Source organism: Sandaracinaceae bacterium (assembly GCA_020633055.1).
Taxonomy (GTDB): domain Bacteria; phylum Myxococcota_A; class Polyangia; order Polyangiales; family Houyiibacteriaceae; genus JADJJE01.
Genome location: JACKEJ010000015.1, coordinates 1 through 195,535, shown reverse-complemented (window position 1 = coordinate 195,535; position 195,535 = coordinate 1). Strand labels below are relative to the sequence as shown.

The window sequence follows — 195,535 nt, the reverse complement described above, 5'->3', positions numbered from 1 at the left end:
CGCGCGAGAGAGTCGGCCGCCGCTCGGAGGCGCACTTCGCTGCGCAGCAACCCAGTGGTTGGCGGGACCGCCCCAGCTTGGTGGTCATAGCGGTGCGCGAGTCAGTCCACGCTCCGGCGGAGTGGCGCATCGCTGACGGAAGCCCAGCGCTCGGCGGGGTGGGAAGCGTCGTGGTGTTCGCGTTGACGCTGAACGTAGGCAACGACGGGCCCGAGGTCGGCGGGACCGAGGGACTCGGCCCAGTAGCCGTCTTGCCAAGCAAAGGGCTGCTTGCGGGAACCGTCGCCGTTGAGCTCGTAGGTGGACGCGCCCTTGAGCCTTTGCACGAGGTCGCCCAGTGCGACGTGGGTGGCGAGCCGAACGACGACATGGACGTGGTCCGGTCCGCATCCAACGGCGAGCATCGGACACCGAACCTCGTGTGCCTTGCGACCCAAGATGGTGAAGAGGCGCTCGTCGATGGACGGCGGCAGCAACGGGCGACGTCGCGAGGTAGCCCAAACAACGTGGACGAGAACCAGGGCGGGTGAGCGTCGCGGCATCCCCGTTGTTCGGCCGACACCCTGAGAGTTTGCGTTCCACTGATGCTCGCCGTGAGTCGAACGTGAGCGCATGCCACGGCAAGAAGTCCGGCGCAGCGTCCCTCCGAGGACTTGGCTTGGCCGGGTACTTTCGTCCGCTCCCTTGAGGAGGCGGACTGTCTTGCTAGCAGACACCGAGACGGGTCCGTCCTGCCAATCACCCGCCAGCAGTTGCTGAGGCGCAGTCCGCCTCCGCAGGGGGCGGACTTGGAGCGGGCGATCACGATGATCGCTGCCCCGGACTTCAGTCCGGGGTGCCCCCAATTTGAGACAAGCATCGCCCTCAGTCAGGGACAGCCCGCCCGTTTCGAGACAGGCCTTCTTACTCCCGGCGCTCTGTCCACACACGCGCAACGGCGTCAGAGAAGGCCCGACCTCAGGCGCGCTGGGACGACGCCGAGATGACCTCACCCGTGAGGTACGTGGCGTAGTCGCTGGCCAGGAAGATCATGATGTTGGCCATCTCCCACGGCTCGGCGCCGCGGCCGTAGGCCTCCTTGGACTCCAGCTCGTCGAGCAGCTCCTTGGTGGTGACCTTCACCAGGAAGGGGTGCTTGGCCAGGCTGGGCGCGATGGCGTTGATGCGCACGTTGTGGTCCGCCGCCTCGACGGCCGAGCAGCGCGTGAAGGCCATCACGCCCGCCTTGGCCGCGGCGTAGTGCGCCTGCCCCTTCTGCGCGCGCCAGCCCAGCACGGAGGCGTTGTTCACGATGCTGCCGCTCTTGCGCGCGTACATGTGCTTCAGCGCGGCGCGCGTGCAGCGGAACGTGCCCGTGAGCGTGACGTCCAGCACGATGTTCCACTCGTCGTCGGTCATGTCCACCACGTCCTTGGTGCCACCCAAGCCCGCGTTGTTCATGAGCACGTCGATGTGGCCCATCTGCTCGATGGCCTGCGCGAAGAGGTTCTGCACGTCCTCTTCCTTGGTGACGTTGCACAGCACCTGCCCGGGCTTGACGCCCGTGGCCGCCTCGATGCGCTCGGCCGCCTCGTTCAAGCGGCGCTCGTGGATGTCGCTGATCACCAGCTTGGCGCAGCCTTCTTCCGCGCAGCGCTGCGCGGTCGCATAGCCAATGCCCGTGCCCGCCGCGGCGGTGACGAGCACGGTCTTGCCGGCCAGGAGGTTCTTGCCAACGGGGTAGTCTGGAACGGTCTTCATCGGGGCTCCCGAGGCAAGCCGAGGGCGCGCTCGCCAATGATGTTGCGCTGGATCTGGTTGGTGCCCGCGTAGATGGTGTCGGAGCGGGCGAAGAGGAAGGACTTCTGCAGGGTGGTCAGCTCGTAGGGGCCGTGCTCGGCCGGCGGCAGGGCCAGCTCGCTGTCGGCGCCCAGCACCTCCATGGCCAGCTCGCCGAAGTCGCGGTGCCAGTTGGACCAGTAGAGCTTGCCGAACGAGGCCTCGCGGCCGAGCTCGGTGCTGTCCACCGAGAGCGTGCGCAGCGCGTTCAGGCGCATGATCTTGAGCCCGATCCACGCGCTCGCGATGCGCTGCCGCATGACCGGGTCCTCGGCCGCGCCGTTGCGCTGCGCCGCGGCCAGCACCATGTCGAACTCCTTCTGGAACTGCTGCTGCTGCGCCAGCGTGGACGCGCCGCGCTCGAAGGCCAGCGTGCCCATGGCCACGCGCCAGCCGTCGTTCACCGCGCCCACCACGTTCTCCTCGGCCGTCTTGGCGCCGTCGAAGAACACCTCCGCGAACTCGCTGCCGCCCGTGATCTGCTCGATGGGCACTATCGTCACGCCGGGCTGCTTCATGGGCACCAGCAGGTAGCTGATGCCCTTGTGCTTGGGCGCGTTCTTGTCCGTGCGGCACAGCACGAAGCAGTAGTCCGCCCAGGGCGCGAGGCTGGTCCAGATCTTCTGGCCGTGGATGACCCACTGCCCGTCCACCAGCTCCGCCGTGGTCTGCAGGTTGGCGAGGTCGCTGCCCGCGTTGGGCTCGCTGTAGCCCTGACACCAGATCTCGGTGCCGTTCACGATGCCCGGCAGGTACTTCTGCTGCTGCGCCGCGCTGCCGAAGTGGATCAGCGTGGGCCCCAGCAGGGTCTCGCCCACGTGGCCGATGCGCCCCGGGCCGCCCGCGCGCACGTACTCCTCGTTGAAGATGACCTCCTCCATCAAGGTAGCCGCGCGCCCGCCGTGCTCCTTGGGGTAGCCGATGCAGTTCCAGCCGGCCGCGCCCATCACGCGGTTCCAGTCCATGCGCAGGTCCACCGCGTAGTGCTCGTCCCCCGGGCCGCCGCGCCCCTTGAGCGACTCGAAGCGCCCCGTGAGGTTCTCGGCCAGCCAGGCGCGCACGCGCTCGCGGTAGGCCTGCTGGTCCGCCGTGAGCTCGAGGTCCATGGCCCCGCCCGCGCCCAGCATGGAGGCCACGCGCTCGCGGTGGTGCTGCGCGCTGCCCAGCAAGGTGCGGCTGCTCTGCGCGCGCTTGAAATACAGGTGCGCCGCGTGCTCCCACGTGAAGCCGATGCCGCCGTGCACCTGGATGCTCTGCCCCGCGCAGTGGAAGAACGCGTCCGAGCAGTAGGCCTTCGCGCTGCTGGCGGCCTCGGCCAGCTCGCGCGCCTTGGCCTCGCTGATGGGGCCCTGCTCCGCCTCGGCCATCACCTGCGCCGCGATGGCGCTGGCGTAGAACGCGGCCGAGCGCGCGCACTCCACCTTGAGCAGCATGTCGGCGCAGATGTGCTTGATGCTCTGGAACGACCCGATGGGCCGCCCGAACTGCTGCCGCACCTTCGCGTACTCCACCGCCATGTCCAAGCACGCCTCGGCCCCGCCCACCTGCTCGGCGGCAAGGCCCACGGCGGCCAGGTCCAGGATGAGCCCCAGCGCGAAGCGCCCGTCGAGCGCGCTCAGCCGTGCATCTGCACCCAGCTGCACGCCCTCGAAGCGCAGCGTGGCCAGGCGCCGCGTCTGGTCCATGGTGGGCTCGCAGGTGCGGGTGAGCCCGGCCGTGTCACCCGGCAGCACGAACAGCCCCAACTCGCCGCCGCGGGCGTCGCCCACCCACGCGGCCACCACCACCAGCCCCGCGCTCGCGCCGTCCACCACGAAGCCCACCTCGCCGTTCAGCGTGTAGCCGTCGCCATCGCGCGTGGCCACCAGCGTCACCGCGTCCGCGCCCTCGGCCAGCGCCTTGGCCCCTGGCCCGCGGTAGCCCAGCGTGGCCGTCAGCTCGCCCGTGGCGATGCCCGGCAGGTGCGCCTGCTTCTGCGCCTCGCTGCCGGCCACCAAGAGCGCGTTGGCGCCCAGGCACACCGTGCTGAAGAAGGGCCCGCAGAACACGTGGCGGCCCATCTCTTCCAGCAGCGGGTGCAGGTCCACCTGCCCCAGGCCAATGCCCTCGTAGGCCTCGGGGATTGCCAGCGCGGGCCAGCCCAGCTCGCCGGCCAGGCGCGCCCACACGTCCGGGTCGTAGCCCAGGTCGGTCTTCATGGCCTTGTCGACGTGGGCCGCGGTGGACTCGGCGGCGAGGAAGCGGCGCGCCTGCGTGCGCAGCTCGTTCTGGTCTTCGGTGAAGCGGAATTCCATGACTCTCGGGGCCTTACTTGGCGGGCTTGTCAGCAGCTTGGTTCGTGGTGGCGGCGTCCAGGAAGGCCGGGCGCTCACCGCCGCCGTGGATCAAGAGGTCCGCGCCGCTCACGTACGACGCCAGCGGCGACGCCAGGAACAAGCACGCATTGGCGATGTCCACGGGCAGCGCCAGGCGCCCGAGCGGCACCGTGGCCGAGACGCGCGCGATGCCCTCTTCGTCGCCGTAGTGCAGGTGCGCCTGCTCGGTGCGGATCATGCCCGCCGTGATGGCGTTCACGCGCACGCGCGGCGCCCACTCCACGGCCAGCGAGCGCGTGAGGTTCAGCAGGCCCGCCTTGGCCGCGCCGTAGGCCGCGGTGCCCGGCGAGGGGCGCGCGCCGCTCACGCTCGCGATGTTCACGATGTTGCCGCCGCCCTCTTGCGCCTGCATCACGCGGTTGGCCGCCACGCTGCAGTGCAGCGCGCTGGTCAGGTTGAGCGCGATGATCTTCTCGCTGAAGCGCGGCGAGGCCGTGGCCGCGTCCGTGAAGGGCGCGCCGCCGGCGTTGTTCACCAGCACGTCGAGGCGCCCGTGCTGCGCCACCACCTCGGCCACCAGCTTGTCGACGCTCTCCGGGTCGCGCACGTCGCAGGCCACGAAGCTGGCCGTGCGTCCACCGGCGCTCGGCAGCGTCTCGGGCGTCTTGCGCCCGCACACCACCACCTCGGCGCCGGCCGCCAAGAACGTCTCCGCGATGCCGCGCCCGAGCCCAGCCGTGCCGCCCGTGACCAGCGCGACCTGCCCGCTGTAGTCCATGCCGATCACGTGCCGTAGACCTTCACCAGCGGCTTCGAGTCGGCCAGCACCTGCTTCACGGCCGCGCCGATCTCGCTCGGCTCCCAGCGCTTGCCCGCGTCCACCGTGCCCTCGCGGCGGTAGCCGTCGAACGCGGTGATCTGCCCGCCGACCACCTCCCACACGCGCCCGCTCACCTCGCGGCTCTCGCTGCTGGCCAGCCACGCCACGAAGGGCGACACGTTCGCCGGGTCGTTCACGTCGAAGCCCTCCTCGGGGGCCTTCATGGCGTCGCCGAAAGCGCCCTCGGTCATGCGCGTGCGCGCGATGGGGCAGATGGCGTTGGCGGTGATGCCGTAGCGGCCCAGCTCCGCGCCCTGCACCAGCGTGAGCGTGGCGATGCCCGCCTTGGCCGCGCTGTAGGCGCACTGCCCCACGCTGCCCAGCACACCCGCGCCCGAGCTGGTGTTGATGATGCGCGCATCCACCGCGTTGCCGGCCTTCACCTGGTCGCGCCAGTAGCCCGCCGCGTGGCGCGACAGGCAGAAGTGCCCCTTCAGGTGCACGTTCACCACCGCGTCCCACTCCTCTTCGCTGCAGCTCACGAACATGCGGTCGCGCACGAAGCCGGCGTTGTTCACCACCACGTCCAGCCGCCCGAAGGTGGCCACGGTCTCCTCCACCAGCGCCTTGGTCTGCTCCCAGTTGGCCACGTCCGCGCCGTTGGCGAAGGCCTCGCCGCCCATGGCCTTGATGGTGCTCACCACCTCGGCCGCCGGGCCCTCGTCCTTGCCCTCGCCGTGGTTGGTGGCGCCCAGGTCGTTCACCACCACCTTGGCGCCCTGCCGCGCGAGCTCCAGCGCGTGCTCACGACCAATGCCGCGCCCCGCGCCCGTGACGATGACAACCCGACCTTCGCAGATTCCGCTCATGTGCTTGCTCTCTTCTTGTTCTCAGTCGAACTCAGTCGACGGTGTCCAAACCAAAACGTGGGGAGGGAGGCGCCGGCGCAGGGCCGGGCGCGGGAAACGGGGGCGGACAGGTTACGAAGGGTCCGCGACCTTGACCATCAGCTTGCCGCGGTGGTCACCCGAGAAGAGGCGCAGGAGGTGCGCCGGAGCGTGCTCGAGCCCGTCCACCACCTCGTCGCGCGTCTTCAGCGCGCCCTCGCGCACGTAGCCGGCCAGCTCGTCACGGGCCGCGGCGTAGCGGTCCGCGTAGTCCAGCGTGACGAAGCCCTCCATGCGCGCGCGCTTGGCCATGAGCTGCATGACGTTGCGCAGCCCGGGCCCGGCCTCCGTGCGGTTGATCTCGCTGATGGCGCCGCACACCACCACGCGCCCGCGCATGGCCAGGCGCGCCAGCACCAGGTCCAGCAGCTCGCCGCCCACGCCGTCGAAGAACACGTCCACGCCCTTGGGGCACACGTCCTTCAGCTGCTGGTTCAGGTTGGCGGACTTGTAGTTCAGCGCCGCGTCGAAGCCCAGCTCGCTGCACAGCCACTCGCACTTCTCGTCGCTGCCCGTGAGCCCCACCACACGGCAGCCGCGCAGCTTGGCCAGCTGCCCCACGATGCTGCCCACGCCGCCCGCGGCCGCGCTCACCAGCACCGTCTCGCCCGCCTTGGGCTTCCCCACCTCGTACAGCCCGAAGTAGGCCGTGAGCCCGTTGCCGCCCAGCACGTTCAGCATCCCGCTCAACGGGATGCCGGGCACGGGCGTGATCTTGCCCATCAGCTGCTGCGCCGGCACCAGCGAGTACTCCTCCCACGCGGCCAGCGCCTGACACAGGTCGCCCGGCTGCCACTCGGGCACGCTGCTGTGCACCACCTGCGAGAGCGTCCCGCTGCGCACGGGCGCGCCAATGGCGATGGGCGGCAGGTACGAGCGGCTGTCGTTCATCCAGCCGCGGATGGCGGGGTCCAGCGAGAGGTAGATCTGGCGCAGCAGCACCTGCCCGGGCCCCACGTCGCTCGGCTGCGGCACCGGCCCCCGAGACAGCGCAAAGTCCTCCGCCACGGGCACCCCATGGGGGCGCCGCGCGAGGAGGATCTGCGCTTGGGTCTCGGGCAGCGAGGTCATGCGAGGGGCTCCGGTGCTCCGCGCCTCAGCCCAGGCGCTCGACGATCATGGCCATGCCCTGGCCGCCGCCCACGCACATGGTCTCGAGGCCGTAGCGCCCGCCGCGCACCTCGAGGCCGTGCAGCAGCGTGGTCATGATGCGCGCGCCGGTCATGCCGAAGGGGTGGCCCAGCGCGATGGCGCCGCCGTGCACGTTGAGCTTCTCGTACGAGATGCCCAGCTGCTTGGCCGAGGGCACCACCTGCGCGGCGAAGGCTTCGTTGATCTCCACCAGGTCGATGTCCTTGATGCTGAGCCCGGCGCGCGCGAGCGCCTGCTGGCTGGCTCCGACGGGGCCCAGGCCCATGATCTCGGGGTTGAGGCCCGTCACGCCGCTCGACACGATGCGCGCCAGCGGCTTGATGCCCAGCGCCTTGGCCTTGGTGTCGCTCATGACGATGACCGCCGCGGCGCCGTCGTTCAGCGGGCAGGCGTTGCCGGCCGTGACCGTCGCGCTGGCGCCCATCCACTTGGCCAGGATGGGGTCGAGGCCGGAGAGGGCCTCGAGCGTGGTGCCGTGGCGCGGGCAGTCGTCGGTGTCCACCACGGTGCCGTCGGCCAGCGTCACGGGCGTGATCTCGTCGCGGAAGAAGCCGCTCTTCTGCGCGGCCTCGGCGCGGTTCTGCGAGAGCAGCGCGAACTCGTCCTGCTCGGCGCGGCTCACGCCCACGCTGCCGGCCACGTTCTCGGCCGTCTGCAGCATGTTCGTGTAGACGTCGGGCAGGCCGTCCACCGCGGCCCAGGGCGTGCCCGTGGCGAAGGTCTTGGTGCGCGCCATGGCCTCGTTGAACAGCGGGTTGAGCGTGCCCTCCATGCCGTCGGACTTGCCCTTGTCGAAGCGGCTCACGCACTCCACGCCGCCAGCCACGAACACGTCGCCCTCGCCCGCCTTGATGGCGTGCGCCGCCATGCGGATGGTCTGCAGCGACGAGCTGCAGTAGCGGTTGACGGTGGCGCCGGGCGCGTCGCGCAGGCCGGCCAAGAGCGCGATGACGCGGCCCAGGTTGTAGCCCTGCTCACCCGCGGGCTGCGCGCAGCCGAAGAGCACGTCCTCCACCAGCGTGGGGTCCAGGTTGGGCACCTTGCTGAGCGCGGCCTTGACGACGAGCGCGCCCAGGTCGTCGGGGCGCTCGTTGATGAGCGAGCCCTTCTTGGCGCGGCCGATGGGGGTGCGGGCGGTGGCAACGATGACGGCTTCGGGCATGGTCAGTCTCTCATTCTTCGATGAAGGCGCTGGGCTCGCCCAACAGGACGTGCTTGAGCACCTTACCAGTGGCGTTCCGCGGGAGGGGCTCGCGCACGAACCGGAGCTCCGCGGGGACTTTGAAGTAGGCGAGGGCCTCGCCCACGAAGGCGCGCAACTCCTCGGCCAGCGCGGCCTCTTCGGCTTGCGTGAGGGCGCCGGGCTCGGCCTCGGGCTCGCCTGCGCGCGGGGGCAGCACGGCGGCCAGGCCCTGTGCGGGGGTGACGCGCACGAAGGCGCACACCGTCTGGCCCAGCTCGTCGTCCGGCAGGCCCACCACGGCGGCCTCGGCCACGCGCGGGTGTGCCTCCAGGCGCTGCTCGATCTCGAGCGGGTACACGTTCTCGCCGCCGCGCAGGATGAGGTCGCGCTTGCGGCTGGCCAGGTACAGCCGCCCGTCCACCAGGTGCCCCACGTCCCCCGTGCGCAGCCAGCGCCCCGGGCCAATGACCGCGGCCGTGGCCTCGGGGTTGCGGAAGTACTCCAGCATCACCAGCGGGCCGCGCACGTGGATGTCGCCGTCTTGCCCCTCGGGCAGCGGCTGCCCCGCGGCGTCGCGAATCTGCAGCTCCACCGTGGGCACCGGGCGCCCCGCCGACGTGGGGTGCTCGCGCAGCTCCGGCCCCGGGTTGAGCGTGCTGAACGCGCAGCCCTCGGTCAGCCCATAGCCCACGCCCATGGTGCTCTTCACGTGCGGCACCAGGCGCAGCGCCTTGTCCTGCAGCGCCTCGGGGATGGGCGAGCCCCCCCCGCCCATCATGCGCAGGCTGCGGAAGTGCTCGGGGGTGGCCAGGGGGTGGTTCACGACACGGTGCAACATAGTCGCCGTGTACCCCCAGCCCGTAACACGCTCGTCTTTCAGCAGGCGCAGCACCGTCTCCGGGTTGAAGCGCCCCATGGTCCACACCGTCTTGGCCCCGCCCCCCAGGGCCGTGACCGCCGCGCAGTGCAGCCCCGACACGTGGAACAGCGGGCTGGTCACCAGAATGCAGCTCTGCGTGGGAGGCCCCGCGATGCTGGGCGGCGGCGCGATGGCCATCAGCCGCGCCCCGTGAAAGAAGCTCACCATCAGCAGCGAGCCCATGTTCCCGTGCGTGTGCACCGCCGCCTTGGGCCGCCCCGTGGTCCCGCTGGTGTAGAGCATCACCGCGGGCATGTCCTCGGTGATGGGCGCGGTGGGCAGCGTGGGGCCGCTTTCGTTCGCGGCTTGGCCCGCCGTTTGGTCCGTGGGCCGCAGGGCCGCCTCGAACGCGGGGTCGATGCGCAGCACGGGGCAGGGCAGGGCGCTCAGCTGCTCGGGGGTGAGCCGGGCCAGGCGCTTCTCGTCCGCGATGAGCAGGCTGGGCGCGCAGTCTTCTGCGCCGTACAGGATCTCGTCCGCCGTCCACCACGCGTTCAGGCCGACCGCGACAGCGCCCAGGCTGGTGACGGCCCAGAAGCTCAGCACCCACTCGGGGCAGTTGGCCGCCAGGATGGCCACCCGGTCTCCGGGGGCGATGCGGAACTCGGTCTGTAGGCGGGCGGCCAGCGCGGCGACGAGCGTGAGGTGCTCGGCGTACGTGTACCGGCGCCCGTCCTCCCAGACCATGTAGTCCGCGGCGCCAAACGCGCGGGAGCGCTCCAGGACATCACGCAGGGAGCGCGGCCGGTTCTTGAAGACCGTGACGTCCTCCCCGTGGACGGTGGCCCGCTCCAGCTCGAAGGGCTGCCTCGGCCCCGTCAGGTGGGCCTCGATCTCCTGCAGAACAGGCATATGCGGTGGGGCGACGGGCATGGCGGGGGCAGGCCGACGGGCCGGACGTGTAGAGTAGAACGTGTTTCAGTTTGTGCAAGGTGGGGAGCCCCTCAGCGACGCATCGAGGCTCCCACACGGTGCATGCTGGCACCGCGATCCAAGGCGTGCCTGGAGTGCATCGGGCGTGACGCAGCGAGCGCGCGTGGGCGCCGCCGTAGTATCCTCCCTTCGTGCCCGAGCTGCCCGACCTTCACGACGGCTTGTACGACCAGCTGGTCACCTTCGCTCTGGACGCGGCTCTTCGGGACCCGCGACTCACCAGTGAGAGGGTCGCGCTGAACCCCGGCACCGCTCCCGAAGAGCTCGCGCGGCACGTGGCGCACTTCGCAGCGGCTAGACTGTCGTCCCTCAAAGGCAAGGACGACCACGATCGCACTGCAAAGCAGATCGAGCTCACCAACCAACTGCTGGCGTTGGTGGCTGGCCTGGGCGGCGACGTCGACACGAACGACCACGTCTTGGCAGAGCGGTTGCTACAGGTGCGGCACAAGGAACAGCTTCGTCTCGGCGCGGCCAAACTGATGCGACCGACCATACCCTTGCGGTACAGCGACCTGATCGTCAATGGCCCGAAGGACCTGCGCGTAGGCCACGAGATCGAGCGCGAGTTGGCGTCGGCCGACCGCGTGGACGTACTGGTGTCGTTCGTGAAGTGGAGTGGCTTCGTCGAACTGCGTGATGCGCTGCGGGCGTTCTGCGACCGACATCGCCTCCACAGTGAGCGTGGTCCGGCCCCGCGGCTGCGCGTTCTGACCACCACGTACATGGGGGCGACTGAGCCCGAGGCGCTCGATGCGCTGAAGGACATGGGCGCCGAGGTACGCGTCAGCTACGACACGCGGCGCACGCGCCTCCATGCCAAGGCGTGGCTCTTTCATCGGGTCACGGGCTTCTCCACGGGCATCGTTGGCTCATCCAACCTGTCTCACGCGGCGCTGCGCGATGGCTGCGAGTGGAATGTGCGCCTGTCGAACGTGGACAACGCAGGCATCTTGCGTAAGTTCGAGGCCACGTTCGCGCAGTACTGGAACGAGGAGGCCTTCGAGCCATATGAGCGCGAGCGATTTGCCAGAGTGGTCGAAGCCCGCCGCAGCCCCGAGCGCGACGCGCTGGCGGAGGCCATTCGGCTGCACCCGTATCCGCACCAGACGGCCGTGCTCGACGCCCTCTCGGCGGAGCGCAGTGCAGGACATTCGCGCAACTTGGTCGTGGCGGCCACGGGCACCGGGAAGACGGTCATCGCCGCGCTCGACTACAAGCGGCTCCCCGGCCGCCCCAGCCTGCTCTTCGTTGCGCACCGTCGTGAGATCTTGGAAAAGAGCCGCGCTCGTTACCGCGCGGCGCTGGGTGACGGAAGCTTCGGCGAGCTGCACACGGGCGGCGACAAGCCCCTTACAGGCAAGCACGTGTTCGCCAGCATCCAGTCGCTCCACGCGCGCCGCCTGAAGGACCTTGCGCCGGATGCTTACGACGTACTGGTGGTGGATGAGTTCCACCATGCCGAAGCTGAGTCCTACACTGCCCTGCTGAATCACCTACGGCCGCGCGTGTTGCTGGGCATGACCGCCACGCCCGAGCGCGCCGATGGACGCTCCATCCTGCACTGGTTCGACGGGCGAGTTGCCGCCGAGTCACGCTTGTGGGACGCGCTCGATCAAGGGCTACTGGTCCCGTTTCAGTACTTCGGCGTCGACGACCCGACCGACCTCTCGCAGATCGACTTCACCAAGGGGCGTTACAGCGTGTCAGCGCTGGAGCGCGTCTACACCGCCGACGAGCACCGCGCTAAGCAGGTGTTGCGGGCGCTACATGACCGCGTGCGCGACCCCCGGCGGATGCGCGCGCTCGGGTTCTGCGTATCGGTCAAACACGCCGAATTCATGGCGGCGTACTTCCGTCGCTCGGGCCTTCCGGCCGAAAGCGTGACCGGCGACACCGCCGAGCAGCTGCGCAGCGCCGCAATCAGCCGCCTTATTGCTGGCGAACTCTGCACCTTGTTCACCGTGGACCTCTTCAACGAGGGCGTCGACATACCCGCCGTGGATACTGTGCTGTTCCTCCGCCCCACCGAGAGCCCTACTCTGTACTTGCAACAGCTCGGGCGTGGCCTGCGCCTCGATGACAGCAAGAGCTGCCTCACCGTGCTGGACTTCATCGGGCACGCAAACCGGCAGTTCCGCTTTGATCTTCGCTACCGCGCGCTGCTCGGCGGGGGCACGCGCGCCGACGTAAAGGCTGCCGTCGAGCAGGGCTTCCCGCGGCTGCCCCCAGGCTGCTCCATTCAGCTTGAAGAGCTGGCGCAGCGTGCGGTCCTCGACAACATGAAGCGCGTGCTCTCGAGCTGGGCGGCGCTCGGCGAGGACCTTCAGCCCGACGACACACTCGCGTCTTTCTTGGACCGTGCAGACGTTGCGCTGAGCGACCTCTACCTAAGTGGTAGGTCCTTTTCGCGCTTGCGTGAGCAGCGCGGCTTTGCTCCCGCGGTGCCTGACGGCCCCATGATCCGTGCACTGCCGCGCCTGCTGCACGTCGACGACACGGAGCGCCTAAGCCGTTGGCGGAGCTGGCTCGCGCAAGAGCGCCCGCCCAAGCCCGATCCGCGTGACCCCTACCAGCTCATGTTCTTCTCGGTTCTCGGTCAGGCCGTGCGGCCCGTCGGTGAGCTCGGGTCGTTCTTCACCGAGCTGTGGTCCAGTCCCACGCTCCTAGGTGAAGTGAGTCAGCTGCTAGGCGTGCTGGACGACCAGCGCCGCAAACCCACATACACCCTCACGGGGTTGCCGTTTGAGGTGCACGCCACCTACAGCCGCGACGAGATCAGCGCCGGGCTTGGCGAGCAGCGTTCGGGCAAGCTGCTGCGCACGCAAGGTGGGGTACTCAAGTGCGAGGCGCAGAAGTGCGACGTGCTGTATGTGACTCTCGACAAGGATCCGAAGGACTTCACCCCAACGACCCTCTACAACGACTACGCCCTCTCGCAGCGCGAGTTTCACTGGGAGAGCCAGAGTGGGACGCGCTTCGATTCCGCCACCGGCAAGCGCTACCGGCACCCCCCACACGGCTGGCGCGTGCTGCTCTTTGTCCGACAAGCCAAGCAAGACGAACGCGGCGTGACCATGCCGTACCTTTTCCTCGGCCCCGTGCGCTGCGCGTCCGCCACCGGTGATCGCCCTATGCAGATTGTGTGGGCGCTCGACCGCGAAATGCCCGCAACCTGGTTCAACAGCGTGAAGATCGCGGCCGCGTAGCGCGCGGCCACACCCTCCGAGAGCGTCAGTCATGCTCACTACGTTGGCGAACGGATGAGAACTCGGCGATGAGCGGCGCCGACGGACGCTCGGCGATGGCGATCGACGCGCTCTGCGGCGCGACGGCCTTGGCCTTTTCCGCGCCCAGCGCGACTAGTCCACGCCCCGCGGTGAGTGGCCGGCCCGACGGCATCCCACAATCTCCCGAGTGGTCGCCGAGCGTGCGACCCTGCGCGTCGATGAACTCAGGCGGACGGGCCATCGCTCTCCTTGCAGCCCAGGACTCTAGCGAGGTGGTGCTCGTCGCGCTCGGTCGGCACCGCGGCCTCGTTGCACACCGCATCGCCCGTGTGGGCGTGGGGGCGCGCTGGCGCGAGCTCGGCGTGCGCGGCGACCAGGTGGAGCACCACGAGCGCGCGTACCTGCTGGCGACGCTACGCGGCGACGCCTGCATTCGACTCGAGTGGGGCGCGCGCGAGCGCACGGTGCATCTCCTGCAACCCGGCGGTCCGCCAGCGCCCGGCTACCGCCGCGAAGCGATCAGTGAGCTGGACGCCGCCGCCAGCATTGGCGCCGCTCCGGGCGTGTTCTTGATCCCACAGACCGAGGGGGCCGGGTGGGTGACTTGCCCGGCGGGGTATCGCTGACACCCAGCTCTCGGACGGTAGGTCTCTACGCTTGTCGTCGAACGCGCGTGCGTCGATGTCACGGCAGGGGCCCCACCGAGACGTCGCTGGCGTCCACCACCCCGGTGAGCAGCACGCCCCGTCCTCGCCGCAGTTCGATGGTGACGCGACCGTTTGGCTGCCGAGCACCCGGCTGAACTTCCCCCCGTCGAGCGGACAGGTTGACTATGCCGCCATCGCGGCGAGTTGGCACTTGAGTTCGAACTGGATGGGGCACTCGTAGTCGATGAACGAGTGCCTCCGCTTGGGGTTGTAGTAGCCGTCGATGTAGTCGCGGACGATGGCGATGGCGGCGTCGTGGTCTCGGGGCACGTGGTCGCCCAAGGCCTCCACCTTGAACGTCGCGAAGAAGCTCTCGGCGACCGCGTTGTCCCAGCAGTCGCCCTTCCGGCTCATGCTGGCGATGATGCCCGCCCGTTCAAGTTCACGGCGGTAGTCGCCGCTGGCGTAGGGACTGCCACGGTCGGAGTGATGCAGCAGCCCGGCAGGAGGGCGGCGCGCGACGAGGGCGGCTCGCAGGGCGTCGATGGCGAGGAAGCGGTCGTTGCTCGCGCTCGTCGCCCACCCCACGACGCGCCGCGAGAACAGATCGAGGATGGCCGCCAGGAAGATCCAACCGGCGTGGGTCCACACGGCCGTCACGTCGGTCACCCAAGCCTCGTTGGGGCCGGTCGCCGTGAAATCGCGCTCGAGGAGATTCGGCGCGATGGGGTCGTCGTGCTTCGAGTCGGTCGTGGCTCGGAACCTTCGCTTTCGCCGCGCCACGAGGCCGTGGTCGCGCATGACCTGGGCGACCTTCTTCTCACTCACGATGTCGCCGCGCTCACGGAGCTCACGGTGAACACGAGGGCTGCCGTATCGACCCTTGTGCTCGTCGAACACGGCACGCGTCTTCGCCACGAGCACGGCGTCGCGCTGCTCTCGTTCGGTCTCGGGCTCGGCCAGGTAGCCGTAGAAGCCACTGCGCGAGACTCCCAGTACGCGACACAGCGCGGCGGTGGGGAAGGCCACCTTCTTCTCGGCGATGAACGCATACCTCACGCGCTCTCCTTGGCGAAGAAGGTGGCCGCCGCTTTTAGGATTTCGCGTTCCTGGCGCAGCTGACGGTTCTCACGGCGGAGGCGGGCCAGCTCCTGCCGCTCGTCCGTGGTCAGCACGTCTTGACGAGCCCCGGCGTCCGCATCGCTACGTCGCACCCACTCACGGAGCGCCGTCTCGGTGAGCTCGAGCTCCCGCGCGACCGTCGGGATGGACTTCCCGCTCTTCACCAGCCGCACCGCATCGGACTTGAATTCAGGCGTGAACGAACGACGAGCACGCCGCGCCAGGGAGGGTTGTTTCTTCTGCTTCATCGGACACTCCTGCGCATTCTCGCGCTATCTCAGGTGTCCGCCAGGTGGGGGGAGGTTCACGTTTCCGGATCTCGCGCCAACACCGCCTCCGTCCACCCGTAGACGTACGGGCCGTCTCCGACGCGGACGGCGGTGTGCTTGCCTTCGCGGCGGACCACTGCAAGCGGCGTCCCATCCATCAGGTTGAACGTCTGGAACGGGACCCCGCCTGGTTCTGCGCTCAGTGAGAGTTGGCCGGTGACGATGGCTCGGCTCAACCTCGGGAGGCGGTCCCGCACAGCTGACCACTCTGCGCCCAGCTGTGCGGTCGGGATGTCGCCTTCGTACACCCCCAGCTCCTGGAGACGATCGGACATCCCCCTCAGCTCCATGATCTTCACCCGCGCGCGCACGCGTGTCGTTCCCTCGGTCGCGCCAGGCCCTGCGACGATGAACGAGTCCCCGGCATCGAAGGAAATTGGAACGCCTACGAGCGAGCCGCGCGCCAGCGCGACGACGTGGCAATCGGTCTCGTCCATGTAGAGCGTGCCGCTGCGAATTGGACTGACCATGCGCACGGGGACGCGCCCGCGTGCGACAGGACCGACGATGGCGTACTGCGCAGACGCATTGATGGTGAAGATGGGGTCGACCCCAGTCGGCGACGCAAAGACGTTCCCGCGTTCAAGCGGCATGGCCCAACACGCGGGAGGCATCCACGGCGGCATCGCGCTCGCGACAGGGGCGGGGCGGCTCGCCTGCCCGTGTGATACCCACGGGACGAGCAGCGCAATACACATGACGAACGCCGAGAACCTGAGCCGCATGAACGCTCCCATCGATTCGCTTCTAGCATGACCCCCGACGGGCGCTCCAACCCAGCCTTTGCGCTAGTGGGAGGGCGCGCCCGCAGCATTCTCCTGGAGCCACGAGAGCACATGAGCCACGAGCTCGTCGATGGGCTCCAGGGTGTCCACGCGGAGGTGGGGCTCGACCCAGGTCGTGTACGTGCGTCGTCGGCGCTGGACGTCGTCCCATGTGGGCTCTCGGAGCACCGAAGCGACCGCGCGCTGTCGCGACTCGAGCCGTGCGCGGTGAATGCGGTCGTCGGGACACACGCACTCGACGACGCACAGGGGCGTTGCGTGGTGTCGCGCGACGTGACGCCATGTGTCCTTGCCCGCCTCCTCGGCGTTCACGGCGTCCACGATCGCTCCCTGCCCGAGAGACAGCTGAGAGTCGACCAGGGCTTGCGCCACCAGGTACGCCGCGAGGCCCGTCTCGAAGCCCTGGGAGAGCCCGGCGCGAAGCATCCCAGCTTCGATGGGATCGACCGAGAACAGCGGGAGCGAGAGTCGCCGCGCGAGCGCAGCCCCGAGCGTGCTCTTCCCCGTCGCGGGGAGGCCGGAGAGGACGATGAGCATGCGATGCAGCGTGCCATGGATCCGCTGATCGCGGCCTCTGCCCAGACCGGCATGGTGCCTGCTCGTGACACCCGGGTCGTCGCCACAGCGGATGGCTCTTCGTGCACCTGCCGTCCACGCGGGAATGCTGCTCGAGCGACGCTCGTTCGGCTCGGCGCTGCCGCCAGCAGCACGGAGAGGAGCCGCCACGATGCACGAGGAACATCAACCGCTCGCCCAAACCGTCCCAGATCTCCTGGGTCGCGGCACCCAACGTCCGCGATGGACATGGGGCACGCGACGGAGCGCGGCTCTGCGGGTGATCGCCGTCATGCTCCTGGCGTCTGGTTTGGTGCCTGGGAACAGCGCCGCGAGGCGCCCGCCGCGGCTGCCCGATGGCATCCCGCCGCTTGCGCGGCTGGTGCGCGCCACCTCGTCGGCGGCACCGGAGCTCGCCGAGCAGCTCGGGCGGGTCGACATCAGCTTGCCTCCTGGTGCGTCACCCGACGTGCGCGGCTTCGGGTACGGGTTTGGCGCGCTGCATCCCACCACGGGCCGGCCCGTGTGCGACCCCGAGACAACGGGCGTGGTCGCCGCGGGTCTGGCGGTGCATCGTCTGACGCCTCTGATCTTGGAGCGCATTGGCGAGCACGAGGCGGCAGCACAGGCACGGGCGCTCCCACCGTTCGAACACGGGTCCAGGGCGCCCGCGAGTGCACAGCTGTTCATGACGCTCGCGCGGCGCGTGACGCCGGGGACCACCTCTGTCTCGCGCCACCAACTCCGGGCCACGCTGCGGGACTTGGGTTGGTCGCTGCGCAACTTGGGCCGCGCTCGTTCGGCGCCCGAGTCGCGGGTGCTCGAGAACGTTGCCGCGACGGCGGGCCTTGCCGTGCGCACTGACCCCGAGCGCGCCCCTGACGCCGTGATCGCACTCGTGGCCGACGTTTCGGCCGCGGTCCGCGCCGCCGCCGCGGACGGGCGCGTCGCTGTTCAGCGCTGCCTGGGGGTGCGAGAGCGTGGCAACCCCATCGTGGAGCCGGACTCTTGACGCAACCCTGGTCGAGCGGTGCTGATGCTCATGGTCACGGTCCTGGGCTCGCCCGGCGTCCGACGTGGTGTACTGGGCGGGGGTCAGGGGACGCGGAGCCGCATGACGAATGCGTCCCATCCGCCGGACGACTGCTGCCCCGGCAGCGTGAGTTGCACGCCCCCCGCGACAATGACGCGTCCGTCGGTGCCAACGCGAGTGACCGGAAGGTCGTTCCACGCCGTGCCGAACTGCTGGTTCCACAAGGCGGCTCCATCCGAATCGAAGGCACTGACGAACGCGTCACCCGACCCAATGGGCGTCTGTCCCGGTAGAGCACCCGTAGTATTGCCGGCAACGACGATCCGCCCCGTCTGCAAGTCGACGTCGACCGACGTGTTCGTCTCCCCACCGGATGTCCCAAACTGACGGTTCCAGAGCAGCGTCCCATCCGGGTCGTACTTCAACAGAGCGGCGTCCCGGGATCCCAATGAAGTCTCTCCGGGTAGAGCGCCGCCCGTCTCGGCGCAGACGATGACGTTGTCGTTTGCGTCCACCGCGACGCCAGTTCCGTTGTCGACGCCCGTGGTTCCAAGCTGTCGCGTCCAGGCTTCGGCGCCATCCGCATCGTACCTGCGGAGGAAGAGGTCGCTGGCGCCGGCGAACGACTGCCCAGGAAGTGTCCCGGCGACGAAGCCAGTCACCAGGATCCCCCCGTTGGCGCTCACAGCGACCTCTGTCGCGATGTCGCGGCCGTCCGAGCCGAACTGCCTTGTCCAGAGCAAGGCACCGGTGGAGTCGTACTTTCGAACGAAGGCGTCCGTATTCCCCAGGTGGGTCTGACCCGACAGGGCGCCCGACACACCGCCTACGACGATCACGTTGCCGTCGGCATCGAACCGCACACCGACGGCTTGGTCGCTCCCGTTGGATCCGAACTGGCGCATCCACGATGTGTCGCCATTCGAGTCGAAGAGCATGAGGAAAGCATCGTCGCCACCAGCAGCGGTCTGCCCGGGAAGCGCCACGGTCGTGTAGCCCGCGACGATGACACGACCGTCGCTGCTCACATCGATGGCGTACCCAAAGTCTTGACCGAAGCTTGCCAGCTGTCGGGTCCATAGTACCGAACCGTCGGGGTCGCGCTTCTGAACGAACAGGTCGAAGGTCCTCGTGTAGACCTGAAAGGGAAACGCTCCGGTGGTTTCGCCAGCGAGGGCCACGCTGCCGTCTGACCCCAATGCGAGCGCGCGGACGATCTCGTCCCGCACGGTCCCGAACTGATACACCCACTCAGGACCATGCCCACAGACGCGGTCGCTCGTCGTGGTGCCCGGAGTGACCTCGACGAACCCCACGAGGCACGGCGTCCACGGCACACATTGCTCGACGTTCTGCGAGACGCTGAAGCCGTCCACACATTCCCCGCAAGTCCGGTTCGTGACCGCGTTGCCATGGTCCAACACACTCGTCCCGGGGTCGCAGTCGCTGCGTTCGACGCACGGTGTCGCGGGATCCATGTCGTGATCCCACGTCGCATCGCCACCTCCACACGCCACCGCAGGATCGTGGTCACCAGCACAGTACTGGCCTGGCTGACAGTCGACGCACGTGGGGCCGGACTCCGCCGACGCTGGCTCGGTCTCGATGGTGCCTGCTGGGCAGGCGTCAGCATCGAGGCACTCCGCTCGATTCGGGCCGCTCGTGTAGGGTATCCCCTCCGTCAGCGACGTCCGAATGGGGCGCCCGCTCGGTTGACAGGGCGCTGATGTCGTGACCGGGCGCAGTCGCCCGGCGCTACGCGGCGAGATCTTCGGGGACGTCCTGCTTGGCAGCACGCAACCGCTGCGCGAAGGCGTCGGGCATCATGGCGTCGAGATCTTTGTCGCCGCGGAGGAGGCGCGTGAGCGCGTCTCGGAGATAGGCGCGGGGCGAGATGCCGAGCTTGCGGCAAGTGATGATCAGGGTCAGCGCGTTGGCCATGCGGCGCGCGCTCTCGTCGTCGCCGCAGAAGTACCAGGTCTTGCGGTTGAGCACGTGGGTTCTGAGGTCGCGCTCGACCTCGTTGTTGGTCAGCTCGAGGAGGGGGTCGTCGAGGAAGCGCATGAGGCGGTCCCACTGCCGATGGAGATAGCCGAGCGCCTTGCCGAGTTCGGAGCGAGGCTCGACGAGGGGTCGTTGTCGGTCGACCCATGCTCTGAGTTCGAGCGAAGCCGGTCGACTCTCGGCTTGTCGTCGCTCGTGGCGTTTGGCGAAGGACTCGCCCGCGCGTTTGGACTCGGCGTCGATGTGGAAGAGCGTGCCGTAGAGGGCGATGCCTTCGGCCGCGCGGAGGTCCCCGCCCCGCAGCGCGGCGACGAGGCCGCGGCGGCCATGAGCGTTGCAGCCCGCGCGTATGGCGCCCTCACGCTCGAGGCAGTTCATGGTGGGGGAGGCGTCGCAGGTCAGGCGCACGTTCGCGAAGACCACGTCCTTGAACGCGTTCATCAACGCCTCCGCGTCGGCCTTCGGCGCATAGCGAAAGAGCGCGTACTCATGGTCGCCCGTGAGCAACCAGAGGGATGCGTGGCGGATGCCGAGCGGGTGTGCGGGGTCGAGCACCCGCGTACTGGTCGCGTCGAGCGCGAGGTCGGTGGAGCGGCCTACACGCCGTGCGATCTCGTCGACGATGGGGTCGAGGAGGTCCACCAGCCGGCTGACGTTTCGCGCGAGCGTGTTCGCACGCAGCGGCACCCCCTGCTCGTCGGCTCGCCGCTCCATCCGCTCGTACGACACCGCCTCGCCGTAGTGCTCGACCATGGCCTGCACGACGAGGTCGGGCCCGAGCAGGCCGCGCGGGACGATCATGTCCGGGCGCTCCGCGCTCACGATGTACTCCCGACACCCGGGGCACGAGACGGTCTCGATCAGGTCGCGTCGCACGATGAACCGCGCGGGCGAGAGCTCCAGCACCTCGCTCGCGCGAAACGCCACGCGCTCGGCCTCCACGTGGCAGTGCGGGCAGGTGCGCTCGGCGCCCGAGACCAGACACTCGTTCGGCACACGCTCGAGGTGCGCGGGCAGCTCACCGCGGCCGTGCTCGTCGCGCTTCTTGGGCCCGCGCTTCTTGGGCCTCAGCAGCTCGGCAGCCTTGGCTGCTGCGCTGTTCGGCGCGGCCGAGTTCTCGGCGCCGTCTGGCGCCCCGTCGCTCGCCCCCGCTTTGCTCGCCTCGTCGGCTTCGGCGGTGCCGTTCTCGTTCGCCGGCGCCATGGAGAAGAGCAGCTCCTGCTGCAGCCTCCGCGACGTCTCGGATGGTGGCTTCGCGCGTCGCCGCGCCATGTCGCGGCGGACGAGCTCGTGGTTGACGTCGCGCATGCGGGCGAGGAGGTGGATCACGGCGTCCACCATCGGCTCTACCGTGCCCGCCGCCACGGCCTCCACCATGAACTCTCGGACCTTCACGAGGTCCGGCGAGAGGGCGCTGGCGACGGGCGGCACTGTCGTCATCGAGCTTTAGAAACAAGGCTCGTCTGACAAAATTCCCGGCGCCGAGAATCCTCTGCGCTTTTTCAGCCACCAGCCGGCGTCGGCGACCAACGACGTCGCCGCGGCGCCGTCGACACGTCGATGCCCTCCAGCAGCAGGAGCAGCTCCGCGGCCTCCACCTCGACCGGGGCGTGGGGATCCTCCGCATAGCTCAGGCGGTACCGCCCCACCTCCAGACGCTTCGTCACCAGCACGTACCCGTCGCGGTCCCAATACAGCACCCGCACCCGGTCACGCCTCTTCGAGAAGAACACGAACATCGAGCCCGACAACGGGTCCGCACCGAACGCGTGCCGCACCACGTTCGAGAGCCCGTCGATACCCTTGCGCCCGTCCACAGGCACCGTCGCCAGGTAGAGCCGCACCCCCGGTGGCAGCGTCAGCAACGTGACGCCCCGGCGCGCAGGGCGTGCACCACGTCCGCCAGCCGCGCCACCGGGAGATCCTCCCGCACCACCACCGACACCCCAAGGTGCTCCACCCGCAGGGTGCCGATGCTCGTCGCCGACGCCGCCGGCGTCGCGACCCGCACGAACGGCACCGCCGTGCCCCGCGCCTGCGGCGGCTTCGGGGACGGTGTCGACAATGGCGGCGAGCTCGTGTCGACCTGCTGCTTCGACCACCGATGGAGCCGCTGCGCAGACACCCCCTCCTGCGCCGCGAACTCCTTCGCCGTCAGCCCAGACGCGCGCCACCGAGCGACCGCGTCCGCCCCATCCTCCGGCGTCCAACGCCGCCAGCCACCTCGCCCTGAACTACCTCGACCCTGCGAACCTGCTTGCTTTGACATCCGCTGAGGTCAGCCCACCCACAGCCCATCGTCCAGGTCCTTTCAGACGTCGATCACGGAGGGGATACCGTGTAGGTGCCGGGTGCGCATGTCGCGCAGACGCGGTCCGCGCTTCGGCTGCCGGGTACCGCGACGTACTCGCCGGCGACGCAATCCGTCCATTGGGCACAGGCCGCGGCGTTCGACGTGGAGGTGAAGGATCCCGACGCGCAACTTCCACACTCGCGGTCGTGGTCGACATCTCCCACGTTGGCTTCGAAGGACCCAGGGCCGCACGTTCTCCAAGGAGCGCACGCCGCTGCGTTGATGGAGTCGCTGAAGGTGCCGACCCCGCACGTTGCGCACGAACGATCCGTCACGTCGCTGCCGTCGTCGAGGACCGCAGTGCCGACAGGACAAGGGGACCAGGGGATGCACACAGTCGTAGAGTCCGAGTCGTGGTCCCACACGAAATCTTCTTCGCACGCATAGGGTTCGGGGCCCAGGTCGATAGGGCGCGGGTCGTCGGGGCCTAGGTCGTAGACGCCGATATCCCCGGGTCCAGGATCGCTGCCGCCTCCGCATCCGATCGCCAGCCAGACCATTGCCAGGGCAAGCTCCCGTCTCCCCAATGCATCGCGCCTCATGGTCGCGAGGTTAGCGAAGCGTCGTTCGAGTGTCGAGCCGGGTCGGGCGTTCGAGAGCATGGTCCCGCGGTCCTCGGAGGCAACCCGGAGTCTCATTGCCTTCGAAGGTCTCGCCTCAGCAGCAGGCCCATCCGAACGCCAGCTGGTCGCGGTGCTCCTCGCACACGCTCAGCTGGGCGCAGCCCGCGTCGCCCCACATCCATGCGAGGTTGTGCTCGCTGTCCACCTGGAACAGCACACGCATCGCCGCTCCGCAGAGCTTGCACTGCGGGTACTCCGGCCCTTGCACCCAGTAGGGCCAGCCGGCCAGCTTGTCGCCAGCGAGCGGGCGCTCGGCCAGCTCACAGGCGGTCTCCAGCTCGTCGACCATGGCCGTGGGCCACTCCTCCTGGTGGGGCAGGTCGTCCAGCTCGCGCCACGCGACGATGGCCTTCGCGGGGACGCTCGGTCCCGTGGTGGTCAGCTGTCCGGGGGCGTCCAGGTCCACGCGCCGGGCGCAATGCACGCGCGAGTAGGGGGCCCACCCGTCGGCCTCGAGCTCGCACTCGGAGAGGCAGTAGAACATCTGGAAGATGCCGGGCCCCGTCCAGGCAGACACCGCCGTGGGCAGCTCGGCCGAGTTGAGCTGAACCACCAGGTGCAGTGGCTGGCCACAGACACCGCAGGCGGGGTGGTCTTCGCCAGCGGGGATGAACGCGTGCCCACCGATGCGGCTCCCTCGCGGTTCGCCGGCACCGTCGATGGTCTCTGGCAACCACGCGGGCCTGCGTGGGAGGTGCTGGAGCTCGGCGGGCAGATCCTCCACCTCGGCGCGTTCGTTTGCGCGGGCCGTGGGAGTTGACGCCGGCGTGGGTGGGGTGTCCTTGCGCTTCCACCAGTCGAAGAGGCCCATGGCGAGCGTTCTACCACCGCGGAGCTGTACACCGGCAGTCCGTGCGAAGAACGTTGAGGGCTGAACCCCGTCGGGCGGGACGATGCCCGGCTAGCGCGACGATATCGAGTTCGCCACCCAGAGCCCGTCGACCAGGAGATAAATGGCGCGCTGGCCGCATCCCACAACCCCGATCTGCCTGTGGGCCACGGTGGTCACCGCCAGTGCGCTGGCGTCACACTCCATCTCAATGGCTGCGCGGCCTCGCACGTCCGAGGCGAGCACCCAATCGATCGGAATCGAGGGGTCGAGCTCGAGGTGCCAGTCTTCCACCTCACCACAGCCTTCGACGCGCGTCACATGCTCGAACGGCGTGGACCGCGTCGTCCGTTCGACCGGGCAGGTGGGGTGCATGTCGACGAAGGTATGCTGAATCCCAGAGTAGGGGCCGCACCCGGCGACCAAACCACAAGCCGCCCACACCAGCACGATTACCCTCTTCACGAGTCCTTGCATGGATCGAGGGCCTATCACACAGGCCAACCCGTCGTCCAGCGTGCACGCGTCGCGCCAGGGTAGGATCGAGGCATGTTCTCGCGCTCACCCGAGGTGCAAGCCGACGGACCGTTGGTGACGACCTATCGGGGACGGGTGCTCTTCTTCGGGGGTTCGTTCAGCAGCCTGCACGACGACATCGACGAGTGGCTGGCGAAGTTCGAGGCACTCCTGCGCCAACTCTCCTGGGAGCATGCAAGCGTCCAGGTCATCACGGAGTGGGTTGGTCACTATCACTACCACTGGGAACCCCGCGCCGGCGCGGACGTAGCGAGCGAATGCGTCCAGGTGTGGGACCGGCGCGACGTGCGCCTGCACGCGCTCGACCCCGCGGCGCCCACGTGATGCCGCGGAGCTGAACTCAATCAAGCTGTCCCTCCCGAGAACTCGGAGGGCTGAACCCGGTCGGGCGGACGATGCCCGCGCGCGTGGTAGAAGGAGCTTCGCGCAGAGCACCGTAGCTTGGCCACCGACCGACCCCACCCACAACCCGCCCGTGAGATCGCTCCGGGTAGTCGTGCCGGCGCCCTGACCGTGGTCGTCGCCTCGGTGATAGGCTGGGCGGATGGTCAACGTCGTCGGGAGGGTCGTGGACGCGCTCTTGGTTCTGGCGTGGGTGGGTAGCGGCGTCGCGGTGTGGCGGCTCGCGTTCGCGAAGGTGGGACATCGAACTCCCCCCCAAGCGGCGTTCGGGTGGTGGATGTACCTGGTGGCGGCGTCCGGCGTGCACGGCGCGCTCTGGGTCGCCCTGGGTCTGCGCACGGGGTGGTGGCCGGTGACCGCCATCGGGGGCGCCGTCGGCGTCGTGGTCGTCTCTCAGGCGGTGTGGATTGCCTACCTCTTGTTGGCGCACCGCTTGCGTCCCTTCGCGGAACGCGCACGGAACGAGCGAGCCAGCGCCAAGGCGCGGCGGGACCGTCAGGCGAAGCTCTGCCTGTCGCACGCCAGTGAGCACTACATGGTGCCCATCCGCCAAGGTCGCAGGGGCGTCGACGCCGATGCAGGCACCGCCGACGCGCCGCTGGCGTTGGCCATCGCCGCCGGGGACGTCCAGAGCCTGGCGGAGCTCCTCGACCTCGGCGCCGCCACGGAGCCCCCAGAGGGGGGGCTCCACCCCCTAGCGTGTATCAACACCAGGGTCGACGTGGCGCTCATCGAGCGATGGAGGGCGTCCGGAGGGTCCGTGCCATCGACGGCGCTCGAGGCCTATCTGCGCATCCGAGGGTCGCGGCCCGCCGTCGTGGCCGCCCTCCTCGACGCCAACGACCGCGTCACCGACGACGCGCTCTTGTATGCCGTGCGGTATGACGAGCCGTGGTGCGTCCGCGCGGTGCTCGGAGGGGCCGTCGAGACGCCGCTCGCGGACTGGGACGGCCGCTTGCTCGAGTCCGCCGCTGCCCACTGGGCGTACCCTCTGGAGAAGGTCACGATGCTCGTTCGAGCCGGTGCCCGACGGGGAATGCCCGAGGCGCTCATCGCTCTCCTCCGCAGCGACCGGCCCGAGGCGTCTGACGGCGTGAGGTTCCTCTTGGACCAGGGCTGCCGCTTGACCGAGGAGCAACTCGCGACCGTCGGCTCTCAGCTCCATGGCGACCAGGCGACCCCGGCGCTGATCTCTGTCATCGAGACGGCGCACGCGGTCCCGGACTCGCTGCTGGGTCACTACGTCATGAGGGCCGATGCCGGGTCCCCGGGTGTCGTCGCGGCGATCCTCGCTCGAAACGCGCGGGTCACCAACGACGCGCTGCAGAGGGCGATGAGGCGCTCGTCCGTCGAGGTCGTCGAGCTGCTCCTGACGGGGGACCTCGACACCGACCTCGCGGAGTGCGGTGGCGAGCTGCTGATGACCGCGCGGGACGGCGCTCGCGCCGACGAGCTCGTCGCGCTTCTGGTGGCGCGAGGCGTCGACGACGCACCTGGTTGACGGAGGCGGGTGGATGGACGACCGGGGTCTTGAGACCAAGACCGGAACGCGCCATCCTCACCCCCGCATGGTCACGCCCATCGTCCGTAGGTTCGTTTACCGCGAGGGCGGCACGGAGGACGCCATCGAGGTCGTCGGTCCCCACCTACGAACCCTCCGTAGCGGCGCCAAGTCCGTGTGGGACGACCACGCGATGGCCATCAAGGAGGCGGAGAAGCGCGCCCGAAAGCTGAAGAAAACGGGCTGGGTCGAGATCGAAGGCGGCACGCCCTGGCGGGTCTGGGACCCCTCCGCGAACGTGCTCGCGGTCCTCGCGGCCAACCAGGGCAAGGCCTCGACGTACGAGTTCTCCGTCGGCGTCGCGCCCTGTCACCGTTGGACCGAGCTTGTCAACGTGATGGAGTGGCACCTCGTCTGTTCCGACGCGGGGACACGGGCCGTCGAGCTGCGCATCAAGGTCCCCAACGGCTGGTCCCACGACGGCTCGGCCATCAAGCCCATCGACCCAGGGGTACGCGCGCAGGTGCTCGGCGCGCTGATCGAGGCCCGCGACGAGGTGCTCGCCGTCGAGGGCGTGCGCGGGTTCCCGATCGAGCCCATCCCGCGAGGTGACGGACAGCTGGGCTTCGACACCGTGTGGGTGCTCGGGCCGCTCCACAACCTGCAGGTTCAGCCCAGCATCGAGCGCAGCGTCAGCCTCGCGTTCCCGGGTTGGAGCTGCGAGTTCGGCGACCAAGACGGCGTAGCGGTCGCCATGGCCCGGTGTGACGGTCTGCGCTTCACGCGCTGGGACCGTGTCCCTTTTCCAGCCTACCGTGCGCGCTTCGATTGTCGCCCAGGGGCCAAGAGCGACAAGAGGTTGCTCGTGTACAACCACAGCCCGCTCAACCTGCTCGCGGCGCTGGCCAAGGCCAACCCCGGCGGCTTCGTCGAGATCGAGAACTGCCAGGGCGAGACCGCGCGGTTCGAGGTCGCTGGTGGCTCGCTGACGGGCTTCGCCACCGGCTCCCCCGGTGACGTTGCCGAGGCAGTCGACCGCTTCTTGCGGCAGGGCTGACAGCGGGGGCTCCGGCCTCGACACGCGTGCGCCGTGCATACGCGGGCCGCCCCCGCGTGTCGCCTCGTTGGTCCACAGGGCGAGAGCGTCGCCATACCCGACGCGGTGTTCCATGTGCCCACGCGCGTGGTCGAGGTGCTCGCGCGTGGCGACTCGGTGGCCGTGGTGCCCATGGGTCGCGAGCTGACCACCCAGCAGGCGGCGGACCTGCTCAACGTGTCCCGTCAGTACTTGGTGCGCCTGCTCGACGAGGGTCGCATCGCCTGCCGCAAGACGGGGAAGCATCGGCGGTTGCGGGTGGAGGACGTGCTGGCGTTTAAGACGCAGCGCGACAAGAACCGCCGCGCTGGCCTCCGCGAGCTGTCGCAGCTGACGCAGGACTTCGGGGGGTACGACGCCGAGGGAACGTAGCCGCAGGCGGTCTCTAGCCTCATGGCATCCGCTCCCATCGTGGTGGTCCACGCCAACGTGCTGTTTCCCCTCACGCTCCGCGACACCATCCTCCCGCATGAGCCGTCGCCGCTGGAATAGTCCTGCGCGCACTGGAGTACGCTCCTTCCTCGCTCGTCAACCCGCTCCCATGCACTGGCCTCGTCACCTCTGGCGCCTACCGGTCTACCCGCTCCTCGCGCTCACCGTCGCGTGCGGGTCCAGCGCGCCTGTCGTCCAACCTTCCGTGCCGCTCGCGGCGACTCCCGAGCCCCTCGCGTCGCCAGAGCCAACGGAGCCACTAGCGAGCCCTCGCGGGCTCCGGGCTGGCCAGCGGGTGGGCTGCTTTGTGATCGCGCCCGAGTTCCGCCTTGTGGGTGAGCTCCCGGCTGAGCCGGGGGATGCGCTCGACGACGTGTGGGAGCGCACGCGTGAAGCCCTCACGGCGACGGCGCAGCTGCTGTGTGCGCCCGAGCCCGGGGTCACCTGCGACGATGCCACGCCCGCCGCGGGGTGTGTGCCTGCGTGGGCTGTGCCCGAGAGCGTGCTCTCCGTGACGTGGACCGGGCCGAGCGCGGAGCTGGTGTTCCAGGTGGCGACGCCGGGAGGGCCCGTGACCGCCGAGCTGTCCGTCGACGCGGAGGGACCCGTGCTGGGCTGGGACGTGCGCAACTACATCGGCGAGGTGGCCGTCACGCGCATCGCGAGGTGGCTCGAGCACGCCGGTGGCGACGTCACCGGGCTGGTGCATCCCCCCGGCTCGGCGGACATTCACGTGAGGGGCGTCGAGCCCCCTCGGAGTGCCCCTGTCGCGCCGGACCCGGCGCTCGCGTGGGATGCGCTGATGGTGACCACGGTGGACGCCGCCGACGGGACCAGCTTGGTGTCCGTGCTTGCCAGCGACTGGCAGGACGACAGCGCCGGAGCCGCGAGCGCGTGCCTCCGTGAAGCCGGCACCTGGACGTGCACACCACGTCGCGCCCTCAGGGGCGCTGGGCTGGGCATGGCCGTGCCCATGCGCTTGCTCGGGCAGAACGACTTCGGCGCTTGGATCACCGAGTGGCGCTGGGACGAACGTGGCACATACGCGGACGTGGTCTACGCGAGCGAGGTGGTGCTCGTCGCCCTCGGTCGGCACCGCGGCCTCGTCGCACACCGCATCGCCCGTGTGGGCGTGGGAGCGCGCTGGCGCGAGCTCGGCGTGCGCGGCGACCAAGTGGAGCACCACGAGCGCGCGCACCTGATGGCGACGCTACGCGGCGACGCCTGCATTCGACTCGAGTGGGGGGTGCGCGAGCGCACCGTGCATCTCCTGCAACCCGGTGGGCCGCCAGCGCCCGGCTACCGCCGCGAAGCGATCCGCGAGCTGGACGCCGCCGCCAGCATTGGCGCTGCTCCGGGCGTGTTCTTGATCCCGCAGACCGAGGGGGCCGGGTGGGTGACTTGCCCGGCGGGGTATCGCTGACACCCAGCTCTCGGACGGTAGGTCTCTACGCTTGTCGTCGAACGCGCGTGCGTCGATGTCACGGCAGGGGCCCCACCGAGACGTCGCTGGCGTCCACCACCCCGGTGAGCAGCACGCCCCGTCCTCGCCGCAGTTCGATGGTGACGCGACCGTTTGGCTGCCGAGCACCCGGCAGAACGGGTAGGGCCCTAGTCGTGACGACCGCGACGCCAGGCCGTAGCTGGATTTCGGTGCCTTCACGGATGTGCGGCACGACCGGCGGTGGCCCGCTCGTGTGGGGGCCGAGGGCACCGATGGCCCACGTTTCCGGATCTCGCGCCAACACCGCCTCCGTCCACCCGTAGACGTACGGGCCGTCTCCGACGCGGACGGCGGTGTGCTTGCCTTCGCGGCGGACCACTGCAAGCGGCGTCCCATCCATCAGGTTGAACGTCTGGAACGGAACGCCGCCCGGTTCAGCGCTCAGTGAGAGTTGGCCGGTGACGATGGCTCGGCTCAGCCTCGGGAGGCGGTCCGGCACAGCTGGCCACTCTGCGCCCAGCTGCGCGGTCGGGATGTCGCCTTCGTACACCCCCAGCTCCTGGAGACGATCGGACATCCCCCTCAGCTCCATGATCTTCACCCGCGCGCGCACGCGTGTCGTTCCCTCGGTCGCGCCAGGCCCTGCGACGATGAACGAGTCCCCCGCATCGAAGGAAATTGGAACGCCTACGAGCGAGCCGCGCGCCAGCGCGACGACGTGGCAATCGGTCTCGTCCATGTAGAGCGTGCCGCTGCGAATTGGACTGACCATGCGCACGGGGACGCGCCCGCGTGCGACAGGACCGACGATGGCGTACTGCGCAGACGCATTGATGGTGAAGATGGGGTCGACCCCAGTCGGCGACGCAAAGACGTTCCCGCGTTCAAGCGGCATGGCCCAACACGCGGGAGGCATCCACGGCGGCATCGCGCTCGCGACAGGGGCGGGGCGGCTCGCCTGCCCGTGTGATACCCACGGGACGAGCAGCGCAATACACATGACGAACGCCGAGAACCTGAGCCGCATGAACGCTCCCATCGATTCGCTTCTAGCATGACCCCCGACGGGCGCTCCAACCCAGCCTTTGCGCTAGTGGGAGGGCGCGCCCGCAGCATTCTCCTGGAGCCACGAGAGCACATGAGCCACGAGCTCGTCGATGGGCTCCAGGGTGTCCACGCGGAGGTGGGGCTCGACCCAGGTCGTGTACGTGCGTCGTCGGCGCTGGACGTCGTCCCATGTGGGCTCTCGGAGCACCGAAGCGACCGCGCGCTGTCGCGACTCGAGCCGTGCGCGGTGAATGCGGTCGTCGGGACACACGCACTCGACGACGCACAGGGGCGTTGCGTGGTGTCGCGCGACGTGACGCCATGTGTCCTTGCCCGCCTCCTCGGCGTTCACGGCGTCCACGATCGCTCCCTGCCCGAGAGACAGCTGAGAGTCGACCAGGGCTTGCGCCACCAGGTACGCCGCGAGGCCCGTCTCGAAGCCCTGGGAGAGCCCGGCGCGAAGCATCCCAGCTTCGATGGGATCGACCGAGAACAGCGGGAGCGAGAGTCGCCGCGCGAGCGCAGCCCCGAGCGTGCTCTTCCCCGTCGCGGGGAGGCCGGAGAGGACGATGAGCATGCGATGCAGCGTGCCATGGATCCGCTGATCGCGGCCTCTGCCCAGACCGGCATGGTGCCTGCTCGTGACACCCGGGTCGTCGCCACAGCGGATGGCTTTTCGTGCACCTGCCGTCCACGCGGGAATGCTGCTCGAGCGACGCTCGTTCGGCTCCGGCGCTGCCGCCAGCAGCACGGAGAGGAGCCGCCACGATGCACGAGGAACATCAACCGCTCGCCCAAACCGTCCCAGATCTCCTGGGTCGCGGCACCCAACGTCCGCGATGGACATGGGGCAGGCGACGGAGCGCGGCTCTGCGGGTGATCGCCGTCATGCTCCTGGCGTGTGGCTTAGTGCCTGGGAACAGCGCCGCGCGGCGCCCGCCGCGGCTGCCCGATGGCATCCCGACGCTTGCGCGGCTGGTGCGCGCCACATCGTCGGCGGCACCGGAGCTCGCCGAGCGGCTCGGGCGGGTGGACATCAGCTTGCCTCCTGGCGCGTCACCCGACGTGCGCGCCTTCGGGTACGGGTTTGGTGCGCTCCATCCCACCACGGGCCGGCCGGTGTGCGACCCCGAGACGACGGGCGTGGTCGCCGCGGGTCTGGCGGTGCATCGTCTGACGCCTCTGATCTTGGAGCGCATTGGCGAGCACGAGGCGGCAGCACAGGCACGGGCGCTCCCACCGTTCGAACACGGGTCCAGGGCGCCCGCGAGTGCACAGCTGTTCATGGCGCTCGCGCGGCGCGTGACGCCAGGGACCACGTCTGTCTCGCGCAACCAACTCCGGGCCACGCTGCGGGACTTGGGTTGGTCGCTGCGCAACTTGGGCCGCGCTCGTTCGGCGCCCGAGTCGCGCGTGCTCGAGAACGTGGCCGCGACGGCGGGCCTTGCCGTGCGCACTGACCCCGAGCGCGCCCCTGACGCCGTGATCGCGCTCGTGGCCGACGTTTCGGCCGCGGTCCGCGCCGCCGCCGCGGACGGGCGCGTCGCTGTTCAGCGCTGCGTGGGGGTGCGAGAGCGTGGCAACCCCATCGTGGAGCCGGACTCTTGACGTAATCCCGAGCGGGTGCTGATGGACAACGACACGGCTAGGGCGGCTCCGCTTCGCCCCACACCAGGCGCCCTTCGACACGCGACCAGGGAACGGTGCCGATGCTCGGATTGCGGCTGTCGTTCGACTGCGTGCGCATGTCTCCGACGACGTAGTAGGCCCCCGGAGGAACCACGACGGGACCAACGTTCGACAGGTCGGCGGCCGGGCCGTCGGTGCCGCGAGCCGCGAGCCAGCGATGGTCTCCGGCGGATTCGACCCAGCAGACCAACTCGGGTCCGAGCCACTCGGGCCCAGCAGGGCACGCAACGTCGCGTTCTGCGCCCAACGCACGCCCGTCGATGAAGACGCGGCCGTCACGCACTTCGACCGTATCACCCGGCAAGCCGACCACACGCTTGACCGCCGTGACGTCTTCGTGGGGGAGACGAAAGACCACGATGTCCCCGCGGCGCAGCGACGTGAACGGAGTGAGCGTAGTGAGGAAGCGCTGTTCGTACAGCGCGGGCCACATACTTGGCCCACTCGAGGTCCAGCTCTCGAGGAAGGCTGAGCAGCCCATGAACGCCGCCGCGACCGTGACGAGCAGGACCTGCGCAGCGCGCTTCTTCAGGATTCGTCGCGGCATGTCGCCTCGTCGGTGTCGCTCTCCACGCGGTTCATCGCCAGCTCGCGGCGGAGCGCGGTCAACTCGCGCCGCTGGTCGGCTGCCTGCTGAACGCTCCACCACTTGCCCAAGCCCATGAGCACTACCAGCACGACGACCAAGTAGATCACGGCGTGCACGGTAGTCCGAGCCGCCGCGCCGGACAATGCCGCGCGCGGACCACCCGCAGCGCTGCCGCTCGCGCCCGGATGCGGGCCATGATGGAGCTGCCCTTCACGACGAGCCGCTCACTCGCTGTCTCAACGCGGAGTCGTCAGAGCAAGTAGCCCAGGCGCAGGCTGGACACGAGCACGAAGCCGGACTGGTTCAGGAGCCGCCCGAGACCAACGGACGGCGACACCCACCAGCGCCCGTCCGCGCTGAGCAGGATCTCGGGCCCGATGCGCGCCAGCAGGGCAGGGAGCAAGCGCTCGCTGACGCTGTAGCGGTTGCCGTGCTGCACCCGCTCCGTGAAGGGCAAGCGTGTCACCCGAAACTCGGCCCCGAACCCAAGCACCACGATGGACCCCACCCACACGCGCAGCCCCACATCCAGGGCCCCGGTGAAGGCGCGCCCTGCCTCCGGGCGGCCATAGCATCCGAGCGAGTCCATGGTGACGCACGCTCGAAAGCGACCCTGTCCCACGGCGAAGGTCCCGTTGATCTGCACGCCCAGGCGCTGCGTGTAGAAGCGCTCCCAACCCACCTGCAGCGACGCGCCCGGCGTGCGGTACCAGACGCGGGAGTAGTCATCATCCCAATAGTCGCCATCGTCGGGTTCGTAGTCCTGGTTGGGCATGGACCAGAGCGCACCGTCCAGCGCCAGCGACAGACGCAAGTGATGCACGGCCCTCGGCAGGTAGCGCCGAATGCGACGCAGCTCGCCGTAGCACCGCTGCCACGCGCGATAGAGCTCGTCTTCCGCACGCAGCCACCCCTCTGTGCGTGCCTGCTGGGCCTCTAGCGCTTGGCCTTGCTCCATCGTGACCTGCACCTCGCCACGCCTCGCGGCAAGGAGCGCGATCCGGGCGTCACGATACGCGGCGCGCGCAACGCGCACGCGCTCATACACGGGAAGGCGCTGGGCCACGTGCCGCTCCAGCACCGCCTCCACGTTCGAGGCGTCGGCGCTGCACTCGAACGGGCCGTAGTCCTGCGCGTGGCCCGTGGCGGGAAACGCGAAGGCGACCGCGACGAGCGCGCCCTGGAGCGCCCACCATGCGGCGCGCGTGGAGACAGAGGGTTCGGCGCCAACTGTCCGTGACGTGTGTCCTTGCATGACCCCCTTCTGGCACGCGGAGTCCGGCGGAGCCACCTCCCCGTCGCCCTACGCGCGGAGGGAGAGCTGCGCCTTCACCAGCTCGCTAGCTTGGAGATGTCCCAGGTCCAGCTAGGCCTTCCGGTGGGCGTGCTGATGCCGTGCGGACGCGGCCAGACCTACCAATATGCGAGGGCGCATGGCGATGCGTCAGCCCGTGACGACTGTGGTCTTCGAGTCCGGGCGCATGTCGCGCGGCAGCTCCTCTACCAGCACCTTTCCGCGTTCGTCGATGATGCCCATCGTCGTCAGTCGCTCCACGGCCGCGCGCACTCGGCCTCCGGCACCGGAGAGCACGTGTGCGAGCAGCTCCTCCTCGGACAACGCATCCGTAGGGGAAGCCGCATCGCTCGAGGCCTGTGCTGCAGGCGCAGCTTGGATGCTTGATGGGGTGCTGGACATAGATGGAGCCTATGCGGCGCCGCGCGACGCGTCGAGACCACGCATTGCACGCGGCGGACGACGAGCTAAAGCCGCACGACATGACGAGCTATCCAGACGACGATGACGGTGCGGTGTTGGCTGCCCTTGCTGCGGACGGCGTCGACATGTCCCAGCCGCTAGTCATCGACTTCCCCGTTGCGGTGCCCGACCGATCGTCGGCCGAGGCTGTCAGTCAGGCGTTGGCGCGGGCCGGCTACGACTGCGAGATCGTCTTCGACGAGGGCGAGCCGGACGAGAGCGGCGAGGTCGACCCAGACGACGAAGAGTTTGGTCCGTCATGGGCCGTGTACGCGCGCGTGGAGATGGTGCCGGCGTACGACGAGATCATGCGCATCCAAGCTGATCTGGACCGCCTCGCGGGTCCGTTGGGTGGCAACTCGGATGGCTGGGGCGTGATGCTCGACTGACCGTTCCGGTCCTTGCTGGGAGCACGGGTGTCGAGGACGGGGGCGGTCATCGACTCGAGGTGCCTCTCTGTGAGCACTGCCGCGATCCCAATGGTACGCTCCGCGAACTGCATGCCTGGCCGAGGTACGATGGGACTGGTGGCGCTTGCGATGCTCGCGACTGCCTGTGGTCCGCCCCCTGCGATGCAACACACCGGAGCGCACCCCGGGGCCGTTCCAGCACCAGCGGCTCCTCCGCGCGGTGACAGTGACGTCCGCTGGCAGCGCGTTGTGGCCGCAGCGGTCGAGCTCCAGCGCTCGCTCGGGATGCCGCTGCGGGAGGTGGCCGCGTGTGCTCGCGCCGTTGATGAGCTCACGACTCACGGGCCGTGTGCGTCATCGACGGGGGACGCCCTCTCCCCGAGCTTCGAAGACGTGAGCAGGCTGGCGCGTTGGGCCTGGGAGAGCGAGACGGCTGGGCGGTCGCTGCCGTCGCCGCCTGGTCTTCCTGCCGCACCGGCCGGCACTCTGGCGCTGGAGGTCGACCGCGCGCGCGAGCTGGTCGCAAGGCTGGAGTGGCTTTGCCCGCCACAGGAGCACGGCGACGTGTGTGTTGGCGCGTCGGTCTCAGCCAGCCGCTTCCAGCTTGTGGCCGCGCTGCTGGCTGAGACCGCTTCCATTGCGGACCTCGTGAAGGAACCCGGTCACGGTTGGGCCGCCGACGAAGTCTTCGTCCGAAGCCATCACATCGTGACACCGCCTGGCTTCGACCTGCTCGACGTGGACCCACGCCGGGATGGGTTCGAGGCCCGTCGGTTTCGCGGACAACTCGGAGGGGCGGCGGCAGGAGCGGAGTTGATCGTTCGAGCACCCGATGACTTCCTCACGGAAGACATGAGCGGATGTCGCGTCTTGGACCGGCTGGCTGGAGAGCTACCCGGCGCACCGCCGTCGCTTCGGACGGTGAGCCCCATGGGCGGGCGTGCCGTTCCATCCTGTGAGCGACATGGTGAGTGGCAGGGACACACAACCTCGGTGTGGGTAGAGGCGAAAGAGCAGCCGTTGCTCTTTGTGCTGGCCGCCCCATCCGCCAACTTCAGGACCGCACGACGCGCAGCGGGAGTCGGGTCGCTGTCGGCGTGGGTGGCCGTTGGCGACGCAGCCTCCCGGCCGGCATCCCTGCAGCTACTACTGGAGCGCAATCGGAGCGCGGCGGCTGGTGGGCTGCCGCGCGCGGCGCTCGACGGAGTTGCCGCGCTCGAGCCGATGCCGTTGCCGGGGAATCCGCACGCCTACGTGCAGAGGACGTGGCAACCCTCAGGGCGTGCGGGGTGGGACGTCGCCGTCAACACCATGGTTCGACTCGACGACCACGGGAGCTACGTCATGCCTCTCGATGCGCCTTGGGTGAGATCCAGCCAAGCGGAGGGTACCGAGCCGTGGAGCTACACCGTCCCGTCGTTCGTATTCGACCGGGTACTCGCCGGAGGTGACGCGACGCTCGTCGAGGAGCTGGCCGCGGCCTGTCCCACGCTCGTGCCGCTGCTGAGTGGGTCCCGGGCCCCCCTCGCCCTCGTCGGCGACTGTGCCCGCCCGGAGGCCCGCTGCGAGTCTGCGGCGCGCGGCTCCCTACGCATGGTCGCGGACTATTCGTCGACAGGAGAGGCGTCGAGGACGTCGACGCACCGCTCGGTGTACGTCGACCTCGAACGCTGTTTGTTTCGTGGGTGGTCGCAGGAGGCGACGTCCACGGAGCGGTTCAAGACCGTGACCTACTGGTCCAATTCGACTGAAGCGGTGAGCGAATCCGACGAGACCTTCGAAGGCATTGCGTGGCGCCCGAGCCCCACGGCACCGCCGTATCCAGGCGGGCCGACACATCGAGGACCCGCGTTGGCTGTGCCCGTCGCCGAGCCCGCCAACTGCGAACCGACCATCCCGCTTGGCGCTGCCCGAGTCGTCGCCGGAGCATGGCAAGCGGGCTGGCCGGCACCCATTCCGGCGCGACGTGTTGCGCTGCGTCGTCGACCGCCTACGCCTCCGGGCTGCCTGGCGCCGGCTTCGGGGCAGATTGCCTTCGACGCTGCCCAGACGTTCGTGCCTTGGGTTCGGAGTGGACGCTACACCTTCATGTTGGCATCCGCTCACCAACCATGGGGCGGCGCCACCCTCGCCGTTCATGACGCCGAGTCCGACCGCAGCCGGATCCTGCTGGACGCCACCACCGATCCCCTGCTGGGTACTGTCACCATTCACGACGTGCAGGAGTCTGCGGTGTTGCTGTCGGTCACGATGGGGTCGCCGTTCGACAGGCATCCACGTCGGGTGGTCTTCTTCGTGTTCGACGTGCAGCGTGGACTCGGCGGCCCGCTGCTCGTCCACACGGAGATCGCGCCCGGTAGACCCGTGGCGCCCAGCCGAGACGGCGACCGGTTTCTTGGGGCATCGCGTACCAATCAAGGGGTCGTGGAGCTCAGTGAGACCGCGGGTGGCCGCGCGTGCGTGCGGCGTGCGCCCCTCTTCGCGCTTCAGCAAGCGCTGTAGCCGCGTTTGGGGGAGCGACTGACGGTTTTCGCCGAACCGAAGCGAACGCCGTTCCCGACGGTGGCCTGCTCCCACTTCGGATTGATGCGCACGCAGAGCATCGTACGCGTTCAGGCGCGCATCGCCGTCTGCAACCTATCCGCCAGCTCTTCCATCCCGTCCTCGCGGACCACGGTCGCGAGCTGATGCCGTTCGACCTTGTCACGCAGAATGGCAAGCGCGTCCTGCTTCGCTGCCGCAGCCTCGTCCTGTGTTTCGTCCCCACCCGTCGCGCCCACCAGCAGGTACACCTTCGTGCCTTCGAGCGCAGGCTCCACCATCTGGAGCCGCCCAGCCCATTCGATGGCTTTGAGACGGATGCGGTGGCTGTCGGTCAGGTCGAGGGACACCGGCTGCGCGACGTGCCAGACGCCGTTCTTCCACGCGTGCGCGAAACGCTCGGTGTAGTTCGGGCCCTGCACCTCGTGGGTCGTCTCCTGTGCAAGCAGCCCGCGCGACTCGAGCAGCGTCGAGAAGCGTCGCCACAGGTCGTCGTCCGATTGCGTGCGGCGGGCCGGGGGGCCCTCGCAGGACACGTGGCGCTCGAAGGTCTCACGGAGCGTTTGGGCGGGGTCCGAGGTGACGCCCGCGACGGTGCGGGTGATGCGGATGGCACCCGCCGTGTCGGGGACGAAGCGTCGGAAGAACGACTCGGCGCTGGTGGGGAACAGGCTGCCCGTGTCCTGGGCCTCGTGCTCGCAGCCCGTCTCGATGGCCTTCGCGATGCCGCGCAGCAGTGCCTTGTCTGCGGCTGGGAACGCGGCGGTGATGCGCCGGAACGACGGAAGGAACATGGCGCCCAGGAAGTTGCGCTCCGGGCAGGCGACGAGGACCCCAATGTTGAGGGACTCGGCGGCCACGAGGTCGGGCCGGTAGCCAATCACCAATGCTTCGCAGGGGCTCTTCATGACTTCACCGCTTGTAGCACTCGAGGCAGCCAGATGGGCACCTGCGGGGATGGTCTTGATGAGCTTCGAGGCTTGCGCGAGCGCACGGCCCCATGGATGCGCTGTGTCGCTGTTGTCGGCGGCTCTCGGCGCCGTACGAAATGTCGTCGCCGGTCGGCGCCCCTCGAGTACTGTCCCTCCGAGGAGCGACCGTGTCCGTCTTCCGCCGCAAGCCGACGTTGAGTCCGGGGATCTACGAGGAGATCGTCACGGACTCGCTCGAGCAGCGCCTGAGCGCGCTGTCGGCCTCGCACGCCGTCGTTCGACGAGACCTGAAGTCCACGGCGGGGGTCGACGAGCTGCTGGTGTCGCTGATTCGCGATGCGGCCCAGGTGGCGATTGGCGCCAGCGCGGCGCCCGCGGACAAGCTCGCGACCGCCCAACGCATCCTGGCCTCGCTGTCCGACCACGCGTCCTTCCGTCAGGGAGAGGTGGCGCTGCAGCCTCAGGTGCTGCGCGCGATCGAGCGCTCGGCGGCGCTGGGCAAGGTGCCCGTCGCGCGTCCCAGGGCTTCGCTGCTGGGGTCGCGCCTGATCACCAACGCGCCCGACGAGAGCATCGTCGACCACCTGCGCAGCGAGTTCGAGTCCGCGGACCGCATCGACCTGCTCTGCGCGTTCGTGAAGCTCAGCGGGCTCGAGAAGTTTCGTTCGCACATCGAGCGGCACCTCGACCAAGGGCGCCCGCTCCGCGTGCTCACCACGACGTACATGCGCGCGTCCGAGGCCAAGGCTATCGAGTTGCTTCAGCGGCTCGGGGCCGACGTGCGCGTGTCGTACGACGACACCTCGACGCGGCTGCACGCGAAGGCGTGGATCTTCCACCGCGACAGCGAGTACGGCACCGCCTACGTGGGCTCGTCGAACCTCTCGCACGCGGCGCAGACCGACGGGCTCGAGTGGAACGTGCGCATCGCTCAGGCCGAGCAGCCGCAGCTGCACGCCAGCATGGTGGAGGTGTTCGAGAGCTACTTCCGCAACCACGACGGCTTCGAAGCGTTCGACGGGTCCGAGCTCGCGCGCAGGCGGCTCGCGAGAGCGCTCGTGGAGCGTCCCCGGACCGGAGCCTCCGTTCGCTATGAGCTCGAGCCGCGCAGCTGGCAGCGGCCCATCCTGCGCGAGCTGGTCGAGGCCCGCTCGGCGGGGCAGCACAAGAACCTCGTGGTGGCGGCGACGGGCACGGGCAAGACCCTTATCAGCGCGTTCGACTACCGCGACGCCTGCGCGGGTGGGGCGCCTCCGTCGCTGCTCTTCGTCGCGCACCGGCGTGAGATCCTCGACCAAGCGCGCAGGGTGTTCGGAGACGTGCTCGGTCGGGAGACGTTCGGCGAGCTGTGGGTGGACGGCCAACCACGGCTGGGTGGGAAGCACGTGTTCGCCTCGATCCAGACGCTGACCAACGCGACGGACCTCGCCGCCGACGCGTTCGAGTGGGTGGTCGTGGACGAGGTGCACCACGCTGCGGCGCGCACGTACGACGCGCTGCTCACCCACCTCCGGCCCCGCGAGCTGGTCGGCCTGACGGCCACGCCAGAGCGCGCGGACGGTCGGCTCTACGATGCGCACTTCCCGCGGCCCTACATCGGCAACCTGCGGGTGTGGGACGCCATCGCGCAGCAAGTGCTGGTGCCCTTCCGCTACTTTGTGCTGGACGTGGATGGCCTCGACCTGCGGGACGCGGCCTGGAGAGGCGGCTATGTCGACGCCGATCTGTCTACCCGCTTGGTCACCGCAGCGGACTGCTGGGTGCGCGCCACCGTCAAGGCGTTGGGTGAGCGCATCGCCCGGCCCGAGACGGTGCGGGCGCTCGCGTTCTGCGTGGACAAGGCGCACGCACGCGTCGTCGCGGAACGTTTGACGCGCGACGCTGGTCTCCAAGCGCGCGCGCTGACCGACGAGACGCCGCGCGAGGAACGACTGCGCGCCAAGGACGACCTCCGCGAGGGGGCCGTGCAGGTGCTGTGCGTCGTCGACCTCTTCAACGAGGGCGTCGACATCCCCGACGTCAACACGCTCTTTCTCTACCGACCCACGGAGAGCAGCACCGTCTTCTTGCAGCAGCTGGGGCGCGGCCTTCGACGGCACCCGACCAAGGACATGCTCACGGTGTTCGACCTCACGGGTCGTCAGCACCCCAGCTTCCGGGCCGACCGAAACCTGCGCGCCCTGCTCGGTCACACACAGCGCGAGCTACGCGACTTCGTCGACAGCGGGTTCGGTCGCTTGCCGTCGGGCTGCACCATCCAGTTCGAAGAGCGGGCGCAGCGGGAGATCCTGGAGCGCATCGCGGCCTCTGTGCCAACGGACGTCAAGGACCTGCGCCGCGCGCTGCGGGACCACGCGGACGAGAACTGGGACCTCGCCACGTTCCTCCACGAGACCGAAGCGGACGTCTACGACCTCTACCGAGCGAAGCGCTCTTGGACCTCGCTGCGCGCGGATGTGGGGCTCGTGGCGGAGCCCGTGGCGGCCTACGACAAGGTGGGCCTGCCGCTGACCGGACGCCTGCTGCACGTCCGAGACGCGCTGCGGCTGGGCCAGCTCGAGCGCCTGCTGCGCGGCGAGCGCCCCACCACGGTGCTCGAGCGTCGCCTCGCGTCCATGCTGCTGGTGGTCCTGTTCGAGAACTTCGAGGCGCGCGAGCTGTCCACGATGCTCGACCACTTCGACCAAAGCCCAGCGCTCCGAGACGAGCTCTCGCAGTTGCTGCCCGTGCTGCGGGCCATGGTGGACCGGCTGCCACGCAACGAGCCGCTGCGAACCGACGTGCCGCTGGTGCTCCACGCCGAGTACTACGACATCGAGTTGAGCGCCGCGTTCAACGCCATCTCGAAAGAGAAGCGGACATTTCGGCACTTCTACACGGGCGTGGAGAAGGTCGACGACGGCCGCCACGACCTCTTGCTCGTCACGCTGGACAAGGGCGACCAGGAGCACGAGCACCTGCGCTACCACGACCTTCCGCTCTCCCCCACCGTCTTTCAGTGGCAGTCGCAGGCCGCGACGCGCCTCGACGACGAGAAGGGCCGCCGACACACCACACCGCACACCGAGGGGGTGGTGCCGTTGCTGTTCGTTCGTGAGCGCGCCAAGGACCAACGCGGAATGACCGTGCCCTTTCGCTACCTCGGTCCCGTCACCCCCGCTTCGCACCGAGGCGAGCGCCCGATCACGGTCGAGTGGGAGCTCTCCGCGGAGATCCCTCCCGAGCTGTTTCGTCACTGGACGCGCTGAGCCACGGCGTCACGTTCTCCTCTGGGCATGCGCCGCGGTCCTTCTGCGCTGACGCTCACGGTCAGCGTGGCGCGACCCTCCTGCTGCGACCTACGTCCGTCGGCACGGCGTCGGGCAGCGTGTTGGGAAGCATCCCGATGCTGACGCCACGTAGTTCAACGCTCACGGGTGCGTTGGCGCATCCACCACCACAGCTGCAGGCGCTCGTACCACGACAGCTTTGGCCAGAGGTAGAGGGCGCGTATGTTGACGCGCGGCTTTCCTTCGCTCGGGGCGCCACTTGCGTAGGCAGACGTCACGCGGTCGCCGGTTACCCGGTTTCGGAAGGTGAGCCAGTGCTCCCGCCAGGTCGAGGGGTCGTAGACGACTCTCCGCTGCTCCTCGGTGTCTCCCAGGGGCTCGACGGCGTAGCTGGTCCAGAACATGTCTTCGAAGCGCGAGTCGGTGAGCTGGCCGATGACCATGCCGTCCCGCTCGACGAACCACCCGAAGTCCCTGCCGTAGTTTGCCTTGGCGATATCCAACGCGGACATGCGGGTGGGGGAGTGCGGTGCGGTGGGAAGGTTGGGCTTCATGGGCGTCTTGTTCCAAGGATGCCGCACCTCGACGTCTGCGGCTCCTCCGTGTGCGCGAGTCCGGCTAGGCTCGCGGTCAAGGAGAGCGTCCATGAGCCGCCGTCACACCGCCTTGGTCGCCGTCTTCTTGCTCGTCCTCGTGGTGGGCTGTGGGAGAACCGCGTGCGAGCGGCGGTCTCGTTCACTGCACCATCGTCGAACCGACCACTTGGGCAGAGGCCGGGATCGACCGCCCCGAGCGCACCCGGCTACCGACGGGTCAGGGGCGCCTTTCAGGGATGTAGACCTTGGTCACAGGCAGCGGCTCTCGGTCCCACAAGTCTTCGACCTCGCACGCGGCGCACTCCGGGCTGCCCGCGACGGTGTTGAGACGCGCTTCGAGTTCATCGAATGGTTGCTCACCGTCGTGGCTGCCAACCTGTGCGGCGCAACCCGGACACACCGCGTATTCCACCAGGAGCTCGTCATTGCCGCCCGACCCTCGCACCAGGAGCTGCACGCGGGCCCCGCCCACAGTCAGAGGGCAACGCACGACTCGCAGATGGGCGCACGCAAAGGCCAGCTTCGACCTGCCGTGTCGTGGGCACTTCGTGTTCCCCACGCTTTGTTCTCCTTCTGGTCGAGTGTGGTGCGACCCAGTTCGTGTTCAAGTCCATGCTCGCAGCGCCATCATATTCTCATGCGGCGTCGCGCCGAGCCCATGCCTGTAAGGAGAGGGTATGGCTACCATGCGTTCATGACCACTCCCCTTCAGGCAGCCCGGGAACGTGTGATCGCGATTCGTGCCCGGCATCTCGGCGCACGTAGCGTGGCTGCGTGGCGGTCTTCCGAACCGGCCGACCGCAAGTGCGTCATCGCGGACATCGAGTCGGCCTCGTACGACGTCGAGGGCAAGCGGCGAGACCGCTACTTGGCTGCGGCAGACGTGCTCGAGTCGGCCGGAACCTCCGATGGTCTGGGCCTTCCAGACGCGTTGCTGGGCGACCTCGAGTGGCTCCTCACCGAGCTGGACGAGCGCCTCGCGCGGGAGCGATGACGAACCCGGCACGAGACCTCGCGTGCACCCAGCGGCTTTCGCGCGGACTCAGGTGAGTTCCACGCTGCGCCCGTCTGGGTCCACCACCACCGCGCGCCGCCCCCAGGGTGAGTCCTTCGGCGCCACGCGAACCAGCGCACCGAGCGCCTGCAGGGCGGACACGGTCGCGTCCACGTCGGAGACCGCGAACCCCACGCGGGTCGCGGCGTCGGCCTCGCCCGGGTAGAGCTCGAGCGTCATGCCGCCCAGGGTGGCCGCGTAGTGACGTGGGCCTTCGCCGTGCTTCTCCTCGACGAAGTGCGCGCCGAGGGCTGCGTAGAAGGAACGCGCAGCGTCCAGGTCGGCGCACCGGAGGACCAGCAGGGTGCAGCGGAGCGCAGGGGCGTCGCGGGGCTCGGTCATGGCGGGCAAGCGTACGCCAGAGGCCAGACCTACGACGAGGCGAGCAGCGTGCTCGCGCAGTTCGAGGCCCTCACGCACAAGCAGACGTACTGGATCTCCGTCGCGGTGCCGACGGATCGAACGAGCTGACGGCGTCAGGCGCGGCCTTAGCTGTGCCCTTACGGGAGGTCCAGGGCGGCGACCCACTCCGGAGTGGCGGTATCGAGGACCGTGAGCACGCCGTTTCGTGCCACCGCGGCTTGAACCGGCGGCTCCTTGTGTCGGCTGGTGTCGAAGCAGCGGACCACGTCGAACGCCTCGATGGCGTGTCGCAGGTTCGCCAGGCTGGCGACGTACGTCGTTCGCACGATCTCTTCACGGGCTCCGTGACCACCGCCGAGCGACCGGGCGCGCACGCGTTCGAACGCGATGTCCGGCGAACTTGTACAGAGGAAGTACATGATGGTCTCGAACCCGGCTCGGCGGGCTTCGCGAGCTTGTTCGACGGCGCGGAGGGTCCGAAGCGTGGTCTCCACGGCGATGAACGACTCGCTGCGATGTGAGCGGCGATGAACGCCTCGCACTCGCGTCCAACGCGTTCCCGCAGAGCCGGGGTGATTCCGACGTAGGAACCCGTCAGCGCCGCACAACGATCGTCGATGTTGAAAGCGTCGACGCGGAAAGCGTGTCCGGGGAGAGCAGTGGTCTTTCCACTGCCCGGCGGACCGGCGACCACCGACATGCGAGGTAGCACTTCGATGACTCAGCCCGTGACGACGGTGGTCTGCGAGTCGGGCCGCATGTCGCGCGGCAACTCCTGCGTGAGGACCTTCCCGTCTTCGTCGATGATTCCCATGTCCGTGAGGCGCTCTACGGCAGCCCGCACGCGCTCCTCCGCACCAGCGAGCACCTGTGCCAGTTGCTCCTCCTCGGACAGCTCATCGCCGGAAGCACTGGCGTCGCTCGAAGGCTGCGACGCAACGGCACCTCGGATGCTCGACGGGGCGACGGTCATGGCTCCAGCCTATCCGGTGGAGCGGCGTGCGTCGAGTCGTGCGCCCCAGCAGGCGCGCGCTGCTCGTCCTCACCCCCGCGTGTGCGCGTTGAGTGCGCGGACTATCCGATACAGGGTCTCGTCCGGGTAGGGAATCACGGCGACCCCCGCGGCGACTCGCGGGAGCTCAACCTCCTCGCCGTCCCGCGACGCGCGCCCAGTCGCGATGCTGATGGAGAGGTCCCCGCAGCGCACGTGGTGACCATCGACGAACGGTCGCTCGGACCCGGCCTCGGCCCCGAGCATGCGCGTCAGGACGGCTCGCCTCTCCCGGGCGCTCGTGGTCTCCACCGACTGCGCCGGGTCCAGCGCGAAGGATGAGACACCCACCAGCAGGTCGACGGTGCGCAGGCACTCGGACACCACTTGCGGATCCTCGGTGGAGAGGTCGAGGCTCTGTCTCTCGACCCCGTGGAAGAGCTGTAGCGAGAAACAGCGGGTGGTCCCTTGGGCTCCCGGGAAGACGCGGCCCACCTCCAGCTCGACGCGGCACGGGCCCATCCTTCGGACCAGCCGCTCGTCGCGCAGGACCCAGCCCTGCGAGCGAGCGAGGCCGAGCAGTGTCTTCACGTCCAGCTCGGGCACCAAGAGGCTGGCCACGCTGTTGGGCGAGTATGTCTCGCGGAACAGCTGGTTGAACGGCTGCTGAACCTGCTGCTCCAGCACCCACGCTCGCCACGCGCTCGCGTCGGCGTCGGGCTGCAGCGGATGCCAGAGCGCCACCGTGCCGTGTGATGGCGTCCGTGGCGACCCGTCGCTGCCCACGAACACCCAGCGGGCTCCCTTGCGCACGGGGACGAACGCGGTCCCACTGTCAGAGCGCCACACCAGGCAGGCGGCGCGCTTCGCAGCGGTCTTGTTGCCGAGGATGCGGTCCTTCCATGCGTCGAACGGAAGCGGCGCTGGGCGCAGGAACAGTGCCTCGATCGCGCGGGTCACCGTGCCAGCGAGCGCCTTGGGGATGGTGGCCCCAGGGTCGAGCTCCAGCAGGAAGTCGTCGTGCTCGAACAGGCGGCGCTCGGCGACTGCGAGGAAGCGGGCGAGCTTCTTCTTCAGGCCGGCGTGACGGACCTTGGCGACGGTGGCCTTCATCTCGGCCACGAGCGGGGCCGACGGACGCTCGGCGATGGCCTTGGCGACGGCGATGGACGCGCTCTGCGAGGGGACGGTCTTGGCCCTGTCGAGTGGGGCCACGCTGAGCCCGGCCAGCAACGGGATCGCAGCCTCTCTGGCCCACGGCTTTCCTTGGTCGAGGCCTGCCCGCAGGGCGGCGTGCACCGCGTGGGGTTCGTCGTGCGCGAACGCCTTGTCGGCCGCGTAGGGGACCGCGCCCGACTGGATGGCGCGCGCGTGTTCGAGCGCCATGGTGGTGAGCCGCTCGGCGAAGGCGAGGTACCCCGGGAGGAGCGCGAGCGGGTCCGCGCCGCGCGGGGTCAGCTCGTCGTCGTCCACCGCGAAGTTCCACGCGCTTCGGACCCGACCCATCTGGATGCGGTCGCGCGGTGACACGAGGCTAGTGAGAAACCGTCGCTCCTTGCGGCCCAGCTCGCCCGGGTGCGCTGGCGCGTCGTGTCCAGCGCAGGTGAGCAGCGCCACGTCGAGGAGGTCGAGCACCGGCCCCAGCCCCAGCACGACCAGGGTGCTGAGCGCGCCGTGCACCGGGGGCTCGCTCACCTCCGCGCAGCCACACACCACCTGCGCGGCGGCCTCGATCACCCACTGAAGCAGCGCGGGCTGGTCGGCGGCCACGCGCCGTTGGGCGCCCTCAGTCAGCGCGTGGAGCGCAGCCACTGCTGCGTGCTCCGTGAAGACAGGCGCCCGGCCACGGAGTACGGCGCTGAGCTGACTGGCGTGGACCCCATGCGCGTCTGGCGCCCAGGCCAAACACGCCAGCGCCCCCAGCTCGGCGTCGGTGAGCGCGCTCATGTCCGGCTCGGCCCCGATGACGGGGACGCCGGTGAGCAGGCAGCGAACCAGCTCGGCGTTGGGGGACAACTGGGTCATCGCGCGGCGACACTCACGCGAGGAGTACGATGAGACCGCATTCTCGGTCCGACGCGTCTTTGAGCAACTCGCGGAGCTCCTCGACAATCTCCACGACGTACCCTTCGTCATCGGCTCTGGGAGGGTGTGATCCATGGCCCGGTCAGGCAGCCAGTTGAAGGGGCTGCGCGCTGGGGTCGGATTCGGATGGCGCTGGCGCTGGCTTGAGTGTGCGCGTCGCGAAGGCGCCGACGAGTAGCGAGGAGATGTCGTCGTGTCGCCAGAACTCATCCCAGCGACCGCAGAGGCGGAGCATGCGCAGGTTGAAGACGGCCTGGGAGGTCTCTGGCAGGCAGCGGATGCCCGCCACCTTGAGGCGCGTCTGGCTGCCGGTGCGGTGCAAGGACTCCATGGCGCCGGAGCCGATTTGGTAGCCGCGCGGGCGCCACTGCTCGTAGTCGATGCGGTCAGCGTTGTGTTCGATCGCGTTGACCAGCCTGTCGTGTTCCTCCTTGGCGCGCTCCGGAACGACGCCTTCGGCAATGAGCTTCAGGAGTCGGTCGGCTGCGGGAGCGCGCCTACGTCGACGAGCATGAGGCGCATCGTCGGGAGGCATCGTCGGGTCGTCGATGGGCGCGGACGGGCGCTTGCGGTGGCCTCGGCGGGGCTTGGGCGTCCTCGGCTTCTTGCCGCGGCTCTTGCCGAAGAGGGCATCCAGCGCGCGTTGATAGAAGCGCTTGTTGGAAGCCGTGCCCGCCAGGAAGCGCGCGGTGGCGTACTTCGCGAGTGCCTCGAGCAGATGGTAGGCGTCGAGCATCACGACGGCCTTGGGGAAGAGGGGGACGATGCGCTCCTTGATCCACGGCGCACCGTCCGTCACCAGCACCACCTGCACGTTCAGCCCGTTCGCCATGCGGCCATCCGCTGGCACTCGGCCTGTGTCGCGGAGCCACTCGAAGGTCTCCTGGACCTTCTCGCAGTCGCCCCACGTGTACTCGCCTCCGAGGTGAACCGTCGCGCCGTTGTGCCGGTCGATGCACCACACGCGAACGCCGTTGGCCATCTTCCACTGCGCGTCCCAGGTGTCGTCCACGTAGCTGCGCAGCGCGTGCGCGTCGGTCGACGCGTACAGCAGTGGCCGGCCCGTCTTCGGGTCGCGCGTCGCACGGGTCAGCAGCAGCTCCTCGATGTCCTCCGCCGTTCGGTACGTCCACTCTCGGCTCACCAGGGCGCCCACCGTCACCATGTGGCGCGCGATGGTCGTGTCCTCGCGACACGCCGCGCCGTGCGTGAAGAACGACAGCGCCTCCTGCGCGTAGCGGAAGGGGTGATCGCTTCCGAGTCGGCTCTCCCACTCCAGCAGCAGCTCCGACGAGCGACAGTGCTTGAACAAGGGCAGCACTACCGCCTTGGCGGGTGTGTGGGTCACCGTCGCCGCCGCGCTTCGGTCTCGGTACGCGAACCACGGGAACGTTACTGGACCCAGCGTCGTGCTCAACGTGCCGTGGTAGTCGCGGTCGAGCCGCAACGTGACCTGCTTCGCGTCGAGACCGCGCTCCTCGACGTCTCGCTCCGTCGCGCGAGCACACATGCGGCTCAGCCCCGCAGACATCAGCGAGCGTCCGAACTCGACAGAGGTCTTCCACACGTGCTCTTCGAGCGCGCGGGCCGTAGCGCCGTCGTCCACCGCGCGGAGCATCGTCACAAGAGCTTGCTGGACAGCGGCGGTGGCCTCCTCCTTGACCGCCTGATCTTCCGGAGCGTACAACATCGGCTGGTGGCGCCTTCTGAGGCGTGGTGCCTCGGTGGGGTTACGAACGCCACCTCCTACCAACTCCCCCCGGCCACGTCGATCCCCTCAGACGGCCTCCGTGACCGGGTCATGAATCACGCCCCTCTGGGACGACGGAAGAGAACACGCTCGAAGGCATGTACATCAGACATCCGGCGGTCTATGTCGCTCCGGCTCACTGCGTCGAGTTCCCGCGTGAACGCGAGGACGCGTTCGCGCGAGTGGAACCGCACGGGCCCCAAGCCCACGCATTCTTCACCTTCCCGTCCACCCCAAAACATCTCCCAAAGCGCATGGCCACTGCCGCGATCGTGCTCTTCGACGAGAGCGTACAAGACGTCGTCGTACAACTTGTCGAACCTGACAATTCCACGCTTTCCGAATACGGAGTGGCGCGATACGTCTTCCGGAAGCAGCGCGTCGACGTCTGGCCCATGCCTGGGTTCTTTGTCGTAACTCACCGACCACATGTACATTCGTGTGCCCATCTAAGCGCCCCTCGGAGTTCGCGTGAAGAGTTCGTGGCCGCGTCCGGTACCGCAGCCGAAGGTTGCTCATGGTATCGCGTGTGCCGCGAGCACCACCACGATCGCGCAGCGGAACTGGTGCGGACTAACCAAACCGGAGAATCGCGTTGCGTGCGACCGCCTCCCGCGCCAGCCAGCGCAGTACGGCCCATGGCCAAACCACGTGCGCGAACGGCTCGTGCGCGAGTGCGTTTCGCACGGTGTCTTCACGGACGAGCGCGAGGTCGGGTGCGTGAGAGAGGTGCGGCTCGAGGCGGTCCAGCTCCGCCAGCAGTCGCACGCAGGACCCGACGTGCCACGTGCCGTCCTCGAGCACCACTGTGACCGGGCGTTCGAAGTCGAGCGGAACGTACCAGCCCTCGCTGTCGCTGAACTCGATGAGGTGCGGGAATGACGTCGTAGCACTGCCTTCGTACACGCGCGCCAAGTCGTCCGGACGAGACCCGTACTCGGGCGGCTGCTGCGGGGGCGCGCCGTACAGCTCGACGTGCCTCGCGAACGCGCGCAGGACGTGCAGTGTGCTGTATCCACCCATCGTTGCTCCCAACGAGTGGGCGTCCTCGCCGAGTGGTCCAGGCATCCACTGCGCCGCGCAGGGTACGGCGCGCTTCACGCCCAGGAGGCACTCTTCGTAGAAGCGCTGGATCTCGTCGAGCTCGTCGTCCTCGAGGTCGTCCTCGTCGAGCTCCCGCTCTCGCCAGTCAGATCCGAACAGCTCAACTTCAAGTCCCAAGGGCCACCTCCCGTTGCGAAAGCCCGACGCGACGCCCGTCTGTATCCACCGGCGAGGCTAGCAGGAATCCTCCCCGCGGCCGCCTCGCGATGACCACGGGGAGATCCCCGGGCGTTGGAGCGGTTTGCGTCGAGCACGAGGCGGGTACTGCGTTCCCGGAATACCCCTGCAGGTCTCGTGCGTTCTGCGCCCCAACCATGGCCATCGCCGCCGTCACGATGTACGCGCGACGCCACGTCTCGTGGTGCGCGGTGGGCTGCGCTCTATTCGTCGGGGCCGGCTGCGCCACGCCTTCGACGGCGTCCAGCGGCACGACGTCACCTGAACCGCCACGTGCCCCAACACCACTCGAGGAACCCACCGAAGCGCCTGTCGCCAACGCACCACCCCCTGCGGACTCCACGACCGACGCGCCCGACGACGCGTGGCTCGACGACCTGCGCGCCTGGTTGGTGCAGCATCCGTCGCTGCGGTGGGTATCGCGCACGTCGCTGGGCGAAGGGTACAGTCGCACGCGGTATCGCTTCGACGACCACTCGTTGGTGTGCGTGGCGCGGTTCGAGGCGGACGGGGACGACGACGCGTTCGACGAGCCGACACCGCGTGAGGAGGTGCCCCCGCGCGTGTGTTGGCGTGTCGAGGGCGACGTCGAGCACATGTGGAGCCGCTTCGTCGAGCCGCGCCCCGGTGCCACGGACGTGGACCAGGCGAACGGTGTCGGTCAGGTGGAGATCAGCTTCGGGCCCATTCGTGGACGTGTGGAGCGCTGGCTGCTGCGCGTCCCGGAGTACACGCTGGGGGCGCTCCCTTCGCGCCCCTATCGCGAGGAGCCGGGGCCCAACGCGGGCCGTCCCACTTGGTTTCCAGTCGGGCAACCTCCGCCGCATGCAGAGGCGGTACCAGAACAGGCCACGCGGGCGCGCCGGTGGCGCCCGGTGGAGCGCGTCGTGCTGGAGACGGACCCGTTCGAGACGCTCGACGTCTGGGTGCCGCCCGAGGTGCCCGAGGGCCTGTCCGTCATCAGCGTGGCCCGGGGCGAACGCAGCAGCGTCTGCGCGCGTGTGGAAGGCGCATGGCGCTGCGGCGAGGCGATGCACCGCGGCCTCTATCCGGACGTCACGCTCACCTGGGACGACCCACGTCAGGTGCGCGCTTGGCCGAGCACCGGGAGGCCCCGCTTCCTCGTGATGGAGCGCGAGTTCTTCCTGTGGGACGGGAGCGGCTCCGGCTCGGGTGGCATGGGCGACTCCCAGCTCGAGGTGTACGCCGTGGAGCCTGAGCGCCTGCGGCTGCACGCGACCATCCACACGGGTGCGTTGCGCTTCGTGAACGACTTCATCGGCGAGAGCTACACACACGCTCTCTACACGCTGCGCTACTGGCACGCCTCCGAACTCGTGGGCGCGCGGTGCATCCGCATGGGGCCGCTGGTGCGCGAGCAGGTGGCGCTCGACTTCACCTTCTTCCCGCTAGCCGAGCAGCCCGCGCCCGTGAGGTCGCTGGAGCGCGCCCTGCCCATCGTGGCGAGCTCCGACGGGTCCATCGAGGCCGACCGCACGAGCATCGACGACGTCGACATCGTGAACGGCGCGCGCCTGCCCGTGTTGCGTACGACCGGGGTGTACGTGCTCACGGCAGAGGGCGTGGAGCTCATGGCGAGAGACGTCGTGGACGTGGACGCGGCCTGCGCCAGCGCACCGTGAAGAATCTCGAGAGATCACCCCGGACGTTCGGGGTGTCTCCTGCGGGCTGAGTGTGCGCGGGTCACTCGGCGTGGTCGCAACGGAGGTCGCCACGGCGGTGGCCGCGACGGTCTCGGCGGCCACCACTGAGCAACGGTGGTCCTCGCGCCGACGTCCGGAGCTTGCTGCTGCGCGGCGTGCTACTCGACCAGGCATGACTTGCTTTCTCGAGGTTCGTGCGGGCCACAGGCTGGCCCTGCCCGCCACAGCGCTCACGATGGTGACGCTGCTCGGCTGTGCCGATGCCCACGTCGTCCCGCTCGGCGAGTTCGAAGCGCCGACCTGTCAGGATGGTCGCTGGGACGTCGCCGCGGCCCTCGCGCCCGGGCTCGGAGCCGACTTCGTCGCCGTGCACGCGGTGATCTACGACTCGGGCGACGGGGTGTTGAGCCAGCACGGCACGCGCTGTCTCGGTGTCGCCGATGCGGTTGCGTGCGAGCAGGCCATCGACGATGCGCTGGCGGGAGATGGTCCGCTGCTGCTGCTCCGGCGGGGCACGGTGGTCACCGTCCACTACGAAGAGTCGCTCGTCGACGAGCTCGGGCCGATCGACAGCGTGGACGAGGCGCTCCTCGCCGCGGTGGTGCGAGGCTACCTCCCGCCGCGCTGCGACGAGTCCGGAGACGGAGGCGTCCTGGTGGAAGGTGGGTACCAGGTCGTCGTGACGGGGGACATCGCGTGCCGCCCGTCTGGCCCAGGGAGTCAGCAGCGCGAGACCCTGTACCGGCACCGCGTGGACGTGCGCGCGACCGGCGAGGTCACCGAGCTGTCGCGCGAGCGGGACTCGACCAGCTACTGCGAGGACTCCTGCTCGTGCCGCGAGGTCGGCGGGTAGTGGAGCTGCCTGGCGCAGGGGCCCTGGCCGCCAGTGCCGCCATCGGCGCGATGGTCCACCCCGCGTTCTGATACGCTGGCCCGATGCGATGGGAGATCGGTCAGCGATGCGTCCCAGGGTGCCGCCGAGTGGCGCCCAGTGTGCTCGCGCTCTTCGTCGTCATCCCCGTCGTCGCCCTGGCCCAGGTGGCGCAGGTGCCCGCGGGGAACCTCCCGCCGGTAGCGCTCGAGCCTGCGCAAGTGGGTGGGCTGGCCTTCGTCGCGCGCAACGCACTCGTGCGCGCAGAGCCCAACGGTCCGGCGAGCACGCTGTTCGACCTCCACACCGAGATCCCCGTCGTCGTGCGCCGCGTCGAGGGCGACTGGGTCACGGTCAACCCCGTCCACATCGACGCGGAGGACCGCTGCTTTCAGAGTCGCGCGCCATGGGACGGGTTCGATCTGAACGTCGTCGTGGCGCAGGCCGGCCTCGTGCCCGTGCTCGCGCAGCCCATGACGCTGCGCAGCGCGGATAGTGCCGTGACGTTTCATGCGGGGGCGCGGGTGGATGTGGAGCAGCGGCTCGTGGACGTGCCTGACGCGAGCGGGCCGCTAGCCTCCGACGCTCATGCGGGGCGCAGCTACCCTGCTCCTCGTTTGGAGTCTGTGGGCCGCGGGACGGCGCCCATGCCGTCGGAGGAGCTCGCTGGTGCGCTGCCGGCGGGCGTCGTGATCCGCACGTGGTCATGGCTGGTGCCGGGGGTGCGCACGCGTCCTCGCCGCGCGCGCTTCAAGACCCGGTGTCTCACCATCGAAGGGGCTTCTCGCGCTTGGCGGGGGCCCGGGCGGCTCGGCGACCGACGCGCGCCGCGACGACCTCTCTTGCGTCCGCGTGGCCTCTACATCGTCGAGGGGTCGCCCCTGACGTGGCCCAGCGGGGCACCTGCTGGTCGCACGACCCGCTGGGCGATGGTGATAGGTGCGGTCGGCTCGCTGAAGGTGGCGCCCAATGGAAACTACTGCGGGGGGCTGCGCTACACCGACACACCGCTCATGGTGTGCGCGGAGCCGAGCGCCTGGCGCGGCTTCGAGTCGGGGTCGGTGCTCCACTCGGAGCCCGCCAGCCTCGAGCCGCGCGCCCCAGCGACACCCACCGTGGCACGCCCTCGGCCTACACCTGCGGTGCACTGAGGCATGGCGCCACATGCGCGCTCACTCCCCACGCGGCGTCCACAGCAGCTCCGACGCGGCCAGCGCGGCAGGCGTCACCACGCGCTCGTTCGGTCGAGGCAGGCGCCCGAGCCTGCGCTGGGCGAGGCGGCGTGCGGCCGGCGTCAGCGTGAGCTCACCGAAGCGCTGCGGCACCACCAGCTGGACGTCGAGCGCGCGCTCCACCACCAAGAACACCAGCTCCGAGCAATAGATCCTGCGCGGGCCCCACTCGAAGCGCGCGTCGTACGGTGTGCCCAGCAGCCGCTCTCCTTCGCGCACCAGCGCAGCAACATCCTCCACGGAGAGCGTGTCCGCGAAGCGCCGCACCTCGACCTGGCCCCCTTCGCCTCGGTCGACGAATTCGTCGAGCGGGGTCCAGGACACGGGGCCCGACGCCTCGAGCACGGCCAGCTCCCCACCGTGCGGCAGCACCACCCCCACGTGCGTGAGTGGCGAGCCCGTGACCTCGGCGATGACCCGGCTCTGCCGCGAGTGGGAGCGGTGGAAGACGAGGTCGCCGGCCTGCACCGCGGGCGGCTGGGAACGACCGAGCGCGACGAAGGTCATGCCGCCGAGGACGAGCAGCAGGGCTACGGGGACGACGAAGCGAGCGTGCACGCAAGCATGGTCGCGGCTCGATGTGGCGAAAATGTGGCGCTGCGGCGGGCTGCTACTCGGGCCAAGCGGTCAGGACGCAACGAAGCGAGCGGAATCGAGCTCACGAAAATCGCGCTCGGTGAACGTCTCGCGGATCCGCGTGACGTAGGTGTCTACGCGGCGAAGACGCTGCTCACGCGTTTCCTCCGCGAACGGCGAAATGATGAGGCCGCCGCGCGCAAGGGCCTGCCGAAACTCGTCCAGCTCGAGGAACGCGATGTCAATGAGTGTCACCGCATCCTCCACGGCGCCACCACGGCGGGACACTTCGGACGCCACCATGAGCGCGAACATGCCGCGCCGGAACGCAGCTGCGGCTGGAGTCTCCTCGACTTCACCGGACGCTGCGTCTCGAAGTGCAGCTTGCCAATTCGCTCCGGCGAGGTGTGACCAGACTTCGCGATACACGCCCTTGATGAAGCTCAGACACCAGTCGAGCGTATCGACGACACCCGGGTCTCCAACGAACGTCGAGAGGTCGCGTTGGTCGGCCTCCAGGTTGGACATGAGCGAGGCCCGTTGAACGGCGAACTCCGGCGACGCCAGCAACTCTGCCACCACCTCCATGATGGCCGTGATGGGCTTTGTGGCGTGGCGCGACGCCGAGTCCAGCAGGTCCACATCGCCAGGTGACTGGAGCGCGGTTTCGACGGCGTCCATGAACGGCTTGCGCGTCCACTTGACCTGCGCACGCCGATCCGCAGGCAGGTGCGCCAGCAGCCGGTCGATATCGAGCGCAGGCGCGCCGATGGTGGATGGGGAAGCGGAAATCGTGGGCATGTGCTCCGCGTGACAGCGTATCACGGCGCCCCGGCAACGCCGACTGCGGTGCGGAGATTCCACGAGCAATGACGCACACGGGTAGCTCTACCTGACGATGCGCCACATCATCCAGTTGCGCTCTCCTCCGACGTTTACGACCGACACGAAGCGGCCCGCATCGAACCGGGTGTCTCCATCGAGGTCGTGCCCAAGCGTGATGGAACCGGCAGGTTCGAGGGTCTCCCGGTCGAACACGTCCAGCCGAGGCTTGGGGTGCGCGACCACGATGTGCTCGCCCGTGTCGAACGCGCTCATCACGTATCCGCGTGGGTATGGCAGGCGGACCGACCGGAGGATGGATCCGTCCCCCGGGCGGCCAGTCACCAGGGTGGGCTTCGACCAGTCCACCGCCGCCGTGAACTGTGATCCATCTGCTGCGAACGACGCCGGAGTAGTCTCGTCACCCGAGCCGAGCTGTCGCCACACGAGCGCACCGGCTCGGCGCGAGACCAGATACTGCCACTGGCCGTGTTGGCCGGCGCCGAGGTAGAGCAAGACGGATTCCGCAGAGTCGCCGCGATGCAGCCACACCTGACCCGGGTAGGGGTCGGGGAGCGTGGTGCTCGTCACCAGCTTGCCCTTCGCCAAGTCGACCAGCCCGAGCCAGATGCCCTCCTCCTTGCGGATGTCGCACCCGCTCAACCATGCCGTCCCCGCTGGACCGAACGCCACCGCACCACCAAACTCGCTGTCGAAGCGCAGCGAGCGAATGGCGTGCGCAGACACGGTCGATGCCGACCCCGACCGCGGCACCAGCCGAATCCGCGTGGGCGGGCCGTCCGTTCTCACCGGGCCCCTGGGGTGTGGTTCGAGCAGGAGCACATCGCCGTTCGCCGAGACGTCGAGGGCCATGAGGCCGGACGTCGGTAGGTCGCGAGGCCTGCCGTCGAGGCCCGTGACCTGCACCTGGTCCTTGTTCCACGAGGCCGTCACGACCCAGCCTGCGCCGTGAAAGGCGCGGACCAAGTGCCTCGGTGGCACCGCCTCGATACGGTCGACTTCGATGCGGACGCTCACGGTTCCTCCTTGTGGTGGTGCGCCACGGGACGCTGGGGTCCTGCAACCCTCACCGCTACCACGGACCGAGGGGCGTTGTCCCGACGCTCAACTTCGTCTGTCGCTACACTCCGCGCGGCATGAGTGACCCACTGGACATCATCGTGGCGTTCGTGGAGGGGCGCATGACCCCTGCGGACTTCCACAAGCGGCTCTACACCGACGGCGGGCTCGAGGCGTTCCTGATGGCCCCTGGGGTGCATCCGCCCGAGTACGTGGGGGCGGGCACGTTCTTCCACTTCCTGCTCGAATGCGACGTGGAAGACCCTGGTGGTGTGCTGAACGCCGAGGGGCTGTGCCGCTTCTTGCTCGACGCGCGCGGCGTGTCGTACGTCCCGTCTCATGCGGCGTACGAACTCTTCGATGCGCTCCTGCGTGCGCAGCCCAAGTGGCTCGACGTGCGGACGGCGTGGCTCGCGGCAGAGCTCCTCCCGCACGCGGAGGGGCGCAGCGGGAAGGCTCTGGTCACGTGGCTGCGCGAACAGCTGCTCCAGCGCTTCCGGTACCTGAAGCGGCCGCCCAGGTGGATCCAAGCGGCGAAGTGGCCCATCGGCCCGAACGGTCCGTTGGTGTTCTTGGGCGAAGTGCCGGTGCGCGACTACTTCCACGACGACGGCGCCGTGTTCGTGTTCCACGACCCGAGCACGGGTCGCATAGAGACCGTCACGCAGGTGATGTAGGTCCCCGGCCATGCAGCCAAGTAGACAGACCCGGTCGTCCCTTCAATGCAGCTGGCTCGGCCCTTCCTGACCCCACACGGCGTGCTCCACCAGCGGTGGGCCGCTCTCTTCGACGACCGTTCCCTCGGGCGCGCCCAGCTCGCGCATCACGCGGAGCACGCACGCGAGGCCGCGGTTGCGGTCGGTCACGGCGACGTCGATGCCGCAGTACGTGATCGATCCATCGGCCCCCAGCTGTGTACCCCCGCCAGTCACGCTCCCGAGCCCCTCGGCCAGGAGCGCCTCGTCGAGCGGGTCCTCGTACAGGCGACCACGGTCGATCGGTCCGATGTCGCCGGGGATTCGCACGTAGAGAAACACCCCGCCCCCTGCGCCGGCGTACGGGCCCATGGCCAAGAGCATGTGCCGCACGTCGATGGGCGCGCTCAGCGGGAGCCGGTCGTCGGCGCTCCATAGTGATTCGGCCCAGTCCCCTGCGGTGAGACGCTCGAACTCGGCGGGCGTCAGCAGCGTCCCACCGAGGTCGTTCCAGCCGTCCGTGAAGTAGAAGCGCTGGGGGGACCCGGCTGCTTCGAGGCGCCGGTTCACGGCGCGGGCCAGCCACACCAGGCCCGACGTGGCGGTCTCCTCGGACACCTCTTCGGCGGTGACGCGCCACAGCAGCTCGCCGTCGAGGTGCACCTCACGCACGTCGTCTCCGTTGGACACCACGGCGTCGAACGCCACGTTCTCGGCGCGCAGCAGGCGCTGAAGCGTGGGCAGGAAGAACTCCCAGCTGCCCTCGATGAGCTCCTCGTGGTCGATGTGCACGAAGCGGCGCTCGTCCGTGGGGTCCAGCTCGTCTCCGGTGCCCCTCTCGGGCTCGTCGTCAGGCGCGGCCTCACGACGCTTGTGCAGATACAGGTAGACGAGCAGAGCCACACCCAACACGAGCAACACCAGCCGAACCGTCATTCCCATCATCGCTCCCATCGACGAGGAGACCGCCCCCGTGCGCCGGGCGAGCATACATGGCCGCGCGAGCGCCCACACGCGTCTCGTCCTGCTGTTAGAATCGCCCCGCATGCCCGCGGCGCTGCCCGAGCCCATCCCGGTCCCTTGGACCATGAAGCCCCTCGCGTCTGCCGAGACGACGCTGGACTTCGACGAGCGCGGCCGGATGCGCGCGTCCATCGTGCACGACGTGCTGTACGGGGTGACGCCCGAGATGCTGGTCTGGTGGTTCCGCAACATGCGCGGCACGGTCGACATCGAAGGGCGCGCCTATCCGCGCTACCGGGTGTGGCACCCGCGCGACCACGTGGAGCACCGCTACGAGAAGACGCCGCCGGGGGCTGACGGCGTGGGGTCGGTGTTCTTGATCCACGAGGTGCTCGGCCGAGACCCGAGGTACCGCGTGAACGTGCTGACGGACGTGGTGCGCTTGGACGAAGGGGGCTTTGCGCATCGGCCGCGCTTCCACGGCGTGTCGGGCATGGCGGCCATGGACTACACGTGGCGACGTGTGCCGGGGGGAACGCGCTACGAGAACTCCATCACCATCGGGCCGAACCTCCCGCGCGGCCTGGCGTTCGTGCAGCGTGCGCTCCGCCGCGTCGCGTTCGACGAGGCGCATGCGCGTGCTTGGCTGCTGCACAACGTGGAAGAGGTGGGCAACCTCGAGCACTTCTTGCCCGGGCTGTTCGCGGCCGAGCGCTGACCCAGGGCGAGGTCGGAACGTGCTTGGTTCTCGGGTGCGTTTGTCCCATGATAGGGACCGTGGTTCGCACCTCTCATCCCGGCCTCATTCAGGCGAGTGACGGCAACCTCCACGTGCTGCTCTGGACCGACACCATCACGGTCGAGAACCTCGACCGCTCGCTCACGTACGCGCTCTCCCTCTCGGCCCAGCACCGCGAGGGGATCATCGCGCTCAACGTGGTGGCGCACGGGCTCTCCCTGCCGGACACCGTCGCGCAGCGCCGGGCCAACGAGGTCTCACGCTCTCTCGACAGCGCGGTCACGGCGACCATCGTCGTGCTCCCCGGCGAGGGCTTCTGGGTGAGCGCCGCGCGCGGCTTCCTCACCGGGCTCAACCTGGTCTCGCCGCTGCGGGGCAAGCGCACCATCGCCCGCAACGTCGAGGAGGGCGTGCGCACGGCCGCGTCACTCTCGGGCCGCACGCCCCAGTGGGCCCGCCACGTCGCGGGCACGCTCGAGGGCTGGATCGAAGAAGCGCACCAGGCCCCGGGCCCGTAGGCGTTGCGTCACGGACCGCGCCGTAGCGGAGCGACCGTGCTCACGGTTCGCGGTCGTGTGCCATGGACTCGTCTGCGTCGTCGCGCGTCACGGGCCGCGTGTGTTCGGCCACGGTGGTCCAGAGCCAAACGAACACTAGGATCAGCGTCACGATGGCGACGACGACCTTCAATACGGACGTGGGCCGGTCGATGCGGCTCTCGACCGCTTGCCGCAGCGTGCGCGCCGATTCTTCGTCCAGACCCCGGGTCAGCACCACCGACACACCGCCGCTCGCCAGGACCAACAGCACCACGTGCTCCGTCCAGCGGACGCGCACAATGTCGCCAAACCCGACGTCGCTCGACGACGCTCCAGAGCGCACATGCACGCCCGTGCTGTCCACGCGCGTCTGGACGCGTCGGTGCGTCGCGTCCAGACGCGAATAGGCCTGATACGTCACGAGCAGCAGGAAGAAGGGAATCGACGTGAACAACGTGCCCAAGACCACGTTCTCGCCTAGTACGAGATGTCCGACGCCGGAACACGTGAACACGGTCAGCAACCAGGCCGCCTTCCCCAAACGGACCCAAGTAGCGCGCACCATGTCCGCGAACGTGATTTCGATCTCCATGCGCGGCCGACGCTAGCAGACCGCGACTCCCGTGGCACGTGTCGCCTGGACGGGCAGCCCACGAACCGTGACGACCTCGGGGTCCACCGCCGCAGCGAGGAGGTCCACAGGCCCCGTCGTGAGCGCGGCTTGGGTCACGTCGGTGTCCGCGCAAAGGATGTCCTGCGCGACCAAGCACATGGTCGGCCGGCCCGCGTGCTACACCCACGGACCGTGAGCATCTTCGACCGGTTCCGCTCGCTGCTTCGTGGATCGCAGACGCCCGCCGCCGTACCGCCGTTGGAAGGGCTGTCGTGGACCGATGAGACGTTGGCTCTGCGGAAGCGGCTCGAGGCCGCGTTCCCGGAGTTAGCCCCGTTCCCGTTTCTCTACGCCGTCGAGAACGACGACTTCGCCGTGCACCTGCGCTGGGACCACGCGCAACGCTTTCCAGAGCGCCCAGAATCGGGCAGGCGGACGTCGATGGCCTACACGACCGTGTTTCGTCGAGACGGGGCCCGCTACTGGCCCGTGGAGCACGCGGGCGGGGTAGGGACGAAGTGGGCGGCGCTCGGTGATGGGCTCATGGGCTGGCTGCACGACGCGGCGCTGCAGCGCCTGCCTGCGCCGTTGACGCACGCGGCCGACTATTTGCCCGTGGCCGTTCGTCCGGCAGGGCGTCCGGCCACCGCGCTGCCGGACGCCCTCTACGAAGCGGCTCCCATGGTGGGCCTCGACGTGGGGCCGTTGCGTGAACGCATCGGGGGTCTACCGAACGACTACGTGAGCTTCGCCCGTCGGTGGGGCGCGGCGACGGTGAACGGCTTCGTTCGTGTCCATGCGCCGCGCGAAGTCCTGGACCAACTCGACGCCGAGCGGCTGCAGCGCGAACTCTACTTCTTCTGGGATCGCTCTGCGGATGTGCTCGACAAGCGGGACAGCGTGGGCGCCGTGCAGCTCGCCGACACGCTGGACGGGGACATCTTCGTCGCGGTGCCCGCGAACCCGGAGTGGACGTTCTTCCTCCCGCGCAACGACGACCGCGTCGAGGTCCACGAGGGCTTCTGGACGGCCGTGGGCTCGGTCGTGCGACGACGCGCGACTGGCGTCGAGGGGCTCCTGTACGTGGAACCGACCAGCGGCGCGCGCCATGGTCGCGCGGTCCCCATCCGCGAGGACGCGAGCGACGGCGAGGAGCTGCTCTGCGCGCTCAACGGTCTGGGAGTCCACGACGCCCGGTCGACAATGAACGACTTGGACAGCCGCACCACCACGCTGTTCGTACCAGCGCTCGCCGGGCGGGTCGCAGTGTCTTGGCTCGTCGACGACAACGCTGGCCCGTTGGTCGACCAGGCGGTGGGGTTCCTGGTCTACGCGCCCACCCATCATGACTCCGCCGTCCTGTCCGAGCTGGAGGACGTGTTTCGCGCACAAGGCTACCTGGTCGAGTGGTCGGACCCCGAGCGCGCGTGACTGCGGGTGAGCGTCCCTCCGGGAGGCTCCGCCAGCGACCGGCCCAGAACGCTTGACAAGCACCGCCCCGTTCAACAGAAGCTGCGCCGATGGACTCTGCAAGCTTGGAGGCACTGCAACACGCCCTCGCGGCGACCCCCGAAAATGGCGCGCTCCGGGCGGTCGTGGTGCGGGCGCTGCGCGAAGGTGGAGACGACGCGCGCGCCGCGGCCCTCGCGAGAGACTCGGACCCCACGCACTTCTCGCGTGCTGAAGACGCCGTGGAGATGTGTCGCGCCCTCTTGGCTGTCGGGGACGCGAAGGCCGCGCTGCACGCGGCGCCGACCGAGGGGGCCTTGGGACTTCTGTTCCGCGCCCGCGCGCTGGCGGCCCTGGGGCGCAACGAGGAGGGGCAGGCGGCCTACCGGGCAGCCGTGCGGGAGAACGCCACGCTCGAGGACCCGGGGCTGGCGGCGCTCTTGGGCGCGCGTGTGGTGCCTGCCACCCAGGCGGCCGACGGACGACCGGGGCGCCCCGCCCTGCGCGTCATCCACAACGACGACGCGGACGTGCTCGAGCTGGACCGCGCGCTCGCGCCCCCCGAGGAGCCCATCACGTTCGCGGACGTGGGTGGCCTCGAAGACCTCAAGCAGCAGATCCGCCGGCGCATCATCCTTCCGTTTCAGAAGCCCTCGCTCTTCGAGCGCTTCAAGCGCCGCGCCGGCGGGGGCATCCTGCTCTACGGCCCGCCGGGCTGCGGCAAGACGCTGATCGCGCGCGCCACGGCTGGCGAGTGTGACGCCACGTGTCTGAGCGTCTCCATCTCGGACGTGCTCGACATGTACATCGGCGAGTCCGAGCGGAAGCTCTCTGCGCTGTTCGAGAAGGCCCGCTCCAAGACGCCGTCCATCTTGTTCTTCGACGAGCTGGAGGCGCTCGCCGGGAGCCGACGCTTCTCGCGCAACAACGAGTCGGCCAAGCTGGTCAGCGCGTTCTTGTCGGAGATGGATGGCTTCGCGCGCAACAACTCCGGCGTGCTGGTGCTCGGCGCCACCAACACCCCGTGGGCCGTGGACAGCGCGTTCCGTCGGCCCGGGCGCTTCGACCGCGTGCTGTTCGTGCCGCCCCCCGACCGCGAGGCGCGCGCCTCCATCCTGTCACTGCACTTTTGCGAACGCCCCCTCACGGACGACGTGGACGTGCAGCTCCTCGCCAAGCAGACCCAGGGCTACAGCGGCGCGGACCTCGAGGCCGTGGTGGACACGGCCGCCGACATCGCCATCGAGCTCTCGCTGGATCGCGCCGACGAGGTGCGCATCTCGCAGCAGATGCTGCTGGACGCGGTGAAGGACGTAAAGAGCACCACGGCCGAGTGGCTCTCGACGGCGCGCAATCACGCGCGCTACGCGGACGCGGGCGGGCAGTACGAAGAGGTGCTGCGCTTCTTGGACAAGCACGGCAAGAAGGGGCGTGGATGAGGCAGGCGACGTACCACATCGTCGACGAGCCGACGCGCGGCCCTCTCGAGAGGGTCGTCGTGAACCCCCTCTGGCCCTTCCTGGCCCTCATGGTGGCCGGGTCGCTCGTGGGGGGCACGTGGCTCGCGCTCAACGCGTTCGCGATGGGGAGCGCCACCCGCCGTCGCGAGGTCGCCGCGCTGGTGGCCATCCTGGTGGGCATGCTTGTCCTCATCGTCGGCATCTCCGTGCTGCATCGGGCCGAGGTGTTCCCCACGTGGACGCTGCCCTACGTGCGCATCGGAGTCCGCGTCGCGCGCATGCTCCCTGCCTACTTCGTCTTCACGTGGCAGAGCCGCAGTTTCGCGCTGTTCACGTACGTCGGCGGCGAGGTGCGCAACGGTCTCTGGTTCCTGTTGGCCATCTTCTTCCTCTCGACGTCGGCCCTCGTCGAATCGGGCCCGATCGCCCGCTTCCTGTTCGCTCTCTGATGAACCCGCACTTCGCCAACATGAAGACGCAGCAGGCCGTCCGCTACCTCGAGATGGGTCGCGTGGACGCCGCCATCCACGCGCTGCGTGATGCGCTCCTGCACTTCCCCGAAGTGCCCGCCGGTCACGCTCTCCTCGCGTCGGCGTTGCTGCGGAAGAAGCGCCTCGCGGCGGCGCGCTACGAGGCGGAGCTGGCCATCGGCCTCGACCCCGAGTACGCGAACGCTTACGAGGTGCTGGGTAGCGTCTGCATCTTGGAGCGGCGCTTCAAGGACGCCCGGACACACTTCGAGCATGCGCTCGCCCTCTCGCCGGAGAGCGTCCACGCGCGCACTGGGTTGGCGGCCCTCATGCTGGCGCAGGGCAAGCGCGACGAGGCGCGCAGCTACCTCGAGCAGGCGCGAGCGTTCAGCCCCGAAGACCCCAACGTCCTGACCCTGCTGGGGGAGGTGGCGCTCGAGCGCGGGGATGTCGCACAAGCGGAAGAACTGGCGCGTGAAGCGCTGTCGTTCCAGCCCGAGTATCACGACGCGCTGGTGTTGGTGGGAGACATCCTCCTGCGCCGTGGCGACATCGAAGGCGCCCGCGACCACGCCGTGTGGGTGCTGGAGGTCGCGCCTCACGATGAAGGTGCGCTTCGCCTGTTGGGCGACATCAAGGCGCGCGAGAGCTGGCTGCTCGGCACGTGGTTTCGGGTCAACACCTACCTGCTGGCGCTCGAGAGCCACCGCTCCATCATCTTGCTAGTCGGGGCCTACGCGCTCTTCCAGGCGGGCGCACAAGCGGCGCTCGACCTCGAGGCGCCTGGCCTGAGCGGCTTCGTGCACCTCGTATGGTTGGGCGTGTGTCTCTACAGCTACGTCGGCCCCGCCATGTACCGTCGCATGCTCGACAAGGAGCTGGGTCGCGTCGAGTTCAACGAGGACTTCTGAGGCGCGCCCGCGTTGCACGCACGCGTTTGTCTCACTCGCCGTCGGTACGTGTGACCGGTGACACCATGAGGCCCGGCAGCGTCGGGTCCGCCATCGGGGCAGCCGGCCCCACCTGGAACGACCCGAGTGCCTCGAGCGTCATCTGCCCTTCACGGAGGCGATACGTGAAGTCCACTCCCATCTGCTGCGAGTGGAACGCGAGGATCGGCGGGGACCCGGCAAGGCGCGGCTCGTCATAGCCCGTCGGGTTGTAGGTACCCGGAAGTCGTGTGTACGTGTCGCCGTCTTCTACGTAGTAGACGATGGTGTACCAGCCAGGCCTCACCACAAACACGAGGGCACGTACGGCAGCGTCCCCATCGATGTACCCGTACCCTGCGCGGGCGCCCAGGGACCGTGCCACATCCATGATGTCGCCGCTTGGGAGTTGGATGGGGAGCGCATCGCCAGCGCTAGCGACACGTTCTGTGTCTTCGCGAGGAGCGTCGCGGGGCGCCCATGGCCGGGCGACGAGGAGCCACACACCAACTCCGGCGGCGAAGGTGACCAGAAGGGCTCGTGGATTCCACTCCATGGGTGGACCCTACCCGACCACCACCATGAGCGCACCTCGATGTGGGTGCGGGCGCTGAGCGCCATCCCGCCTGTGCTGCGCGACGCCAGCAGCGTTGGTGAACTTCGCCAGGCACGGGTACCCTGTGCCGATGGGGCGCCGCTTCGTTCCAAGGTCGTCGGTGTGGAAATTGGTCTCCACCCTCTTGCTGGTGACGCTCCCGCTGCGCTTCGTGTGCGACATGCTCCACAACTGCATGGGCGGCCACCTGGCACACGACCCTGTGTGGCCGGGCTACGCGTTCGACTCCCTCTGGCTATGCATGACGCTCTTTGCCGCGCGGCGCGCGTACGCTGCGCGCATGCCGCTGCGGGGATGGGTGGTGGGCATCCTCGTCCTCGACCTCCTGACCCTGGCCACGGATGTTCGCTTGCCGCTCGTCACGCTCCTGCCGACAGCGTGGGTGGCCATGTCGGTACGTCGAGAGCTGAGCGTGAGCGACCGGCCTACCTCGTTCTGATGGAGCTTGCCCAGCGGCGCACATGGTTCGACACCATGGCTCGTCGAGCTCGAGAGCAGCCCGGCGGCATCGTCTGCCTCGTGCGACGGCGCAGGGTCGCGCGTGGGGACTGGTGTCCCTTGGCTGCCCGATTCCTCGTGGACTATCGTAATGGAGCCATGCAGCGAGCCAGGATTGTGCGAGGGCGTCTTGTCGGACCACGCCGAATCGAGCTCGACGAGGCCTTGGACGACGTTTCGGGGGACGTTGAGGTTGTCGTGCGGCGCCTCGAAGCCACGCCTATTCCGCGCCGGCGCCTCCTCGAGGTGATACGGGCACTCCCTGAGGGTGACCCTAGCAAGGAGGACATCGACGACCAGATCGCGGCGGAGCGCGCCTGTTGGGGAGGTGCATGACGTGCTTGGCTTTGGACACATCGGCGGTCGCACCCTGAGGTTCGACGAACTCGTTGGGTCCGCTTGAACGTCACGTGGAGCACCCGCGCCTCGTCACGAGTCCCGCCTGATCGCATCTGCGCGTGCCTCCTGGCTGGGGCCGTGGGAGACGCGTTCGCCAGTGCCTCGGAGGGGACTTCGCCAGCGACTCGTGCGCGCCCCCCCACGTGGTCCGTCACGGACGACACCATGCTCACGCTCGCCACCTGCCGCGCCGTGCGTGCGTGGTCCAGGCGGACCTCCGACCCCCTGGCCGCGCATGTCGCGCGCGAGCTGCTCTCCGACTATCGCGCGGGCGGCCTCGTCGGACTCGGGTCGAGCACGTTCGGCGCACTCCGTAGTCTCGACATGGGGGCGCACTGGGCGCTGTCCGGGCTCGACGGCGAATACGCCGCCGGCAACGGAGCGGCCATGCGGATGGCGCCCCTCGCGTTCGTGGTCGATGCGAGTGATCCCCTCGACCGCGTGACCATCCGCGACGTCGTTCGCATCACACACCGCCATCAGGAGGCGCTCGCGGGTGCGCTGGCGATGCTCACTGCCCTGCAGATAGTGGCGCGAGAGCCCGTGCTTCCGCGCGGGGACCTCCTGCAGCGCGTGGCGGACGTCCTGTTCGACTCCAATGTCCGCGACAACATCCGCGCGCTCTTGGACCGGGATGCCCTCGACTACGCGGAGGCGCTGTCGCTCCTCGAACCGACCGGCTACGTGGCGCACAGCGTCCCGCTAGCCCTCGTCGCGGCTCGACACCACGCGCATGTCGCGCTCGAGCAATGTTTGGATGACGTCGTCGAAGGGGGTGGCGACACCGACACGATCGCGTCCATGGCCGGCCAGCTGATCGGCCTCGCGCGCGGACCGAACGCAGAGCTCGAACGGCTGTTCGAGCAGGTGCGGGACCGAGAGCGCATCGTGTGCGAGGTCGACGCGTTCTGCGCACACGTCACCGCGTGGACCGCGACGGCGGAACCCGCGCCTTCTCGCCGCCGGTCGAGCTTGCTCCACCGACTTCGTACGTGGTGGCGGGTCTAGCGAGGCGATGGTTCCGGACGTCGACCCCAGGATGCTCAGTGCAGAGTCGACGGCGTCGGTGGCCATGTTGGTACGCCGAGAGCTGAGCGTGCGCGACCAGCCTGCCTCGTTCTGACTCCCAGGCTATGCTGCCACTCGCCATGGACAACGCAGTTGGGCGACAGCACGCGGTGCTCCGGAAGTTCGATACAGCGATGGCTTTGGTCCTCGCGGCCGCGCATGTGTTGGTGGGGTGTGCTTCGTCCCCAGTTGCCGCGCAGGTGGACGTGGGCCACGTGCAGCTCGCACTCACCGAGCCGGAGTTCATTGCACGCGACGCCGAGCTTCAGGACCGGCGGCGCGTGTATGGCTTGGTGGGCGCGACCGCGGTCGGTTTGTCTGCGTTGTCGCTGGGCATTGCGCTCCTGGTCGCGTCGCGCTCGGAGACTCCACACGTGCCGGGCCTCGAAGGCCCGCTCATGATGATGCTCGGCTCCGGTCTGGTGGCGCTCGTCGCATTCATCGGTGTGGGCGTCGTCGGTGGTCGACGGCGCCACCTACAGGGTGTGAGTGTCGAGGAGTCGCTCACCGTGTCCTCGGCATCACCGGTTGGCTGGGCGGTCTCTTTCTAGTTCTGGAGTCGCATCCGCGTGAGACCCAGCGCGCCGAGAGCCGCGCGTAGCTCCTCGTTCATGAGCCCGCTGTGACCACAGCGGCGGACGCGGAGGCCATCGCGGCCCGGGCTCAGCATCACCAGATAGACCTGGCCTTCGGTCCCGGCGCGGGGCCAGGGCGTGAGTGGCCCGCCGTAGCTGGCGTGGAGCGTGAACGTTCCGGGGGCCGTGTCCGAGCCCTTCCACACCGCGACCGTGCGGAACTCCGCGGGGTCGCCGCCCCGCACTACGCTGGCTTCGACGACGAACGCGCTGCGCCGAACGTCAGCGCTCAGTCCGATGGCGCCGCAGCGAGCATGCGCGGTCGCGCTTGGTGCGAGCGTGCTCACGATGGACGCAAGGCATAGGACGCCGACCACGAATTGGAATGGGGAGGAGAGTGCACAGGCCCACATCAGCAGCAGTCTCGTGGCGCGTGGGCGGTGATGCAACGGCATGCGCCCTGCGGCTCAACCCCACGCATCTGCCCCGCGCCCGCTCCTTGCTCCTCACGGGGAGAACCCGCGCCACTGCCACTCGACCAACACGCGGCCGGCGAAGCGCTCGGCAGCCACACCGACGGGCAGCTCTCGCAGGCTCAACCGCTGAAGGGTCGCGGACGCCAGCCCGCCGGTGCCGGCGAGGGCGACGGCGTCGAGGCTGCGGGCGCCCGGGCGGCAGTCGATGACGACGAGGGCGTCGAGGGTCCCGTTCGAGCCAGGGGCGATGGTGGCCAGGCGCTCGCGGGGCCAGTCGATGAAGCCGTCGAGCGGGGCTCCGGCGCGTCTCTCCGCGACCTCGCGCGACAGGTTCTGGAGGTGGACGTCCGGTGTGCGACGCAGTCCCCTGCGAACCCCCGCGAAGCACGCCTCGGACTGTGGGTCGGTGCCGTCGTCTGCGCGCACCGTCAACACTTCCAGGTCACGCGCGCCGGCCCGGGCGCGCATTGGAGTGACGGAGGCGACCAAGCACGCTGCCGCTGTGATGAGCAGGCTCGGGCCGAGCCACCACGGGATGGAAGGCCGACCAGTCACGGCGCCTCCGTCAGGAGCGTGACCAGCGCGGCCGCCGCCTCGGCGAAGAGCGGACCGTCGCCGAAGACCACTTCGCGCAGCGGAGCGCCTGCCAGCACGGCGAAGGCCCCCACGCCCTGCGAGCGGCGCCCGTCCGGCGGGAGCACGCGCAGCAACACGACGGCGTCGGCGTCGGCGTGGAGCGCGTGCCCTTCCGGGAGCGCGGTCCCGAGCGCGGACTGCCTGTCCGTCCGCGTCGCGGTGGTCAACCAGGTCGTCAACGGCGCCGCTCGTTCGGCTGCGTCCACCCGCTCGACGCGGACGTCACCCAGGTGCAGCGCGCGGACGATGCCGTCCACGGTGCGCTCCTCCGAACGCAGGAGCGTGTGCTCCGCGATGACGACGACGCGCACTAGTCCCGTGGGCGGGACCGCTGGGGGAGCCAGCGCCGCACCAACCGTGGGCGCCACCGTGGGTCGCTCGCCAGCTGGGTCGGCGCCCTCGTCGGGGTCGTCCGGCACGTCAGGCGCGGTCGCGCTCGGCGCCGTTGCGCTCGGCCCCCCCGCGGAAGCTCCCTGGGGTGCGGACGCCTCCGTGGCGATCGCGGCGTGCGGGTCCACGGACACCGTCGCGGGTGGCTCGCTGTCGCCGCAGCCCGCGGCGACCAGCACGAGGAGCGCGGTTGGAGGTACCAGGGAAAGGGATGAGCTCATCGTGCGCATGATACGCGCGGGCGACGGGGTTTCGTCCCGGTGGCTCGACGCGAGGAACGTGCCTCCGATGTGGACACATTGCGCGCCGCTTGCCAGGATGTAGGGGCTGGCGGGGAGCGTCACGCGTTCACTCCGCCCGCGGTCTTGATCACGTAAGGGGATCCAACTTTCATGCTTTGCCCATCCGTTCGTCCCGAGCCCAGTCGGTTGCCGCGCGCTCGTCGCGCCGCCGCTGCCACCCCCACTTGGCCGCTCCGCACCATCACCCTGCTCGCGCTCGTAACGGCCATGCTCGCCGGCTGTGGCGGCGAGTGCCGCGGCTCCGTCGGCCTCAACGCCTCGCGCTGCGGCGGTGTGGTGCGCGCGCGCTATCGGCTGACCACGCTGCACATCCCCACGCAGGCGCAGGCGGAGGCGGGCGAGCTCGCGGGCGTGGACTTGGACGGCGTCGACACCGTGTGCGGCGTCCCTGACTATCCGGGCTCGGTCGACAACACCTTGGTCGACATGGTCGCGGCCCTCTACGTGCTCACGCCCAACGACCCGCTGGATGTGCAGGCGCAGCTGGACGAGGGCCTCTTCTGCACCAACACCGAGCCAGACTGCGCGGGGGTGGTGCTGGACGTGCGCGTGACCCCGCTGACTGGGCGCAGCGCCCGCGTGGAGCTGATCGTCACCGAGGGCGGGGTGGAACGCGTCCTCGGGTCCGACGAAGACGTGAGCGGCGATCGTGACGGGCGGTTCACCGCGCACTTCGACGCCGTCGCGCTCGAGCTGCCCATGGTCGACGGTGAGGACCAGCGCGTGTTCAGCCTGCCGCTGACGGGGGTGGTGCTCACGGGCACCCTCGAGCTCGAGGGTATCCGCGACCTCGTCCTGGCAGGCGTCGTCCATCGCGACGCGCTCGTGTCCGAGTTCATCCTCCCGCTCATCACGCCCCTCGACCCATCTGCACTCTTCGACGACTTGGACGGCCTCTTCGACGTCATGACCAACCCCGAGTCGGCGACCTGTGACGGCTTCTCCGTTGGGCTCACCGCGACTGCGACGGCGCTCCCCGCGCACCTGTTCTAGGCCGCAACCGTGTGCGCGAGCGCACCTCGCCGACGTCCAGCGCGACGCACCCGCTTCCGCTCGGCTCTTGAGCGCATTGCGCTGCGATGTTAGCCAGTCTCATGCGTGCGTTCCCCCCATGCCGTCGCGCTCCTCTCGTCGCCGCCGCGCCTCTGGCTCGGACACGTCGCGCGTCACGCTGGTTTCTGTCTGGCGTCATCCTCGCGCTCGTGACGCTGCTCGCGTCCTGCGACGGCGGCCATCCACCCTGGGTGAGCACCTGGACCAGCAGCATGATGCAGGCGCGGCGCGTCTTCGCGGACGAGACCGTGAGGCAGGTCGCGCGCGTGAGCGTCGGGGGCGACCTGGTACGCGTGCGCCTCTCGAACGCCATGGGCACGCGCCCCGCGCACATCGGCGCGGCTACGGTGGGCCTCTCGATGGGTGGGGCGGCCGTGCAGCCCGGCTCGTTGCGCGAGCTGACCTTCGAGGGCGAGCGCTCCGTGACGCTCACGCCCGGCGAAGAGCTGCGCAGCGACCCCGTGGCCCTCGGCGTTCCGGACGGAGGCACGCTCGTCATCAGCCTGTACATCGAGGCCGGCAGTGGCGAAGCGGCGCAGCACCTCAGCGCGAACCAGACGACGTACGTGGTGTCCGGCGACCAGGTGAACGCCCTCGACTTCGACGCGCCCACGACGGACACATCCGTCTACTGGCTGTCCGGCGTCGAGGTGCAGCGCCAGGTGGCGCTCGCCATCGTCGCGTTCGGAGACTCCATCACCGAAGGGGCCGGCTCCACCACGGATGGGCACGACCGCTACCCAGATGCGCTGGCCGACGAGCTCGCCGCGCGCGGGATCGCGGCGGCCGTGGTGAACGCGGGCATCGGCGGCAACCGCATCCTCAACGACGCCCCTCGCGTGTTCCCTGGCGGACCCAGCGGACTCAGCCGCTTCGAACGCGACGCGCTCTCGCAGACCGGTGCGACCCACGTGTTGCTGCTCGAAGGCGTGAACGACCTCGGCATCGGCACGCTGTTCGGCCCCGTGGTCAGCGCTGAGGACATCATCGGCGCGTATCGCCAGGTCATCGCGCAGGCCCACGCGCGTGGCCTCGACGTGCTGGTGGGCACCCTCCTGCCGTTCCGTGGCGCGACCATCCCCGAGTACTGGTCCGCCGAGAACGAGGCCAAGCGCCAGGCCGTCAACGCGTGGATCCGCACCACCGACGAGCACGATGGGTTCGTCGACTTCGACGCGGTCATGCGCGACCCGGCCGACCCTGAACAGATGCCCGCGGCGCTGCACAGCGGGGACTTCCTGCACCCCAGCAGCGCGGGCTACCAGCGGATGGCCGAGGCCGCCGCGGACGTGTTCGAGGGCTTGCTGTAAGGACCATTCCATGACAGCCGCCAGCTCCGCGCCTCGCCGAACACGACCGGCGAGCGCGTTGTGAGCGTCTCTCACGCGGATCTCACAGCCCCCTGTTCCACCCTCCCCGGGTACGCACCCAGCGCCTAGGGTGCGGGCATGTCTTGGCAACCGCCCACCCTCTGGTCCCGTCTCCTCTCGTTGCTCGCCAGCCTCACCTTCGGGTGCGGCTCGGGGGGTGACGCTCCCCCCGACATGGGTGTGTTCGACGCGACGGTCGACGTGGGCCCGAGCGACACCACACCGCCCACCGGGGAGATCACCTTTCCCATGTTGGATGCGTTCACCGAGGCCGCGCAGGCGCACGTGCGCGGCACCGCCAGCGACGACGTGGGCGTGGTGTCCGTCACGGTCAACGGGGTCGACGCCGACAGCGACGACGACTTCGCCACCTGGTCGGCGGACATCCCCCTGAGCGAGAGCGAGACGGAGGTGCGCGTCGTCATCCGAGACGCGGCCGGAGGGAGCACCACGCTCGCTCGGAGCATCTCGCGCTTCTATCCGTTTCGAGCGCCCTATGGCGCGCACCTCGACACCGTGAACGACCGCTTCACCTACCTGTCCGACGACCTCGTCGTGGGGACGCGGCTGATGGTGGCCGACATCGCCGCGCAAGACGTGCGCGTGCTTGCCTCGCTCGCCGCCTTCGGGGAAGGCGCGGACCGACCCGTGGCGCTGGCCTTCGACAGCGCGCGCAGCCGCTGGGTCTTCGGGGCGCGCGTGGCCAGTGCGATGGGCTCGCGCGGGCTCTACACGTTCAGCGAGAGCGCGGGGTTCGCACCCCTCTCCAACACCACCACGCACCCGGCGGCGGCGGTCATCGAGAACGCGGTCTACGTGGAGTACGACCCCACGCGCGACGTGCTCTACGTCATCGACGGAGCCAACGCGAGCATCGTCGCGGTGGACGGGACGAGCGGTGACCGCGAGGTGCTCTCGTCGCCCACCGTGCCCAACGCCAACGCGCCGCTCCTGGATGTGCCCACCGCCGCGCGCGTCAGCGCGGACGGCAACACGCTCTACGTCGTGGACCGCACCGGCGGGCTGATGGCCATCGACACGACCAGCGGCGTGCGGACGCCCATCTCCAACGGCACGTTGGGCAGCGGTCCTGCGCTGACCACGACGATGGGGCTCGCCCTAGACGAGGCGAACGGCCGCGCCTTCGTGTACGACGCCGGGCTCAACCGGGCACTCGTCGAGGTGGACCTGGCCTCGGGGGACCGTACCGTGCTGGCCGACAACATGGGGGGGGAACCCTCCCTGCGCGACGCGCGCGCGCTGTTCTACGACCCGTTCCGTGAGGCGGTGGTCCTCGGCGCGGACGTGAGCCACGCGTTGCTCGCCGTCTCGACCGTGGACGGCGAGCGCACCTCGCTGCTGCGGGACGGCTTCCCTCGCACCTTCGAAGCCACGCAGCCCCGCGACGCCGCGGTTCTGGGCGACGCGCTGTACGTCGCCGTGGCCAACGCGGACTTCACCGGCTTGCTGCGCATCGGCGCCGATGGCGCGCGCACCGAGCACATCGACTTCGGCGGCGCGTTCGTCACGCTGCTCGAGCCCGTTCCGGGGGAGCGCACCTTCTTCGGACTGAACCAGAACACCAACGGGGCCATCTATCGTCTCGACCTCGACACCCGCACGGTGACGGTGGTTCGCGACGGAACCTCGCCGGGCATCGCGACGCCGGGCTACGCCGGGCTCGCCCCCTTGTCTGCCGACGAGGTGCTCGTGCTCTCCGACGACACGGCGACCGTGGGGCGACCCGTCACCGTCGCCCGCGTGGACGTCAGCAGCGGGCGCGCCACCTTACTGTCGGACCCGACCACGCCGGACACCACCCTCCCGCTGATGTCCGTCTACACCCTCGCCGTGGACGCCGCGCGCAATCGTGCGCTGGTCGGCGCGTTCGGCCCGTCAGCGCTGTACGCGGTCGACCTCACCAGCGGCGCGCGCTCCCTGTTCGCGGAGGCGCCGGCCACGGGTCCGCTGGTCGGGCAGCTCTCTGGTCCCGTGCTGCTGGACGGGCGCATCTACGCGCTGCTCGACAGCCGTGACGTGGTCTCGCTGGACCCGACCACGGGGGCGCGCACGATGGTCGCCGCTGGCGTCTCGCCCCGACGCTGGCTCAACACGCTGCACGTCGACGGGGGCCGCCTGATCGCGGTCGAAGGCGGCGGCAACGTGCTGCAGGTGGACCCCGAGAGCGGTGCTGTCTTGGCGCTGCACCGCTGAGCTCGCGCGCTACGGAGCTTCGTACTTGGAGGCCAGGGCGTACTTGGCCTCGAGGCCGATCAGCTCGCCGAACTCGTCGAAGCTCACCATGCGCTCAGCCTCTGCCGTGGTGATGCCGTCGCGCCGCAGCGCCCCGTACACCTGGCTGAGCGCGTGGGCCGCCGCGTACAGCCCGCTCACGGGATAGAGCAGCACCTGGAAGCCCTGCGCGCGCAGCTGGTCCACCGAGCGCAGCGGGGTCTTGCCGCCCTCGACCATGTTCGCGACCAACGGCCCGGGGAGCTCCGCGACCACGCGCTGCATGTCCGCCTCGTCCCGTGGCGCCTCCACGAAGAGCAGGTCCACGCCCACGTCACGCGCGGCGTGCATGCGTGCCAGCGCCTCGTCCAAACCCACTGCGGCGATGGCGTCCGTGCGAGCGCAGACGGCGAAGTCTCGCGTGCCACGCGCGTCCACGGCCGCGCGCAGCTTCTCGATGAACTCGGCGCGCGGCACCACCTTCTTGCCCTGCATGTGCCCGCAGCGCTTGGGCCACACCTGGTCCTCGAGGAAGCAGCCGGCGGCCCCGGCGTCGATCAGCTCGTTCACGGTCCGGATGACGTTCAGCGCGTTGCCGTAGCCGGTGTCCGCGTCCGCAATGACGGGGACGCTCACGCTGCGGCAGATGGTCCGCAAGCGCGCCAGCATCTCGGTCTGGGTCAGCAGGCCCACGTCCGGCTCTCCCAGGTACGTGGCGGACACCGCATAGCCGCTCACGAACAACGCGCGGAACCCGGCGCGCTCGGCCAGCTTGGCGGATAGGGCGTCGTACACGCCCGGCAGGACGACGTGGCCGTCGTCGTTCAGGATCGACTGGATGCGGTTCATCGGAGGCTCGGGGGGCGTTGGGGGTGCAGTCCGCAGGGCACGCGCGCTGCGGGGTTGAACCATACCATACCGAATGGTATGTAGCGGCTCACCATCGCGCGGAGAGCCCCGTGCGTCAAGCGCCCGCGCGCACCCCGGAGCTGCTCCATGAAGTCGTTCTTCCACCCGCACCGCGGCAACCCCCCGCGGCAAGCCCACGTCGACATCGGTGACCTCAAGGAGGACGAGATTGGCCGCCAGGGCTTCTCGGGCCGCATGGCCCAGCTGTATCGGCGCAACGATCCCCAGCGCTACAAGGCCCACGGCGCGCTCCGCTGTCGCCGCGCCATGACGCGCGAGCTGGCGGTGCCGGACCAGAGCGACCCACGCGCGCTCCCGCTGCGCCTCCTCGAGAACGAGGACTGCGCCGTGTCGCTCAGCAAGCGCAGCGCGCCCATGCCCTTCTACACACGCCACCTGGACGGGGACGCGGCCTACTTCGTCCACCAGGGCACGGGGCTGTTCGAGACCGAGTTCGGCCCCCTGCGCTACGAGCCCGGGGACTACCTGGTGATGCCCAAGGCCGTCACGTTCCGCATCGTGCCGGATGGCGTGCAGAACCACTTCTACGTGCTCGAGACGAGCTCGGAGCTGACGATCCCGGACTACGGCCCCTTCGGTCGGCACGCTCCGCTCGACCCCAGCACCATCGAGATCCCCGAGGCGCACGTCATCGACGACCCCAACGAGTGGGAGATTGTCCTGCAGCACGACGGCGGCTCCTCGTCCATCACCTACAAGCACAACCCCTGCGACGTCGAGGCGTGGAAGGGCGACCTGTTCCCGTTTCGCTTCAACATTCGCGACTGGAACGTGGTCTCGAGCGACACGCTGCACCTGCCGCCGCCGGTGCACCAGCTGTTCGGGGCGCGCGGCGTGGTGCTGTGCAACTTCCTCCCGCGCCCGGCCGAGGGGCGCAAGGGCGCGGAGCGCGTGCCGGTGAACCACCGCAACGTGGACTACGACGAGGTCATCTTCGTGCACGGCGGCAGCTTCCTCGGCGCGCCCCTCGGGGCGGGCATGCTGGAGCACGACCCGCAGGGGCTGCACCACGGCGCCCCCGAGAAGGCGCGCGCCATGGCGCGGCAGTTCCACGACAACGTCAGCCGCGTGGAGTGGCAGATCGTGGCGCTCGAGACCTCGCGCCGGCTCCGTCCGACCGCGGCGTTCCTGGAGGCGGCCGGTGGCTGAGGCGCCGTACGCCGTCCATCGGCACCCGTACATGATCGTGGCGCGCGACCCGGGCGGCGCCAAGGACACCTACGGCGGCGACGTGGGCTTCGTGTTCGTGGAGGCCATGCGCATCGTCCCCTGCGACCACAGCTCGAAGACCGCCATCGTGTTCAGTCACCCCATCGGCGGCGGCGCGTTCCTGCCCGTCATGAAGGCGCTGGCCGAGCGCGGGCACCACGTGCTCTACGTGAACACGCGCTACCGCGGCAACGACACCGCGCTCATCCTCGAGAAGTGCGCGCTGGACCTGGGCGCGGGCATCAAGGACGCGGCGCGGCGCTTCGGGTACGAGCGCTTCATCCTCGGCGGATGGAGCGGCGGGGGCTCGCTGGCGCTCTTCTATCAGGCGCAGGCGGAGCGCCCGAGCATCACGCACACCCCCGCGGGCGACCCGGCCGACCTCGTCGCGGCGCGCTTCGTGCCGGCCGAGGGCATCTTCCTGGTGGCCGCGCACGTCAGCCGCTCCGCCACGCTCACCGAGTGGATGGACCCCTCCGTGCTGGACGAGCTGGACCCGAACGCGCGCGACCCGGAGCTGTTTCTCTATGGGCCCGACGCGCCGCAGCCGCCGTACAGCGAGGCCTTTCTGGCACGCTATGCGGCCGCGCAGGTGGCGCGCTCGCACCGCATCACGGACTGGGCGCGGCACCAGCTGGACTTGCTCGCTCGCCGCGGTCAGCCGCACGGTGAGCGCGCCTTCGTGGTGCACGGCACCATGGCGGCGCCCTGCTGGCTGGACCCGGCGGTGGACCCGAACGAGCGCAAGCCCGGCACGTGCTACCTGGGGGACCCGCGCGTGGTGAACGATGGTCCGGTGGGGCTCGCGCGCTTCACCACGCTGCGCAGCTGGCTCTCGCAGTGGAGCCTGCGGGACTCGGTGGTGCACGGCGAGCGCAACGGCGCACAGACCAGCGTGCCCACCTTGGTGGTGGGCAACCTCGCAGACGACGCGTGTACCCCCAGCCAGACGCGTCGCCTGTACGACGCCATCCCGCACGCCAAGAAAGAGATGCACGAGATCTCGGGCGCGTCGCACTACTACATGGGCCAGAACGCGCAGCTGGCGGAGTGCCTGGGTCACTACGAGCGCTTCCTCGCCACGCACGGGCTCGATGGCTGAGCGCCGCCCGCGCGAGCGCCTGGCCCCCTCGGACTGGGTGCAGGCGTCCATCGAGGCGGCGCGCACGGGCGGCAGCGAAGGGGTCCGCATCGACGCGCTGTGCCGCGCGCTGGGCGTGACCAAGGGCAGCTTCTACCACCACTTCGCGTCGCGGAAGGAGCTGGTGGACGCCGTGGCCGAGTACTGGGCGAGCACGCAACCCACGCTGGCACGTGAGCACCTCGCGTCCCTGCCCAACGACCCGTCTGCGCGCCTCGAGGCGATGGTGCAGCTCTTCACGCACCGTGAGCTGGGGCAGCGCGACCGGGCGATGCGCGCCTGGGGCGCGGCCGAGGCCGTCATCGAGCAGGCCGTGGCTACCGCCGACGCGCAGGTGCTCGCCATCTTGGAGGGGCTGATGAAGCAGCTGGGTCTCGACAAGGCCGCCCGCGAGGACTACGCGCGCATGCTGATGGTGGGGGCCGTGGGCTTCTACGGGGCGCCGCACTTGGTCGCGGGAGGTGGGCGCCGACGAGTCGCGAATCGCGTGCTCGCTTCGATCAGGGCCGCGGCCAAGCCGCGCTGAGCCTCGCGGGTTCCGGGCGCGGTCACGTGCCCGTGTGCACGCCCGCTTCGTGACGGGGGCGTGTGTTCGCGATGTCCATCGTGCGTGACGCCAGTCGCGTGGCTCAGGGTCGGCTGCGCCACACCGTCGAGAGCACGTCCCGCTCGAGGGCGGGCAGCTCGGCGACGTCCGTGAAGCCTGCGCCGTGCAGCATGGCCAGCACCTCCTTGCGGTCTGCGAAGCTCGGCGCCGCACCACGGCCGCGTGTGGCGATCAGGATGCCCAGCCGCAGCACGCGCGTGGACGCAGCCTGTCCTTGCCTCACGCGCAGGTCGGTGAGCAGCGCGCCTGTGTGGGGCAGCGCACCCCGGATGCTGGAGAGGATCGCGTGCCGCTGCGCCGCCTCGAAGTAGCCCACCACCCCCTCGGCGACGACCACGGGCCGCTCGGCGCCGGCTAGGTGTTTCGCCAGCTCGTCGCGAAACCCCGGCGCGAGGATGTCCGCGTCCAGCACACGTAGCCGTTCGCCCGCGCGCGCGAGCAACGAAGCGGGGACGTGGTCTTCGAGCACGCGTCGCTTGAAGGCAGCGACCGCGGGCAGGTCCAGCTCGACGTAGCGCACACCGTGGTCGAGCGCGAACGTCAGCCCCCGCCGAGACAGCCCCGCGCCCAGCTCCACCACCATGTCCGGGTTCAGCCGCTCGAGCTCGGCGTCGATGAGCGCGTGCCGGTTGTGCAGCGTGCGCAGCAGCTTGCTCGGGCGCCCACGCAGCTTGCTGGGCAGCTCGAGGAGCCCGTAGGCGCGGAACAGCCGACGCCCGAGCGGCGTGGCGAAGTGCTCTGCGTACGGCAGACCCAGCACGTGCCACGCGTAGGCGGTGTAGTGCGCGGTCGGCGCGATCTTCGTGGCGTCACCCATGGCGCGGGTATAGCGCACGGGATGGGGCCGCGGGTTGACTTCCGGGCACCCGCTGCCTACCACGCGCAGCGCACTGGGTGACCACGGACGCGTTCTGCGCTCGCGGTCACAGGGCCCGGGAAAACGCCGGGCTCCAACAGGGAAGTCGGTGAGATGCCGACGCGGACCCGCCACGGTATGTGCGCGCAAGCGCTGTCACGAAGCCACTGGGGCCAGCGCGCCCTGGGAAGGCGACAGCGTCAGGAGAGCCTGCTCTCCCGCGGACGAGCCCGGAGACCTACCCCGTGCGTTCCTCCACAGCGCCTCGGGTTTGGGCGGCGGGGCGCGCGCGACCGATCACGCTCGACCCTTCCGCTTCTCTACGGGCGCGAGGGTGTCTGCGTGTCGTCCCCCCTGCTTCGTTTCTCCCCGCCCGTTGACGTCAGTCGGCGCGTCCCCATCGTCCACCCTTCGCACGTGACGCCGCGTGCGCACGTTCGGCGCTGCCACTCGCTGCGTGGTGTGCTCACGGCATGCATCGTGTCCGCCGCCATTCTGAGCGCCCCCATGCACGCGGCCGCGCTGCGGTTGGTCGGCGTCGTGTCCGAGCAGAACGCGCCCGAGCTGCTGGAGGGCGCGACCATCTTCGCCCGCCTGCACCCGGAGCACGAGCTGCAGCTGCGCACCACCGAGCAGCTCGACCAGCTGACCGACGCGGAGCTGCGCGCGCTCCTCGGCGACGCGGACGCCGTGCTGCTGTGCGCGGTGTTCGGCGACACGGCGACTCGGGTGGGCCGTGCCCTCACGCAGCGCTCGCCGCGCACGGTGTTCGCGCTGAGCAGCGACGCTGGGCTCTTGCGCCGCAGCCGCGACGCGGGCGGGCTCGTGTTCGACGGCGTGGCGGACGCCGTGCTGCACGAAGCCACCGTGGGCCTGGGGGACTCTCGTGAGCCAGTCGCCGACGTCGCACGCCTGACGCGCGCGCACCCCGCGCTCGGCCCTTGGTTCGAGGCGCGCGCCTACTGGACAGCCCGTGGGGCCCCCAACCTGGCGCAGCTGATGGTGTTCGTGCTGGGTCGTGCGGGCGCTGCGCTCCGGGCCCGGCCCGTGCAGCCCGTCGCCCCCGTGCGCTACCTGCGTGGCGGACGCGAGGTGGAGGCTGCCGAGCTCGGCCTCGTACGTGGCCGGCCGAGCGTCGCGGTGCTGGACTACGACACGGGCTCACGGCCCGGCGACGCCGAGGTGCACGCGGCGCTGTGCGCCCACCTGGAGCGAGCCGAGCTGCAGTGCTTCTCGGTGCTGGCCCGCTGGGGGGCGCCGAGCGTCGCCGCGCTCGAGGCCTTACCTCAGCTGACGCGCGGCGCGCCGCTGCACGCGCTGGTGCTGCTGCAGGACTTCGTGGTGGGCGGCGGCGAGGGGCGAGAGCGCGCGACGGAGCTGCTCGGCCGCCTCGACGTGCCCGTCATCAAGGGGCTGCGCCTGCCTGACCGCAGCGAGGCCGCGTGGCGCCTCTCCGAGGACGGGCTCGCGTGGGACAGCGTGCACTACCGCGTGGCCATGCCCGAGCTGCAGGGGGCGGGGCAGGGGGTGGTGGTCGCCGCCGCAGGCCCCGTCGTCGCGGACGCGCGCACGGGACTGCAGCTGCACCAGCTTCAGCCCATCGACGAGGAGCTGCGTTCGCTCAGCGCCCGCGTCCAGCGCTGGTCCCGCCTGCGCACCTTGCGCAACGCCGACAAGCGCATCGCCGTCGTCTACTACAACCACCCGCCCGGCAGACACAACATCGGCGCCGACAACCTGGACGTGCCCGCCACGCTCTTCGAACTGCTGCACACGTTGAAGGCGAACGGCTACGACGTGGGCGACGCGCTGCCGCGCACCCAGGACGAGCTGCTACAGCGCATCCTCGCGAGCGGCGTGAACCTGCCCTCGGACCGCGGACAGCTGGCGGAGCTGGCGGCCACTGCGCAGACCGTCTCCGCCGCCAGCTACGCGGCGACCTTCGGCGCGCTCCCCGAAGCGGTGCAGACCGCGGTGACGTCGGGGCCTCTGTCGCTCCTGCTCGCACGTGTGGAGGGGCAGCACGACCCAGCCGAGCGTGTGCTCGTCGAGGCGCTGGTGAGTCGCACGCTCGGAGACGTGCAGCACCTGACGGAAGGAGCGCGGCACCGCGCGCGCGACCGCGCCATGCGCCTGCTGGAGCAGCTGGGCGACGCGTACGCCGCAGCGCTCGCGGGGCGCGGGGCGTGGGACGACGTGCGCCGCCTCACGCGCGCGATCGAGGCCACGGGCATCGAGGGTTTGCGCGGCTGGGGGCCTGCACCAGGGCGGGTCATGGTCAGCGATGGGAGCCTGGTCATCCCGGGGCTGCGCTTCGGCAACGTGTTCATGGGGCCGCAGCCGCCCCGCGGGTGGGAGCTGGACGAGGAGCTGCTGCACGCCAACCTCGCGTTCCCGCCACCGCACCAGTACCTCGCGTTCTACGAGTACCTGCGGAGCGAGTTCCGCGCCGACGTGCTGGTGCACGTGGGTCGGCACTCCACGTACGAGTTCCTGCCCGGGCCGCGGGTGGGGCTCGCGGCGACCGACTTCTCGCGCCTGTGCGTCGGGGACCTGCCCAGCGTCTACCTCTACATCGTCGACGGGGTGGGTGAGGGCATCCAGGCGAAGCGGCGCGGGCTGGCGACCATCGTCGACCACCTCACGCCCTCGCTCGCGACGAGCCCGCTGTACGACGACCTCCTCGGGCTGCGCCAGCTGGTGGAGAGCTTCGAAGCCGCGGCCGGCGGGGAGGAGGGCAACGCCGTGCGCGCGCGCGCCGTGCTCGCCATGCGCGCGCGCGTCACGGAGCTGGGGCTGCGCGAAGAGCTGAGCGAGAGCATGCGCGGCGAGCTCGAGGTGCGCGGCATCGGCTTCGACCAGGTGGACGACGAGCTGCTGGTGCACGAGGTGGGGCACTACCTCACGCACCTGCAGGAGCAGTTCATGCCGTTCGGGCTGCACGTGTTCGGGCGCGCCTGGGAGGCCCCCGCGGTGGACCGCATGCTGGCGTCCATGGCGGGCGACGGGCGGGTCGACCCCGCGTGGCGTCGCGCCCTGCGCGCGTCTCCGGACGCGGAGCGCGCGGCGCTGCTCACGGCGCTCGAGGGGCGCTTCGTCGAGCCCGGCAGCGGCAACGACCCCGTGCGCACACCCGAGGTGCTGCCCACCGGGAGGAACTTCCACGCGCTCGACGGAGCGCAGCTGCCCACCCCCACCGCGTGGGCGCTGGGCGCCGAGCTGGCCGCAGAGGCGCGCCGCGACAACCCCGTGCCGAGCGGGGAAGGGGACGCGGTCATCCTGTGGGCCTCCGACACGGTGCGCGACGAGGGCGCGATGGTGGCCTTCGGGCTCGACCTGCTGGGGGTGCGCCCGGTGTGGAACGCGCGCGGCGTGCTGCGCTCCATCGAGCGGCAGCCGCTCAGCGACGGACGCATGCGCCGCGACGTCACCTTCGTCACGTCGGGCCTGTTTCGCGACCTGTACGCGAACCTCCTGGTGTGGCTCGACCGCGCTGTCTTGCTCGCGCTCGACGGCTCGTCCGCGACCATCCGCGCTCAGCACCCCGAGCTGAGCCAGGCGCTGTCTGCTGCGCTCCTGCCGCTGGGGGAGCTCGCCGCGGGGGGGAGCGAGCCTCTCGCACAGAACCTCGTCGCGGCGCGTTGGGTGGTGGACGCGGCGGCCAGCCTGGCGGATGGTCAGGCGCCGGCGGTCGCGGGTCGCACCGCCACCCTGCGGCTCTTCGGCAACGCACCCGGCGGGTACGGCGCGGGCATCAACCGCCTGGCCGAGCGCTCGGGCGCGTTCCGTGAACGACGCGAGCTGGCGGCTGCCTACGAGCGACGCATGGGGCACGCCTACGGGGTGGACCAGCAGGGCGCGCCAGCACACGCGGCCTTCGCGCGGCGCCTCGCGAGCACGCGGCACACCTATCTCGGTCGCGCCAGCAACCTGTACGGGCTGCTCGACAACAACGACGGGTTCGACTACCTCGGCGGCCTCTCCGTGGCCGTGGAGCACGCCAGCGGGCACGTCCCGGACGGGCACGTGGTGCAGCACGCGAGCGCTGACGAGGCGCACATGGAGGCGCTCCCACACGCGCTGCTGACCGAGCTCCGCGCGCGTCACCTGAACCCCACGTACCTGCACGCGCTGATGAACCACGGCTACGCAGGCGCGCGCACCATGGGCAGCGAGTTCATGGAGAACCTCTGGGGCTGGCAGGTGACCAACCCCGACATCGTGCAGAGCTGGGTCTGGGACGAGGTCGACCGTGTGTACCTGCGCGACGGTCACGAGCTGGGTCTCACCGAGTTCCTAGCGAGCGGTCCCAACGCGCACGTGAAGACCAACATGCTCGCCATCATGCTGGTGGCGGCGCAGCGCGCGTATTGGGACGCGCCGCCCGAACGCGTCGACGCCATCGCACGGGAGTTCGCGGCGCTGGTGCTGGAGAGCGGGCTGCCGGGAAGCGGGCACACCAAGCCGGACCATCCCGTCATGGCCTTCGTGCGCGAGCGGCTTCCAGAGGACACACGCGAAGCGTTCGATGCGGCGCTGGCGGCCGCGCAGCAACCGGAGGTCGCGGCGTCGGACAACGAGAGCCCGAGCACGGTACGCGAGGTCAGCGTGGACGACGGCGCCGCAGGCGAGGTGAGCGCGCCGCAGGCCGTCATGGCGGGGGTGGGCGTGCTCGCCCTCGCGTTCCTGCTCGGGCTGCGTCGCGGACGGAGGGCCCGATGAACGCGCACGGTCCCGCGGGGCTGCTGAGGTTGCTCGTGAGCTGGCTCGAGGCGCCCGTGATCGCGGCGCTGCTCGCGCTGACGCTCCTGGCCGTGGCAGACGTGGGTCTGCTCGTCGGCGAGCGCACGTCGGGGTTGCGTAGGCTGCGCAAGGAGCTGGCCGACGCTGCGCTCCACGCGCGGCTCCGGGTGCGCGTGGAGCGCAGCGACGTCCTCGCGCGCGTCGGCCCCATGCTGGGCCTGATGGGCACCCTGGTGCCGCTCGGGCCGGGTCTCTCCGCCCTCGGCGAGGGCGACCCCAGCACGCTGTCGAGCGCGGTGACTGTCGCCTTTGACACGACCGTCTTGGGTCTGTTGATTGGAATGGCGGGTTTCGTGTCCGGAAGACTCCGCCGACGATGGTACGACGCATTGTTCATTCAGGAAGAAACCCTTCATGAGTGACCGCTTCCGCAGTCGATTCGACGAAGAGCCAGACCCCATGGCGAGCATGGCCAGCCTCGTGGACGTGATGCTCGTGTTCGCGTGCGGGCTGATGGCGGCGCTGGTAGCGTCGGGTTGGCAACCCGCGAGCCGCGCGGGTCGGCGCGCGCAGCCGCTCGAGGCCGGTGAGGAGCTCAGCGAGCCCCCGGCCGGAGTGGGCGCCGAGGGGGACGACGGGTTCGAGTCGGTGGGTCAGGTGTACCGCGACCCCCGCACAGGCCGACTCGTGCTCATCGGTGACTGACGCGTCCGTGCATTCGAAGTCCCTTGACACAGGCGTGTTGGTCGCTCACGGTACGGCAGCGATCGGGTCGCGGTCCCTCGGGGCTGCGCGAGGTCGTCGCGGAGACATGCGGCGGCCGAAGAGGGAAGTTGGTGCAACGCCAACACGGTTCCCGCCACGGTATGCGATCGAACCCCCCGTCATCACGCCACTGGGCGACGGCTCTTTGAGCTGCACCTGGGAAGGCGACGGGGTCTAGGGTCGCGAGTCCGGAGACCTGCTCGAACGCGCACCCTCCGCTGCGGGATACAGCTCCGAGGGCACGCGAACACTCGTGCTGCCTCTTTGTCTGTTCCCTCTGCGGTGAAGTGCCGTGCGTCGTGCCACGTGCGTCGCAGCGAAGCTCCGTAGACCACCGACAAAGGCCTCTCTCTATGTGTATTCTCTCGCGATCCACGCGTCTCGTCGTGGCGACGTCGACGTGCGTCTTCTTTGCGCTCTCTGCGACGCATGTCGGCCGCGCTTCTGCACAGGGACCCGCTCCTCGCGAGCCGCAGCAGGCGGCCGAGTCGCCGCCTACAGAGGCCCCACCAGCCCCCGTGCCGGGTCCCGCGCCCGCCGATGGACCGCGCACCGCGGCATCGCCGGGGACCCCGGAGACGGAGCAGGGCGCTGCGGAGCCCGAAGACACGGAACGGCCGGACCCCATTGGGGAACGGACGCCGTCCACGGGCGGCGCCCCGGTCCCACCTGACGCTGCCACAGGCCAAGAGCCGTCCAGCGAGCACGAGCCCATCGACGACTCGGACGTCGCGGTGGAAGACCCTGACGACGAAGAGGTCACCTTCGGTGCCAGCGCGACTGTGCTGCGCATGCCGCGTCTCGGGAGCGCTCTCCTGGATGACACGGGGTCCCGTATGGGCATCCCCGTCGAGGAGCTGCCCGCGACCGTTCACCGCGTGACCGTCGACGACGCCCGTACGCGCGGCGCGCACGACGTCAACAGCGCGCTCTACCTCCTGCCCGGCGTGACCCCCGTGTTCCGCTACGGTGGCTTCCAGCAGATCCGCGCGCGCGGCTTTCAGGCCATCGTGCTCAACGACGGTCGCCGCGACAACCGCGCCACGTTCGTCAACAGCCACCCGCAGGGCGGTCTGTGGGACCTGGAGCGCATCGAGGTGCTCAGCGGCCCGTCCGCGGTGCTCTACGGCTACGGATCCGTCGGCGGCGTCGTGAACCTGATTCGGCGCCTCCCCTCGGAGGACACGGCGTACGTGGCCGACCTGGCCATCGGCACGCCGCGTCAGTGGCAGGCCCACCTCGGCGCGGCCGGGACCATCGTCGACGGCCTGACGTACCGCGTGGACGCAGGTCACACGGCGCACACGGACTACCGCGACTTCGGCACGCGGCGCACGCAGGGCACGCTCACGCTGCTCTACCAGCCCGCCGCGGCGCATCGCGTGATGCTGCGCACGGGCGTGTATCGGGATCACTACGACACCGACAGCGGCATCCCGACCACGCTGCGCGCGGACGGCACACGCGGCCTGCCCGAGAACGCCGTGTTGTCGAACCGCTACAACACGCCCCAGGACGGGCTCGACTACGCGCGTTGGGACGTCGAGGCGGCCTACGAGTGGGACATCGCCCCGGGGCTCCGGCTGCGCGAGCGCTTCTCGTTCGCGCGCGACGAGTACGAGTACTTCTCGACGGAGGGGCTCGCCTACAACGATTCCGGTCTGACGCCGATGGTGGACCGCACGTACTACTTCTACTTCTTCCACCATTGGGCGCCCATCTCGAACCAGGTCGAGCTGCTCGCCGACTTCGAGACCGGCCCCGTGCAGCACCGCGTGCTGACTGCGTACGAGTTCACGGGGCTCCGCAACGCGCGCAGCGACCGGGCCTCGAACATCTTCGACTACACCATCCCACCCGTCGACCTGCGGCACCCCGTCGAGACGGCGCCCGAGGTGCCCATCTTGCGAGACAGCGCGTTCGTCGCCTCCATGCGGGCTCACTCGGTCTTCGCGCAAGACCACCTCACGCTCCCCGCCAACTTCCACGCCATCGTGGGGGCGCGGGTGGACGTGTTCGACTTCGACAGCCGGCGCGACCGCTTCGATCCAGCGACCGACGAGCGCACCTCGCGCGGCCCCACCGACGCGCGCCACAGCGTCGGCCTGACGTATCGCGCAGGTCTGGTGAACCGCCCGGTGCCGTGGCTGGTGATGCACGCCGGATGGTCCACGGGCTACGAGCCCAACGCGCGCCTCGGCCTGCAGGGCGCCATCACGGACGACGACGGGAACACCATCGGTTTCCGCCAGGTGCGCCCCGAGCTGTCGGAGCAGTTCGAGGGAGGCCTTCGGATCCTCGCGGGTGACACGCGCTTGGACGCCGCGGGCTACTGGATCCGCAAGCGCAACGTGACCTACACGCGCGAGATGGACCGCGTAGACACCGCAGGGGAGGTCCACAGCCGCGGCCTCGAGGCGGAGCTCCGCACGCGTTACCGCTTCGTGTCGCTGCAGCTGAGCTACGCGTTCACGGACGCCCGTTTCGTGGTGTTCCGCGACACGGAGGGCAACGATCTTTCGGGCCGGCACCCCACGTTCGTCGCGCGCCACACCGGCACCCTGTGGGTGCAGGCGACGCCCATGGACGGCCTCGGGGTGGGCGTGGGCGGGCGCTTCATGGGGCGGCAGTTCGCCGACAACGAGAACCAGCTGCCGCTCCAGGCCTACGCGCTGATGAACCTCGCGGCTTGGTACGAGGTGAGCGGCGTGCGCTTCGAGCTGAGCTGCAACAACCTCTTGGACAAGCGGGCGTACATGGTCTCGTCGATCGACCAGAACCTCACGCCGGGGGCCTCGCGCGAGATCATGCTGCGCGTGCGCGTGACCCGATGAGCGCGACCGACCGCCCCGTGCTGCGCCTGCGCTGGGCGCAGCGCCTGAACGCCCTGCACCGTACCGTGGGCATGGCCATGTGCCTGCTGCTGGTCACGTGGTGCGCGTCGGGAGCGGTCATGGTCTTCATCGGGTACCCGCGCCTGTCCGAAGCCGAGCGCTTGGCGCAGCAGCCCGCGCTCCCGTCGCTCGGGGCCGCGGATGTGCGCACCTGCTTTCGCGCCGGGCTCGACGCCCCCGAAGGGCTGCGCATCCTGGTCATCGGAGGGCGCGCGACGTGCGTCGGGCGCCGTGGCGACACCCGCCTGGCCCTCCCGCTCGACGGGAGCCCGGCACCCACGCTCGACGCCGGAGCGCTGCACGTCTTGGCGCGCGCGCACGGCCACGAGACACGCACGCTCGGCCGCCTCACACGCGCGGACCAGTGGACGCTCTCGAGCGCGCTGCGCGATGCCTTCCCACTCCATCACTACGCCCTCGACGACGCGCGCGGAACGGAGCTCTACCTGAGTGAGCGCACGGGTGAGGTGGTGCAGCGCACCACACGCTGGGAGCGCGGCTGGGCGTGGCTGGGCGCCATCCCGCATTGGATCTACCCCACGGTGCTCCGACGTGAGCGGGAGCTCTGGCGCGGGTTGGTCATCGCCCTCGCGCTGGTGGGGCTGCTCGTGACCACGACGGGCCTCATGACCGCGCTGCGCTCGGTCCATCGCGCGCGGCGCAGCGGACGCGGCTTCAGCCCCTACCGGAAGCCCACGTTCCGCGTGCACCACGTCCTCGGCCTGTTCGCGGGGCCGCTCCTGTGTACGTGGTTGCTCAGCGGCGCGCTCTCCCTCAATCCGCTCGGTGTGAGCCCGGGATCCGGCGTGCCCACCGCGCTCGCGCAGCAGCTGGCAGGTGGCCCCGCCGCCGGGGAGGACTTCTCGCTGCCGCCCGAGCAGGCCCGAACCGCGTGCGCGCAGACGCTGGCCGTGCGCCAGCTCCACACGCTGCGCTTCGACGGTGTGCCCTACTACCGGTGCGTGGCGTCACCGCGCGAGTCGCTCTTGGTGCGCGCGGACGGCGCCCAAGGCGCTGCCACGGCGCGGCCCTCCTTCGAGCCCGACGAGCTGTTGCGAGCCCTCGCGCGCGCGCACCCAGGCCACCTCCCGGCCGAGCTGGTGGTCCTGCACGAGCCCGACGACTACCACTATCCGACGCACGACGCGCCCGACGTCGCCTTGCCTGTGATGCGCGTGACGTTCGCTGACGGCGAGCAGCACGCGCTCTACTGGGACCCGGCTCGTGCGCAGCCCCTCGCGTTCCACGGACGCCGCTCCCGCCTCATGCGCTGGCTCTACCACGGCCTGCACAGCTTCGATTTCCGCGGGCTGTACCGCCATCCGAAGGCCTGGTACCTGGTGATCCTCGGCCTGCTGGGGCTCGGCCTGCTGATGGCCCTCAGCGGGCTCCAGCTCTCGGCGCGCCGAGTGCGCCGTCGCGTGGCTCGGACGGTCGCGCCTCGTCCTGGCACCATCGCACCGGCCCCCCCGCCGCCCGCGGGGCAGGACGCGGACTCGGCTGGTCCACCTTCCGACGCGCCGCCGCCTCCACGCTTGGCTTGAGCGCAGCGCCCAAGTCGCGTAGCTCGGACGCATGCTCCGCCGCGTGCGTCCCGTCCCGCGCTCACTCTCCCTCGGTCTCGCGCTCGCGCTCGCGCCCGCCTGCGTGGTCGGATGCGACGGCTGCTCCACGACGGAGCCCCTCGCGCGCGCAGGGGACGGCTGCGCGATGCGTGAGGACGAGGCCGCCCGCTTCACCTGTCGGGTCGCACCGCTGGTCCACGCGAGCCTGCCCGAGGCGACGGTGAGTGAAGCGGGCCCTCTCTCGTTCGACATCGTGTTCGAGGACGGGCAGCGCATGCGCGCCAACCTGGACAACCTGTGGGCCGAGTGCGGCGCGCGTCCGGACACCTGCGAGTCCAACGCGCAGCGCTGGGTGAGCGGCATCTCGGAGAGCATCGCGGCCTGGAACGCCGCCGTCGACCCCGCACGCGTGCGCGCCGTGCTCAAGCCCGATGCGTGGTTCGCGGCGCTCGAAGCCGAGTCCCGTGCCATGCCGGCTCCTGACGGAACGAGCCCCCGCCCGGAGCTGCCCACCACCCCCTTCCAGCCCGGGGTGCGGGTAGCGTACGTGGAGGACCGCTCGGACAGCATGCGCGTGCTCACGTCGGACGACTTGGCCGACCTCCAGCTGGACGTACCGAGTCTGCATGCGCTGGCGCTGGCCAACCTGCGCGCCGCCTGCGCCGACTTCGGCTTCGCGCCTGTCGAAGACGGCTCCCGCGTGATGACCCTCCGCGCAGGTGACAGCTACGAAGCCAGCCGACTGCTGCTCCTCGACGCCTGGGCGCCCATCGCCCAGCAGGTCGAGGGACAGCTGCTGGTCGCGGCACCCTCACGTGACCACGTCCTGTTCACAGGCGACGCGCGCGCCGACGACGTGGCCGCCTTGCGGCGGCTCGCCCAAGCGCATGCAGCGAGCGATGGCCACGGCATCGATCCGATGCTGCTGCGCTGGTCGGCGGGGGGATGGACGCCCGTGTCCGACCTCTGATCGACTCCGCGCGGCCCGCGGCGTGTGTGAAAAAAATGTACACCCGCACTGGACGGAGATGCACAGACCCGTATGTTGGGGGAATGGCCCCCCAACGTCCTCCCCGCTGTGCCCGCCCGACCTTCGGGGGCACCGTGCTCGTGCTCGTCCTCATCGCCGCGACAGCCAGCGCCCTGTCCCCCGTCGATGCGCACGCCCAGTCGCTGACCGACGCGGAGCTCGCGCTCGAGTGGCAGGTCGCGTTCACCGCCTACGACCTGGTCGAGCCGCACGGCGCCTTTCCCCGCTGGGGCCTCCGCCGGCAGGTGTCGCGCACCATCTCCATCGATGTGAACGCGTCCATCGACTACGTCTTCGACGCGTACTCCAACATCGACAACCACGTCGGGCGCCACGCGCTCCTGCAGCGCGTGGTGAACCACCGCGAGTACGAGGCCAACGGGGCCGTGGTGCGCGAGTTCACCGCGATCGAGAACCTCCCCGTGGGCGGTCTCGCCGTGCCCATCAACACGCACGCGCAGCAGCGCATCTACGCCGACGACCACTACTACGAGACCGACTCGTGGACGGCGCCCGGCGTCATCACGCACCAGCTCATCGCGTTCGAGGAGGTCGCTCCCGGCGTGACGCGCATCACCGAGTACCTCACGTTCGAGGCTGAATTCCTGCTCATCGACTACACCGTCACCAACGGGGTCTCGTCGCACCAGGCCACGCTCACGGGCATGAAGGCGGCTATCGAGGCGGGCGAATTCTAGGCAGCAGGCCGCCGGCCGAGAGCAGCGGCTCGCCCCCAATGTCCGCGCGCGGGGAACTTTCTCCGGCCTGACGCGTCCACTTCATTGGCATGACGGCTCTCCGCACACTCCTCGCCTCCGGGCCGCTCGGGCTGCTCGCTCTGCTGCCCGCCTTGCTGCTGACCTGGGCACCCGGCACAGCGCGGGCCCAGGTCCCCGAATTCGCGGTGGTCTTCCACGTCGCGACGACGGCTGCAGGGGTGCCCGTGGTGGACGACGACACCCTGCGCGCGAAGCTCGCCGAGGCCGGGGTGCTGTTCGCGCCCGCGGGAGTGGCCTTCTACATCGACGAGGTGCGGTCGCTTCCCCCGGAGCACGAGGTCATCGACGACATCCGTGAGCGGCGCCACCTGCGGCGCTACCTCGTCCCGCGCGCGATCAACATCTTCGTCACGCAGGCCATCCACGATCCGCGTCCCTCTGCGGCCACCGTGCGCGCAGCGGCCGCGCAAGGGCGTGAGCCCACGGGCTGGATCAGCGGCGCCCACATCCCTTCCGGGGGACGCCAGCGCCCGGCGACGTACATTCTGCTCAGTGCGCGCACCGGCCTGTGGTCGCTGCCGCACGAGCTCGGCCACTTCTTCGGGGCCAACCACCACCCCGACCCGGACAACGTCATGAGCTACGGCTTCGGGCGCAGGGTCTTCGACGAGCGTCAGCTCGCGCTCTTCCGCCGGCGCGCAGCGAGCTACGTGCGGCGCCGCGACGTCCGAAGTCGGGATACGTCCGTGCACGCCGTCCCGGAAGGCTGAGCGGTCTGCCGTTGCTCAGGCCTCTTCTCCCTGCGCTGGGACCAGCCAGCTGAAGAACGTGTCCAGCTGGGCGCGCTGCTTGGGGGGCATGTACTCGAAGTTGCGCCCGCGATCGATGATCTCCCAGAAGTCCTTGGTGGTCACGCGCTCGAGCGCTTCCCGGATGGCCAGCAGACGCTCCTGGGGTTCGTCGGCCATGTCGTCGCGGATGAGGCGCGCCTTCTCCTCTTGACCCACGGCCAGGTAGTAGGCGGCCAGCTTCACCTGGGCCTTGCGCACGCCCAAGAGCGCGGCCTCCTGGCTGCGCGTGCGCAGCGGCCGGTCCAGCCGCAGGAACGCCTCGAGCATGCTGCTCTCCTCGCGCGCCCCACCGTCGTGCGCGTTCTGGCACGACGCGCCCACGTCGTAGGCCACCGTCTCGGTCACGAACGTGAGCTGAGAGTCGTAGCTGACGTGACCATAGTAGATCATGTGCTGCACGCCCTCGAGCGCGGCCCAGCCGTGGCCTTGCCGGATCATCGCCTCCACCAGCAGGCGGTACTGGTTGAGCACGTTGTAGGCGGTGCGAACGTCGCGCGCGTTCAGCGTGGAGCGCAGGTACGAGTTCATGAAGCGGAACACCAGCCGCATGAGCTCTTCGTCGTTGGCCCTGCCCGCCGCCTCGCCGATGTAGCGCGTGTCGATGGCGATCAGGTAGTTGATGTCGCGCATCTGGGCGAGCGCCTCGTTGTAGATGCCGAGGTACTGGCGCATGACCTTCCACTCCACCCACGTGCGCCGCTCCTCGAGATCGCCGAGGGACTCGGGGTCCATGGCCACGAAGTCGGGGTTGGTCTTGATCAGCTCTCCGATGCGGAACCACAGGCTGGACGCCTTGGGCTTCACATCGATGTAGGCGAGCGCGAAGTCCTTGAGCGCGTCCACCGCCTGGCTGGCGATGATCTTGTCCTTGCCCGAGATGGAGTTGCTGGTGATGTCCGTGAGCTCCTCCATCGCGCTCAACGTCGCGGCCTGCGCTTGCAGGAGTCGCCCGGGATCGGTCAACACCGCTCCCTCGCGCGCGGTGCGCACGGCGTTGCGGCGGATGCGGGTGATGATGTTGCGTGGCTCGACGAACCAGAACACGTAGCCGAAGTACGGCGCCATCAGCACCAGGCCGAACGTGGTGATGGTCAGCATCACGCCCAGCGTGGCGCGTGGGACGTAGTCGCCCTTGAGCGACACGCTGACCATCACGCCGACCACGGTGCCGATGATGTAGTAGCCCATCACGCCCAGGTTCAGGCGGTCGCGCAAGAACATGGTCGCGACGCCCGTGTAGCGGTCGCTCGACAGCTGCACGATGATGGACACCACGGTGATCACGATGCCGAGCACCGCCGCCACCATGGCCGCGAGGGCGCTGACGGCGTCGGTGATGCTCCCCGGATCGAAGTCCAGGAAGCGCACCACCAACCCGTCGTCCGGCATCGGCTGGTGGGCGCCGCCGGTGACGAAGTGGTCCAGCGTGTAGGCCGACCAGAACAGCCCGAGGGCCGTGACGGCCAACAGGGCGATAGGGAACACCCAGCGTTTGCGGAAGGTCTCGGGTTGGGACATCGAGCCCGCATCCTAGAGCACGACTCGTGATGGGCGGAAGCCCTGCCTTCGCAACGCGTGGTGGACCGTGCTTCGACCGTACCGGCCGCGTGCGGCGAGGCGCGAGCGCGCGCCCCGAAGCTGCGTCGGGCGCTGGATGCGCTATGACCCGCGGGTGATGGCTGCACGCGTGCCGTTCAGGTTGGCCGATCTGCTCGCCGAGTGCGCGTCCGAGGTGGGCGTGTACGCGCTGCGCGACGGCGACCGACCCGCGCTAGGCCTGCGCATCCACGTCCCGGCCGCGCTCCTCCGCACCTACCCGTACAGCGGCACGGCGTATGGTTTCCTTCAGCAGCTGCGGGCAGACATCCAGACGCACGGCCTGATCGAGTTTCCAGGGCTGCCGGTCAACGCGACCAACCACACGCTCGCCCAGCGCGCACCATGGGAGCACGGGTACAGCCAGAACCCCTTTCTGACGGGCTTCTACCAAGACCTGCACCAGGACACCCCGCCGCTCCCCACGGCGTTCTGGCTCGACGGTCCGCGGCGCTACTTCGCCACGTGGGTCACCTCGCGCGAGGGGATGCGGCGTCTCCGAGAAGCGCAGCGCGGGGTGCCCGGGCGCTCGCTGAGCGAGCTGCACGCCGAGCTCGTGCCGACGTCCGTGGCCGAAGGGTGGGGGGCGCTGGTGAACCACCAGCCCGGGTTGCTCCTGCTCGACAACAGCGACACGTGCGCTCTGTACCACGCGCGGACGGCGCGCTCCGAGGCAGACGGCGCGGCGCGGGAGGCCGTCCCAGAGCCTCCGTCGTACGCGTTCAACGAGGTAGGCTTGCTGCAGTACATCGACACGCTCGACGAGCGGCGCGGTGAGGCGCATCGGAGCGCGGAGGACCGCGCCCAGGTCATCGCGTTCCTTTCGGACGAAGCGCGCAAGGACCGCAGCTGAGTCCGCGGCACACTGGCGTTCGGGCCGTCGCCCGCGGAACACGCCGAGCGACACCAGCGTGTTCAGTCGATGTCGCGGAAGAAGTCGAGGGCGTCGTCGCTGGTCTCTGCAGCGGCCTCGATGGCCGCTCGGATGGCGCCCATGTGCGCGGCCTCGATCGTGATGCGGTATCCGCTGACGATGCTGGCGAGGTTCGGCAGCGCGGCGGTCAGGTCCGCGCGCCGAGCGATGCGCGGGTCGATGCCCTGACGCTTGAGCGCCAACCGGAGCGTGCCGCGCGCCTGCGTGGGGGTCAGTCCCACCGCGCTCGCCAGGGTGCTGGCGGCCGCGTCGAAGGCGGGGGTCATGCAGCCTCCCAGCGCGTCCGCAGCCAAGCGGGGGTGGCCCAGGTGGCCACGCAGGACAGAGCGAACCCCAGCCCGCCCAACATGACGAGGCTCACCATGACCAAGCCCGTGATGGAGTCGAAGCGGCCCTCATGAGCGAAGCCTATCAAAGCGAGCTGCCCGATGGCCATGGCGACGAACCCTTGCGCCATGACGTGCATGCGTCCCAGCGCGACCGGGTCCACGGGGCGACCGCTGGAACGCGCCGCGCGGTAGGCGCGCGTGAGCCGAAGCGCGCGCAGACCGCCGCCGAGAGACCCGGCGAGAGAGAGCGCGACGAACGGCACACGGAGGGACCAGCGCATGGTGGCCGGCGTCGCGACAGCGGGTGCCTCCAACACGAGCGCGGCCGCGGCGACGGCCACCAGCGCCAACAGCACGACGAACGACAGCCGCTTGGTGACCTGCCTGCGCGCGAACGCCTCCGCGGCGAACACGCCCACGAGCCCGTACGCGAGCGCCGGCCCCAGCAACCCAGCGGAGCGCGCGACGGTCCACCACGAGCCGCTGGCGAGGCCGGGGTCGCCATGCGCTCCCAACACGAGGCACGCCCCGATGACCGCCACGTACGACGCTGCGATGCCCGCGGCGATCACCAAGTGTGGACGGCGGCGGGAGCGACCGTAGGCTCGCAGCACACGCGCCACGATCAGCGCGTCCACGACTCCGATGACGACGGCGCCAGTGGTTGCGACAGCGGCCTCGGGGGTCATGGCCCGCCCGTTCTATCACAACGGCGCAGCCTCCAACCTCCTTGCGTGTCGCGGCCGGTTTGTTACGGGCTCCCTAGCATCAGCCCCACGGCCAGGTCGTCCACGCGGGCGGTGTCGACGTCTTCGGGCAGCGGCGAGGTCGGCGCGACCTCCGCCATGCGCTGGGTCAGCTCGTCCGCCAGCGCGCTCAACTCGACGAACGTGAGCGCACCGTCGCGGATGGCGCGCAGCTCCTCGGCGTCTTCACGCCGCACGTTCAACGCGCCCGTCTCGAGGGCCTCGAGCCCCATGCGCATGAGCCGCACCAAGTGCATCGCGTGCTTGGTGTCGTACCCGTGCGCGCGCTCGAGCGCCGCCCGCTGCGCGTTGCGGTGGGCCTGCCAGCTCAGGTACTGCGCCCAGCGCTTGCGGGCCGCGCGGTAGGCCTTGTCACCCGGCGCGCCGGGCGGCCCGAACGCGCTGCGGGTGGGCTCGTGCGTCGGGGGCGAGAGCAGCCACGCGCGATGGGTCTCGATGCGCTTCAGCTGCGCGTGCGCGTAGCCCACGAACGTCTGGTGCACCCGACGGGTCAGGAACAGCTGCCGCTGCGCGTGCAGCGCGCGCCAGGTGGGTGTGTCCAGTACCCAGTCGCGCTCGTCGGTGAAGAGCACCTCCAGCGCGCTCGGGTTCGCTGCAGCCAGGAGCGACACGAACTTGCCCAGCTCGAACACGAGACACTCCGTCTTCGGCGGGACCGCTACCAGCGCGAGTCCGTCGTCGCCCGAGGCACGGGCGCGCAAGTGTCGCTCGACGCGCGCGAGGAGCGGGCCCGGGAGCTCCCCCTCGTGCTGCTCGAAGCGTCCGAACAGCGAGAGCCGCTCGCGCAGCGGCACCACGCACACGCCGCGCACGTCCACGTCCGACCCTGCGCGCGCCGTGCCGTGCGCTTGGCTCCCACCGAGCGCCAGGAAGATCGTGTCGCGAACCAGGTCAGGCACTCGGGTCGGCGCTCTCGATCGGCCTCGCACCAGTGGGCTCCACGGTCGTCAGGCGCAGCCGCACCACCCAGCTCTCGAGCGCGGCGGCGGTCGTGGGCTCTTCAGGGAGGCGGCTCCCATCGTGTGCCTCGTCCAGCTGCGCGGCGAGCGCGTCCAGCAGCTTCACCTGGGCGTCCAGCTCGTCTCGGCGAAGCGGCATCTTCTCCGCGCCCTCGCGCTTGCGCGCGACGAGCTCGTCCACGGCGCTCAGCCGGAAGCGTTGGTTCAGCGTGTTGATGTTCGCGACCACCTCACCGTGCTGCATCAGGTGGATGCCGGTGAGCAGCACGCGGTACGCGTACAGCAGGTGCTTCACGGTGGGGTCGGGCTCGAACAGCCGCCGGCGCCGACCGCGCGCGAACCCTTGGTAGTGACGCACGGTGGGCCGCGTCAGGCAGCCGCGCCCCAGCTCGCGCAGCTCTTCGTGCGCAGGCGAGGTCACCACGACCAGCGGCGAGAACAGCTGCTCCATGACGTAGCCGTTGTGGTTGCACATCAGCCGCGCGAACTTGCGCACGTCGTGGGCGACCCAGTCCAGGTCGAGCCGGCTCTTGTCCTCGATGGTGAGCGTCTCGGCGGGTGGACGCAGGCCGAGCACTTCGTGGGCGGGCAGGAGGTAGGCGCCCCGCAGGTCCACGTCACTGTCGGGCGACGCGAAGCCGTACAGGTGCGCGCCGCTGATGGTGGCGAACACCGGCGGCGGACCCTGGCGCGCCACCTCGGCCAGGTAGTCGCGGTCGAGCATGCGCCATACGTCACTCTGTTCTTGTGAGTCCACGTCGCCTTCCTCGTTCCTGTGGTTCGCGGTGTCAACGACGAACCGCGCGCCCGCTGACATGTTGCACGGAGCAAGTGCGTCGCTGAAGACGTCGGCGCGCCCGTTGGGCCGCGGGTCGGTGGTAGGCTCCGAGGTAATGGACCTCACACTCGATGAGCTGCGCGCGGCCTTCGTCGCCGACGCGAGCAACCCGCTCACGTATCGCGCGTTGGCGAGCGCGCTGTCCACGGGGACCGAGCCGCGCGAGCTGGCGGAGCTCCACGAGCGCTGGGCGGAGGTTTGTACGGATCCGCGCGACACAGCACGCGCGCTGGCCGAAGCCGGGGAGCAGCGCGTCGCGTTCGGCGACGTCGACCACGCCGTGAGGCTGTTCGTACGCGCGCTGGAGCTGGACCCCCGCCAGGCCATCGCGGGCGCGGCGTTCTCGCAGCTGGCGGGAGAGCGGCGGGATACGCATCGCCACGTGGAGCAGCTGGCGCGCTGGGCGGAGCAGCTCGAAGCCGCAGGGGCGTCCGCCGCCGAGCGCGCGGAGGTGCAGCTGGCGCTGGCCCATGCGCACGCGGCCATCCCGGGGCGCCTCGAGCGCAGCTTCGAGCACCACCGCGCCGCCGTCGCGCTCGATCCGGAGCTGGAGTCGACGCTGGACGAGGCGGTCGAGCGGGCCCAGAAGGCCCGGCGCATCTCGGACGTCCGCACGCTCCTGGCGCTCGCGGCCGAGCACACGCGCAGCCCAGAGCGTCGCGCGGCGCTGCTGCGCCAGCTGGCAGAGGCCCAGCAAGCGATGCCAGCCGACCTCGACGGGGCCATCCAGACGCTGGCGCAGGCCAGCGCGCTCGCGCCGGACGACACCGCGCTCTTGGAGGAGCGCATCCAGCTGCTGCTGCAGCGCGTGCGTCGCAAGAAGGGCACCCCGGCCGAGCGTGACGACCTGGACGCCATCGCCGGGCTCGAGGTGGAGCGCGCCCGACGCCTGGACACCGAGGCCGCCCTCGACGCCGTGGAGCGGGCGCTGCAGCTGTGCCCCGAGCACGCACAGGCCCTGAGCGTCCTCCAGGCGCTCGTCGACGGGAGCCCGACCGACGCGCACCGCCAGCGCCTGGGCAAGCACCTGCAAGCTCGGGTCACACGCGCCGGCCTCGACGCGTCCCCCGAGGCGCGGCTGGCCCTCTGCGCGTGGCTCGAGCGCGAAGAGCGCCCCGGCGAGGCCTACGACGTGCTCGCCCCGCTGCTGCTCGACGCGCCGAGCCGCGAGTGGCTGGCGCGGGCCCTCACGTATGCCTCTTCGGCTCAGCGTTGGCCAGAGGCCGTGGCGGCTACGCAACGCCTCCACGCTGGAAAGACCGAAGCAGCCCACGAGCGTGTGGCCCTCGAGGACCTGCTCGAGCGCTGCCTGGCCGCGGCCGACCTCGACACCGCCGAGCGGGTAGCGGCCCGCCTCCTCGAGCTCGCGCCCCAGCACGGCGCGGCGCTCTTCGGGCTGACCCGCATCCATGCGCAGCGTGGGGCGCACGACGCGCTGCGCGGGGTGCTCGAGCGGCGCCTTGCTCACGCGTCCGATCCACAGCAACAGCGCGACCTCCTGCGCCAGCTCGTTGCGGTGGCCGACGGTCCGCTGGCGAACCCCGAGCTCGCGACCGACGCCTTCCAGCGCCTGGCCGAGCTCGACCCGCGGGACGCCGCGCTGCGCTCCGAGCTGCTCACCCGCCTCGCGTCCGTAGGCCGCTATCGCGCCATGGCCGACGTGCGCCGCTGGGAGATCGGGGCGCTCGAGTCACTGGCCGAGCGCAAGGCCGCGCTCACCGCGCTGCTCGCCGAGCACGAGGAGCACGCCTTCGACAACGCCCTGCTGGTGGACGCCCTGCGCGCCTACCGGGCCGTGGACCCTGGCGACGGGGACGCCCGCTCGGCGCTCGTACGCATCCTGCACGGCGCGGGCGAGCTGGCCGAGGCAGCCCAGCTCCTGCAAGAGGCCGTGGGCGCCGCCACCGACGACGACGCCCGGTTGCGCGCGCTCGCCGAGCTGGCGGACATCTACGACTTCGGGCTGCGGGACGACGACGCGGCCCGCAAGACCGCGTTGCAGACGCTCGAGCTCGACAGCGACGACGCGCAGGCGCTCGACCGACTGGAGCGCATCGCCACACGCAGTGAGCGCTACGACTGGATGGTCGAGGCCCTCGAACATCGCGCCATCTCTCTCCCGGACGTGGAGCGCGCGGACATCTACCTGAAGCTGGCGCGGCTGCACGACGAGGCGACCGACGGCGGCGAGGCGGCCATGGAGGCCTACGAGTGGGTGCGGGTCATCCGCCGAGACACCGAGGCGGCTGCCGCGCTGCTGCGGCTCTACGCGCAGCACGAGCGCTCGACCGAGCTGGCGGCCCTCTTGGACGACCTCGCCAGCGAGACCACGGACCTCGAGACGCGAGTCGCCTATCTCACGCAACGAGCGCGCCTTCTGCGGGACGTGCTCGGAGACCCGGACGAAGCCGCCGAGTGCTACCGCGAGGTGCGCACGTTGCGCCCGGACGCGGAGGCGCTCACGGCGCTGCTGCACCACGCGCGGGAGAACGAGCTGCACGCCGAGCTGGCCGAGTTGCTGGCCGTGCGTCTCGCCGAGTCGTTGCCGCCCGAGGAGGCGACCCCGCTCGGTATGGAGCGCGCGACGTTGCTGCTCGACCACCTCGACGACACGCGCGAGGCCGAGCGTGAGCTGCTGGCCATCCGCGAGCGCTCGCCCGCGTTCGCGCCTGCCCTGGCACGCCTCGGGACGCTCTACCTCGAGGAGGGCGACGACGCGCAGCTGGCCGAAGTGACCGAGGCCCACCTCGCCCTGACCACCCACTTGGGGCAGCGCGCCGTGTTGGCCAAGCGACTCCTCGGCCTCTATGAGCGCTCGCTGCCAGACATGGAGCGCGCGCTCGCCGCGGCGCGCCACTGGGTGGATGCGGCGCCGACCGACCTGGACGCGCTGCGGGCGTTGTCCGACCGTCTCGACGGCCCCGACCACGCCGCCGAGCGGGTGAAGACCCTGGACGCACGCGCCGACGAGGTGCTGCGCGCGCTCACTCAGGGCGCAGGCGACGACACCGCGGCGCTCCGCGACGAAGCCCTGCTCGCCATCGAGGAGTCCATGGTGACGGCGGTCGAGAGCCTCGGCCGCGAGGTGCACGCCGAGACGCGCTTCATGCTGGCGCTCGAGCTCGCGCACGACGACGACGCGGACGTCGATCGTTTCGTGCACCTCGCGGCTTCGCTCGACGCGGCGCTCGACGGCGACCGACTGCGACGCGCGGCCGCGACATACTTGGCGCGCAAGGCCACCACCGTGGAGCGCCCGCTCAAGGAGCGCCTCTTCCTCGTTGCGGCGGACCTCTTCGGCAGCTCGCTCGAAGATACGCGGCTCGCCTTCGAGGTGGCGCGGCGCGCCATCACCGAGTGCAGCGACGACCCCGCGGTGCTGCGCGCGCTCGTGGACTTCGGCACGTCGGGAGGGTTCACCGACGAGCTGGAGCAGGTGCTCGAGGAGCGCTTCGCCGCCAGCCTCGACGCCAAGGCCGCGCGCGCGCTGCAGCGCGAGCGGGCCGACCTGCTCTACTCCCTAGAGCGCTACGAGGACGCAGCGGACGCCTATCACCGGCTCGCGTCCATGGAGCCCGACAACCAGCGCGCCAAGGACCGGCACCGCGAGTGCTTGGTGCGCGCGGAGCGCTACTCGGACCTCCTGGTCACGCTCGGGCAGGCGCTGCGACGCTTGCGACCCGAAGAGCAGGAAGCTCGCGTCGAGCTCCTCAAGGAGGTCGCCCGTACGTGGGAGACCGGCCTCGCAGACCGCGCCGAGGCCCTCGATGCGTGGAAGGCCGTCTCGGCGGCCGCGCCTGAAGACAGCGAGGCCAGCGCAGCCCTCGAACGTCTCGCCGCACCGCGTTGACGGGGCGGCGAACCCGAGCCGGCTTCGCGCTCGCCAGGTCAGCCGTGCTCGGCGACGAACGCCGCCACCAAGGCGTTGAAGGCTACTGGAGCGTCGTACTGGGTGAAGTGGTTGGCCTCGTCTACCAGCTGGATGGCCGAGCGCCACAGACCGCCCGCGACCCCCAGGCTCTCCAGGTACGCGAGGCGCACGGTGCGCTCGTAGCGACCGTGGATGATCCCCAGAGGACACGGGTACGCGCGCACCATCCCGACCTCGTCCGCGAGCGTCGCGAGGGACGCGGCGAGGCCTGCACGTGCGTTCGGATCCGTACGTGCCACGCACTCGGCGAACCACGTCGGGATGCCGTCGAAGAACACCGACGCCTCCCAGTGGCAGACGTCTTCGGGTCGCAGCGTGCCCGTGAGGAAGTGCGGGCCCCCAGGCATCGGGAAGAACGCACGCCCCAGCTGCTCGTGGGTGGACACGGGTGGGGAGCCGAAGATGAGCGCGCCCGCTGGCTGGGGGAGCTGCGTTCCGGCCTCGACCACGGCGTGCCCCCCGAGGCTGTGGCCCACGTAGTAGGCGCCGCGGAGGTCGAGCGCGTTGGCAAAGGCGGCGAGCGCCTCGGCGTAGAAGGGGAGGGAGTACGCGTTGCTACCGTCGCCGGTGCGACGCGTCTCGCCGTGACCCGGAAGGTCGAAGGCCACGCGCCGGAACGCCGCGAGCGGATTGGGCGAGCCGTCGGAGTGCGTGTCCGCGAGCTGATGCTCCCACGCGACGACGGCGCACGAGTTGGGGTGTACGAACACCACCGTAGGCCCGTCGCCGCCGTCGTCGTAGTAGGCGATGGACTGCTCTCCGAGCAGCGGGGAGCGCACCGTCACGCGTTGATTGGTGACGAGGCGCGCGCCAGAGGGGTCGTGCGATTCCGAGGTCATGCGATGCTCCCGCGTGCGTCCCACATGCGCCGAGCGTACCCCAGGGTACCGGTGAGACGGAACCGCTAGCGAAATGGAACCCGCGCGTCATTTGCGTGCTCGACCAGCGCCAGCATGGAGGGGATGCTGCCGCGATGTCCGGTCTCCTCCCCACCCGAGCGCTGCGCTGATGCTGGCGCGCATCCGTCGCCGCCTGCTGCGACCCGCCGCCGCCCCGAACGTGGATCTTCGGGGCCAGCGCGCCGTGGTCACTGGCGTGAGCGCAGGGTCGTTGGGCGCCGAGACCGCAGCGACGCTCGCGGCGTGGGGGGCCACCGTGGTCGTCACGCGTCGCGCTGGGGCAGCGGCTGCCGCCCGTGAGCTCGAACAGCGCTCGGGGGCCACGGTCCACGGCTACGACCTCGACCTCGCCAACGCCCGCAGCGTGCGCGAGTTCGCGCGCTGGTACGAGGGCGCGCTCGGGAACGAGCTGGACGTGCTGGTGAACAACGCTGGCATCCACCTCGACCTCCTGTCCGAGTGGGAGGCGCCGCGCCTGTCGCCGGACGGCTTCGAGACGCAGTGGCGCACCAACTACCTCGGCTCCTTTCAGCTCACGCTCGCCTTGCTGCCCGCCTTGCTCGCGGCCGGCGCACGGACGGGCGACGCACGCGTCGTGAACGTCGCGTCCCACCTGCACCACAAGGGGCGCAACGCGGACCTCTTCGCAGCGCGGGAGCCGTACGACTCGTGGGCTGCGTATGGAGCGTCCAAGTTGGCCATGATCCATGCGGCGTTCGAGCTCGAGCGGCGTCATGGCGCGCAAGGGGTGCATGGTTACGCGCTCCATCCCGGCGCCGTCTTCACCAACGTGGCGAGCGTCGGGCTCGCGGGGCACGGCGGGCTCGCCCGGGTGCGGACCATGCTCGCGCCCGTGGAGCGCTTCTTCTTGCTCACGCCAGAGGAGGGCGCCCAGACCAGCGTCTTCTGTGCGACCGCGCCAGACCTCGCCGGAGGCCGGTACTTCACCGCTTGCGCGGAGTGCGACGCCAGCGCGGACACCCGCGACGCCGCCGCAGCAGCGCGGCTGTGGGACGCGAGCGCCGCTTGGGTGCGTTCGCTCAGGCCCTGAGGAACGTCGCGCCGCGGCGTCGCCGACCGGTCGCGTGGCCTCGCTGACGAACCTCGGCACGTCGTCGGCCAGAGTGCGCGCGGCGCTCGCGTGGCGGCTCAGCGTGCCGCGTGAGGGGCCTCGCGGACACTCAGGTCCCGCAGCCGTTCGGCTTCGAACCGCAGCTTCTGCTGCGCGTGTTCACGCAGGCGGTGCAGGCTGTGGGCCAGGTCGGCGAGCGGCCGTTCCACCTGACCCAGCAGGAGAGCGCGCTCCGCGGTCTGCTCAAGCAGGCGGTCCAGCTGGGTCAGCAGGCTGGGGCGCTCCGTCTCAGGCGCATGGTTGTAGCGCTGCACCAGCTCGTCCAGCCGCTGCTGGACGGCTTCGTAGCGTCCCTCCACGCCGCGGCGCGCGGCCTCCATGGGGCCCACGCCGGCTTGGAAGCGGGCTGCGATGGCCTCGATGGTGTCGGCCTCTTCCGCGAGCAGCCGCTGCAGCTCATCGCGCTCGAACGTGACATCGTAGCCCGTGGGGAGCGGCTTGCGGCGTGGGTCCACGTACGCAGGGTCGCCCGCCCGCCGTGCCCGCTCGTCCGCTGACAGCGCGACCGCCGAGTGCACTTCACGCAGCGGCGAGCCTGCCGCCACGAAGGGCGGAAAGGGCGTGTCGCTGTTCAGGTCGACCACGTGCGTGAAGAAGTCGGCCCAGCAGTGGTCCTCGCCGTAGCCCGTGTCGCTGATGCCCACCGTGACGGTGCCGGGCGCGAGGATCTCGGGGTGCGCGGCCACCAGGCGTTCCACCTTGGCGCGGCTCGAGTTGATGCCGTGTCGGCTGGGCAGGGTGAAGCGCGCGGGGCCCTTGCGCCGCCCGAAGCGGCGGAACCAAGGCACGGGCGAGGCCAGCTGCTCGCCCGCCCGATCCAGCGTGGTGCAGTAGACCTCGTCCACACCCAGCCGCTCGGCCGCCAGCGCCACCATGGGCTCTGGAGACGCGCTGGCGAGGATGATGCGCGCCCGTGGCGCCCGCGCTCGGATCGCGGCCATGTCGGCAGCGTCGATGACCTGGTCGGGGGCGTGGCGGGCCCACACGTCTTCGGCCAGCTGGCGCAGCAGGGGGAGTGGCACACGCGACAGGTGGTGCAGCAGCGCTGTCTGCGGCACGGACTGCACCGCGCGCACGGGCTCCAGCCCGAAGCGCCGGAAGCGCATGCGATTCATGCGCTCGAAGACGGCCGCCAGCTTGCCCCACCAAAGGTAGAACAGGCCCGCGTCGGCCCACATGCGGTAGCCCAAGCCCACGTACCGCAAGGCCCCACGAGGGTTGCGCAGGTCCAGGGCCAGCCGTCCGCGCGCCCGGGTGGGCTCCATCGCGCGGCGTCGGTCCTCGCCGTAGGCCAGGTGCGCGCCCAGCTCCCAGCCCAGCAGCTCGCCCAGGTTGCGCCCCAGGTGCACGGTGCGGTCGAGGTCCAAGACCACGAAGCGCGCGTCCGGGGGGATGACGTCGCCGATCAGCTCCGCGAAGGCCCGGGGCTGACCGTGGATGCGCACGCGCTCCACCAGGCGCACGTGGCGTCCGTCGTCGCCGCTGCGAAAGCCGATGGTTCTCGCTTCGAGGTCTGCCAGCATCGGAACCCACCCGCACGATACGCCCGTGGGCCCGCGCGACTGTCACGGTTTGGCAATAGCTGTGTCATGGCATGCGCGCGTATAGTGGGCGCCATGAGGTTTCTGCTGCCCCCCGACAGGAGCGAGCTGAGCACCCACGCGCGGGTCTCGCTGCTGGCCGACTGGCTCACGGAGTGGCTCGGTCGCGAGGTGCGCGTGCGCGTTGCGGGCACCTATGCGGAGATGGTGGACATCGTCCAGGCGAAGGAGACCGAGCTCGCGTGGACACCACCGATCGTCTTTGCGGGCCTGCACGGCGCGACGCGCTTCGCCCTCACCGCCCAGCGCATGGGCGTGTGTTCGAGCCGCGGGGCCATCATCGTGCGGCGTGACGACCCGGCCGGCTCCATCGCCGAGCTCGAGGGCCGGCGGGCGGCCTGGGTGGACCCCTTGTCCATGAGCGGTCACCTCAGCGCCTTGTCCCAGGTGCGCCGCTACGGGCTCGAGGCGTCGGCCCTGTTCGACTCCCAGACGTTCTACGGAAGCTACTCGCGCGCGCTCACGGCCGTGCTGGACGACGAGGCGGACGTCACCTCGGTGTACGGGGAGCTGCGCGACGAGGCCGACGAGTCGGTGCGGCGTGCGTTGAAGGAGCTGGTGGGGACGCGCGCCCGCGACCTGCGGGTGTTGGAGCGCACGGGGCCGTTCCCGTACGACGCGCTGATCGGGACGCACGCCTTGTCCGAGCCGCAGGCCGAGGCTCTGCGCGCCCAGCTGCTCGCGCTGCGCTACGCGCCTTCGTCCCCCTCCATGCTGCTGGATGTGTGCGCCTGCGAGCGCTTCGTCCCGGCGGAGCCTGCCGCCTATGCGTGGTTGGCGGCGACACCAGCGTTCTCGGCGGCCCGCCGCTCGTCACGGCCCAGCAAGCCCACGTGAGCCGTGGGGTGCATGACCGGGCAGGCCCCGCGAACGCTCGAACGCGCCTCTGCACCAGCGCGGGCGCGTCTCTGAGCCCGCGTCCGTTCGCGGGTCAAGGCGGGGTAGGGCGAAGCCGGGCAGGGATGGCGGGGTAGCCTTCCGTGCCGCACGCCGCGCGCGCCTCGGTCGAGAGCGCCCCGTCGGCCAGCACGTCGGCGGCGGTCACCACCGCCTGTCTTTGGAACGGCGAAAGGCGGCTGTCTCGACACAGCGCGATGCCAGCCGTGACGAACGCGCGTCGTCGCTCATCGGACGGTGCGAGCGTCAGCGCCCAGGAGGCGCGACCGATGGCGACCTGAAACCACGCACCGTCAGGCCATGGGTGTAGCAGCGATTCGTACAGGGCCTCCTCGCGGTCGGGGCTCACGGAGGTTCCACGGCCGACGTCGGCCAGCCAGTCGATGTACAGGATGCCGCGCGACTCCCCCGAAAGGGCCCTCCCGATGGCCGCCGCCTCTCCGTCGGGCGTGAAGGACTGACCGTCGACCCAGGCCTGGTGGTCCAGCATGCAGCGCGTGGCCTCGCGTGTGTCGGGACCCACCAGCAGCTGCTCGCACGCGCCGCTCACGTGCGCGCCTGCCACCAGCAGCGGGGTCGACGGAACCGCCTGCAGCGCTTCTGCGCACGAAGAGGCCGCTCCGCGGTCGATGTCCCACACGCGGTCGCCGTACGACGCGAGCGCGCGTGCCCGCCCTCCCGCCAGGACGACCACGTGCTGAGCGTCTGCACACGTCTCGACCGTGATGGTCTCGAAGCGCGCCGCGCAGGTGGGGACGTCTTCGTACAGCAGCCGCCCCGCGTCGAGGACGTGGTCACGGGTCAGCTCGGCGTCGCCCGCGCGTGCCTCCACCACCAGGGCCAGGCGGCACTCTTCGTGTGCGTCGAACCAGCCCGCGCCGCGTCCTGCACCCCGCAGCCCAGCGGACACCGACACGACGCGTTGCTCGAGGCGCAGCGTGACGTGTAAGGACCCGGCTGTCGCCTCGCCCAGCGCGCGCGTGGCCCGGACCGCAGCCTCAGAGCGCGTCGAGCAGCCGCCAGCCCACGCGGTCATGATCAGCGCGCCGAGGACGGCGAGCGTGCGTTCGCCCGAGGTCATCCGTCGGAACTCTACACCGCGCGTGTCGTGTTGCGTCGAGCGGTCAGAGTGCGAAAGGATGCCGCATGTCGGTCCCGCTCCCTCACCCCGCTCGCGCCGCCGAGCGGCTCGTGCTCCGCCGCGCGGCACGCTCGCGCACCCTCATGGCGTCGCCCCTGCTCCTCGGGCTGGCGCTGGGGCTCGGCGCGTGTGACGACCGGCCCGCGGAGCCGACGGTCGAACGAGAGAAGACCCGCCCGCCCGAGAGCGCACTCTTCGCCCGCTACTGTGCGCTGTGCCACGGGGAGCGTGGCGAGGGCGGTGCTGCCGACCACGCGCCCGCCCTCACCACCGAGGCGTATCTGCAGCTCGCGAGCGACGCCTTCCTGATGGGCTCCATCCAGCGCGGGCACCCGGGCACCCCCATGAGCGCATTCAGCAACGCCGCGGGCGGTCCGCTGAGCGACGACGACATCCGCGCCATCATCGCGTTCTTGCGCGCCTTCCAGCACGGACCGTCGTTCGCTGTGGGCGACCCGGCGCGGAACGTCCCCGTGGATCGGGCCCGTGTCGAACGAGCGCGACCCGTCTTCCACGCGCAGTGCGCGTCCTGCCATGGCGAGCGGGGCGAGGGGCGCACGGCTCCCACGCTGAACAACCCCGTCTTCCACGAGCTGGCGTCGGACGAGTTCCTGCGCCGCACCATCACCAACGGCCGCGCGCCCACGGCCATGGCGGGCTTCGCTGGGACGCTCACCCCAACGCAGATCGACGACCTCGTTCACTTCCTGCGCTCGCTCGCGCAGCCCAACACCGCCGCCGCAACGGCGCATGCAGGCGAGGCCGAGGACTGGGCTTCCCGCGAGGGCGAACAGCTGGTCCTGAACCCCGACGGACGTCCGCCGCGCTTCGCTCCGGCCAACGCGTACGTCCAGGCGCTGCAGGTGAAGCAGGCCCTCGACCAGCGGCGACGGATGATCCTCTTCGACGCGCGCGCCGTGTCCGACTGGCGCGCCGCGCACCTCCCTGGCGCGTTGCCAGCGCCGTACTACGCGGACGACGAGGCGCTGCAGCGCATCCCGGACGACGGGACCCAGATCGTCGTCTACTGCGGGTGCCCCCACGCCGCCGCGGACCGCCTGGCCGCGCGCCTGCGCGAGGCCGGCTATCGGCGGGTGGCGGTCATCGACGAGGGCTTCTTTTTCTGGAGCGAGCAGGGCTACCCGCTCGAGCACGAGCCGAGCGGCGCCGAGCAGCCGCCGGAGCCCGAGCCGTCCACGGCGGACTGAGCGCGAAATCGGGTCGGTGCTCTCGCGCGCGCCGTGCTATCCCCCGCGCATGCCCTCCGAACAGCCCGTCGATCTCCAGGCCGAGCTCAACCGCGCTCGTGCTGCCGTGCGCGCCGCTGCGCGCGTGACCCGCGCCGTCCAGGCCGACCTCGTGCACGCCGGCACGCTCTCCAAGAGCGACAAGAGCCCCGTCACCGTCGCGGACTTCGCGTCGCAGGCGGTGGTCGCGGCCACGCTCGGGCGCTTGGGATCGGCCGTGACGGCCATGGTGGGCGAAGAGGACGCGGCCGACCTGCGTGGGGACGAGGCCGCCGTGCGCCGCGCCCAGGTGGTGGGGCACGTTCGCAGCGTGCTCGGGGACGACGTTGGCGAGGACGAGGTGCTCGGCTTCATCGACATCGGCGGGCACGCGCCGCAGCCCGGCGAGACCTACTGGACCCTCGACCCCATCGACGGGACCAAGGGCTTCCTGCGCTCGGAGCAGTACGCCATCGCGCTCGCCTTGGTGCGCGATGGGCAGGTGGTGCTCGGCGCGCTCGGCTGTCCGCGTCTGCCCGTCTCGGCCGACGGCGACGAGGAGGGTGTGCTGATGAGCGCCGCGCGTGGGGCGGGCTCGTTCGTCGAGCCGCTGTTCCGCGACGAGATGCCGGCAGCCATCCGCGTGAGCGACGTGACGGACCCCTCGGGGGCGCGTTTCTGCGAGTCGGTCGAGTCCGGTCACAGCGACCAGGACCAGAGCGTGCAGATCGCCCGCGCGCTGGGCATCGAGGCGCCCGGCCTGCGCATGGACAGCCAGGCCAAGTACGCGAGCCTGGCCCGTGGCGATGCCAGCATCTACCTGCGCCTGCCCACCCGGAAGGACTACCAGGAGAAGATCTGGGACCACGCGGCGGGGCTGATCGTCGTGGAAGAAGCGGGGGGGCGCGTGACCGACGTGCGCGGCGAGCCGCTGGACTTCAGCCTCGGCAAGACGCTGGCCCGCAACTCGGGCGTGGTGGCCACGAACGGACCCATCCACGACGCCGTGCTCGCGGCCGTGGCGAGCGTCCTGGGGTGAACGTCCTCGCTGCGCCCGAGCCGAGGGCTCAGTGGAGGTCTTCCGGGAGGCGGTCGCTCGGCTCCACGGCGACGATGCGCACGGAGCCGTCCTTCGCGCGCTCGATGCGCACGACGGGCGCGTTGCGCGCTTGGTCGCTGGCATAGGCCCCGCGCTGGCGCTTGTCCATCTTCGTGCGAAACCCCGCGGCCAGGTCGTCGGGAGCCGCCTTGCGGCGCTGTCGGGCGCGCCACCACAGCTTGGGCAGGCGCCAGGCGCGCCCACCGTCCAGCCCGTTGAGCGGCAGCAGGTTGATCACGGCGATGATCAGGTTGGTGCGCGTCATGAGCATCACGAAGTCCGCCGTGAACTCGGTCGCGGGCGGCCCCAGGGACACCAGCACCAGCTGGATGGCGACGTACATGAGCCCCTGCGCGAGGACGCCGCCCCACGCGATGACCGACTGTTGGTACTCCGTCGGGTAGCCGCTGTACGAGCACAGCCCGCCGAAGCCGTGGATGTCCAGGCTGGTGACGTGCATGCCGTAGCGCCGCGCCAAGAACCCGTGGCCCAGCTCGTGCCCCGCCACCAGCACGAAGTAGCCCAGCCACACGCCAGGGGCGAAGCGGAGGCCGCCGAAGATCAGCATGCCGAGCGCGAAGCTCCAGTGGAGGCGCACGGGCATTCCGCGGATGTGGAAGAGAGTGGTGTACCCCTCGTCGCCGAACATGCGTGCAGTCTTCGCCGAGGCGCGCACGCCGTCAACGTGCTCGCCACGGGAACGGGGTGGATCTACGCTCGCGAAAGCATGTCGAAGGCACGCCCATGAGCGAGCGCGAGGATCGCAAGCTGGCCACCTCTCGGGTCCTGCGCCTGGGCTCCATGGCCCGCGCCGGGCTGGGCACCGCCACCGCCATGCTGCGCGGCTCGGCGGGCGGGCTCGAGGACGCGGTCGAGCGGCTGGGCGAGCTGCGTGGGCTCGGCACCAAGGTCGGGCAGATGGCGGGGCTGGTGGAGGCGAACCTGCCCGACGAGCTGCGGGACAAGGTGGGTCCCGCGCTCGCGCGGCTGCGCGACCAGACGGCGACGTCACCCTGGGAGAGCGTGCGGGCGCTGCTCGAGGAGGAGCTCGGGGCGCCCGTCGACCAGTGCTTCGACGCGTTCGAGCCCGTGCCCTTCGCGAGCGCGTCGCTCGGGCAGGTGCACCGGGCCGTGTGGGACGGGCACGACGTGGCGGTGAAGGTGCAGCACCCCGGCATCCAGGAGGCGTTCCGCGGCGACCTGCAGAACATCACGGGGCTGGCCTCGGTCGCCACCACCTTCGTCATGCCCGCCAACGCAGGCCGCGAGTTCCTCGACAGCATCCGCGGCGGCTTCCTGGCCGAGCTGGACTACCGCGCCGAGGCCGCGAACGTGGCGCTCTTCGAGGGGCTCGTCGCGGGCGATCCCGACCTGTACGTGCCGGGCGTGGTGACCGAGCGCTCCACCGGGCGGGTGCTCACCACGCACTTCGCGAAGGGCGAGCGGGTGGACGTGGCGGCGACGTTCGAGATCGACGAGCGCGCGCGCCTCAGCGCGGCCGTGCGTCGCTTCGTGCTGGGCACCATGCTCGAGCACGGCGCGCTCTACGCCGACGCGCACGCCGGGAACTTCTTGTTCCAGGCGGGCCAGCCCGTGGCCGTGCTGGACTTCGGTAGCGTGGTGCGCTTCTCGGACGAGAAGCGGGGCGACTTTCGCGCCATGGCGCGCGCAGCGCTGGGCAGCGACTACCGCGCCTTCGAGCGGGCCGTGGGGCACGTGGTGGGCTTCGAGCACCCGCGGGCGCTGCCGGCGGTGGCCAAGATGCAGTGGGACGCGTTCGGCGCGCTCGTGCGGGGCGACCGCGTGGACCGCGCGCACGTGCGCAAGCTCACCGAGAACCTCACGGAGGTGAAGCGCAACATCCTCGGCGCCCGGGTGCCGCTGCCGCCGTTCATGCCGTTCTGGATGCGGACGCTGCTGGCGTGCGTGGCGCTGCTGGCCACGCTCGAGGCTCCCGCGGGAGAGCCCCTTCGCGTGCCAGCCGCATAGAAGGTGCGACGCTGGGACTCGAACCCGCCTCGAACCAGATAACGACGCGCTACCGGCCCGCACGACGCGGGCGAGTTGACGCGCGCCGACCGAGGGCGTCGCGAAATGAAAGAACAGGCAAGGGATGCGCGCGGGGCTTGATCAACCCTAATGATAACCCGCGTGCTTCGGCCCGCTCCGTGTGGTTGCACCGGTGGGATTCGAACCCACGACCACTTCATGGATGATGATAACGACTCCCCTCCGGCCCGCGCGCGAGGCACGGTCAAGTTGTGGAGGGCCGCGTTTAGCGCTCTACCAGGCTGAGCTACGGTGCAGTAAAGGGTCCCCGGGTGGACAGCTGGCGTTCCTCGCCATCCACCCAGGGAGCGTCAGGGGCGTTCACCCCGTGATGAAGTCCGCCATCACGCGCGGCGCCGCGGTATCGAAGCCCACGACGTCGAGCATGCCCGGGTCGTCGGGGGACGCGATGCTGAAGTTCGTCGCGGTCATCCCGACCACGATCAACTTCGCCGCGAGGCCCGTCTTCTGACGGTAGCGGTCCAGCGCCTGGTGCGGGTGCACCTGGCCGAACCACGTCTCGTTGTCGGTGTACACCACGAAGGCGTCCACCTGGGTGTTGGTCTGCGCAGCCCACAGCATGGGGAGCGCGCAGTCGGTGGCGCCCATCGAGACGGACGACACGGTCTTGATCACCTCCGCCAGCGACATGCGCGGGTGGAGGCCGAGCGGCACGAGCGTGTGGGAGAAGCCCATCACGTTCCAGTTCGGTTCCGTCCGCATCGTGGCCATGGCCATGGCGGCCGACCCGACGCGGGGGTTGATGCCGGTCATCCCGGCGACCTGGCCCCAGGTCATGGACCCGGAGACGTCCAGCGCGAGCAACGTCCGCGCCTTCGTCGCCGGGATGCTCCCGAAGGTGAGCTCGAACGCGCCCTCGAGCGCATCCACCACCTGCGGGACCGGCTGCCACGTCATCCCGCCGCGGACGCCGTGGCCCAGGCGGTACGTGTTCAGCGCCACCAACACCGCGAGCGGGTGGAGGCGCGCCTTCGTGATGCGGTTCACGTCTCGGAGACGCGACACCACCAGCGCGCAGGCGTCGGAGCCCTGCGTCACCAGGCCCAGCGACGTCATGCGACCGAGGTTGCGCAACATCGCCGTCATGGGCATCTGCTCGAGCAGCGCGCGCCACACCTCGGGCGACCCGTGGAGCGTGGACGGCACCATCTCGTGCGTCATGCGGTGCTCGGTGATGAGCCGCGCCGCTGCGTGTGGGGAGCGCTCACGCTGGAGCGCATCGAAGGCCGTGATCAACGGAGGCAGCGCCTCGCGCGGGATCGCGTCGTAGGTGGACGTGCGCCCCGAGCGCACGACCGTGCGGGCGCCGAGGCCGTCCGCGCTCGCCGTCACGTAGCGCAGCAGCGCGTCGTGCTCGAGCGAGCGAGGGCCCATCGCGCCACCGGCGAGCCGGAGCGCGTCGCGGTGCGAGAAGCCCGAGCGCTGCCGGTACTTCACCACCTGATACGCGAGGGCATCGGGCGTCTTGGTGAGGTACCAACGGCACACCGCGCGACGCAGACCACGACCCCAGCCGCGGAGCTCCTGCACGGCGGCGAGGAACTCGAACAGCTGCGAGCCCGTGCGGCAGATGCGCGGCATCGCCGCGAGGCCGAGCGCGCGCGTCGCCTCGTTCGCGTGAGAGCACGCGAGCGCCAGGGCGAAGATGGTCGGGCTCTGCTTGGGAGCACGACCCGCCTCGCTCACGGCCACCAACGTGCGCACCGTGCGCGCGCCGTCCTCGTCCAGGCACTCCGCCACGCAGCGCGCGTTCTCGAGCACCAGGGCGCGCTCCGTCGCGTAGTAGGTCCCACCTTCGGCTCCGAGCACCAAGAAGCGCTCGAGGCGCGTCCAGCGGTCGACGACGAACGTGTACCCGCCCGCGCGGTTGCGCTTCTGCTTCGCGTGCGCGGGGGCGCTCTGCGGGGTGCGGTTCTTTTGGAAGTGCTTGCTGTAGCGGGTCATGGCGACTCCTCGGCTCGTTTCGGGATGAGCTAGAGCACGTGGCGTGCCACCCTCGAAAGCACTTGTTTTCGCGCTTTGTTCGTCGTTGAGTGTATCTCGTGGGAGCGCCGCGTATTCGAACGGATAATCTCCGGGGCTAGCCCGGCGCCCGCACCCGCGAGCGTGCCGTGCGCCCGCTTCGTGCCCCACCAGCATGCCGTGCACCCCAAGCGTGCCATCGCCCTTGGGGCCCCGGCGCGCGCCATGGCATGAAGGCTCCCGATGATCTCCGTCGAGGAACCCTCGCCCCGCACGATGCACTGGGTGGATCGCGCGACTGGTCGGCTGCTGGCGCGTACGAAGATGTTCGACGGTGGCTTCGGCGACATCGCGGCGCTCGAGCGCATGCGTGAGGACCCTGAGCTCTTCGGCGGGACGACGCCTGTGGCCCTCGTCGACACGCTGGGTCGCGCGCGTTCGCTGCGCGGTGTGCCCACCGTCCGGCCGCGCGTCACAGCGGGCCTCTGGCTCCGTGAGCTGCGCTGGGACTCCCTCGCTGTGGACGCCCGCTTCGAGGCGCCCGTGCGCGAGGCGCGCGCGTTGTTGATGACTCGTGGTGAGTCCCTCGACCCCACGCGTCCGCTGTGCATCGCGATGGCCGCGAGCGGGGAGGAAGGGTACGCGCGCCGCGTGAAGGTGCTGGCGCCGCTGGTGCGTGACGGGCTCGAGGCGCTCGTGCTCGAGAACCCCTTCTACGGCGCGCGCCGCCGCCCCGGGCAGGTGTCCGCCCGGCTGCCGACCGTGTTCGAGCAGTTCCACATGAACCACGCGTCCGTGCTCGAGACGTTGGGCCTGCTCCGGGGTCTGCGCGCCGTCCCCGGCTTCGAGCACAAGCCCCTCGGCTTGCTCGGCTACAGCATGGGAGGCTTCATGGTGTGCCTCGTCGCGGGCGTGTTCGGGGCGCCCCTGGCCGTGGTCCCGGTCGCGGCCGGGCGCTCACCACGCAGCGTCTACCTGGACGGGGCGCTCTCCTGGGCCGTCGACTTCGAGGCCCTCGAGCGAGAGCGGAACGACGCGCGGGCGTACCTCGCCGGCTTGTTCGAGGCGACGGCGCGCCACCTCCACGCGCCCGCGCCTGGTTCTTCGGTGGTGATGGCCGCGGCCGAACGCGATGGCTTCGTGTTCCCGCACGAGACCAACCAGCTGCTGCGGCACTGGCCCACCGCGTCGCTGCGTCGCTACCGCGGGGGCCACACGCACGTGTTCACGGCCTTTGACGGCCACGTCCGACGGGCGCTGCGAGACGCCTTCGCGGGGCTCCCTGGCGGGGCCTTTTAGTATGGCCAACGGCACTTGGTGCCAAATGTCGTAATGAGTCGACGGACATCCGACTACATGCCACTACCCGCAGGTTCCTCGTGAACGGACTCTAGACAGGGCGCCGGCTTGGGCGCCGGAGAACACGCACATGACCCGCAGCCTCACGCTCATCCCTCTTCTTGCCGCTCTCGTCGCGGCCCTCTCGTTCCCCACCGCGGCGCTCGCGCGCTCGTGCGGAGGCGTCGAGTTCCCCAACAGCGTCACGGTCGCGGGTGAGCGTCTCTCCCTCAACGGGCTCGGCATCCGCGAAGCCACCGTCTTCAACGTGGACGTCTACGTGGCGGGTCTCTACGTGGCGACCCGCGCGCGCACCGCGGACGCGCTGCTCGACCTCACGCACCCCATCGTGCTCGACCTGCGCTTCGTGCGCGACGTCGACTCGGACACCATGAACGAGGCGCTGGTGCAGGGCTTCACGCGCAACGCCGGTGGGAACCGCGCCGCGCTGCAGGCGCGCATCGACCAGCTGCAGGGCTGGGTGCCCAACCTCACCGAGGGCATGAACCTGGTGTTCACCTGGCTGCCGGGCCAGGGGCTGCAGATGAAGGTGGACGGACGCGTGCGCGGCGTGATCCCCGGCGAGGACTTCGCCTCCGTGTTCTTCCGCATCTGGCTCGGGCCCCAGCCGCCCAACCGCGGCCTGCGCACGGGCCTGCTCGGCGGCGCCTGCGGCTGAGCGCGTCGCGGGCTGACGAGGAGGACTCAGAACGGCACTCTGTCCCGGATTCGGGGGCGCCCCGGACTTCAGCCCTCAGGTGGCGTGCGGGGGCGGCAGCTGCGCCAGCTCGTCCTCGATGTAGCCCGGGCGCGCTGCCGCCAGCCCCACCCACAGCTGAGGTACGGTCAGCGCCAGGAGCACGCCTAGCGGCACGTCCCACGCCCCCGTCGCGTCGTACAGGGCCCCGATGCCGAAGGGGCCCACCGTCGCGAGCAGGTAGCCCGCGCCCTGTGTAAAGCCCGACAGCGCCGCGGTCCCCTCGCCCGTGCGCGCGCGCAGGCCAATCAGCGTGAGCACGAGCGGGAACACCGCCGTGGCCACGCCCAGCACCACGGCCCACAGGTACGCGTGCGACGCGGGCGCCAGCATGAGGCCCACGTAGCCCACCGGGTAGCAGGCCATCAGCCCGGCTAGGAGGGCGCGTTGGTCGCGCAGCTGGCCTGCGCGTGCGGGGATGACGAACGACAGGGGGATGCCGACGGCGGTGATGATGCCGAGCAGCAGGCCGGCTGTCTCGGGGGGGAAGCCTGCGTCGCGGTACACCTGCGCGAACCACCCGAAGATGGCGTACGCCTGCAGTGACTGGAGCCCGAACGCGAGCGCCATCACGCGGCCGAGCCGGGTGCGGGCGACGTCGCGCATGGACGCGGTGCGCGTGGCGACGCTCTTCGAAGCGGGCCCGCGCGTGAGGGCCACCCACGGCAACACCGCGACGGCGGCGGTGACGGCCCACACGCCGAGGCCCACGCGCCAACCGTCCGGTCCGCGACCCGCCGTGAAGGGCACGGTCAGCACTGACGCGAGCGTGAGCCCGATGGCCATCGCGGTGGTGTAGAGCGAGGTCATGAAGCCCACGCGCTCGGGGAAGTGCTGCTTGATGAGCGAGGGCAGCAACACGTTCGCCGTGGCCATGCCCGCGAGCGCCAGCAGCGAGAACCCGAGGAACAGCGTGGCGCTCGACGTGGTCGCGCGCAGGAGCAGGCCGGCCACCACCGCCAGCAGCGAGGCGAGCGTGACGCGTCGTGCCCCCACGGAGCGCGCGAGCGCGGGCGCCGCGGCCCCGAACAGCGCGAACGCCAGCACGGGCATGGTCGTGAGCAGCCCGGCCACCGTCGCGGACATGTGCAGGCTCGCGCGTAGCTCGTTCAGCACCGGGCCGACGCTCACCGCTGCGGGGCGCAGATTGAACGCCAGCGCGACGATGCCGACGACGAGCAGCCAGCGAGGCGCGGGGGGCGTGCTCGGAGCGTCCATCGCGGCACTGTGACTCACCGCGGGGCGCACGGCACGCACCTGACAGCGACGCGCACGCAGCGTAGAGTCAGCCCGCTTTGGCTACCGAGATCACCCTCTTCGTCCTGCTGATGGTGGCGAGCGCCGTCGCGATGCTCGCCAAGCGCTTGTCGCTGCCCTACACGGTCACGCTCGTGGTCGCGGGGCTCTTCCTCGGCATGTTGCCGCCGCACTTCGCGTGGCTCGACCTGGACCGCGTGCGGCTCACGCCGGAGCTGCTGTTCAACATCTTCCTGCCCATGCTGCTGTTCGAGGCGGCGTTCCACCTGTCGTGGCCGAAGTTCCGCGAGAACCTGACGGCCATTCTGCTGCTGGCCGTGCCGGGGGTGGTCGTCGCGGTGGGGCTCGGGGGCACCTTCGCTTACTGGCTCGAGCCGCTCGCCAACACGACGCTGCCCATCATCGTCGCGCTGCTGTTCGCGTCCATGCTGGCGGCCACCGACCCGGTCAGCGTGGTCGCACTGTTCAAGGAGCTGGGCGTGCCCAAGCGGCTCGCGGTGGTCATGGAGGGCGAGTCGCTGCTCAACGACGCGGTGGGCGTGGTGGTGTTCATCGTGGTCAGCGCCATGCTGGGCCTGGGCCACACGGACGAGGCGGTCACGCCGCTGTGGGTGGCGCGCATCCTCGTGTGGGAGATCCTCGTGGGCATCGGCATCGGCGCGGCCGTGGGCCTGTCCGTGTCGTGGATGACGACGCTGGTGGACGACCACCTGGTGGAGATCATGCTCACCACCATCGCGGCCTTCGGCAGCTACCTGCTGGCGACGGCCTGCCACGCGTCGGCCATCCTGGCGGTGGTCGCGGCCGGCATGGCCTGCGGCAACGTGGGCGCGCGCTACGGCATGACGCCCACCAACCGCATCGCGGTCGAGAGCTTCTGGGAGTACGCGGTGTTCGTCGCCAACGGCTTCGTCTTCTTGCTGTTGGGCAAGGAGATCGACGTGTTCCGCATGCTGGGCCACGGGGCCGAGATCGTCATCGCGTGGGTGGCGCTGATGGTCGCGCGGGGCGTGGTGGTGTTCGTCGTGGAGCGGCTCTTGCTGCGCACACGCGAGAAGCTTCCGCCGCGCTGGTCGAGCGTGCTGCTGTGGGGTGGCCTGCGCGGGAGCCTGTCGATGGTGCTCGCGCTCTCGCTGCCGCTCGACTTCCAGTACCGCGAGCTGCTGGTGGACCTGACCTTCGGCGTGGTGCTGCTCTCCATCTTGGTGCAGGGCACCACCATGACGCCCCTGCTGCGCTGGTCGGGCGCCGTGGGCGGGGGCAACTCGCACGTCGAGTACCTGCGCCTGCGTACCGCGCTGCGGGCGGCGCGCGCGGCCCTCAAGCACCTGGACGAGCAGCTGGCAGGTGGCGACATCCACGAGCAGACCTACGAGACGTTGCGCAGCCGGTTGGGGGGACGGGAGGCGGCCCTCGAAGAGCAGCTCTCGCGCCTGGACGACACGCTGGTGGACGCGCAGGCCGCCGAGATGGCGCGGGTGGAGGAGGAGCTGCTCGAGGTGGAGCGGCACGCCATCCGCGAGGCGAGTGAGGCGGGCCTGGTGCCGCGCGAGGCCCTCGAGGCGCTGCTGTCCGACCTGGTGGAGCGCTCGCAGTCCGCGCGCGGTGGGCACCATGACGAGGCCGCGCCTGGAGTGGACGAGGCCGGGCACGAGGACTCCGGCGAAGCACCTGGCGGTTCCGACGGAGCGGGTACGGACGCTGCTGCCAACCACGGCCCCGTCGGGGCGGACTCGGGGGCTGAGACCGACGAGGATGCGCCGCACCCCGACGCGTGAGCGCCGTGGCCCCCTCCAGCACGAGGAGCTGGCATAATCGAGGCGCTGCATGACCTCCTCGTCCACCGAGCGACCGCGCGAAGGCCCTTTGGCGCGGGAGACGGAGCCCACGGCGCGCGCGGGCCTGGTCCCGACCGTGAGGGACGCGGCGGTCGACATGACGACGCTCGCCGCGGACGACCCGCAGCTGGCCGAGCGCTTCCAGACCCTGGGCGTGCAGACCCTCGACGCGCGGCCTGGCGTCACCCTGGGACGCAGCCGCACGCTGGTCAGCGACCTCGCCATCCACGACGCTCCGGAGGGGCTCGTGTCGGTCGGCGGGCTCATCGCCGAGGGCGGCATGGGCGAGGTGCGTCGGGCCGTGCAGCACCACCTGCGGCGCGAGGTCGCGGTCAAGCGACCGTTCCGCGGCTCGGACGAGGGCGTGCACCACGCGATGCTGCACGAGGCCTGGGTGGCGGGCGCTCTCGATCACCCCAACACGCTCCCCATCCACACGCTGTCGCGTGAGGGCGACGCGCCGCTGATCGTGATGAAGCGCGTGGACGGACGCGTGTGGAGCGAGCTGCTGGAAGAGGCGCGCGACGCGCCACCCGAGGAGCGCTTCGTCGAGCCGCTGCGTGTGCTGATCGAGGTCTGCCGCGCGGTGCACTTCGCGCACAGCCGCGGCGTGCTGCACCTGGACCTCAAGCCCGACAACGTCATGGTCGGGGAGCACGGCGAGGTGGTGCTGCTCGACTGGGGCGTGGCGGCGGCGTTCGACCCCGCGCTGGCGCCCGACTTCGTGCGTCCCGCGGCCAGCGTGGACAACATCTGCGGCACGCTCGGCTACCTGTCGCCCGAGCAGGTGTTCGGGCGGGGGGCGGACTTCGGGCCCGCGACCGACGTGTACCTGCTGGGCGCGGTGCTGCACGAGATCATCACGGGCCAGCCCCCGCACCGGGGTACGCACGAGCAGTCGATGTTGCTCGCGCTCGTGAGCGCACACCGCGCGGTGCCGCCGACGTTCGATGCGGACGTGCCCGCCGAGCTGGCCAGCATCGCGCAGCGCGCGCTCGCGCGTGATCCGGCGGACCGCTTCCCGGATGCCGACGCGTTCCGCCGCGCGCTCGAGGACTTCTTGGATCATCGCCCCGCGCAGGCGCTCACCGAGCGGGCCGACAAGCTGCGCGACGAGATCGTCTTCTTGCGCATCTCGAACGCGGGGCGCTCGTCCATGCAGGCGCTCAGCGACGAGGCGAGCGTGGAGGGACAGCTCGACGCGTGTCGTTTCGCGTATCAGCAGGCGCTCCGGTCGTGGCCCGACTGCCCGGGCGCGCACGAGGGGCTGGTGGCCTTGGCCCGCATGCGGCTGGAGCAGGCCGAGCAGGACCTCGACGTGCTGGCCGCGCGCGCGGCCCTCGAGGACTTCCCCACGCTGACCGACGACCTGCGCGAGAGGCTGTCCGCGCTCGAGCGCGCTGCCGAAGAAGATGCGCAGCGGGAGCGCGAGCTGCGCCGGCTGTCGGCCGACGAGAGCCTCGAGACCGACCGCGCCATCCGCATCCGCCTCGCGCTCACGGGCGGGGGCTCGTGGAGCGTGTGGAACACCGTCATGGGCCTGCTCGACGGGTTCGGGGTGGTCCCGCTGACGGGTACTACGTTGCTCATCAACCTGGGCCTCGCGTTCTCGCTGTTCTTGGCCGTCCTCGTGTCGGTGGGTCGGCGCCCGCTCACGTCCACCGCCGTCAACCGCCGCGCGCTGACCATCGTGTTCGCGGCGTTCGCCGAGATCCTGGTGGTGTGGGTCGGGGCGCTCGCCATCGGGCTCTCGCCGCACCAAGCCGCCGTGCTGGGGTTCGCCGTGTACGTGCTGGCGGGGCTCGCGGTGGCCGTCGTGCTGGACCCTCGCACGTGGTGGGGGTCGTTGTTGATGCTGGGATTGGCGCTCGGCGCAGCCCGCTGGCCACAGCACGTCTTCTACTTCACGGCGGCCCTCGGACCGATCGGCGGCGCGGGGTTGGCGTACCTGTGGTGGCATCCGCAGGCAGACGGTGCAGCGGACGCGCCCGCCGGCACGGAGGAGCCGACGTGAGCCGCAGCGACGACGCGACGCTGAGCACGGTGGGCGTCCTACGCAGCCCGCGGGAGCGTGAGCTCGCCGTGACCCACGAAGACCCGTTCGCTCACATCGGCGCCCCGCACGAGGGGGGCGTCGTCCCGGGCGAGCTGCTGGGCGCGGGCGGCATGGGCGTGGTGCGCGTCGGCCTGCAGACCACGCTGCGCCGCCAGGTGGCCGTCAAGCGCGCGCTGGGGGCGGCGCGCTCGGAGGGCGACGGCGCGCTGCTCTCGTTCCTGCGTGAGGCGTGGATCGGGGCGCAGCTGGAGCACCCCAACATCCTCCCGGTGCACGAGCTGTGCAGCGACCGCGGCCACCCGCAGCTGGTCATGAAGCGGGTGGAGGGTCTCTCGTGGCGCGCCCTGCTCGACGACGACGCGCTCGCTGCGGAGTTCGGCATGCGCGACCGCCTCACGTTCCACCTCGACATCCTCGAGCGTGTCTGTCGGGCGGTGCACTTCGCGCACTCGCGGCACATCGTCCACCTGGACTTGAAGCCCGACAACGTGATGGTCGGGCACCACGGCGAGGTCTACCTGCTGGACTGGGGGGTGGCCGCCAGCTTCGACGAAGACGCCGACCCGTGGATCCCCCGCACGGTGGACATCCGCACCATCGTGGGGACGCCGGCCTATCTGTCACCCGAGCAGGCGGCTGGTCTCGGCGGCGCCATGGGACCGCGAACCGATGTGTTCCTGCTCGGCGCGCTCGTGCACCGCATCGTCACGGGGCGCCCCCCGAACCGTGGCGACTCGGTGGACGAGGTGATGTCCGCCGCCTTCGCCGCCGAGCCCGCTCCTTACGACGACGCGGTCCCGTCCGAGCTGCGCGCCATCCTGCACAAGGCCATGGCCCGCGCCGTCGACGACCGCTACGCGTCCGCCGACGAGCTGCGCCTCGCGGTGCGTGCGTTCGTGCAGCACCGCGAGTCCAACGCCATCCTCGCGGCGGCGCTGACGCGCCTGTCGCTGCTGCGCGAGGAGCGCGACGGAAAGGCGCTGCGTCCCTCGGTGGCGCGGCGCGTCGAGAGCGAGTGTCGCTTCGGGCTCGAGGAGGCGCTGTCCTCGTGGCCCGGCAACACGGCGGCGCGCGCGGCCCTCGACGACCTGGCGCGCCTGGCGGTGGAGCGCGCGCTCCGGGCCAACGACTGGCGGCGCGCGGCGGCGGCGCTGGACCGGTTGCCCGCGGGCGACGATGCGCTCTGGCAGCGCGTGCGTGCGCTGCGCGCGGCCGCGATGGAGAAGGAGCGGGAGCGCAGGGCCCTCGAGGACCTGGGCAGCAACCAGGACATCCTGCGGCACGCGCGGGTGCGGTCCATCATCGCCGCCTCGGTGAGCGTCAGCTGGTTCCTCTGGTTCCTGCTCAGCGGTTGGCTCCTGCGCTCGGGCCTGGTCACGCTCACGCATCCACTGCTGATGCTCGAGGTCGCCGTCACGCTCAGCCTCTCCGGAGGGGTCATGTGGCTGGTGCGGGACACGCTGATGACGACGCAGATCGACCGCCGCGCGCTGCTGCTGCTGTCTGCGTCGCTGGGCGGGGTGGGCGTGCTGTGGGCGCTGTGCTGGCAGCTGGGCACCACGCCACAGCAGTCGCTCACGCTGAGCTCGGGCGTCTACGTGTTCTTCTTCGTCGCGATGACCATGGTCATGGAGCGGCGCCTGACGTGGGTCACGGTGGCCCTCTTGCCCGTCGCGTTCATGAGCGTCGTCGACACCACACACGTGCTCGAGTGGCAGGGCTTCTACGTGCTGGTGGGCGGCGCCGCGCTGAGCGCGCTGTGGCGGCGCGACGCGCGCAAGGCGGCTGCGCGTGAGGAGGCGATCTCGAAGCAGGGCTCGCCGACCCGTGGGGGTGCCCCGGGCTGAACGCGAACGGCCCGCCCTGGGGTGCCAGGACGGGCCGGTGCGTGCGCGGTTGCTCGCGTGGCTCAGGCGCCGACGACGAAGCTGACGCTGGTGGTGCCGCTGCCGCCGATGTTGAGCGTCTGCACGTTCTTGGCGCCTGCCACCTGGTAGTCGCCGGCCGTGTCGGTGACCTGCTTGTAGGCGTCGAGCACCTGGCGCACGCCCGAGGCGCCCACCGGGTGACCAGCGCCGATCAGGCCGCCGCTCGGGTTGATGGGGCAGCGCCCGCCGAGCGCGATGGTGCCGTCCTCGACGGCCTTCCAGCTCTCACCGGGGGCGGTCAGGCCGAAGTGGTCGATGGCCATGTACTCGCTGGTGGTGAAGCAGTCGTGCGTCTCGATGCAGTCGATGCCCGACACGTCGGCGATGCCGGCGCGCTTGCGCGCGTTGAGGATGGTGGAGCGCACGTGCGGCAGCACGTACTCCGCGTCCTTGCTCTCGCGCACCTTGTCGTCGAAGCGGATGCGCGCCGTGTTGTGGCCCCAGCCCTTGATGCGGGGGATGTTCTCGAGCTTCACGCCGTTGCGGGCGGCCCACTTGGCGGCGAACTCGGCCGACGCGAGGATGACGGTGGCCGAGCCGTCGGTCACCTGCGAGCAGTCGCTGATCTTCACGCGGCCGCCCACGGCGCCGTTGAACTCGTCCGCGCCCAGCGCGTGCTCCTTGTTCATGTACCAGGTGCGGGTCTGCGCGTTGGGGTTGAGCTTGCCGTTCGCGTAGTTGATGGCGCTGATCTCGGCCAGGTGCTCGTCCTTGAGGCCGTAGCGCTTGTCGTACTCGTCGCCGAGCTTGCCGAAGAGCTTGGGGAACGGGAACTCGACGCCCTTGGCCTCGAGCTCGTACCAGGCCGCCGTGCCGAGGAAGTCGCCGCCGACGGAGGCGTTGACAGTCTTCATCTGCTCGACGCCGACGACGCACTGCACGTCGTAGCGGCCGGCCTCGATCTCGGCGCTGGCGGCCAGGAGCGCGATGCTGCCCGACGCGCAGGCCGCCTCGTGGCGCCCCGTGGGGAGGCCGCTGAAGGCGGGGTCGGCCTCGACGAAGAACGCGCCGATGTGGCCCTGCTTGCTGTAGAGGGACGCGGCGAAGTTGCCGACGTGGCCGCTCTCGATCTCTTCCGGCGCCACCTTCGCGTCGCGCAGCGCGCCCTGCACGGACTCGCGGATCATCGCGACGAAGTGCTTGCGCTCCTTGCTCCAGTTACGGGCGAAGTCGGTCTGGTAACCACCAAGGATGTAAACTTCTTTGGACATGTGGATGCTCTCCTTTTCTTCTGGTGGTCCGACGATCAGCCGGCGACGAAGAACTTGCCGACGTTGATGGTGGGGTGGTTGAAGAAGCGCGTGCCGGGGGCCGCGTTGGCGAGGATGCTCGGGACGGGGACGCCCGACTTCTCGATCATGGCGATGGTCTCGGCGAGGCCGATGGTGTCCACCAGCACGCTGGGCGGCGCCCAGTTGAAGCCCTGACCCATGATGAGGTCGATGCCGGTGATGGTGTCGGTGCACTCGCCCACGCGGTGGAACGAGTAGCTGATGTAGCCAGAGATGACCTTGCGGGCGAGGTCGGCCTCGGGGCCCTTGGCGGCCACGAACGCGGCCATGGCGGCGTCGTAGCGGCCGATGCGGTGCAGCTCCGCGATCTCCGCGATGTAGCTGAGGTCCGGCAGCTTGATCTCGTCGACCGGCTGGTAGCGGTCGGTGCCGGGGATGAGCGCCAGCTTGCGCTTGCCGTCGCGCATGAAGAAGCCGCGGCCGCTCTTGTTGCCGAGCGTGCCCTTATCCATCAGGTCGGCCATGTACTTGGGCAGCTTGAGCGTGTCGTGCGCCTCGTCCTTGGTGAGCGCGACGATGTTGTCCACGATGGCGCGGTGGATGTCCCAGCCGACGAGGTCCACGGTGGCCAGCGGCGTGAGGGCGCGGCCGGTGTAGGGCCCGACGATCTTGTCGACCAGCGCGGGGCCGTGCTGCTCGGCCAAGATGGCGCACTCGTTGAGGACCTTGAAGCCCACGCGGTTGCCGGCGAAGCCCGCCGTGTCGTGCGTGCGGATCATGGTGCGGCCGAGCTTCTTCTCCGAGTAGACCTCGATGAAGTCGAGCAGGCCCGGGTCGGTGTCCTTGCTGGCGATCAGCTCGGTGCCGACGATGACGTTGGGCGGGTTGAAGAAGTGCAGGCCGAGGAAGTTCTTGCGGAACGACTCGCTGCGGCCCTCGGCCAGCGTGTTGATGCTGAGGCCGCTGGTGACGGTGGCCACGATGGAGTCCGGGCGGCGCGCGGCGTCCACGCGGGCGAAGAACTCCTGCTTGAGGGGCAGCTGCTCGGTGACCGCCTCGAAGATGAGGTCGGCTTCGCCGCAGACCTTCTCGAGGTCGTCGTAGCTGCCGGTGTCGACGCGCTGCGACACGGTGTTGGAGCGCACCATGGCCTTCGCGGCGGCGACGCCCTGCTCCGCCTTCTCCTTGGTGCGGGCGAGGAAGGTCACGCGGGGGACGGCCTGGGTGAAGAGGACACCACTGCCGAAGCCCATGGTGCCGTTCGCGCCGAGGACGACGACGTGGTTGAGCTCGCGGGACGCGAGCAGGCTCTGCGCGGATTGCGTCGAGGTGGACACCAGCTTCTTGCTCCTTGGGTGGGGCCCGTTTGTTACCGCCCTTGGCAGGGTCGATTCGCGCGGGTCAGTTCGCTCGCTGTTTACAGATTTACCAGCGAACCCCCGAAACGTGACGTGCCCATGTCCCGGGGTCAAGCCCTCAGATCCCCATCGCGCTCAAAACAAGGCAATTCCTGCGCAGTTTACACGCATTTTACAATGTGACCGCGAGAACCCCCAGTGATCTCGGGGTGTCACATTGGGCGTCGGGAGGGGTTCCCGGCTGGGTGCTCGCTGTGTCCCACGGAGTCTGGCGTTGCCGACCCGGGCTACCCCACCGCCTGCCCGCCGAACGCCCGCAGCGACACCTTGCGTCCCAGGTTGGGGACGACCAGCTCGTCGTGGATGCGCTTCACCAGCGCGTGGATGCGCTCCTCTTCGCGCTCTTCGGTGCCCACGCGGTTGCGTGGGAAGGCGACGGTGAGCGCCTTGGTGCCCACCTGGAAGCTGGCGGAGCTGAGCGGGTGGAACTCGCTGACGAACTCGTTGAAGGCCATGCACAGCTGCGGCGTGATGTTGCCGACGACGCGCAGGTACCAGATGTGCGTCGGCTGCGGTCGGTAGCCCGCCACCTCGAGGGCGTCGATGGCGCGGCTGACCTCTTGCTCGTTGGCCTCCACGATGAGGTCGGTGCCGCTGCGTTGGTGGCGCACCTCGGCGACGTCGAGGCCGAAGCGCGCGAAGTACTCGAGCAGCTTCACCAGCTCGCCGGGCTCGTCGGGGACGGCGCCCACGTGCACGTTGATGCAGGCCACGGGGTGCGTGATGAGGTACAGGCCGTCGCTCAGGCTGACGTCGTGGATGGCGGTGAAGTGCTCTGGCGCGCGTGGGTCGAAGATGTGCACGGGCACCTTGCCGGCGCGGACCGGCTCGACGGCCTTGGGGTAGATGTTGCCGGCCTCCGTGGCCAGGTCGTAGTCCAGCTCGGGGATGGTCTGCGCGGACTCGCCCACGAGCATGTCGTCGCCCGAGAGCACGCCCGGGGTCTCCTTCACGAAGCCCACGTACTGCGCGCCGAGCGCCAGCCCCAGGAACGTGGCCGTGAGGTCCGAGCCTCCGCGCCCGAGGGCCGTGCGGTACACGCCCGAGAAGCGGCTGCCGGAGCGCTCGAGCGCGTCGTCGCGCATCATGCCGGCGAAGGCCTGGTCTGGGTCGTAGATGCCGTCGAAGCCCGTCACGATGGGCAGCACGCCCGCCTCCAGGTACTTGCCCAGCAGCACCTCGCGCGCGTGCTCCACGGCGCGGCTCCAGTCGATGGACGCGTTGCGGAACGTGCTGTCGGTGAAGAGCCCCATCTCGGCGCCCGTCACGCGCGCCGTGCGCAGCGGGAAGCGACCGTCGGCGTGGAGGCGGTTGAAGTACGCCGAGAGGATGCGCGTGGCCAGGCGCTCCCCGCCGGTGATCAGCTCGGCGTCGAGGCTGGGGATGCTCTCGTGCGCGCGGCAACACAGCGCCGCGGTCTTCACCAGGTGATCGATCTCTCCGTCGAGCTCGGCCCGCAGCTCCCGGTCGTCCTGCAGCTTGAGGTCGTGCAGCATGCCCTCGTGCGGGCTCTGCAGCAGGCGCCGGAACGTGGCGACGCCATCCTCGAAGCGGTCGGCGCCTTCGATGATGGACGCGTAGCTCTGCAGGCGGTCCGTGATGCTGACCTTCTCGCTCGAGCCGCTGCGGCCGCGCCGGAAGGCGCTGAACACGGGCACCACGAACAGGCCGCGCTCGAGGTAGTCGGCGATGAGCAGGCGCGCGGTCTTGATGCGCCCCTCATCCGGTGTGGAGCCGACGGTGGTGCCGCCGAACTTGAGGACGACCACGGGCTTGTGCGTGGTGCGCTGGGGAATGCGGCTGAGGGGGGAGTCGATCTCGAGCGTGAACTGGCTCAATTTCTCACCTTTCTAGGAGAACTCACGGCGCGACACGCGCCTATGTGCGTCTCGAGGATCCACGCGTGCGCCGTACGGATGAACGCTGGCGAGCGCGGAGAGACGCACCCGTCATAGCGTCATTCGCGCGAATGACCAACCCCTGGCCATGGACCGCGGCGCTCTCCCGCCTGGTCGCGGGCGTGATCCGTACGGCGAAAGGCTACGCGACGACGCGCACCACGACGCCGTCGTCGGGCTACTGCGCAGGGCCCCACGATGGCGGCCCACGCCTTCAGCCGCGCAGGCGCTCCACCACGTTCAGGAAGTTGCCGCCGAGGATCTTCTGCACGCGCTCGGCCGACCACCCGCGGCGCAGCATGGCGTCGGCCACGCGCGGGAGCTCGACGATGGTGGGCAGCTCGGGCGGCGGCGAGATGGCCCCGTCGTAGTCGGTCCCGATGGCCGGCACGTCCTCGCCGGCGATGTCGATGATGTGCGCGATGTGGTCGACGATGGTCTCGACGCTCGCGCCGCGCTTGGCCAGGAAGCCGCTCTGGAACATGACGCCCACGCAGCCGCCAGTGTCGGCCACGGCGCGCACCTGGGCGTCCGTGAGGTTGCGCCAGTGCTCGTACACGCCCGCGATGCCCGTGTGCGTGACCATCAGCGGCTGCGTCTTGTCGTGCACCGCCACGGCGTCGAAGAAGCCCCGTCGGCTGATGTGCGCGAGGTCCACGAAGATCTTCTTCTCGTTGAGCACCTCGATGTACTCGCGCCCGCGGTTGGTCAGTCCGTCGTCGCTTCCGCCGAGGCGTGACGCGGGCGAGCTGGTGCCGCCCAGGCTCGAGTTGGACAGGTGCACCAGCGTGATGCGCAGCACGTGCTGCGGGTCGAGACGGTCGAAGTCGCGCAGGTCGTAGTCGAGGCAGTTGCCCCCCTGCACGCCCAAGAACACCCCGTGCAGCCCGGCGGCGCGCGCCTCGCGATACTGCGCGGTGGTGCGCACGATGCGAAACACGTCCGGGTGCTTCTCGAACTCCCCCTCGAAGCGCCGCAGGTTCCGGAAGAACAGGTCGCGACGCACCTTGGCCGGCAAGAACGGGTTGGTGGTGATCAGCCAGACGCCGCCGGTGAGCCCCGCCTCCATGGCGCGCGGGAAGTCGCAGTGGCTGTAGAAGTGACGGCCCAGCACGCCCCCGCCATGCCGCTTGGAGAGGTCGTAGCCGAAGATGCGCGTCCAGATGAACGAGTCGATGTGCAGGTCGATGACGTCGCTCGTGGCGTACACCTCCACCGCCTCACGGCTGATCTGGAGGCGCGCGGCCCAGGCGTCGAGGTTGGTCTTGGGGTCGGAGAAAGCGAGCGTCGGCATGCGCGCAGGGTAGACGAAGCGTCGCGCCCGCGTACGAAGAACGAGCGGTCGCGCTATTCGTCCGCGCCCAGCAAGCGCAGGCGCCCCGTGCTGCCGTCCAGCTCCACGCGGTCGCCCGTGCGGAACATGCGCGTGCCCACCTGGGTGCCCACGATGCACGGCACGCCGTACTCGCGCGCGACGACGGCGCCGTGGGAGACGGCGCTGCCCACGTCGGTGGCAAGCCCGCCCAGGAGCCCGAAGTACGGCGTCCAGCCCACGTCCGTGATGGGCGCGATCAGGATCTCGCCGGCCTCCACCGCGCTGGCCTCTTCGAGGGTGCGCACCACGCGCGCGCGACCGCGCGCCACGCCCACGCTGACCGGCTTGCCCAGCACCACGCCGTCACCCGCGTCGAACACGGGGCGCACGGGCTCGCCGCGGCCCACGAAGATCTCCTCGAACACCAGGTCCATCTGGTAGGCGTAGGTCTTGCGTCGGGCCACCGCGAGGGCCTGAAGGGTGCGGTCCCCGTCGAGGCAGCGGCGCAACTCCTGGTGCGTCAGGAAGAACACCGCGTCCTCGTCGGGCAGGAGTCCCTCGCGCGAGAGCGCCGCGCCCAGGATGCGATACGCGTGCTTGAGGTGCTGGCCGGACTTCACCAGCAGCGACTTGGTGGTCTCACGCAGACGCACCGCGTCGTGCGCGCGGGCCACCAGCATGCGGAGCCCGCGGGAGCGCCCTGGCGCTGGCGGGGCCCCGAGCTGCGCGCGGCCTCGCGCCCCGTGCGACGTGCCCGTCGCGTCCGCCGAGTCGCGCGCCCCACGGGACGGCGAAGCGGCCCCCGCACCGCCGTCCGTGCGGGCCCGCAGCGTGCTGCGGATGGAGCGCACCAACGGCAGCGGGTCGTCCGACCAGTCGCGCTGATGCAGCTCCAGCTCGCGCACGGCGCGGTGCCCGTGGCGCTCCAGGTACGCGCGGAACAGCGCGCCCGCGTGCCCCGCCGCGGGACTGCGCAGCCACGCGAGCGCCGCGTCGAGCTCCTCGGCCAAGACCTGTTCCGCAGCCCCACGCTGCTCGCTCAGCGCCGCGACGATGCGGTCGATGCCCGCCGCGATGTCGGCGCTCTCCACGTCGCGTGCCCCGCTGAGCAGCTCGGCCACGCGGGCGATGTCGTGCGCGTCGGGGGGGTCGTGCTCGGCCGTGACGCGCAGCATGATGGGCGCCATGGCGCCTGCGGGCGCGGAGCACGCCAGGTGATGCTCGAACGCGTCGAACCACGCGGGCAGCGCCGCGTCGATGCGCGTCCACATGGCCATGGCGCTCCGCTCGCGCGGTAGCTCCTTCGCCAGCTGGGCCAGGTCGTCCACGCACCGCCGCAAGGTGGGCACGCGCTTGCCCGCTCTCAAGATGAAGCGCGCATAGCGCAGCAGGTTCCGGTACTGCACCAGCGCGCTCGCGGGCGGCGGCAGGGCGCTCTCGGCGTCAGGCACGCGCTGGCCACAGATGGCCAAGCAGGCCTGCTCGGGGGTGGACCCCGCGACCAGCCCGCTCATGCGCAGCACGGCCGTGAGGTTCAGGAACATGTGGCCGCCGAAGACCGCCACGTACAGGAACTCCTCGGACTCGGCAGGCAGCGCGCCGCACTGCACGTTCATGCGCTGCATACCCACCTCGATGCCGCGCGCGGTGAGCGAGCGCGACAGGGGCGTGATGGCGCCCGGCATCATCTCGCCGATGTTGCACTTCGTGTAGTAGTCGCTGGGCGCCTGGATGACGTCGAGGGCGCGGGGGTCGGCCGCCAGGTGCGTGATGGGCCGCGCCTGCAGGAACACCACCTGGCCCGCTTGGTCGATAGCCCACTCGAGGTCCAGCGGTACGCCCATGCGCGCCGCCGCCGTGCGCGCGTGCTCGGCCAGCGCGCGCAGCGTGTCATCGGGAAGGATGGCGCTCTCCCCCGCGCGCTCGTAGGCGACGACACGCGACGAGGGGTCCAGCACCGCGTGGTCGGGCGTGACCTCGCCGCTCACCAGCGCGTCCCCCAGCCCGCGCACCGCGTCGATCACCAGCCAGTCACGGCGCCCGCTGACGGGATCGGCCGTGAAGAGCACGCCTGCGGCCTGCGCGTCGACCATGCGCTGCACCACCACCGTCATGTGCACGTCGCCGTCGTCGCGCACCTCGACGCTCCCCTCCGCCGACGCACCCTCGGTACGCGCCGCACGATACGCGCGTGCCCGCTCGTTGTCGGCGCTGGCCAGGCACGCGTCGATGGCCGCGCGCAGCGCGTCGGCGCCCGACACGTTCAGGATGGTGTCGTACTGCCCCGCGAACGACGCCTCCTCCGAGTCCTCACCCAGCGCCGAGGAGCGCACGGCGACGGCGCCAGCGCCCAGCTCGGCGTAGTGGTGGAGCACCTGCTCGAAGATGACGTCGTCCACGGGCCCACGCGCCCCGATCACAGCGAACGCGGGCGCGCTCGGCAGACCCAGCTCGAGCAGCCTGCGCAGCCCCTCGACCTTGCCGCCCACCGGCAGCCCGGCGGTCTCGGCGATGCGCCGGCAGTGAGGAGCGCTCACGCCTCGTCCTCGAACACCAGCGGCTGCAGGAAGCGGTTGATCTCGAGCCACCCGAGGCAGGGCGGGCCGCCGTCGTCCGGCGTGAAGCGCACCAGCGCGCGCTGGTAGCGTGAGGGCTGCGGTGGTGAGAACGTATGCGACGCGTCGATCTCCGCGGCGCTCACGCACACGAGGGTGCCCGCAAGGGTGGCCCCGTCTTCGTAGCGCGCGTCCACGCGGCCCTCGTAGGGCTGCTGCGCGTCGTCCGTGTAGCGCAGCGTGAAGCGCACCTGGTCGAGGTCGGCCGTCCCGCTCTCGTCGCTCGAGTATCCCACCATCAGCGCGTCCTCGTCGGGCTCGCCGTCGCCGAACGACACGGCCACCGCCTGGCGCCGGTAGCGTTCGCCGTTCAGGACCAGGAAGCGCCACTCCATGTTCCACATGCGCGGGCCCCAGCTGTGGTCGCGCTCGCCGCGCCCGTCCACCTCGAAGCGCTCGTCGCCGATGGTGAAGTGCCCCGTCACCCGCGTGGGCTGCTCGAAGCGGGACGCGCTCAGCTCACCGTGCGAGTGCCCCGAGACGCCCGTGTCGCCCACGCTGTGACAGGCGCCGATGCCGAACACGTCGAGCGCGAGCGAGACCGGCAGCACGCGCCCCACGTCGGGGCCCGCGATGACACGCCCGAAGGCGCTCGCCTGGACGCGGTTGTGCAGCAGCTCCTGCACCACCTCGCGCTCGAAGCGCAGCCCGTGTGCGTCGTAGGTGAACGTGTCCCAGTCGAAGCGCGAGAGCGGCAAGCGGGCTTCGTCCACCGCGACCCAGCGCGTTCCGTCGAAGAGGTAGATCCACAGCCACACACGCTCCTGACCGGGCATCAGCCCCAGCCGCACGTGCCCCGCGATCCCCCCGTCGTCCGTGTACCAGTCGTAGAAGATGGACTCGTTCCAGGTGGGGTCACTGGCGTCGAACGGGTGCTGGTGCTCGTCCGCAGGGCAGACGCCGAACTGCGTGAGCTCGTCGAGGCTGGGGGTGGTCATCGGTCTCGCTCGGGCCTAGGGGGAAGTCTACATAGTACACGCCGCGCGCGACCCCTCACCATGATTCTGATTGGGTCTCCATCAGGGCTCGGGCGGCTCCTGGGAGCGCCAGAGCGTGTCGCCGTACACCCCGCCTCCCACCAGGGGCTCGCCAGCCCAGGTCCGCCCGCAGCTGCGGCACCGAATGGTCAGCGCGTCCACGCGCTCCAGCGTCGCGTAGCGCGCGTCCTCCCGGGGTGGTGCGATGCGGCGCTCGAGGTCGTGCGTGCTGTCGTAGGGCTCTACCTCGCGACACCGGCAGGTGATGTGGCGCATGGCAGGAGGATACGCTGCTAGCGAATTGTCGGCGCGCGGCGCTGTCCGAGCGCGCCGAGGATGCGCTCCACGTGGCGGGCCTCCACGGCGCCTGCTCGCACGCAGCGCACGTGCCCGGCCGGGTCGACCAAGATGTGCACGGGCAAGCTCCCCGTGCCTTCGTATCCGGCGCCCGCGAGCACCTGCCGCAACGCGCCCGGATCACTCAGCCGGGGTGAAGGCGCGCTGAACGCGTGGGCGCCGCGGAACTCCGCGACCGCCGAGTCCGTGGTGTCCGCCGAGAGGAAGCGCAGCGCGATGGGGCCGCTCGTGAGGGAGCGCTGCAAGATGGGCATCTCCTCGACGCACGGGCGGCACCAGGTGGCCCACACGTTCACCCACGTCCACTGCTCGGGGTTGGGCGCGGGCAGCTCGTCCAGCTCGGGCCAGGACCACGGGGGTGCGCTGCCGTCCGCGTGGGCCACGTCGCACACGTCGGCGAGCACCGCGTCGATGTCCTCGTGGGTGTCCGAGACGGACTCGAAGCGCGTCGGAGGTGCTGTGTCGACCGAAGGGGACTCGCCGCACCCGAGCGCGCACGACAGCGCGATGAGACAGGACAGCGTGAGGCGTACGAAGGAGCGGGTCATAGCTGGCAGTCGATCCACGCGACGAACGCGCTGCGGTTGAGGTCCGCGGTGCGGCACTGCGTCTGGCCACCGGAACGCTGCCAGGCGCAGAACTGCTGGTCCAGCTGCGCGAACTCCTCACCCAGCCACAGCAGGCCCACCTCGCGGTCGAGGTCGGGGTCTTGGTAGTTCGCGCGCAGGTGCTCGAGCACGGCGTTCGCCCGCGCTTCGCTGAGCTGCCGGTTGTAGCGCACGCTGCCCTCGGGCGACGAGCGCGCCACCACGAAGAAGTAGCTGGCGCCGCGCTGATCCGCGAAGATGCGGTCCACCAGGGCCTGGTCGGCGCTGTCCAGCGCGCCGTCGTTCTGGTCGAACTGGATGACGCCCGCGCGCTCCGCCATCGGCAGGAACAGCGCGTTGAAGTCGGCGCCCGCCAGGCTGGCCACCTGTCGCGCGTCGGCTGGCTGACAGCCGCGCACGCCGCCCGCCTCCAACAGACCGCAGCTCTGCAGCACGCGCCGCAGGACGGCCTTCAGCTCGGGCGTGCAGTACGCTGCGTTCGCGGCCTCGGCGACGGCGGCCGTGGGGGGCGCAGCGGTCACCTCCAGCTGCGCGAGGCGCGCGCCGGCCTGCTTCACCCAGGCGAAGGGCAGGGCCGTGGCGACGAGCAACAGCAGCGCGCCCGTGGCCAACACGATGGGTTGCTTCACGGGGCACCTCCCGCCGCGCTCGTCGGCGTCGTCAACATCTGCGTGAGCGTGTACTCGAGCCCCAGGTCGGTGTCCTCGTTGCACACCTTGCGGCCGTCCACGAACAGTTGCGGCGTCAGCACCGGGATCTGGTTGGACACCGCCCAGCGCAGCCCGCGGTTGAGCCGCTGGCGCACGCGCGTGGACCCCACGCACCGCCGCACGCTGGGGAACTGCTCCGACACCATGCGCGCGGCCGCGCCTTCGTGCGCTTGCTCGGCGGCCGTGATCTCTTCCTGGTGTTCGAACGCCCAGCCCAGCACGGCCCGCGCCTGCTCGGGTTCGCACAGCATCGCTTCGGAGACCGCGCACGCTCCCGGGTGCACTGCGCGAGTGACCATCCAGTTGCAGCTGTCGTCCAACGGGAAGAGCACCGCGCGGCGATCCAGCTGTGCGTCCAACCCGGACGCCGTCAGGCGTGCTTCCAGCCCCTTGCAGGAAGGACAGAGAGGGTCGAGCACCTCGATGGCCGGGTGCCCCGTCGACGAGCCGCCGAGGGGAACCCAGAGGTCGTCTGGTGCTTCGGGGTGTGCCAGCTCACCGCATCCACCTTCGTAGGCGCTGTAGTCAGGCATCGCGGCTACGTAGCCAGCGATGGGGAGCGTCATGAACGCGCCAGCCACGGGGAGCGCGAACGCCACGCTGCGGAGTCCACCTTCGCGCCTGAGGGCGGGCGCCGCCGTCGAGCTTCCGTCGTCCGAGATGGTCGTGTCGGCCGACCCCGTGAACCCCACGGGGCGATCGACTGCGGTCGCATCGGCGGCGAGGGTCTGAGCGGGGGCGTTCGCGACCTTCCGTGCCGCCCACACCAGCGCAGCGGCCGCCGCGAACCCGAGCGCGCTGCTGGTGTAGATGCCGATGCAGAGCTTGCAGGCCGCGTCGAGCTCCACCAGCGCGAGATAGCCCATGACGCAGCTGGTCAGCAGCGGGAGCGCCCACGCGCCGAGGGTGACGGCGGTGGCCGTGCGCTCGGAATGCCGCCCCGTGAGGGCCAGATAGCCGCCCCAGAACGCGAGGAACGCGAAGAGCGCCATGCCCGGCAGCGAGATGGGGATGCCGCCCCACAGCTGCGTGCGGAACACGGACGAGTAGCGGCTCATGAGCGTCACCTGGCATCCGCTGCTCTCCGTGCCGGCGGCCTCGACCCCAGGCAGGAACGAGCAGTGGATGCCGTGGACCTGTCGGTCCAGGTGGCTCGCGAAGTCGTAGGTGGCGTAGCTCGCGAAGAACAACCCGAGCAGCGCGAAGGCGATGGTGGCCAGGGTCAGGTGACGCGTCATGGGCTCCTGTGGCTCGCCGTACGTGCGTGCCGAGCGCCGCGCAGTGTTGTCCCGCCCACGCGGCCGTCAAGCCCGCCACGGGGGTACCCAGAACGAAGAGAGCCGCCCCGAGGGGCGGCTCCGTTCAGTTCGTTCGCGAGGATGCCCTCCTCGGCGACGCGCGCCGGTGGCGCCGTTCAGCGCTTGCGACGACGCGTGACGAGCGCGAGCCCGACGAGCAGCAGCCCGCCGATGCCCGGCCAGCTCGCGCCGGAGGGCGCCTGCGTCGCACACAGGGCGCCACCCGACACGCCACCCGTCGTCGTGACGACGCCGCCACCGTCTGGCGACATCCCCATGTCGGGCGTGCCGCCATCGTTCGGCGTGACCGTCAGCGTCGTGCTGTCGCTGGCCGTGTTGCCGGGGACGTCGGTCGCGTCCGCGGTGATGGTGTGCTGACCGACGCTGAGCGAGTCCGCGTCCACCTGCCACGAGCCATCGACCGCGACGAGCGTCGTGCCCACCTGCGTTCCGTCCACGGAGACCACCACCGTCGCGCCGGGCTCGCCCGTGCCGCCGATGACGCCCGTGAGCGGGTCGACGCTGACGATCGTGACGGCGGTCACGGTGTCCACGGTGAACGTCGACGAGTCCGAAGCCATCGCGTTCAAGAGGTCGGTCGCCGTCGCGGTGATGATGTACATGGCGTCCGGTAGCGGGGTCAGCACGTCGAACGACCAGAACCCAGCGCCGTCCGTGATCGCCGACCCGATGGTGGTCGGCGTGCCCGCGACCAGCGTGGTCACGACCACCGACGCACCGGGTTGGGCGTTGCCGCCGATCGTCGGCGTGTTGTCGCGGGTGACGATTCCGTCGTCCGGCTCACTGATGGAGATGAACGTGTCCGCCGCGACCGTGAAGGTCGACGAGGTCGAGGCCGTGTTCCCAACCAGGTCCGTGGCGTCCGCCTCGATGGTGTGGATGTCGTTCGAGAGCGCGGACGGAACGTTGACCATCCACATGCCGGAGCCGTTCACCGTGACCGGCGAGAGCGCCGTGCCGTCGACGCTGACGACGATCGTCGCGCCTGGCTCGCCCGTGCCCTGGATGAGCGGGGTCGAGTCGAGCGACGTGGTGCCATCCGCGGGCGACACGATGGCCACCTCGGTCACCGTGTCGATGGCGAAGTTCACCATGTCCGTGTCGCTGAGCAGGGCGACGTTGATGATCGCGAGCAGGCCGTAGCCCCCGTCGTCGAGCGGCGACGAGAGCGTCAGCGACCAGTTGCCCGAGGCGTCCACCGTCGTCGTGAGCGGCCCGCCCGCGTTGAGGCTGAGCTCGATGGTCGCGCCCGGCGTGCCCGTGCCGGTCAGGGTGGGCATGTTGTCGTTGGACACGCTCTGGTCCACCGGCGAGGTGATGGTCACCTGCACCGCGGCGCACATGGACGCTGCCGTGCAGACGCCCGTCGAGCAGGTGGTGAACTCGGTCACGGCGGGGTTGGTGCACATGCCGGCCCCGCACACGTCGTCCGTGCACTCGTTGCCGTCGTCGCAGTCGGTGTTCAGCGTGCAGCTGACGCACTCGTTGGCGCCGCCCATGCCGACGACGCAGTTGGGGGTCGCCACGTCGCAGCCGGGGTCGGTGCCCGCGCCTGCGTCGACGCAGACCTCGCACGAGACGCCGCCCACGCTGTCGCAGAACGGCGCCGCGGCCATGCAGCCCGCGTCGGTGCCCGTGTTGCCCGTGTCCGTGTCCGCGCAGGCCACGCACATGTCGCTGGAGGGACCGGAGCACACGTCGCCACCCGTGCAGCCGCCCACGTTGCCGACGGCGACCGACGTGTTCACGCAGTTGTTGGTGACGCAAGCGTCCGTCGTGCACGCGACGCTGTCGTCGCAGTCGCCCGCGTTCACACACTCGACGCACTGGCGCGAGCCGCTCGCGCCGATGCAGTTCGGGGACGCCGCCGTGCAGCCGGTGTCGGTGCCGCCGCCGTTGTCCAAGCATCCTTCACAGACCCCCGCACCGTCGCAGACGCCGGCCGTGCAGGTGGCGCCGGGGCCGATGGCCGGGTTGAGGCAGATTCCGGCAGCGCACACGTCCGCGGTGCAGTCGTTGCCGTCGCTGCAGTCCGCCGCCGAGAGGCAGCCGACGCACATGTTGCCGCCGAGGCCGGCGACGCAGAACGGCGCGCCCGAGCTGCAGCCCAGGTCGGTCCCCAGGCTGGTGTCGAGGCAGACCTCACACGTCGGCGAGCCGAGGCCCGTCTCACGACAGTGCGGCGCGGCGCCCGTGCACCCGGCGTCCGTGCCCATCGCCGTGTTGTCCGTGCAGGCCACGCACACGTTGCTGGGCGCGCCGGAGCAGACGTCGCCGCCCGTGCAGTCGCCCGTCGCGCCTTCGGCCACGGTGGTGTTCTGGCAGTTGTTGCCGCTACAGCTGTCGGTGGTGCAGGGGTTGCCGTCGTCGCAGTCCGCGTCGCCGATGCACACCGCGCACAGGTTGCCACCCGGTCCGGCGAGGCAGTACGGGCTGGCCGCCAAGCAGCCGAGGTCCGTGCCCGAGCCCATGTCCGTGTCCAAGCACGCCTCACACGCGGGGGCGCCGTTGCCCGTCGTGCGACAGTGCGGGGTCGCCATGTTGCAGCCCCCGTCGATGCCCATCGCCGACGAGTCCACGCACGTCTCGCATGCGGGGGTGATGAGTGAGCCATTGCACGCGCCACCGCTGCCGCAGGCGGTGCCCAGCGGCTCCGGTGAGTTCGTGCACGCGTTCAGCAGGCAGGTGTCCACCGTGCAGTCGTTCCCGTCGTCGCATTCGGAGTCCATCATGCACTGCTCCGTGCACTGGCTCAGGATGCCGCCGCCGCCGGGGTAGATCAGGATGCCGCGCGGCGTGCCCGGCATCCCCTCCTCGAGGCGTACCGTCACCAGGTTGGCGCCCGCCACGAACGCGCTGGCGGGGATGTTGATGCTGTTGGTCGAGAGGAACGAGTTGTGGCCGCCGAACGACGTGCCGTTCACGAACACCTCGCAGATGTTGTCGCAGGACACGACGATCGGGAACGTGAGCGCGCCCGCGAAGGCCGCCGGGATGTTCACTTCCTGGAACCAGAAGGTGTTGATGCCGGTGGTCAGCTCGTTGCCGAAGTTCACGGAGGGGGCGACCCACTGTCCGGGCGCATGAATCGGCCAGGCGACGTTGCGCGTGGCGATGGCCGGGACGCCCGTCAGGGGGTCGTCGGTCTGCGACCACGTCCAGTGGGGATCGACATCGCCCATGGGCAGCGCCGCGCCCGCGTCGTTCACGCCGGTCGCGAAGAGGCTGGGCACGCAGCCCCAACCGGTCTCCACCGTACATGCGGCCGAACAACCGTCGCCCGGCGCCATCCCGCCGTCGTCGCAGGTTTCGCCCATTCCGGTGTCGATGACTCCGTTGCCGCACTGCGCGCTGGCGGAGCTGCCGAGCGTGAGCACGCCGAGCGCGGCTCCCAGCGCCCATGCGAGTGTTAGTCGTCTGTGCATCATCCCAAAGTCCTCCAACGTGCAGGTGGTGGCCAAGCCCAGTTCGTGCGTCTCGCGTCTGCCGCCTGGTGCGGACACCAACGTGACCCATGCGCGTCGTGTCATCACCGTGGCTGCATTGTTGCTGTATGACTGTACAGTGTCGGTTGTGGGCGACACAACACTTTTCGGCAGCGCTTGACGAGCCTCGGTCGAACCATCTAGACGTGACGCCAGGTTCAATTCGACGCGCCTCGGCGCGGGAGAAGCGTGCATGCCCGAAGAGATCAACTACGCATCCGACGTCGTCATCGCTGGCGGTGGCCTCGCAGGCCTCGTGACCGCCCACGAGCTGCTGGACAAGGGGCTGAAGGTGCTGGTGCTCGACCGCGACGTCGCGTCCAAGCTCGGCGGTCTGGCCAAGGAGTCCTTCGGAGGGGTGCACCTCGTCGACACCTCGCACCAGCGCAAGCTCGGACTCCGCGACACCCCGGAGCTGGCGTACAGCGACTGGGAGAGCTACGCCGAGTTCGGCCCCGACGACGACCTGCCGCGCGCGTGGGCCCGCTTCTACTGCGAGAACTCGGACGAGTACATCTTCCGCTTTTTGGACAAGGCCAAGGTGGAGTTCCTGCCCGTGGTGAACTGGCCCGAGCGGGGCCTGAACAAGCCCGGGAACACCATCCCGCGCTGGCACATCGCGTGGGGCACGGGGCACGAGATCATCGCGCGTGTGGTGGCAGCCCTCGAGGGACACCCACGCCGCAGCAACCTCACGCTGCGCTTCGAGCACACCGTCTCGGGACTGGACGTGCAGGACGGCAAGGCGACGGGGCTGCACGGCACCGACTCGCGCGGGCGCACCTTCCGCGCGACGGCCGAGCACGTGGTCATCGCCTCGGGTGGCATCTGCGGCGGGGACCTGAGCAAGCTGCGCAACAACTGGTACAAGCCCTGGGGCGAGCCGCCGGCGAAGCTCCTCAACGGTGCGCACATCTACGGCGACGGAATGCTGCACGACGAGGTCGCGCGTCACGGCGCGAACGTCACGCACCTCGACAAGCAGTGGCACTACGCGGCCGGGGTGCACCACCCGCGCAAGAGCCGCCCGGACGATGGGCTCAGCTTGGTGCCGCCGCGCTCGGGTCTGTGGATGAACGCGCACGGCGAGCGCATCATGAACCCACGCCCGCTCGTCTCGTACACGGACACGCGTCACTTGGTGGAGAGCGTGCTCAAGGAGCCGGGGCAGTACGCGTGGATCGTGATGAACTACAAGATCGCCATCCGCGAGCTGGGCGTCTCGGGCTGCTCGTACATGACGGCCTTCTTCGAGAAGAACAAGGCCATGCTGGTGCGTGACCTGATCACCGGCAATCGTGAGCTCGTCGCCCGCCTGCTGCGGGAGTGTCCCGACGACTTCGTCGAGGCCAAGACTCTCCCCGCCCTGGTGGACAAGATGAACGAGCGCGGCCTGTACGGGCACCGCGTGGACCTCGGGGCCATGCGCCGCGACATCGGCGCGTACGATGACCAGATCGACCGTGGCCCTTCGTTCTTCAACGACGAGCAGCTGCGCCACCTGATGAACTTCCGCACCTACCGCGGCGACAAGATCCGCACGTGCAAGTACCAGAAGATCCTGGACCCCAAAGCTGGCCCGCTCATCGCCGTGCGCTCGTTCATCCTGGCGCGCAAGAGCCTGGGCGGCATCCAGACGGACCTGCGCGGCCGCGTCCTGCGCGCCGACGGGACGGTCATCCCCGGCCTGTACGCCGCGGGCGAGGCCGCGGGCTTCGGCGGCGGTGGCATCCACGGCCGCGGCTCGCTCGAGGGCACGTTCCTGGGCGGCTGCGTGCTCACGGGCCGTGTGGCGGGGCGCACCATCGCGACGGCCTGACACCATTGACACCGCTTCACGCGCGGCGCCATCCTGACAACGCATGAACGCGCACCGCCTTGGCTCGGGGGTCCCCGCGTGACGGCGCCCCTCGAGCGGGCGCTGGTCGCCCTGGCCGGGCTCTCGGTCGGCGACGCGTTCGGGGAGCGCTTCTTCATGCCGCACGACGCGCTGCAGCGCGCCATCGACGAGCGCACGCTGCCTCCCGCGCCCTGGCGCTACACGGACGACACGGAGACGGCGCTCTCGGTGGTGGACGTGCTCCGCGACTTCGGCTCGGTGGATGGCGACGCGCTCGCGCGGCGCCTGTTGAGCCGCTACGACCCCATGCGCGCCTACGGACCGGGGGCCAAGCGCCTCTTCGAGCGCCTGCGCGCGGGGGACGACTGGCGCGAGGCGGGGCGCGCCCTGTTTCGCGGGGTGGGCTCCTTCGGCAATGGGGCGGCCATGCGTGTACCACCACTCGGCGCGTACTTCGCGGGCGACGATGCGCGTTGCCGTCACGAGGCGGAGCAGAGCGCGCTGGTGACCCACGCCCACCCGGAGGGGCGCGCTGGCGCCATCGCGGTGGCGGCGGCTGCCAGCTTCATGACGCAGACGCGCGGGGAGGCGTTCGACCCTCGCGCGTTCATGGCCCACGTCCTTTCGCACACCCCTGCCTCCATCGTGCGGGATGGCATCGAGGAGGCGCGCCAGACCCTCGGCGAGCGCAGCGTCACCCTCGCCGCCCAGCGTCTGGGCAACGGCTCCGGGGTCACCGCGGCCGACACGGTGCCGCTGTGTACGTGGCTGGTGTGCCAGCACCCCGACGACTTCCTCGAGGCCATGTGGGCGACCGTCAGCGCCCTCGGGGACCGCGACACCACCTGCGCCATCGTGGGCGGCGTGCTCGCGTGCCGGGTGGGGCAGGGCGGCATCCCCGCCTTCATGCGCAATGCGCGCGAGCCGCTGCCGCACGGCTTCGAGCCCGCCGCCGACCTCTGAGGGGAGACCGCCTGCGCCGCCGGGGGCGCACCCCACGAAAGCTGCTATGTTCCGCGCGCACCATGCTCCGGACCGTCGTCGTCGTCGTCGCTTTCAGCGTGCTGTGGGTGCTGCTCTCCTGGCACTTCGAGCCGCTCATCGTGCTCTGCGGGGCTGTGTCGGTGGCGGCCACCGTCGCGATCATGCGGAGGCTGGACCTGATGGACCGGGAAGGCGCCCCCTTCGAGCTGACGCTGCGGGTGCTGGTCTTCATCCCGTGGCTCGTGCGCGAGATCGTCATGGCGAACCTGCAGATGGCGCGCGTGGTGCTGAGCCCGCGCCTGCGTATCCAACCGCACCTCATCCGCGTGCCCGCGAGCCAGCGGACCCCAGTGGGGCTCGCGATCCACGCCAACACCATCACCATCACCCCCGGCACCATCTCGCTCGACGTGCGTGACGGCACCATCTTGGTCCACGCGCTCACGGAGGCGGCGGCGTCGGAGGACGGCAGCGGCGACATCGACCGCAAGATCTCGTGGGTGGAGGGGCGCCTGTGACCGCTCTCATGTCGTTCGCCGCGGTGGCCATCCTGATCACCATGTGCCTCGCGCTCTTTCGCGCGGCGCGTGGGCCCACCACCTACGACCGCATCCTCGCGCTCAACCTGTTCGGCACGTCCACCGTGCTCCTCATCGCCGTGACCGGCTTCCTCTATGGGCGCCCCGAGTGGCTGGACCTGGCCATGGTGTACGCGCTGTGCAACTTCGTCGGGGTGTTGGCCGTGCTGCGCTTCTCCAAGTACGGCTCCTTCATGGAGGACCCGTAGTGGGCGACGTCCTGCAGATCATTGGCGCGTTCTTCGTGGTGGTGGGCGCCGTCTTCTGCGTCATCGGCGGCATCGGCGTCGTGCGGCTGCCGGACTTCTACTCGCGCTGCCATGGTTCCGGGATGACGGACTCGGCCGGTGCAGGAGCGCTGCTGTTGGGCCTGATGTGCTTCGCCGAGCCGCTGGTCGCGTTCAAGCTGCTCATCCTGGTGGCGTTTCTTTGGGTCTCGAGCGCGGTCTCCACGCACTCGCTGGCCAAGGCAGCCTACTCGAAGGGTGTGCGCATCGAGAACGTCCCCCAGAAGGACTGGACCATCGCGCCGCCGCCACCGCCAGAGCCGACGTTGGCCACGGCGGACTCGGGCCTCATCGTTCCCGCGGCCGCGACGGAGCTCTCGCCGCCGGCGCCCGGAACCGAGGACGGATCAGGCTCGGCCGGGGCCGACGAGACCGCTCACGCGACGCCCGACACGGACGAGGAGCCGGCCTGATGGAGACCGCCATCACCGCGGTGCTCTTCGTGCTGCTGCTGGTCACGGCCGTCGTGCTCGGTCGCCAGCGCAACCTGTTCGCCGCCACCATGCTCACGGGCATCTTCAGCCTCGTCAGCGCGGGCCTCTTCACCGTCATGGAGGCAGTCGACGTGGCTTTCACCGAGGCCGCGGTCGGCGCGGGCATCTCCACGGTGCTCATGCTGGCGACCCTCTCGCTCACCGAAGACGTGGAGGCCCGCGAGAAGAAGATCGCGTGGCCGGCGCTGCTGGTGGTGGTCCTCACTGGAGGCGCGCTGGTCTACGGCACGTTCGACATGCCCGCCTTCGGCGACCCGAACGCCGTCGTCCACGGCGGCATCGCGCGCTACTACATCGACCACTCGTGGCAGGAGATCGGCCTGCCCAACATGGTCACCTCCATCCTCGCCAGCTACCGCGGCTCTGACACCTTCGGTGAGCTCGGGGTCGTGTTCGTGGCGGGCACCAGCGTGCTCCTCCTCGTGGGCAGCCGGCGCAGTGGCACCGACGACTCCCCCGAGCGCCCCTCCGTGTGGCTCGGCAAGCGCCACGCGCACGTCCGTGAGATGCCCGTGGTGCGCACGGTCGCGAAGGTCATGCTGCCCTACATCGTGCTCTTCGCGTTCTACGTGCAGGCGCACGGCGACTTCGGTCCCGGTGGCGGCTTTCAGGCGGGAGTCATCTTGGCCACGGCCTTCATCCTCTTCGGGCTCGTGTTCGGGCCCCAGGAGCTGGTGCGCCACGTCCAGCCGCAGCGCCTCGAGCGCATCATGGCCGTGGGCCTGCTCATCTATGGCGGCGTGGGTGTCGCGGCCATGCTGCTGGGTGGGCAGTTCCTGGCCTACGGGGTGTTCACACCAGGGCACCCGTCGCACGGGCACCACTACGGCATCTTCCTCGTGGAGCTCGGGGTGGGCATCACGGTCAGCGCCGTGATGATCATCATCTACGCCACCTTCGCCACGCGGCGTCCTTCGCTCCTGCCGCAAGTGGTCCTCACGGCCGAGGACCGCTGCGAGACCGACGTCGCGCCCGACGACGTGCCGCTCGTGCCCGAGGAGCGCCCCATCAGCGTGGACGGTCTGCCCATCGCGGCCGACGTGACGCAGCTCTCACCCGTCGCACCCGTGGCGCCCGACGAGGTTCCGTCATGAGCGTGCCGGGTCAGTGGAACTACTGGGCCGTCATCGTGCTGATGATGGTCGGCCTGTACATCGTCATCGCCAAGCCCAACTACGTGAAGAAGCTCATGGGGCTGAGCCTGTTTCAGGTGTCGGTCATCATGCTCTACGTGTCCATGGGCCGCGTGCTGAACGGCACGGCGCCCATCTACGTGCTCGAGGACGGCACGCCGCAGGCGCTGGTCACCTACAGCAACCCCGTGCCGCACGTGCTCATGCTGACCGCCATCGTCGTCGGCATCGCCACCACCGCCGTCGGGCTCGCGCTCGTCGTACGCATCCGCGAGGCCTATGGCTCGAGCGAGGAGGACGTCGTGGCCGAGCTTGACCGGCGCGAGGTCGAGGAGCAGCGCGCGCAGTTCGAAGCGATGACGGCGACGCCGCCCGAAGGAGACGAGCCCGCGTGAGCGAGCACCTGCCCATCCTGATGGTCCTGGTGCCGCTCTTGTCGGCGCCGCTCGTGGTGCTCATCAAGCATCGCAAGGCCAGTCGTGTCATCGCCACCGCCGCGTGCGCCCTCAGCGCGGCCGCCGCCTGGGCCCTCGCGCTGCAGATGGACGGCGCCGTGAGCTACCCCCTCGGCGGGTGGCAGCCCGCCATCGGCATCGAGCTGCGCGTGGACTTCGCGGGGGCGTACGTGGCAGCCATCGTCAGCACCATCGCCACCTTCGCCATCAGCCTCGGCACGCGCGGCGCGCGCGAAGACGTCGAGGGGCGCGAGATGTTCTTCTACGCCGCGTTCCTCATGTGCGTGGCGGGGCTCATGGGTATGGTGGTCACGGGGGACGCGTTCAACGTGTTCGTGTTCCTCGAGATCTCGTCGCTCTCCACGTACACGCTCGTCGCCATGGGCAAGCAGCGGCGCGCGCTCACGGCGGCGTTGAACTACCTGTTCCTGGGGACGCTGGGCGGCACCTTCGTGCTCATCGGCATCGGCCTGATGTACCAGATGACGGGCTCGCTCAACGCCGCTACGGTCTCCGCGCGCATCCGTGAGGTGGAGCAGCTGCGCACGGTGCACGTAGCGTTCGCGTTCCTCGCGGTGGGCCTCGGCATCAAGCTGGCCGTGTTCCCGCTCCACCAGTGGCTCCCGGGCGCCTACTCGCAGGCGCCACACGCGGTGTCGTCGTTCCTCGCGGGCACGGCCACCAAGGTGATGTACTTCCAGCTCATCCGCGTCGTCGTGTCGTTCTTCGGCGTGGCCTACGTGTTCCACACGCTGCAGCTGGGCGCGGTGCTCCTGCCGCTGTCGCTGGTGGCCATGTTCGCGGGCTCGCTCTCGGCCTGCTACCAGCCCAGCCTGCGGCGGCTGCTGGCCTACTCGTCCATCGGCCAGGTGGGCTACCTGACCCTCGCGCTGTCGCTCGGCACGCAGGCCGGGCTCGAGGCGGGCCTGCTGCATCTCGGCGCGCACGCGGTCACCAAGACCGCGCTCTTCATCGTGGCCGCTGCGTTCATCGCGCAGGTCGGAGACGACCGCATCGATGGCCTCGCCGGGTTGGGCAAGCGCTTCCCGCTGCTCTCGCTCGGGTTCGTCGTGGGTGGGCTCTCGCTCATCGGCGTGCCCGGGACCGTCGGCTTCGTGAGCAAGTGGGCCTTGCTGGAGGCGGCGCTCGCGGACGGCAAGCCGTGGCTGGCCTTCGCGGTGCTGGCCAGCTCCATGCTGGCGGTGGTGTACGTCTTCCGTGTGGTCGAGGTGCTCTACTTCCGCGCGCCCTCGCCCAACGCCGCGCCGCTGGTGCGTGAGCGTCCGGACTGGGGCTCGTGGGTCCCGGCCGCGCTCTTGCTGGTCGTCACCGTCGGGCTCGGCGTGTTCTCGGAGCTGCCGTCGGCCTACGTGGCCACGGCCGCGCAGTCGCTCTTCGGAGGCGCGCGATGAGCCACGCAACGGGTGTCGCCCTCGCCCTGGCGCTGCCGCTCGTTGGCGCCGTGTTGGTGGCCGCGCTCGGCAAGCGCGAGAACGCGCGCGAGGCGGCCACGGGCGTCGTCGGGCTCGCCACCTTCGCGGCCGTCGCCGCGCTCTACCCAGACGTGCGCGCGGGCCGCCTGCCGGAGCTCGAGCTGGTGCACGCCATGCTCCCGGGTGTGCCGCTGATGTTCCGCGTCGAGCCGCTGGGCATGCTCTACGCCCTCGTGGCGGCGGGCCTGTGGCCCATCACCAGCGCCTACGCGGCGGGCTATCTTCGTGACCACCACGAGCAGCACCAGACCCGCTTCTTCGTCTGCTTCGCGCTCTCCATCTTCGCGGCGCTCGGCATCGCGTTCGCCGGGAACCTCGGGACGCTCTTCGTGTTCTACGAGGTGCTGACGCTGGCCACGTTCCCGCTGGTCACGCACGCGCAGACGCCCGAGGCCCAGCGCGCGGGGCGCATCTACCTCGGCATCTTGATGGGCACCTCGGTGTGTTTCCTGCTGCTGGCCATCACATTCACGTACTACGCCACGGGCACGCTCGACTTCGTGCCCGGGGGCATCCTGCGCGGGCGCGTGGCCACGTCGTCGCTGCCGCTGCTGCTCGCCCTGTACGTGTACGGCTGCGGCAAGGCCGCGCTCATGCCACTGCACCGCTGGCTGCCGAACGCCATGGTCGCTCCCACGCCGGTCAGCGCGCTCTTGCACGCCGTGGCCGTCGTGAAGGCGGGCGTGTTCGCCATCCTCAAGATCGTGGTCTACGTGTTCGGCCTGGACCTGCTGCGCGACACGGGCGCCTCGGACTGGCTGATGGGCATGGCGTCCATCACCATCCTGCTGGCGTCACTGATCGCGTTCACGAAGGACAACCTCAAGGCGCGCCTGGCGTACTCCACTATCAGCCAGTTGGCCTACATCGTGCTGGGAGCCGCCATGGTCACGCCCGACGCGGTGGTGGGCGGTGGGCTCCACATCGCCGCGCACGCTATGGGCAAGATCACGCTCTTCTTCTGTGCGGGCGCCATCATCGTCACGGCCCACAAGACCGAGGTGAGCGAGCTGGACGGCCTCGGCCGCAAGATGCCCATCACCATGGCGGCGTTCTTCGTCGGGGCGCTGTCCATCATCGGCCTGCCGCCGACCGGCGGCTCGTGGAGCAAGTGGCTGCTGGCGCTCGGGGCGGTGGAGCAGTCTCCCGTGCTGGTGGGCGTGCTCATGCTCAGCTCGCTGCTCGGCATCGGGTACCTGCTGCCCATCCCGCTGCGCGCCTTCTTCTTCGACGCGCCTGAGGGGCATGGGGACGACCACGCTCATGACGCTGCGGGTGCCACGCAACCGCACGGTGAGGTCGACCCGGGCGGGGACGACGACGGTCACGGTCACGGTCACGCGCATGCTCACGAGCACGGCGAGGCGCGGCCGCTCATGCTGGTGCCCATCTGCCTCACGGCGGTGGGCTGCCTCCTGCTCTTCTTCTATTCGCAGCACATCGTGGCGCTGCTGCGACCGGTGGTGGCCCCATGAGCGCGCGCGAACCCTCGCCTCCTAGCGTCATCGAGCGTAACGCCGTGAACATCCAGCGCGCGGTGGTCGCCGTGTGCGTCCTGCTGGTGCTGGGTGACGTGGCCTTCGCGTTCCTCGGTCACCGGCACACGCACTTCGGGTTCGAGGGGTACATCGGCGTGTACGGGGCCATCGGCTTCGTGTCGTACGTGGGCCTGGTGCTCTCCGCCAAAGTGCTCCGCATGCTGGTGATGCGGCCGGAGGACTTCTACGAGCGCCCCGTGGTGGCCGCCCTGGGGTCTGCGGTGCCCGTGCCAGCTCCTTCGGTGCCAGGGGCCGAGCCTGCCTTGCCTGACCCGGAGCCCCCGGAGCCGGTCGCGGACAGCGAGGAGGACCCGTCGTGAACGTTCTCACTCAGCTGTTCCCTGGCGCGATCATGATCCTGGGCGCGTGCTTCGTGCCGCTCTTCCGCGGCCGTGCCCGCAGCGCCTACGTGCTGGCCTTGCCGCTGCTGAGCGCGGCGCACCTCGCGCTGTTCTCGCTGGGCCACCAGAGCACGGCCACGCTCTTCGGCTACACGCTCGAGCTGGTGCGGGTGGACGCGCTGAGCCGCGTGTTCGGCGTCATCTTCCACATCGCGGCGTTCCTGTGCTGCCTGTACGCGTTCCACGTGAAGCGCTCGCTCGAGCACGTCGCCACGCTCGTGTATGCGGGCGCGGCCATCGGCGCCACGTTCGCGGGCGACCTCATCACGCTCTTCTTGTTCTGGGAGCTCACGGCGCTCAGCTCGGTGTTCCTCATCCTCGCGCGAGGCATCGACGAGCCAGAGCGGCGCGAGCGCGTGTTCCGCGTGAGCATGCGCTACCTGGTCATCCAGGTCGGCTCGGGCGTGCTCCTGCTGGCAGGGACGCTCATCTACTACCACGGCACGCGATCGCTCCACTTCGGGCGCATGGACCTGGACCAGGCGCCCGGGGCGTACTTCATCCTGCTCGCCTTCGGCATCAAGGCCGCCTTCCCGCTGCTGCACAACTGGGTGCAGGATGCGTACCCCGAGGCCAGCGTCAGCGGCACGGTGGTGCTCGCCTCGTTCACCACCAAGCTGGCCATCTACGCGCTGGCGCGCGGCTTCGCGGGCACCGACCTGCTCATCCCCGTCGGCGCCTGCATGACGGCCTTCCCCATCTTCTTCGCGGTCATCGAGAACGATCTGCGTCGCGTGCTGGCCTACTCGCTGAACAACCAGCTGGGCTACATGGTCGTCGGCATCGGGGTCGGCACCGAGCTGGCCATCAACGGCGCCGCTGCGCATGCGTTCGCGCACATCCTCTACAAGGGCCTGCTGCTGATGAGCATGGGCGCCGTGCTCTACCGCACCGGCACCATCAAGGCCTCCGAGCTGGGCGGGCTGCACAAGTCCATGCCACTCACCACGGCGTTCTGCATCATCGGCGCCCTCTCCATCTCGGCCTTCCCGGGCCTGAGCGGGTTCGTCACCAAGTCGATGATCGTCAGCGCCGTGGGCGAGGCGCACCTGCTGGTCATCTTCGGCGTGCTGCTCTTCGCGTCCGCCGGCGTGTGCGATCACTCGGGCATCAAGATCCCCTTCTTCACGTTCTTCGCGCACGACCAGGGCTGGAAGGTGCCCGAGGCCCCCAAGCACATGCTGCTCGCCATGGGCCTGGCCGCCGCGCTGTGCGTCGGCATCGGCGTCTTCCCCAGCGCGCTCTACGCGCTCCTGCCGTTCCCGCAGGCGGCCGCGCAGTACCACGCGTACGAGACCACGCACGTGCTGACCATGCTGCAGCTGCTGTTCTTCGCGGGGCTGGCGTTCATCACGCTGCTCAAGCTGCGCGTCTACCCGCCCGAGCTGCCCGCCATCAACCTCGACACGGACTACGTGTACCGGGTGGTTCTAAAGCGCTTCGTGGCCGAGACCTACGCGCTCTCCGGCTGGACGCGCGAGCGCGCGTGGGGTTTCGCGCTACGGGCACGCGCGGGGCTGTTGGCGTCGCTGCGGCGCAACCACGAGCCGCCGCGCGGGCGACTGGGGGAGCCCTGGACGGCCGGCACCACCACGCTGTTCGCGGCGCTCATGCTCCTCGCTCTCTTGCTGCTCACGTCGAGCGCGGGCTGCAGTGGCGGCGACGACGCCGAGGCCAACGACGCACGCCTGTTGCTCGACCGCGTGGCCGCGGTGGAGGGCGTGCCCGAGCAGGCCTTCGAGGCGCGCATGGAGCGCGTGGAGGTCCTCCGGCGCCTGCCCCTGCGCGGCGAAGCACTGATCGCGGTGCGCGACGCCTGCGCCGAGCTGCACGCGGCGCTGCTCGAAGCGGACGTGCAGCAGGCGCTCATCCGCAGCCTCGGTCCTCCGGACGAGACGACGCCACCCGAGCAGCTGGCGCGGCTCGAGCGCGCCTTCCACGACGCCGAGGCCGCCACCGCGCGGGTCGCCGCGCAGCGCGACGGCTGCGTGGACGGAACGGCCGAACTGCGGGCGCGCTACACGCCGAGCCGCCGCGGCGCCGAGTAGCGCTGCGTGGACTGTTGGGCCCGCTCGTAGGGCTGCGTGCGCCGGGGAGCACGTCCTGCGTGGCGACACGTGCCCATGCTAGCCTCGGCGGGTGTCCCGCTACCGCGACGATCGCGAGACGGTGGAAGCGCGCTTGGCGCAAGTCGAGCAACGGCTCGCGACGGCACAGTCGACGGTCGCGCGTCTGCGCGGGGACGTCGGGCCTGCGCCTACAGACGAGCCTGGCGCGGCGCCCATCAGCCTGATTACCGGCGCGCCCACGCACACGCGCCTCCGGCGTGTGCTCCCGTTCAACGTCTCGGGCGCTGGCATCGAGGCGCTGCGGCGACTCTACGCGCAGCACCTCCCGCACGAGCACGGCGTGACCGAGACGTGGCGTGATGGTCTGCTGGCGATCGACGGCGTCGATGGGCAGCTGACGCTGCGCGCTCGTGGTCCCCTCGCCTCGGAGCTGTGCGTGGCGACCACCCACCGCGGCATCGCGTTGCTCCACGTCGCGCTCTCGCTGGTTCCGCTGGGGGTCACGCTGCCGTTGCTCCGAGAGCTCGGTGCGTCGCCACTCACGTGGGCGGTGGCTGCGCCGCTCAGTGTCTTCGTCGCGCTGTTGGGGCTTCGGCCTTTCAGCAAGCGCCTGGTGCTCTCGCACCGTAGGAAGCTCACGGGGCTGTTCGAGGCGGCCGCCGACGTCGCTGCGCTCCACGCGACCGGGGGCGTCCAGGTGGCCGCGCACCTCGCGCAGCCGGAGATCGAGCACCCGCACGAGGGTCATCAGGAGCACCATCTCGCGGAGGAGGTGCGCGCCGCAGGCGACGAGAGGACGCTCGGCTGACTACCAGGTGACCGTGTCGGGCACGCTCATGATGTCGTCCAGCGCGACCACACGGACATCGTCTTCGGACAGCCCCCGCGCGCGTGCCACGCTCGGCCGCAGCGCCTGCCACTCCACCACCACGCGCACGCGCTCGACGTCGCGCGGCAAGGTCAGCACGAACTCCCGTGGTGTTCCATCGGCGGGGAGGCGGGTGTCGCCCACTTCGCGTAGGCCGAGCGGCGTCTCTTCGAACTGTCGCTCCAGCTGCGTGAGGTCGCTCCGAACCGTACCGTCCGTACCTGTCGTGCGGTCTGCGTCGGCGACCTCCACGACGAGCGCGCGGTAGACGTCACCCGTCGGGACGGAGTGCCCCGCGCGCGAGCGCATGCGCAGCGTCACCCGCACCTCGTCGCCGTCGCGCGTGGTGACGGCCTGCAGCTCGAACGAGGCGCGCAGGGTGCGAACGTCCCGCCCCCCGAGCCACGCGTGCGACGTGTAGCCCGCGAGGGTCCCGTCGGCGCGTGTCGCGGGGGGCGCGTGACAGTCCACACAGCCTGAGCCGGTCGCGTACGCGCTGCTCTGGGCGTGCTCCAACACCGTTCGCTGCAAGAGCTGCCCTGGCGCGTACTCCCCCGGGGTCTCCAGCCACTCACTCGGGAACTCGTGGCACGTCGCGCACCCCGCTCGTGGCGTGGCCTCCGCGGCGACGATGCACGACGTCGGGTCCATCTCGTCTCGCCGAGCCGCAACGGCATGGCACACCGTGCAGCCGATGCCGCGCTCGGTCCCGACGGACGGCGCCTCGGGCACGGCAAGGGGCGCGTGGCAACGAGCACACGCGGGAGACGAGGTGCGCGCGTACTCGGCGCGAAAGACAGGGTGGGTGAACGCGCGGCCGTGGGCGCTCCGTACGTGCTCACGCGCGTGCTGCGGGTGACAGCCATCACACCGGGTCTCGTGCGTGAGCCACGCCCCCGCGACCTCCTGGGACGGGGCGCCGAGCGCACCGAGGGGGCCGTCGTCGCCGGCCGCGACGCGGGGAGTCTCGCTGGGGACCCCATGACCACAGCCGGCAGGTGCGAAGGCGACGACCGTGATGACGACGAGGAGGGACACCTCGACGCTGACGACGGCGCGGACGCCGCCAAGGGGCCACACGGCACGGCATGGCGCGCCCATCAGTATCCGCGGAACACGGGCTCCGCGCTGAACCCCGCGGCGTCCGGTCCGACGACGAAGCGCGTCAGACCCGGGGGCTTGGCGGCGCGGTGACTCTCGTGTCCGAGGACCACGCCATCGAACTGCACCACCGTTGCCCCGCTGGGGACCGTTCCCACCACGGCGCCCCCCGGCGTCGCGCGCAGCGTGGCTTCACCCGTGGTCATCGACCGTGAGAGGTGCACCGGGAGGAACGGGCAGGGCCCGTCGGTGCGCGGCCCGAACGCGCTCACGTAGCGCGCTTGCTCGGCCGGAGAGAGCGGCGAGTTCACGCGCGCAGCGAAGCGGAAGCGGCCGTCGGGCAGGGGGTCCAGCTTGATGTAGACGCGCACCAGGTCGACGTTCGCTGCCGCTCGGCCGAGCGCCTCCGCGGTCATCGGGCCTCCGAAGTAGGCGCAAGTGAGCGGCGTGGTGGCGGGCTGCGGGGTGGCGGCTTCCGTGGCGGGAGTCGGCACGGCGGGCGCTGGGCCGCTCGCAAACGCCAAGGGGCCATCGGCGCGGATGTAGGGGGCCAGCTCCGCGTAGGGCACCTCGACGTTGCGCGCGCGGCCACGGTCGGGCGCCCAGCGCGCCACCACGCCGCGCGGACCGAAGGCCACCGCCACGCCAAAGCAGAACGGGTCTCCGGCGCGCCGGACGCGCCCCATGGCCTTGGCGCACACCGCGTCGTGAATGCGCGCACCATCGACGAACACCTCGGCCATCGACACGCGTCGCGCGGACCCGGCGCGGAGCCTGAACGTGAACGCGGCCGCCTCGGCGTGCGGCGGCGAACCACGCTCACCCGCCGTCGTGTACTCGCAGAGGACGGACACCAGCGCCTCGGTCGCGAGCGTGGCGCGGCAACGACCCCGGGAGTATCCGAAGCTACCCATGCCGGTGCGGAACACCTCGGCTTGGATGCGCGCGGTGAGGTCCGCCGTGGCGGCGGCGTCGCCGCGGTCCACTACCGGGTAGCGGATGTTCAACGTCTCGCGACCGTCCCGGAGGTCCCGCACCTCGCGCGCCCGCAGGGTGCCGCCGAGCGCCGTCACTGGGGGGTCGGGCTGGACCATCGGGGACGGGACGGCTGGCCCGGACTGAGCCTGCGCGACGAGAGGGAGGAGGGTGACCGCGAGCGCGGCGAGTGACCCGATACGGTAGGAGAGCATCACGCGCAGTCTACGAGGGCGCTCCGCTCAGGGGTACTCCGCCTGGACCCGCCATCCTCACGTGGATCTCACATGAGCTTGCTGCGAAAGATGAAGAACACCGCGCCGAGGATGCAGAGCCCAGCCCACAGGTAGTCCAGCGTGAGCTTCTCCTTCAGATACAGGATGGAGAACGGCGCGAACACGAGGAGCGTGATCACCTCCTGCAGGATCTTCAGCTGCCCCACGCTCATCACGCTGTGCCCCACGCGGTTCGCTGGCACCTGGAGCAGATACTCGAACAGGGCGATGCCCCACGACGCGAGCGCGGCGAGCACCCACGGCTGCTGCGCCATGTTCTTGAGATGCGCGTACCACGCAAAGGTCATGAAGACGTTGCTGCACACGAGCAGGACACCAGTGGTCCAGTAGGGATTCATGCGCCAGTTGTACGCTCGAGCCCACCGCGCCGCCCGCCGACACGAGCGATGGCCACACGCTACCCGCACCCAGCGGCGTCGCTACCAGAGCGTCTTCCCTGCGAGACCTGACGCCGGCGCACGGGGCTCAGGCGCTCCTGGCCAAGCGCTGTTGCTCGATGGTGTCGAGCCAGGCCGAGGCCTCGGCCCGCGTCGCGAACGGCTTGAGCGTCATGGGTGGCTTCCAGATCCAGAGCACCGCGGTTAGCACGCCACGCTGCACGGTGCTGCTCAGTACCAGCGCCTGCGCCTCGCAAGCCGCGGCCAGCAGGCTCGTGTTGGCGTCGTTGAACTCCGCCATCTTGCGCCGCTGCTTGGCGCTGACGCCGTTCGACGTGGAGCCGTCGATCATCATCACGGCGCGCTCCCCGCGGTTCCGCACGTCCCGCAGGAAATCCATCCCACGTGTCTGCGCCGTCTCGACATCGGCGTCGCTGATGTCGCCGGCGTAGACGACGAGCGCGCGCGTGGGACTCAGGATTTCGAACTCAGTGGGCATGGGGCAGCATGTCCCCATCGTATGGGGGGGCATGTGTCCCTGGCAAGGGCCGCACGACATGTCCCGCCCTCGGTGTCAGGTGTCTGGTGGCCCGTGCTCGTCGTCGCGCTGGTGCTCGGTCGGCGACCGCCCTGTCCAGCGCCGGAACGCCCGGGCGAACGCGCTGCCCGTGGCGAAGCCCAGCTCGGCCGCCACGGCTTCCACGTTGTGGGGACGCGCAGCCATCAGGCGCAGCGCCTGCTCGTGCCGCGCCTCGTCCACGAGCTCGCGCATGCTGGTGCCCTCCTCGGACAGCCGCCGGCGCAGGCTGCGCTCGCTCATGCGCAGTGCCTCGGCGACGCGCTGTCCCACGGCGCCCCCTTCGCTCAAGTGGCCTGACAGCCAGTGTCGCACCCGGCTCTTGAGCGCGATGTCCGCGTTCGCGCGCACCAACGACAGCGCCTGCGCCGCCAGCAAGCGCCCGAGCTCCGGGTCGGCGCCAGGGATGGGGATCTGCACGTTCGCGACGTCGAAGGTGAAGCCCACGTGCGCCTGACCGAAGCGCACCTGCGTGTCGAACACGGTGTCCAGCGCGCGCCCGTGCAGCGCCTGCTCGTGGGTGAACGTGACGGCACGGGCCGGCGGAGAGCTGGGCACGATCGACCGCACGAAGCCCCACAGGGTGGCGAGGAAATACTCGGCGAAGAGCGGCGGGCCCAGCGTCTCGCCGTCCAACAGAAAGTGCGCCGACGCGCCCGCGTGCGTCATCTCGACGCGCGTCTCGAAGCCGTCCACCACGGACCCGACGAAGGGTGCCGCGAACTCCATGCCGCGCAGCACGTCCAGCTGGGAGCTGACGAGGTAGAACTCGAGCGGGAACGCGCTGCGGTCGATGTTCAGCGCGGCGTCGAGCGCGAAGCCCGGATCACCGCACGCGTCGGCGCCGCGGCGGCACAGCTCGGTCCACAGGTCGAGTGGCACTCGGCCCACCAAGAGGCCCAGCCGCGCGCGCTCGAGCCCGACCCTGGCGAGCACCTCGTCGGTCCGTGCGCCCCGCCGGTCCAGCTCCACCACCAGCGGCAACGCGAGGCGTGCCGAGAGCGTGGGGATGCGTGGCGAGCGGCTCATCTCGGGAGCGTACCGCGTGCGCCGTCACTCGGCGGCGGCGGACACCTCGGTGCTCCCGGACGCCTCCGCGCGCGACGCGAGGGCCAGCTGAGCGCCCTCGTCCATGTACAGCTCGCGTAGCTCGAGGATGGAGCCCGGGATGAACCAGAAGGGCGCCAGCGCCCACGGCAGGTTCAGTCCGAACCACTTGGCCCAGATGCCGAACGACCCCTGCGCGACGTTGACGAGGCCCACGTGGATCTCCGCGTAGAAGAAGATGATGGTGCCCCAGGTGAGCCCGACACCCAGGCCGAGCGCGAGCCAGTTCGCAGCGACGCGCTTGCCCGTCTTGAACCAGTAGGCGGCCAGCAGCTCGAACGGGCCGGCCAACCCTGCGGCGAACTCCACCCCCGCGATGGTCGGGTTCGAGCTGATGTAGCGCGTGTCTGCGCCGCCGTAGGTCCACCACATCCACGCCCAGTGATCGTCGGGCCCGACGCCGTGGATCAGCCCGCTCATGTCGAGGAAGAACCACGGCAGCTCCCAGAACGTCTGCGCGATGCCGGACAGCACCAACCAGCAGAAGGAGAATTCGGCCAGGCGCTGGACGCGCGTGCGTGTCTCGCCGGGGTTGTCGAGCATGGCCGCCCACGGCGTGAACAGGGCGGGCAGCATCAACAGCGTCATGTATTGGTCGGTGGGCGTGGGGGGCAGCAGGCCCAGGTTCACCCCGACGATGCAGATCACGACCCCCAACACACCGAACGTGAGCCCGGCGGCGTAGATGGCGCGGCGGCGGCCGGTAGACGGGAGGGGAGGTTGGTAGCGGACCATGGGCGGACTCCTTCCCCACCACGATAGGTGAGGGCGCCCACCGGAGTCCGTCCCCGACCGGCCACAAGCTCGGCCAGAAGCGGACGCCCGCGCGCAACCCGAGCTGCTTCGGGCCGGGCCGCCGATGTGCAGGTGCTGAGACGGTCCCCGGGGCCATGTGGCGACGCTGGCGCATCGCGCACCCAGGAGCGGACGGGGTCTAGCAGCCGGGGTCCTCCGGGGGTCCCGCGACCGAGGCCCCGCTCCACGCCGCGCGCGCTGCAGCGATGCCCACGCAGGCGATCCCCACGAGCTCGATCACGAAGCTCGCGGGGGACGCGCCGACCCGCGCGGCGCCGAGCAGGTCGACGTGGTGGAAGTAGGCTGCTCTGACGAGCGCATACGCCCCGACCAGCCCCACGCCCAGCGCCATGAGCCAGAGGCTGCGCCAGGCCCGCCGCAGGAGGAGCGCGCCCATGACGCAGCCAGCCGCCGTGATGCCCAGCAAGGCCAAGACGAACACGCGCTGCACGAACCGGCGTTGTTCGTACCAACCTTGCTCGAGCGCCAGCTGGCGCCCGATGGTCTCGATCGACGCGTGGAGATCCAGCTCCTTGTTCACCCCCAACAGCAGCATGAGCGTGGCCGTCGCGAGGTAGACCCAAGCCGGGGCTCCCGGGGTCTGCGCGCCGCGTCGTCGCCGAAATGCCAAGAGGAGCACGACAACGGCGGCCAAGTACGCGACGGTCGTGCCCCAGCCGAGCAACGTGGGGTCACCCGCTGTCAGCAGCCACGTGACCATGTGGGTCAGCCCAAAGGGCGGCGTCTGGCAGAACGATGGCAGCACGGGACTACCGCCCAGTTACCACAACGTCCGTCCCAGGCGAACGGGCGGGAAGCGCGAGGTTCTGCGCGTTGTCCCGCAGTCTCGGACGCCCAGCGGTCCCGCGTACGAGCTACCTGCGCGCTTTGGCTTTGGCGAGCTCGAGGCGCGCGACGAGCCCGAGGTGCACCTCGTCCGGCCCATCCGCGAGGCGCAGCGTGCGGGCCGCCGCGTACAGCGCAGCGAGCGGGGTGTCCTGGGAGACGCCGGCGCCGCCGTGCATCTGGATCGCCTGGTCACACAGGTCTTGCAGCACATTCGGCGCGACGACCTTGATGGCCGCGATCTCGGCCATCGCGGCGAGCGCCCCGACCGTGTCGATCTTGTGGGCTGCCAGCAGCGTGAGCAGGCGCGCCTGGTCGATGCGGATGCGCGCGTGCGCGATGCGCTCACGGTTGCCGCCCAGATGGATGATGGGCTTGCCGAACGCGACGCGCGAGAGGCCACGGTCGATCATCAGCTCGAGCGCCCGCTCGGCGCCGCCGATGGCGCGCATGCAGTGGTGGATGCGCCCAGGGCCCAGCCGCGCCTGCGCGATCTCGAAGCCGCGACCGGGCCCAGCGATGAACGCCGAGAGGGGCAGGCGGACGTCGTTGAAGTGCACCTCGCCGTGGCCACTGGGCGCGTCGTGGTCGCCGAACACGGTGAGCATGCGCTGGACCTCGACGCCCGGCGTGTCCATCGGGACGAGCACCATCGAGTGCTGTTGATGACGCGAGCCCGCCTCGTTCGGCGTGCGCCCCATGAAGATGCCGACCCCGAGGCGCGGATGACCGAGCCCCGTGGTCCACCACTTCTTGCCGTTGAGCACGACCTCGTCCCCCTCGATGATGGCCGTGGCCGCCATGTTGGTGGCGTCGGAGGAGGCGACGTCCGGCTCCGTCATGGCGAAGCAGCTGCGGATCTCCCCAGCGAGCAGCGGCTTCAGCCAGCGCTCCTTCTGGGCCTCGGTCCCGAACAGGTGCAGCACCTCCATGTTCCCCGTGTCGGGGGCGTTGCAGTTGAAGATCTCCGACGCGATGAAGCTGCGGCCCATCTCTTCCGCGATGGGCGCGTACTCGAGCGTCGTCAGTCCCGCGCCATGCGCCGGGTCCGGCAAGAAGAGGTTCCAGAGCCCCTCCGCCCGTGCCTTCGACTTCAGCTCCTCGATGCGCGGGTCCACCGTCCACGTGGTGTGGTCGCCCCCCGCGTTCCGCGTCCTACCGTCGCGCAGGATCGACTCCTCCACCGGCGTGATGTGGTCCTTGATGAACTTCCGGACGGCTCGCTGGAGCGTCACGGAGCGCTGGCTTTGCTCGGGGATCATGGACGAGAGGATGACGTCTCTCTCATTCATGAGTCCAATGATGATTGTTCATCCCGTGATATGAGCGCCGTTCACTATGTCAGCGGGATGTCTTCCGCGAGCGCCATGACCTTGCGCCGCAGCCACGTCAGCCGCTCGTCGTCGTCGTAGCGCGGGTGCCAGTAGAGCTGGAGCGAGAAGGGCGGCAGCGAGAACGGGAAGGGGTGGCGCCGAAGCGCCGACAGGGAAGCCGTCGCGCCAGCCTGACGCTCGGCCATGCTGAGCAAGATGGGCCGTGTCTCTTCGCGCGCCTCCGCGATGATGCGCGCCGCTGCGCCATAGGTCTGGCAACGCACGGCGATGTGTCGCTGCACGCCGACCCCGCGGAGCGCGAGGTCTTCGAACGTGTCGCCGTACGGCCGCGAGGAGACCGCGACGTGGCGCGCGTTGTGATAGGCACGCGCGCTGATGGGCTTGCTCGAGGTGCTCAGCACGCAGAGCTGGTCCGAGAGCAAGGGCTGTTGGTGGAGCGAGGTGCGCCTCGGCACGTCGATGGCGAGGTCCACACGGCGCGCGGCGAGATCCGCCTCGAGCGTGTCGCGGCGTAGGCGCGCGCTGACGATGGGCACGTCTGGCAGCGCGCGGTGGATCTGGAGCAGCAGCAGGGGCTCGACCACGTCGGGCATGCAGACCACCACGCGCCCGAGGTCGGTGGTCGGGTCGAACGAGCGGGAGCGCTGCACCCCGCGGGTGAGCGCGTCGAGCGCGTCGCGCACGTCGGGGGCCATGCGTTCGGCGAGGGGCGTCGGGTCCACGCCGCGACCGCTGCGCTCGAAGAGGGGGTCGCCTACCTGCTCGCGGAGTCGGTTCAGTGCGTGGCTGATGGCGGACTGGCTCACGGCGAGGCGCTTCGCCGCGCGCGTGAGGTTTCGCTCCTCCATCACCACGTCGAACACCCGGAACAGGTTGAGGTCGATGTGCTGGATGAGCTCCAAAGGCTGAGCGTTGTTCATGGTTGTGCTTCGAACGTACAGTAGTTGCTCATGATCGCGGAAGCCGGTGGGGCGCGCGAAGCCGGAGCCGCGCGGCGTTCGGGTGACTCCCGCGCGGGGCGTGCTAATGCCGCGCATGATTCCGCGCGCCGTCACGTACCTCAGCCGCTCGTCGGGAGCGTCCTCGTCCGAGCTGTCTCCCACGTTCTCGGTGGCCGCGTTGCTCCTCGTCACGCTCCTCACCAGCCTCATGGCCTTCGGCTGCCAGTCGAGCGGGGGCACGTCCGACGACGCAGGAGCGGCCGACGCCAACGGGGCCGTGGACGGTGGGCTGGATGGTGGATTGGACGTGGGGCTGGACGGCGACGTCGTCGACATGGGCACCGTCAGCGCCGACCAAGGCGTCGACGAAGGACCCGTCGATCTCGGACCCCCCGCGACGTGTCAGGCCTCGGTGGACCCCAACGCCGTCGATTGCACAGGCACCACCTGCGACGCCACGTGCGATGCCTTGGACACCGGCACGTGTAGCCTGGTGTGTAGCGGGAGCGACCCCGAGAGCTGCACCTGGGAGTGCGATGCGCCCAGCTGCACGTGCGCCGACCTGGCCCCCGCGACCTGCACCTACGCGGGTCCCACGTGCTCCGCGACGTGTTCTCCGCCGCGCTGCGCCGTGTCCTGCGACGACGGACAGTGTGTCGACTCGGCGTGCCCCGACTGCGCGGCGAGCTGTGACGAGGCAGCCTGCTCGACGCGCTGCAACGACGTCACCGAGTGCGCCGCGGCCTTCCGCTGCGAGCGCCGCGACGCGTTCTGCACGACCACCTGCCAACCCGTCACGTGTACGTGGGTCGCGCTCGACGCCGACGCGGGCGTGCCGGACGCGGGCGTGGTTTCGTGTCCGACGGGCGGCAGCGTCCTCCGGCCGGTCCTCGACGCGGTCGGCATGGCGTGCGACGCCGACGCGGGCACCGCCCGCTGGGGCATCGAGTGCACGCGGCCACAGTGCGAAATCAATTGCTTCGATGGCCCATACATCGAGTGTCAGACGGCCGAGTGCGAGCTCGACTGCGACAGCCCCACCTGCACCGTGACCTGCGACACACCGGCGTGCACCGCCACGGACGGCGGCGTCGACTGCGGGGAGCCCACCAACTGCGTGACGACGTGCACGTGCGACGTGGGTCGCTGCACCGAGACGCGCCCATAGGGTCGCACGGTCAGCGCTCGCGGCGTTCCCCGTAGCCTGTCGGTCCCCATCGTGCGACCCTCGACCCAATGCCCGCGCCCTCGCAGCGAACCGACCTCGTGTCGCTCTCGCCGCTCGCCGACTTCGTCGCCGCGTTCAACCCGACGGGCGCGGGAGTGGATGCCTTGCTCGGAGCGCGGGGGATGGACCGGAAGCGCCTCTCCGAGCCGCCCGCCATGGGACCCAGCGCGTTGTTCCTCGGCTGCCTCGAAGCGCTCCTCGAGGGCGCGGGAAACGAGGGCCTCGCGCTCGCGGCGGGTGCCGGCTTCGCGCGCGCGAACTACGATGCGCTCGCGTACTACTATGCGTCCCACGCGACGGTCGGCGACGCGATGCGCGCGGCGTTCTCCATCGCTTGCACGCTACCGCTGCTCTCTCGACCCACGTTGGACGTCCAAGGCTCTCGGGCCGTCGCGTCGTGCTGCAACCTCGTCGACACCAGCCGTGCCGCTGACGCCTACGCCGAGTACTGCGTCGCCACGGTCGTGCACAACGTGCGCGCGCTCGCGGGAACCGCCCTCGTGCCGACGCGCGTCGAGCTGATCGGGCCGACTCCATCGCGCGCCCACGCGCACGCTCTCGAGGCGTTCTTCGGTGTCACGCCACGCTTCTCGGCACCACGCGCTGTCGTCCACTTTCCCGCGGCCTGGCTCGCGCTGCCGAACGTGCACGCCGACCCTGGCCTCCTGCGCGTCCTCGAGCGCGAGGTCGATGCGCTGCTCCGTCGCAGCGACGCACGGGAGCCCGTCCGCGAGCGCGCCAGTCGTGCAGTCGCCCATCGACTCGACGCCGGGCTGCCTGTGAGCATCGAGGGCGTGGCGAGTGACCTCGCGGTGTCCACGCGTTCGCTCCAGGACACGCTGCGCGCCGAAGGTTGCTCGTTTCGCGATGTTCGTGACGTAGTCCGCCGCGCACGCGCGGAGCGACTCTTCCGCGACCCCACGGCGACCTTGGAATCGATCGCCGCCTCGCTCGGTTTCGACGATGTATCGTCCCTCCATCGCTGCTGCCTGAGGTGGTTCGACCAGTCGCCCGGCAGGCTCCTGCGCGCTGCGCGTTCTGCAAGAAAGTCTGCGCGAACCGCCTGAACATCGGGCCGCCCGGCGTCGTAGCTACGGGACCATGACGTCTCGTGACTTCACTCCAGTTCGTGGCGCTCGCGCGTCGCAGCGTTTTCTCGCGTTGGTCTCCCTCTGCGCGTTGCTCGGCGCGGGGGCGCTCATCGCCCCGAGCGTCCGCGCACAGCCAACCGTCACGCGGCGCGCGTTCAACTGGAGCACGTCCAGACCCACGGTCACGGCCGCCACCGGAACGGCCACCGCCGAAGGGGCCCCCGCCACCGAGATCGTTCGGGACGCGTGGTACCGCTGGTCCACGCCGAGCGCCGCCGTGTTCTCCACGCCCTACGGGCGTGTGCGCGCGACTGGCCTCCGCGAGATCCGCTTCAGCGGCGACACCTACGGTGAGATCTCGATGAACGCCGAGGCGAGCCTAGTGGTCGAGGGGACCCTCACGGCGGTCCCGCTCCGCGTCCGGTTCGGCTTCGTCACCGTCGACCTCTTTCATCGCGACGAACCGCCAGTCAGCAACGACAGCATCTCTCTGGTGATCCGGCGCGACGGCGACCGTACGCACGTCGTCACGAGCACGGCGTACTCGAACCTCGAGGTCACCAACCACAACACCAACCAGCGCGTCACCTACCTGCGGCGCGAGCTCCCCGACTTTCATCGGGTCGTGACCATCCAGGGCAACACCTCCTCGCGCGACAGGCGCAGCCCCACGCAGACGGCGGCCGACGCGCAGCCCACGCTGAGCGGCACGGCGACCCCGCTCGACCACATGCAATACGTCGCCGCGGCGAACGACTCGCGCGAGGTCGTCGCGACGGTGGTCTCGGCGTCACGGCGCGAAGGGAGCCCAGCCGGGGCCGAGATGTGGTCGGGGCGACCGCTCCACGCGGGCGAGCGTGTGATCCCCGAGACGCACGTCCTGGTGGTCTGCCGCAACGGAGGGCAGGTGCGCGTCGGCGGGCGCGTCGCCGTCACCGTTCAGCCCGACTGTCGCGTGACGGTCGGCGGGTCTGGCGGGCCCACGAGCCTCACGGCCGGCGGCATCGTCGAGTTCCGTGGGCCGGCCGCGAGCTCCGCCTCGATGAGCGTCGGGTCCAGCCAGGGGACCTACGAAGGACGCGGCTCCGGCCGCTTCGGATTCGGTCCACGGGGCGTGTACGTCGCCGCCGACTCCGGCGCCCTCGTCCTCGGCGCACAGCGCGTCGAGCTCCAGGGGAACGCGCCGAGCGCGCGCTCCGGGATGGGTGTCGCGCCAACTCTCGGGACCGCAGACGCGAACCGCAGCTGGTGGCTCGGGCTCTTCTCGGGGGCGCCGACACCGCAAGGTCAACCGCAGTTCTTCCCCGAGGCCCAGCAGGGCACGGCGTTCCTGAGCGGCGGCGCCCTCATCCCGTACACCGGAGGTGTCCCCGTCATCTCGCCACCCGCGCGCACCCCCGTCCGCCGCCTCACCCGCTGAGACTTCGACGTCTCCACGCTGCGTTCCTCACCCCGAAAGAACACCATGACCCACCCACGCTCCCGACTCCCGCTGCGCCGCCTCGCGCTCCTCGCGACGGCCCTCCTTGGCTTCATGGGCCTGACGGGGCTGATGGCCGGCGCGCCCGTCATCGCCCAGCGGCGACCGATGCAGACCAGCGGTCCGTCCATCGCCGACGTGCAGCGCCGCGCGGCCTCGCTGAACCCAGGCCTCCAGACCCAGGTGTCCACCGCGAGCGCGGGCGTGGAGCTCGTCCCCATGCCCGCAGGCGCACTCTCGACCGTCCCACGGAGCGCCGCCACGCTGCCGACCGTCTCCGAGATCGCGACGCGTCTCGGCACGCGCCAGTCCTTCGACTGGACCGCGACGATCGGCTACCGCAGCGGCTTCGTGCACGACATGTCCGGGGGTACGCGCGTTTGGGCCCGCAGCTTCGGCGAGCACATTGTGCTCGAGCGGGACAACGACCTCGTCGTGGTCCTCGCCGATGGTCGCCAGGTCGGCTCGACCGACTTCCTCCGCGCGGGGTTCGCCATCACCATCGACCGCCCTCAGCCGAACCACGGCTACGTGTTCACGTGCACGGCCTACGTTGCGGGTGAGGGACGCGAAGCGGGCTTCTGGGACGGCTTGATCACCCAGATGACGACGGGGCTGCGCGAGGCGCGCGCCCTGTCGTACACGTGGGAGAACCGCGGCTCCGAGCAGAGCCACCGCATCGTCTTCATGGTGCGGGGGGCTCAGGGCCAGCGGACGGACGAGACGCTGGGCGGCCTGGGCGCCCTCGACGCCTGTCAGGTGCGCAGCTACCCCCTCTGAGGCTGGGGCTCGGTGATGGCGAGCCTCCGCCACGACGAGCCGACGCCGAGGGACATCGATGGGAGCCCATCCGCGCGTCGTGAACGGCTGGCTGCCTGCGCGCTGCCGCGCGGGCTGGTAGACTGCGTCCCGCATGGAAGCACGGAACGTCACGGGCCCTCTCGCGGGCGCCACGCTCGTCGCGTGGGCGCTCTCCTCGTGTGCCCTGGTGGCCTTCGCGAACGTGTCCGGTTGCGGCGCGTCGGCGGATGACGCGAGCGCGCCCACGGGGAGCGACGAAGCCGCGCAGGCAGAGGCCGAGCTGGTGGACCTGCCCTTCGCGCTGAACGACGCGGGGGACGACCTCCTGCTCACGTACGTCGACGCCGAGGGTGCGCACACGGTTCATCACGTCGGAGAGGTCCCCGAGGCCGCCCGCGCGTGGGTGCGCGTGGACTCGCTCACGCTCCCTCCCGACCAGCGTCCCGCGGACGGGCGGGTGTTCGTGGCGGACCTGCGCAGTGAGCTCCCCACGCAGGCGCGCCTGATGTCGCGCGCCGCGTTCGATGCGCGGGTGGAACAGGCTCGGCCCAGCGCGACGGCGGGGGCCGCGCTCGCAGCCGTTTCGGGCGAGGTGGTCTTGTACGGAGCGTCATGGTGTGGCGCCTGTCGTCAGGCCCGGCGCTTCTTCGAGCGCGAGGGGGTGGCCTTCGTGGATCGTGACATCGAGCGGGACCCGGGCGCGCGCGACGAGATGAACCGCAAGGCGCGCGCCGCCGGGGTCGCCACCACGGGCATCCCCGTCATCGACGTGTACGGCACGATCCTCACCGGCTTCGACGAGGGGCGCATTCGTCGGCTGCTCGCCCGTGGCGGCGGTGGCGCGGGCCAGACCGGCTCGGGCGCGGGCCAGACCGGCTCGGGCGCGGCCCAGACCGCCCCGCCGCCCGGTACGCCCCAGCCCATCTGAGCGCTTCGCGGCCCGTGGACGGGGCTGCTGCGCGCTCGACACGGCGCAGCGTTCGGGGTACCTCGCTCGCATGACGTGTCTCTCGTCTGCGCCCCGCGCCTTCATCCTCGTGCTCGCCCTCCTGGTCACGCTCGCCCCTGGGTGTCGCCTGCCCGCCCCGGTGGACCATGGGGACCTCTACCCCGAGCGCGAGCAGGCTGCCGCCGACGACGACGTGGACCTCATCGCGGTGCGCGTCATCCTCATCGCTTACGAGGGCGCCGAGGGGGCCGACGAGGAGACCACGCGCACGCGCGCGCAGGCCGAGGCCCGCGCGGGTGTCGTCGCGGGCCTCGCTCACCAGCCGGGCACCAGCTTCCGCGAACTGGCGCAGCAGTACTCGGACACGCGGGACGACGCGCACCGTTTGCAGCGAGACTCGGACACCTTCCCACCCGAGATCGTGTCGGCCGCCTTCGCGCTGCGCGTGGGCCACGTCAGCTCGGCCATCGAGACCCCGCAGGGCTTCTTCATTGTGGCGCGCCAGCCCAACCCGCAGACGGGGCCCACCAGCATCGCGGCGCGCCACATCCTCATCAGCTACGTCGGCGCCCGCGGCGCCAGCGACGACGTCACGCGCACGCGTGAGCAGGCCCTCCAGCTGGCCGCCGAGGTGGCCGAGCTAGCCCGCACGGACCCGAACGACTGGGACGCGTTGGCCAGCGAGTACAGCGACGACCCCGGCGGGAACGGCGGCGACCTGGGCTCCTTCGGGCGCGGCCAGATGGTGCCCGCCTTCGAGCGCGCGGCTTTCGCGTTACGTATCGGCGAGGTCAGCGACCCCGTGGAGTCTCCCTTCGGCTTCCACGTGATCGTCCGGTACGAGTGACATGAGCGCCATCCCCGACAAAGACCGCGTCCGCACCCTGATCGACCGGGTGTTCGTCAACGGCGTCCCGCACAACGTGGCGCTCGGCATCGAGCTGGTGGACTTCGAGCCCGAGTTCCTGGAGCTGCGCCTGCCGTACTCCGAGAAGCTGGTGGGCAACCCCGAGACGGGCGTCATCCACGGCGGCGCGGTCACCACGCTGATGGACGCGGGCTGCGGCGGGGCGGTCATGATCCGGCTGGGCAAGCCCATGCGTGTGGCCACGCTCGACCTGCGCATCGACTACCTGCGCCCCGGCGCGCGCGGTGCGGACCTCGTCTGCCGCGCCGAGTGTTACCGCGTCACCAAGAACGTGGCCTTCACGCGCGGCATCACCCACGACGGCGACCCGAACGACCCGGTCGCGTCGTGCGCTGGCACGTTCATCATCTTCCGCGGGGACAAGTGAGATGACCGAGCTCAAGGACGCCCTGCTGCACGCGCGGGACAGCAACGACTTCGGGCAGCTGCTGGCGCTCGTGCCCTACGCCCGCTTCATGGGCTTCCAGGTCACGGTCGTCGACGGCGACCTGCGCGTCACCATGCCTTACGCCGAGCACCTGATCGGCAACGGCTCCGTGGACGCGCTGCACGGCGGTACGCTGGGCGCGATGATGGAGTCGGCCGCCATCTTCAAGCTGCTGTGGTCGGCCGACACGGTGCGCGTACCGAAGACCATCAACATCACGGTGGAGTTCCTGCAGAAGGCCGAGCGCGGCAAGGACACCTTCGCGCGCGCCGAGTTCATTCGGCACGGGCGCCGCGTCGCGAACGTGCGCACCTTCTGCTGGCAGGACGACCCGAACAAGCTCGTCGCGGCGGCGAACGCGCACTTCTTGCTCACGCCTGAATAGCGCCGCCGTCAGGGGGCCAGCGCCGTGGCCTGGCCAGGCTTGTAGCGGCCCGCCACCACCTTGTTCTTTTCGCGCTTGGCTTCGTACATCAGCGTGTCGGCGGCCTTGAGCACGTCAGTCAGCGTCGCCCCGGCGGTGGACACCTCGAGCGCGCCGATGCTCGCCGTGATGGGCCAACCGCGGCGCGTCATCTCCGCCTGGAGCGCGGAACGCAGCCGCTCCAGCACGGTCTCGGCGTGCGCGAGGTCCGTGTCCGCCAGCAGCAGCACGAACTCGTCCCCACCCCAGCGGGCCACCGCGTCGCGCTGACGCGTGCTGCTCCGCAGCAGGCGCGCGGCCTCGACCAGCGCTGCGTCCCCCGCGTCGTGTCCCTGGGTGTCGTTCACCTGCTTGAAGTTGTCGAGGTCGACGAACACGAACACGGCGCGGTCCTCGTCGGGCTCGAGCGCACCGAAGGTCTTGGCGGCCGCCTCCTCGAACCCGCGCTTGTTCAGCACCGTGGTCAGCGCGTCGTAGCGGCCGGCCCGCACCTCGCGCGCGAGCCGGCGCTTGAGCCCCACCAGGAGGGCCCCCAGCACGCCGAACGCGAGCAGCTGCACGGCCGTGTTCAATGGCCAGATGAACGCCTGGCTGTACACCAGGCCGCTGGTGAGGGCGGCGACGAGCCACGCCACCGTCGCGCCGACGACGGAGGCCACGGTGAGCCACGTGGGCCCGTACCACGCGGCCCATCCAATCGGCACGTAGTACAGCGGGAACAGGCGGATCTCGTTGCCCGTCACGTGGTCCAGGTAGCCGACGCCCACGAGGCCGAGCAGGCACGCCAGCGCGTGGGGTCCGACCTTCTCGTTGCCTGTCACCACTTGGGGAACTCTAGCGGCGTCCACCGTCGGTGACCAGCCCACCCCCAGCGACGGTGTGGGTCCGACGCTGGGCGTCCTTTGGCCGGGCGCCCGGCGTCACGCGTCGTCTCGCGCGCGGGTTCACCCGAAACGCACCGAGTAGATGGGCGGCAGGTTCGTCGCGACGGACACGAAGCTGTCGCCCTCGTCCTCGCTCACGTACAGGTTGCCGGTGGTGCTGCCGAAGCACAGCGTGCCCAGCTCGTTCGCGAGCGCGTGACGGTAGACCACGTCGTACGCGCACTCCTGCGGCAGGCCGTCGCGCAGCGCCTCCCACGTCTCGCCCCCGTCGCGCGTGCGCGCCACGAAAAGCGCGCCCTCGATGGCGGTGCGTTGCTGGTCGGACTTGCCCGGCACCAGCCACGCCTTGCGCCCGTCGCGCTCGTCGACCGCCACCGGGAAGCCGAAGTGCACGCCCACGTCGGGCGCGCTCACCCGCTTCCAGCTCTTGGCCCCGTCGCTGCTGTAGAACACCCCCGAGTGGTTCTGTTGCCACACGTGCTCGGGCTGGTCGCGGCACAGCTCGACGAAGTGCGGGTCGTGCCCCCACTCGGCCGCCGGGTCCGGCAGGTAGTCGTTCAGCATGCCCTTGTTGCGCCCCGTCCAGCTCGCGCCCCCATCCGTGCTCTCCAGCACGCCCGCCGTGGAGATGGCTACCAGCAAGCGCTTCGGGTCCTGCGCGTCCACCGCGATGGAGTGGATGCCAGGCGCGAACTCGCCCTCAGACGCTGGGGTACCCCACCAGTGCGTGTCGCCGGTGCCGTCCGTCGTGAAGAGGTCGCCGCCGCGCGACGGGTGGTTCCACAGCGGCCGGTTCAGCTCGAAGCTCTCGCCCCCGTCGTCGCTGACGAAGAGCCCACCCGGGATGGTGCCCACGTAGATGCGCCCGTCGGAGCCGAACGAAATGACCCACAGCTTGAGCAGCGTGGACGCCTTGATGGGCCGCTTCGCGGGCACCTCCGCGCCCTCGACCGGCAGCACGTCGGCGTAGTGCCGCGCGCCCTCGGGGTAGGTGATCTGCGGAGCGTCCTCCCACGTGACGCCGTCGTCCTTGGAGCGCGACAGCTTGGCCCCCCAGTGGCCGTGGCCCAGCAGCGCCCACAGCGTGCCCGTGTTCGGGTCCCGCGCGACGAAGTTCACGCCCGCGCCGGCGTGTCCCAGCAGCCGCGGCCGCCACGCGCCGTCGGTCTTCTCCACCGCGAACGTGCCCTTGCGAGTCCCCACCAGAATGCGCTGCGCCATGCCTAGCCTCCGCTCAGTGATTGCAACACGAACACCTGCGCGTCTTCCGCGACGGGGTCCGAGAGGTGACGGCGATCCAGGATGCGCTCGTCCCCGATGAAGATGTTCACGTGGGTGCGCAACACGCCGCGCTCGTCGCACAGGTAGAGCGCGATGCCGGGAGCCAGCGCCTCGAGCTCGCGGACCACGTCCGCCGCGGTCTGCGCGGGCACGACGATGTCCTGTCCCTGCAGCTGCGGGAAGAACGTGAACAGGTGCTTCGTGAGTCGGACCGTGGCCATGCGCTTCCTCGACGAGCCCGTGATGCTGCCGGAGCGGGAAGGCGCGCGTCAACGCGATGGCGACACGCGGTGTGGCTCCGACGTGTCGCATCTGGGCCACGACGCGACCACCGGACGTTGCGGGGACACACGGTGCAAGCGCGGGAGACCGCTGGTACGCTGTGGCGTCGTTTGTATCCGAGGAAGGCTCCCATGCGCACCATCCCCACCTTCTGCCGCATCTGCGAGGCGTCCTGCGGGCTCTTGGCCGACGTCGAGGACAACCGCGTGCTGGCCCTGCGCCCCGACCCGGACCACGTGTCCTCGAAGGGCTTCGTGTGCATCAAGGGCGTGCGCTACGTCGACGTGCACGCCTCGCCGGACCGCGTGAAGACGCCGCTGCGGCGCGTGCCCGGCACCGAGCGCTTCGAGCCCGTGTCGTGGGAGACGGCGCTGCGCGAGATCGGCGAGCGCACGCGCGCCATCCGCGAGCAGCACGGGCCGCACGCGGTGGGAACGTTCTTGGGCAACCCCGCCGCGTTCAGCATCGCGCACGCCATGTTCGCCGCGGCCTTCACCAAGGGGCTCGGCACGCGCAACGCCTACGGCTCGTCCACGCAGGACTGCTCGAACAAGTTCGCCGTGGCGGAGCGCATGTATGGGTCCGCGATCCTGCAGCCGGTGCCCGATCTGGGGCGCACGCACATGGTGGTGCTGATCGGCACGAACCCCGCCATCAGCCAGATGAGCTTCGTGCATGCGCCCAACGCGGTGGACACGCTGCTGGGCATCGAGGCGCGCGGCGGGCGCGTGGTGCACGTGAACCCGCGGCGCACGGAGACGGCCGAGCGCGTGGGCGAGCAGGTCTTCATCCGCCCCGACACCGACGTGTTCTTCCTGCTGTCGTTCCTGCACGTGCTGCTGGCCGACCACGACCCAGGTACGGTGCGCCACGTGCGCGGCCAAGACGGGCTGCGCGAGCTGGTGGCGGCCTTCCCGCCCGAGCGCACGGAGGTGGTCACGCGCGTCGACGCGGCCCTGCTGCGCGAGCTGGTGCGCTCGTTCATGAGCGCGCCGGGGGCCAGCGTGTACGCGTCCACCGGCCTCAACATGGGGCAGACGGGCTCGCTCGCGTTCTGGCTGGTGAACGCCATCAACGTGCTCAGCGGCAACCTCGACCGCGAGGGGGGCGCCATCGTGCCGCACGGCATGTTCCCGCTCGCGACGCTGGCGCATCACACCGGCTTCGGGCGCGGCCACCAGCGCTCGCGCATCGGCGACTTCGAGGCCGTGCTGGACCAGCTGCCGGGGGCCATCCTGCCCGACGAGATCCTCACGCCGGGCGTGGGGCAGGTGCGCGCGCTGTTCGTCACCGCGGGCAACCCGGTGCTCAGCTGCGCCAACGAGGCGCGCATGCGCGAGGCCCTGGGCGCGCTCGAGCTGCTGGTGTGCATCGACCTGTTCCGCAACGAGACGGGGCAGCTGGCGCACTACGTGCTGCCGGGGCTGTCGTTCTTGGAGCGCAGCGACCTGCCGCTGGGCGCGCAGGGCTTCATGACGGAGCCGTACCTGCAGCACACGCCCGCCGTGGTGGAGCCCGACGGAGAGCAGCGGCACGAGTGGTGGATCTTCCGCGAGCTGGCGCACGCGATTGGCGTCCCGCTCATGGGCGTGCGCGGGAGCGAGCTGTGGCGCGCGCTCGACCGGCGCGTGCGGCGCTTGCCCGTGTTGGGAGAGCGCTTGGCCTTCCACCCGGACCAGCTGTACGCGGGCATGGTCGCTGCGACGGGGCAGACCACGCTCGGGGGCGTGCAGCGCCACCCGCATGGTAGGCCGCTGCGCCGCAAGGCCCCGGGCGACCTGCTCCCGGGGCGCCTGCTCACGGCGGACAAGCGCGTGGACCTCGCGCCGCCGGACCTGATGGAGGCCGCCGAGGGGCTCGAGGCGCGCTTCGAGCGCGAGCTGGCGACGCTGGACGAGCTGCGGCTGATCACCAAGCGCGAGCGCAACTCGCACAACTCGTGGATGCACAACGTGGAGGGGCTGGTGCGCGGCAAGCGCGGGCGTAACTACCTCTTCATGCGCGCGGACGACGCCGCGGCCCATGGTCTCGGCGAGGGCGCGCTCGCCAGCGTGCGTGCCAACGGGCGCGAGCTGCGCGTGTACGTGCGCATCACGGACGACCTGGCCCCGCGCGTAGTGGCGCTGCCTCACGGCTGGGGTCACCAGCGCGCCGAGGGACTGCGCGTGGCCCAGGGCACCACGGGCGTGAACGCCAACGTCCTCGCCGCCGACGGCCCCGAGTCGGTCGAGCGCATCAGCGGAATGACGCGGCTGACGGGCTTCGCGGTGCAGGTCGGCGCAGTCACCTCACCTCCGGGGGACGTCGCCTCGGCGTAAGTGGTCCGCAAGGCCCCTCCGCTGCTGCGAAGTAGCAGCGTTCGTGCGGGTTGCTCTGCCGAGAGAGGCACGCGTTCTCCCCGACTACCGGCGCAGTCGAATCGCCCATCACTGCAAACGTTCACCTCGGAAGGGGAAAAGACCACGGCGCGCGACAATCTCCTGGTCCACGTGCATAGGACGAGCTAGCGTCCGGAACACTGCATTTGTGGGCGCAGTTCTGTGCATGAATTGTGCACCTGGAGAGGGTAGCAATGTCCAAGTCATCAGTCGTTTCCGTACTCGCAATCTTTCTTGGATTGACTGCGACACCCGCACTGGCCGCAAACGATGGTTTTCACCCGGCCAGCTTCTGTGTGCGTCTATCGAACTCGATTCGTGTGAACACGGATGGGACCATCGAAAACACCTCGACTTCGTCCGCGGGCTATGTGACGTGTCCAATCTTCACGCGTGACGCAAGTGCCACTGGCACGATGCGGATCGTGGCGCGCGACTTCAGTGAATCGGGGGCAGTCGATTGTAAGATTTACTCGCGCTACTACAGCGGCGCGAGCAGTTACATTCAGATGGACGCCACCGGAGGGTCGACGGGTTCCTGGGCAGTCCTCTCCAAGACTGGCGTTGTCGTCGGATTCTACTCCGGCACGAGTCCACGCACGAACTGGCTGCAGTGTTCCATCCCGGCGGCCGCGACTGCCTACAGCGGTCGTAGTGTCCTCGGAGCCTACTACTTCATCGACTGACGTCGCGTGGCCGGTGTCATAGCCGTTCGCGAACGCGTTCCGGTGCCGGCGTATGCGTGGAAGGACACATGCTCATGAGCAAGAAGTGGATCCCATCACCAGGGACCGTGCTGTCCGTTGGATTGAGCGCCTTCGCGGTCTATTCGGTCATGTCCCTGTCCGTCCGCTCAGACGGTCTCGCGCTCGCAACCCCCGAGGACGCGCAGCACCTGGATGCGGAAGCGCTCGGCTTGGCGAGCGATGCGGACCTGTCCACCGTCATGAACCGACTGCGGCGGCTGGAGCGCTCTGCTGCGGAGAACGCCGAGCAACGAGCGGCCGGGGCCGACACCGCGACGGGAGCCGAGGACGACGACCTGTCCAACGCGCCTCTGCTCGCGCAGACCGACGACCTGGAGGTCATTCGAGGCGCGCTTGAACAGGCCTTCGCTCAACGCGATAGCGACAGCTCGTCGACCGCTCGGTTCTACCAACTTCTCGACGAACAGATGCGCGAGAACCCGGAGATCGCCACTGGGACGTCCATTGGCGCACTCGACTGCAGCACGACGTCGTGCGTCGTGCAGTTCCTGCACGACAACGAAGCAGCGGCCGAGAACACTCGCTCGCGCGTTCGCACACTCTTCCCGTGGTCACAGGCGGGACACATCACCAACGAAGGCCTCGTGTCCACGGCGTACATCTCGTCCGATGTATCCGTCTTCGAAGGCATCCTCGTCGCGGCTCAGTAGCGATCGTTCTGATCGACAGATACCTTCACGCTCGGTGGAACAACAATGAACAGAGCAATTCTCATCTCGGTGCTGACGGTCATTGGGCTCGTCCCGTATCGTGTCGCCGTAGCTGGCAACGATGGCTATCATCCTGCACATTTTTGCAGTGGAATAGGCGATCAGTCGAACTTTCGCTACGGAAACGATGGAACTATCTACAACACGGATGCCGTCCATCGGCAGACCGTCACCTGCCCATTCTTCACCCGGGATGCGGCGGCGACGGGGGCGCGTCGCATCTGGGTCGTGGACGAGCATCCGCATCAGGCCGTGGAGTGCTGGACCTCGGGACAATTCAGCGGACACGACCGCTTCTATGCGCCTTTGGGTGCGTCGCTCGAGTTGGGGCCCAGCATCTTCGTGCAACAACTGACAGGGGTCGGGTTTGTCAGTGTGAATGCGCCTTCTATCGACTACATCGAGTGCGAACTTCCGCCCGCGTACGATGACCCGTTCTTCCCAGGCCCAGAGGAGAGCGGAGTGGTTGCGTACTGGTTCAAGAACTAGCTTTCTTCTGTCTGCGTCCATCGGACGCAAGGAGCTCTCCGTGAAGGTATCGATCGTGTCCGTGTCCCTGTTTGCGGCGCTTGTCGCGACGCCTGCGCTGGCGGCCAATGATGGCTTCCACCCCGGTTCTTTCTGTGTCCTCGCCGCGGCGGGGACAACCGCCTACGTCGACAATCGCATCGAGAATCGTGGCAGCGGTCAGGTGACCATCGAGTGTCCTCTGTTCGTCCGGGACGCGTCGGCGACGGGGAAGGTTCGCGTGCAGGCACTGGACCGCAGCCTGTCCGGCACGGTCGCATGCTCGCTGGGTACGATGGTGAGCGGCTCCGTCAGCTACGTGGACCTGCCTGGAACCAGTGGTCACACGGGTGGGTGGCAGGTGACGACGCTCACTGGGGCGACCGTCGGGTTTGGTTCGACGTCCAACCCGCGGTCGAACTGGGTCGAGTGCCTCGTGCCGGCCCCGTACCTCGGCCAGTACAGCGCCGTGGGCGCGTACTACTTCATCGACAACTGAGTTCAGACCCACTCATCGGAGCTCCCATGAAAACTCAGATTCGAGTGTCGGTCGCCGCGGTGACTGTGCTGCTGCTGGCGACTCCAGCCGTGGCTGCCAACGACGGCTTCTTTCCTGGAACGTTCTGCGTTCCAGAGACGGCAGGCACCACCAACTGGCGGATGGCGTCGTCCATCCAGAACATCAGCTCGTCGCCGGTGGACGTGATCTGTCCACTCGTCACGCGCGATGCATCCGCAGTCGGGATCGTCTACGTTGTCGCGCGAGACAACACGCGAGACGCTGGCATCGACTGTCTCATCCACTCCCGCTACCACAACGGTACGGGGAGCTACCTCCCCCTCACGGTGAGCTCGGACTTCGAAACGGGATGGCGAGTCAGGGCACGCAGCGGTGTCGTGGCCGGCTTCAACTCGGGGACGAATCCGCGTAGCAACTGGGTGAGCTGTACGCTCCCGCCCGCAACCGGGAACAGCGGGCCAACGGCCACGAGCGCGGTGGGTGCCTACGCGTTTCTGAACTGAGGGTCGAGGCGGTCTTGCCAGACATCGGCGCCGACCGGGAAGTGCGCAGATCGCCTCCATGAGCCGCGAAGGAGCGGGAAGCTGCGCGTTCGTGAGACGTTGACGCGGCTTTCCCGCCCGGTGTGGGCGGCGGCCGTCGTCGCGTCGCCAACCGCACGGTCCTGTGGGGGGCCGTCTTGGCTGCCTGCGCGCAGTGGCCTCGCCGTTGACAGGCTTGGTCCGAGCCGATACAGAGGGGCCTTTGGAAGGGCTGGATGAGGATGTCGAGAGCGCACGCTGCCGGTTTGGTGTTTGGGTTGGTGATGCTCGTGGGGTGCGACCCGTGCGGGGACCTCGACGAACGCATCTGCAGCGATCTGGGCGACGATTGCCAGGTGTGGCGCACCGACCTCAGCGCGCTCCGCGCTTCGTACCTCTCCGAAAACGATCGGCGCCTGACCAGCCGCTGGCGCACCTGCAGCGCGCTGGCCGATGAACCCGACTACTCAGCGCGACTCTTGCCGTCGGTACGCAACGCCGTGGCGCGCCTGCGCGACCCGCACGCGGCGCAGCTGCCCGTTGCGACTGGTGCCCCCTCGTCGAGCGGCGGAGGTCCGTGGATGCTCTTGCCGCTCTTGGCTGCCGCCGGGTACTTCGTCTACTACAAGGTGACGGTCCCCAAGCGACGCGCGGAGGCGAGCGCACGCGTCGACCATCTCTCCGACGCACAAGCTCGTGCCCTCGAGGAGCTGCGTGCGCAGCGAGACCAGGGTGAGCACAAGGACAGCTGACATGACCCCGGCGGATCTCGTCGCGCGCGTCGCCCCCAGTGGGTCCGTCGCCGCGAGCGCTCATCTCCCCGACATGCACGAGCGGCTGGGCACGCTCGTCTCGCGTCACTTCGCCAAGGCCGACACGGTGAAGGTCCTCGGCGCGGGGGCGGCCATCGGCGTCGGGCTCTTCCTCCTGCTGTACGGCGCGATCGGATCTGTCGTGGCGGGCGACGTCGAGCCTGGGCTCTGGTTGGGGCCGGTGCTCGTCGTGGGCGGGCTGGTGGTCCTCGCGTACGAGCGTCGGGAGGCTCGGCAAGCGCTCGGCGTGTATGAGCGTGGGTTCCTCTACGTCGACGGCGCTCGTCCGTTCGCGCTGCTGTGGAGCGAGGTCGCTCACGTCGAGGCCGTCACCGAGGACGGCACCATGACCATGAGCGTCACCACCGCGGGTGGGCGCGTTCATGCCATCTCCGATCGCGTGCAGGGCCTGACCGCGATCGTCACGATCTTTCAGAACAGGGGATGACCCATGAGTGCCATGACGTTTGTGATGCCGGTCCTGATGGTGGTGTTGGTCGTAGCCAGCTTCATCTACCGGTCCAAGGCGACCGCCAAGTTCAACGCGGACTACGCGAACTACAAGCTGGCGGACATCGCCGCCCTGCTCGAGCTGGACGTGAGCGAGGGGCCGCCGCAGCTGAACCTCATGAACGTTCATGCGGAGCATGCCCAGCAGGCCAAGCAGGGTGGGGGCATGCTCGCCAAGCTGAACGGCGACGGGATGCAGGAGTCGTTCGCGGCCGCGGCGGGGACGCGCTGGGGTCGTCCGTATCGCTTCGAGTACAGTCAACGAACCGAGGTGGAGACCAAGGAGAACCTCTTCCAGTCGACGCGCACCACGCGTGAGTGGTTCGGCATGAGCCTGAGCGCCGCGTTGAACGGTGAGCGACCGCGGTTCGAGATTCACATGCGCGAGTGGGCGCAGTTCTGTGAGCCTCGCCTGCAGACGTCCTTGCCCGCGAAGCCGACCGGGATCGCATCGCTGGACGCCGTGATCGTCGTGAAGTGTGAGGACCCTGCGCTGGCCGCAGCGTTGGCTCCGGCGCTGGTGCCGCTCATGACGGATCAGACGCTCCACATCGTGGGCACCGGTACGGAAGTCCGGGCGCTCGCCACGCGCTACACCTACGGCACGCTGCTGATGAACCTCTCCACACACCAGAAGGGGCTCGAGCACATCGCCTGCATCCTCGAGGGACGCGACGCGAGCCACGTCACGGGCTGACGCGCTGCGGGTGATGCCCGGCCACGTGCTGGTTGGCTGAGCTCAGAACCCCAAGTCGTTGAGCCACCCGTTCAGGAACCGCCGGTCGGGGTCCAAGCTCGCCTGCAGCGTCTTGAAGTCCGCGAACTTGGGGTACAGCGCCGACGGGTCGAAGGGCTCCTCCCAGCGCTTGGCCCAGTGCGGGCGCGCGCCCGGGATGGCGGAGAGGGTCTTCCAGGCCTCGATGAAGAACTCGTCCTGGTCCGGGGTCTCGACCGCGGTCGTGACCTCGAAGAAGCAGCTGTCGCGACCGTAGGCGGGTGACAGGAACGACGTGCTCGCGCCCACGAAGCGCGCGACGTAGGCCATGTTCACCGGGTACATGCCGCGCGCCCGGAACCAGCGCACGATGCGGTCGGTCTCGGTCCAGGCCGTGGACGCTTCGGGCAACGGGATGGAGAACGACATGGTCACCGCGCGCGGATAGCCCTTCTGGAAGTGCATCTCGCGCGAGGCGCGCTCCACGTCGTGGTCGGTCTGCACCGAGATCGCGTTCGCCACGGACAGCATGAGCGGCGTGTACTCGGGCAGGTTCCGCGCGAGGTAGGGCATGGCGTACTTGCCGCCGATGACCTCGAACGCGGCGTCCAGCTGCTCGGTCACGCGCTCGGCCAGCGTGTACGGGTCGTAGGGCGCGCTCGAGCGGTTCGCGAGGCGCGCCCAGAGGTTCTTCTCGAACGGGAAGCCCATGAAGAAGACGTACTCGTGGCTGGCCAGCAGGTCGCTCAGGTTGGCCATGGTGTCATCCACGTCGAGCTGCCGCACGTACACGTCCAGCGCGAAGTCCGGCCGGATGCGCAGCGTGACCGACTTGATGACGCCCAGCAGCCCCAGCGACACGCGCGCCGCGCTGAGCGCCACTGGATCGGTCTCGTCGATGGTGCGGATCTGCCCCGTCCCGTCGATCAGCTCGAGCCCGAGCACCGAGTCCGAGAAGGGCGGCCAGAAGGTGCCCGTGCCGTGACAGCCCGCCGCGATGGCGCCGCCGATGGTGGGCTTTGGGAACAGCGTCGGGCACTCGAGCGAGTAGCCGCGCTTGGCCAGGTACGCCGTGAGCGCCTCGATGGTGACACCGGGCTCCACCGTGACGCGGTTCGAGGGCGCGGGCTGGAAGTTGAGCACGCGGTTCAGGCGGCTCACGTCGATGATGGTGCCCTCCGTGGGCACCAGCGGGCTCCACGAGGCCGAGGCACCCGCCACGCGCAGCGGGCCGCGCTCGAGGGTACGGCGCACGACGCGCACGAGCTCGTCGGTGGTGCAGGGCTTCCGCACGACCGTGAAACAACCTTGGGTCTTGGCCCAGTTCGTCCAGTAGGTGGGGAGCATCAGATGTTCACGCTGTTGGTCACGAGGGAGGGGTGCAGGTACGGGTAGCCGCGGCGCGGAGGCGCCGTGCTCTCGCGCGCGTCGATGGAGGCGGCGAGGGCAGCGAGGTCGGTGGTGAGCGCGTCCACCGCGGGGCGCACGGCGTCGAGCGAGCCGATGGCGTAGTCGCGGAAGTCGCCGAACACGTCGTAGCGGAAGTGCCCGATCTCCACTTGGTAGTAGTTCTCGAGCGCCTCGGTCACGGGGGGCAGCGTCTGCCGGAAGCGCGTGGGTGTCCCCTCGGCCTGCGTGCGGATGGGTGGCGACCAGGCCGACTCGCACTGCGTCGGCGCGTACGTGTAGAGGTCGATCATGGGGAAGTGCATGGCCGAGTGACCCGCGCCCGCGGTGTAGACGGCCAGCGTCAGCGCCTCGATCAGGCTGGCGCGGTCGATGGTGGCGAACACGCCGGGCACGTTGGCGAACGAGGGTGAGCGCAGCTCGGTCGCGAACGCCACCACCTCGGAGTCGGCTGTCACGGCTGCGTCGTTTGCGTAGTAGACGTTCACCACGCGCGTCACGTAGTCACGCGCGATGCTCTCCCAGCGCAGCGCGTCCTCGCGCCATGGGTAGCGCGCGAGGCCCACGTCCATGTTGCGCGCGGCGAGGTCGCGCGTGGGCAGCAGGTCGAGCGCGCTGTCGCCCGCAACGACCGAGCTGGTGAAGAGCGCGCGGCTCTCCTCGAGCGTGCCCGCGTACATGCGGTCGTACAGCTGGTTGGTGTTCGTGAAGTACGAGTACGCGACCACGTTCGTGAAGAGCGTGAAGCGCAGGTGCGGATCCAGCAGCATGCGCAGCGGGTGCTGGCAGGGGAGGTTGCGCTTCGTCGCGAGCGAGAACGCCTCCATCATGAAGTGGCAGCGGTACAGGTGCCCGATGCCGAAGTGCCAGTTGTTGTCTGCCACCTCGACGTAGGTCTTCGCGATCTGCCAGGCGTCGCCGTCGGCCGGCAGGAACATGGGGTTCGGCGTGGTGCCGGGCTGGTCCGCCGTGATGGCCACGGGCACGAGGTCATCCGGCGTCGAGCCGCTCGCGGGGCGCTCGTACATCACCAGCACGGGCGCGGGCAGGTACTTGTCGCGATAGCGGCTGTCGCGGTCGTTGCTGGGGTGCTGCGGCCGCAGCGCCTCTTGCAGCCGCACGTAGTCCGCCACGAACAGGCGGTTCGCGGCGATGGCGTCGGCCAGCGTCGTGGTCGCGCCCGTCGCCGCCTGGAAGTCGGCGTCGGTGAGCGTCGGCACCTTCGCCGCGAGCTCGGCCGCGCTCGTGATGCGGCTGATGACCGTCGGGCACGCGCCGCCCACGCGGCGGAACGCGAAGTAGCCGTCGTCGCGGTAGGCGCGCGAGTCCGCTGGCGGGCGGTGATAGAAGCCGGGGATCACGTCGAAGGGCTCGAGCGACCACGGGCTGCGGCGACGGTCGAGGTACTTCACCAGCGGCATCTTCACCGCGCGGTTCACCGTGGACGCGAGCACCAACGGGATGTGCCGCAGCGCCCACGACGGGTTGTAGATCTCGCGCAGGATGGGGAAACACTTCGCCGCCGCGACCGGGCGCAGGCCGTTGTCCTCACCATGACGATAGCGATACCGCAGGCGCGCGACGCGCGACTCCACGTTGCGGAGGAGAGGGAAGGTGGCGTCCTGTGGGAGTGAGGCCGTGGTCATCCTGCGGCGGGTCCTTCGCGTCGGAGGGTCGAGGCTCCCCTCGGGTTGCGCGAGCAGTAGACACGCAACGTCCGTGTGCGTCCATCCCGACAATTCCCCATCCCCAGGCGGTGACCCGCGCCTTGGAGTGGGGCGCGCGCGTCGCGCAGCTGGCGTCCGTCTCCCGCCCGCCGCCGCCGTTCGTCATCGAGCCCAGCCCGGGACGGCTCACGCGAGCGCGGCCTCCAGCTGCTCCGCCGAGTACAGGACGCCGCTCTCGCGGGACCCGGACAGGGCCGGCGCCGCCCCCGTTGCCAGCGCGGCGCTGGCGTTGCGGAAGAGGAGGTCGGCCGCGTGGTCCGCGAGTGCGCGCCCGAGGGCGGCCTGGGTGCAGGCCAGACGCAGGGACCCCTTGCGTGACCTGGCGGGGAGCGCCGCCCGAGCCTCCAGGGCGGCGCCATACCCCACCGTCGCCAGCGCGGCGTCGGCCGCCGCTCCGGGCGGCATCCGCTGACCCTCGCGCTGATGCCCCGCGACGAGCACGTTGGCGAGGTACGCCAGCTCTTCCATCCGCTGCACGAAGACGCTCGGCTGCGCTTCGCTCAGGTCCTGCAACGCGCCCACCAGGGCAGCCATGGCGGTGGCGGAGCGCCCCAGCTCGGCGAGGCTCGCCCCACCGCCATCGTACTCCTCCAGCGCACGCTGGACCTCGGCGGGCAGGGCCCGCACGCCGCCCGTGAGGGGCGACGTAGACCACAGGCGCGTCGGTTGCGTGGGCCCCAACTCCCGGAAGTAGGCGCGCGTGAGGGGGTCGCGCGCCTCGGCGTCGGTCCCCTGCTCGCGCGGACCGCGCGCCAGCTGCAGGAACGCTCGCGCCGCGCGTGGCTCGACGTATCCCTGCGCGCTCCGGCGTCCGTCCCGCGCGGCCTCGACGTCCTCCGCGAGGGACTCGGCCTCGGTGAGGACCTCCGATAGGTCGTCGAGGTCGTCGAGATAGCCGCTCCCGAGCGCCGCGAGCCGGTCGAGGAGCCGGACGAGCAATGCGCGGTGGTCCCGGTCGAGGGCCAGGATCAACGACAGGGCAGCGTCCCAGCCCTCGTGCTGCTTTGCGATCAGGACGTAGCCGTCGACGTCCTCCGAGAGGGCGCCCTCGAGCTCCTTGTCGAGCTGCCGGGCTTCGTCCTCGTCGGCATCGTCCAGTGTCTGACGCAGAGCGTCTTCGTCCAGCACGAGGAGCATCCCCGCGAGCGCGTGCGCCACGAAGTCCTCGTCCAGCTCGGCGACGCGGCGCGCCGCGACCGCGTCGCCGGCCTCGAGCAGCACCTCGAGCCAGACGGCGAAGCGCCGCGAGTCCAGCGCCTCTCTGTCGCCCGCGCGTTCGGCGACGAAGAGGTCTTCGTCGAAGGCCTGCACGAGCTGCGGCGTGGTCGCGAGGGCGACGAGCTCTCCGGCGTCCTCCACCCCGACCCGGCGCACGAGGGCAGCGAACGCGTGAGGCGGGAGGGAGCGCAGCGCGGGGGCGAGGTCGGGCATGGCGACCAAGCTGTCGAGGAGGGAGCGCGTTTTGGCGAGGCCGCGAGGAACCGACGTAGTGAGCTTCATACGAACCGTTCTCCTTCGATCCGACGGGGCTCGGAGCGGCGAAACAGGGCCTCGAGCCCGGACAGGTGATAGGTGGTCTGCAGCGCGACGGCCTCGCGCAGGGCGCCCTCGCTGCGCTCTTCCTGGAGCAACACGCCCAGGGTCGCGACGTAGGCGCGGTAGATGCGCGTCAGCGCCCGGCGCGCGGAAGGGGTGGCCTCGAAGTCGGGGTGAGCCGCGCGCGCGTAGTGCAGCGCTAGCCGCGCCAAGAGGCGCACGGTGGCGTCCGCGAAGCCCGCGTGCGCGGTGCCCTCGGCGCGGCAGAGCAGAAACACCACGCGCTCCCGATGCTCGAACACGAACCGCGAGAGCTCGTCCGCAGCGTGCCGGTAGGGGTGCTCCGGGCCGAGCGACAGGGCGTCAGTCTCCGCGCGCAGCGCTTCGACGCGCGCGCGGATGAGCCGCGTCAGCTGGGCCTCGAAACCCGGCGGCAGGAAGGCCTCGAACAGCTCGTCCTTGTTGGCGAAGTACTTGTAGAGGTTCCCGATGGAGGTCCCCGCCCGCACGACGATGTCGGTCAGCTTGGCGCCCTGGAAGCCCTGCTCGGCGAACGTGTCGGCGGCCGCGCTCAGGATGGCGTCTCGGACTTCGGCTTTCGGTCGCTGAGGCATTGAAAAGAGAACTTTGAGTTCTCTTTTTAGCCACGGACGGCCCCCTGTCAAGACCGCCTCGGAGCCTCAGCCGGGAGGCGCGGTGCCGAGAACACGTCGCTCTCTCGGGAGGCCCCCCCGGGGCGCAGCGTGAGGTCGACCGCGTGGCTGACCTACGGCCTATTGTGCAGACAAGTCCCCATGTCGATGCTTCGTCGACCGCCCAAGGCGTCAGGGCCACACTCCTCGTGGTCGCGCATTGTGTTGGCGTGGGCGTCTTGGCTCGGATACATGGGGAGCATGCAAGGAACCGGATCGCCGTGTCGATTCAACACTCGGAGTCTGACGGTCATGTGTCTGATGGGGCTCCTGGGGTGTGACGCGGACAGCCCAGTGCTCGTTCCGTGTGAGACGTTCGACACGGGCTTCGACCAGGAGTTGCGCCTCCTGACGGAACCGATCTCCCCCCGCCCGGCCGAGCTCCCATCCACGCTGCTGGCCACATCGAGCTATGATCGCCAATCCGTTGGACCCGGCTCCGAGGGCTGGTTCGCAAACTATGATCGGGGGGAGTACCTCGGGAACGACCGCTTCGGCCACGGCGTCTTGGTGGAGCACGACGGGCCGGGTGCGCTGGTCAGAATCTGGAGCGCCAACCCGAACGGGACGCTACGCATCTACATTGACGACGAGCACGTGCCCCGCATCGAAGTGCCCATGGAGGCGTTCCTCAGCGAAGCGAACACGCTGGGGGCAGCGTTCGCATACAGCGTGACCATCAGCGCACCGGGCGAGTACGGCGCCAACCTGTACGTACCGATCCCGTTCGAGCGTTACTTGCGTGTCACCCACGAGGAGGGGGACGGCGCGGAGCCTCTGTTCTGGCAGGCGTCCATCAAGGCCTATGAGACTGGGATCTGCGTCGCGAGCTTCGATCCTGCGGATGTCCCCGCTTCGGCGTTGGAGGAAGCCACCACCGCGCTCGCAGCGCCTCACGCCGCCCCCGCGGAATCTGCTGTCGTCGATTGGTCGGAGACGTCTGCGTCGCACGCCTGGATCGCTCCAGATGGGGGCGCAGAGCTGCGCGCGCTTTGCCTCGGAAGCGAGAGCCCCCTCGACAGCACGGGCACCGTGCTCGAGCTGACCTTCGATGGCGTCACGACGGCGCGTGTCCCGCTGCGCGACTTCTTCGCGGGACTTGCAGAGGACACGTCGGCGACGACCTTCTACACGTCTTACGACGCATCCACCGCAGAGTGGTGCACTCGCTTCCGCATGCCGTTTCGCGAGGGGGCCGAGCTGCGTGTGACGGCACCCACCGCCGAGTCCGGCCGGGAGCTTCGGCTACGCTACACGGTCGAACCGGCTCCCTTCGAGGGTGCGCACTATTTCCATGCGCAGTGGCAGCGCAACCCAGACGTCGTGGAGAACCTCTCCGACCAACGTGCCGTCACCATCGAGTCGGGCGAAGGCTACTTCGTTGGCCTGGTGATGGCGATGACCAACCGCTCGCGCTGCTGGTGGGGCGAAGGGGACGAGAAGGTCTGGGTGGACGACGAGCCGTTCCCGCGCCTCTTCGGGACCGGAACCGAGGACTACTTCGGGTACGCATGGGCCTCCTCGGAGGTGTTCCTTGCGTCCTTCCACGGTCAGCCCGAGGCAGACGTGGGGCGGGGCAACGACATCTGTGGTCGGGGGGAGAACCTCGGTGGCACCTGGTGGAACTACCGCTTCCACCACTTGGACGCGATCGACTTCCATGAATCTCTGCGCTTCGACATGGAGGTGTGGCACTGGGGAGGCGATGCTGCTGGGAACGCGCCCCTCGCGCAGGCCTTCACGGGTTTCTGGTACAGCAGCACCGCGCAGGTGGCGCCAGCCGTCGGCGACCTCGCTACGCGCCCCGGCGTGTGGACGAACTAGCGCCCTGGGCATGAGGCCCTCCGTGTCCGCAAGGGGTGAGCCACGAAGGGGCTCCCACTCTTTCTAGCAAAGGCGGAGCCTGGAGGCGGACTCGATGGCGTCCTGCGAGTCGAGGTCGGCCAACTTGGCCTGGACGGTGCGGCTGGTCTGGCCGCCGTGGATCACCGGCAGACCTTCGACCCGCACCTCGCGGCTCTCGGCCTGTAGCGTGTTGTCGTCGAACCGGTCGCCGATGAGCGAAGTTGGTGCGCGAGGGCGACGGCGATCGGGCCGCCGTGCCCGCACGTCGAGAACCTGCTCCCGGTGCCAAAGGACCGCACTCAGCGGCGGCTCAGCACCTCGAGCGGGATGGCGTTGCTGGGGCCCGGGAAGGGCCCGTACTGCACGCGCTCCACGGTGAGCCCCTCGGGCACGCGCAGCTCCACGCGCCGTATGATCGCGGCTGCCAGCGTGCTCAGCTCGAAGGTGGCGAAGGCCGCGCCGACGCAACGCCGGTACCCGCCGCCGAAGGGCGCGTAGTCCAGCGGTGACAGGCGCTCGCCCAGCAGGCGCTCGGGACGAAACGCGAGAGGCTCTGCGAAGCGCTCGGGATCGAGGTGCGCGTGCCGCACTTGCGCGTTCACGAGCGTGCCCGCCGGGATCGCGTATCCGTCGATGGTGAGGTCGCGTCGCGTGCGGCGCATGACCCCGAGGGTGAGCCCGTCCAGCCGCAGGCTCTCTTCGACGACGGCGCTCAGGTACGGGAGACGTGCCGCACGGCGCGCGTCGAGCGGACCGTCGCCGAACGCTTCGTCCAGCTCGGCGCGTGCACGCGCCCAGGCGTCGGGCTGACCTGCCAGGCGGTACAGCAGCCAGCCGAGCGCGACGGCGGTGGTCTCGTGCCCGCCCAGCAGCAGGGTGAGCAGCTCGTCCACCAGCTCGGCGTCACCAAGCGCGGTCCCCTTGTCGCTGGCGTGGCGCAGGATGCGCGCGAGAGCGTCGGTGCCGCCGTCGTCGAGGTGAGCGCGCCGCTCGCGGACCTGGTCCATCAGGCGGTCCACCAGCTCGCGCGCTTCGCGCACGCCCCGCGCGCCCCCCAGCGCGCGCAGCAGCACAGGCTCCGGTAGCAGCGTCATGTCGGGCCCGCGGCGCCCCACCATCAGGCGCCGCACCGTCGCGGCCGGCAGCAGCATGGACGCGAGGTTGCCCGCTGTGCCACGCCCCCCTTCCATGAACTCGCGGGCCAAGCGGTGCAGCGCGTCGTACGCCGGGCCCGGCTGCATGCCGAACACGGTCTGGAGGATGACGTCGAGGGTCATCCACTGCGCCCCCACCAACGCCTCGGTCGTAGTCCCCACGTCGAGGCTGTCGACCCACGCGTCGGCGATGCTGGCCATGGTCGCGCCGTAGGCCATCAGGCCGTCGCCTGCGATCACGGCCATCGTGCGGCGGCGCGCGGCCGCGTGCTTCTCACCGTCCAGCAGCAGCAGCGACGAGGGCCCCACGAACAGGGCAGCCAGGTCGTTCGCGTGTCCGAAGTCCTCCGCGCTGCCCTTGATGACGGCGCGCCGCGCCTCTTCCGAGGTGAACACCGCGACCAGCCCGTGACCCCACAGGTCGAGGGTGTAGGCCCCGGCCTCTCCTGCGCGCACGTCCGCGAGCAACCCGTCCATGTCGCTGGCCCAGCGCACCAGCTGGCGCACGGGGTGCTCCGGCCAGGGCGTCGGCAGCCCCGTCCGGCGGATGCGCCGACGCGAGAGGAGCGCCGAGGGAGCGGTGAGCAGCATGCCGCGCAGCATACTCGAACTCGTCGCCACGACCGTCATCGGTCCGTTCACTTCCGTCACCCCGCAATTTCGGCAATCGGATAGGCTGCGGGTCGGGATGGTCATGCACGAGAGCGTGGAGCGTGTCGGAGAGCGCTACGAGATCGAGTTCCTCTTGGGCACGGGGAGCTATGGCACGGTCTACGCTGCGTACGACCGCGTCCGAGCCGTGCGCGTCGCGTTGAAGCGGCTGCACCACTCCGACGCGCGCGCCCTGTACCGCTTCAAGAAGGAGTTCCGCGCCCTCTCCCGCACGAGCCACCCGAACCTCGTGGCCTTGCACGAGCTGTTCGTGTCCGAGGGCGAGTGGTACCTCGTCATGGAGCTGGTGGAGGGCGCGCCGCTGGTCGAGCACTTCGGCGCCGGCATGGCGACCGCGGGGCTCGGGTCGAGCACGCTGGTCCAGACCCTCGACGGCGCGAGCATGGGGTTCGGGCCCGGCGGCGACCCGACGCTCGAGGCCGCGGCGCACGTCGAGGGCTCCCCCTCCACGACCCGGCCTGTGCTCGCGGGGCCTTGGGTCGAGCGCGACTGGGAGGCGGTGCGCGCCGTGTTCGCGCAGGTGGCGCGCGCCCTGGTGGCGCTCCACGCCGAGGGCATGCTCCACCGCGACCTGAAGCCGCACAACGTGCTGGTGAGCAAGGCGGGGCGGGCGGTCGTGCTCGACTTCGGGCTCGTCACCGAGCTCGGGGCGGGCGGGGCCGAGCACGTCGAGGGCGCCATCGTCGGGACCCCGCTGTACATGGCCCCCGAACAGGTCACGGGCCGACCCGCTGGGCCGCGCAGCGACGTCTACGCGCTGGGCGTGATGCTGTACGAGGTGCTGACGGGCGTGCTCCCGTACATGCACGACAACGTGCACACGCTGCTGTGGTCGAAGATCCACGGCGGCGCGCCCGGTCCTCGCACGCGCAACCCGGCGGTGCCCGAGGACCTCGCCGAGCTGTGCATGGAGCTGCTGGCCGTCGACCCGGAAGAGCGCCCCGATGCGGCCACGGTGATGGCGCGTCTCGCGCGCATGGAGGCGCCGCGTCCCGTGGTGCCCGCCGACGACCCCAGCCGCGCCTTCGTCGGCCGCGAGCCGGAGCTCGCCGCACTGCAGGAGGCCTTTCTGCGTTGCCGTGAGCGTGGCGAGCCTGCGGTCGCGCTGGTCGAGGGCGAGAGCGGCATGGGCAAGAGCGCCCTGATCGACCACGTGCTGGGTGAGGTCGCGCGCGACGAGCGGGCGTTCGTCCTGCGTGGCCGCTGCTACGAGCAGGACTTCGTCCCGTACAAGACGGTCGACGCGGTGGTCGACGAGCTGAGCGCCTATCTCGGCAAGCAGAGCGGGCCCCGCGCAGCGGCGCTGCTGCCACCGCACGCGCGCGAGCTGGCGCGCCTCTTCCCCGTCTTCGGGCAGGCCGTCGACGCCGCCACCGCCGCGCACTTCGAGCCGCTGGTCGAGGACCCCATCGTCGCCAAGCGGCGTGGGTTCGCGGCGCTGCGTGAGCTGCTCTTCCGCATGACGCGCGAGAGCCCCGTGGTGGTGTTCGTGGACGACGTGCAGTGGGGCGACGCAGAGAGCGCGGACGTGCTGGTCGACCTCATGCGAGCGCCCGGGGCGCCGCCCGTGTTCTGGGTCGTCGCGTTCCGCGGGGACGAGCGCGCCACCAGCCCGTTCCTGCGCGCTCTGCTCGCGCGCCTCGGCTCCGAGTCGGACATCGTGCGCCTGCACCTGCCCCTCACCGGGCTCCCGCCCGAGGTCGCCGTGGCCCTCGTCGCGCGGCTCCTGCCGTCCGAAGGGGCAGACTCCGAGCTGGCCGTGCGCATCGCCTACGAGGGCGCTGGGCACCCCCTGTTCATCGAAGAGCTGGCGCGGCACGCGGAGGAGGCCAGCGGCGTGTGGCTCACGTCCGAGGTCGGCCGCACGCCGGACAGCGCCGACCGTCAGCTGTTGCTCGCCGAGGTGCTGCGGCGGCGCGTCGACGACCTCAGCGCCGAGGCTCGCACGCTCCTGGAGCTGGTCTCGGTGGCCGGCGTGCCGCTCGAGCGTCGTGTGGCGGCGCAGGCCCTGGGGGTCGACAACCTCAGCCGCGTGAACGTCGGGCGGCTGCGCGCCAGCAAGCTGCTCCGCACGCAGCAGGCTGGCGACAAGGAGCTGCTCGTCGCCTACCACGACCGCATTCGGGCCGCCGTGGTCGACGCCATCGAGGCCGAGCGCCTCGCCGCGCACCACGGCACGCTCGCGCTCGCGCTCGAGGCTGCGGCCGCCCCGGCGCGCACGCTGGTGACGCACTTTGCCGAAGCGGGCGAGCTCGCGCGTGCAGCGCACCACGCGCGCCGCGCAGGAGACGAGGCGGCGGCGGCGCTGGCTTTCCACGAGGCCGCGGAGCTCTACGGGCGCGCCCTCGCGTGGGACACGGATGCCAGCCCGAGCGTGGTGCGGGAGACCGAGAAGAAGCGCGCGGCGGCGCTCATCAACGTCGGGCGCTGCAAGGAGGGCGCCGCCATCTACGCTGCGCTGGCGGACGCCGCGACCGACGCCGAGGAGGCCCTCGACCTCGAGCTGCGCGCCGCCCAGGGCTACTTCACGTGTGCGGCCATGGCCGAGGGCGAGCCCCTGCTCCGGCGCGTCACCCGCCGCGTGGGTCTCTCGGTGCCGCGCTCCGCGATGATGATCAACGCCAGCGTCTTCGCGCGCATGGGGCGCATCTGGCTGCGCGCCGACGCGTTCGAGGAGCGCCCCCCCGAGAGCATCCCCGCCAGCGTCGCGCGGCGCATCGAGGTCAGCTCGGCGCTCGGGCACAGCCTGACGATGCCCGACCTGGTGCGCTCGCTCTACTTCTACCTGGACGCTTACGAGCTGGCCGTGAAGGCCGGGGACGCGCGCCGCGCCATCGACGGCCTGGCCATGATGGGCATGTTCCTGTCCAACCTGGGCTGGAAGCAGGCCGACGGAGCCCTCGCGCGCGCGAACGCCCTCGCCGCTCAGCAGGGCACGCCCGAGGCGCTGGGCGTCACCGCCTATGCGCGCGGTGTGGCCGCCTTCCTGAACGACGACTGGTCCACGGGACTGGCCGAGCAGGAAGCAGCCGTGCGGCACCTCAGCCGCGGGCGCAACGTGGCCGCGCAGCGTCAGGGCGCGCAGGTGCTGGTGTCCACCAACCTGCGCTACCTGGACCGCTTCGAGGAGCTGCTGCGCCGCACGGAGCAGGCCATCGCGGAGGCCCGCGACGTCGGCAACCCCTTCGCCGAGGCCGCCGCCTACGTCGACGCGGGCTTCGCGCACCTGGGCCTTGGCCGCCCCGACCTGGCGCGTGAGCACCGCGAGCGGGCGCAGGCCCTCTCGTCGGACACGGACATGTACGTGGAGTTCGCGGGGCTCACGCTCAGCACGCGCACCGACCTCTATCTCGGCGACGCAGTCTCGGCCCACGCGCGCATGGAGCAGCAGTGGCCACGGCTCAAGAAGGCGGGCCTGCTCATGCTCCCGGTGGGTCGCGAGTTCTACGGCTGGCTGCGCGCGGCGGCCGCCGTCGGGCGTTCGTGCACGCTCGAGGGACGCGACGCCGCGGCGCTTCGCAAGCTCGCGCGCAGGGTGCTGGCCAAGAACCTCGGCGCCCGCCCTCGCACCGCGTTCGGCGCCGCCAACCGTCACGCGGTGCTGGCGGCCTGCGCCCACCAGGAAGGCAACGGCCCCGACGCCCTCGCGCTGCTCGACGAGGCCGCCGTGGGCTACGCCAGCGCTGGTCTCGAGGTGCGCGCGGCGGCGACGCGCCTGACCCACGCCACCTTGGCGAACGACGCGGCCGCCGCGGAGGACGCGCTCGCTACGCTGGCCACCCTCGACGTCGCCGACCCGTCCCGCTTCACGGGCAGCGTCCTGCCGGGCTTCCCGGAGATTCCGCCCCGCCCCGAGACCCTGAGCGGGCCGTAGCCTCGACGCGAGACGGGGCGCCGAGCTCCGCTATCATCCCCGCCCATGGCCCCGCCGCACAGCCTCGCGCCCCTCGCCGCCATCGTCGACTCGTACCAACGCCTGCTCGGCGAGCCGCTGGAACCCGGCGAGCGTGACCCCCTCGAGCTCGCGCGCTGGCTCGACGAGAGCGCGCCCTACTGCGTGCTCGCGCACAACGACGAGGCCGACCCGCGCTTCGTCTACGCCAACCGTGCCGCGCTGAATTGCTTCGAGTACACCTGGGACGAGCTGATCGGGATGCCCTCACGTCTGTCTGCCGAGGCGCCCAACCGCGCCGAGCGCGAAGCGCTGCTCAGCTCGGTCGCAGAGAAGGGGTACGCGAGCGGCTATCGGGGGCTGCGCATCGCGAAGTCGGGCCGGCGCTTCTGGATCGAAGACGTGACCGTGTGGAACCTGCTCGACGCAGAGGGACGGGCGTGCGGTCAGGCCGCGACCTACCGCCGCACGTCGCCCGCGAGCGAACCGCTGGCCTGAGCGCGCCGCTGACGTGAACGCTGCCCGCCGCCTCGCGGTTGCCTGCGCGCCTGCTGGCGTGCGCCTGGCCCGGCTTCCGAGGCGCCTGCGACGCGAGTCACGCGTGCGCCTGCGCGTAGTGGCTGGGCGGCATCCCCACGTGCCGGCTGAACGCGGTGCTGAACGCGCTCGCCGAGCCATAGCCCACGCGCGTGGCTATGTCGGTCAGCGCCACGTCGTGTTCCCGCAAGAGCTCCTTCGCGAGGGCCATGCGCCACGCCAGCAGGTACTCCATCGGAGGCACGCCCATGGTGCGCGTGAAGCGGTCGAAGAACCCCGAGCGCGACAGGGCCGCGGCCTTGGCGAGCTCTCCGACGGACCATGCACGCGTGACGTCCGCGTGCATCTGTCTCAGCGCGGGCGCCAGGCGTTCGTCGTGGAGGCCCCGCAGGAGCCCGGGCGGTGCGTCCTCCCCCGTCGCGGACCGCAGCGCTTCGACCAGCAGCGCGTCCACCAAGCGCGAGAGCACGAAGTCGCTCCCCGCGAGCTGGCCGCGCGCTTCTTCGTCGACCAGGCGCACGAGCAGCGCGAGGCGCTCGGCGTTGCGCACGTGCACCACGCGCGGCAGGAGCGAGACCAGCAGCGCGGCGTCCGGGGAGTCGAACACGAAGTAGCCTCCCAGGAGGCGCACGTCGGGCGGACCCGCGCGCCCGTGCCGCACCTCGGCCGTGGCGGGGGGCTCTGCGCGTGGGTCCACGTGCACGGGGGTGGCGCGCTGGAAGCTCGACATGGTGAACCCCGGGGTCGCGGGCAGCAGCACGAAGTCACCCGCTTCGAGCGTCAGCGCGCCGTGACCGTCGACCACGAGCCGGCAGCTCCCCTCCAGCACCGTGCAGAAGCTGGGCTGACCGAACTCCGAGTAGCGGACCGCCCAGCGGCCCGCGCCGCTGATGGGCTTGGAGAACACCGTGCGGGGCCGGAGCAGGCTGATGAGCTCGGAGAGGGGATCACTCATGGCTGGACGATCGATAATGAAAGATGGACGAAGCATTATAGATAGTCCGTGAACAGGGCGCTACTCAGGGTGCATGCACACAGCACTCATCACCGGTTCTTCCTCTGGTTACGGGCTCGAGACGGCGCGGCACTTTCTGTCGCGTGGCTGGAACGTCGTCGCGACGATGCGCCACCCTCGGCCCGAGCTCCTCCCATCGTCCGAGCGGCTGCGCCTGATGCGCCTCGACGTGACGGACCCCGAGAGCATCGCGCGCTGCCTCGACGAGGCCGGCCCGCTGGACGTCCTCGTGAACAACGCGGGCATCGGGGCCTTCGGGCCCTTCGAGGCCATGCCGCTCGCAGCGCTGCGCGAGGTCTTCGAGACCAACACCTTCGGCACCATGGCGATGACGCACGCCGCGCTGCCCCGCTTCCGCGCGCAGGGCTCCGGCGTGATCGTGAACGTCACCTCCAGCGCCACCCTCGCGCCCATGCCACTCGTCGCGGCCTACACCGCCAGCAAGATGGCCATCGAGGGCTTCACCGCGTCGCTCGCCTTCGAGCTGGAAGGGCTCGGCATTCGGGCGAAGCTCGTGGAGCCCGGCTACTGCGCGACGACGGCCTTCGCGAGCAACACGGGCGCGCGCGCGGGCGGCGACATGCCCGAGGCATACGCGCCCTTCGTGCAGCAGGTGTTCGCCGCCTATGCCGCGCCCGCAGAGCACACGCGCGAGACGGACGTCGCCGAGGCCGTGTACCGCGCGGCCACCGACACCTCGGGACAGCTGCGCTTTCCTGCGGGGCCGGATGCCGTCGCGCTGGCGGTGGCCGCGTAGCTCGGCGCCGTCGACTCCTCCATGAAACTGGCTCGTGGGCGGAGACTTCGGCGTGCGCGGCGCTGACGGACTGCGACGCGGGTCAATACACGTCGTCTTCGTTTTCGCGGCACTCGAAGCTGGCCGCTCGCACGGGAGTCACCTCGACGTCCGGGATGCGCACGAAGTCGAGGCGCAGCGCCGGCAGCGACCGTCCCAGCTGTGCGTACCGGTTTCTCCCCCAGCAGAGCACCTCGCCGTCTTCGCGGCGCGCGCAGAAGTGTCCCAAGCCCGTCGACAGCTGGACCACCGCGTCGACGCCGGGCACGGCTGGACCCAGCGACATCCGGCCGTCGACGAACTCGATGCAGCGCACGCGACCCTCCTGCAGCACGCACATCTGGTCGACGCCATGCGCCACGGTCGAGATGCCGTTGATCGTGCCCTCGTAGCGCGCCACCCCCTCCCAGCACACGAGCTCGCCGCCTTGGCGCACCACGCAGGTCTGGTTGCCCGCGAGGGCGAGGGCGCGGATGTCCGTGAAGCCGGCTCGGAGCGTGTCTGCGGGCTCGCCTCGTCCCGCGCGCATGTGAGCGCAGGCCAGGGCCCCTCGAGTCGACACGGCGCACACACGCCCCGCGTCCATCGCGATCAGCGCGGCGTCCTCGAGACCAGCGACGGGGACGGGAGCGTCGGTGTCGTAGCGGTGCGCACAGTGGACGTGGCGTGTGGAATCCACGAAGCACACGACCGCGCTGTCGGCCGTGAGCGCCAGCGTCCCCGTACGCTCGAACCGCGCGTCGTCACGCCGGCAGGCAAGCCGACCATCACGCCAACGGACACAGGGCTCGTCGAGGTAGATGTAGAGGTCGGCGATCTCGTCGGGGTCAAGGACACCCGGGTCCCAACCTGCGACGGCCTCCTCGTATCCGCGGCTGTCCGTCTGTGCGCCCCCGAAGCAGCGCAGCCCGGTGGCGGCCCGTATACACGTGGTCTGTTCGGACGTGAAGACGGCAGTGGCCGTAACGCCCCGCAGGGCTGCGGGACCGTGCTCCTCGGGGACGGCCTCGAACTGCAGCGGCGCCAGGTCACCCGCGCAGCGGATGCCGTCCTGTGCGAAGCGCGCACAGATGAAGTCCAGACCAGGTGCGACATCCAGCGCTCCATCCAGTGCTGGTACGTGCGTGGGCGTGTCCACGCGCCGCGTGTGGCCGAGGCCCAGCTGCCCGCGCGCGTTGTCGCCCCAACAATAGGTCCGCCCGTCCTCACCGCGAGCACACACGGTTCGCTCGGACCCCACCAAGTCGACGGCCTGAATGCCATCGACGCGCTCTACGCCGAGGCGTGCGTAGGTCGTGACGGCTCCGCGGCCGAGAGAGCCGTTGTAGTCGTGGCCCCAGCAGAAAACCCGTCCATCGGAGCTTCGGGCGCAGGCCGAGTCGCTACCCACCACCACTTGGGCGGGGTCCGGCACGTCCACGCGGTAGCTGTGTTCGAGGGTCGCGATCTCGTCGTCCATGATGGAGCTACCCCAGCAGCGCACGCCGTCGGACGTCAGCGCGCACCCTTGCCAGAGAGAGACCGACAACCCGTGGGCGCCTTCGACGAGGCCCACGGCGGTCGTGGGACTCGTCGACTCCGACTCGTCGCCCCAGCAGCGGACCGTCCGACTGTCCGTGACGATGCACCCCATCGCCCCGCTGACCGCGACCTCGCGCACGCGGTCCTCATCATGGAAGGACGCTGCGGTGCACAGCGCGAGGTGCGTGTCGTCCGACGGGGTGACGGCGTTGTCTCCCCAGCACACGACCCGGCCCGCCCTCAGTCCGCAGACTTGCGCAGCCCCCATCGAGACGCTGCTGAAGCCGTCCGCGAACGTGACCCAGCCTTCCTCGTCGGTCTGGAGTGGGGTGAGCCCATAGCAACGGAGACGTCCCTCGGGCCCTTCGTCACACAGCATGTATTCGTCGGCGTGCAGCCGGTGCGCGTAGCCGAGCGCCGGGAGTCGCACCGGCGCGGGGGACGGCACTGTCGGCGGAGACTCGCGCCCTGCGCACGCCGCCGCGAGCAGCGTTGCGCCGAGACAGCCCACCACCACCAGGGCCCCGTATCGCCTCGCTCGCATGTCCTTCAAGGTGACACCTCCTGCATGGCCGAGGGATAGCACAAACGCACGTCGGCTCCTCGTACGCCCCTCGCACTCCTCGGACCCGGTCGCCGCTAGCAGCCCGTTGAAGAACCTTCCCTTCCTCTCGCTTGCAGCCCGAGGCCCACTTGCCGCACGCCTCGGTCGCAGAACCATCGAGGTTCTGCTCCCTCACCGTGCGGCAATTGAGCCCCGGTTGCTAGCGCGATAGAAAGGGTAGTTCTTCAACGGGCTGCTAGCGGGGCAGGGGGTCGAGCGGGGCCTCCACGCACGGCGCGTCGAAGTCGACGCGCGCGGGTCGCTCGGTGCGCCGGACCGTGCCCTGCCCCAGCTGCCCGTACGTGTCATCGCCCCAGCACGCGACGGTCCCCGCATCCCGCAGGGCGCACACGTGGTGCGCTCCCGCGGCGACCGCTCGGGCGCGACCGAGGGACGTGATGGGGATCGCGGTGGGTCTCGCGTCACGGCGCATGTTGCGCCCCAGCTGGCCGCGAGCGTTGCTTCCCCAGCACGCCACCAGACCGCTCTCTTGGATGGTGCACGCGAACTCGGCGCCGTACGAGGGCGTGTTCGACGGGAGCTCGTCTTCGACCCCGCCGTCTGCGTCGAACGCGACGGGCACCCCCATGCCGCGGACGAGCGCTTGGCCCCCGTCTTGGCCTGCTCGAGCCGAGATCACCACCTCTCCACGTGCCTCGTTCACGCCGCGCACCACGTGGCGCTCGATGTGCTCGACGCTGACCAGGCCTTCGAGCGCCGCCGACACCGACGCCGCTGGGACGGGGGCGCGCTCGGAGTGACCCCAGCAGTCCCACGACGCGGTTCCGGTCCGCGCACAGATGGCGCCGAACGCGGTCACCAGTCGGTCGGCTCGCACGCCGGCCCGCGCTTGGGCCACGTGGAGACGACCGCCGGGAGTGCGCTCCGACGACGGGCCCGTCGTCGCGTCCGCGCCGATACACGCGACCCCAGTGTCCGTCAGGAAGCACGCGAGACGCGGCAGCAGCGCCATCATGCGGACGTCGGCCACGCCCTCGATGACGGTGGGGGTGGGCGTGATCACGCGCCGCGACCCCACCGGAACCGCGCCCCAGCAGCGCACCTCGCCGCGTGAGGTCGCTGCGCACGAGTACGTGTCCGACGAAGCGACGGCAGCGACATCCACCAGGTTGGGCACGTCGACTGGCGCACGCGCGAGGGCCTCCGGGTCGGTCCGCCCGGTGTATGGGAGCGACCCGTCGCCCATCGCACCCCAACACCAGACTTCGCCAGTTCGCGTCCGCGCGCACGCGTAGAGCCCGCCGGCCACCACCTGCGCGACGTCGCGCAGGCCCTCGACGATGACCGGAGTCGGTGATGGATCGATGGTCCCGTTCCCGAGCGCGTGCGCCCCCCAGCAGGCGACACGCGCGTTGTGCGTCAGCCCACAGGCGAACTCCGTCCCCACGGCGACGGACACCATGTCACGCGCGTCGGGCACCCTGTTGAACACGAGCTCGCGCAGCGCATCCCCGCACGCGACGCCGCCGTCCTCGTACACGAGGCAGCCAGTCGACCCGCGGCCCGCAGCGTGCACGACGTGCTCGAAGGTCGGGCGCTGCTCACGGCCGTCGTTCCCGCGCGCGAGGCAGGTCAGTCGGTTCGTCGCCGACCGCGCGCAAGGCATGGTCCCCAGTGTCAGCAGCGCGACGGCGTCGGGCATCGACGTCTCGTAGTTCTCGAGGCGGGTCTCCGAGTCCCCGTGGTTGCAGCGCAGCGCCCCGCTCGGCTGAAGCCAGCAGAGTGTGTCGCGGGTGACGGGGAAGTTGCCGAGGGTGATGGACGTCGCGTCCGAGACCGCGAGCACGCGATAGGGCACGATCGATCCCGCCTCCGCCTGGTCGAACGCGATGCTGTCGAACCCGTAGATGCGCTGAGAACCCCAGCAGCTCGCGCGACCGTCGCGGTGCTTCGCACACGCGTAGTCGGTTCCGCCGACCAACTGCTGCGCGTCGGCGATGCCGGACACCTCGGCCGTCCCCGTCAGGCACTGCGTAGGCCCGCGACCCTGCTCGCCCTGTCCGCCGAAGCCCCAGCAGCGCACAGCGCCACCCTGGAACACGGCGCACGCAGTCTTCTCGCGCGCGACGAGGTCGACCGCGACGTCGCGTGGGACAGGCAACGCAGGCGCCGTGGGGGCGAGGGAAGCGCGAGGGGTCTCCGCAGACGGCTCATGCGCGGCTTCGGTGGGACCACTGGGCGCGCTCGCGGGAGGTGGCTCGTCGCGCACACGCGCGCTGTCCGTACCTTGACCACATCCACTCACCACGACTGCGAGCAACACGAATCCGAACCACGCGGGCATCGCCGACCTCCTCGTTGGAGCGACTCTCGCATGCATCGAGGCATGGTCAACCTCCTCGGCGCGCGGAGTCGGACCCGGTTGGCACGCGACGTCGGAAGAGCCGCGAGACTTGCGCGGCGCCACACAGCAGGAAGATCACGTCAAAGGGATACCGAGCGCGCGGCGTACCCATGAACAACGCGCAGGTGATCACGCTGCTCGTGATCGCCACCAAGACCAGGGCTCGCTGGGCGCTCGTCCCACGGTAGGCGGCTCCCACCCCTCCGACCACCGCCGCGACCGCGCTCGCTACCGCACACACCGAGAGGAGCGTGTCGCCCGCGTCGCCCTCGAAGCCCGGAAACGTCATCACCGCGCCGGTGCTGCACCACAGGTTCGTGCCCCAGCGTACGAGCGCCGCGCCCGGGTGATCTGTCACCAGCCGCCACGCCTCGGCATAGAAGTACCCGGAGTCCGTCAGCGGGACGTCCGTCGTGACGGCCTCGGAGTAGAGCGCCGCGTTCACGATCGGGGCCCACCCGCCTCCGGCCGAAGTGCTGGCGAGCTGCCGGATGGGCGCCACCGACATGTAGAAGTTGAAGCCTCCGTTCTCGGCGAGGCCGTGCCCGTCCGGGATCAGTGCGCGCGTGACCCCGTACGCGAACGCCAGCCCGATCGTCGCGCCTCCAGTGAAGAACGCCGCGTGGTGGCGTCGACCCGCGCACCCTATCCAAGCCACAGCGAGCACGACCGTGAGCTGCAGGTTCGGGCGGAACACGCAGGCCAGCCCCAGCGCGAGACCTGCGACAGCCTGATGCCATGGGGGGCCAACCGACGCTACGTCCGCTGGGCTAGAACCCGACACCCCAGAACCCGCGCGTCCGACGAACGCATCCAGCCACGTGGCCGCCGCGATCAGGGTGAGCGATGCAGCCACGGACTCTCCGAGATACAGCTGCGTGTACATGGCCGTGGGAAACCAGGTGGCCGCCACCAGGCCCGTGAGCGCCTGACCGCGTGCGCCGAGCCCGAGTCGCGCGGCCGTGCGCGGCACCACCGAGGCCGCCACCGCCGCAACCGCTGCGTGGATCCACGCTACCCGGGCGGCCCCGCCCAGCCACGTGTGGGCGCCCAAGATCAACAGGACCTCGCCCTGAGACTGAAAGGCGGCGTCGCGCGGGTATGTCCCGGCCGCCGCCATGAGCGCCCGCTCCACGTAGACCGCCATGTCCGACACGGCAAAGTCGTCGGGACCGCGTGCGGCGCCCATC

171 protein-coding genes, 1 tRNA gene and 2 riboswitches are annotated in these 195,535 nt (G+C 70.2%); of the genes, 85 read left to right on the top strand and 87 right to left on the bottom strand.

Annotated features, from left to right (window positions below; translation table 11 throughout):
- Positions 1-101: 101 nt before the first annotated feature.
- The 8 genes from H6726_30775 to H6726_30740 all read right to left on the bottom strand — a co-directional run bounded on the left by H6726_30775 (position 102) and on the right by H6726_30740 (position 10,006).
- Positions 102-476: a transposase gene (locus H6726_30775; protein MCB9662065.1), complete on the bottom strand. Its 375-nt coding sequence runs from the start codon at positions 474-476 to the stop codon at positions 102-104.
- A 481-nt stretch (positions 477-957) separates the two neighbouring features.
- Entirely contained in the window at positions 958-1,740 is a 783-nt protein-coding gene (locus H6726_30770) for an SDR family oxidoreductase (GenBank protein MCB9662064.1), read from the bottom strand.
- Positions 1,737-4,112, bottom strand: coding sequence for an acyl-CoA dehydrogenase (locus H6726_30765; protein MCB9662063.1), 2,376 nt, complete (start codon positions 4,110-4,112; stop codon positions 1,737-1,739). Before H6726_30765 ends, H6726_30770 begins: the two co-directional genes overlap by 4 nt.
- 13 nt (positions 4,113-4,125) lie before the next feature.
- Complete coding sequence (locus H6726_30760) at positions 4,126-4,911, bottom strand: SDR family oxidoreductase (GenBank protein MCB9662062.1); 786 nt, start codon at positions 4,909-4,911, stop codon at positions 4,126-4,128.
- A 5-nt stretch (positions 4,912-4,916) separates the two neighbouring features.
- Positions 4,917-5,822 carry an SDR family oxidoreductase gene (locus H6726_30755; GenBank protein ID MCB9662061.1) on the bottom strand — a complete coding sequence of 302 codons (906 nt, stop codon included), beginning with the start codon at positions 5,820-5,822 and terminating at the stop codon, positions 4,917-4,919.
- A 111-nt stretch (positions 5,823-5,933) separates the two neighbouring features.
- Complete coding sequence (locus H6726_30750; protein ID MCB9662060.1) at positions 5,934-6,962, bottom strand: NADP-dependent oxidoreductase; 1,029 nt, start codon at positions 6,960-6,962, stop codon at positions 5,934-5,936.
- 34 nt (positions 6,963-6,996) lie between these two features.
- Complete coding sequence (locus H6726_30745; GenBank protein ID MCB9662059.1) at positions 6,997-8,214, bottom strand: acetyl-CoA C-acetyltransferase; 1,218 nt, start codon at positions 8,212-8,214, stop codon at positions 6,997-6,999.
- Positions 8,215-8,224: 10 nt separating this feature from the next.
- The gene (locus H6726_30740; protein MCB9662058.1) at positions 8,225-10,006 is read right to left on the bottom strand and encodes an acyl--CoA ligase; all 1,782 of its coding nucleotides are present in this window, start codon (positions 10,004-10,006) and stop codon (positions 8,225-8,227) included.
- Positions 10,007-10,218: 212 nt separating this feature from the next.
- Here H6726_30740 and H6726_30735 point away from each other — a divergent pair, with 212 nt between their 5' ends.
- On the top strand, positions 10,219-13,296 hold the full coding sequence (locus H6726_30735; GenBank protein MCB9662057.1) for a DUF3427 domain-containing protein: 3,078 nt from the start codon (positions 10,219-10,221) through the stop codon (positions 13,294-13,296).
- Positions 13,297-13,535: 239 nt separating this feature from the next.
- Positions 13,536-13,943, top strand: coding sequence for a hypothetical protein (locus H6726_30730; GenBank protein ID MCB9662056.1), 408 nt, complete (start codon positions 13,536-13,538; stop codon positions 13,941-13,943).
- 204 nt (positions 13,944-14,147) lie between these two features.
- Here H6726_30730 and H6726_30725 read toward each other — a convergent pair.
- The 3 genes from H6726_30725 to H6726_30715 all read right to left on the bottom strand — a co-directional run bounded on the left by H6726_30725 (position 14,148) and on the right by H6726_30715 (position 16,737).
- A protein-coding gene (locus H6726_30725; protein ID MCB9662055.1) for an IS3 family transposase occupies positions 14,148-15,310 on the bottom strand; the annotation gives its coding sequence in 2 pieces (ribosomal slippage) (positions 14,148-15,055 and positions 15,055-15,310; 1,164 coding nt in all).
- Positions 15,311-15,390: 80 nt separating this feature from the next.
- Positions 15,391-16,008: a hypothetical protein gene (locus tag H6726_30720; GenBank protein MCB9662054.1), complete on the bottom strand. Its 618-nt coding sequence runs from the start codon at positions 16,006-16,008 to the stop codon at positions 15,391-15,393.
- 195 nt (positions 16,009-16,203) lie between these two features.
- Positions 16,204-16,737: an ATP-binding protein gene (locus H6726_30715; protein ID MCB9662053.1), complete on the bottom strand. Its 534-nt coding sequence runs from the start codon at positions 16,735-16,737 to the stop codon at positions 16,204-16,206.
- Between the two features lie 310 nt (positions 16,738-17,047).
- Here H6726_30715 and H6726_30710 point away from each other — a divergent pair, with 310 nt between their 5' ends.
- Entirely contained in the window at positions 17,048-17,767 is a 720-nt protein-coding gene (locus H6726_30710) for a hypothetical protein (GenBank protein ID MCB9662052.1), read from the top strand.
- 83 nt (positions 17,768-17,850) lie between these two features.
- Here H6726_30710 and H6726_30705 read toward each other — a convergent pair whose 3' ends face one another.
- The 6 genes from H6726_30705 to H6726_30680 form a co-directional block, all read right to left on the bottom strand.
- Positions 17,851-19,164 (bottom strand): hypothetical protein, encoded by a 1,314-nt coding sequence (locus tag H6726_30705; GenBank protein MCB9662051.1) that lies wholly within the window; start codon positions 19,162-19,164, stop codon positions 17,851-17,853.
- 379 nt (positions 19,165-19,543) lie between these two features.
- Positions 19,544-21,232, bottom strand: a complete 1,689-nt coding sequence (locus tag H6726_30700) for an IS66 family transposase (protein MCB9662050.1) — start codon at positions 21,230-21,232, stop codon at positions 19,544-19,546.
- A 62-nt stretch (positions 21,233-21,294) separates the two neighbouring features.
- Positions 21,295-21,636: an IS66 family insertion sequence element accessory protein TnpB gene (gene tnpB, locus H6726_30695; protein ID MCB9662049.1), complete on the bottom strand. Its 342-nt coding sequence runs from the start codon at positions 21,634-21,636 to the stop codon at positions 21,295-21,297.
- Positions 21,637-21,650: 14 nt separating this feature from the next.
- Positions 21,651-22,061, bottom strand: a complete 411-nt coding sequence (locus H6726_30690; protein MCB9662048.1) for a transposase — start codon at positions 22,059-22,061, stop codon at positions 21,651-21,653.
- Positions 22,062-22,802: 741 nt separating this feature from the next.
- Complete coding sequence (locus tag H6726_30685) at positions 22,803-23,579, bottom strand: DUF1963 domain-containing protein (protein MCB9662047.1); 777 nt, start codon at positions 23,577-23,579, stop codon at positions 22,803-22,805.
- A gap of 90 nt (positions 23,580-23,669) precedes the next feature.
- Complete coding sequence (locus H6726_30680; protein ID MCB9662046.1) at positions 23,670-24,074, bottom strand: hypothetical protein; 405 nt, start codon at positions 24,072-24,074, stop codon at positions 23,670-23,672.
- A 72-nt stretch (positions 24,075-24,146) separates the two neighbouring features.
- On the opposite strand from H6726_30680, the gene H6726_30675 reads away from it, so the two are divergent.
- From H6726_30675 to H6726_30655, 5 genes are all read left to right on the top strand, one after another.
- Positions 24,147-24,458 carry a hypothetical protein gene (locus H6726_30675; protein MCB9662045.1) on the top strand — a complete coding sequence of 104 codons (312 nt, stop codon included), beginning with the start codon at positions 24,147-24,149 and terminating at the stop codon, positions 24,456-24,458.
- Between the two features lie 220 nt (positions 24,459-24,678).
- Complete coding sequence (locus H6726_30670; GenBank protein ID MCB9662044.1) at positions 24,679-26,037, top strand: hypothetical protein; 1,359 nt, start codon at positions 24,679-24,681, stop codon at positions 26,035-26,037.
- 67 nt (positions 26,038-26,104) lie between these two features.
- Positions 26,105-27,094, top strand: coding sequence for a hypothetical protein (locus H6726_30665; GenBank protein MCB9662043.1), 990 nt, complete (start codon positions 26,105-26,107; stop codon positions 27,092-27,094).
- Positions 27,095-27,127: 33 nt separating this feature from the next.
- A complete protein-coding gene (locus H6726_30660; GenBank protein MCB9662042.1) occupies positions 27,128-27,505 on the top strand; it encodes a helix-turn-helix domain-containing protein in 378 nt (125 codons plus the stop codon).
- A 367-nt stretch (positions 27,506-27,872) separates the two neighbouring features.
- Positions 27,873-28,988 (top strand): hypothetical protein, encoded by a 1,116-nt coding sequence (locus tag H6726_30655; protein ID MCB9662041.1) that lies wholly within the window; start codon positions 27,873-27,875, stop codon positions 28,986-28,988.
- Between the two features lie 58 nt (positions 28,989-29,046).
- Here the strand turns inward: H6726_30655 and H6726_30650 are convergent, their stop codons facing one another.
- Together H6726_30650 and H6726_30645 are read right to left on the bottom strand one after the other, a co-directional pair.
- Positions 29,047-29,904 (bottom strand): hypothetical protein, encoded by an 858-nt coding sequence (locus H6726_30650; protein MCB9662040.1) that lies wholly within the window; start codon positions 29,902-29,904, stop codon positions 29,047-29,049.
- A 195-nt stretch (positions 29,905-30,099) separates the two neighbouring features.
- Positions 30,100-30,633 (bottom strand): ATP-binding protein, encoded by a 534-nt coding sequence (locus H6726_30645; GenBank protein MCB9662039.1) that lies wholly within the window; start codon positions 30,631-30,633, stop codon positions 30,100-30,102.
- A 299-nt stretch (positions 30,634-30,932) separates the two neighbouring features.
- Between H6726_30645 and H6726_30640 the strand changes: the two genes are divergently transcribed.
- Entirely contained in the window at positions 30,933-31,664 is a 732-nt protein-coding gene (locus H6726_30640; protein MCB9662038.1) for a hypothetical protein, read from the top strand.
- A gap of 37 nt (positions 31,665-31,701) precedes the next feature.
- Here the strand turns inward: H6726_30640 and lepB are convergent, their stop codons facing one another.
- The 4 genes from lepB to H6726_30620 form a co-directional block, all read right to left on the bottom strand.
- Positions 31,702-32,292 carry a signal peptidase I gene (gene lepB, locus H6726_30635; GenBank protein MCB9662037.1) on the bottom strand — a complete coding sequence of 197 codons (591 nt, stop codon included), beginning with the start codon at positions 32,290-32,292 and terminating at the stop codon, positions 31,702-31,704.
- Positions 32,274-32,441 carry a hypothetical protein gene (locus H6726_30630; protein ID MCB9662036.1) on the bottom strand — a complete coding sequence of 56 codons (168 nt, stop codon included), beginning with the start codon at positions 32,439-32,441 and terminating at the stop codon, positions 32,274-32,276. Before H6726_30630 ends, lepB begins: the two co-directional genes overlap by 19 nt.
- Before the next feature lie 143 nt (positions 32,442-32,584).
- On the bottom strand, positions 32,585-33,589 hold the full coding sequence (locus H6726_30625) for a hypothetical protein (protein MCB9662035.1): 1,005 nt from the start codon (positions 33,587-33,589) through the stop codon (positions 32,585-32,587).
- 189 nt (positions 33,590-33,778) lie between these two features.
- Complete coding sequence (locus H6726_30620; GenBank protein ID MCB9662034.1) at positions 33,779-34,030, bottom strand: hypothetical protein; 252 nt, start codon at positions 34,028-34,030, stop codon at positions 33,779-33,781.
- Positions 34,031-34,110: 80 nt separating this feature from the next.
- Between H6726_30620 and H6726_30615 the strand changes: the two genes are divergently transcribed.
- Together H6726_30615 and H6726_30610 are read left to right on the top strand one after the other, a co-directional pair.
- Complete coding sequence (locus tag H6726_30615) at positions 34,111-34,479, top strand: ribonuclease E inhibitor RraB (GenBank protein MCB9662033.1); 369 nt, start codon at positions 34,111-34,113, stop codon at positions 34,477-34,479.
- 2,109 nt (positions 34,480-36,588) lie between these two features.
- A complete protein-coding gene (locus tag H6726_30610) occupies positions 36,589-37,002 on the top strand; it encodes a hypothetical protein (protein MCB9662032.1) in 414 nt (137 codons plus the stop codon).
- Between the two features lie 110 nt (positions 37,003-37,112).
- On the opposite strand, the gene H6726_30605 is transcribed toward H6726_30610, so the two are convergent.
- The gene (locus H6726_30605; GenBank protein ID MCB9662031.1) at positions 37,113-37,949 is read right to left on the bottom strand and encodes a DUF3037 domain-containing protein; all 837 of its coding nucleotides are present in this window, start codon (positions 37,947-37,949) and stop codon (positions 37,113-37,115) included.
- Between the two features lie 191 nt (positions 37,950-38,140).
- Here H6726_30605 and H6726_30600 point away from each other — a divergent pair, with 191 nt between their 5' ends.
- Positions 38,141-41,221 (top strand): DUF3427 domain-containing protein, encoded by a 3,081-nt coding sequence (locus tag H6726_30600; GenBank protein MCB9662030.1) that lies wholly within the window; start codon positions 38,141-38,143, stop codon positions 41,219-41,221.
- 155 nt (positions 41,222-41,376) lie between these two features.
- Here the strand turns inward: H6726_30600 and H6726_30595 are convergent, their stop codons facing one another.
- The gene (locus H6726_30595; GenBank protein ID MCB9662029.1) at positions 41,377-41,796 is read right to left on the bottom strand and encodes a hypothetical protein; all 420 of its coding nucleotides are present in this window, start codon (positions 41,794-41,796) and stop codon (positions 41,377-41,379) included.
- Between the two features lie 736 nt (positions 41,797-42,532).
- Here H6726_30595 and H6726_30590 point away from each other — a divergent pair.
- A complete protein-coding gene (locus tag H6726_30590; GenBank protein ID MCB9662028.1) occupies positions 42,533-42,832 on the top strand; it encodes a hypothetical protein in 300 nt (99 codons plus the stop codon).
- A 48-nt stretch (positions 42,833-42,880) separates the two neighbouring features.
- Here H6726_30590 and H6726_30585 read toward each other — a convergent pair whose 3' ends face one another.
- From H6726_30585 to H6726_30560, 6 genes are all read right to left on the bottom strand, one after another.
- The gene (locus tag H6726_30585; protein ID MCB9662027.1) at positions 42,881-43,234 is read right to left on the bottom strand and encodes a VOC family protein; all 354 of its coding nucleotides are present in this window, start codon (positions 43,232-43,234) and stop codon (positions 42,881-42,883) included.
- A gap of 158 nt (positions 43,235-43,392) precedes the next feature.
- Positions 43,393-43,749, bottom strand: coding sequence for a hypothetical protein (locus tag H6726_30580; protein MCB9662026.1), 357 nt, complete (start codon positions 43,747-43,749; stop codon positions 43,393-43,395).
- Between the two features lie 227 nt (positions 43,750-43,976).
- On the bottom strand, positions 43,977-44,228 hold the full coding sequence (locus H6726_30575; protein MCB9662025.1) for a hypothetical protein: 252 nt from the start codon (positions 44,226-44,228) through the stop codon (positions 43,977-43,979).
- A 69-nt stretch (positions 44,229-44,297) separates the two neighbouring features.
- Positions 44,298-46,271 carry a DUF4132 domain-containing protein gene (locus tag H6726_30570; GenBank protein ID MCB9662024.1) on the bottom strand — a complete coding sequence of 658 codons (1,974 nt, stop codon included), beginning with the start codon at positions 46,269-46,271 and terminating at the stop codon, positions 44,298-44,300.
- A gap of 142 nt (positions 46,272-46,413) precedes the next feature.
- Positions 46,414-48,021 (bottom strand): hypothetical protein, encoded by a 1,608-nt coding sequence (locus H6726_30565; GenBank protein ID MCB9662023.1) that lies wholly within the window; start codon positions 48,019-48,021, stop codon positions 46,414-46,416.
- Between the two features lie 633 nt (positions 48,022-48,654).
- Positions 48,655-49,302, bottom strand: coding sequence for a hypothetical protein (locus H6726_30560; GenBank protein MCB9662022.1), 648 nt, complete (start codon positions 49,300-49,302; stop codon positions 48,655-48,657).
- Positions 49,303-49,499: 197 nt separating this feature from the next.
- Between H6726_30560 and H6726_30555 the strand changes: the two genes are divergently transcribed.
- From H6726_30555 to H6726_30545, 3 genes are all read left to right on the top strand, one after another.
- Entirely contained in the window at positions 49,500-51,005 is a 1,506-nt protein-coding gene (locus H6726_30555) for a hypothetical protein (GenBank protein ID MCB9662021.1), read from the top strand.
- Positions 51,006-51,198: 193 nt separating this feature from the next.
- A complete protein-coding gene (locus H6726_30550; GenBank protein MCB9662020.1) occupies positions 51,199-51,879 on the top strand; it encodes a hypothetical protein in 681 nt (226 codons plus the stop codon).
- 128 nt (positions 51,880-52,007) lie between these two features.
- Positions 52,008-53,048 carry a hypothetical protein gene (locus tag H6726_30545; GenBank protein MCB9662019.1) on the top strand — a complete coding sequence of 347 codons (1,041 nt, stop codon included), beginning with the start codon at positions 52,008-52,010 and terminating at the stop codon, positions 53,046-53,048.
- Positions 53,049-53,069: 21 nt separating this feature from the next.
- Here H6726_30545 and H6726_30540 read toward each other — a convergent pair whose 3' ends face one another.
- From H6726_30540 to H6726_30530, 3 genes are all read right to left on the bottom strand, one after another.
- Positions 53,070-53,687, bottom strand: a complete 618-nt coding sequence (locus tag H6726_30540; GenBank protein MCB9662018.1) for a hypothetical protein — start codon at positions 53,685-53,687, stop codon at positions 53,070-53,072.
- Between the two features lie 69 nt (positions 53,688-53,756).
- Positions 53,757-54,506 carry a hypothetical protein gene (locus tag H6726_30535; protein ID MCB9662017.1) on the bottom strand — a complete coding sequence of 250 codons (750 nt, stop codon included), beginning with the start codon at positions 54,504-54,506 and terminating at the stop codon, positions 53,757-53,759.
- An 87-nt stretch (positions 54,507-54,593) separates the two neighbouring features.
- On the bottom strand, positions 54,594-55,565 hold the full coding sequence (locus tag H6726_30530) for a hypothetical protein (protein ID MCB9662016.1): 972 nt from the start codon (positions 55,563-55,565) through the stop codon (positions 54,594-54,596).
- Positions 55,566-55,684: 119 nt separating this feature from the next.
- Between H6726_30530 and H6726_30525 the strand changes: the two genes are divergently transcribed.
- Positions 55,685-56,284, top strand: coding sequence for a hypothetical protein (locus H6726_30525; GenBank protein MCB9662015.1), 600 nt, complete (start codon positions 55,685-55,687; stop codon positions 56,282-56,284).
- Between the two features lie 42 nt (positions 56,285-56,326).
- Here the strand turns inward: H6726_30525 and H6726_30520 are convergent, their stop codons facing one another.
- On the bottom strand, positions 56,327-57,238 hold the full coding sequence (locus tag H6726_30520; GenBank protein MCB9662014.1) for a hypothetical protein: 912 nt from the start codon (positions 57,236-57,238) through the stop codon (positions 56,327-56,329).
- A gap of 109 nt (positions 57,239-57,347) precedes the next feature.
- On the opposite strand from H6726_30520, the gene H6726_30515 reads away from it, so the two are divergent.
- Positions 57,348-57,983, top strand: coding sequence for a hypothetical protein (locus tag H6726_30515; protein ID MCB9662013.1), 636 nt, complete (start codon positions 57,348-57,350; stop codon positions 57,981-57,983).
- A 59-nt stretch (positions 57,984-58,042) separates the two neighbouring features.
- Positions 58,043-58,522 carry a hypothetical protein gene (locus tag H6726_30510; GenBank protein ID MCB9662012.1) on the top strand — a complete coding sequence of 160 codons (480 nt, stop codon included), beginning with the start codon at positions 58,043-58,045 and terminating at the stop codon, positions 58,520-58,522.
- Between the two features lie 40 nt (positions 58,523-58,562).
- Here the strand turns inward: H6726_30510 and H6726_30505 are convergent, their stop codons facing one another.
- Entirely contained in the window at positions 58,563-59,135 is a 573-nt protein-coding gene (locus H6726_30505) for a hypothetical protein (protein ID MCB9662011.1), read from the bottom strand.
- 213 nt (positions 59,136-59,348) lie between these two features.
- On the opposite strand from H6726_30505, the gene H6726_30500 reads away from it, so the two are divergent.
- The 4 genes from H6726_30500 to H6726_30485 all read left to right on the top strand — a co-directional run bounded on the left by H6726_30500 (position 59,349) and on the right by H6726_30485 (position 63,446).
- Positions 59,349-60,587, top strand: a complete 1,239-nt coding sequence (locus H6726_30500) for a hypothetical protein (protein MCB9662010.1) — start codon at positions 59,349-59,351, stop codon at positions 60,585-60,587.
- An 89-nt stretch (positions 60,588-60,676) separates the two neighbouring features.
- Positions 60,677-62,044, top strand: coding sequence for an ATP-binding protein (locus tag H6726_30495; GenBank protein MCB9662009.1), 1,368 nt, complete (start codon positions 60,677-60,679; stop codon positions 62,042-62,044).
- Complete coding sequence (locus H6726_30490) at positions 62,041-62,514, top strand: hypothetical protein (GenBank protein ID MCB9662008.1); 474 nt, start codon at positions 62,041-62,043, stop codon at positions 62,512-62,514. The genes H6726_30495 and H6726_30490 overlap by 4 nt, the downstream gene beginning before the upstream one ends.
- Complete coding sequence (locus tag H6726_30485; GenBank protein ID MCB9662007.1) at positions 62,514-63,446, top strand: tetratricopeptide repeat protein; 933 nt, start codon at positions 62,514-62,516, stop codon at positions 63,444-63,446. The genes H6726_30490 and H6726_30485 overlap by 1 nt, the downstream gene beginning before the upstream one ends.
- Before the next feature lie 31 nt (positions 63,447-63,477).
- Here the strand turns inward: H6726_30485 and H6726_30480 are convergent, their stop codons facing one another.
- Entirely contained in the window at positions 63,478-63,849 is a 372-nt protein-coding gene (locus H6726_30480) for a hypothetical protein (protein ID MCB9662006.1), read from the bottom strand.
- Positions 63,850-64,180: 331 nt separating this feature from the next.
- Between H6726_30480 and H6726_30475 the strand changes: the two genes are divergently transcribed.
- The 3 genes from H6726_30475 (at position 64,181) to H6726_30465 (ending at position 66,596) form a co-directional block, all read left to right on the top strand.
- Positions 64,181-64,519, top strand: coding sequence for a hypothetical protein (locus tag H6726_30475; protein ID MCB9662005.1), 339 nt, complete (start codon positions 64,181-64,183; stop codon positions 64,517-64,519).
- A gap of 536 nt (positions 64,520-65,055) precedes the next feature.
- Positions 65,056-65,985: an ADP-ribosylglycohydrolase family protein gene (locus tag H6726_30470; protein ID MCB9662004.1), complete on the top strand. Its 930-nt coding sequence runs from the start codon at positions 65,056-65,058 to the stop codon at positions 65,983-65,985.
- 275 nt (positions 65,986-66,260) lie between these two features.
- A complete protein-coding gene (locus H6726_30465; GenBank protein MCB9662003.1) occupies positions 66,261-66,596 on the top strand; it encodes a hypothetical protein in 336 nt (111 codons plus the stop codon).
- Here H6726_30465 and H6726_30460 read toward each other — a convergent pair.
- The 3 genes from H6726_30460 to H6726_30450 form a co-directional block, all read right to left on the bottom strand.
- Entirely contained in the window at positions 66,593-66,967 is a 375-nt protein-coding gene (locus tag H6726_30460; GenBank protein ID MCB9662002.1) for a hypothetical protein, read from the bottom strand. The two genes, H6726_30465 and H6726_30460, sit on opposite strands and share 4 nt — an antisense overlap.
- 159 nt (positions 66,968-67,126) lie before the next feature.
- Complete coding sequence (locus H6726_30455; protein ID MCB9662001.1) at positions 67,127-67,651, bottom strand: hypothetical protein; 525 nt, start codon at positions 67,649-67,651, stop codon at positions 67,127-67,129.
- Positions 67,648-68,343, bottom strand: a complete 696-nt coding sequence (locus H6726_30450; GenBank protein MCB9662000.1) for a hypothetical protein — start codon at positions 68,341-68,343, stop codon at positions 67,648-67,650. Before H6726_30450 ends, H6726_30455 begins: the two co-directional genes overlap by 4 nt.
- Positions 68,344-68,514: 171 nt before the next feature.
- Here H6726_30450 and H6726_30445 point away from each other — a divergent pair, with 171 nt between their 5' ends.
- The 3 genes from H6726_30445 (at position 68,515) to H6726_30435 (ending at position 73,061) form a co-directional block, all read left to right on the top strand.
- Positions 68,515-69,417: a hypothetical protein gene (locus H6726_30445; GenBank protein MCB9661999.1), complete on the top strand. Its 903-nt coding sequence runs from the start codon at positions 68,515-68,517 to the stop codon at positions 69,415-69,417.
- A 209-nt stretch (positions 69,418-69,626) separates the two neighbouring features.
- Positions 69,627-70,787 carry an SGNH/GDSL hydrolase family protein gene (locus H6726_30440; GenBank protein ID MCB9661998.1) on the top strand — a complete coding sequence of 387 codons (1,161 nt, stop codon included), beginning with the start codon at positions 69,627-69,629 and terminating at the stop codon, positions 70,785-70,787.
- A 138-nt stretch (positions 70,788-70,925) separates the two neighbouring features.
- A complete protein-coding gene (locus tag H6726_30435) occupies positions 70,926-73,061 on the top strand; it encodes a PQQ-binding-like beta-propeller repeat protein (GenBank protein ID MCB9661997.1) in 2,136 nt (711 codons plus the stop codon).
- Positions 73,062-73,070: 9 nt separating this feature from the next.
- Here H6726_30435 and H6726_30430 read toward each other — a convergent pair whose 3' ends face one another.
- Positions 73,071-73,928, bottom strand: a complete 858-nt coding sequence (locus H6726_30430; GenBank protein MCB9661996.1) for an isocitrate lyase/PEP mutase family protein — start codon at positions 73,926-73,928, stop codon at positions 73,071-73,073.
- Between the two features lie 147 nt (positions 73,929-74,075).
- Between H6726_30430 and H6726_30425 the strand changes: the two genes are divergently transcribed.
- The 3 genes from H6726_30425 to H6726_30415 are packed head-to-tail and all read left to right on the top strand — an operon-like array spanning position 74,076 to position 76,885.
- Complete coding sequence (locus H6726_30425) at positions 74,076-75,158, top strand: homogentisate 1,2-dioxygenase (protein MCB9661995.1); 1,083 nt, start codon at positions 74,076-74,078, stop codon at positions 75,156-75,158.
- Positions 75,159-75,189: 31 nt separating this feature from the next.
- On the top strand, positions 75,190-76,320 hold the full coding sequence (locus H6726_30420) for an alpha/beta fold hydrolase (GenBank protein ID MCB9661994.1): 1,131 nt from the start codon (positions 75,190-75,192) through the stop codon (positions 76,318-76,320).
- Positions 76,313-76,885 carry a TetR/AcrR family transcriptional regulator gene (locus H6726_30415; GenBank protein MCB9661993.1) on the top strand — a complete coding sequence of 191 codons (573 nt, stop codon included), beginning with the start codon at positions 76,313-76,315 and terminating at the stop codon, positions 76,883-76,885. The genes H6726_30420 and H6726_30415 overlap by 8 nt, the downstream gene beginning before the upstream one ends.
- 103 nt (positions 76,886-76,988) lie before the next feature.
- Here H6726_30415 and H6726_30410 read toward each other — a convergent pair whose 3' ends face one another.
- Positions 76,989-77,783 (bottom strand): class I SAM-dependent methyltransferase, encoded by a 795-nt coding sequence (locus H6726_30410; GenBank protein MCB9661992.1) that lies wholly within the window; start codon positions 77,781-77,783, stop codon positions 76,989-76,991.
- A 135-nt stretch (positions 77,784-77,918) separates the two neighbouring features.
- Positions 77,919-78,062: riboswitch (cobalamin riboswitch) on the top strand.
- Between the two features lie 267 nt (positions 78,063-78,329).
- Between H6726_30410 and H6726_30405 the strand changes: the two genes are divergently transcribed.
- The 8 genes from H6726_30405 to H6726_30370 all read left to right on the top strand — a co-directional run bounded on the left by H6726_30405 (position 78,330) and on the right by H6726_30370 (position 90,308).
- Positions 78,330-82,544 (top strand): cobaltochelatase subunit CobN, encoded by a 4,215-nt coding sequence (locus tag H6726_30405; GenBank protein ID MCB9661991.1) that lies wholly within the window; start codon positions 78,330-78,332, stop codon positions 82,542-82,544.
- Positions 82,541-82,987, top strand: a complete 447-nt coding sequence (locus H6726_30400; GenBank protein ID MCB9661990.1) for a MotA/TolQ/ExbB proton channel family protein — start codon at positions 82,541-82,543, stop codon at positions 82,985-82,987. The genes H6726_30405 and H6726_30400 overlap by 4 nt, the downstream gene beginning before the upstream one ends.
- Positions 82,980-83,270 (top strand): DUF2149 domain-containing protein, encoded by a 291-nt coding sequence (locus H6726_30395; protein ID MCB9661989.1) that lies wholly within the window; start codon positions 82,980-82,982, stop codon positions 83,268-83,270. Before H6726_30400 ends, H6726_30395 begins: the two co-directional genes overlap by 8 nt.
- 95 nt (positions 83,271-83,365) lie before the next feature.
- Positions 83,366-83,530, top strand: a riboswitch (cobalamin riboswitch).
- Between the two features lie 318 nt (positions 83,531-83,848).
- Complete coding sequence (locus H6726_30390; GenBank protein MCB9661988.1) at positions 83,849-86,164, top strand: TonB-dependent receptor; 2,316 nt, start codon at positions 83,849-83,851, stop codon at positions 86,162-86,164.
- Positions 86,161-87,768 carry a PepSY domain-containing protein gene (locus H6726_30385; GenBank protein MCB9661987.1) on the top strand — a complete coding sequence of 536 codons (1,608 nt, stop codon included), beginning with the start codon at positions 86,161-86,163 and terminating at the stop codon, positions 87,766-87,768. Before H6726_30390 ends, H6726_30385 begins: the two co-directional genes overlap by 4 nt.
- Positions 87,769-87,811: 43 nt before the next feature.
- A complete protein-coding gene (locus tag H6726_30380; GenBank protein MCB9661986.1) occupies positions 87,812-88,759 on the top strand; it encodes a DUF1444 family protein in 948 nt (315 codons plus the stop codon).
- Between the two features lie 83 nt (positions 88,760-88,842).
- Positions 88,843-89,517 carry a hypothetical protein gene (locus H6726_30375; GenBank protein MCB9661985.1) on the top strand — a complete coding sequence of 225 codons (675 nt, stop codon included), beginning with the start codon at positions 88,843-88,845 and terminating at the stop codon, positions 89,515-89,517.
- Between the two features lie 89 nt (positions 89,518-89,606).
- Positions 89,607-90,308 (top strand): hypothetical protein, encoded by a 702-nt coding sequence (locus H6726_30370; protein ID MCB9661984.1) that lies wholly within the window; start codon positions 89,607-89,609, stop codon positions 90,306-90,308.
- Positions 90,309-90,323: 15 nt separating this feature from the next.
- On the opposite strand, the gene H6726_30365 is transcribed toward H6726_30370, so the two are convergent.
- Positions 90,324-91,907, bottom strand: coding sequence for a DUF2254 domain-containing protein (locus tag H6726_30365; protein ID MCB9661983.1), 1,584 nt, complete (start codon positions 91,905-91,907; stop codon positions 90,324-90,326).
- A gap of 157 nt (positions 91,908-92,064) precedes the next feature.
- On the opposite strand from H6726_30365, the gene H6726_30360 reads away from it, so the two are divergent.
- Positions 92,065-92,838 carry a hypothetical protein gene (locus tag H6726_30360; GenBank protein MCB9661982.1) on the top strand — a complete coding sequence of 258 codons (774 nt, stop codon included), beginning with the start codon at positions 92,065-92,067 and terminating at the stop codon, positions 92,836-92,838.
- Between the two features lie 62 nt (positions 92,839-92,900).
- Here H6726_30360 and H6726_30355 read toward each other — a convergent pair whose 3' ends face one another.
- From H6726_30355 to H6726_30340, 4 genes are all read right to left on the bottom strand, one after another.
- Complete coding sequence (locus tag H6726_30355; GenBank protein ID MCB9661981.1) at positions 92,901-93,185, bottom strand: hypothetical protein; 285 nt, start codon at positions 93,183-93,185, stop codon at positions 92,901-92,903.
- A complete protein-coding gene (locus tag H6726_30350) occupies positions 93,182-93,937 on the bottom strand; it encodes a hypothetical protein (protein ID MCB9661980.1) in 756 nt (251 codons plus the stop codon). Before H6726_30350 ends, H6726_30355 begins: the two co-directional genes overlap by 4 nt.
- A 62-nt stretch (positions 93,938-93,999) precedes the next feature.
- On the bottom strand, positions 94,000-94,914 hold the full coding sequence (locus H6726_30345; GenBank protein ID MCB9661979.1) for a nucleotidyltransferase domain-containing protein: 915 nt from the start codon (positions 94,912-94,914) through the stop codon (positions 94,000-94,002).
- Positions 94,907-95,698 (bottom strand): nucleotidyltransferase domain-containing protein, encoded by a 792-nt coding sequence (locus H6726_30340; GenBank protein MCB9661978.1) that lies wholly within the window; start codon positions 95,696-95,698, stop codon positions 94,907-94,909. The genes H6726_30345 and H6726_30340 overlap by 8 nt, the downstream gene beginning before the upstream one ends.
- Before the next feature lie 169 nt (positions 95,699-95,867).
- On the opposite strand from H6726_30340, the gene H6726_30335 reads away from it, so the two are divergent.
- On the top strand, positions 95,868-99,662 hold the full coding sequence (locus tag H6726_30335; GenBank protein ID MCB9661977.1) for a hypothetical protein: 3,795 nt from the start codon (positions 95,868-95,870) through the stop codon (positions 99,660-99,662).
- Positions 99,663-99,700: 38 nt separating this feature from the next.
- Here the strand turns inward: H6726_30335 and H6726_30330 are convergent, their stop codons facing one another.
- Positions 99,701-100,582 (bottom strand): alpha/beta hydrolase, encoded by an 882-nt coding sequence (locus H6726_30330; protein ID MCB9661976.1) that lies wholly within the window; start codon positions 100,580-100,582, stop codon positions 99,701-99,703.
- Between the two features lie 169 nt (positions 100,583-100,751).
- Between H6726_30330 and H6726_30325 the strand changes: the two genes are divergently transcribed.
- Positions 100,752-101,693: an SDR family NAD(P)-dependent oxidoreductase gene (locus H6726_30325; protein MCB9661975.1), complete on the top strand. Its 942-nt coding sequence runs from the start codon at positions 100,752-100,754 to the stop codon at positions 101,691-101,693.
- Between the two features lie 98 nt (positions 101,694-101,791).
- On the opposite strand, the gene H6726_30320 is transcribed toward H6726_30325, so the two are convergent.
- Complete coding sequence (locus tag H6726_30320) at positions 101,792-103,297, bottom strand: hypothetical protein (GenBank protein MCB9661974.1); 1,506 nt, start codon at positions 103,295-103,297, stop codon at positions 101,792-101,794.
- A gap of 93 nt (positions 103,298-103,390) precedes the next feature.
- Between H6726_30320 and H6726_30315 the strand changes: the two genes are divergently transcribed.
- Positions 103,391-104,212 carry a phosphate/phosphite/phosphonate ABC transporter substrate-binding protein gene (locus tag H6726_30315; GenBank protein MCB9661973.1) on the top strand — a complete coding sequence of 274 codons (822 nt, stop codon included), beginning with the start codon at positions 103,391-103,393 and terminating at the stop codon, positions 104,210-104,212.
- A gap of 94 nt (positions 104,213-104,306) precedes the next feature.
- On the opposite strand, the gene H6726_30310 is transcribed toward H6726_30315, so the two are convergent.
- Complete coding sequence (locus H6726_30310) at positions 104,307-105,353, bottom strand: hypothetical protein (GenBank protein ID MCB9661972.1); 1,047 nt, start codon at positions 105,351-105,353, stop codon at positions 104,307-104,309.
- Positions 105,354-105,418: 65 nt separating this feature from the next.
- On the opposite strand from H6726_30310, the gene H6726_30305 reads away from it, so the two are divergent.
- Positions 105,419-106,621 carry a c-type cytochrome gene (locus H6726_30305; protein MCB9661971.1) on the top strand — a complete coding sequence of 401 codons (1,203 nt, stop codon included), beginning with the start codon at positions 105,419-105,421 and terminating at the stop codon, positions 106,619-106,621.
- Positions 106,622-106,670: 49 nt separating this feature from the next.
- On the top strand, positions 106,671-107,678 hold the full coding sequence (locus H6726_30300) for a 3'(2'),5'-bisphosphate nucleotidase (GenBank protein MCB9661970.1): 1,008 nt from the start codon (positions 106,671-106,673) through the stop codon (positions 107,676-107,678).
- A gap of 28 nt (positions 107,679-107,706) precedes the next feature.
- Here the strand turns inward: H6726_30300 and H6726_30295 are convergent, their stop codons facing one another.
- Positions 107,707-108,387 carry a hypothetical protein gene (locus tag H6726_30295; GenBank protein MCB9661969.1) on the bottom strand — a complete coding sequence of 227 codons (681 nt, stop codon included), beginning with the start codon at positions 108,385-108,387 and terminating at the stop codon, positions 107,707-107,709.
- Between the two features lie 95 nt (positions 108,388-108,482).
- Here H6726_30295 and H6726_30290 point away from each other — a divergent pair, with 95 nt between their 5' ends.
- Entirely contained in the window at positions 108,483-109,727 is a 1,245-nt protein-coding gene (locus tag H6726_30290; GenBank protein ID MCB9661968.1) for an AarF/ABC1/UbiB kinase family protein, read from the top strand.
- 182 nt (positions 109,728-109,909) lie between these two features.
- On the opposite strand, the gene H6726_30285 is transcribed toward H6726_30290, so the two are convergent.
- Positions 109,910-110,044 (bottom strand) — tRNA-OTHER (locus tag H6726_30285).
- Between the two features lie 64 nt (positions 110,045-110,108).
- The gene (locus tag H6726_30280) at positions 110,109-111,752 is read right to left on the bottom strand and encodes a TROVE domain-containing protein (GenBank protein ID MCB9661967.1); all 1,644 of its coding nucleotides are present in this window, start codon (positions 111,750-111,752) and stop codon (positions 110,109-110,111) included.
- A 261-nt stretch (positions 111,753-112,013) separates the two neighbouring features.
- Here H6726_30280 and H6726_30275 point away from each other — a divergent pair, with 261 nt between their 5' ends.
- Positions 112,014-113,069 carry an alpha/beta hydrolase family protein gene (locus tag H6726_30275; protein MCB9661966.1) on the top strand — a complete coding sequence of 352 codons (1,056 nt, stop codon included), beginning with the start codon at positions 112,014-112,016 and terminating at the stop codon, positions 113,067-113,069.
- A gap of 130 nt (positions 113,070-113,199) precedes the next feature.
- Entirely contained in the window at positions 113,200-113,787 is a 588-nt protein-coding gene (locus tag H6726_30270) for a chalcone isomerase family protein (GenBank protein MCB9661965.1), read from the top strand.
- Positions 113,788-113,862: 75 nt separating this feature from the next.
- Here H6726_30270 and H6726_30265 read toward each other — a convergent pair whose 3' ends face one another.
- A complete protein-coding gene (locus H6726_30265) occupies positions 113,863-115,083 on the bottom strand; it encodes an MFS transporter (GenBank protein ID MCB9661964.1) in 1,221 nt (406 codons plus the stop codon).
- Between the two features lie 77 nt (positions 115,084-115,160).
- Between H6726_30265 and H6726_30260 the strand changes: the two genes are divergently transcribed.
- Genes H6726_30260 through H6726_30250 form a run of 3 tightly spaced genes read left to right on the top strand, consistent with a single transcriptional unit; the run spans position 115,161 to position 120,863 of the window.
- Entirely contained in the window at positions 115,161-116,900 is a 1,740-nt protein-coding gene (locus H6726_30260; GenBank protein MCB9661963.1) for a sodium:proton antiporter, read from the top strand.
- Positions 116,901-116,949: 49 nt separating this feature from the next.
- Positions 116,950-118,974: a protein kinase gene (locus H6726_30255; GenBank protein ID MCB9661962.1), complete on the top strand. Its 2,025-nt coding sequence runs from the start codon at positions 116,950-116,952 to the stop codon at positions 118,972-118,974.
- Positions 118,971-120,863 carry a serine/threonine protein kinase gene (locus tag H6726_30250; protein ID MCB9661961.1) on the top strand — a complete coding sequence of 631 codons (1,893 nt, stop codon included), beginning with the start codon at positions 118,971-118,973 and terminating at the stop codon, positions 120,861-120,863. The genes H6726_30255 and H6726_30250 overlap by 4 nt, the downstream gene beginning before the upstream one ends.
- Positions 120,864-120,925: 62 nt before the next feature.
- Here the strand turns inward: H6726_30250 and H6726_30245 are convergent, their stop codons facing one another.
- From H6726_30245 to H6726_30195, 11 genes are all read right to left on the bottom strand, one after another.
- Positions 120,926-122,155 (bottom strand): thiolase domain-containing protein, encoded by a 1,230-nt coding sequence (locus H6726_30245; GenBank protein ID MCB9661960.1) that lies wholly within the window; start codon positions 122,153-122,155, stop codon positions 120,926-120,928.
- A gap of 35 nt (positions 122,156-122,190) precedes the next feature.
- Entirely contained in the window at positions 122,191-123,513 is a 1,323-nt protein-coding gene (locus H6726_30240; GenBank protein ID MCB9661959.1) for a 3-hydroxyacyl-CoA dehydrogenase family protein, read from the bottom strand.
- 308 nt (positions 123,514-123,821) lie between these two features.
- Entirely contained in the window at positions 123,822-125,432 is a 1,611-nt protein-coding gene (locus H6726_30235) for a hypothetical protein (protein MCB9661958.1), read from the bottom strand.
- 274 nt (positions 125,433-125,706) lie between these two features.
- Entirely contained in the window at positions 125,707-126,786 is a 1,080-nt protein-coding gene (locus tag H6726_30230; protein MCB9661957.1) for a membrane dipeptidase, read from the bottom strand.
- Between the two features lie 53 nt (positions 126,787-126,839).
- On the bottom strand, positions 126,840-129,344 hold the full coding sequence (locus H6726_30225; GenBank protein MCB9661956.1) for a pyruvate, water dikinase: 2,505 nt from the start codon (positions 129,342-129,344) through the stop codon (positions 126,840-126,842).
- The gene (locus H6726_30220) at positions 129,341-130,360 is read right to left on the bottom strand and encodes a hypothetical protein (protein MCB9661955.1); all 1,020 of its coding nucleotides are present in this window, start codon (positions 130,358-130,360) and stop codon (positions 129,341-129,343) included. The genes H6726_30225 and H6726_30220 overlap by 4 nt, the downstream gene beginning before the upstream one ends.
- Positions 130,361-130,441: 81 nt before the next feature.
- Entirely contained in the window at positions 130,442-130,675 is a 234-nt protein-coding gene (locus H6726_30215; GenBank protein MCB9661954.1) for a hypothetical protein, read from the bottom strand.
- A 17-nt stretch (positions 130,676-130,692) separates the two neighbouring features.
- Positions 130,693-131,304, bottom strand: coding sequence for a hypothetical protein (locus H6726_30210; GenBank protein ID MCB9661953.1), 612 nt, complete (start codon positions 131,302-131,304; stop codon positions 130,693-130,695).
- Entirely contained in the window at positions 131,301-131,993 is a 693-nt protein-coding gene (locus H6726_30205; protein MCB9661952.1) for a hypothetical protein, read from the bottom strand. Before H6726_30205 ends, H6726_30210 begins: the two co-directional genes overlap by 4 nt.
- Positions 131,990-133,312: a hypothetical protein gene (locus tag H6726_30200; protein MCB9661951.1), complete on the bottom strand. Its 1,323-nt coding sequence runs from the start codon at positions 133,310-133,312 to the stop codon at positions 131,990-131,992. The genes H6726_30205 and H6726_30200 overlap by 4 nt, the downstream gene beginning before the upstream one ends.
- A 176-nt stretch (positions 133,313-133,488) precedes the next feature.
- The gene (locus tag H6726_30195; GenBank protein ID MCB9661950.1) at positions 133,489-136,923 is read right to left on the bottom strand and encodes a hypothetical protein; all 3,435 of its coding nucleotides are present in this window, start codon (positions 136,921-136,923) and stop codon (positions 133,489-133,491) included.
- Positions 136,924-137,071: 148 nt separating this feature from the next.
- Here H6726_30195 and H6726_30190 point away from each other — a divergent pair, with 148 nt between their 5' ends.
- The 12 genes from H6726_30190 to H6726_30135 all read left to right on the top strand — a co-directional run bounded on the left by H6726_30190 (position 137,072) and on the right by H6726_30135 (position 148,958).
- Positions 137,072-138,697 carry an FAD-dependent oxidoreductase gene (locus H6726_30190; protein ID MCB9661949.1) on the top strand — a complete coding sequence of 542 codons (1,626 nt, stop codon included), beginning with the start codon at positions 137,072-137,074 and terminating at the stop codon, positions 138,695-138,697.
- Positions 138,698-138,775: 78 nt separating this feature from the next.
- Positions 138,776-139,681 (top strand): ADP-ribosylglycohydrolase family protein, encoded by a 906-nt coding sequence (locus H6726_30185; protein MCB9661948.1) that lies wholly within the window; start codon positions 138,776-138,778, stop codon positions 139,679-139,681.
- Between the two features lie 62 nt (positions 139,682-139,743).
- Positions 139,744-140,220 (top strand): Na+/H+ antiporter subunit E, encoded by a 477-nt coding sequence (locus tag H6726_30180; protein ID MCB9661947.1) that lies wholly within the window; start codon positions 139,744-139,746, stop codon positions 140,218-140,220.
- Positions 140,221-140,228: 8 nt separating this feature from the next.
- The gene (locus H6726_30175; protein ID MCB9661946.1) at positions 140,229-140,489 is read left to right on the top strand and encodes a pH regulation protein F; all 261 of its coding nucleotides are present in this window, start codon (positions 140,229-140,231) and stop codon (positions 140,487-140,489) included.
- Positions 140,489-140,980, top strand: a complete 492-nt coding sequence (locus H6726_30170) for a monovalent cation/H(+) antiporter subunit G (protein ID MCB9661945.1) — start codon at positions 140,489-140,491, stop codon at positions 140,978-140,980. Before H6726_30175 ends, H6726_30170 begins: the two co-directional genes overlap by 1 nt.
- Complete coding sequence (locus H6726_30165) at positions 140,980-142,155, top strand: DUF4040 domain-containing protein (GenBank protein MCB9661944.1); 1,176 nt, start codon at positions 140,980-140,982, stop codon at positions 142,153-142,155. Before H6726_30170 ends, H6726_30165 begins: the two co-directional genes overlap by 1 nt.
- Positions 142,152-142,589 carry a cation:proton antiporter subunit C gene (locus tag H6726_30160; protein ID MCB9661943.1) on the top strand — a complete coding sequence of 146 codons (438 nt, stop codon included), beginning with the start codon at positions 142,152-142,154 and terminating at the stop codon, positions 142,587-142,589. The genes H6726_30165 and H6726_30160 overlap by 4 nt, the downstream gene beginning before the upstream one ends.
- Positions 142,586-144,061, top strand: a complete 1,476-nt coding sequence (locus tag H6726_30155; protein ID MCB9661942.1) for a monovalent cation/H+ antiporter subunit D family protein — start codon at positions 142,586-142,588, stop codon at positions 144,059-144,061. Before H6726_30160 ends, H6726_30155 begins: the two co-directional genes overlap by 4 nt.
- Entirely contained in the window at positions 144,058-145,617 is a 1,560-nt protein-coding gene (locus tag H6726_30150; GenBank protein ID MCB9661941.1) for a monovalent cation/H+ antiporter subunit D family protein, read from the top strand. Before H6726_30155 ends, H6726_30150 begins: the two co-directional genes overlap by 4 nt.
- Positions 145,614-146,000, top strand: coding sequence for a hypothetical protein (locus tag H6726_30145; GenBank protein MCB9661940.1), 387 nt, complete (start codon positions 145,614-145,616; stop codon positions 145,998-146,000). The genes H6726_30150 and H6726_30145 overlap by 4 nt, the downstream gene beginning before the upstream one ends.
- Positions 145,997-148,129 (top strand): Na(+)/H(+) antiporter subunit D, encoded by a 2,133-nt coding sequence (locus H6726_30140; protein MCB9661939.1) that lies wholly within the window; start codon positions 145,997-145,999, stop codon positions 148,127-148,129. The genes H6726_30145 and H6726_30140 overlap by 4 nt, the downstream gene beginning before the upstream one ends.
- A 91-nt stretch (positions 148,130-148,220) precedes the next feature.
- Positions 148,221-148,958, top strand: coding sequence for a hypothetical protein (locus H6726_30135; GenBank protein MCB9661938.1), 738 nt, complete (start codon positions 148,221-148,223; stop codon positions 148,956-148,958).
- Here H6726_30135 and H6726_30130 read toward each other — a convergent pair whose 3' ends face one another.
- The 9 genes from H6726_30130 to H6726_30090 all read right to left on the bottom strand — a co-directional run bounded on the left by H6726_30130 (position 148,959) and on the right by H6726_30090 (position 157,346).
- A complete protein-coding gene (locus H6726_30130; protein MCB9661937.1) occupies positions 148,959-150,119 on the bottom strand; it encodes a hypothetical protein in 1,161 nt (386 codons plus the stop codon). It lies immediately after the preceding gene.
- Complete coding sequence (locus H6726_30125; protein ID MCB9661936.1) at positions 150,119-151,309, bottom strand: hypothetical protein; 1,191 nt, start codon at positions 151,307-151,309, stop codon at positions 150,119-150,121. Before H6726_30125 ends, H6726_30130 begins: the two co-directional genes overlap by 1 nt.
- 68 nt (positions 151,310-151,377) lie before the next feature.
- Positions 151,378-151,728, bottom strand: a complete 351-nt coding sequence (locus tag H6726_30120) for a DMT family protein (GenBank protein MCB9661935.1) — start codon at positions 151,726-151,728, stop codon at positions 151,378-151,380.
- A gap of 127 nt (positions 151,729-151,855) precedes the next feature.
- On the bottom strand, positions 151,856-152,266 hold the full coding sequence (locus H6726_30115) for a hypothetical protein (protein ID MCB9661934.1): 411 nt from the start codon (positions 152,264-152,266) through the stop codon (positions 151,856-151,858).
- A gap of 75 nt (positions 152,267-152,341) precedes the next feature.
- Complete coding sequence (locus H6726_30110; GenBank protein ID MCB9661933.1) at positions 152,342-153,373, bottom strand: AraC family transcriptional regulator ligand-binding domain-containing protein; 1,032 nt, start codon at positions 153,371-153,373, stop codon at positions 152,342-152,344.
- A gap of 24 nt (positions 153,374-153,397) precedes the next feature.
- On the bottom strand, positions 153,398-154,186 hold the full coding sequence (locus H6726_30105) for a hypothetical protein (GenBank protein MCB9661932.1): 789 nt from the start codon (positions 154,184-154,186) through the stop codon (positions 153,398-153,400).
- A gap of 199 nt (positions 154,187-154,385) precedes the next feature.
- Entirely contained in the window at positions 154,386-155,012 is a 627-nt protein-coding gene (locus tag H6726_30100) for a hypothetical protein (protein MCB9661931.1), read from the bottom strand.
- A 109-nt stretch (positions 155,013-155,121) separates the two neighbouring features.
- Entirely contained in the window at positions 155,122-156,354 is a 1,233-nt protein-coding gene (locus tag H6726_30095; GenBank protein ID MCB9661930.1) for an acyl-CoA dehydrogenase family protein, read from the bottom strand.
- Positions 156,355-156,428: 74 nt separating this feature from the next.
- The gene (locus tag H6726_30090) at positions 156,429-157,346 is read right to left on the bottom strand and encodes a LysR family transcriptional regulator (protein ID MCB9661929.1); all 918 of its coding nucleotides are present in this window, start codon (positions 157,344-157,346) and stop codon (positions 156,429-156,431) included.
- A gap of 115 nt (positions 157,347-157,461) precedes the next feature.
- Here H6726_30090 and H6726_30085 point away from each other — a divergent pair, with 115 nt between their 5' ends.
- The 8 genes from H6726_30085 to H6726_30050 all read left to right on the top strand — a co-directional run bounded on the left by H6726_30085 (position 157,462) and on the right by H6726_30050 (position 164,656).
- Positions 157,462-158,535, top strand: coding sequence for a hypothetical protein (locus H6726_30085; protein MCB9661928.1), 1,074 nt, complete (start codon positions 157,462-157,464; stop codon positions 158,533-158,535).
- 68 nt (positions 158,536-158,603) lie between these two features.
- Positions 158,604-159,662: an AraC family transcriptional regulator ligand-binding domain-containing protein gene (locus H6726_30080; protein MCB9661927.1), complete on the top strand. Its 1,059-nt coding sequence runs from the start codon at positions 158,604-158,606 to the stop codon at positions 159,660-159,662.
- Positions 159,663-159,696: 34 nt separating this feature from the next.
- A complete protein-coding gene (locus H6726_30075; GenBank protein ID MCB9661926.1) occupies positions 159,697-161,106 on the top strand; it encodes a hypothetical protein in 1,410 nt (469 codons plus the stop codon).
- Positions 161,107-161,151: 45 nt separating this feature from the next.
- A complete protein-coding gene (locus tag H6726_30070) occupies positions 161,152-161,946 on the top strand; it encodes a hypothetical protein (protein ID MCB9661925.1) in 795 nt (264 codons plus the stop codon).
- Positions 161,947-162,079: 133 nt separating this feature from the next.
- Complete coding sequence (locus H6726_30065) at positions 162,080-162,895, top strand: glutaredoxin family protein (GenBank protein ID MCB9661924.1); 816 nt, start codon at positions 162,080-162,082, stop codon at positions 162,893-162,895.
- A gap of 70 nt (positions 162,896-162,965) precedes the next feature.
- A complete protein-coding gene (locus H6726_30060) occupies positions 162,966-163,763 on the top strand; it encodes a peptidylprolyl isomerase (protein ID MCB9661923.1) in 798 nt (265 codons plus the stop codon).
- A gap of 1 nt (position 163,764) precedes the next feature.
- Positions 163,765-164,211 carry a PaaI family thioesterase gene (locus H6726_30055; GenBank protein MCB9661922.1) on the top strand — a complete coding sequence of 149 codons (447 nt, stop codon included), beginning with the start codon at positions 163,765-163,767 and terminating at the stop codon, positions 164,209-164,211.
- Position 164,212: 1 nt separating this feature from the next.
- Positions 164,213-164,656 (top strand): PaaI family thioesterase, encoded by a 444-nt coding sequence (locus tag H6726_30050; protein ID MCB9661921.1) that lies wholly within the window; start codon positions 164,213-164,215, stop codon positions 164,654-164,656.
- Positions 164,657-164,664: 8 nt separating this feature from the next.
- On the opposite strand, the gene H6726_30045 is transcribed toward H6726_30050, so the two are convergent.
- The 3 genes from H6726_30045 to H6726_30035 form a co-directional block, all read right to left on the bottom strand.
- On the bottom strand, positions 164,665-165,519 hold the full coding sequence (locus tag H6726_30045; protein ID MCB9661920.1) for a GGDEF domain-containing protein: 855 nt from the start codon (positions 165,517-165,519) through the stop codon (positions 164,665-164,667).
- Positions 165,520-165,639: 120 nt separating this feature from the next.
- Positions 165,640-166,800, bottom strand: a complete 1,161-nt coding sequence (locus H6726_30040; protein ID MCB9661919.1) for an exo-alpha-sialidase — start codon at positions 166,798-166,800, stop codon at positions 165,640-165,642.
- Between the two features lie 2 nt (positions 166,801-166,802).
- Entirely contained in the window at positions 166,803-167,081 is a 279-nt protein-coding gene (locus H6726_30035; GenBank protein ID MCB9661918.1) for a MoaD/ThiS family protein, read from the bottom strand.
- Positions 167,082-167,273: 192 nt separating this feature from the next.
- On the opposite strand from H6726_30035, the gene H6726_30030 reads away from it, so the two are divergent.
- The 9 genes from H6726_30030 to H6726_29990 all read left to right on the top strand — a co-directional run bounded on the left by H6726_30030 (position 167,274) and on the right by H6726_29990 (position 174,564).
- Complete coding sequence (locus tag H6726_30030; GenBank protein MCB9661917.1) at positions 167,274-169,460, top strand: molybdopterin-dependent oxidoreductase; 2,187 nt, start codon at positions 167,274-167,276, stop codon at positions 169,458-169,460.
- Between the two features lie 485 nt (positions 169,461-169,945).
- Complete coding sequence (locus tag H6726_30025; GenBank protein ID MCB9661916.1) at positions 169,946-170,206, top strand: hypothetical protein; 261 nt, start codon at positions 169,946-169,948, stop codon at positions 170,204-170,206.
- Between the two features lie 74 nt (positions 170,207-170,280).
- Entirely contained in the window at positions 170,281-170,937 is a 657-nt protein-coding gene (locus H6726_30020; GenBank protein MCB9661915.1) for a hypothetical protein, read from the top strand.
- A gap of 45 nt (positions 170,938-170,982) precedes the next feature.
- The gene (locus tag H6726_30015) at positions 170,983-171,486 is read left to right on the top strand and encodes a hypothetical protein (protein MCB9661914.1); all 504 of its coding nucleotides are present in this window, start codon (positions 170,983-170,985) and stop codon (positions 171,484-171,486) included.
- Positions 171,487-171,526: 40 nt separating this feature from the next.
- Positions 171,527-172,003, top strand: coding sequence for a hypothetical protein (locus H6726_30010; GenBank protein MCB9661913.1), 477 nt, complete (start codon positions 171,527-171,529; stop codon positions 172,001-172,003).
- A gap of 26 nt (positions 172,004-172,029) precedes the next feature.
- Positions 172,030-172,527, top strand: a complete 498-nt coding sequence (locus H6726_30005; protein ID MCB9661912.1) for a hypothetical protein — start codon at positions 172,030-172,032, stop codon at positions 172,525-172,527.
- A gap of 260 nt (positions 172,528-172,787) precedes the next feature.
- Positions 172,788-173,297, top strand: a complete 510-nt coding sequence (locus H6726_30000) for a hypothetical protein (GenBank protein ID MCB9661911.1) — start codon at positions 172,788-172,790, stop codon at positions 173,295-173,297.
- A 1-nt stretch (position 173,298) separates the two neighbouring features.
- The gene (locus tag H6726_29995; protein MCB9661910.1) at positions 173,299-173,805 is read left to right on the top strand and encodes a hypothetical protein; all 507 of its coding nucleotides are present in this window, start codon (positions 173,299-173,301) and stop codon (positions 173,803-173,805) included.
- A 3-nt stretch (positions 173,806-173,808) separates the two neighbouring features.
- Positions 173,809-174,564 (top strand): hypothetical protein, encoded by a 756-nt coding sequence (locus H6726_29990; GenBank protein MCB9661909.1) that lies wholly within the window; start codon positions 173,809-173,811, stop codon positions 174,562-174,564.
- A gap of 42 nt (positions 174,565-174,606) precedes the next feature.
- On the opposite strand, the gene H6726_29985 is transcribed toward H6726_29990, so the two are convergent.
- From H6726_29985 to H6726_29970, 4 genes are all read right to left on the bottom strand, one after another.
- Positions 174,607-175,929: an FAD-binding protein gene (locus tag H6726_29985; GenBank protein ID MCB9661908.1), complete on the bottom strand. Its 1,323-nt coding sequence runs from the start codon at positions 175,927-175,929 to the stop codon at positions 174,607-174,609.
- Complete coding sequence (locus tag H6726_29980) at positions 175,929-177,635, bottom strand: hypothetical protein (GenBank protein ID MCB9661907.1); 1,707 nt, start codon at positions 177,633-177,635, stop codon at positions 175,929-175,931. The genes H6726_29985 and H6726_29980 overlap by 1 nt, the downstream gene beginning before the upstream one ends.
- A gap of 207 nt (positions 177,636-177,842) precedes the next feature.
- On the bottom strand, positions 177,843-179,216 hold the full coding sequence (locus H6726_29975) for a hypothetical protein (protein MCB9661906.1): 1,374 nt from the start codon (positions 179,214-179,216) through the stop codon (positions 177,843-177,845).
- Complete coding sequence (locus H6726_29970; protein ID MCB9661905.1) at positions 179,213-179,866, bottom strand: TetR/AcrR family transcriptional regulator; 654 nt, start codon at positions 179,864-179,866, stop codon at positions 179,213-179,215. The genes H6726_29975 and H6726_29970 overlap by 4 nt, the downstream gene beginning before the upstream one ends.
- 330 nt (positions 179,867-180,196) lie before the next feature.
- Between H6726_29970 and H6726_29965 the strand changes: the two genes are divergently transcribed.
- Complete coding sequence (locus H6726_29965) at positions 180,197-181,768, top strand: DUF2961 domain-containing protein (protein MCB9661904.1); 1,572 nt, start codon at positions 180,197-180,199, stop codon at positions 181,766-181,768.
- A gap of 63 nt (positions 181,769-181,831) precedes the next feature.
- Here H6726_29965 and H6726_29960 read toward each other — a convergent pair whose 3' ends face one another.
- A complete protein-coding gene (locus tag H6726_29960) occupies positions 181,832-182,053 on the bottom strand; it encodes a hypothetical protein (GenBank protein ID MCB9661903.1) in 222 nt (73 codons plus the stop codon).
- Between the two features lie 35 nt (positions 182,054-182,088).
- On the bottom strand, positions 182,089-183,534 hold the full coding sequence (locus H6726_29955; protein ID MCB9661902.1) for a cytochrome P450: 1,446 nt from the start codon (positions 183,532-183,534) through the stop codon (positions 182,089-182,091).
- Between H6726_29955 and H6726_29950 the strand changes: the two genes are divergently transcribed.
- Together H6726_29950 and H6726_29945 are read left to right on the top strand one after the other, a co-directional pair.
- Positions 183,533-187,489 (top strand): protein kinase, encoded by a 3,957-nt coding sequence (locus H6726_29950; GenBank protein MCB9661901.1) that lies wholly within the window; start codon positions 183,533-183,535, stop codon positions 187,487-187,489. The genes H6726_29955 and H6726_29950 overlap by 2 nt on opposite strands.
- 45 nt (positions 187,490-187,534) lie before the next feature.
- Positions 187,535-188,005, top strand: coding sequence for an MEKHLA domain-containing protein (locus H6726_29945; protein ID MCB9661900.1), 471 nt, complete (start codon positions 187,535-187,537; stop codon positions 188,003-188,005).
- 97 nt (positions 188,006-188,102) lie between these two features.
- Here H6726_29945 and H6726_29940 read toward each other — a convergent pair whose 3' ends face one another.
- The gene (locus H6726_29940; GenBank protein MCB9661899.1) at positions 188,103-188,999 is read right to left on the bottom strand and encodes an AraC family transcriptional regulator; all 897 of its coding nucleotides are present in this window, start codon (positions 188,997-188,999) and stop codon (positions 188,103-188,105) included.
- 73 nt (positions 189,000-189,072) lie between these two features.
- Between H6726_29940 and H6726_29935 the strand changes: the two genes are divergently transcribed.
- Positions 189,073-189,816: an SDR family oxidoreductase gene (locus H6726_29935; GenBank protein ID MCB9661898.1), complete on the top strand. Its 744-nt coding sequence runs from the start codon at positions 189,073-189,075 to the stop codon at positions 189,814-189,816.
- 82 nt (positions 189,817-189,898) lie between these two features.
- Here H6726_29935 and H6726_29930 read toward each other — a convergent pair whose 3' ends face one another.
- From H6726_29930 to H6726_29920, 3 genes are all read right to left on the bottom strand, one after another.
- Complete coding sequence (locus H6726_29930; GenBank protein ID MCB9661897.1) at positions 189,899-191,920, bottom strand: hypothetical protein; 2,022 nt, start codon at positions 191,918-191,920, stop codon at positions 189,899-189,901.
- 256 nt (positions 191,921-192,176) lie between these two features.
- Positions 192,177-194,285, bottom strand: a complete 2,109-nt coding sequence (locus tag H6726_29925) for a hypothetical protein (GenBank protein MCB9661896.1) — start codon at positions 194,283-194,285, stop codon at positions 192,177-192,179.
- A gap of 46 nt (positions 194,286-194,331) precedes the next feature.
- On the bottom strand, positions 194,332-195,535 hold a 1,204-nt coding region (locus tag H6726_29920), incomplete at its 5' end, for a hypothetical protein (protein MCB9661895.1).

Excerpts from the sequence above, each read along its gene's own strand:
- H6726_30770 (MCB9662064.1), bottom strand. The coding sequence starts at position 1,740 with ATGAAGACCGTTCCAGACTACCCCGTTGGCAAGAACCTCCTGGCCGGC.
- H6726_30765 (MCB9662063.1), bottom strand. The coding sequence starts at position 4,112 with ATGGAATTCCGCTTCACCGAAGACCAGAACGAGCTGCGCACGCAGGCG.
- H6726_30760 (MCB9662062.1), bottom strand. The coding sequence starts at position 4,911 with ATGGACTACAGCGGGCAGGTCGCGCTGGTCACGGGCGGCACGGCTGGG.
- H6726_30755 (MCB9662061.1), bottom strand. The coding sequence starts at position 5,822 with ATGAGCGGAATCTGCGAAGGTCGGGTTGTCATCGTCACGGGCGCGGGG.
- H6726_30745 (MCB9662059.1), bottom strand. The coding sequence starts at position 8,214 with ATGCCCGAAGCCGTCATCGTTGCCACCGCCCGCACCCCCATCGGCCGC.
- H6726_30740 (MCB9662058.1), bottom strand. The coding sequence starts at position 10,006 with ATGCCTGTTCTGCAGGAGATCGAGGCCCACCTGACGGGGCCGAGGCAG.
- H6726_30730 (MCB9662056.1), top strand. The coding sequence starts at position 13,536 with ATGAACTCAGGCGGACGGGCCATCGCTCTCCTTGCAGCCCAGGACTCT.
- H6726_30720 (MCB9662054.1), bottom strand. The coding sequence starts at position 16,008 with ATGCCGCTTGAACGCGGGAACGTCTTTGCGTCGCCGACTGGGGTCGAC.
- H6726_30715 (MCB9662053.1), bottom strand. The coding sequence starts at position 16,737 with ATGCTCATCGTCCTCTCCGGCCTCCCCGCGACGGGGAAGAGCACGCTC.
- H6726_30710 (MCB9662052.1), top strand. The coding sequence starts at position 17,048 with ATGCTCCTGGCGTCTGGTTTGGTGCCTGGGAACAGCGCCGCGAGGCGC.
- H6726_30700 (MCB9662050.1), bottom strand. The coding sequence starts at position 21,232 with ATGACGACAGTGCCGCCCGTCGCCAGCGCCCTCTCGCCGGACCTCGTG.
- H6726_30690 (MCB9662048.1), bottom strand. The coding sequence starts at position 22,061 with ATGTCAAAGCAAGCAGGTTCGCAGGGTCGAGGTAGTTCAGGGCGAGGT.
- H6726_30685 (MCB9662047.1), bottom strand. The coding sequence starts at position 23,579 with ATGGGCCTCTTCGACTGGTGGAAGCGCAAGGACACCCCACCCACGCCG.
- H6726_30680 (MCB9662046.1), bottom strand. The coding sequence starts at position 24,074 with ATGCAAGGACTCGTGAAGAGGGTAATCGTGCTGGTGTGGGCGGCTTGT.
- H6726_30675 (MCB9662045.1), top strand. The coding sequence starts at position 24,147 with ATGTTCTCGCGCTCACCCGAGGTGCAAGCCGACGGACCGTTGGTGACG.
- H6726_30670 (MCB9662044.1), top strand. The coding sequence starts at position 24,679 with ATGGTCAACGTCGTCGGGAGGGTCGTGGACGCGCTCTTGGTTCTGGCG.
- H6726_30665 (MCB9662043.1), top strand. The coding sequence starts at position 26,105 with ATGGTCACGCCCATCGTCCGTAGGTTCGTTTACCGCGAGGGCGGCACG.
- H6726_30650 (MCB9662040.1), bottom strand. The coding sequence starts at position 29,904 with ATGCCGCTTGAACGCGGGAACGTCTTTGCGTCGCCGACTGGGGTCGAC.
- H6726_30645 (MCB9662039.1), bottom strand. The coding sequence starts at position 30,633 with ATGCTCATCGTCCTCTCCGGCCTCCCCGCGACGGGGAAGAGCACGCTC.
- lepB (MCB9662037.1), bottom strand. The coding sequence starts at position 32,292 with ATGCCGCGACGAATCCTGAAGAAGCGCGCTGCGCAGGTCCTGCTCGTC.
- H6726_30625 (MCB9662035.1), bottom strand. The coding sequence starts at position 33,589 with ATGCAAGGACACACGTCACGGACAGTTGGCGCCGAACCCTCTGTCTCC.
- H6726_30620 (MCB9662034.1), bottom strand. The coding sequence starts at position 34,030 with ATGTCCAGCACCCCATCAAGCATCCAAGCTGCGCCTGCAGCACAGGCC.
- H6726_30615 (MCB9662033.1), top strand. The coding sequence starts at position 34,111 with ATGACGAGCTATCCAGACGACGATGACGGTGCGGTGTTGGCTGCCCTT.
- H6726_30610 (MCB9662032.1), top strand. The coding sequence starts at position 36,589 with ATGTTGGCATCCGCTCACCAACCATGGGGCGGCGCCACCCTCGCCGTT.
- H6726_30605 (MCB9662031.1), bottom strand. The coding sequence starts at position 37,949 with ATGAAGAGCCCCTGCGAAGCATTGGTGATTGGCTACCGGCCCGACCTC.
- H6726_30595 (MCB9662029.1), bottom strand. The coding sequence starts at position 41,796 with ATGAAGCCCAACCTTCCCACCGCACCGCACTCCCCCACCCGCATGTCC.
- H6726_30590 (MCB9662028.1), top strand. The coding sequence starts at position 42,533 with ATGACCACTCCCCTTCAGGCAGCCCGGGAACGTGTGATCGCGATTCGT.
- H6726_30585 (MCB9662027.1), bottom strand. The coding sequence starts at position 43,234 with ATGACCGAGCCCCGCGACGCCCCTGCGCTCCGCTGCACCCTGCTGGTC.
- H6726_30575 (MCB9662025.1), bottom strand. The coding sequence starts at position 44,228 with ATGACCGTCGCCCCGTCGAGCATCCGAGGTGCCGTTGCGTCGCAGCCT.
- H6726_30570 (MCB9662024.1), bottom strand. The coding sequence starts at position 46,271 with ATGACCCAGTTGTCCCCCAACGCCGAGCTGGTTCGCTGCCTGCTCACC.
- H6726_30565 (MCB9662023.1), bottom strand. The coding sequence starts at position 48,021 with ATGTTGTACGCTCCGGAAGATCAGGCGGTCAAGGAGGAGGCCACCGCC.
- H6726_30555 (MCB9662021.1), top strand. The coding sequence starts at position 49,500 with ATGGCCATCGCCGCCGTCACGATGTACGCGCGACGCCACGTCTCGTGG.
- H6726_30550 (MCB9662020.1), top strand. The coding sequence starts at position 51,199 with ATGACTTGCTTTCTCGAGGTTCGTGCGGGCCACAGGCTGGCCCTGCCC.
- H6726_30535 (MCB9662017.1), bottom strand. The coding sequence starts at position 54,506 with ATGCCCACGATTTCCGCTTCCCCATCCACCATCGGCGCGCCTGCGCTC.
- H6726_30525 (MCB9662015.1), top strand. The coding sequence starts at position 55,685 with ATGAGTGACCCACTGGACATCATCGTGGCGTTCGTGGAGGGGCGCATG.
- H6726_30520 (MCB9662014.1), bottom strand. The coding sequence starts at position 57,238 with ATGACGGTTCGGCTGGTGTTGCTCGTGTTGGGTGTGGCTCTGCTCGTC.
- H6726_30515 (MCB9662013.1), top strand. The coding sequence starts at position 57,348 with ATGCCCGCGGCGCTGCCCGAGCCCATCCCGGTCCCTTGGACCATGAAG.
- H6726_30505 (MCB9662011.1), bottom strand. The coding sequence starts at position 59,135 with ATGGAGATCGAAATCACGTTCGCGGACATGGTGCGCGCTACTTGGGTC.
- H6726_30495 (MCB9662009.1), top strand. The coding sequence starts at position 60,677 with ATGGACTCTGCAAGCTTGGAGGCACTGCAACACGCCCTCGCGGCGACC.
- H6726_30490 (MCB9662008.1), top strand. The coding sequence starts at position 62,041 with ATGAGGCAGGCGACGTACCACATCGTCGACGAGCCGACGCGCGGCCCT.
- H6726_30485 (MCB9662007.1), top strand. The coding sequence starts at position 62,514 with ATGAACCCGCACTTCGCCAACATGAAGACGCAGCAGGCCGTCCGCTAC.
- H6726_30450 (MCB9662000.1), bottom strand. The coding sequence starts at position 68,343 with ATGAGCTCATCCCTTTCCCTGGTACCTCCAACCGCGCTCCTCGTGCTG.
- H6726_30445 (MCB9661999.1), top strand. The coding sequence starts at position 68,515 with ATGCTTTGCCCATCCGTTCGTCCCGAGCCCAGTCGGTTGCCGCGCGCT.
- H6726_30435 (MCB9661997.1), top strand. The coding sequence starts at position 70,926 with ATGTCTTGGCAACCGCCCACCCTCTGGTCCCGTCTCCTCTCGTTGCTC.
- H6726_30430 (MCB9661996.1), bottom strand. The coding sequence starts at position 73,928 with ATGAACCGCATCCAGTCGATCCTGAACGACGACGGCCACGTCGTCCTG.
- H6726_30425 (MCB9661995.1), top strand. The coding sequence starts at position 74,076 with ATGAAGTCGTTCTTCCACCCGCACCGCGGCAACCCCCCGCGGCAAGCC.
- H6726_30420 (MCB9661994.1), top strand. The coding sequence starts at position 75,190 with ATGATCGTGGCGCGCGACCCGGGCGGCGCCAAGGACACCTACGGCGGC.
- H6726_30415 (MCB9661993.1), top strand. The coding sequence starts at position 76,313 with ATGGCTGAGCGCCGCCCGCGCGAGCGCCTGGCCCCCTCGGACTGGGTG.
- H6726_30410 (MCB9661992.1), bottom strand. The coding sequence starts at position 77,783 with ATGGGTGACGCCACGAAGATCGCGCCGACCGCGCACTACACCGCCTAC.
- H6726_30405 (MCB9661991.1), top strand. The coding sequence starts at position 78,330 with ATGCACGCGGCCGCGCTGCGGTTGGTCGGCGTCGTGTCCGAGCAGAAC.
- H6726_30400 (MCB9661990.1), top strand. The coding sequence starts at position 82,541 with ATGAACGCGCACGGTCCCGCGGGGCTGCTGAGGTTGCTCGTGAGCTGG.
- H6726_30395 (MCB9661989.1), top strand. The coding sequence starts at position 82,980 with ATGAGTGACCGCTTCCGCAGTCGATTCGACGAAGAGCCAGACCCCATG.
- H6726_30385 (MCB9661987.1), top strand. The coding sequence starts at position 86,161 with ATGAGCGCGACCGACCGCCCCGTGCTGCGCCTGCGCTGGGCGCAGCGC.
- H6726_30375 (MCB9661985.1), top strand. The coding sequence starts at position 88,843 with ATGGCCCCCCAACGTCCTCCCCGCTGTGCCCGCCCGACCTTCGGGGGC.
- H6726_30370 (MCB9661984.1), top strand. The coding sequence starts at position 89,607 with ATGACGGCTCTCCGCACACTCCTCGCCTCCGGGCCGCTCGGGCTGCTC.
- H6726_30365 (MCB9661983.1), bottom strand. The coding sequence starts at position 91,907 with ATGTCCCAACCCGAGACCTTCCGCAAACGCTGGGTGTTCCCTATCGCC.
- H6726_30360 (MCB9661982.1), top strand. The coding sequence starts at position 92,065 with ATGGCTGCACGCGTGCCGTTCAGGTTGGCCGATCTGCTCGCCGAGTGC.
- H6726_30355 (MCB9661981.1), bottom strand. The coding sequence starts at position 93,185 with ATGACCCCCGCCTTCGACGCGGCCGCCAGCACCCTGGCGAGCGCGGTG.
- H6726_30350 (MCB9661980.1), bottom strand. The coding sequence starts at position 93,937 with ATGACCCCCGAGGCCGCTGTCGCAACCACTGGCGCCGTCGTCATCGGA.
- H6726_30340 (MCB9661978.1), bottom strand. The coding sequence starts at position 95,698 with ATGCTCGACCGCGACTACCTGGCCGAGGTGGCGCGCCAGGGTCCGCCG.
- H6726_30335 (MCB9661977.1), top strand. The coding sequence starts at position 95,868 with ATGGACCTCACACTCGATGAGCTGCGCGCGGCCTTCGTCGCCGACGCG.
- H6726_30330 (MCB9661976.1), bottom strand. The coding sequence starts at position 100,582 with ATGACCTCGGAATCGCACGACCCCTCTGGCGCGCGCCTCGTCACCAAT.
- H6726_30325 (MCB9661975.1), top strand. The coding sequence starts at position 100,752 with ATGCTGGCGCGCATCCGTCGCCGCCTGCTGCGACCCGCCGCCGCCCCG.
- H6726_30320 (MCB9661974.1), bottom strand. The coding sequence starts at position 103,297 with ATGCTGGCAGACCTCGAAGCGAGAACCATCGGCTTTCGCAGCGGCGAC.
- H6726_30315 (MCB9661973.1), top strand. The coding sequence starts at position 103,391 with ATGAGGTTTCTGCTGCCCCCCGACAGGAGCGAGCTGAGCACCCACGCG.
- H6726_30310 (MCB9661972.1), bottom strand. The coding sequence starts at position 105,353 with ATGACCTCGGGCGAACGCACGCTCGCCGTCCTCGGCGCGCTGATCATG.
- H6726_30305 (MCB9661971.1), top strand. The coding sequence starts at position 105,419 with ATGTCGGTCCCGCTCCCTCACCCCGCTCGCGCCGCCGAGCGGCTCGTG.
- H6726_30300 (MCB9661970.1), top strand. The coding sequence starts at position 106,671 with ATGCCCTCCGAACAGCCCGTCGATCTCCAGGCCGAGCTCAACCGCGCT.
- H6726_30295 (MCB9661969.1), bottom strand. The coding sequence starts at position 108,387 with ATGTTCGGCGACGAGGGGTACACCACTCTCTTCCACATCCGCGGAATG.
- H6726_30290 (MCB9661968.1), top strand. The coding sequence starts at position 108,483 with ATGAGCGAGCGCGAGGATCGCAAGCTGGCCACCTCTCGGGTCCTGCGC.
- H6726_30280 (MCB9661967.1), bottom strand. The coding sequence starts at position 111,752 with ATGACCCGCTACAGCAAGCACTTCCAAAAGAACCGCACCCCGCAGAGC.
- H6726_30275 (MCB9661966.1), top strand. The coding sequence starts at position 112,014 with ATGATCTCCGTCGAGGAACCCTCGCCCCGCACGATGCACTGGGTGGAT.
- H6726_30270 (MCB9661965.1), top strand. The coding sequence starts at position 113,200 with ATGACCCGCAGCCTCACGCTCATCCCTCTTCTTGCCGCTCTCGTCGCG.
- H6726_30265 (MCB9661964.1), bottom strand. The coding sequence starts at position 115,083 with ATGGACGCTCCGAGCACGCCCCCCGCGCCTCGCTGGCTGCTCGTCGTC.
- H6726_30255 (MCB9661962.1), top strand. The coding sequence starts at position 116,950 with ATGACCTCCTCGTCCACCGAGCGACCGCGCGAAGGCCCTTTGGCGCGG.
- H6726_30245 (MCB9661960.1), bottom strand. The coding sequence starts at position 122,155 with ATGTCCAAAGAAGTTTACATCCTTGGTGGTTACCAGACCGACTTCGCC.
- H6726_30230 (MCB9661957.1), bottom strand. The coding sequence starts at position 126,786 with ATGCCGACGCTCGCTTTCTCCGACCCCAAGACCAACCTCGACGCCTGG.
- H6726_30220 (MCB9661955.1), bottom strand. The coding sequence starts at position 130,360 with ATGACCACCCCCAGCCTCGACGAGCTCACGCAGTTCGGCGTCTGCCCT.
- H6726_30215 (MCB9661954.1), bottom strand. The coding sequence starts at position 130,675 with ATGCGCCACATCACCTGCCGGTGTCGCGAGGTAGAGCCCTACGACAGC.
- H6726_30210 (MCB9661953.1), bottom strand. The coding sequence starts at position 131,304 with ATGACCCGCTCCTTCGTACGCCTCACGCTGTCCTGTCTCATCGCGCTG.
- H6726_30200 (MCB9661951.1), bottom strand. The coding sequence starts at position 133,312 with ATGACGCGTCACCTGACCCTGGCCACCATCGCCTTCGCGCTGCTCGGG.
- H6726_30195 (MCB9661950.1), bottom strand. The coding sequence starts at position 136,923 with ATGACACGACGCGCATGGGTCACGTTGGTGTCCGCACCAGGCGGCAGA.
- H6726_30190 (MCB9661949.1), top strand. The coding sequence starts at position 137,072 with ATGCCCGAAGAGATCAACTACGCATCCGACGTCGTCATCGCTGGCGGT.
- H6726_30180 (MCB9661947.1), top strand. The coding sequence starts at position 139,744 with ATGCTCCGGACCGTCGTCGTCGTCGTCGCTTTCAGCGTGCTGTGGGTG.
- H6726_30175 (MCB9661946.1), top strand. The coding sequence starts at position 140,229 with ATGTCGTTCGCCGCGGTGGCCATCCTGATCACCATGTGCCTCGCGCTC.
- H6726_30165 (MCB9661944.1), top strand. The coding sequence starts at position 140,980 with ATGGAGACCGCCATCACCGCGGTGCTCTTCGTGCTGCTGCTGGTCACG.
- H6726_30160 (MCB9661943.1), top strand. The coding sequence starts at position 142,152 with ATGAGCGTGCCGGGTCAGTGGAACTACTGGGCCGTCATCGTGCTGATG.
- H6726_30150 (MCB9661941.1), top strand. The coding sequence starts at position 144,058 with ATGAGCCACGCAACGGGTGTCGCCCTCGCCCTGGCGCTGCCGCTCGTT.
- H6726_30145 (MCB9661940.1), top strand. The coding sequence starts at position 145,614 with ATGAGCGCGCGCGAACCCTCGCCTCCTAGCGTCATCGAGCGTAACGCC.
- H6726_30130 (MCB9661937.1), bottom strand. The coding sequence starts at position 150,119 with ATGGGCGCGCCATGCCGTGCCGTGTGGCCCCTTGGCGGCGTCCGCGCC.
- H6726_30125 (MCB9661936.1), bottom strand. The coding sequence starts at position 151,309 with ATGCTCTCCTACCGTATCGGGTCACTCGCCGCGCTCGCGGTCACCCTC.
- H6726_30120 (MCB9661935.1), bottom strand. The coding sequence starts at position 151,728 with ATGAATCCCTACTGGACCACTGGTGTCCTGCTCGTGTGCAGCAACGTC.
- H6726_30115 (MCB9661934.1), bottom strand. The coding sequence starts at position 152,266 with ATGCCCACTGAGTTCGAAATCCTGAGTCCCACGCGCGCGCTCGTCGTC.
- H6726_30110 (MCB9661933.1), bottom strand. The coding sequence starts at position 153,373 with ATGAGCCGCTCGCCACGCATCCCCACGCTCTCGGCACGCCTCGCGTTG.
- H6726_30105 (MCB9661932.1), bottom strand. The coding sequence starts at position 154,186 with ATGGTCCGCTACCAACCTCCCCTCCCGTCTACCGGCCGCCGCCGCGCC.
- H6726_30095 (MCB9661930.1), bottom strand. The coding sequence starts at position 156,354 with ATGATCCCCGAGCAAAGCCAGCGCTCCGTGACGCTCCAGCGAGCCGTC.
- H6726_30090 (MCB9661929.1), bottom strand. The coding sequence starts at position 157,346 with ATGAACAACGCTCAGCCTTTGGAGCTCATCCAGCACATCGACCTCAAC.
- H6726_30085 (MCB9661928.1), top strand. The coding sequence starts at position 157,462 with ATGATTCCGCGCGCCGTCACGTACCTCAGCCGCTCGTCGGGAGCGTCC.
- H6726_30080 (MCB9661927.1), top strand. The coding sequence starts at position 158,604 with ATGCCCGCGCCCTCGCAGCGAACCGACCTCGTGTCGCTCTCGCCGCTC.
- H6726_30075 (MCB9661926.1), top strand. The coding sequence starts at position 159,697 with ATGACGTCTCGTGACTTCACTCCAGTTCGTGGCGCTCGCGCGTCGCAG.
- H6726_30070 (MCB9661925.1), top strand. The coding sequence starts at position 161,152 with ATGACCCACCCACGCTCCCGACTCCCGCTGCGCCGCCTCGCGCTCCTC.
- H6726_30065 (MCB9661924.1), top strand. The coding sequence starts at position 162,080 with ATGGAAGCACGGAACGTCACGGGCCCTCTCGCGGGCGCCACGCTCGTC.
- H6726_30060 (MCB9661923.1), top strand. The coding sequence starts at position 162,966 with ATGACGTGTCTCTCGTCTGCGCCCCGCGCCTTCATCCTCGTGCTCGCC.
- H6726_30055 (MCB9661922.1), top strand. The coding sequence starts at position 163,765 with ATGAGCGCCATCCCCGACAAAGACCGCGTCCGCACCCTGATCGACCGG.
- H6726_30050 (MCB9661921.1), top strand. The coding sequence starts at position 164,213 with ATGACCGAGCTCAAGGACGCCCTGCTGCACGCGCGGGACAGCAACGAC.
- H6726_30040 (MCB9661919.1), bottom strand. The coding sequence starts at position 166,800 with ATGGCGCAGCGCATTCTGGTGGGGACTCGCAAGGGCACGTTCGCGGTG.
- H6726_30035 (MCB9661918.1), bottom strand. The coding sequence starts at position 167,081 with ATGGCCACGGTCCGACTCACGAAGCACCTGTTCACGTTCTTCCCGCAG.
- H6726_30030 (MCB9661917.1), top strand. The coding sequence starts at position 167,274 with ATGCGCACCATCCCCACCTTCTGCCGCATCTGCGAGGCGTCCTGCGGG.
- H6726_30020 (MCB9661915.1), top strand. The coding sequence starts at position 170,281 with ATGAGCAAGAAGTGGATCCCATCACCAGGGACCGTGCTGTCCGTTGGA.
- H6726_30015 (MCB9661914.1), top strand. The coding sequence starts at position 170,983 with ATGAACAGAGCAATTCTCATCTCGGTGCTGACGGTCATTGGGCTCGTC.
- H6726_30005 (MCB9661912.1), top strand. The coding sequence starts at position 172,030 with ATGAAAACTCAGATTCGAGTGTCGGTCGCCGCGGTGACTGTGCTGCTG.
- H6726_30000 (MCB9661911.1), top strand. The coding sequence starts at position 172,788 with ATGTCGAGAGCGCACGCTGCCGGTTTGGTGTTTGGGTTGGTGATGCTC.
- H6726_29995 (MCB9661910.1), top strand. The coding sequence starts at position 173,299 with ATGACCCCGGCGGATCTCGTCGCGCGCGTCGCCCCCAGTGGGTCCGTC.
- H6726_29990 (MCB9661909.1), top strand. The coding sequence starts at position 173,809 with ATGAGTGCCATGACGTTTGTGATGCCGGTCCTGATGGTGGTGTTGGTC.
- H6726_29985 (MCB9661908.1), bottom strand. The coding sequence starts at position 175,929 with ATGCTCCCCACCTACTGGACGAACTGGGCCAAGACCCAAGGTTGTTTC.
- H6726_29980 (MCB9661907.1), bottom strand. The coding sequence starts at position 177,635 with ATGACCACGGCCTCACTCCCACAGGACGCCACCTTCCCTCTCCTCCGC.
- H6726_29975 (MCB9661906.1), bottom strand. The coding sequence starts at position 179,216 with ATGAAGCTCACTACGTCGGTTCCTCGCGGCCTCGCCAAAACGCGCTCC.
- H6726_29970 (MCB9661905.1), bottom strand. The coding sequence starts at position 179,866 with ATGCCTCAGCGACCGAAAGCCGAAGTCCGAGACGCCATCCTGAGCGCG.
- H6726_29965 (MCB9661904.1), top strand. The coding sequence starts at position 180,197 with ATGTGTCTGATGGGGCTCCTGGGGTGTGACGCGGACAGCCCAGTGCTC.
- H6726_29950 (MCB9661901.1), top strand. The coding sequence starts at position 183,533 with ATGCCGCGCAGCATACTCGAACTCGTCGCCACGACCGTCATCGGTCCG.
- H6726_29955 (MCB9661902.1), bottom strand. The coding sequence starts at position 183,534 with ATGCTGCTCACCGCTCCCTCGGCGCTCCTCTCGCGTCGGCGCATCCGC.
- H6726_29945 (MCB9661900.1), top strand. The coding sequence starts at position 187,535 with ATGGCCCCGCCGCACAGCCTCGCGCCCCTCGCCGCCATCGTCGACTCG.
- H6726_29940 (MCB9661899.1), bottom strand. The coding sequence starts at position 188,999 with ATGAGTGATCCCCTCTCCGAGCTCATCAGCCTGCTCCGGCCCCGCACG.
- H6726_29935 (MCB9661898.1), top strand. The coding sequence starts at position 189,073 with ATGCACACAGCACTCATCACCGGTTCTTCCTCTGGTTACGGGCTCGAG.
- H6726_29930 (MCB9661897.1), bottom strand. The coding sequence starts at position 191,920 with ATGCGAGCGAGGCGATACGGGGCCCTGGTGGTGGTGGGCTGTCTCGGC.
- H6726_29925 (MCB9661896.1), bottom strand. The coding sequence starts at position 194,285 with ATGCCCGCGTGGTTCGGATTCGTGTTGCTCGCAGTCGTGGTGAGTGGA.